Raw genomic sequence first — 223,703 nt, 5'->3', positions numbered from 1 at the left:
TGCGCGGGCTTCGGGAGGGCGAGGAAGGCCGCGAGAGCCGGCTTCAGCTCGGGCACCACCTGGTGCACCGGGATGCCCGCGTACGCGAACCGGGTGGCGAACTGCCACGCCTTGGTTCCCGAGACGACGTCGACCTGCTCCAGCTTCGAGAGGTCGATGTCGTACACCCACGACGGGTCCGGTGTGCCCTCGTCGACCGCGACGAACACCTGCTCCGGGGACGCCGCGAGATAGTCGAGGTTGAGCTGCAGGCTCGGCGGGTTCTTCATCATGATGATCTCGATGTCCTCGTCACCGACCCGCAAGGTCTCCCCGCGCCCGTAGACGGTGCGGAGCGAGGCCATCGCCGCGACGACCGCCGTCGACCGGAACCGGTCGCCGAGCAGCCGTCGCGCCAGCGCCGTGGCGCCGGCGGCGTCGACAGCGTAATGCAGCCCGCGCGCCGGAAGCCCGATGCGGACGTTCTCCCCGCCGATCGTGAGCTGGGCGCTCTGCGTCTCGAGGGCCGAGACGAACACCGCGGGCACAGGCAGGGCGCCGGCGGCGACCCCGCTGAGGTCTTTCACGTTCGCGAGGCCGTTGGGCGCGGCCTCGATGATCGACGGCGCGACGGCGAATGTCGAGACGTCGCGGCCGCCGGCGGCGAGGTCGGCCCCGATGCGCGACAGACTGTCGTCGTCGGCGTTCACCACCACGAACTCGGACGAGGTCTCGGCGATGGACCGCAGCATCCCCACGACGCGCGTGGGCTCGAAGAAGCGGTTGAGCTGGTCGATCTGCACGTTGAGCAGCAGCGAACCCCGTGGCTTCAGCAGTGTGGCGAGATCGACGCCGTAGGCCTCGTCGACCTCGATCACACCGACGTCTCCGCGCACATAGCCGTCGAGCGGAACGTCCGCGAGCAACGCCGAGGCGATGCCCTGCGGGAGGTTGCCGCCGGACGGATTCGTGAACACCTCGAGACCGTGCTCGCGCAGGATCGCCGTGAGCATGTTGGTGGTCGTCGACTTGCCGTTGGAGCCGGAGACGAAGACCACGCCGAGCGGCAGCCGGCTGACAGCGCGCTCCAGGAACTTCGGTGCGATCGCGAGCGCGACCCGGCCGGGCACCGCCGACCCCCCGCCGCGCAGGCGCAGGAGCCAGCGGGCGAGGCGGCCGGCGACGACCGCCAAACGATAGCGCACCGGTTTACTCGAGGTAGTCGCGCAGCGACTGCGAGCGTGACGGGTGGCGCAGCTTCGCCATCGTCTTCGACTCGATCTGGCGGATGCGCTCGCGCGTCACGCCGAAGGTGTCGCCGATCTGGTCGAGCGTCTTCGGCATGCCGTCGCCCAGGCCGAAGCGCATGCGGATCACGCCCGCCTCACGCTCCGAGAGCGAGTCGAGCAGGCTCTCCAACTGCTTCTGCAGCATGGTGAAGCCCACCGCGTCCGCCGGGACGACCGCCTCGGTGTCCTCGATCAGGTCGCCGAACTCGCTGTCGCCGTCCTCGCCGAGAGGGGTGTGCAGCGAGATCGGCTCGCGACCGTACTTCTGCACCTCGATGACCTTCTCGGGGGTCATGTCGAGTTCCTTCGACAGCTCCTCGGGGGTGGGCTCGCGGCCCAGGTCCTGCAGCATCTGGCGCTGCACGCGGGCGAGCTTGTTGATGACCTCGACCATGTGCACCGGAATGCGGATGGTGCGGGCCTGGTCCGCCATCGCGCGCGTGATCGCCTGGCGGATCCACCAGGTCGCGTACGTGGAGAACTTGAAGCCCTTGGTGTAGTCGAACTTCTCGACGGCGCGGATGAGACCGAGGTTGCCCTCCTGGATCAGGTCCAGGAACTGCATGCCGCGGCCGGTGTAGCGCTTGGCGAGGCTGACCACGAGGCGCAGGTTGGCGCCGAGCAGGTGGCTCTTGGCGCGCTGTCCGTCCCGCGCGACCCACTTGAGCTCGCGCTCCAGCTCCTTGGTCATGCCCTGCGTGTTGGCGAGCTTGTCCTCGGCGAACAGGCCGGCCTCGATACGCATCGCGAGCTCGACCTCCTCCGCCGCGTTCAGCAGCGGGACCTTGCCGATCTGCTTGAGGTAGTCCTTGACCGGGTCGGCCGTCGCGCCGGTGATGGTCGTCGAGTAGACCGGGATGTCGTCGTCCTCGTCGACCGCGCGCAGCACCAGCGCATCGGTCGGCAACGGGGCGGCCGCGACGGCCGCCGCGGCGACGTCGGCCGCCTTCTGCGGTGCGTCGGCGTCGTCGGAGTCATCCGCGTCGTCCGAATCGCCGGTCGCGGCATCCGTGTCGTCGTCCGAGTCCTCGGCGTCGATCTCGACCTCGGCGTCGTCGTCGACCTCCTCGTCGTCGTCCTCGCCGGCCGCACGCCCCTTGGGCTTGCTCGCACCCTTCTTGGCCGCCGGCTTCGCAGCAGCGGTCTTCGTCGTCTTCTTCGTGGCGGCCTTGACCGCCGTCGCGCCCTCGGCGCCCGCCACCGTCTCCTCGACCGTGTCGGCCTCCGGGGCCTTCGTTGCTGCACGGGTTGCCATGTGAACACCTTTCAATACCAAGCGGGACCGGACTCCTCGCGGCTCCGTCGTGGCTCAGGGTTGCGTGCGGACATTACTAAGACCCATGTCAAGTCCTGGGAGGAACGTCGGGCATCGTCGAATGCTCCGACCCACAGAAAATGAACGGGTCCAGATACCAATTATTGCACGATTCACGCATGCCCCCGACCACGTCGGCCGTCGCGCACGGCCGGTCGCGCCTTCTTCCTCGGCCTCGCGGTCAGCGCGTCTCGCGACCGCTCCGCCTGCGCCATGCGTCGGAGAGTGAAACCCAGATCGGGGCCACTTCTATTCCCTCGTCCTCCTGCATCCGGCGGCGGGTGCGGCGGCGGGCGCGGACGAGGAGCGCGACTCCGACGCCGACGATCACGTATTGGATGGCGAACGCCCAACGGAACGCGTCGAGCGCATACAGGTCGGGGGCGCCGCCAGCGGCGACCCGGGCCCCGTTCTGCAGGTCCAGGGCGACGCCGATCAGGAACATCATCACGAAACTGGCCAGGAACCCGCCGACGTTGACGATCCCGTTCGCCGAGCCCAGCGAATGCAGCGGGTTGGACGTGCGGGCGAAGTCGAACCCGATGACGGAGCCCGGGCCGCCGATGCCGATCGCGATCAGGAGCACGACGAGCAGCCAGGCCGGCGGCACTCCCGGCCACAGGAGCACGACGGCCCACACGACGCCCATCATCCCGACGATTCCGAGCACCAGGTTGCTGCGGCGCAGGGGGAAGCGCGCGGTGAGGAGCCCGAGGACCGGTCCGGCGATGAGGCCCGTGACCACGGAGACGATGAGCAGCGCTGCCGCCTCGGCCGGATCGATGCCGAGGGCGAACACCATGAACGGCAGGCCCCACATCAGGCTGAACACGGTGCCGGAGGACTGGGTGACGAAATGCGACCAGAAGCCCAGCTGGGTGCCGGGACGGGCGAGGCTGACGCGCAGCTGCCGCAGCGACTCCGACCAGGTCGCCGGGCGCGGCCCCTCCGTCGAGCCGACGGGGCGGTCGGAGACTGCGACGGCGATCGCGATGAGCGCGAGCACCGACAGCGATGCGGCGGAGAGGAAGGCGGTCGTCCACCCGGCCTGGTGGAGGATGAGGGCGAAGGGGATGGCCGACAGCACCTGGCCCAGCTGGCCGATGTTGCCGATCCACTGCGACAGCTGCGGGACGATGCGGCCGCGGAACCACGAGTTGGTGAGGCGCATCACCGACGTGAACACGGTGGCGTCGCCCGCGCCGACGAGGATGCGACCCAGGATCGCGACCGCGATGCTCGGCGCGAAGGCGACCGCGATCTGCCCGGCGACCATGAGGGCCGTCCCGGTCAGCATCAGCCGACGAGACCCGATCCGGTCGATCAGCACGCCGACGGGGATCTGCATCGCCGCATAGACGATGAGCTGGACGACGGCCAGAGAGGAGAGGACCGACGCCGAGACGTGGAACCGCTCGGTGGCCGAGACGCCGGCGACGCCGATGCTGGTGCGCTGCATCACCGCCACGAGGTAGGCGAAGGCGCCGATCCCGAAGACGAACCAGGAGCGCCGCGAGTTCACCCCCCGAGTCTAGGCCCGGCGCCGCGTCGGCTAGCGGTCCGCGCGGCCGTTCTCCTCGTCTCCGTGCCGGCGGAACGCGAGGAAGTTCTCCAGCTCCGCGGCGATCTCGTCGGCGGACGGGAGCTCGCCATCGCGGTCGGTGAGCGGGGAACGCAGCTGGTTGTCCTCCATGTACGTGTCGTGCCGCTCCTCCAGCGTTCCGACGAGCTTCGCGAGCTCGGCGTTGCCGGCGACCTGCTCGTCGATGTTGGCGATGAAGTCGCGATCCTCCTGGCGGAGCCGGTCGCTGGGGAAGATGAGGCCCGTGGCCGCGCTGATCGAGTCGAGCCCGGCGATCGCCGCGGCGGGGTATTCGGTGTCCGCGAGGTAGTGCGGGATAAGGAGGACGAATCCCGCGATCGGATACGACCGCTCCTGCAGGCGGTACTCCAGCAGGTGGAGCGCGTTGCCGGGCACCTGCGTCTGCGGCTTCCACACCGACATCGCCTCGATGAGCTCGGAGCGGTTGCCGCTGACCGTGACGCCGATCGGCCGTGTGTGCGGCACCGGCATCGGGATGGCGTGCACCCAGGTCACGCTACGCACCCGGTAGCGCTCGATGAGTCCGAGCACGGCCTCCGTGAACGCCTCCCACCGGAAGTCGGGCTCGAAGCCCGAGAGGAGGAGGAACGGCTGGCGCAGCTCGTCATACGCGAGGTAGAGCTTGAGCGTGGCCGGCTGGTAGTCGGCCAGGTGGTCCTGGTCGAAGTAGATGAGCGGCCGCCGGGCGCGGTAGTCGAGCAGGATGTCCGCGTCGAAGGTCGCGACGACCGTGCTGTCCAGCGTGCCGAGCAGATACGTGCCGAGCTGGCTCACGCCGGCGCCCGCGTCGGCGAAGCCGGTCAGGCCCGCGACGAGCGGAAGCCCCTCCGGGACCTCGACGGCCGGGTTGAGCTCGAACAGATCAGCGGGGTGTCGCATGCATCAACTCTAGGCCGACCGGATGGCGGCGGACGCTGCCTGCGGCGGCCTCGCAGCACGCCCACAGCGAACAGCCGGTCGGCCGGGCGGGCTAGGGTCGGAGCATGACGGTTCCTGCTCTCGCGCTCGCCTCCGATTCCTCTTCTCTCACTCCCACCGACGTCGTGGTGGTCGGCGCCCGCGTCGCGCGCGACGAGATCACGGTGCTCTCGGGTGCCGATCGCGACGGCCTCGCCGCGCAGCTCGCCGCCGTCGGCTTCGGCGGCGGACGCGACGAGCTGGTGCGCCTCCCGGGCGCCGACGGCGGCCCGTCGATCGCCGTGATCGGGCTCGGCGACGAGCTCGACGAGGACGCCCTGCGGTATGCCGCCGGCAGCGCTGTGCGCCAGCTGGCGGGCGTCGAGCACGTCGCCGTCGACCTCCCGGCGTCGGACGACGCGCGCCTCGGTGCCGTGGCCGAGGGAGCCGCTCTCGGGTCGTACGCTTTCACCGAGTACCGCGAGAAGAGCAGCGCCAGGACACCGGTCGCCCGCATCACCGTCGTCGGGACACCGTCGACGGTCGTCGCGGACGACCTGCTGGCCCGCGCCGCCGCCGTCGCCGGCGCCGCCGCGCTGGTGAAGGACCTCGTCAACACTCCCCCGCTCGACCTCTACCCCGAGACGTTCGCCGACCGCGCGCAGGAGGCCGCGGCCGGGCTCCCGGTCGAGGTCACGGTCTGGGACGAGGCCGCGCTGGCCGAGGGCGGCTTCGGCGGCATCCTGGGCGTCGGTCAGGGCTCGACCCGCCCACCGCGGCTGGTGAAGGTCGACTACGCCCCCGCCGGAGCCGCGCGTCACCTCGCCCTCGTCGGCAAGGGCATCACCTTCGACTCGGGCGGCCTCTCTTTGAAGCCCGCGTCCGGCATGGTCGGCATGAAGTACGACATGACGGGCGCCGCCACCGTGCTCGCCGTGGCCCTGGCGGCCGCGCGCCTCGCCCTGCCCATCCGCGTCTCCGCGTGGCTGTGCCTCGCCGAGAACATGCCGTCGGGCTCCGCCATCCGACCGAACGACGTGCTGCGCATCCGCGACGGCCGCACGGTCGAGGTGCTCAACACCGACGCCGAGGGTCGGCTCGTGCTCGCCGACGGGCTCGCCGCAGCGAGCGAGGAGCACCCGGACGCGATCGTCGACGTCGCCACCCTCACCGGTGCCGCCATGGTCGCGCTGGGCACCCGCTACGCCGCGGTCATGGGCTCCGACGGGCTCGTCGACGACGTGCTCTCCGCCGCTCGCGCCAGCGGCGAGCTGCTCTGGCCGATGCCGCTCGCGGGCGAGCTGCGCGCGACGATCAACTCGGACGTCGCCGACATCGCCAACGCCAACCCGGGCGTCACCGCGGGCGGGATGCTGCTCGCCGGCGTGTTCCTGCAGGAGTTCGTCGGACGCACCGGCGACGACGACGACGCTCCGCGCATCCCGTGGGCGCACCTCGACATCGCGGGACCCGCGAAGGGACCCGCGTCGCCCTACGGATTCACGGGCAAGGGACCGTCCGCCGTCAGCGTACGTGCGCTCCTGCGTTTGGCCGAGGACATTTCGCGGAAGTAGTAGGGTCGTATGGGCGAGAAGATCTCGCCCGTCAACGCCTGCCCGGAGTCACCCCTCGGGGCAGGTTCGTGTCACGAATCCTGATGCGCGAGGGAGTAACTGGGTGTCTGAGCAGAACTTTGACATTGTGGTGCTCGGCGGTGGGAGTGGAGGCTACGCAGCAGCGCTGCGTGCGGCCGAGCTCGGTTTCACCGTGGGCATGATCGAGAAGGACAAGGTCGGCGGCACCTGCCTGCACCGCGGCTGCATCCCGACCAAGGCGCTGCTGCACGCGGCCGAGGTCGCGGACTACTCCCGCGAGTCGGCGAAGTACGGCATCATCACCCAGCTCCAGGGCGTCGACATCAACGGGGTGACGGAGTATCGCCAGGGCATCATCGCGAAGAAGTACAAGGGCCTGCAGGGCCTCGTGAAGGCCCGCGGCATCACCGTCATCGAGGGCGAGGGCCGCCTCACCTCGTCGACGACCGTGCAGGTCGGCGACGACACCATCGTCGGCAAGCACGTCGTGCTCGCCACCGGCTCCTACTCGCGCAGCCTCCCCGGACTCGAGATCGGCGGGCGGGTGATCACCAGCGAGCAGGCGCTCGAGCTCGACTTCGTCCCCAAGAAGGTCGCCGTGCTCGGCGGCGGCGTCATCGGCGTCGAGTTCGCCAGCGTCTGGAAGTCGTTCGGCGCCGAGGTCACCATCATCGAGGCCCTTCCGCACCTCGTCCCGAACGAGGACGAGTCGATCAGCAAGTCGCTCGAGCGCGCGTTCCGCCGCCGCGGCATCGACTACCGGCTGGGCGTGCGCTTCTCCGGCGTCACCCAGAACGAGAGCGGCGTCGTCGTCTCGCTCGAGAACGGCGACACCGTGGAGGCCGAGCTGCTGCTCGTCGCCGTCGGCCGTGGCCCGCAGACTGCCGGTCTCGGCTACGAAGAGGTCGGCGTCTCGATGGACCGGGGCTTCGTCCTCACCGACGAGCGCCTGCAGACCAACATCCCCGGCGTGTACGCCGTCGGCGACATCGTCCCCGGCCTGCAGCTCGCGCACCGCGGCTTCCAGCAGGGCATTTTCGTCGCGGAGGAGATCGCGGGTCTGAACCCGATCGTCGTCCCCGACGTCAACATCCCCAAGGTCACCTACTGCGACCCCGAGGTCGCCTCCATCGGCCTCAGCGAGGCCAAGGCGGTCGAGCAGTACGGTGCGGACAAGGTCAGCAGCTACGACTACAGCCTGGCCGGCAACGGCAAGAGCGAGATCATCGGCACCAGCGGCACGGTCAAGGTCGTTCGCGTGAACGACGGCCCCGTCGTCGGCGTGCACATGATCGGCGCGCGCGTCGGCGAGCTCATCGGCGAAGCCCAGCTCGCCGTCAACTGGGAGGCGTACCCGGAGGACATCGCCCCGTTCATCCACGCGCACCCCACCCAGAACGAGTCGCTCGGCGAGGCCTTCCTGTACCTCGCGGGCAAGCCGCTGCACACCCTCTAAGTCCGCCGCTGCCGCGAACGCGGCTGCAATAAGCTACTGAACGATCAGGTTTTGAAGGAGAGAAGCTCATGAGCGAATCCGTCAGCCTCCCGGCACTCGGCGAGAGTGTCACGGAAGGCACGGTCACCCGCTGGCTGAAGAATGTTGGCGACCGTGTCGAGGTGGACGAGCCCCTGCTCGAAGTCTCGACCGACAAGGTCGACACCGAGATCCCGTCGCCGGTCGCCGGCGTCATCGAGGCGATCCTGGTGCAGGAGGACGAGACCGTCGAGGTTGGCACCGCGCTCGTGACCATCGGCGACGGCTCCGGCGCGGGTTCCGAGGCTCCGGCCGCTCCCGCCGAGGCCGCTCCAGCCGAGGCTCCGGCTCCGGCCGCGGAGGCCCCCGCTGCCGCGCCGGCTCCCGCCGCTGAGGCACCGGCTCCGGCCGCCGCGCCGGCACCCGCCGCTGCACCGGCACCCGCCGCTGAAGCACCGGCCCCGGCCGCCGCGCCGGCACCCGCCGCTGCACCGGCACCCGCCGCTGAAGCCCCGGCCCCGGCTGCCGCGCCGGCACCCGCCGCTGCGGCACCGGCCCCGGCTGCCGCGCCTGCCCCGGCCGCCGCGCCGGCCGCCGCCGCCGCGCCGGCACCCGCCGCTGCCGAAGCCCCCGCGTCGGGCGGCGCACACGCCGGCAACGCCGGCTACGTGACCCCGATCGTGCGCAAGCTCGCCAACGAGCAGGGCGTCGACCTCTCGACCGTGACCGGCACCGGTGTCGGCGGCCGCATCCGCAAGGAGGACATCCTCTCTGCCGCGCAGCCCGCCGCTGCGGCTCCGGTCGCGTCGGCCGCCCCGGCTGAGGTCGAGGTGTCGCCCCTGCGCGGCACGACCCAGCCGATGTCTCGCCTGCGCAAGGTCGTCGCCGAGCGTGCCGTCATCTCGATGCAGTCGACGGCGCAGCTCACCTCGGTCGTCGAGGTGGACGTGACCAAGGTCGCCGCGTTCCGCGACAAGGTCAAGGGCGACTTCCTCGCCAAGACCGGCGTGAAGCTCTCCTTCCTGCCGTTCTTCGCCCTCGCGGCCGCTGAGGCGCTGAAGACCTACCCCGTCATCAACGCCACCGTCGACGGCGACAACATCGTGTACCCGGACCACGAGAACATCTCGATCGCGGTGGACACCGAGCGCGGCCTGCTGACCCCCGTGGTCAAAGACGCCTCGTCGCTCGACCTCGCCGGTCTGGCGAAGGAGATCGCCGACCTGGCCGAGCGCACCCGCGACAACCGCCTCAAGCCCGATGAGCTGGCCGGTGGCACGTTCACGCTGACCAACACGGGTTCGCGTGGCGCGCTGTTCGACACCCCGGTCGTCTTCCTCCCGCAGGTCGCGATCCTGGGCACGGGCATCGTCACGAAGAAGCCGGTCGTCATCACGGCGGACGGCACCGAGTCGATCGCCATCCGCTCCACGGTGTACCTGGCCCTCTCGTACGACCACCGCATCGTGGACGGCGCCGACGCGGCCCGCTTCCTGGTCGCCGTGAAGAACCGCCTCGAAGGCGGCGACTTCCAGGGCAGCCTCGGGATCTGATCCCTCTCACGAGTACACCGCTCGTATCCGCCAACCGGCCTCGTTCCTCAGCAGCAGGAGCGAGGCCGGTTCGCTGTCCGCCCCACTCGCGGCATCCGGCACGATCCGCACGAGCGCGGCATCCCCCCAGCGCTGTGTCACCTCGGCGCTCGCGCCCGCGGCACGAGGGTCACCCCGCGCCGACAGCGCCGCGAGCGCCGCCTCTGCCGGGTCGTCACGAGACGGCACCCCACCGGCCTCGTGCTCTTCGGCGGCCTCCGGCGTCGTCACGCACGACGGTCCGGACACACCATCGGGTGACGCAGGGCCGGGCGACAGGGCATCCGGCTTCGCGCCCTCTGTCCCCGCGTCACTGTTCGTCCCGGCATTTCCCGTCAGCTCGAAGAGGTCGACCTCGCCGCATCCCCTCGCGCCGGACCGCGGGTCACCTGACGCTGCCGGCCGTGGTGTCGGCGACGACGTGGCCGGACGCGGATCACGCGAGGACGACGCCGAAGGCGCGGTCGCCACCGCCACGGGAGCGTCCCGGGCCGGGCCCTGTTCCTCGAACGGCGGCGCCGCCGCCACGACCAGTACGCCGGTGACCACGGGCGCACCGATCGCGAGGACGAGCTTCGGCCGACGCCGGACCATCGACACCACCGCCGTCCGCACCGCCCCGAACGGGTCCCCGTCCAGGACCACATCCCACCGGGCGCTCCGCCGCCGCTTCGCACCCGCCGCCGACCGCCGACCGCGCGATCCGGTCTCGACGCGAGCGGCGGCATGCGCCCTGGTGCCCATACCGGCGCCCACACCCGCTCGCACCCTCGAACCGTCGGCCGCGCCACCAGCAGTCAATCGCATCGCCACCGGGGGCGCCACCGTCAGCAGCTCCTCCCGTAGCCCGCCTCCGCCGAGCGCCATGACCCGCTCCACCCGGGCGAGCAGGGCACGTCCGCTGCCGTCGGCGACGGCGGACGCCATCTGCCGTACCAGGCGCAGGAACGCCTCCGCGTCGCGCGTGGCGCTCTCCTGCGTCAGCGGCCCTACGCCCCAGAGCCCACTGAGCACCGGGCAGCCGTCCGCACGGAACCGGATCCGCTCCCCGCTCGGCTCGAGCCCGCCGAAGCCCGCCCGGTGAGCGGCCTGCAGCACGTCGAACACGGCCAGGAGCACGGTGATGGCCTCGCCGAGGCTCAGCGGTCCTGCGTGCACGCGCGAGCGGAGGCTGCCCGCCGGCAGATGCTCGTCGAGGCGACTGCAGATCGGGTTCCCCCGCACCTGACGCTGGGGCAGCCCCGTCACCGTTGCGAGATGCTCCGATACGATCGCGTGCCGCGCCTCGGCGTCCGGGAAACCCATCCCGCTGCGTACGCAGAGCACCATGCTGCGCGCCAGCTCGCCGCCGTGCACGACCACGGCGTACTCCTCCGCCGTGGACCGCAGCACCTCGCGCCGCTCGACCCCCATGCACGCCGCGATCGCCGCCGCCTGCTTGCCCACGTCCGACGCATGCCGCGCCGACCCTCGCTGATCTGACATGCCCCCATCCCACCGGCCGCTCGCCCGCTCCGGCACGACGATCGCAGATCCGTGGACTTCGCGCCGTCGCCCACCGGCTGTGGAGGAGATCCACCCCAGACGGCCATTTTTTAGACTGAGTACATATATGCTGTCCCGGTGACCAGCTACGACGCGACCGCACTCGACACCGGCTTCGTTCCCTACGACGAGGCCCTGCTCCACCAGCGCTCCCTGCACGCGGCCGTGGCCGCCGGACGCGCTCCGGACACCGTGCTGCTGCTCGAGCACGCCCCGGTCTACACGGCCGGCAGACGCACCGAGGCGGACGAGCGCCCGGTCGACGAGACGCCGGTCGTCGACGTCGACCGCGGCGGCAAGATCACGTGGCACGGTCCCGGCCAGCTGGTCGGCTACCCGGTGCTCCGACTGCCCGACCCGATCGATGTCGTGGGATACGTGCGGCAGCTCGAGGCGCTTCTGATCGATGTGCTGGCGGGCGTCGGCGTACGGGGCGAGCGGGTCGACGGGCGCTCGGGTGTGTGGATGCGCGGCGACGGACGCGACGAGAAGATCGCGGCGATCGGCATCCGCGTCGCCGACGGCGTCACGATGCACGGCTTCGCACTGAACTGCTCGAACGATCTCGAACCGTACGAGGGCATCGTCGCCTGCGGCATCCGCGACGCCGGCGTCACGACGGTCTCGCGCGTCCTCGGCCGGACCGTCACACCCCGCGACATCGCGCCCCTCGTCGTCGAGGCCTTCGACCGCCACGTCGCCACCGCAAGCACGCCCCGCCCCGCCGGCAGGGGCACCGCGGGCACGCCCGTCCTCCCGGCCGGAGCCGCCGCGTGAGCGCCGCGCCCGACGGCCGCCGCATGCTGCGGCTCGAAGTCCGCAATGCCCAGACCCCGATCGAGCGCAAGCCGGAGTGGATCAAGACCCGCGCGAAGATGGGGCCGGAGTACCGCCAGCTGCACGCGCTCGTGAAGACGGAGGAACTCCACACGGTCTGCCAGGAGGCCGGCTGCCCGAACATCTACGAGTGCTGGGAGGACCGCGAGGCCACCTTCCTCATCGGCGGGTCGCAGTGCACGCGACGCTGCGACTTCTGCCAGATCGACACCGGTAAGCCCGCCGAGTTCGACCGCGACGAGCCGCGCCGCGTCGCCGAGTCCGTCGCGCGCATGGGGTTGCGCTACTCCACCGTGACCGGCGTCGCGCGCGACGACCTGGAGGACGAAGGCGCCTGGCTCTATGCGGAGACCATCCGCGAGATCCACCGGCAGAGCCCCGGGACCGGCGTGGAGATCCTGGTGCCGGACTTCACCGGGCGCCCGCACCTCCTGGGCGAGGTGTTCTCCGCCGAGCCGGAGGTGTTCGCCCACAACGTGGAGACGGTGCCGCGCATCTTCAAGCGCATCCGGCCCGCGTTCCGTTACGAGCGCTCGCTCGACGTGCTGACCCAGGGCCGGAACGCCGGGCTCATCACCAAGTCGAACCTCATCCTCGGGATGGGCGAGGAGCGTTCCGAGATCAGTCAGGCCCTGCGCGACCTCCACGACGCGGGCACGGACATCATCACGATCACCCAGTACCTCCGGCCGAGCCCGCGCCACCTGCCCGTGGCCCGTTGGGTGCATCCGGACGAGTTCGTCGAGCTGAAGGCGGAGGCGGAGGCCATCGGGTTCCTCGGCGTGCTCGCCGGCCCCCTGGTGCGCTCGTCCTACCGCGCCGGGCGCCTCTGGGCGCAGTCGATGCAGGCGAAGGGTCGTCCCGTCCCGCCCGACCTGCAGCATCTCGCCGACGCGTCGCTGGGGTTCGCGCAGGCCGTCTCCTGACCGCGAACGGCGTCTGCCGAAGGCTGTGCGGGACGGTATCCTTATCGGTATGGCACGCAAGGACAAGTCCAGCAAGGAGCCCGGTCGGCTGAAGCAGATGTGGCAGGTCTTCCAGATGACCCGCCGCTACGACGACCGCGCGCTGCTCTACATCATCCTGGGCTTCGTCCTCCCGATCGTCGCGGGCGTGCTCCTCGCGATCTTCCTCTCCGGCGGCAACGTCTTCACGATGGTCCTCTGGATCATCGCGGGCGTCTTCGGCGGCGTGCTGGCGGCGCTCATCATCCTCGGCCGCCGCGCCGAGCGTGCCGCCTACTCGCAGATCGAGGGACAGCCCGGTGCGGTCGGCGCCGTTCTGCGCAGCTCGCTCAAGCGCAGCTGGCGCGGTTCGGAGATGCCGGTCGCCGTCAACAGCAAGACGCAGGACGCGGTCTACCGTGCCACGGGCCGCGGTGGCGTCGTGCTCATCAGCGAGGGCCCGAAGACGCGCACCCAGCGCATGGTCGACGAGGAGCGCCGCAAGGTGACCCGCGTGCTCCCCAACGTCCCCGTCACCGTCATCAGCGTGGGCCCGGACAGCGACGCCGTACCGCTGCACCGCGTGCCGCGCACCCTCGCCAAGATCAAGCCCACCCTGACCAAGGCGGAGGTCCTCGCGATCAGCAACCGCCTGCAGTCGCTCGAGAACGCGCTCCCCATCCCGAAGGGCATCGACCCGATGAAGGTCCGCGCACAGCGCGCCCGCTGAGTCGTCTCATGAGAGAACGCGCCGCCCCTCGGGACGGCGCGTTCTTGCGTTGCGGGACCCTGCGGGGTTCCCAGCGCTCAGCCGCGCAGCAGCACGGTGCCGGCGATCTTGTCGTGGAACCCGCGCTGGTCCGAGTCCCACACGAGCGCGGGGATGACGATGCACAGGAGCGCGGTGCGGACGATCGGACGCCAGACACCCACCCATCCCCCACGGACCGGGACGAGACGCAGCCCGAAGATCCGGTGCCCGATACTGCCGCCGATGGTCGGGATGAAGACGATCTGCATGAGGGCGAAGATGCCGATGTTCGCCCAGCCGTCGTAGTGGAAGAACGCGAACGAGAGGAACGAGGCGATCGCCCAGTCGATCACGATCGCCCCGAGGCGGCGGCCGAAACGTGCCACCGAGCGCGGTCCGACCTCCGGGAGTCCGAGGCGTTCACCGGGATAGCGGCTGGGGGCGATGTCGCCGGAGCGGTTCGGGACGGGGTTCTGTGGCACCCGTCGAGTTTACCCGGGGCCGGTACGCGTAACATGCCGGAAACATTTGCGTCACCCCGGGGAAACGGCCTCCCCCTACCGTGGGTGTGGGACTGCACGCGCAGTCCGGTCACCGCAAGCCATTGGGAGTCCTCCGTATGTTCCGTGATTCTTCCGAGGTGCTCAAGTTCATCAAGGACACCGACGTCAAGTTCCTTGATATCCGCTTCACCGACCTGCCCGGTGTGCAGCAGCACTTCAACATTCCCGCTTCGACCGTCGACGAGGAGTTCTTCTCGGTCGGTCAGCTCTTCGACGGCTCCTCGATCCGCGGCTTCGCGTCGATCCACGAGTCGGACATGCAGCTCATCCCAGACGTGTCGACCGCTTACATCGACCCGTTCCGTGTCGAGCGCACCCTGATCATGGTCTTCGACATCTACAACCCGCGCAACGGCGAGATCTACGCGAAGGACCCGCGCCAGGTCGCCAAGAAGGCGGAGAAGTACCTCGCCTCCACCGGCATCGCGGACACCGCGTTCTTCGCCCCCGAGGCGGAGTTCTACATCTTCGACGACGTGCGCTACGAGGTCAACCAGCACTCGTCCTTCTACTCGGTGGACTCCGAGGAGGGCGCCTGGAACACCGGTCGCGTCGAAGAGGGCGGCAACCTCGCCAACAAGACCCCGTACAAGGGCGGCTACTTCCCGGTCAGCCCGGTCGACAAGCAGGCCGACCTGCGCGACGACATCTCGCTCAAGCTCATCGACGCCGGACTCATCCTGGAGCGCGCGCACCACGAGGTGGGCACCGGCGGCCAGGCCGAGATCAACTACCGCTTCGACACCATGGTCGCGGCCGCGGACGACATCCTCAAGTTCAAGTACATCGTGAAGAACACGGCGGAGCAGTGGGGCAAGGTCGCGACCTTCATGCCGAAGCCGCTCTTCGGCGACAACGGCTCGGGCATGCACACCCACCAGTCGCTGTGGAACGACGGCAAGCCGCTGTTCTACGACGAGTCGGGCTACGGCGGCCTCTCCGACATCGCCCGCTGGTACATCGGCGGCCTGCTCAAGCACGCCCCCGCGGTTCTCGCCTTCACAAACCCGACGGTGAACTCGTTCCACCGCCTGGTCCCCGGCTTCGAGGCCCCGGTCAACCTCGTCTACTCGGCCGGCAACCGCTCCGCCTCGATCCGCATCCCGATCACGGGCACCAACCCGAAGGCCAAGCGCATCGAGTTCCGCGCGCCGGACGCGTCGGGCAACCCGTACCTCGCCTTCGCCGCCCAGCTCATGGCCGGCCTCGACGGCATCAAGAACCGCATCGAGCCGCACGAGCCGGTCGACAAGGACCTCTACGAGCTCCCGCCGGAGGAGGCCAAGAACATTCCCCAGGTCCCCGGCACCCTCGCCGAGGCCCTCGACGCGCTCGAGGCCGACCACGACTTCCTCACCGCGGGCGGCGTGTTCACCCCGGAGCTCATCGAGACCTGGATCGAGTACAAGCGCGAGAAGGAGATCAAGCCTCTCGCGCAGCGTCCGCACCCGTTCGAGTACGAGCTGTACTTCGGGGTGTAGCGATCTGACCAGTGTTTTACTGGGCTGACGCCTCGTCAGTCCGCAAAGAGTCCGCACGAGTTGCAGGACGGTCCGCGAAAACGGCCGAAACCGCAGCTCGTGCGGACTCGTCTGTGTCCGGCCACAAATGCCCGTAGGTGTCGAGCGTCGTCTTCGCAGACGCGTGCCGCATCCGCGCCTGGACGGTCTTCACGTCGAGACCGGCGTGGATCAGAAGCGATGCGAAGTAGTGCCGCAGATCGTGGATCCGGAAGCCCTCCGGCAGCCCCTCGACGGTCGCGCGCGCGGCGCGGAACGCTGTCTCGATCGTGTAAGGCGCGACGGGCCGACCGTACGCACCTACGACGAGCGTGCTACTCCCCCACGTCGCCGGCACCCGGTTAAGCTCGAGCGCGAGCTCGTGCGCGATCGGAATCGGCTTCTTCGACATCTCGGTCTTCAGCGGTTCGGCCGGGTACTGGATGGCCGGCGAGATGATGCCACGCATGAAGTCGACGTCGGAGACGCGCAGCACGGCGATCTCAGCGACCCGGAGCCCTGCGAAGGCACCGAGCAGGACGACAGGCCGGAAGTGGTCCGGGAGAGCGTCGTGGAGTGCCCAGACCTGCGCGGTGGTCGCGACGTAGGGTCGCTGCTTGCCCGCGCCCGGTGAGGTGCGCCGACTCACGGGCGACTTCGGCACAATGCCGTCGTGCACGGCGTCGGTGTACAGCTGCGCCAGGCGCCGATGGAGCGCGTACACGAACGAGTCAGCGAGCCCCTCGGCCTTGAGCTCGGCCATCCAGCTGCGCACCTCTGACGGGCGGATGCTGGCGAGCGAGCGATCTCCAAACTTCGCGACGATGCGGTTGATATGGACGCGCGCGCTCTTCACCGTCGACGTCCGGTTGGTTGCGTACCCGGCAAGCCAGGTCTCACACCACTCGGTTACGGTGGTCTTTGCGGTTTTGGGGCTGACATAGGTCCCGGTCATGACGGACGTCGTCACGGTGTCGAGCCAGTGCTGCGCCGAGTTCAGCGGGTCGTTCGGATTGTCTTTGAATTTGAAGTGCCGAGCATGCTCCTTGCCGTTGGCATCGCGATAGCGAGCTCGCCAGGCTCCGTTAGGGCGCTTCTTGATGCTCATCCTGCACCTCCGCGAACAGCTCAAGCACCTCGCGATCGAAGACCTCCGTCGGGACTTCAGTTCGATCGTGGAGGTGCAAGCTGATGTCCGAGTAGGCCCATGTGATGATCTCGGCGTACAGGTCCATCACTCGGCTTGATTTGAAGGGCTCGACAAACTGCGCCACGTGATTTCGCCACTCCATATACATGGTGCGCACTCGGTCGACGGGCTCCGAATTGGTGCTCAGCAACTCGTCGATCATCTCAAAGGTGGAAGGATTGACGGTCAAATGTGCGTGAGACCCATAGGGGAACTTGTCGTCAAGTGACTGCGCCGTGAGGAGACGCACCCTCATCAGTTCCTGCCCTGCCGACCAGAAGGCCTCTACGCCCTTCGAGAGCGAGTCGTATTCCCACCGCAGGCTCGTCGACTCCTCTGACTCGACGAGCTCCTCGACGCGGTAATCGAGCAGACGGGCGATGGCTAGAGCCTCGGCAAGGCGCAAGACGCGGGTCCCGCTCTCAATTCGAGCGACTGTCGTTTGGTGGAATCCACCTACACCCATGCTGGTGAGGCGCGCCGCGAGCTCGGACTGGGACAGCCCAGCGCGCTCGCGCGCGAGCTTGACGTTACGCGCTATGGACGCATCGACCTTGGCAGTGAAGTCAGGATTTTCAACCACAACCCCACTCTCCCACATGATGGCATTGACAGCCAACACATCCCGACATATGCTGACTCGTGTTCGGCACTGAACACACGACGAAGGAAGGGGGCAACCGTGGAAACACTGATTGTTCTTATCACCCTCCGCGAGACCGCCGAGCGGCTGCGGAAGAGCGAGGCGCAACTGCGCTGGATGGTTCACACCAAGACTGCCCCGCCGTCCGCGCTCATCGGAGGTCGCCGCATGTTCAAGGCTGCGGACGTGGACGCTTGGATCGAAGCGCAGTTCAAAAAGGAGGCCGCCGCCTAGCCGACGCGGCCAGTCTTAACTTCTCGCCGACTTTGCGGGCGGTACTTGTCGCGCCCTGAGACAGGGTGCGCACACAACTACATACGGTTCGTGACCTGAACACGCCCCCGACGAACAGGGAGGTGGACAGTAAGGGCCCGCACAGCGGGGTGAGGCGCCGGAAACCCCGAAGACCACGAGCCGATCTGAATGCGGAATGCCCCGGTCTGTCCGGTAAGCCCGCGAATATCCCAATCCAGCAAAAAGGCGGCCTCCGGTGCAACGGAAACCGCCTTCAACTCCAAGGAGGAGCAAGATGAACACACCCATTCTGGCCGAGCCCGTCGATCTGGGCAAGTACGGTTTGACGGATTTGCGAGCCCCGCTCGTGGCAACGCTGTACACCGACCTGGATGCCAGCGAGGGCTACGGCCCCGACTTCTACTATCGGAAGCTCACCCCGCCGGACCCGGAGCTGTCGGCGATCTTCGTGTGCAACGAGGCGGTCGGCGACATCAACGACGCCTGGTACGTGTACTGCAACCAGCAGATCGAGTACGACGACGCGGCCGGTGCGGAGAAGCACGCCGCGGCGCTGCTGAAGGCGGCCGAGCAGGCACGGATCTTGAACGCGAGCGGACGCGTTGTCGAGGTCGAGGACCACTCCACGCACGAGGTCGGCGATGTTGTGATCCTGACCCAGCAGACGGACTTCACCGGGTACTCGGACGTTCGCGTCAGAAAGACGCCGGCAGACCACCTCGAGGGCCGCGGACCCGGATTCACGTGGGGCGACGACCCCGCAGTGGATCCCCAGTGGTTCCACCATGAGCTGATCGGTCGCTTCACCGTCATCGCATCCACGTTCGGACCGCGCGTGAACCGCTTCGTACTTGAGGAGCTGATCTAGTGCAGAAGACATGCGTGGCGTTGACCACGACCAGCAGCAACGAGTGCCGCAAGCCCGTTGTGCCAGACGCAGGAATCGCGCTCTGCGCTCTTCACCTGCTTCTCGCTGCCCGCGAGGCCGACGCCATCGGCCAAGACAACCTCGTCCAGATCGTGAAGACGGACGCCGAACTCACATCCAAGGAGACCCGCAATGCCTGACTTCGAGAACCTTCGCCTGTTCACCCTGACCGTCCGGTACCCCGCCGAGGCCTACCTCGACCGCATGTGGTGCACCGCCTGCAGCGAGCCCGTGATCGAAGACGCGGACGGGAATCTGGTCCACCAGTATGACGGCACCATCCTCGACAACGTCGAAGATGAGACCTACAACGAGCTCAACCGCGACTGGGAGCCCGAGGGGTGGCTTTCGGACCCGGATGACCGCGCCGCGTGGGTGGAGCGGTTCGGTGACGAGAAGTTCTTCTGGCCGAAGGCCGACAAGGTCTATTTCACGAAGGGGACAGCCCGGTCGCGGGCACGTCTGCTCGAGTCCTACGGGGCGAAGGTCGACATCGTCGAGTCGGAGCCGGTGATCTGGTTGACCCCGGAGCGCATCCAGCAGAATCGGATCGCCGAGCTCGAAGCCGAGCTGGCCAGCCTGCGCAGCGTCTCGTGAACAGGCGCCGCACTATCACCGTGGTCTTCGTCGTCGCGGTGCTCGTCACCTTCGCCGCTGCCCTCGCGGGGCAGCGGTACCTCATGAACCTGGGGGCGGTGGTCGCGATCGTTGTCGCGGCCATCGCCGCCCTGGGTACCTTCAACTACTCCGTGGAGGAGAAATGACGATCATCGATGCGGCGCCGGACGTGCGCCCAAACAGTGACGGATTCACGCCCATCCCGAACTCGCATATCGCGAGCGATGAAGAACGAGGGGTCGCGAAGCAGTACGCCGCCTGGACCACCAAGTACAAGTTCACCAACACCGAGGTGTATTACGAGGAGTCCGAGACTGGCGAGCCCTACCGTTTCGCCGGCGGCGTGCAGATGAGTTACGGGACGAAGACATTCATCATCTTCCTGAAGCGCGGCGCGACCGAGATCGACTTGTCCATTCTGCACATCGTGGTCGACGACGTGAAGGCGGGTCTCGAGAAGCGCTACCCGTGGAGCTCCGTGGAGAGCAAGAAGCACCCCGGAACCGAGTTCCGGTCGCTGACCCTCGGAACCGCGATGACGCCCGACCGGTTCGAGTCCATCCGCCCGTACAACCGGCGCTTCATCGTGAAATGCACCCAGGAGGGCTGTGCGGCCCCGTACCACCTCGTCGAGGAGGACGATCCAACCGCGGTCTTCGTACTCCACAAGGGCACCGAGAAGATCGAAGGCGCCGGCTACGAGATCCGACTGTCGAAGTACGCAGACGAACCGTGGAAGGTTTCCATCAGCGGGCGCGGCCACGACGACCTCTACCTGCATCCGACGGTCGCGGCATCGTTCGTGAACGACGTCGCCTGGCTCGCTGCTGAGGCCCGCCGCCTCAACATCAAGTTGGGGTTCTGATGCCCAAGACCCTCATCACCAGCCGTGACCTCGACGTAGTGACTCAGCTACCGGGCAACCGCCGCAAGCGCCTCGGGAGCATCACCGCCGACGACGCAAAGAAAGCGGCAGCCGCCGGTGGTGATCCGTACTGGTTCACGCTGGCCCGAGTTCTACCTGACTACGAGAACTTCGAGGCCGCCGCCCGGTCCGGCGCACTCAATGTCGCGGTCGTCGCCGACGACAACCTCCCGGAAGGAGCCTGATCATGACGAACAACAGCAAAGCGGACACCGCCCGCCTGTTCCTGTCGATGCTCGGAGAGGACCACCGCAAGGTCGCTCGCAGCGAGGAGACGTACGTGCCGCTCGCGGCCCGCGAGGGACTCCGCCCCGACGAGATCGCCGCCCTCTCCGGAACACCGATCGAGCGAGTCACACAGATCCTCTCGGAGGCGTAGACGTGGGGTTCAAGACCGTCGAGTGGGCGTACACGGTGGGAGGGCTGAGCGGACCGCAGAAGGCTGTTCTCGTGGCGCTGTGCTTTTGCCTGAACGAGCGCACTGGCAAGTGCTGCCCGTCCCAGCAGACGCTTGCGGCTATGACATGTCAGTCGAACTCCACGGTTGGACGTGCACTCGACGGTCTTGCAGATCTCGGTGTCATCGAGCGAGAGAGACGGACCGACAAACGCGGATACAGAACGACCGACAACTTTGCGATTGTGACCACCTACACGTCAGAGAGCCAAGTAGGCGCAGAGCCTAGTAGGCAGAGCGCCTACTTGGCAGAGAGCAAATCCCTACCTGTCACTCTGCAAATCCCTACCCGTCAGAGTGACGACGCAATAAGTGAACAGGAAGTAGAACAGGAAGTAGAACAGGAAGTTAATGCGCTCGTGCTCGTTGAGCTTCCACCGGCTTCGGCCTTCGCGGACTTCTACGCCGCCTGGCCGAAGAAGAAGAATCGGCCGGCCGCGGAGAAGGCGTGGGCCAAGGCGATCAAGCGCTCAAGCGCGGATGTCATCTGCGCCGCTGCCGTTGCGTACGCCCAGAACCCGCACCGCCCTCCGGTCCAGTTCATCCCTTACCCCGCGTCGTGGCTCAACGCCGACGGGTGGAACGACGAACTCGACGGTCCGCGGGGCCAGCGCGCTGCATCGAAGAACGACCAGAACCTTGCCCTGATCGCAGAGTTCCGCAGGCGAGAGGCATCTGCACCGAAAGAGATCACCCAATGATGACCGAAAGCGAAGTTGCGCAGTTGTTGGCGGTTGCTGCCACGTTCGACCGGTTCATGGTCGTGGACGAGTTGACCGTGAAGGCGTGGCGGGAAGTACTCGGGGACATCGAGTACGTGCAGGCTCAGAAAGCTGTCCTCGCGCACTTTCGGAGCTCATCCAAGCCGATAATGCCGGCAGATGTCCGGAGCGGCGCGAAGCCTGATCCGAACGCGTGGATGGCACGCACGGAGCGTGCACCGTGGCAGATGACCCCGGAGGAGCGTCTCGAGAAGTTCGGGCGCGCATGGGACGACGCGACGCTGCAGCTTGCGCGGTCGCGTGGACTGACGGAGGACGCCCTGTGACGGGGTCGGAGGCGGAGCGTAACCTTCTCGGCGCTGTGCTGTCGGACAACCGGCAGTTGCGAGAGATATTCGATCTGGTCTCTGGGCGTGACTTCGAGGATGGGCGCCTCGGGGATGTGTTCGAGCAGATCGTGCGTCGAGTGAGCGGTGGTGAACGAACCGACGCGGTCGTGGTCTCCGATGCGCTCGCCGAATGGGGTATCCGTGGCATCAATCACGCTGAGCCGTTCACCTGGGTCGGTGCTGACGTGTACCCGCATCTCGCGGCCGATTATGCCCGCGCTGTCCGAAACGATGCGGTCCGGCGCGGTGTCGAGAACACCGCCGAGGTAATGCGCCGCATGCTCTTCGAAAATCATCAGCCCGTCGACGCCGCATCCAAGGGTCTCGTGATGCTCACAGACCTAGTCGACGGAACATCATCGGGTCAGCTGCGGACGAAGCTGCTCAGCGAGGTGATGGAGGGAGACGACTCGTACGACTGGGTCATCGATGGTCTCCTCGAGCGCCGCGACCGCCTCGTCATCACCGGTGGTGAAGGCGCCGGCAAGACGACCTTCGTGCGGCAGCTCGCGCTCCTCTCGGCCGCGGGAATCCACCCGTTGTTCTTCCACCCGATTGAGCCCGTGAACGTGCTGGTGGTGGATGCGGAGAACACCGAGAAGCAGTGGCGTCGAGCTATCCGTCCTCTTGCTGGAGCAGCTGCTCAGATGGGGTCGGTGGACCCGCTGTCCGCGATCAACATGGTCGCCGGCACGCGGATCGATATCACCCAAGGATCACATCTGGGAGAGATTCACCGGCTCATCGACCAGCACGAACCCGACGTCGTCTTCATCGGCCCGCTGTACAAGCTCGTCACCGGCGCCATTACCAACGACGACGACGCCGCTCCGCTCATCGTCGCCCTCGATTCGCTCCGGGACCGGGGTGTTGCCCTCGTCATGGAGGCCCACGCCGGCCACGCCAAAGGCGTCGGCGGCGAGCGCGATCTCCGCCCACGAGGATCCGCCGCTCTCCTCGGCTGGCCCGAGTTCGGCTTCGGCCTACAAAAGCACGAAGAGGACGAACACCTCGCCCGCCTCGTCCGCTGGCGCGGCGACCGCGAAGAACGCGGATGGCCCGCCTACCTGCGCCACGGCATCACCTGGCCGTGGGTACCCGCGTCCGACATCGATCACTGAAAGGACCACCCGATGGCTACAGAAGACGAGGTGACACAGCTGGCGATCTTCACCGCCGCTCTCGACGCGCGCCGGTTCGGTGCGGAAATGAGTCCCGGAGTGTTCCGACCGACGTGGGAAGAGCGGGGCGACATCGGTCAAGCCGCCTACCTGGCAGACGCCGCGATCCAGTTCCGCGCGGTCGAACTCATTCAAACCGGACAGGCCACCCGCCTGCTCGACCTTGTCGGAGGTGAGAGCCGGTGACCCACTACGCCTCCAAGGAGCCGTTCCGCGCCAAGCATCGCCGTGTCTTCGGGCGGTTGTGGATGCGCATGACGTGCGGGACATGCGGTTCACGTTCATGGTGGCATCGCCCCTACCGCGCGTCTCTCTGGACAAACAAGCACGCCAAGACGAGCCCCACATGCTGGGTGATCACGAAGGGGACCAAACGATGACACCGGACGAGATCAAAGACCTGTGGTGCATGCGGTGCGACCGAGGCGCCGAAGGATGCACACACCCCCACCCGATGGACCAAAGCGCCGCACTGAGACCGCTCACTCCTGAAGAGAACTCGCTTCCTTCTCGAGGTCAGGCGCTGTGAGGAGAGGGTTGGACGCCCAGTCACCGATTCTCATGCGGATTCGTTGGGTTCGCTCGTTCACGAGCCGCGCGCGGAGGTTGTCCCGTTCGCTCATGGTTTCGCTCTCCTCATCCTCCACCAGCGAGTCAGGCAAGTCGCTCCACCGGTTGTTCAAGTCACTTATGGTGAGGGTGAAGAGCGCGCGTGCGCCAGGCACCGGACTCGTTAGCGTCGCTGCCTCCGCATCAGCTTTCGCATTGGCCCGCTCCACTTCGGCTGCGGACGGCGACTCATTCAACCGTCTGGTCATTGTGTGCTGGACCGAGAGCGCAAGTGAGACAAATCTGCTCAAGGCCGCCGCAGCCTCGCGCGCGGAGGCGCGTTGTTCCTCGGCAAGCCGCGCCTGGTCAGAACGACGAGCAATTCGGATCGCGAGGACGCTGGTGACGACGGCTGCAGCAGCCAGAAGCACTGTGGCGGTACCGACCAAAGCGGGAATCCAAATGCTTGCCCACCACTCGAAGTTGTCGTGCACGGGCGCGGCGACGAGATCCATGACTGAATCCTAGGAGAGGCGACGCTAATGAGTTTCACCACCGACCCACACGATGTCGAGACCGACGACCAGCGGGAGGAGCGCATCCAGCAGTGGCGCCTGTCACGTGCATTGCGGGATGCACCGGAGATCTTCGCGCACGTGCGAGCGCTCGCCATCTCCGGCAGAACCGAACGGGGCGACGAAGTACCGCACCTGGATTCCCCGCTGCGCATCACCGCCGAAGACGACATCGACGACCGGTACGCCCGCCTCAACGAGTGGGTGGACTACTTCGCCGCACAACTCACCATCGCACCGCCGGTCGTCCGCATTGCCGCCCGCCGGCACGACAACCAGGACATCCAAGGGTTCCGTGTCGGCGTCACCCCCGAAGGTGCATCAGTGCTCGTATCGCTACTCACCATGTGGTTGAACATCCATCACGAGCAGATCATCAACCATGATCAGTACCTGGCCTACCGGGAGGACGTGATCGAGTTCCTTGGCGAGCTCAGCGGGCGGTATCCCGTGGACCGTGGTCGCGAGAAGCCGGTTCTGCCTCGCCCGTGCCCCGCCTGCGGTCTGCCCGCCGTGCGCGCGGAGTGGTGGTCAGAGAACACCCACGACGTGAAGGTCGCATGTGAGCTCTGCGAGGAAGAGATACCCCGCAAGCACTACGCAAAGATCCTCGACTGGGTGGTCGGGTGACTGGCGAGGCGGGGATGTGCACATGCGGGCACTCGCTGTCCATGCACTGGTTCAGCTACGCGACGGGCAGCGCAACAGCCCCGTGCGAACACGCACGATGCAGTTGCCTCGACTATCAGCCGACCCTCGGCGCCGCATGAGCCCTGAGAACCGCACCGCCTACACCATCGACCAGGCTGCGATACGTGTAGGCCGAGACAAGCGCACGATCAAACGATGGCTCGCCGACGGCCTCGACCACCGCAAGATCGGCGGCCACGTGTACATCGGACACGACGCACTCCTCGCACGGTGGCGGAAGCAGATGAAGAACGACCCGAGCCGGACACGCCACACCTGACATCGACTCGATGTCACCCCTGGCTGATAGCATGGCGCTACGCAAGCGTGCACGCCGGGCGAGAACCGATCATCGGAACTCCGCCCGGCGTTCGCATTTGCACAAACCTGCCCGAACAGTCTCCGTATGGTGCGCGTGCCGATGCGACCCAGTCGCGCCAGGCTAGGGCTTTATCCGACCGGACCTATCGGGCATTCTCGACGAGATGCGCACCGGTCAGCAACCAGATGGTGTCTGTCGGACCTCGCCACTGGTGAAGAGTGAGACCGACTACAGCAGTTCCAAGCAAGGGTCTGCAGGCTGATATGCCAACCCAACCGTCGCACCGCCTGGGTGGGCCGGGCACATGTCTGTGGCGTTCCTCACCGCCTCGCCCGTCCACGTGTCGGTTATAGCCATGCGCCGGCCCATCCCAGTGCACCCGAGTATCCACGCGGAGCTCGGTGCTAACGTCTAGACATGTGGTACGAGCCCAGCAGTTGGCCCGTTCAAATCTGGGCGTCAATACTCGGCGCGCTTCTCGCCTTCATCCTCGGACTCGTCGCCGCAAGGATGGGACGCGCATCCGCGCGAAGCGATACCACCCGATTAGCTCGCGAAGAGTACGCGGCCTCACTCCTGAAGCGCGCACGCGAATGGGAGCCCTGGACTGAACCACCCCGCACCAAACGAGAACTCAAGCGGATCAGGTCAGACCTCTTCTTCGACAAGACCTACGACACACCACAACCAGCCCTCGAAATCCCCGACACGTTGATCCTCAGGGACCCATGGCTAACGCGACGAGTGATCGCCTGGTACCTATTCGAAGAACGTTGGCTCATGCGCAGTTTGGGTTACTACCCGACCACCGCCGCAGGAGGGGACTTCGCCGACATGGAGTGGTTCAGGAATGAAGTACCCACCCGAACAATTCTCGCTCGAATCGAGACCACGCTAAGAGCGTGGGCGTCAGGAGACCGTGCCAGGACCCGCCACCTCACCCGTCCGACCGCAGGAATGAAGCGCGGCATGGTCTTCGGCCTGCTATACCCGCTCTACATACTTGTGGCAATCATTTTCGTCGCCGACTTTGTCGGTAGAGCAAGGAAGCCGATGCTTACAAACAGCGACAACGATGCATCCACACGCACAGATGCAGGGCCAGGACGGAACTAGAAAGAACTGTAGAGCCGCCCGGGGCGCCCGGAATCAGCGTCGGTGCACGTTCCCGTACGCGTCTACATTCAGCACGACGATATCCTCAAGACGGTTGAGTGCACGGTAGATCACGTAGATCAGCCACAATCCCCCAGTGACGAGCACGAGGACCGTGTTCCAGAACCACCCCATGCGGCGCTGCCGCTTCACGACCGCTTGGTCGCCGTGCACGTAGTTCACCGTCCACCCCTGCGCCGCCCACGCGGCGACCGCGTTCCGCAGGTTCGCCTCCCGCTGCACGGACGACACGGTCGGCGGCAGCGTGGTCACGACGGCGGGCTGCTCGTAGTGGTCAGTCCACTGGTAGCCATCCCACCAGCGACGAGGGCCCGCCCCGTCGTCGTAGTAGCCAGGCTGTGCGTTGCTCATGCCGGGCAGCCTACCGACCCGCAGTTCTGGATCCCGGCCCGCAGCCGGTGTCACTCGGGCGCTTCCCCGTTCGCGACCGCCTCGACCCAGTCGACAGCGCGTTCGGAGAGGAAGAACCCCGTTGGTCCCTCAGTGCCGACCCACCATGCGTCGGAAGTGACGACACCTCCGGCTCCCGCGATCTCGGCGACGATGTCGCCTCGCACGGCCTCCCCGTTGTGCTCGATGAGCCACTGTCGAGAGGGCTCCGAGATACGCCACCACCAGTCAGAGATTGCCATGCGTCGAGTCTGAAGGCAGGTGGAGCGCGATGGCAACCGTGAAGCCCGACGCCGTCGCCGACCCACGGCCTGGATCCCGCGGATACCTGAAGTGGTACTGGACTAAGGGCCCCGGCCTGGCGAAGTGGGCGACCAGCCCGCACCCGTTCACCGCCCTCCGCAACCACCTGATCAAGCACCTGTCGCCGACAATCGTCGACCAGGTCACTGCCCAGTGGTTTCACGATGCCCTGGGTTTCTGGCCTGGCACCCCGCACGTCGGCCCGATCCCGATCAAGAAGTGAGGCGACCATGGCCAAGCTCTCCACGGTGAAGGGCGACGTCCTGATCCGCGTCGCCGGCGAGACCGTCGTCGTTGGCGTGCTCGACATCCCGGTCACGGTTGATGTACCGGACGGCGGCCGTGCCGTCGTGCGCTTCCCGAAGGCGACGGTGCGGGCCGGGCTGAAGAAGCTCGCCAAGCGGATCGGAGACATGCTCGCATGACCGCCCTCTTCCCCGGCATGCCGGCCGAGATCAAGGTTGGCGCCGTCGTCTACACCGTCGTCACCAACCCGGACGAGTGGGTCAAGATCGAGCACGAGACCCAGACCAAAGGCTTCTACGGGCACACGCAGAACACGCCGGCGCGCATCTACATCAACCCGGACAGCGCACCCGACGTCGCCCGCCTCACCCTCTGGCACGAGGTGATTCACGCGCTCTCCGAGACGACCATGGGTGCACCTGACTGGCGGCACCTGGGCAAAGACCGGGACGCCCGCGAAGAGTCGGTCATCCGCAAGCTCGAGCATCCCACCCTCCAGGTCCTGCGAGACAACCCGGACCTCGTCTCCTACCTCGCAGGCTGATGCCCGGCTGGAAGGGCAGCAACCGCCGGCACGAGCTGCCGAAGGACTGGCCAGCCATCGTCATCTTCGTGCTCCGCCGCGACCACCACCGCTGCCAGCACATCCGCGAGGACACGGGCCGGAAGTGCGGCCGCCACGCCAACCAGGTCGACCACATCATCCGCCCAGCCGACGGCGGCACCGACCACCCGTCGAACCTCCAGGCACTGTGCGAGTGGCACCACCAGCGGAAGTCCTCATCCGAGGGCGGCACCGCATCCGCGATCGCGCGTCGCGCACGCCGGGACGTGGCGACGCCACTGCACCCTGGGCTCATCGACCCACCACGGCCCGATCCTGCCGCCCCGTTTTGAAGGCGGCCGAGTCGGAGGGTTCCACTATCGTTCAGGCATGGCACTCGACTGGCTGTACGGACCGCGAACTTACCGGCCCCTCACGTTGCGTCACTTTGACGTAGTCAATGTGGGCGACCCAGTCGCATTTAGAGCAGTGGTTCTCGACACGGACGACCTCGTTGACATCGCGGACTTCGCGATCCGTCAACTAAAGAGCGACGAAATCGAGCCGACTGGTCCTGCTCAGTTCCTCATTCAGGACCCCAAGCGCGGCGGAGACACCAGATCTTTGGAAGCGGCGGCTATACCGGCGCTCACCCCCGTGGAGAAGTCGAGGATCTCGATCTTCATCCAGTTTGAGGCCAGGGGATCCGGCGGGTCCATCAACATCGAACTCCGTCGCGGCATGGAACCGACCGTAGTTGTCAACGCTGTTGGCGACCTCGTCTCCGTGAATCGCATTCGCGACGCCGTAGTCGGCAAGATCCTCGACGGGACGAAGCCCGTGCCACAGTGGAGCCGCATCGCTCACCTCGTCGCCCTCATCCCCGCCCTCGTTCTGACTGTCGCGATGATCGCCGTCCAAGCCACAACCACCAGCGTCGCGCTCAGCATCTTCGGGTGGACACTCACAGCACTCGCAGTCACCGGCACAGTCATCGCTTCACGCACGCTCCGCACCCGACTCGCCGACCACCGCACCGGATGCCGCGTCCTCAACGAGACACGAGACGCACGCACCACCAGGCAGACAGACGAACGCACCAAGATCAAGACCGCGCTCGTAACCACCGCCGTAGTAGCGCCCATCACCATAGCCGCAACACTCCTCACCACCTGGCTCACCGGCGCACTGCACCTCAACTAACCACCCCCAGGGGGGAACCCCTCCCCCACCCACCCCCTCCTTGACCGCTACGCGTTCTGCTGCTGACGTTCTGTACGGGTCTGGGGGTTTCGCATCAACCATGCTTCGACGCCGCCATGGCTGACGGGGCAGCCGTCACGGAGGTTGTCATGGCTGGAATCGGGCCTGCGCCCAAGGAGAAGGCTGCTCGGCGGAACAAGATGCCGGAGAAGACGCGGCTGGTCGCTGGTGAGCACCCGGTTGGGCCGGAGCTCCCTGAGGGCTGGCTACCCGATGGTGAGGACTGGCACGCTGCAACGCGGTCATGGTGGGAGCACTGGCGGACATCGCCGCAGGCGTCGCGGATGCTGTCGGAACCTGACTGGGACTTCCTCCTCGACACCGCGCTCATGCACCACACGATGTGGGCCAAGGGCCGGTGGGAGTTCGCGTCCGAGGTGCGGCTGCGCGCTGCGAAGTTCGGGGCGACCCCGGAGGACCGTCTGCGTCTTCGTCAGGAGATTGACGTGCCGGAGGAGTACCCGGCCGGCGCGGCGGGCAACGACAACGTGACAAGCATCGAGTCTCGTCGTGACCGATGGACTAGCTGATGCCTCGGCGGCTCATCCGAAACGAGTCGCATGATCGTAGACGGGCACTGCACATTGCTGTGTGGTGGATCGAGACCTTCACCGTGCACGGCCCTGGTGACGTCCAGGGCGAACCGTCGATCCTGACGGACGAGCACGCCGACTTCGTCGTCGACTGCTACGCGCAGGACGTCGAGGGGCGTCGCCTGTATGACTCGGCGTTCTACTCACGCCCGAAGGGCACCGACAAGTCGGGACTGGCCGCGAAACTCGCGCTGCTCGAGGCGTTCGGGCCGTGCCGGTTCGAGGGCTGGGCCAGGGGCGGCGAGACGTACGAGTTCCTCGGCAAGGTCTACACCTACCGCAAGGGCGAGGCCATGGCCCGGCCCGTCAAGGTCCCGTACGTGCGGATCATGGCGACGGAGGAAGGCCAGACCGGCAACGTCTACGACACCGTCCACTTCAACCTCACGGAGGAGCAGGCGCCGCTCTCGGCTCTGCGCGCGTACGGCTGCGACCCGGGCCTCTCTCGGGTGATCCTGCCGGACGGTGGGGAGATCACGCCGAGCACGTCGGGTGCGGCGTCGAAGGACGGCGGCAAGGAGACCTTCGCGGTCTTCGACGAGACTCACCTGTACAACACGCCCATCCTCCGGTCGATGTACCGGACGGTCACCCGCAACCTGCGGAAGCGGAAGAAGATCGCCGGCACGTGGTTCCTGGAGACCACGACGATGTACGCGCCCGGCGAGCAGTCGGTGGCTGAGGAGACGTACGACCTCGCTGACAAGATCGAAGAGGGCAAGGCGCGCCGCGCCAAGCTGCTCTTCGATCACCGATGGGCGGAGCCGAAGGATCTGCGGAACGAGGCCAACCTCGCGGACGCGTTCGAGGAGGCGTACGGTGACGCGATCGCCTGGAACTCGATCCCGGACCTCATCGACGGCGTCTTTGACACGCGGCAGCCCGAGGCTGACACACGCCGGTACTTCTTCAACGCGCTCGTCTCCTCGTCGAACTCGTGGATCGAGGCCGAGACGCTCCGTGCACGAGGCATGTCACGGATCCGCGCGGCAGCGAAGAAGGCCGGCACGGACTGGTCGTGGGTTCGGCCGTGGGAGAAGGACGTCGTCACCCTCGGATTCGACGGCTCGATCTCGGACGACGCGACCGCACTGGTCGCGTGCCGGGTGCAGGACCGCCACATCTTCCCCCTGCTGATCGAAGAGGTCCCAGACGGGCCCGAATCGGAAGGCTGGGAAGTCAACCAGGAGGCGTTCGACGCGGCCGTGGCCGACGCTTTCAAGCGTTACACGGTTGTCGGGTTCTACGCGGATCCGCCGCACTGGCAGGACTACATCGACTCGTGGGAACGCGAGTTCGGCAAGGACCTGAAGGTGAAGTCGTCCGCCAAGTCGGCGATCCGCTGGTGGACGAAGCGTGACGTGCAGATGGCTGAGGCGCTCGAGCGCCTGTTGGAGGCGATCCGGGGCGGCACGGTGTCGTTCGACGACGAGTCGAAGCTCGGCAAGCAGATGATGCGGCACTTCATCAACGCGAAGCGGTGGAAGCGACGCGGCGGCACGGTCATCGGCAAGGAAGGCAAGAACTCGCCGAGGAAGATCGACGCCGCGATGGCGGCGACGCTCGCGTTCTTGGCAGCCACGGACTTCGGGGCGAAGAAGGTGCCGGACGAAGAGCCGGATTGGGTGCCGTTCTCGGTGCGATGAGATGGAGGTGGCCGGATGCTGCTGTCTGAGACGAGCGTGCCGGGCACCGACGACTGGTGGCTGATGCGCCTCGCCGTCGAGTACGGGCAGTGCCTCCCCCGCCTGGCACGCCTTCGCGGTTACATCGACGGCACGTCCGCGCTGCCGTCGGAGGCGAGCCAGGCGATGCGGGAGGCCTACCGGCGGTTCCTGCGGATGCACCGGCTGAACATCGGCGAGCTCGCGATCAACGCGCGCGTGAACCGAATGAAGCCGCTCGGCTTCCGCACGGCGGCCGCTGGCGACGACTTCGGCGACACCATCGCGATGCGCATCTGGAAGCGATCCAACCTGAAGGTCGGCTCCCGCGACCTGTTTCGCAACGCCAGCATCTACGGTGAGGGCTTCACGATCAACTCCGGCCCGCAGACGCCGTCGGCGGACGCGGATCCGCTGATCGTGCCGCGCGGCCCGTGGGAGGTCCACTCGATCCAGGACGCTGCGCGCCCGTGGCTGTCCGAGGCGGCCCTGATGGTCGGCTACGACGCAATCAACGGCGTCGACGTGCTGACACTCTTCCGGCCCGGCTACATGCGCCAGGCGATGCGCCGAGCGCGCGTCAGCGCCATCCCGACGAACGGTAGCGCCTGGCTGCCCGGCCGTGGGTGGGAGTGGGTGTCCGACCCGATCCCGCTCGGCTACACGCAAGGCAACCCGGTTACGCAGCTGTCGCTGCAGGACGGGAAGGGCGTCTTCGAAGCCCACACCGACTCGCTCGATCGGATCAACAACACGATCTTGGAGCGGTCGACTCTGATCGCGATGCAGGCGTTCCGTCAGATGGCTATCGAGGGCAAGCTGCCCGAGCGGTATCCGGAGTGGCACGAGCGAGCCGGCGAGAAGATCAACTACGAGGAGATGTTCAAGGCAGGTCCGGCTGCGCTGTGGATGCTCCCTGAGGGCGCGAAGGTTTGGGAGTCGGGCGTCACCGACATCACTCCGGTGCTCGGCGCGACGAAGGACGACGTGCGGCACTTCGCCGCGGTCACGAGCACGCCGCTCTACATCCTCCAGCCGGACGCCGCGAACGGGTCCGCGGAGGGCGCAAGCCTCGCCCGCGAAGGCCTGGTGTTCGCTGTCGAGGAGATGAACGACCGCGCCGACGGTGCGCTCGCGCTCGCCCTGTCGATGGCATTCGAGGCGCTCGGCGACACTGAGCGGGCAGCGATCGAGGAGATCGAGACGATCTGGGCGCCAGCCGACCGGTCGTCGATCACCGAGCGTGCGTCGGCGTCGGCGCAGGCGAAGGCGGGCGGCCTGTCGCAGCGGATGATCAACGAGAAGATCTTCCAGCTCACCCCCGCCGAGATGGCCCGCGAGGAGCAATACAAGCAGGACGAGGCGTTCCTGGCGCCGGCGGCCGGGGCATAATGGCCGCCGAGCTTCAGCAGCTCGGCGCGATCGCCGATCGGCACGCGAGCGTCCGCCAGAGCATCATCGTCCAACTGATCAAGCTGCTCCTCGGTTTGTGGGGCGACTTCTCGGACGCCCGCGACGACGCCGCGCGGCTCGCGATCGCTGCCCGGTCGGCGTCCCTGGTCGGGTCGGCGACGTCGCGGATGCGGTTGCAGTCCCGCTCGCACCTGCAGTCGGTGTTCGCGACCATGAGCGAGCGGCCGCAGTTGCCGAAGCTGGTCGACCCATACCCGAGGAACGGCGTCTCCGCGCTCGAGGTGTACGAACGCCCGGGCAAGCAGTTCCTCTGGGAATTGTCCCGCGGGGCGAGTGTCGACGAGGCGCGCGATGCTGCCACCGAGCGTCTCCGACAGATCGCCGAAGACGACGTGCTGCTCGCCGACCGGGACGAATCCCATCGGGTGTTCGAGGGCAGCAAGAAGCGGGTCGTCGGCTACCGGCGAGTCATCCACCCCGAGCTCTCGACCGACGGCACGTGCGGGCTCTGCCTGGTCGCGTCGCAGCGCTTCTACACGGTCGGCGAGCTTCTGCCGCTGCACGACCGCTGCAACTGCACGGTCATGCCGATCGTGAAGGGCGACGACCCGGGCTTCCGGCTGAACGACGACGACCTGAAGAAGCTGTACGCGGCCGCCGGGTCGACGTCGGCTCGGGACCTCTTGAACACGCGCATCACGATCCGTGAGCACGGCGAGCTGGGTCCCGTCCTGGTGAAGGAAGGCGACAACTTCCGCACCGCGAAGGAGGCGGGCCGCCCCGAGTACGTGAAGCCGACACCGGAGAGCATCCGTGCCGCGAATCGGAAGGCGCGCGCGGAAGCGGACGCCAGGATGACGACCACCCTCGCCGAGCTGGATGCGATCCCGCGCGACACGACGGACGGTGCGCTGATCATCCACCGCACGAACCTCACCCGAGCGCGGAACTACCTCCGCGACTACATCCGAGCCCTGGACAACGCGTTCGCCGCGCTCCAGTAACCCGCCGCGCCCGACACGGGCCGGCACCACCATCCACCGACACGGAGGACCACCATGTTCCGCACCAACGCATTCGGCCAGCGCATCAACTGCCTGCCCCGACTCCGCTTCATCGACGGCGAACCCGACAAGGGTGGCGGCGACGACGGTAACAAGGGCGGCGGTGACCTCGGCTTCCCGGCGGACACGCCCCTGACCGAGATGACCGTCGAGCAGCGCGAGGCGTACTGGAAGCAGCAGGCGCGGAAGCACGAGAGCACGGCGAAGTCCCGACAGGACTACGACCAGCTCAAGGCCGACTCCGAGGAGCTCGCGAAGCTCAAGAAGGACGGTCAGACCGATCAGGAGAAGGCGCTCGAAGAGGCGCGTGAGGAGGCTCGCCGCGAAGGTGAGAACCTCGGCGCCGAGCGGTACCTGAAGGACGCCGTCACGGCGCGCTTCGGTGCGCTCACTGGCAAGAGCCAGGAGGACGTCGACAAGGCGTTCGCCCACATCGACGTCCACTCCTTCGTCGGTCAGGACGGCGCGATCGACAACGACGCGCTCACCGAGTTCGCCAGCACGTTCGGCACGAACGACAACGGCGGCGGCAGTAGCCAGCAGATCGACCCCGTCAAGGCGGCGCTCGAACGGCAGCGCGGTGGCGGTACCGGAGGCGGAGACGGCTCCGGCTCCATCCAGGCCATCCGCGAGGCGGCGCGGGAGAAGCTCGCGCCCGCCAAGAAGTAGCAACCCTCAACCCTGAAAGGACGATCCCCATGGATCTCACCACCCAGGTGTCCTACGAGGGCGGCACCGACCTGACGTGGCTGCGCAGCGACCACGGGATCAGCTCGGGGCTCGTCCGCATGCTGGACATCTCGAAGTTCACCTCCGGGGTGCACTACGACGCGAACACCAAGGTGCTCAAGTCCGGCATCGCCCTGGCGAAGATCACCGCCTCGGGCCTGTACGGCCCGTACGACACCACGGCGTCTGACGGCCGCCAGACCACCCTCGACAGCTTCCTGCTCTACGAGCAGGGCCTGCTGCTCGAGAACGGGGCCACCTCCACGCAGATCAGCGCACCGGTCATCCGGCACGCGATCATCGTGCCGACGAGCCTCCCGGTCCCCGCACAGCGCGCCGGTGGCGCGTCCGACGTGACGACGGCAGCCACTGGCGGCCAGTACGTTTTCGAGAGCTAGGAGCAGCCCGATGGGTGAATACTCTTCCGCCTTCCGCACCGCCGCCCAGCTCACGGGTGTCGCACGCGCGGCCGCCGACGTGCTCGAGTCGAGCTTCGTTCTCGGCTCGTGGTTCCCGTCGAACGAGAACTTCGGTCTCTCGTACGACTTCGACCCCAGCTCGGTCACCCTGACCGACACTGCGACCTACCGGTCGTGGGACACCGAGGCGCCCTACGGTTCGACCCCGGGCGACACGTCCCGGTCGGGCAAGCTGCCCCCGATCAGCCGCAAGCTGCGCGTCAACGAGTTCGACCAGCTGAGCCTGTACGGGCAGAGCGACGCCATCGGCAACAAGTTCGAGGACTACGCGCAGCGTCTCGGCGCGCAGATCGCGGCGCGTCTCGCTCTCGGCCAGGGTCAGATCGTCGAGACCGGCACGATCGTGCTGAACGAGAACAAGCTCGTCTTCACGATCGACTTCGGTCGCAAGGCGCAGCACTCCGTCACGGCCGGCACAGCATGGTCGACGGCCTCGGCCCCGGCCCTGACCGACCTGACCACGTGGCGCGCGGTCTACCTGGCGACCAACGGCACCGCGCCGGCCGTCGCCATGCTGTCCTCGGCGGTGATGGCCGCTCTCCAGAAGAACCAGTCCATCATCGGTGCAGCGACCGGCCTCGCGGCAGCGAACCAGCCACCCATCATCAGCCAGGACCAGGTCCGTGCGGTGTTCTCGACCTACGGCTTCGGCCGTATCGTGATCAACGACGACCAGGTCAACGTGGCCGGTACCGCGACGCGCCTGATCAGCAACAACAAGCTGGTCTGGCTGCCGGAGTCCGGTGGCGGTCTCGGCGGCGTCGGCGGCGGCGGACTCGGCAGCACCGAGTTCGGTGTCCCCGCGGAAGCCATCAACCCGGTCTACGGCATCGCCGATGCCGAGAAGCCGGGCATCTTCTCGGCCGCGTTCCACGACAACGACCCCGAGGGCCACAACGTCCTCGCGTCGGCGATCGCGCTGCCGATCGAGCAGAACGCGAACCGCACCTTCGCTGCGAGCGTGCTCTGATGGCGGGCAAGATCCTGGGCTCGTACGTTCACGTCAAGGACAAGAAGGGCGACGTGGTCGTCCTCTCCCCCGGCCAGGAGCTCCCTGGCTGGGCGAAGGAGCAGGTCACCAACCCGAACGCGTTCCGCGATGACGATGCGGTCGAGCCCGAGAGCACGCCGACCTCGACGGAGCAGCAGCCGACAGGCTATGCCGCGCTCGAAACCGCGGCACTGAAAGCCGAGCTGAAGAAGCGCGAGCTTCCTCAGACCGGCAAGAAGGCCGAGCTGATCGAGCGTCTCGAGAAGCACGACGCCGAGCTGAAGGCCGCCGCGGGCGACTCCAGCGAGGACGACGGCGCGGAGGACGGCGACGGTGACTCCCGCGCCGGTGACCCCGCCGACGGCGACAACACCGAGGAGTAGTGCTCATGGCATCCATGCCTGTCGTCTCGTTCGACGATGTCGCGGGACGGTACCTCGAGGGCAACCTCGAAGACCAGTTCTCGCGTGCGCAGGTCGAAACGCAGATTCGGGATGCCGTGGACTACACGGCCGGCCGTTGGGGGACCACGCTCACAACGCGGATCTCCGACGGCCGGCTGACCGCCAATCTCTACAAGCGCGTGATCGCGAATGCGGTGCTGCGCGTGCTCCGCAACCCTGAGGGGTACACGAGCGAGAGCGAGGGCGGCTACTCGTACGGGCTGCGCTCCACTGTGTCGTCCGGTGACCTGTGGTTCACGGACGACGAGGTCGCGATCCTGTCCGGGGCTGACCAGACGGTCGGCCCCGGCACGATCGGTATCGGTCTCGACCGGGGGTGGTCGTGATGTCGCTACGCTCGCGCCCGCGGCACGTCGTCCTCGTGCAGCGCTACGCAGCCGCCACTGGATCGATCGGCCAGGAAGAGTACCAACCTGTCGGTGATCCGGTGCCGGTCCGCGGCAACTTCCACCCGCTCAGCTCGGACGAGACGGTGAGCTACGGCTTGCAGGACTACGTCGCCGGTCGTTTCCACTGTCAGGCGTGGCCCGGAGATCAGTTCAGCCGGATCGACTTCCGCAGTGCTGACTGGGACCAGGTCGGCGACGCCGAGCACTTCGACATCGGTCGCGGTACCCAGCACGTCGAGGTCCTGATTCGAAGGAGGAATCGCCGTGGCTGAGGTGTTCGCGAACGCCGGGATCGAGGCGGCGCTTCTCGCCGGGGAGAGCGACGGACTCGACGAGATCGCCAACACGCTCCTGCGCCGCGCGAAAGCGAATGCCGCGAAGCATGCGAAGGACGGCACCTTCGAGAACAGCCTCGAAGTCGTCCGCACGCGCGGGAAGCGCGGTGTCACCGACCGGCTCGTTCAGTCGACGGATCCGCTCGCTGTGCCGAAGGAACTCGGGCACGCTCTGGTCCGCGACGGCGAGACGATCGGGTACGTGAAGGGGCAGCACAGCCTCGGCAACGCGGTCCGCTCTATGCCGGCGGTCGACTGATGATCGACGGCGAGCGACTCGTCTACGAGCTATTGCAGGCGGCAGCACCGCCAGGCACACAGGTGCTCCCAGAGAGCGACCTCGACGTACTTGGCGAACTCCCCGTCTGGATGTTCCACACCGACAGCGACGGGCAGTCCGAGAACGGTCCCGGGCTGTGGTCGTTCACGCTCGACGTGAACGTCTTCGGCAACGGAATCGACGCGGCAAAGCAGCAGGCTCGGCTCTGCTACGACGCCATCTGGTCCTGGATGGACGACCCCGCGGCGACCGTCATTGACGGCGTCGGCTGGGTCTCCGAGGTCGAGGACATGTCCCTCTTCTCACGCGCGGGGACTCCGGCTCTGACCGGTCGTGGCGTGAGTCAATACGCTGGGTCGTTCGCCCTGGCACTCAGAAACTAACCACCTCCAGCACCCGTCTCGGGTGGGTCCGCACAACCCTATGGAGGAACCCGCATGGGCGTCGACAAGACAGCTCTGATCGTCCCGGGGCACGGCACGCTGTTCATCGCTGACGCGAACACGGCGCTTCCCGCAAACCCCCTCACCGCCTTCACGCTGAAGGGCACGCCGCCGTCCGGGTGGGAGAACATCGGCCACACGTCGAAGGACAACACGGCCGCGTTCAACCGCGACGGTGGCGACGCCACCCAGCTCGACTCGTGGCTGGAAGACAACGTCGACACGGTCTACGCCGCCACCAACTGGTCGCTCGGCTTCAACCCGATCCAGGTCGACAAGAACTCGCTCGATCTCGGCTTCAACGGCTGGGTCGATCCTGCTGACGGCGGCTACGTCATTCCGTCGTCGCAGGACGGCATCGACAAGGCTCTCTTCCTGCTCGCGACGGATGGCACCGGGGCACTCGGCTTCTACATGCCGGACACGACGATCTCCACCGGCGATGCCCCGTCGATGGACACGTCGAAGTTCTTCGAGATCCCGCTCTCCGCTTCGATTCACGCCGCGGACGAGGCAGTCATCGCGTCCAACGGCGGGAAGTCCGGCCTGATGAAGGTCTTCAAGACCGGATTCACCGCATCGAAGCCACTCGTGAAGACCGCCACCCCGACCGGCGCCGCGACCGGTGCGCTCGTGACGATCACGGGATCGAGCTTCACCGGCGCGACGACCGTCAAGTTCAGCGCCACCAACGCCACGGCATTCACGGTGATCAGCGACGGCGTGATCGTCGCTGTCGTGCCGTCTGGCACCGCCGGCTCCGCGGCCGTCACGGTCACGAACGCCGCCGGCGTCTCCAACTCGCTCGCGTACACGCGCGGGTGACCCCCGTCCCGCCCTGCTCTGGTAGCGGACCGGCAGGGCGGGACCCACCCCAGGTCCGCACGAAAGTAGGTCCGCTATGCCTGACATCCCCGAGGGCGCCCGAGTGCCCGACGACCACAAGATCGCGCAGTCCGAGCTGATCAAGCCCGAGGAGCACCCTGCCGGCTGGGAGCTCCTGCGCGACCCGTCCGACATCGAGTACTGGGAGTACACGACGCTCGTTGCCCTCGTCGCCGAGATCAAGACTCGCGGCGATCGCATCGAGATGACCGCCTCGCTCCTGAAGAAGGTCGGCCTGGTGGTGAAGGAGCTCCAGACGGTCTTCGCCCGCAACTCCGCAGAGTTCCGGGAGTGGATCCGCTCGTTCGGAGGCTTCGACACTGCGACCGTCGAGCTCCTCCCGCTGATCTTCGCCTACGTCAACGCACTGGGGGAAGCCGACAGCTCCGCGAGTTGATCGACGAGCACGGCGTCGCCCTCCTCGCCGACTTCCAGCAGTTCTACGGGCTCAACCTGCAGAGCTGGTGGACAGGCGAGCTGGGCACCCGTCGTGCTCTCATCCTCGCGGAGCAACTCGTTGCGATCCCGGACTCACGTTTCCGCGCCGCGCGCCGCGGCGAAGAGGTCAGCGTCTGGCACTGGCCGCACGTCCAGGAGACGATCGCCGACCTCTACGACCTCTTCGTGAAAGTCCTCGCCGGGCTGGGCGGGAACGCCGCACCTGAGGACGCGCTGTACGGCCGCCCTCGCCTAACCGCCCCGGAGACGCACGTGCCGACGATCGCCGAGTGGGACGTCGCCGGCTTCATGCGGCAGATCAACAGTTAGCCGAAGGAGGGCTCATGGCTAAGGGCCCCGGAGGCAAGAGCGTTGGTCGGCTGTCCGCTCGCATCGTCCCTGATGCGAGCCGCTTCAAAGCGGATCTGAAGAAGACCCTCGACCGTATCGAGAAGACCACCGTCCTGAAGATCCGGATGGTGCTCGATGGCAAGGACGCGATGGGGGAAGCAGAGCGCTTCCGCCGCAAGTGGCAGAGCGACTCGGACCGCTCCCCCATCATCGTCCCGGCCAAGGTCTCGGACCTCGACAAGACGTGGGCGGCCCGTCTCCGCTCCCAGGTCACCGCGGCGACGAAGAAGATTGAGGCCACCATCCCCGCCGGCATCGACGGCGAGAAGATGCGCGCCGATCTGCAGGCGCAGATCGAGAAGATCAACAAGTCGCTGAAGGCGAAGATCCCGACCGATCCCGAGGCGGCCGCCGACTTCCGCCACAAGGTCGACGAGCTCGTGCGCGACATCGAGAAGCGCACGGCCAACATCGACGTCGACGTCGAGACCCTGGGTGCCACCACACACGTGAAGGAGTTCACTCGGCGCCGCGAGCTGCCGATCGACCTGAAGATCACCCAGACGTCGATTGCGAAGGCCGGATCGATCCTGGCGTCGCTGTCCGGCGCGCGCGTGGCGGGCGACTTCGTCCAGAACCTGAGCGAGAAGCTGCAGAACCTCGACCGGTCGCTGCCGAAGATCTCTGCCGTCATCCTGGCGGTCGGAGCGATCGGTGCTGCGGCGCTCTCCTCGGTCGGCGGCATCTTCACCCTCGGATCGAGCCTTGCTGCGCTGGTGGGCCTGCTGGGGCCGCTGCCTGGCCTGCTCGGGGCGTCCCTCACCGGCGTCGTTGTGCTGGCAGTAGCGCTGTCCGACGCCGGCACACAGCTCGGTTCCCTGTCCTCGGTGTGGACCCGCCTGAAGTCGGTCATCTCGGACAACTTCTGGGCGAAGGCGAAGCAGCCCATCATCGACTTCGTTCAGTCGACGCTTCCACAGCTGTCGGCGGGGCTCGAGGGCGTCTCGTCTTCGCTGGGGTCGTGGACGGCGTCGCTCGCGGACGGGTTCAAGAAGGCGTTCGGGGACGGCGTGCTCGCGAACATGCTGGCGAAGCTGCAGGAGTCGATCTCGATCGCTGCGACAGGCACCGACGGGTTCGCGAACGCGATCGCCACGCTCGGCACCTTCGGCGCGAACAACCTGCCCCGCATGGCGCAGTGGTTCGCCGACATCACGAAGGAGTTCGACGCGTGGCTCACCCGTGTCGAGGGCGACGGGTCACTCGACAAGTGGCTGAACAGCGCCATCGACGCGGCCAAGCTGCTGTGGAGCTCGTTCGGTTCGATCTTCGACATCTTCTCCGGCATCTCGTCGGCGGCGCAGGCTGCCGGCGGCGGCGGTCTCGTGACTGTGCAGAGGGTGCTCGCGAAGATCGCGGAGGTCGTCAACGGCCCGGCTTTCCAGACGACCCTTGCCACCTTGTTCGAGGGTGCCGCGGCTGGCGTCGACGGGCTCCTCACGGCGCTCGGCCCGCTGGGCAACATGCTCTCCGCTCTCGCTCCGACCCTCTCGTCCGTGATGTCGTCGATCGGCGTCATGGTCGGGACGGTGCTGAGCCAGATCGCGAACGAGCTCGCGAAGCCGGAAATCCAGACGGCAATCATGTCGCTGTTCAACGGGATCCGGGACGGGATTCAGGGGCTCCTCCCTGCTCTGCCCGCGCTGGGTACCCTTTTCGCGACCGTGGCTCAGTTTGCCGGTGTTCTCGCAGGCCAGCTCGGCTCCGTGCTTGGCCAGGCGATTCAGACCCTGGTCCCGGTGGTGACCGAGCTGCTGACGCAGCTGCAGCCCATCGTCCCGGTGCTTGGCCAGGAACTCGTGACTGCGCTGATCCAGGTGACACCGAGTTTCCTTCAGCTCGCGCAGGCGCTCGGTCCTCTTCTGGTGCAGCTACTCGAGATCGCGGCCAATACGCTGCCTCTGCTCGCTCAGAACATCAACCAGCTCGTGCCCGTGATCAGTTTCCTCATCCAGGTCGTGACCGCGATCCTGACCCCGCTGCAGTATTGGATCGCGATCGGTTCGAACGTGACGAAGGTGCTGACCGGCGTGCAGACGCAGGCACAGTTCCTCTCGAAGGCGCTGAGCGGCGAGTTCGGGCCGGTTCTGCAGTGGGTGGCTCAGAATGTGCCGCCCGTGACGGATGCACTCAAGAACGGGCTTGGCGCCGCGGCTTCGTTCGTAGGAACCGCCTTCTCGAACGTCTCCGGCGTGATCCGTGGTGCGATCAACGGGATCATCGCGATGGTGAACGGGGCGATCCGAGCGATCAACTCGCTCTCGGTCACGATCCCCGACTGGGTGCCGGGAATCGGCGGTCAGAAGTGGGGAATCCACCTGCCGACGATCCCGTCGCTTGCGAGTGGAGCGGATATCCAGCCAACGCCGGGTGGCACCCTCATCCGAGTTTCGGAAGCGGGTCGGCCTGAGACGGTGACGGATCTCGGGCGCACGAACGCGCTGATCGAGCTGACGAGTCGCCTAGCCCGGGCAGCGCTCGGACAGGGTGGCTCGACCAGCAGTCCGATCTTCAACATCAGCGAAGTGTCCGATCCGAACGGAACGGCGATGGCAGTGCTGCGCAGACTCGATGCTTTGGGGGCGTGATGGGTGTCCCGTATGGGCTTTCAAACGTCAACATTGACGGTCTCGATCTCGCGGCCGTGGACGTTGATCTCGGTGTGAAGTTCGGCGTCACCACGCTCAGTGGCTGGGAGGGTGCCTCCAAGCCCTCCCTCGATCTGACTAACCGGGTCCGCTCTCAGGGAGCGATAGGCGGGGACTCGTTTTCGGGTCCCCGCCACATCACGGTGGGCGGGTGGATCCGGTCCCGCGACCCGTTGCGGATCCTTCCTGCGAAGGACGCACTGCTGTCGGCGTTCGCGCGCGAGGAGCGCCTCTTGACGGTCACCGAGGTCGGCGTCTCCCGCTGGGCGATGGTCCGCCGGGAGGACGAACCGATCATCACCCGCAAGTCGAGGTGGTACGCCGAGTACTCCGTCCAGGTCGCCGCTGAGGATTCCCGCAAGTTCGGGAACGTGCTCACTCAGGCGACGCGGCTCCCGGCGACGTCCGGCGGGTTCACCTACCCGCACACCTATCCGTATGTGATTGCGTCAACGACGGTTTCGGGTCAGGTGTTTCTGACGAACCCGGGCAATGAGACGGGGCCGGTGACGCTCCGCATCGATGGCCCGGTGAAGGGTCCGGTGGTGACGCACACGGCAGGGGACCTGAAGAGGCAGCTGCAGTTCGCGACGTCGCTCGAGCTCGGCGTGGGTGAGTGGATCGATGTCGACATGGAGAACCACCTGGTGCTCGCGAACGGGCAGTCGTCGCGCGCCGGATGGGTGACGCAGCGTGGTTGGTCAGGCTTCGAGCCTGGTCTGAACACGTGGGCGTTCACTGCCGCCGTCTTCAACCCTGGCGCACAGCTGACCGTGATGGCCACCGAATCGTGGCAGTGAGAAGGAGATCTGATGGTTGACCGGATCGGACCTGTGGATGCCGTCTCGAACGCGCCGGCGTATAACGGGCGTTGGGAGCGGCAGCTGCGAAGCGTCCACCAGGCGATGGGATCGACGTCGCGGCCCCTGGGCGTTCGTACTGGGGTTCGTCCGGGTACTCCCGCGACGACGGTCACGGCGACTTCGACGACGTGGACGTGTCAGCCGTTCGCGGGCGTGGCTGATGTCGAGGCTGCGGCGGAGGCGAGCGGGTACCCGTTCAGTTTCGACGCGGTGAAGACGGGCGCGATGACGCCGGCCGATGGCAGCCTGCCGCGCATCGACATCCTCTACGTTCAGATCGATGATCCGGCGGAGGGTGACGCATCGACAGTTCCGGCCGTGTCGCTGGTTTACCGAGCTGGCGTCGCTGGCTCGTCGACTCCGCCGTCGCCACTTGTGACGCGGGCGTTCGTGATCGCGCAGATCAACGTTCCGAAGTCGGGTACGGGCTCGCCGACGGTGACGTGGGTGGCTCCGTACACGGCGGGGGCGGGCGGGGTCATCCCGGTGCTGACACTGGACCAGCTGAACGCCTGGACGACGGCGCCGGATCAGCAGCGTGCACGGGTGACGTCCGATGTCACGGCCGCGAACAACGGCGACTATCTGTTCAACGCGCAATTGGTGGCATGGGTGCGGGCGACCCCGTGGACGCTGGTCAACTCCCGCTCCGTCGGCACAGGGAACGCATTCTCGAACGCCCTCTCGTACACCGACTTCCCGAACGCGACTGACGCGGCCGCGTTCCTGCGCACGATCACGAAGAGCTTCGCCGGCACGAAGCTCGTCGTCCGCGCGTTCATGGGCGGCTCGCTGACGGCAGGATCCGCCCAGAACATGGGACTCGGCATCAACATCGACGGCACCGACTACGACATCGACGCCGTGCCCGTCGCTGCCGCGACAACCTACTTCAAGATCGCGGGCGAGGTCGAGATCGCGGGCCTCGCGGCCGGTATGCACACCGTGAAGCTGCGCTTCAAGGCGTCGGCGGCATCGCAGGTGACCGCGCTGGCCCGCGCCGGCTACTCCATCACCGAGACGAACTAGGAGACCTTCGTGGACCTGCCCGACAACTACCAGGACTTCACCCTCGACTACGGGCCCGGCGCGTACATCCACGTCGGCAAGACCAACGCCGACCGGGAGGCGGCACGGGCAGAGGTCGCCGCCGAGTACGCCGGCGTCTTGATCCTCGACGAGGAACCCACCGCGGAGGTGACACCGTGACCGATCCGAACATCCCGGTCGACAGCGACGGGGAGCCCTTCCCTCCGATGAACGCGGCGAAGGTCCCGGCACCGGAGGCGATCAGCTCGAGCTACGGCGAGGAGGACCCCGATGCCTGACCTCCTGAACCGCAGCGCCGACGACATGCTCGCCGCGATGGCCGCCCAGTTCGAAACGAAGTGGCCGAACCCGTGGTGGCCGAAGGGCATCAGCGCGTACGACGACTGCGCCGCATGCGTCTCGTTCTACCTCTTCGGCCTGAACTCGCTGGGGAACCCGTTCTACAGCTACGTCTCCCAGGTCCAGACCTGGGGTCGCAACCTCGGCGTCTGGCACGCCGGATCGGCCGGTGTCCGCCGCGGCGACGTCCTCGCGTTCGACTGGGACGGCGACGGCGACCCCGACCACACCGAGATCGTGGTCTCGGTCTCCTCGAACGGGTCGATCGTGACCTCGCGGGGAACGAACTCGAACCCCGGCGACGACATGCGCGACCGCACCCGCTCGGCCGGCTACATCCTCTCCTACATCCGCCCGCCCTACCCGGGCACCACCACCGCCGGAACCGGCACCAGCACCCCCATCTCCCAGGAGGACGACATGTTCAGCGATCAGGACCGCGAAGACCTCACCTACGTCGTGAACAAGACGAAGGACTACGACGGCGCGTTCGGCGAAATCCGGGCGAACCTCAACAAGCTCCTCGGTGGTGCGCGCGAGGTCGCCCCCGGTGTTCGTCTCCAGCAGCTCCAGACCGTCGCGGGTGTGGCCGGCGGCTGGTACTACGTCGTCGACGATGCGTCGCTCCCGGCCTTCGGCGCCCGCTACAACATCGGTCAGGGTGTGCTCACCCTCACCCAGCGTCGGATCGCGGGTGAGGAACTCAACACCGCAGAGCAGCAGATCATCAACAACGCGGTTCAGGCGGCGTTGGCCATGAGGCCCAGCCACGCATAAGAGGCCGAGGGAGGTCGCCTAGTGTCGAGCGATTACCAGTGGGTGGCAACCGAGCTTCGCACTGGTGAGTTGATCGCCGAACTGCCCGAGCTCGACGTCGGCAGCATCACGAAGTCGCTTGGAAAGTTCACCACCACTACCGCATCTCTGCCGCTTGCTCGCGCACCGGAGAACTGGCGCCGTGCGACGCTTCAGGGGGCGACGGTGCTGAACTGTCTCGACAAGAAGGCGGACCCCCAGGTCGGAGTTCCAATCTGGTCCGGGTTCATCACACGACGCCCGCGTCAGGGCACCGGGAAGCTTGAACTGTCGCTCGCGACGGTCGACGCCTACTTCGACCGTCGGTACGTCGGAGACCGGTCGTATAACAACGTCGACCAGAACAGCATCGTCACCGACTTGGTGGCATCGTTCGCCGCGACCGGTAGCAACGGCGGCATCCCGATCCGTGTCGAGGTCGTGACCGCGGGAGCCGGGAAGGTTCGAGTCCGGAACTACAAGGACATGAGCGACAAGACGCTGTACTCGGCGTTGACGGAGCTCATGGGCGTCGACGGCGGCCCCGAGTGGGCGGTCTTCACCGAGTGGCAACACAACCCAGAGCGGCTGACGTTCGTCCTACGGGTCGGTGACCGGATCGGGTCGGCTGCAGCAGACGGGCTCGACCCGAACGTGCAGTTCGACTTGCCGGGGTCGCTGGCCGAGTTCGAGCTGATGGAGGACTACTCGGCGGACAACGCTGGGAACGACTTCATGGCTGTCTCGACTGCGATTGGAGACACCCGTCCGCAGTCGGAGCACATCCTCGTGACGGATCCGGATCGACCGACGTTCGAGCGGCGCTTCACCCCGTCGTCGTCGATCGTGGACGTGAACACGCTGAACGATCACGCTCGGAAGAAGGCGACGCTGCAGGGCGGCGGGACGAACACGCTCACGATGGTGTCGATCTCGAAGGGCGTCGATCGGGTCGGGGTGACCTGGGATGTCGGCGACGACGTTGGGGTTCAGATCGCGGACACCGTCCCGGACTTCCCTGACGGTTTTTCGGCGGCGGTTAGGGCCACAGGCTGGCAGATCGATTTCGGTCGCAGTATCGACAAGGTGACGCCGGTTCTTGAGGGCGTCTCGACGGAGGACTGACATGGTCGATAACGCGAAACTCGTTCGGGACCTGGAGGATCTCCGGCGGCAACTGCGCGAGCTTGGTCCGTCGATCGCGGACGCGTTCGCTCCGGTGATCGCGGACCTGCAGGAGACAATCGAGGACACGATCGAGGCGAACTACTACAACAAGACGCAGACCGATTCCCAGATTGCCGCGAAGGTCGCGAACCCGGGGGCGATCGCCCCGACGACGGTCAGCGCGTCCGGGGCGGTGACGTCCTTGAGCACGATCTCGGGTGCGGGCGTCTCGTCGAGCGCCGGCATGTCGGCGACGGGCGACATGACCGCGACCGGCGCTCACCGCGGCGCCGACGTGTACGCGACGAACGCGCCAACCTTCAACATCACCGCGACTCGCGTCGCCGGCTGGTGGGAGAGCGCGACCGGCCGCGGCGGCACGGCGTCGTCGTCGGAACGCTTCAAGACCGAGATCGAGGCAGTCGGCCTCGATCACCTCCGCGCGATCCTCAGCATCGACGTCGTGCACTTCTCTTACATCGACGAAGTGCGCAAGCGCGACGACTCGACCTTCGAGGGGTACGTCGGCCCGGACTACCACGTCGCGACGAACATCGGGGCGATCGCTGAGCGCCTGCACGAGGCGGGGCTGTGGGAGTTCGTGGTCTACGAGCGCGAGCCGGTGATCGAGCAGCAGGAGAACGAGGACGGCGACCTGGTCGACGTCGTCGTGGGTGACCAGCTGAAGCTCGGCGCGGACGGGGAACCGATCCCGTTCGGGATCCACGACATCCTGATCGCCTACTCGCTGCTCCCGATCGTGGCTGACCACGAGAAGCGGCTCGACGCGATCGAGCAGCACTTGGGGCTGTGATCTACTCCTGGAGCCACGCGGTGCACTGATTGCTTGCGTCGTAGGCGACGCACTGTTGGCCCTGGTCGTTCAGCGGGTCGCAATTCGACTCGTTGCCCTGCGCGTCGACGGCCATCGCGTGGGTCCCTGCGGGGCACTTCGTCGGGCCGGACGGTGCGGAACCGCCGCCTGTGCTGCTGCCGCTGTCAGTGCTGTCGCCGTCGGTCTGCTCCTGGGCGGAAGCGGCCTGGCGTGCGGCCTCTGCTGCGCGCTCGGCTGCGGCCGCGGCTTCCTGCTGGGCGGCGAGCTCGGCAGCGCGCTGGTCGGCGATCGCCTGGATGCGGGCTCGCTCGGTTGCGGCGGCTGCGGAGCCAGCAAGCGCCGCATCCTCGGTCGCGGCGGCGGTGAGGGTCTTGCCTTCTGTCTTCACGCTGCTCATGAGCTGGGTGTGGGCTTCCTGGCCGGCGCGCACGTTGACCGCGAAGACGGCGGCCGCAGCGATCACGGCGGCCGTGATGATGCCTGCGATCGTGCCGCCGATGATCTTCGCGCGGCGGCTCTGTGGTGCTTCCCCCTGGGTGTCGCTCATGCGCAGAAGGGTAGCGCTGTGGCCGCCGAATTAATACCCCCGAGTGAGGACTGCTCATCTCGGTGAGCATCTTTCCACCCTGAGAGGGGATCTGCATGCCGGACTGGCTGCTCGCCATCATCATCGCGGCGATCGCTGCATCGGGAGGTTGGCTCACGTGGCTGACGAACCGGCGGTCCTCGGACAAGGCGGATATCCGCGACTTGCGAGACCGCATGGACGAGCTCGAGCGTCGGGATCTCATCTGGCGCAACTACGCCCAGAGGCTCCGAGATCACATCTACGCGGGCTCGCCGCCGCCGCCCCCTGAGTGGCCGACGGATCTTTACGCGGGGAAGAAGCGATGACGAGCAGGACCCGGGCGCGTTGGACCAGCGCCGCGATCATCGTCGGCACCCTGATTCTGATCGCATCGATTGCAGGCACTTTCTGGGTGCAGCAAGGGCGCATCGACATCGGTGCCGCCCGCTACGACAACCTCTCTGCGAAGTACGACCGACTCTTCACCCAGTACTCCCGCCTCTACGGTGATTGCGCCGAGTCGACCAACTGCGAGCCCACTGCGCCGGCACCGGAGGCGATCCCTGGCCCGCAAGGCTCCGCGGGCGCCGCTGGTCCTGCTGGCCGTGACGCGACCGATGCGCAGATCGCTGCCGCGGTGCGCGACTATTGCGACGCTCGCCTCGGATGCGCGGGAACGCCCGGCATCGGTACTCCGGGTCGCGACGGCACCGACGGCAAAGACGGCAAGGACGGCCAGACCATCGTCGGGCCGCCCGGCGCGACAGGCGCCACCGGCGCAACTGGCGCGACCGGCGAGACGGGAGCGCCGGGTCCGGCCGGCGCCGACGGCCAGCCTCCCCTCTCTTGGACGTACACCGATGCGCTCGGCATCCAGTACTCGTGCACCCGCACGGACCCGTTCGATCCCACCGCGCCGACGTACTCGTGCGCCCCTACTCCGATTGGAGACCAGCAGTGAGCAAGCATGTCCTGGCTGCCTTGAGCAGCCCTCTTTTCACCGCCGCGTGGTGGAAGGCCGCGAGCCTCCGCGCGCTGCGCACGGCGGTGACGATCGCGATCCCGTACCTCGGCACGGCGGTCCTCTTCGCCGGTGTCCCGTGGCTGTCGATCCTCTCGGCCGCGGCGCTCGGCTATCTCGCCTCCCTGGTGACGTCGTTGGCTGGCATTCCGGAGGCGGCGGGCACGAGGATCCCTGCGTGGCTGGCGCTGCTCGAGCGGACGGTGAAGACGGTCGCGCAGGGTATCGCGGTCGGTATCGGCAATGCGGTGCTCTTCACCGACGTGCACTGGTCGACCATCCTGCAGGCCGCCCTGATCTCGGGTCTCGGCTCGCTGCTGCTCGGCGTGCTCGGCTACCTGCCGGAGGCTGCCTCACCCGCCCCTGCCGTCCAGAACGACGACGGCTCGTACACGATCACGTCGCTTCCCGGCTTCACCACCCCGAAGGAGTAAACCATGGCTGTCATCGCGAAGGCCTATGGGCTGTTCCTGAAGTCGCTGTTCAACAAGGAGATCGACTGGGACAGTGACAGCATCAAGGCGATGCTCACGACGTCGGCGTACGTGCCGGATCAGGACGCGCACCAGTACAAGTCGTCGGTGACGAACGAGCTCGTCACCACGGCGACCACGCTCTCGTCGGCGGCCTCGTCGGGTGCGACGACGATCTCGGTCGCCGCGTCAATCCCGGTCGGGAACGCGATCGCGATCGACACGGGCGGCACGGTCGAGTACCGCATCGTCACCGCAGTGACCGGGTCCGGCCCGTACACGCTGACGCTCGGTGCGATCGGCACCGGTTCGGCGGCGCTCGGCTCGGCCCACGCGTCGGGCGCGACCGTGCAGGCGAACCCGGGCTACACGGCCGGCGGCATCGCTCTCTCCGGGGTGACGGTGGCGTACAACGCGTCGACGAACACGCTGACGCTGGATGCGAACGACATCTCGTGGGCGTCGGCGACGATCAACGCGCGCGAGCTGGTGCTGTACGACTCGATGCCGTCGACGGACGCGACGCGGACGCTGATCGGGTACGCGGACTTCGGCGCCGACATGGCGTCGCAGAACGCGGCGTTCTCGGTCGCGTGGGATCCGGCCGGGATCCTGACGGCCACCGTGGCCTGATGCCGGCCGTCACGGCGTCGACTCGCCGCGACCGGTTTACGGTGGAGCCGGCGTCGGGCGGCCTGCAGCTGGTCGACCCGTCGAGCCCGGCCGGTGTGCAGCCGTCCGGGCTGATGGGCTGGTCGCTGGCGTTCTCGGACGAGTTCAACGGCTCGAGCCTGGACCGGCTGAAGTGGGACACGGTCTACCCGGCGTGGCCGCGGTTCCTTGCGCAGTCTCCTGGCGGGAACCGGACGAACACCGACAACGCGAACTACTACAGCGACGCCTTGGCGACGGTCGACGGGTCGAGCAACCTCGTGCTCACGATGGCGCAGGACTCGACGACGTACCCCGGGCTCTCGTACAAGTCAGGCATGGTGCAGTCGCTGAAGTCGTTCACGACCTCGCCGGGCAGCTTCGTCGAGATGCGCATCCAGGTACCCGTGCTGTCGAACATCATCTGGCCTGCCGGGTGGGAGTCGAACGCGGCGACGGACCAGTGGCCGCCGGAGACGGACATCTTCGAGCTGTTCGGGATGGGGCCGGGCATCGAGCAGAACGTGTACGTGACGACGTCCGACAAGGACACCGTGCACGTGAACGCGCCGAGCTCGCTCACCTCGTGGCACACCTACGGCGCCTGGTGGAAGTCGGACGGGACGACGGTCTTCTACATCGACGGTGCCGTGTCGCGGACGTCGTCGAAGGCGATCGGCGGGAGCCAGTACCTGATCCTGAACTTGGCGGCCCGGACCGGGCAGTCGTGGCCGGGTGCGAACCCGACGATGCTGGTGGACTACATCCGATCCTGGAGGTGACCCGTGGCCGCATCGATCCTGCAGTCGGCGACCGCGGCCGCCACCGGTGCCAGCGTATCGGCGACGCTCGCGAGTCCTCCGACGGTGGGGAACACTCTCGTCCTGATCGCGAACTCGAACAACGTCATCACGCCGACGGGCTCGTGGACGTCCCGGTTCCACTATCTCTCGGACCAGGACTTCTACATCTGGACGCGACCGGTCGTCGCGTCGGACGTGACGACGTTCACGGTGACGCCGGGCGCGGCCGACTACGTGAGCATGATCGTGCTCGAGCTGGCGGGTGTCTCGTCGACGCCGTTCGATGTCGTCGGGACGGTCGGGACGGCGACGAACGCGACGAGCCTCGCCGCCGGCACGGTCACGACGACCGCTGCCGGGGATCTCGTGCTGGCGGTGCACGCGCAGCACGGCTACTCGGGCACGATCTCGGATACGTTCTCGTGGAACAACTCGTTCACGTCGGTCGCGCAGGCACTGGCGCCGACGGGTGCCTCGGCTGCGAAGACGTCCCTGGTGGTCGCGCAGAAGACGCAGGCGGCGGCGGGCGCGGTCGGTGCGACGACGGCGACGTGGGTGAGCCAGGCGCAGAACGTCGCCGCGGTGCAGATCGCGTTCAAGGCGGGCGCCGGCGGCACCCCGGTGTCGGTCACGGTGCCGACGATGACGATGACCGCGCAGGCGATCGCCCCACGGGTGTCGGCCGGCGGCGCGGTCGCGGTGGCGGTGCCGCCGATAGTCGTGTCCCTGGCGGCTCCGGTTCCTGCGATCACGGCGGGGCGCACAGTCGACGGTGGCGGCCCGATGACGGTCGGTGTGCAGATGCATGCTCCGGCCGTATCTGCGGGCGTGAGCGTCTCGATCGGCGTGCCGGTCATGCTGGTGTCGGCGAGCATGCCGTCGCCGCAGCCGGGCGCTGGCGGCTCCGTGCAGGTCGGCGTGCCCACGATGGTGCTGGGGTTGGATGTCCAGCCGCCGCGCCCGTCGGTCGGGATCGCGACGGCCGTGCGCGTGCCAGCCTCGCAGGCCTCCGTCGCGATGGCGGCCCCGGCGGTCGCGGTATCTGCTGGCGGTGTGCTGGTGGGGGTCCCGCCGATCGTGCTCAGCGTCGGCGTGGGCGTGCCTCGTGTCACCGCTGACCGCGCGTTGACGGTGTCCGCTTCCCCGATGCTGCTCGCCGTCGCCCTCGGTCCTGTGACGGTGTCGACGGGCGGCGGCCCGCGTGAAGCGCTGATCGTGCATGTCGTCGGGCCCATGCGGAACCCGTGGCGTGTGGTCGGTCCGATCCGTGAGGACGAGGTGGGAGGAGCGGGCGGATGACTTATCTGAGCCCGGACGGCCGCGAGCCGTTCTTCTGGGTCTTCGACGAGGACCTGCCCGATGGTGCGGTCGTCGAGGTCAGCATCGGCGGAGCCTGGCACACGCTGGAGATGGACGGTCGGGTCGGAAGCCTGTGCCTGGCCGGCCCTGACGCGACCTCGCCGAACGCGGTGACCGTGAACGCGGACGAGTACCTTCCCGTGCGTGTGACCGCGCAGGGCTATGGAGGCCCTGGCGACCCGGACATCATCGTCCGTGGTGGCGGTGCCATTCAGCTCGACCGGAGGTAGTGCGGCCGCGCTCTGGCCTTCCGGCAGCGCAGCGGCACAGACTGGTCGAGGTTCTAGCAGACCATGGGCCCCCGGCTCACCTTCGGGTGGGCCGGGGCGTTCTCTGCGTTCTACCCGTTGGGGTGAGACGGGCTGTCGCAAGTCCCGCTTGTGGGGGTGGGGGTCCGGTTTCCTAGGTGCAAAGCTGACGTCGTGAATGATGCCGATCTCGAGTCCTCACCGTTTCGAGCTGATCTATCCCGCCGAGGGCTCGTGACCGGAGGCCTGTCCCTGGCAGCCCTAGCCGCAATGGGCGTGATGTCCGCTCCTCCTGCGTGGGCAGACTCGCCCCTCAGTTTCAATCAGGTCAAGAACATGGCGCTCGGTGAGGAGAATCGGACGCTGTCCCAAGTGAAGGCGGATCTCGCCGTCACCGGACCGTGGGCAAGCTTCAATGGCGAATGGTGCGCCTGGTTCGTCACCTGGCTTTTGCACAACAACGGGATCGGCTACGAAGTGGGGGCACAGGATCCGTATGACACCTACAAAGCCATGGGGCGCGTCGGCACGAAACCGACGGTGGGAGCCCTAATCTTCTTCGACTCGCCGGCTTCTCACGTCGGTCTCGTCATCGGAACCAACGGTTCTGTGTGCGAAACCGTAGAAGGGAACGCCGGCGGTAACCCGTGGTCATCATCGGTGGTGCACCACAATACCGGCAGGTCGGGGACGGCGTATGCCTATCCGGTATATGCCGACCAGGACTCCAGCACGACTAGCCCTACCCCAACCCCGGAGGATGACATGACCACGATGGAACTCGTTCGACAGGATGGAGATGCAGCGGTGTACTTCTCCGTCAACCGCATCATCCGTTACCACATCACCGCTGCTTCGCTCACCGATTATCAGTTCTGGCTCAACCAGCTGAAGGCCAACAACCCGTACGCGAACCCCAACGTGCAGGTCGTCCAGAACGTCGCTTCCTTCGGCGCCGTCCTCGGCTAGCCCAACACCGACAAGAACCCCGCCTACCTGACGGCAGAGCGGGGTTCTTTCGTTCCCTCCCGGTGTTTGCGGTAGAAGCGGACGAGGTGCGTGTGACGGAGAAGCCGGAGATCGTGGTTCGTGGTGGCGGGTGGATTCGTCTCACCGCGTGAACACTCTGGTGGCCGCCCTGCACGGCCACCTATCGTCGATACCGGTTCTAGCAGACCATGAGCCCCGGCTCACCCTCATGGGTGGGCCGGGGTCTTTCGTCGTTGTGCGATTCGTGAGTTATCTGTCGGCTGCGTACAGCAAGATAGTTACCGTGCTCTACGCATACGTTGATGAGTCATACATCGAGGGGGAAGTTCACCTCATCGGTGTGCTCGTGTTGAATGCTCATCAGAATCGGATGCTAGGCCTCGCCCTCGACAAGATTGTTTTCGAGACCAACAAGCGGAACCCCTCGGTATCGATGGATATCGAGCTGCACGGTCAACAGCTTTTCCAGCGCAGCGGGGAATGGAGTTGCCTGCGAGATACGCCCCGCATCGCTTTCACTGTCTATCGGGCCGCTGTCGGCAAGATCGTGGCGTCAGGGGGTGTGTGGATCGTCGGTGGAGTTCGACGCATTGACCGGCTCGCACAGCGCTACGTGAACCCAACACCCCCACACGAGATCGCTCTTCAATACGCCCTCGAGCGTGTGCATGACTACGCAGAGTCACAAGGCGAAGACGTTGTGATTATCGCAGATCAGGTACCTGACGCGGCGCACCATCAAGCACGTATCAACCAGTTTCAGGCTCGCGGGAGGACTCCTGGGTGGAATCATCGCGACCTATCGAGGATCCGTCCTGAATTCATGTGGGAGGACTCGCGGTCACACAGGGCCCTTCAAGCCGTCGACATGCTGACCTATGTGTACCTGCGCAAGAGGTTCGTCTCAAACGCTCACCCGCGCCCTACGCTCGAAATTCAGAAGCTCAGCGACTTGGCTAGGCCTTTGCTCCATTCGTGCTACATCTGGACGCCTTAAGCACTGAGGGCCTCGCTCAGCGAGGCCCCAGGCGGATGACGTTCCCGTGGGCCCGTCATGGCTCAAAAGTACCACAACCTCTGCTGGCTCTACACAGGCTGTGCACAGTTTTATCCACAAGTTATCCACAGAGGGGCCGTGTGGTTGCGGGCGCACCTTTTTGTCGTTTAGGACGGTTTGGGAGGATCGGCTAAAGCGGGCTTGAATGCAGGGTGTGCTCGCTAAAGCGAAACGCTATTTGCTTGCATTCCGGTGTTCGCGCCAGAACTTCACAAGCTCGTCGGCGGGTGGTCGCACAACTCAACGTTGCGCAGTTGCGGTTGCGCCACTCCCGAAGGAGCCCCCATGACTGGGCCTAGCCGTGGCGGCCGGATAGCCCTAACCTGAGGAGCCTAATCTAACCACCTAGGAGCGATGACTGACTCAGGCCCGGAACCATTGGTTATCCGGGAAGAGCCGCCACTGCCCGATGATGCAATTGTCGTACGCGGAGGGATCATGCTACGGGCTTCAGTCGAAGCGGCGGCTGTTACAAACTACCGGGACTACGGATTTTACGGCGTTTCAACGTTCGCGATCCCAGGCCTGACCGCCTCAGAAATATGGGAAAAATCTCCGAAGATTGCGCCGCCCAATTATCGGAGAATTCGAGTCACCACGGCAGGTGCTGTACGCGCGGCAGGCTTTGAGCTCTCACCTACGTGGGAATCAGACCATTTCGATATTGTTCTAGATAACCCGCCGGATGAAACGACCTGGTCGAAGCTCGATGAGCTATTTTCGCCACCAACTAATCAGCCGGACGAGTGGGAGGTTGAAAGATGAAGTTTCTCGTCGATTTTCAGGCAGCGAGAGATGATGGGCGAATCACCGCGTCCCTTGACTATCACCTAGGCTCAGGACTCTTCTTGATTCCCGAAGTGGGTCAGCGTGTCGCCATCGACGATGGTGAAGATCATTCCGCGTTTGCAACCGTTCGCGGGGTTCGAGGCAGACTTGTGGATATGGTGATTGATTGGGATAGCTGGCGAGATGCGGCAGAGCCGCAACCCCTGATCCAATCGGTCAACTATCGCGATGAGAATCGTGGGGTACGCAGTTCAGTTTCCAGCGGTTCGTACGCTTGAAAGGCATGATCCTCCTCTGCGACTACGCAGAGGAAAATGCCGGCAAACTGAACATAATAGGTGGCGGATTCTCGAGAATCTTCAACGGGCAGGGATTCGACCTATCGGTCGCCGGCAAGATTTGGATTCCGTGGTCTGAAACGAACGTCCGTCATCGATTCGAACTCACCTTGACCGATGCAGACGGAGCCGTCGTCCGCCAGGGCGACTCTGACGTGGATGTTCGTGTGGACGCCGAGTTCGAAGTCGGACGCCCTCCTGGGATGATGCACGGGACTGAGGCGGACATGCCTTTGGTGTTTCGATTCCGCGACTTAAGGCTGGAACCTGGTCGATACACCTGGCAGCTAAGCGTCGACTCCGCTGAGGCAGCGAGTGTTGCGTTCAGCGTAGAAGCCTGAGAACCCTCACTTCCTCATTGCCGCGCGGCGGGGCTACTCCTTCGTCGCCGCACATGCTGTTCCTCACCCCCCTGCGCGGGCCGCTCCGCCGATCGCCACCTGTCAGCTAGCGGCTGACCCAACGCCCTTTCTCCCACGACACACCGAACGTGTGCGTGTCATGGGCGAAGAACTCATGCTCGCGATCCATGAGCCCGTCCTCGTGTCCTGCGTCGCCCATGCACTGAACGTCGGGCACGCCTCGCCAACCTTTACCTCTCCGCACGATAACGGTAGCTCGAAGCTGGCATCAATCTTCGGTATCCATGACCCGACCGTAGCGTTGACCTCTGACGCGAAGGGCCATAGTTTTCGTGTGGCGTGACCAATGATCACACTGGCTCAACGGATGCCTCGGTGCAGCTTCGTCCGCCGTCACTATGCTCGATTCGAGGGGAGGCGTGGCTCGAACATAAGCTGCCCACTAGTGGCTGCCAGTGGTTTTGCCCGCCTCCCCTGCCCGCATCATCCGATCGACTTGTCTGAAGATGTCGCGCGCGACGTAGCGTTTGAGGCTCCTAATCGCGTTGGCCTTCGACACTCCCTCGGTCGTGCGCCGTCGAACGTACTCGCGAGTGCGACCGTCGCGGGACAGTCGTACGACGACGATGGTGTGGATCGCGCGATTGAGTTGGCGGTCACCGCCGCGGTTGAGGCGGTGCCGGGTCGTCTTACCTGACGCGTACTCGATTGGCGCGACGCCGGCCAGCGATGCGAACGCGGACTCGGATCGGACGCGGCCGACGTGGGAGTACGCACCGAGGATAACTGCGGCAGTGACGGGGCCGACTCCGTAGATCTCCAGCAGCCCAGGAGCGAGGGATTTGACGACGGCCTCGAGGTCGCTCTTGTTGCTGTCGAGCTGTTCGAGGAGCAGCAGGTATTCGTTGGCCATCCGGGATACCTCTCGGCGCCCCAGCATGGTGAGCGGGTCGTCGGCTCTGGCCCAGTCGGGGTCTGCGAGGGTGCGGATGGTGGAACGGCTGATCTTGCGGGTTGTGTCCAGGCCGAGGTCGACCGTGCGCACGATCGCCCCGAGCCGGTTGCGAACAGCAACCGAGCGGATCTCCATGTCGCGACGAGACATCACGAGGAGGCTGAGCATCTGGCGAGCGCCCCACGCACGCGGTCGGGCGAGGGACTCTAGTCGCGTACCTAGTAGGCGGTATGCCGCCCACACAGCATCGGTCTGGTCGTTCTTGGGCCTGGTGGGATCACGCGTTCTAACCCGCGCGTCGCAAACCTCAAATCCGGCATCCGCAGCGACCTGGGCGAGGAGTGAGCCGTAGGAGTTTGCGCCTTCGATCGCGAGCAGTGTCTCGCCACTCACGATCGTGGTGATCCACGAAAGGGCGGCCTGAATGCCTTGCCGGTCTGCCCGGAACTCTGAGGTTGCGCGCACCTCGCCATTGCCACTTCGCAGGACAGCATACGTGTGGGACTCAGAATGCGTGTCCACACCTACGACGAATTCGAATCGGTCTGAGACGACACGGCTGGAGAGGGCGCCCACGTGGGAAAGATACCCTGTGAGCCTCTAACCGGCTGGGTGTGGGTTCGGTGGGCCGTTCCAATACCCTGTTGGTGAACCGCTCTCGAAGAGCACCAGATTGTCCGCCCGCTCGAGCGAATCGCACACCGCCATCAGCCGGCGCTCTGCCGGATCCAAATCCCACCGGATGAGCAAGTACTGATCTCTTCCCTGCTTGTCCGTGTACCGGCGAATTACCGCTTTGGGGATCACCTTGTCGTCCCGCATCACAAGCCAGGTGTCCCGGTCGTATCGGATGGGTTTCGGACGCGTCACTGATTCATTAGAACATATGTTCGATTTAGGGAGGCGGTGAGGCTGATCGCATTGGCTCTACGAGGGCCCTCGAGCAGCAGCCGCTCGACACCTTTCTGAGAGTACTCACACCCACAGAAGGCGGGTATTGCAACCGTTCTGGCTCGTGTCCGATTCTGGAGCAGCCGTGGGGGTCACGGTCTTTAGTACATGGGGGTTCCTTATGGAAACTAGAACTCATCGCGCCGTCTTCACCGCTGTGGCAGCAGCGGTTTTCGGGGGAATGTCTCTTCTGGCGGTATCGCCCGCTTCAGCCGCCGGCCAGCCGACACCATCGCCGGCTGGAGGCACCATCTCGATCTGCGCGGGGACGGACGTGAACTTGAACGATCCGACGACCGGTGCTCCGCTCTCTCTGGACGAACAGCAGGAGCTCATCGACCACTTCGCTTGGAAGTGCGCCCACCCCGCCGCAGCTGAGGCAGCGCACGGTTCAACCCAAGTATCTGGGCGTGGGATGAGCCCGAACAAGGTCATCAACGGCGTTGGCGACGTGGCTGCTCATCTGACGATCACAGTGGGGAGCGTTGTGTGGTCGACCACCGCGAGCTCCCTAGCCTCAGGCTACAAGAAGCTTGACTGCACTTCGAGGCAGAACAATGGTCCGTGGTCGGCCTGTGGTTCCGCCGCGGGGAGCGGAACTTCGCTCTCGACCCGCACGAACTACATCTGCCCGCCGAAGGGACAAGAATTCGAAGTGGAGGCGTGGCTGCGTTACAACGGAGCCGATTACTGGGATGACGCATGGGGTATCACGAAGTAGTGTGAGCGCCATGTTCTACGGCACAATCACAACTCTGGCGGGGGACGAGACGCTCGAACTGCAATCGGTCGAGATCGCGGAAGATCGCATACTTCTCAGGCTGCGCGACTTTGCATCAGCTCCGGGCCCGCGCGGGACAAAGCAGCCCCTTGCAGTCGGCACCCAGTGGACACTGACCGACCACAATGGGACGTTCGAAACGCTGGCCGAACAGGCGGCGTCGGGAAGCGGACCGTTCGCCGGACAAGTCGATATAGCCTTTCGGATTGGACGTGCGCTGGCACCAGCAGAAGAGCTAGAGCTTCGCAGCGCCGACAGAAGTATCCGGTTCAGCTTCTAGGGGTCCCGAAGCACTCAGCCCCATCGCACCACTCGTGCGATGGGGCTGATTTCTTCGGGAGTGAACTCGTCGCTCACGGCCCATGAGACCGTTCACGTGATTCGCGCCACCCGTGCACTGGTCATCCGGCACGGGATGGCGAGCTGATCAGTTCGCGGTGGTCGGTGTCCCAAGCACCGCGGGAGTAAATCCATCAGGCTAAGGAACATGAGTCAGATCGCAGATGTGAATACCGTCGAGGAGACCGCGAGGATCTTCGGAGTGAGTGCGGAAGTCGTGAGGACGCTGATAGATGATTTCTTCTTAGGCACGCTCAGGGTGGGCGGCAACGAGATCGTTCCGAGGCGCGCGATCGAAGAGTTCATTGAGAACAACACGACACCCGCGATCTTCGCGAACCCGTGGGGAACTGTGGATCCGATCAAGGTCTATCCACGAACCAGTTCCCGCCGCGAGCCCGCACCCGCCACCTCAGATCGCCGGTCACGTCTCGGTAGCTGTTGATCCACAATGCAGTTATGGACGTCCAGCACATCGACAATCTGGTGAAGTCAGACCAAATCCGGGTGAGCGCCGACCAGAGGTCGCGACTTGTCGCTGTGCTCACCGCTCTCAATTCGCAAGCCTTCTTGGGTGGCTTCCAAATGGGTTGGGACGACGAAAAGGGAATGCTCACGCTTCGAGGTGGTGACGACCTGTTCCGGCTCCTCATTGAGGAAGAGAAGACGATGCGCGTTGTTCCCGACGAGTCGGTTGTGGTGAAGTACGACTGGCAACGTCTTCCCAAGGTGGAGCGCAGGGTGTTCAGTGGCCGGCTGCGTCTAACTATCACTTTCGGGGTCCGGTCGCAGCCGTGGTGGGCTGATCGGAAACGATGGACGCTTGAGGAGAAGCTCCCTGAAATCGTCGGAGTTGTTGTCGACGCCGCACAGAGGGCCCGTGACAAGCGCGACCAACTCCAGCGCGAGAACGACCTGATCGCTCAGCGATGGGCCGATGCGGTGCCACAAGCACGCGCCGCGTACGCACGAAACGTGAATGCTAACCGTGCCGATGAGCAGGTCGCGGCATGGACCAAAGCTCGAGACCTGCGATCTTACGCCGATGCAGTCGAGGGCTCCCATGAATCGGTGGAATGGGCCAATTGGCTGCGCGCGGAGGCCGATCGCCTCGACCCGCTTCGGAACGCGGCCGAGCTCCAGATAGCCGAACCAGTCGACTACCCGAGCGCCGAGGTGGACCGATTCATGCCCTACGGATGGACCGTGCTGATGCCGCCCCAGCCCCGGACTATCTAGCGTTCGCCGGGCTTTTCAACGCGGACTCCGAGATCATGGCGCAGCCTCTCAGCCTCCCGAATGAAACCATGTATCCGCAGGACACCAATTGCTCGTTCTGCTACTTCGCCAATTCGGCGAACCTCGACTCGTAGCGCGTTCAACTCGTCGCGTATGTCGACAGTCTCGGCGCCGCACCATTGACGAAGAAGGTTCCACATGGGGCGCTGGTACTCCTCCATTTCCGAGCTGGCTACGTCTTCCGGATCCATGAAAGCTATCTCGCCCGTGACGACGGAGCGGTAGTCGTAGCCGTGAGTGGCTTTCGTCTCGAAATCTCGCTCTTCGGCCTCGACGTACTGCAGGATACGGTTGGCATGTTTCAGGGCGATTAGCTTCACGATCTGCTCTACCGTTGGCCACGGCAGCGCCCAGGTCGACTCATCGATGGCGAAGGAAGCAGGGTGGCTGTTGACGGCTTCGATTTCAATCTCTGCGGCCTGGGCTAGCCTCTCGATGTCATAGACCCTCGCATACCCAGACATCTCGTACTCCGCCACTCTCCTCGGGACCGTAAGACGGAACACAACGTCAGCGGCGAAGTCGGTCGCTGAGTCGTTCTTGACGCCTAACTCGCGTATCGCCGCCCAGCGCTCTTCCTTCTCGATAAACGGCCCCCTGTCAGCCCAGAGCACCTTCAGCCTTACAGGAGGCACCCACTCGCGCCGACCCTCCATCGATTCGTCAACAAAACGGACCAAGACACGCGCCGGCCGCTTGTCGCCGATCCGCAGCACTTCCACGGCCAAGAGCGGATCAGCCTGCCGCACGCGATAGCCCCAGAACTCGCCGGATTTCATGCCCCCTAGTCAACCAGCGCTGCGCGCGAGCCGAGGGTGCAGTCCGCAGATAGTCCGCAGCAATCCCAATCACGTCTGACCTCAGCCAACGCTAGCCAACGATAAATTCCCGAGATTCCGGCGAAGTTGCCCCTCACCAACACTCACCAATCACCACCGATGAGTACGAGCTGTACTTCGGCGTCTGACGCTCAGCGTTCCACATACGAGAAGGGCCGCATCCCGCTGGGGATGCGGCCGGGGGGGGGGGGGGCCCCCCCCCCCTTCCGCGTCTCCGCGGTCAAGTCGACGCGAGACGACGGTACGGCGATACGACGTACCGTCACGCACGGCGTGCGAGAGAGCCTCAGCCAGTGGGGAGGCAGGCCGCGCGCGAAAAGCCCGCACGTGCACAAGGATCCGTCGTCCTAGCATGGACGCGGTGAGGCACGCCCCACGATCCATATGAGGCCAGTGAGAGCCCCTTGTGGTTGCCGCTACGCCAGTACCGCACCGAAAGAGGCAATGTTCTGGACTACCTGCACGTTGGGGTTGGCGTACGGATTGGTCGCCTTCAGCTGGTTCAACCAGAACTGATAGTCGACGAGCGAGGCCGACGTAATGTGATAACGAATGATGCGGTTCACGGAGAAGTACACCGCTGCATCGCCATCCTGTCGAACAAGTTCCATCGTGGTCATTTCATCCTCCGTAAGTGTCGGGGTGGGGTTCGAAGCTCCTGAATAGGTTGGCCGTACGAATTTGTGAGTGTCGCTCCACACGGGCCTCTCTTGTACGATCGTCGCCGTCGGTGCCAGGGTTCCGCCGTTGCCGTCGATCACATACGGGGTACCCGCTACGATTTTCGAGACGATTCCCACGTGGTAGTCCACGAAGATGACGATGTCTCCCACCTGCGGAGAGCCGACCACAGGGCCGTAATCGTACATGTCGGTCACCCAGGTCTTCATACCGCGACCGCTTCCCCGGAGGAGCCACGATACGAACCAGGCGCACCAGTCAAAGTTCCCGTACGTGTTCCAGGGTGGGTCGTTCACGTAGTTGGACCGGAGCTCGACAAGCCCTTTTCCCAGCAGAGAGCGGGCTAGCGTGATCGCCTCGTTCGCAGTTCCGGGAGCCACTCCGCTGGCGAGAGCCGGAGGTCCGTCCAGAAGTGCTGGCCCGAGCACGCCCACCGCCGCCAGACTCGCCAAGAGCGACCGCCTCGACAGCGTCCCCAGCGCGGAGGGTGGAACCTCGGCGGTCACGTGAGCACGCCACTCGGGACCGGTACGACTGCGTAGACATGCCGTCTGTGCGCGGAGTTGACGAAACGGTGGCGGGCCACGCCGCGCAAAAGTTGCAGATTCCGCGGACCTGATCGGAGGAGGCCGGGCGACGAGCACCCTTGGATTCTTATCACAAAGACAGTCTAGAAGGGTTCACTACTGGTCGTCTAGATCCCACGTTCTCGAGATTATACTCTTCATCCACGAATCACGAATATCGACCGGGCTTCCACTCACAGTGATGACGGCGGAAAGACAGCCGGAGAAGGAAGCGAGGGTCAGCCCGTGGGTGCCGGCCGCTCCTGGATGCCGTAGAAGCTGCGCTCGAAGACGGCGCGGGCGCGGCGGGTGACGGCGAGGTAGTCCTCCTCCAGCCGGGTCGCGGAGCCCGGCGGGTACTCCATCAGGCGGGCGACGCCGTCGAGGGCGACACGGTCGGAGGGGAGGACATCGGCGGTCTTGTTCGTCCAGAGGGTCATCGCCGAGCGGGCGCGGGAGGCGAAGACCCACGCCTCGCGGAGCTTGGCGGCGTCCTCATCGGTGACGAAGCCGTGCTCGGCGGCGACGGCGAGGGCGTCGAGGGTGCTCGGTGTGCGCAGGGCCGGGATCGCCGCGCCGTGCTCCAGTTGGATGAGCTGCACGAACCACTCGACGTCGCTGAGGGAGCCGCGGCCGAGCTTCAGGTGACGGGAGGGATCGGCGCCCTGCGGCAGGCGCTCGTTCTCCACGCGTGCCTTGATGCGCTTGACCTCGCGGATCTCGCGCTCACCGATCTCGGCCGGGTAGCGGACCACGTCGGCGAGGGCGTCGAAGGCGTCGAGGAGGGCCTCGTCTCCGGCGACGCCCCGCGCGCGCAGGAGGGCCTGCGCCTCCCAGGTCAGCGACCAGCGCTCGTAGTACGCGCGGTACGAGTCCAGCGAGCGCACCGGGGTGCCGTTCTTGCCCTCAGGGCGGAGCCCGATGTCGAGATCGAGCGGGAGGATGTTGTCCTCGGTGAGTCGCGAGAGGTCCGAGACGATCGCGAGGGCGGCGCGATGCGCTTCGTCCTGCTCGGCGGTGAGCGGACGGAAGACGTACATGACGTCCGCGTCCGAGCCGAACCCCAGCTCGCGTCCGCCGAACCGCCCCATGCCGATCACGGCGAACTCGAACGCGTCCGCGTCGCCGCGCGCCGCGCGGATCGCGGCCAGCACACCGGCGATCACGTTCTCGGTGACGGCGCTCAACCCGTGCGCCAGCTCCTCGATCGTCGCGAAGCCCAGGATGCCCGAGAACGCCAGCCGCAGCACCTCCCGACGACGCACGGCGCGCAGAGCGGCGGCCGCCGTCTCCGCGGAATCGTGGCGCGCCAGGATGGCCGCCGTCTCCTCCCGGAGCAGCTCGGCCGAGCGCGGGCGCAGCTCGTCCTCCGTCTCGAGCCAGGCGACCGACTCGGGGATGCGTCCCAGAAGCTCACCGGCGAATCGCGATCCCGAGAGCACCCGGGTCAGACGCTCGGCCGCTCCGGTGGAATCGCGCAACATCCGCAGGTACCAGTGCGTGGAGCCGAGATCCTCGCTGAGACGGCGGAAGGTCAGGAGACCGTAATCGGGATCCGCGCCGTCGGCGAACCACTGCAGCATCACCGGCAGCAGGTGGCGCTGGATGGTCGCGCGCCGCGAGACCCCCGAGGTGAGCGCCCCGATGTGGGCGAGCGCCCCGCGCGGGTCGCGGAAACCGATCGCTGCGAGCCGCGCCTCGGCCTGGGCGCTCGTGAGCGCGAAGTCCTCGCTCGGCGTGGCCGCGACGGCGCTGAGCAGCGGACGGTAGAAGAGCCGCTCGTGCAGCCCGCGCACGCGGTGCTTGATCTCGTTCCAGCGGGCGAACAGCTGGGCGGCGCTCGGCGCGAGGCCCGTCGCTCGCGCCAGGATGCGCTGGTCGCCCTCGTCGCGGGGCATCAGATGGGTGCGGCTCAGATGCCGCAGCTGGATGCGGTGCTCGATCAGCCGCAGCGTGCGGTAGTCCTGCGCGAACGCCGCCGCCTCCTCTCGGCCGATGTACCCCTGCGCGGCCAGGGCGGCGAGGGCCGAGAGCGTGTCGCGCTGCCGCACCTGGTCGTCGGTCTGGCCGTGTACGAGCTGGAGCAGCTGCACGGTGAACTCCACGTCGCGCAACCCGCCCGGTCCGAGCTTCAGCTGGTAGTGCACCTCGTCGTCCGGGATGTGCTCCGTGACGCGCTCGCGCATCCGCTGCACCGACTCGACGAAGTTCTCGCGCGACGCGCTGCTCCACACCTTGGGTGCGAGCGCCGCAAGGTAGCGCTCCCCCAGCCCCGGGTCTCCGGCGAGCGGGCGCGCCTTGAGCAGAGCCTGGAACTCCCAGCCCTTGGCCCAGCGGTCGTAGTAGGCGACGTGCGACTCGAGTGTGCGCACGAGGGCGCCGTCCTTGCCCTCCGGACGCAGATTGGGGTCGACCTCCCACAGACCCGGCTCGATGGCCGGCTCGTGGATGCCGCGCATCGTGAGCATCGCGAGCCGCGTCGCGATGTCGACCGCGCGGCCTCCGCTCAACCCGGCCTCGTCGTCGCCTTCGGTGACGAAGATGACGTCGACGTCGCTGACGTAGTTGAGCTCCCGGGCACCGGCCTTGCCCATCCCGATGATCGAGAACCGGGTGGCGCGCACCTCGTCCTCCGGGAAGCGTCCGGGTCCGGTGCCGCTGGTCTGGCGGCGCGCGACGGCGAGGGACGCCTCCAACGCGGCCGCGGCCAGGTCGGAGAGCGCTGCGGCCACGGCGTCGAAGCCGGCGACCGGGTCCTCCTGCTCGAGGTCGAAGCTCGCGATCTGCACGAGGCGCCGACGGTAGCGGACCCGCAGCGCGGTCCAGGCCTGCTCCTCGACGAGTGCGGCGAAGCCGTCTACCGCCCCCACCGAATCGAGGAGGTCGAGCCGGAGTTCGTCCGCGGTCGGAAGCGCCGTGACCGGGTGATCGAGTGCGGCGAGCTCGGCGGGCTGCCGCAGGAAGAACTCGGCCGCCCCCTCCGACGCCCCGATCACCCGGAGCACTCTGCGTGCGTCGTTGCGCGACGGCACGTAGCGCGCGCTCTGCACCGGCGCGTGCTGCAGGAGACGCAGCGCGAGAGCCAGCGCGTTGTCCGGATCCGCGGCGGCGCTCAGCGGGGGCAGGAGGTCGTCGACCGGGAACCCCGTGAGGGCGGCCAGCTCGTCGAGCTCGGCCCGGACGGAGCTCAGCCCGACGAAGCCGGCGCGCGCCAGCACCGTGAGGGAGAGCTGCTCGCGCGACACGACCGGGTCAGAGGATCTCGAGGTTGGTCCGCAGCTCGTACGGCGTGACCTGTGCGCGGTACTCCGCCCAGTCCTTGCGCTTGTTGAGGAGCACGTAGTTGAAGACCTGCTCCCCCAGCGTCTCCGCGACCAGCTCGGACTCCTCCATCAGCGAGATGGCGTGGTCCAGGCTCGCCGGCAGCTGGTTGTAGCCGAGGGCTCGGCGCTCCGTGTCGCTCAGGGCCCACACGTTGTCCTCCGCCTCCGGCGGCAGCTCGTACTGGCCCTCGATGCCCTTGAGGCCGGCGGCCAGCATGAGCGAGAAGGCGAGGTACGGGTTGGCGGCGGAGTCGATGGCGCGGTACTCGACGCGTGAGCTCTGGCCCTTGTTGGGCTTGTAGAGCGGCACGCGCACGAGCGCCGAACGGTTGTTGTGGCCCCAGCAGACGAAGCTGGGCGCCTCGTCGCCGCCCCACAGGCGCTTGTAGGAGTTGACGAACTGGTTCGTCACCGCCGTGATCTCGGGCGCGTGCTTCAGCAGCCCCGCGATGAACTGGCGGCCCACCTTCGAGAGCTGGTACTGCGCGCCGGCCTCGAAGAACGCGTTCGTGTCACCCTCGAAGAGCGACATGTGGGTGTGCATCCCGCTGCCGGGCTGGCCCGACAGCGGCTTCGGCATGAACGTCGCGTAGACGCCCTGCTCGATCGCGACCTCTTTGACGACGGTGCGGAACGTCATGATGTTGTCGGCCGTGGTGAGGGCGTCCGCGTAGCGCAGGTCGATCTCGTTCTGGCCCGGGCCCGCCTCATGGTGGCTGAATTCGACCGAGATGCCGAGATCCTCCAGCATCCGCACGGAGCGCCGGCGGAAGTCGTGCGCGGTGCCGCCCGGGACGTTGTCGAAGTAGCCGGCGGAGTCGACCGGCTCGGGGCCGTTCTCGTCGAAGGCGGACGACTTCAGCAGGTAGAACTCGATCTCCGGGTGCGTGTAGAAGGTGAAGCCGCGGTCAGCCGCCTTCTCGAGCGTGCGCTTGAGCACGTTGCGCGGGTCGGAGACGGACGGCTGGCCGTCGGGCGTCGTGATGTCGCAGAACATCCGCGCCGTCGGATCGATCTCCCCGCGCCACGGGAGGATCTGGAACGTCGTGGGGTCGGGGTGCGCCAGCAGGTCGGACTCGTACGCGCGCGTGAGACCCTCGATCGCGGAGCCGTCGAAGCCGAGTCCCTCGCTGAACGCGCCCTCGACCTCCGCCGGCGCGATGGCGACCGACTTCAGAGTGCCGACGACGTCGGTGAACCACAGCCTCACGAACTTGATGCCACGTTCCTCGATCGTCCGAAGAACGAAGTCGCGCTGCTTGTCCATCCTGCCCCTTTCGTCAGCCCCTCCAGACTAGTGGTTCCGGGGCTCCGAACGGGCTCGGGACGCGTCACTAGACTGAGGCGCATGACCGAGCAGTCACCCGTTCCGAGCGTCCACCCCGCCACCCCGTCGATGCAGTCGCTCAAGCGCGTGCGCACGCGGCACTTCCAGGCGGCGAAGGACGAGGGCTCGTCGTTCACCGGCCTCACCAGCTACGACATGCTCACGGCGCAGATCTTCGACGAGGCCGGGATCGACTTCCTGCTCGTCGGGGACTCGGCGGGCAACAACGTGCTGGGCTACGACACGACCCTCCCGGTCACGGTCGACGAGCTCATCCCGCTCACCCGCGCGGTGGCGAAGGCCGTCAAGCGCGCCTTCGTGGTCGCCGACATGCCGTTCGGCTCGTACGAGACGGGGGTGGAGGACGCGCTGCACACCGCGGTCCGGTTCATGAAGGAGACCGGCGCCCACGCGGTCAAGCTGGAGGGCGGCGTGCGCAGCGCCGACCAGATCCGGCGCATCGTGGATGCGGGCATCCCGGTGATGGCGCACATCGGGTTCACACCGCAGAGCGAGCACGGGCTCGGCGGCCACCTGATCCAGGGTCGCGGCGAGGGAGCCGAGCAGCTGCTGGCCGATGCGCACGCCGTGGAGGATGCGGGCGCGTTCGCCGTCGTGCTCGAGATGGTCCCGGCCGCGGTGGCGCAGCGTGTCACGCAGGAGCTGCGCATTCCCACGATCGGCGTCGGCGCGGGCCCGCACGTCGACGGTCAGCTGCTGGTGTGGACGGACTGGGCCGGCTTCACGACCGGCCGCGTGCCGAGCTTCGTCAAGCAGTACGCCGACCTAAAGACGGTGCTCTCGGGCGCCGCCGCGGCGTACAAGGCGGACGTGCAGTCCGGCGCGTTCCCCGGGCCGGACCACAGCTTCTAGGAGAGGTCAGCGGCCGTCGGCCGCGTCCTCCTCGGCCCACTTGGCACTGTTCTCGCGCAGCTTCTCGAGCGCGTGCTCGGCCTCCTCGCGGGTGTCGAACGGCCCGACGCGATCAGGCGCCGGGGACAGGAAGCCCTGCTCCACGGCGCCGGTCTTCATGTTGTACCAGTACTTGTGCTCCGCGTCCTGCGTGATGCCGTACTCGTTCTCACCGGTCATAAGCTTGATCCTATGCCCAAGGATTCCGCCGGCCACCTGATCCCCGGTCGTGTCACCGCGACGCGTCCCGTGCCCGCGCGCATCCCGCGGCCCGAGTACGTCGGGAAGCCCTCGCCCGCGCCCAACACGCGCGGCGACGTGTACTCGCCCGACGAGATCGCGCTCATCCGGGAGTCGGGGCGGATCGCCGCGCAGGCGATCGCCCTGGTCGGCGAGGCGGTGCGGCCGGGCGTGACCACCGAGGAGCTGGACGCGATCGGGCACGAGTTCCTGATCGCGCACGACGCCTATCCGTCGACGCTCGGCTACCGCGGGTACCCGAAGTCGATCTGCAGCTCGGTCAACGAGGTGGTGTGCCACGGCATCCCGGACGACACCGTGATCGAGGAGGGCGACATCGTCAACATCGACATCACCGCGTACAAGGACGGTTTCCACGGCGACAGCAACCAGACCTTCATCGCGGGCACCGCGAGCGAGGAGGTCACCCTCCTCGTCGAGCGCACCCGCGAGGCGCTGAACCGCGGCATCAAGGCCGTCGCCCCCGGCCGCCAGGTCAACGTCATCGGGCGGGCCATCGAGTCGTACGCCAAGCGCTTCGGCTACGGGGTCGTGCGCGACTTCACCGGGCACGGCGTCGGCGCCACGTTCCACTCGGGCCTGATCATCCCCCACTACGACTCGGCTCCGGCCTACGACGACGTGATGGAGGTGGGGATGGTGTTCACGATCGAGCCCATGCTCACCCTCGGGACGCACGAGTGGGACATGTGGGCGGACGACTGGACCGTCGTGACGCGCGACCGCAGCATGACAACCCAGTTCGAGCACACGCTCGTCGTCACCGAGCGCGGCGCCGAGGTGCTCACGCTCCCCTGACCGCGGGGCCGGCGACCGGCTCCGCGACCGGGGCCGGCGCGACCGCGCCCGCATCCTGCGGGCGCTTCGGCCCGGCAGACGGCAGCACGAACGCGATCGCCACGCCCAGCACCGTGGCGCCGACCGCCACCCAGAAGGCGGACGAGAAGGCAGCGTCGAGCGTGGACCCGCCGAGCACCGCCGCCTGCAGCAGCACGGCGAACACCGCCGTGCCGAACGAGCCGCCGAGTTGCTGCGCGGTGCGCGTGAGGATGCTGGAGTGGGCGATCTGCTCGCCGCTCAGTCCCTGATACGAGGCGACCATGAGCGGCATCGTGACCGCGCCGAGACCGAAGCCGCGGACGAACAGCGCGACGAGCAGCAGCGGGTCGGCCGACGCCGGCAGTCCGAGCGCGAACGGCACGGTCGCGACCGCGACGATCGCGAAGCCGACCACAGCGATCCAGCGCGCACCGATCCGGTCGATCAGTCGCCCGGCGAGCGGGCGGCAGGCGAGCATCCCGAGCCCCTGGGACACCAGGAGAAGCCCGGCGCCGAGCGCGTCCACACCGCGCATCTGCTGGAAGAACAGCGGAAGGAGCAGCATCGCACCGTATAGGGCGACACCGGAGAGGAAGAGGAGGGTGGAGGCCGACCACACCGACCGCACCCGCAGCAGCCGCACATCGACCAGCGCGTCCCCACGACGGTGGACCGCCCAGAATCCGAAGCCCGCGACGAGCACGGCGCCCGCCACCAGCGGGATCCACGCGTCGGCCCGGGCGAAGCCGCCGTCGAGCACGGAGTCGGAGAGTCCCAGGAGGAGACCGGCCAGACCGGGCACGAGGAGCAGGACGCCGACGATGTCGAGGCGGCGACGCGGATCGCGCCCGCGGTCGGAGGGCAGCATGCGCCAGGCCAGGATCAGTCCGGCGACGCAGAAGGGGATGTTGACCCAGAACACCCAGCGCCAGTCGCCGACGGCGAGGATGAGGCCGCCGAGCACCGGGCCGAGCACCGGACCGGCCATCGCGGGCAGACCCACCACGGCGGTGACGCGCCCCAGTTGCCTCCCGCCCGCGACCTCCATCACCATCGTGGTCATCACCGGCAGCATGAGACCTCCCCCGACGCCCTGGAGCACACGGAAGGCGATGAGGCTGTCGGCGTTCCAGGCGAGGCCGGACAGGATCGAGCCGAGGAGGAAGATCCCGAGGGCCGCCATCCAGACACGCTTGCCGCCGAACCGGGCGAGGCACCATGCCGACAGCGGCACGGTCGCGGCGAGCGCCAGCAGGTATCCCGTCGTCACCCATTGGATGTGCGCGACGTCCGTGCGCAGGTCGATCGCCAGCGAGTGCAGGGCGATGCTGAGGATGGTCGTGTCGAAGACCACCGCGAGCGCTCCGACGACCAAGGCTGTCGCCGTGCGGACCACGGTCCTGTCGAGTTTCTCCGCTGCCATGAGCCCACTCCTTAAGATGCGTGTGTGTATCTAAACGCCGACCATACGCCGATCGGATAAGATGCGCAAATGGACTCTAATTCCTCACCTTCTCGCCGCCGGCGCGGAGCGGAGCTCGAGAGCGCGCTCCTCGACGCCGCCTGGGAGGAGCTCGACGCCAACGGGTACGCGGCGCTGACCATGGAGGCCGTCGCGGCGCGCGCGGGGACGAGCCGGCCGGTCATCGCCCGCCGCTGGCCGACCAGGAGCGACCTGGCGATGGCCGCCATCCGCGCGCACTACGACGGAGACCCGATCGACGTCCCCGACCGCGGCAGCCTCCGCGCCGACGTGCTCGACCTCCTCCGCCAGTTCAGTGCGCGGCGCAGCGGACTCGTCGCGCTCATCATGCTGCGGTTCTCCGGCATCGTCAGCGAGGCGGAAGGCGGCGTGGCAGGACTTCGCGAGCGCCTCATCGCGCCGGGCCCGTCCATGCTGGACGAGATCCTCGATCGTGCCGACGCCCGCGGGGAGATCGATCGCAGCCGGCTGCCCGACATCGTGGCCGGCCTGCCGACGATGGCCCTCCGGCACGAGATGCTGATGACGCTCCAGCCGCCGGCGGACGAGACGCTGGTCGCCATCGTCGACGATCTGTTCCTGCCGCTCGCGACGGCCACCCTCGCGCCCTCCGCCCGCGACCCGCGGTAGATTCGTGGGCATGAGCGGTCAGAAGCACGCAATCGGCATCGACATCGGCGGAACGGGAATCAAGGGAGGGCTGGTCGACCTCGAGACCGGGGAGCTGATCAGCGACCGCGTCAAGCTGCCGACGCCCGAGGGCGGCGAGCCCGACGGCATCGTCGAGGTCACCACGCAGATCGTCGACCAGCTGGCGGCGGAGGAGCCCGACGCGCCCGTCGGCGTCTGCTTCCCCGCCATCGTCAGCCACGGCGTCACCCTCTCGGCCGCGAACGTCTCCAAGAAATGGATCGACCTGCACGCCGAGGATCTGTTCGAGAAGGCGCTGGGCCGCGACATCCACTTCGTCAACGACGCCGACGCCGCCGGATACGCGGAGACCCGCTTCGGTGCCGCGAAGGGCAAGGACGGGTTGGTCATCATGACGACACTGGGCACCGGCATCGGCTCCGCCCTCATCTACGACGGTGTGCTCATCCCCAACGCCGAGCTCGGGCACCTCGAGGTCGACGGCCACGACGCCGAGTCGCGCGCCGCCTACTCCGCCAAGGAGCGCGACGACCTGAGCTGGGAGAAGTGGGCCAAGCGCCTCCAGAAGTACTACTCCACCCTCGAGTTCCTGTTCACCCCCGACCTGTTCATCGTCGGCGGCGGCGTCTCGAAGAACTACCAGGAGTTCCTCCCGCTGCTGAAGCTGAAGACCGAGATCGTCCCGGCTGTGCACCGCAACAACGCGGGCATCCTGGGGGCAGCAGCGCTGGCGGTCGCGAGCTAGCGCGAGCGATCCGCAAGGATTCCGCCGCGGGGCGTTAGGGATGCGTTAGGAGCGCCTCCGTGCGCCCCGCGCGGGTGTGGACTCTCTCCTGCCCCGGTCGATCGGCCGGGGCGTCCTCGTGGATGGAGAGAGTCGTGCTGGACATCGTCTACCTCCTCGGAGTGGTCGTGCTCGCGCTCGTCGTGGGTCTGACCGGCCGGGGGGTCGAGAAGCTGTGATCGTGATCGATGCGGTCGCGGCGCTGCTCGCCGTGGCTGCCGTCGCCTACCTGGTGGTGGCGCTCGTGAAGCCGGAGCGGTTCTGAGATGGGCGCGGACTCCGTGACGGGCACCTGGCTGTTCGTCGCCCAGCTGGCGACGCTCATCCTCCTGCTCGCCGTCGCCTACCGCCCCCTGGGGGACTACATGGCGCGCGTGTACACCACCGACCGCGACCTGGCCGTCGAGCGGGGCGTCTACCGGCTGATCGGCGTGGATGCGCGCAGCGGCCAGACCTGGCCCGCATACCTGCGCGGCGTGCTGGCCTTCTCGGTCGTCGGCATCCTGATCGTCTACGGTCTCCAGCGGCTGCAGGAGTTCCTGCCCTACTCGCTGGGGATGCCCGCGGTGCCGGAAGGGACCGCGTTCAACACCGCGATCTCGTTCGTGACGAACACGAACTGGCAGTCGTACTCGCCGGACGCCACGCTGGGCTACACCGTGCAGTTCGCCGGATTGGCGGTGCAGAACTTCGTCTCCGCCGCCGTCGGCATGGCCGTCGCCGTCGCACTGGTGCGCGGGTTCGCGTCGCGATCGACCGGGACGATCGGCAACTTCTGGGTGGACATGATGCGCGGCACCGTGCGCATCCTGCTGCCGCTCTCGGTTGTCGCGGCCGTCGTCCTGATCGCGGGCGGGGTCGTGCAGAACGTCAACGGGTTCGAGCACGTGACGACCCTCACCGGAGCCGCCCAGTCGATCCCGGGCGGACCGGTCGCCTCGCAGGAGGCGATCAAGCTGCTCGGCACCAACGGCGGCGGCTTCTACAACGCCAACTCCGCGCACCCGTTCGAGAACCCGACCGCATGGACGAACCTCGTCGAGGTGCTGCTCATGCTCCTGATCCCCTTCTCGCTGCCGCGCACTTTCGGCACGATGGTCGGCGACAAGCGGCAGGGATACGCGATCCTGGCGACGATGGGGACCCTGTTCCTGGTGTCGCTCGTCGGCATGACGCTGTTCGAGGCCGCCAGCGGATCGATGGAGGGCAAGGAGACGGCCTTCGGCGTGCTCGGGTCGACACTGTTCAACACCACGAGCACCGCCACGTCGACCGGCGCCGTGAACTCCATGCTCGACAGCTACAGCCCGCTCGGCGGGATGATGGCGATGATCAACATGATGCTGGGCGAGATCGTGCCCGGAGGCGTCGGCTCGGGGCTCTACGGCATCCTGGTCATCGCGATCATCGCCGTCTTCGTCGCGGGGCTGATGGTCGGCCGCACGCCGGAGTATCTCGGCAAGAAGCTCGGACCGCGGGAGATCAAGCTGGCGAGCCTCTACATCCTGACCACGCCGACGCTGGTGCTCCTGGGCACCGGGCTCAGCTTCGCGATCCCCGCCGTCCGGGCGGACATCGAGAAGACGTCCATCCTCAATCCCGGACTGCACGGGTTCAGCGAGGTGCTCTACGCCTTCACCTCCGCCGCGAACAACAACGGCTCGGCCTTCGCCGGGCTCACGGCGGCGACCCCCTGGCTGAACACGGCCCTCGGCGTCGCGATGTTCCTCGGCCGCTTCCTGCCGATCGTGTTCGTTCTGGCGCTCGCCGGCTCGTTCGCGGCCCAGGGGCGCGTCCCCGCCACGGCAGGAACCCTCCCGACGCACCGGCCGCAGTTCGTCGGCCTGATGATCGGCACGGTCGTGCTGGTCTCCGCACTCACCTATTTCCCCGTTCTCGCGCTGGGTCCCCTGGCGGAAGGGCTTCAGTGACACCATGACCACACTCACCCCTCATCGCGGCATGCGCGCCCCCCAGGAGCGCACCCGCCCCTCCGGCGCCTTCAGCGGCGCTCAGTTGATCGCCTCCCTCCCCGGCGCACTGCGCAAACTCGACCCTCGCCTGATGTGGCGCAACCCGGTCATGTTCATCGTGGAGGTCGGCGCGGCTCTGACCACCGTGGTCGCCATCGCCCAGCCGTTCCTCGGCGCAGGAGGCGCCGGCCCGGCGACCCTGGCCTTCACGTGGAGCATCGCCGTCTGGCTCTGGCTCACCGTCGTGTTCGCCAATCTGGCGGAGTCGGTGGCCGAGGGCCGCGGCAAGGCCCAGGCGGCCACGCTGCGCGCCACCCGCTCCACCACCCTCGCGAACCGCGTCGTGGGGTACGACGAACAGGCCGACCCTGAGGCCGCGTCCGCCGCGCTCGAACAGGTCGCGTCGAGCGAGCTCGCCCTGGGCGACGTGGTCGTCGTGGCGGCGGGCGAGGCGATCCCCGGCGACGGCGACGTGATCCGCGGCATCGCGACCGTGGACGAGTCCGCCATCACCGGCGAGTCCGCCCCCGTCGTCCGCGAGTCCGGCGGCGACCGCAGTGCCGTCACCGGCGGCACGCGCGTGCTCTCCGACCGCATCGTCGTGCGTATCACGTCGAAGCCCGGCGAGACCTTCGTCGACCGGATGATCGCGCTGGTGGAGGGCGCGTCGCGGCAGAAGACGCCGAACGAGATCGCCCTCAACATCCTGCTGGCCAGCCTCTCGATCATCTTCGTCATCGTCGTGCTCGTGCTGCAGCCCGTCGCCGGCTACTCCGACGCGGCCCCGACCGTCCCGGTGCTCATCGCCCTGCTGGTGTGCCTCATCCCGACGACCATCGGCGCGCTCATCTCCGCGATCGGGATCGCCGGAATGGACCGGCTCGTGCAGCACAACGTGCTCGCGATGTCCGGCCGAGCGGTCGAAGCCGCGGGCGACGTCACGACGCTGCTGCTCGACAAGACCGGCACGATCACCTACGGCAACCGGCGCGCGAGCGAGTTCACCGCGATCGGAGGGGCCGGTCCGGAGGATCTCATCCGCGCGGCCGCGCTCTCCTCGCTCAGCGACCCGACGCCGGAAGGCGTGTCGGTGCTCGACCTCGCTGCATCGCTCGGGCACGAGACGCCCACGACCGTCGAGGGCGATATCGTCCCCTTCACGGCCCAGACCAGGATGAGCGGCCTCGACCTCCCCGACGGCTCGCAGGTGCGCAAGGGTGCGGCGAGCGCCGTCGTCGCCTGGGTGCGCGAGTGCGCGGCCGCGGCAGGCGCGACTCCGCCCTCCTCCGCCGCGCTGGCCGAGCTGGACGCCGAGGTGGAGCGCATCTCGCAGGTCGGCGGCACGCCGCTCGCCGTCGCGACACGCGGGGCCGACGGCAGCGCCGCGCTGCTGGGCACGATCTACCTCAAGGACGTCGTGAAGGAGGGGCTCGCCGAACGGTTCGCCGACCTGCGCAGGATGGGCATCCGCACGGTCATGGTCACCGGCGACAACCCCCTGACGGCGAAGGCGATCGCGGCGGAGGCCGGCGTGGACGACTTCCTTGCCGAGGCGAAGCCCGAGGACAAGCTCGCGCTCATCCGGCGCGAGCAGGAGGGCGGCGCCCTGGTCGCCATGACGGGCGACGGCACGAACGACGCCCCGGCCCTCGCCCAGGCCGACGTCGGGGTGGCCATGAACACGGGCACGTCGGCCGCGAAGGAGGCGGGCAACATGGTCGACCTCGACTCGGACCCGACCAAGCTGATCGACATCGTGCGCATCGGCAAGCAGTTGCTCATCACGCGCGGAGCGCTCACCACGTTCTCCATCGCCAACGACGTCGCGAAGTACTTCGCGATCATCCCGGCGATGTTCGTGGCGGCCTTCCCCGGCCTCTCCGCGCTCAACATCATGGGCCTGCACTCGCCCGCATCGGCCATCCTCTCGGCGGTGATCTTCAACGCCATCGTCATCGTCGCGCTCATCCCGCTCGCACTGCGCGGTGTGCGCTACCGACCCTCGGCCGCGTCGGCCCTGCTCGGCCGCAACCTGCTGATCTACGGGCTCGGCGGGATCATCGCCCCCTTCATCGGGATCAAGCTGATCGACCTCGTGGTCGCGTTGATCCCCGGATTCTGACACGCACGGATAAGGACACGACAATGAACGGCCTCCGCGGCGCCTGGCGCCAGTACTGGGTCGCCCTGCGCGCCATGATCGTCCTGACGATCGCGCTCGGCATCGCCTACACCTTCGTCATCACCGGGATCGGGCAGCTCGCGCTGCCCGCACAGTCGAACGGCTCGATCATCTCGGTGGGCGGGAAGCCGGTCGGCTCCGCCCTTCTCGGCCAGAGCTTCACCGACGCGCACGGGAAGCCGCTTCCGCAGTGGTTCCAGTCCCGTCCGTCGGCGGCGGGCGACGGCTACGACGGCGCCGCCTCCTCGGGCAGCAACCTCGCGGCGTCGAACCCCGCTCAGCAGAAGGCGGTCGAACAGCGCATCGCGACCATCGAGGCGAGTGATGGCGTCCCCGCGCACACCATCCCGAGCGATGCCGTCACCGCCTCCGCCTCCGGGCTCGACCCGCACATCTCCCCCGCATACGCGCTCCTGCAGGTCGACAGGGTCGCGGCGGCGCGCGGCCTGCCTGCCGACCGGGTGCGCGCGCTCGTCGAGTCTAGGATGCAGGGACGGGACCTCGGCTATCTCGGGGACCCGACCGTGAACGTGCTCCAGCTCAACCTGGCCCTTTCGGAGATGGACAAGTAGACATGCCACGTGGTCGCCTGCGGGTGATGCTCGGCGCGGCGCCGGGCGTCGGCAAGACGTACGCGATGCTCGAGGAGGGCAAGCGCCTGCAGGGGCTCGGCAAAGACGTCGTGGTCGCGGTCGTGGAGACGCACGGTCGCGCTGCCACCGCCGCGATGCTCGACGGGCTCGAGGTCGTCCCCCGCCGGGTCGTCGAGCACCGCGGTGTTCAGCTGACCGAGCTCGACCTGGAGGCGGTGCTCGCGCGGGCCCCGCAGCTGGCCCTGGTCGACGAGCTCGCCCACACCGACGCCCCCGGGTCGCCGCACGCGAAGCGGTGGGAGGACGTCGACGCGATGCTGGACGCGGGCATCGATGTGATGTCGACGGTCAACATCCAGCACATCGAGTCGCTGAACGATGTGGTCGAGCAGATCACCGGCGTACAGCAGCGGGAGACGATCCCGGACGCCGTGCTGCGCCGGGCCGACGTGATCGAGGTGGTCGACCTCGCCCCGCAGGCGCTGCGCGACCGGCTCACCGAGGGAGCCGTCTACCCGGCGTCGCGCATCGACGCGGCGCTGTCCAACTACTTCCGGCTCGGCAACCTCACCGCCCTGCGCGAGCTCGCGCTGCTCTGGCTGGCGGACGAGGTGGACAGCGCGCTGCAGAGGTACCGCGCCGAGCACGGCATCGCCGGCAAATGGGAGGCGCGCGAGCGCGTGGTCGTCGCCCTCACCGGCGGCCCGGAGGGCGAGACCCTGCTGCGTCGTGGCGCACGCATCGCCGCGCGGTCGGCGGGCGGCGAGCTGCTCGCCGTCCATGTCACGAGCGAGGACGGCCTCCGCACCGGCGCCCCCGGCACCCTGGCGGCGCAGCGTGCGCTGGTCGAGCAGCTCGGCGGCAGCTACCACCAGGTCGTCGGCAGCGACATCCCGCGCGCCCTGGTCGAGTTCGCCCGGGGCGAGAACGCCACCCAGCTCGTCATCGGCGTCTCACGGCGCAGCCGGCTCGCGGCGCTCCTCACCGGCCCCGGGATCGGCTCGACCGTCATCCGCGAGTCGGGCGACATCGACGTGCACATCGTGTCCCACTCCCGCGCCGGCGGACGGTTCTCGCTGCCGCGCCCGACGGGTGGCCTCACCGTGCGCCGACGCGTCCTGGGTTTCGCGCTGGCGCTGGTCGGCGGCCCCCTGCTCACCCTCCTCCTCACGAGCGTGCGCTCCGGCGAGTCGATGACGGCGGACGTCCTCAGCTATCAGCTTCTCGTGGTCATCGTCGCGCTCGTCGGAGGCATCTGGCCCGCCCTGTTCGCCGCCCTGCTTTCGGGCTTGACGCTCGACTTCTTCTTCGTCGACCCCCTCTACACGATCACGATCAGCGAGCCGCTGCACCTGCTCGCCCTCGTGCTCTATGTCGTGATCGCCGCTCTGGTCAGCCTCGTGGTCGACCAGGCCGCGCGCCGCACCCGGGCGGCTCAGCGCGCGACCGCCGAGGCGGAACTGTTGGCGACGATCGCGGGCGGGGTCATCCGCGGACAGGACGCCCTGCAGGCGCTCATCACCCGCACCAGGGAGGCGTTCGGTCTCAGCGGGGTACGCCTGCTCGACGGCGACGACGTCGTCTCGATCGACGGGGAGCCGGCGGACTCCGCGCACACGCAGCGCCTCCCGGTCGGTACCCGGGGGACTCTCGAGCTCTCGGGGCGCGACCTGGCCGCGAGCGACCGGAGGCTGCTCGGAGCCATCGTGGCTCAGCTCGACGCGGCGTTGGAGCACCGGGACCTCGCTGCGACCGCCTCGGAACTGGGCCCGCTCGCCGAGGCGGACCGCGTGCGCAGCGCGCTCCTCGCCGCCGTCGGTCACGACCTCCGCCGCCCCCTCGCCGCCGCCACGGCCGCGGTCACCACCCTGCGCCAGACGGATCTCGCCCTGAGCGACGAGGATCGGGACGACCTCCTCGAGACCGCGGAGGACAGCCTCGACGGCCTGGCGACGCTCGTCACCAACCTGCTCGATGTGAGCCGCGTGCAGGCAGGGGTGCTGGGCGTCTCCCTCGCTCCGACGGAGCTCGACGATGTGATCTCGCCGGCGTTCGACGAGCTCGGCGTCGGCCCGGCGGAGGTCGAGCTCGACATCGCTCCCGACCTTCCCGCGCTCGTCGCGGACGGCGTGCTGCTGCAGCGCGTCGTCGTGAACCTGGTGGGGAACGCCCTGCGCTACAGCCCGCCGGACCGTCTCCCGGTACTGGCCGCGAGCGCGTTCGCCGGAATGGTGCAGGTGCGCGTGATCGACCACGGTCCCGGCATCCCCGGCGAGCGGAGGGAGGCGGTCTTCCTGCCGTTCCAGCGCCTCGGGGACACGGACAACGACACGGGCATCGGCCTCGGCCTGGCCCTCTCCAAGGGCTTCGTGGAGGGGATGGGCGGAACGCTCGACGCCGAGGACACGCCCGGCGGTGGACTGACCATGGTGGTGTCGCTGCCCGCGGCGACGGAGGAGGAGCCTGCGTGAAGATCCTGATCGCCGACGACGACCGGCAGATCCTCCGCGCCCTGCGCATCCTGCTGACCGCACGCGGATACGACGTGCTCACCGCGAGCACCGGCGCCGAGGCGCTGTCGGAGGCCGTCGAGCACCACCCGGACCTCGTCATGCTCGATCTCGGGATGCCCGAGCTCAACGGCATCGAGGTCATCGAGGGGCTGCGAGGATGGTCGACCGTGCCCATCCTCGTCGTCTCCGGTCGCACCGGCTCGGCCGACAAGGTGGACGCGCTCGACGCCGGCGCCGACGACTACGTGACGAAGCCGTTCGCCGCCGACGAGCTGCTCGCCCGCATCCGGGCGCTGACGCGCCGCCAGACCGGTGCGCCGGACGAGCCGGTGGTGACCTTCGGTGCGATCAGCGTCGACCTCGCCGCCCACCAGGTCACGCGGACGACCGTGGACGGCGTGGAGCATGTGCGGCTCACGCCGACCGAGTGGGCCATCCTCGAGGTGCTCGTGCGCAACCCGCGCCGTCTGGTGACCCGCCAGGCACTGCTCACCCAGGTGTGGGGACCGCAGTACACGAGCGACACCGGGTACCTGCGCCTGTACCTCGCTCAGCTGCGCAAGAAGCTGGAGCCGGAGCCCTCGCGTCCGCGGTACCTGCTCACCGAACCGGGGATGGGCTACCGGTTCTCCCCCGACGCCGACTGAGCGAGCTCCCCGAGTGCAGCCAACGCGCGCCCGGCCAGCAGGGTGATCGCGAGGGCGAGACCGAGCGCGACGACGCACGCGGTCATCCAGTAGCCGAGCGAGAAGGTGGAGATGCGGAAGACGTCGCCGGACAGGTCCATCGCCCAGTACATCGGCTCCGGCACGATCGACGGGCACACCAGCAGCACGGCGACGCACGAGACGTAGCCCACTCCGACCAGCACGAACACGCAGATCGCGAGCGCGCCCGCCCGGGGGACGAGCTGCGCGGTCCGCTCCTCCATGCCCCGCTCCCCCTCGCGTGCCTCCGTCGTGCTCGTGCAGGGAATGGGCCGGCTGATACGCCGGGTTCTGTCACGACACCGTGGTGCCGCGGACGGCCATCTCTCTCGGGGCGACGTCGCCGCCGCCCTCCAGCGGTCTACCCGGGAACTCGGCGAGCCACCTTATGCGTTCCCTGTCTGACCTTGCTCCGGGCGAGGTTTACCGAGCCGACCGGGTCACCCCGGCCGCTGGTGGTCTCTTACACCACCGTTTCACCCTGACCACCGGCCGAGGCCGGTGGCGGTCTGCTTTCTGTTGCACTGTCTCGCGGGTTGCCCCGGGTGGGTGTTACCCACCGCCCTGCTCTGTGGAGCCCGGACGTTCCTCGGCGGCCCGCTCACGCGGACCGACGCGACCGTCTTGCCGACCCATTCCGCTGATCACGATAGCGCAGGCCGGCTGTGCGCCGGGTCAGAGTCGGCTCAGAGACCGGACTCCTCGTTGCGGATGAGGATGGCGCTGCTGTCGGGGCACAGGACGACGTCGTCGGCGGCCGCGCGTCGGATCTCGGCGAGGTCGGACTCGGTCAGCTTCACGTTGGATCCGAGAGAGACACCGCGCTGCAGCAGGGCGGCGCCGAGCCCGTAGCGGGCGCGCTGGCGTTCGTAGAGCGCGACCAGGTCGGCAGGGAGCGCGCCGGCGATGGTGGCGCGGTCGGCGGCGAGCGCCGTGCGCTGCGCCGCGATCTTCTCGGCTTCCGCGTCGCGTGCCGCCTCGAGCGCCTCGACGCGCGACCCGAGCTCCGCGCGCTCCGCCTCGACCGCGGCGAGCGCCTTCTCGAGACCGTCGACGCGCTCCATCACGGTCAGCTCGATCTCCTCGAGGTCGCCCTGTCGCTTCGCGAGGGAGGCGAGCTCGGCCTCGAGCGCCTGGACGTCCTTGACGGAGGCGGTCTGCTGCACGCGGTCGTTGTCGCGTTTGATCCGCGCCTCCACCAGCTCGACATCGGACTCGACCCGCTTCAGCTCGGTGCGGGCGTCCTCCAGCTCGCCGGTCGCGGCGATCCAGCGTGCGCGCAGGGCCTCGACCTCGGGCTGCAGGGTGCTGAGCTCCTTCGTCTGCGGCAGCGTGGCGACCGCATGGTCGAGCTGTGCGAGGCGGGTGTCGGCGGACTGCAGGCGCAGGAGTTCGTTCTGGTCGGCGGGGCTGGCTTTCACGGGCGGTGCTCCATCTTCGTGGGGGACGGTCGTCCGGGTCTGCCGGGATCGTCGAGGGCTGGTGGGTTCTGCGTGCTCACTGCAGGATGGCGAAGTCCCAGGGGTCGGTGCGCAGCTCGCTGACCAGGACCTCCACGCCCGGGAGGGCGGCGCGCAGCTGCTCGGCCGCGACCTCGAGCCACAGCCACTCGCTCGCCCAGTGCGAGACGTCGAGCAGGGCGGGGCCACCGCCGAGCACCGCCTGCTCGCGCGCCTCCGAGGCGGGATGGTGGCGCAGGTCGGCCGTGATGTAGACGTCGGCGGAGCGGACGGCGTCCTCACCGAGCAGGGAGTCCCCCGCCCCTCCGCACACCGCGACGCGGGAGACGGGCTGGTGGTAGTCCCCCGCGGCGCGCACTCCCCCGGCGGTGGGAGGGAGGATGCCGGCGATCTCGCGGGCGAGCGCACCGAGCGTGGTCGGCTGCGGCAGGGTGCCGACGCGCCCGATGCCCGTCACGCCGTCGGCTGCGGGGGCGATCGGGACGGCGTCGATGAGCCCGAGGCGCGCGGCGAGGACGGCGCTGGTGCCGGCGGCGACGACGTCGGCGTTGGTGTGCGCGGCGATCAGGGCGCAGCCGCCGCGGATGAGCCGGGCGAGCAGCGCTCCCTTGTACCGGTCCTCCGCGACGCTCGTGACCCCGCGCAGCAGCAGCGGGTGGTGCGCGAGAAGCAGGTCGATTCGGCCCTCGACGGCTTCGTCGACGGTCGCGGCGACCACATCGACGGCGAGCAGGATGCGCTCGACCGGGGCGGCCGGGTCGCCCGACAGCAGCCCGGGGGCGTCCCAGCCCTCGGCTCCGGAGAGCGGCCACAGGCCCTCGACGGTCTCGCGGACGGAACGGAGGGTGTGCTGCACGGGATAGAGCCTACGGGATCAGGCGACGCCCCGCTCCTGGCGCCGGACGGCCGGGATGCCCGCCACGAGCGGCGTCACCAGCCCCAGCACGAGCGCGACGACGACACCGATGTTGCTGGTGCCGATGCCGGCCTCCGGGTCGATGCCGAGCAGCCGGAAGAGGTAGCCCTCCCATGCGAGCCAGGGCAGGTCGGAACTCACGAGCCCCAGCCCGACGGCCGACGCCACGAACAGCATTCCCAGGTTCACCCAGCGCCAGTCGGGGTACACCCCGCCGGTCGCCAGCAGCGACGGCTGGTGGAAGCGGCGCTCGCGCAGCATGGTCTCCGCCGCGAAGAGACCCGTCCACGCGGCGACGGGCACGGAGAGGGCGGTCGGCACGCCGCGGATGACGCTGTCCAGGTCGGTGACCGTGAGGGCCAGGACGATCCCGGCGAGCGCGATCGGACCGCCCGCGACGACCGTGCTCCACCGCCGGCCGAGCCGGACGCCGAGCGCGTCGAGCGTGAAACCCGCCGAGTACATCGTGAGCACCAGCGCCGAGATCAGGCTCAGCCCGACGGCGAGGAGCAGCGGGACCGGGAACCAGCCGGGGAGGCCGAGGGCGACGAAGCCCGAGACCGGGTCGCTCGCGAGCCGATCGGCGAGCCCGGGGTGGGAGGCCGCGAGGAGGCCGCCGTACGACACCAGGACGAACGGAGGCACCCCGGCCCCGAAGGTCGCCCACAGCATCGCGGCGCCCCCGGACGACGTCGGTCGTTGGTAGCGCGCCACCTCCGCGCTGCTCATCGCCCAGGCGAGCCCGAGGTAGCTGAACACCAGCACGGCGCCCGTCACGACGTGCGTCCACAGCGCGTCGGGGACGGCGAGAGCCCTGACGAGGTCGACGTGCCGCCACGTGCCGGCGATCATCACCGAGATCAGCGCCGCGGAGGCGATGGTGAGGAGGAGCTGCACCCGCGCGACGAGGGCGTAGCCGAAGTACGCGACGAGACCGGCGATCAGGATCGCGGCCAGCAGGGCGACCGCTGTCGGCGTCGCGCGGTCGGCCGCTCCGCCCCACGACACCGCGAGCGAGCCGGCCGCCGTCCCCGCCAGCCAGAGCAGCACGGCGCCCCAGAACAGCTTGGTCAGCAGGGCGAGGATCGCGGGGATGGCGTTTCCCCGGAGCCCGAATGTCGCCCGGGAGACCACCATCGTCGGCTGGCCGCTCCACTTGCCCGCGAGCGTGCCGAGCCCGAGCGGCAGGAACGACAGCGCCACCCCGACGAGGGTCGCCACCAGCAGCTGCCGCAGGCTGAGCCCGAGGGTGAACAGCGTCGCGCCGACGCCGATCGAGATGAGAGAGGAGGTGCCCGCGAACCAGAGCCAGAACATCCGTGCCGCGCGCCCCACCCGCCGGTCGACCGCCGACGGCTCGAGGTCGGCCTCCTCCGGCTCGAAGAGCGGCGCGGGGACCGGCTCGGCGCCGGAGAGGACCGTCTCGTCGAGCGCCACCCGGGGCGACGCGACCGGCGACGGCGCCGTACTGTGCACGTCGTCGGCGTCGTCGTGCAGGTCGGTGTCGATGCGTGCGGATGTCGCATCGATCGGGCCGAGCTCGTGCGTGACGACCGGACCGGTGCCCGGAAGGTCGGGCAGGGCCGGTGCCAGCGCGATCCTCGGGACGACGGGCGGCGCGGGGCCGGCTGCCGGCTCGGGCTCGGGCTCGTGCTCGGTCTCTGGCTCGGGCTCCGGCCCCTCCGCCAGGAGCGGGAGCGGTTGCGAGTCGCGCAGCGCCAGCTCGGGGGGCACGAACGACAGGGGTTCGGCGCGCGAGGGAGGAGCGGGCGCAGGGCGCTCGGGCTGCGGAGACGGCACGGGTCGCGCCGCCGCCCCCACCCAGGCACTGAAGGTCGGCTGCGGACCCTCCATCTGCCGCCGCACCGGCAGATCCTCGAAGCTGATCGCCTGCGTCGGCGGACCGATCCAGTCGCCGTCCTCCTCGGCGTCGGGCTCCGGCTCCGACTCCGGCTCCGGCTCCGCACCCGGCACCGCGGCCGTGCCCACGACAGGGATCGCGGAGGTGATCCGTGCGACCTCCCGCTCCAGGGCAGAGGCGAGCTCGTCGTCGCTGTGCCGTTCCGCGCCCGGACCCGTCTCCATGTCGAAAGACTACGACTCGCGCCGTGCGGGGGTCAGGGGTGACCGAACGGAAGTACCATCGTTGTCGATGAGCGAGACGATCCCGACCCCGTACGAAGACCTGCTGCGCGACGTCCTCGCGAACGGCAGCCGCAAGTCGGACCGCACCGGCACCGGCACGCGCAGCGTGTTCGGCCGCCAGCTGCGCTTCGACCTCGCCGAGGGCTTCCCCCTCATCACCACCAAGCGGGTCCACTTCAAGTCGATCGCCTACGAGCTCCTCTGGTTCCTGCGCGGGGAGAGCAACGTCGGCTGGCTGCGCGAGAACGGCGTCACCATCTGGGACGAGTGGGCCGACGAGCGCGGTGAGCTCGGACCGGTCTACGGCGTCCAGTGGCGCTCCTGGCCGGCGCCCGATGGCTCGCACATCGACCAGATCGCGCAGGTGATCGACCAGCTGCGCCGCGACCCCGACTCACGCCGGATCATCGTCTCCGCCTGGAACGTCGCCGACATCCCGAACATGGCGCTCGCCCCCTGCCACGCGTTCTTCCAGTTCTACGTCGCCGACGGCCGGCTCTCCTGCCAGCTCTACCAGCGCAGCGCGGACATGTTCCTCGGTGTCCCGTTCAACATCGCGAGCTACGCCCTCCTGACCCTGATGGTCGCTCAGCAGGTCGGCCTCGAGCCCGGCGAGTTCGTCTGGACCGGCGGCGACGTGCACATCTACGACAACCATGTCGAGCAGGTGGAGGAGCAACTCTCGCGCGACCCGTACCCCGCGCCGCGCCTCCGCTTCACCCGCACGCCCGACAGCATCTTCGACTACCGCTATGAGGACTTCGTCGTCGATGACTATCAGCACCACCCGGCGATCCGCGCCGCGGTGGCCGTCTGAGCCGCGTGTCGGTCGCGCTCATCTGGGCGGAGGCCCACGACCGCATCATCGGCGCCGACGGCGGCATCCCGTGGCGCCTCCCGGAGGACATGCGGCACTTCCGTGCCCAGACCTCGGGCTCCCCCGTGGTCATGGGTCGCCGCACCTGGGACTCCCTGCCGGAGCGGTTCCGCCCGCTGCCGGGCCGCACCAACATCGTCGTCACACGCCGAGCGGACTGGGCGGCTCCGGGCGCAGAGGTCGCGCACAGCGTCGAGGACGCGCTCGCGGCGGCCGGCGACGCCGACACCGTCTGGGTGATGGGCGGCGCGCAGCTCTACACCGCCGCGCTCCCGCTCGCCGACCGCGTCGAGGTGACCGAAGTCGACCTCGCCGTCGACGGCGATACGCGTGCCCCCCAGCTGGGCGATGGCTGGACGGCCGAGCACGGCGAGTGGCTCACCTCCGCCGACGGACTGCGCTACCGCTTCGTGCGCTACCTCAGGTGAGCCCCGCCACCAGGTTCACCGTCGTCGCCAGGATGACCGAGCCGAACAGGTAGGAGAGCAGCGTGTGCCGCAGGATCGCGCGCCGGATGTACGAGCTGCTGATGTTCGTGTCCGAGACCTGGAAGGTCATCCCGAGCGTGAACGCCAGGTACGCGAAGTCGCTGTAGCGCGGCGGCTCCTTCTGGTTGAAGTCGACGCCGCCGTCCTTGCGGTAGTACATCCGCGCATAGCGCAACGTGTAGACGGTGTGCACGAGCACCCACGAGAGCGCCACACTCAACACCGCGAGCAGCGCCACCACCAGCTGCGGCGCGCCCTTCAGGTGCCGGGCGTCCACGACGATGTACACCACCGCCACGACCGAGGCGACGGACGCGAACAACAGGAGCCAATCGGTCACCCGCCGGCCCGGGTCCTCCAGCGTGGCATGGCTGCGCGTCTGTGCGCCGTCCAGCCGCCACACGGTCGTCCACACCCAGACGATGTAGACGACGCACGCGCCCGCCCAGCCCGCGATCACGGCGTAGTGCCAGGCGTCCAGCAGCCCGACCACCACGCCGACGGCCACACCCGCGGCCAGCGCCACGATCATCCGCGCGCGCGACAACCCGCGGCCCTTCTGCACTTCGTCGGTCACATTCAGGATGTTCGCACACCCCGCCCGCGGCACGACCCCGCCCGCGCCGGTACGATCGGAACGTGACCTCCCCCGCGACACCTCTCACCGACCTGGACACCGAGGCGCTCCGCGCCGCGCACGCCGAGTTCTCGCGTGCGTACGAGGAGCTGAAGGCCACCGGCCTCTCGCTCGACCTCACCCGCGGCAAGCCGTCCGCGGAGCAGCTCGACCTCTCGGACGACCTCCTGCACCTCCCGGACGGCGAGTTCCGCGACGCGGCGGGCACCGACCTCCGCAACTACGGGGGCCCGAACGGGCTGCCGGAGTTGCGCGCGATCTTCTCCGACGCGCTGCGCGTGCCGGTCCCCCAGCTCCTCGCGCTCGGCAACTCCAGCCTGACCCTCATGCACGACGTCATCGTGCAGGCCCTGCTCTACGGCGTGCCCGGCGGGGAGCGTCCGTGGGCCGGCCAGTCCATCAGCTTCCTCGCGCCGGTGCCCGGTTACGACCGGCACTTCACCATCTGCGAGCGCTTCGGCATCCGGCTGGTCGCCGTCCCGATGAACGACGACGGCCCCGACGTCGAGACCGTCGAATCGCTCCTCGCCACGGACGACAGCATCAAGGGCATGTGGTGCGTCCCGGTGTACGCCAACCCGACCGGAGCCGTCTACAGCGAGGAGGTCGTGCGCGCCCTCGTCTCGCTCCCCGCCGCCGACGACTTCCGCCTGATCTGGGACAACGCCTACGCCGTGCATCACCTCGCCGACGAACGCCCCGAGCCGATCGACGTGCTCGCCCTCGCGGCCGAGGCGGGCAACCCCGACCGCCCGCTCGTCTTCGCCTCGACCTCCAAAGTCACCTACCCGGGTGCCGGCGTCGCCTTCGTCGGTGCGTCGGAGGCGAACATCGCCTGGTTGCAGAGCAACCTGGCTGCGCAGAGCATCGGGCCGGACAAGATCAACCAGCTGCGCCACGTGAAGCTGCTGAAGGACGCGGAGGGCCTCGCCGCCCACATGGAGAAGCACCGCGCGATCGTCGCCCCGAAGTTCGCCGTCGTCGACGAGACGTTCACCTCTCGCCTCGCCCCCTGGGGCGGCGGCACGTGGAACGCCCCGAAGGGCGGCTACTTCGTGAGCCTCGACGTGCTCGACGGCACTGCGGCGCGCGCCGTGCAGCTGGCCAAGGAGGCCGGCATCGCCGTCACCCCCGCTGGCGCGACCTTCCCCTACGGCGACGACCCGCGCGACGCCAACATCCGCATCGCGCCCACCTTCCCGCCGATCGGGGAGCTGCGCACGGCGCTCGACGGACTGTGCACGGCCATCCTCCTCGCCGAAGCCGAAGCACTCCTGGCGGAGCGGGGCTGATCGTCCGGTGACCCTCGCGGGCACGGCGTCAGGTGCTCGGCCGGACTGGACGATCCGGCCGAGCGTCGAGGACGACTGGCAGGCCTACCGCGCGCTCCGCTTCGAGATGCTGGAGGACGCGGCGCTGGCGTTCCTCGAGACCCTGGAGGCCGCGCGCCTCCACCCCGACGAGCACTGGCGCCGCCGCACGGACGGCACGTCCACCACGACCCGGCTCTTCGCCGCGGTGGCTCCGGGCGGGACGTGGCTCGGCAGCATGGGCGGCCACCAGGCCGCGGGCACCCGTGACCCGTATCTCGTAGGCGTGTACGTCACCCCGCGCTATCGCGGACGCGCGGCCGGAGTCACGGACGCCCTCCTCGACGCCGTCATCGAGTGGGCGCAGGGACGCGGCGACCGCCTCCTCCTCGACGTGCACGAGCACAACCCCGCCGCGATCCGCTACTACGAGCGCCGCGGCTTCGTCTTCACCGGCCGCACACAGCCTTACCCGCTCGACCGCAGCACACGGGAGCGGGAGATGGCCCTCGCGCTCTGAGGAGCAGGCCCTGAAACGGCGGATGCCGCCTCCCTGGCGTAGGAGGCGGCATCCGCTGTGCGGCGTCCGCTCAGACCTCGCCGAACCCCGTCTCCACGAGGGCCACCAGGGCGTCGACCGCGTCGGTCCCAGCCGGGTCGTCCGACGCGATGCGGGCGGTGGAGCCCGCGGTGAGCCCCAGGGACATCACGCCGAGCAGGCTCTTGGCGTCCTTGCCGTTGACCGTCACCTTCGCCGGGAAGGTGTTGGCCAGTTTGACGAAATCGGCGGCCGGGCGGGCGTGCAGACCCTGCGGGTTGCGGACGAGCACCTCGCGCTCGTACGATCCGTCCGCTCCGACGGAGGCCGGCGCAGCCTCGGGTGCGGGCGCCGGAGAGACCTCGGCCGCCTGCGCCTCCCCCGCCCACGCCGTCCGCGCCGTCTCCGCGGCGGCGGCGACCGCGGCCAGGTCGGCACCCGTCTCCGCCGCGACCGAGGCGGCGATCCCGCCCTCCACGAAGGGCACGTCGACCACGCGCACGCGGGCGCGCTCGTCGTCGCCCAGCATGTCGAGCACCGTCTCCGCGGTGAGCAGGGCCGAGCCGAGGTCGCTGATCACGACGACGCCCGACCCGGTGTCGGCCTCACCGACTCCGGCCATCACCTTCGCGAAGCTCGTGCCGATACCGTCGTCGTCCGTGCCGCCCGCCGCGACCAGGCGGACCGAGGGCGCCATCTGCGCCGCGAGGGCGACGGCGCCGTCGGCCAGGAGCACGCTGTGCGAGACGAAGAGGATGCCCACCCGCTCGGTCATCTCACCGCCTCCGCCGCCGCACGCAGGATGAGCGCGGTCGACTGTGCTCCCGGATCGCGGTGGCCGGCGGATCGCTCGCCGAGATAGCTCGCCCGCCCCTTGCGGGCCACGAGCGGCTCGGTCGCGACGGCACCCTGCTCGGCGGCGTCCGCCGCGGCCGCGAGGATCTCCGCGGGCGACGCCCCGGACTCCTGCGCGGCTGCGGCCGCCTCCACCGCGGGGGTCCAGGCGTCGACCATCGTCTTGTCGCCCGGCTCCGCCTTGCCGCGGGACACGATGCCGTCCCGGGCTGCGCCGAGCAGCGCGACGAGCGTCGGCCCGTCGATGTCGGCGTGGTCGCCGACCGGCTCCGCGGCCTTCAGGAACGCGGTCCCGTACAACGGGCCCGACGCGCCTCCGACGGTCGAGATGAGGGTCATCGCCACCGACCGCAGGGCCGCATTCGGAGTGGCGTCCCCGGGGAGCTTCGCCAGCGCGTCCGCGGCCGCGTGCATGCCGCGGTCCATGTTCTCGCCGTGGTCGCCGTCGCCGATCTCCCTGTCGAGGGTGTTCAGCTCCTGCTTGTGCTCCCCGACCGCCGCAGCGGCCGCCGTCACCCAGGCCGAGACCCAGTTCGTGTCCAGCGCCATCAGCGCCTCCTCCTCGTGTGGTGTGGTCGTGGGCCTAGAGTCCCCAGCGGAGCGCGGCGGTGTGCACCGGCGCGTCCCACAGCGCGGTCAGCTCGTCGTCCAGCTTGAGCACCGAGATCGAGGCGCCCTGCATCTCGAGCGACGTGACATAGCTGCCGACGAGCGAACGCGAAAGGGTGATGCCCTTCTCGTCCAGGATCTCCGCGGCGCGCCGGAACAGGATGTAGAGCTCCGACAGCGGGGTGCCGCCCATCCCGTTGACGAACAGGAGCACCTGGTCGCCCGACGAGAACGGCAGGTCCGGGAGGACGGCGTCCATCATCCGGTCCACCAGGCGGTCGGCCGGCTCGATCTTGATGCGCTCGCGGCCCGGCTCGCCGTGGATGCCGACGCCGAACTCGATCTCGTCCTCGGGGAGCACGAAGCCCGGCTCGCCGGCGTGCGGCACCGTCCCGTCCGTGAGGGCGAGACCGATGGAACGCACGTTGGCGTTGACCCGCTCGGCGATGGAGGTCACGCCGTCGAGGTCGTCGCCGCGGTCGGCCGCGGCGCCGGCGATCTTCTCGACGAGGACGGTTCCCGCCACCCCACGGCGCCCGGCCGTGTAGAGGGAGTCCTGCACCGCCACGTCGTCATTCGTGACGACTGCACGCACGGTGATCCCCTCGGCGCCGACCAGATCGGCCGCGGTCTCGAAGTTGAGCACGTCGCCGGTGTAGTTCTTGACGATGTGGAGCACGCCGGCGCCGCCGTCCGCGGCTTTGGTGGCCTCGACGATCGGCATCGGCGTCGGCGAGGTGAAGACCTCTCCGGGGACGGCCGCGTCGAGCATCCCCTTGCCGACGAAGCCGGCGTGGAGCGGCTCGTGGCCGCTGCCACCGCCGCTGACCAGGCCGACCTTGCCCTGCACAGGGCCGTCGGCGCGCGACACGAAGCGAGGATCATCCGACACCGTCACGATGTCGGCATGGGCCCGGCCGAACCCCGCGAGGGACTCCGCCACGACGTCGGGCACGTCGTTGATGAGCTTCTTCATTGAAAACCCTTCTTTCCACAGCTGTCGGTGCTTGCTACCTCAGCGCGTCGCCGCCACCCACTCGTCGAGCTTCGCGGCCGCAGCCCCGGAGTCGATGGCCTGGGCGGCGACCGCCATGTGCGAACGGAACCGATCCAGGATGGAGTCCTGGACCCTCGACGGGTCGGACGCGAGCTCGTACGACACGAGCCCGGCCGCCGCGTTGAGCAACACGATGTCGCGCACGGGGCCCTCCTGGCCCGCGAGCACGGCACGCACGACATCCGCGTTGTACGCGGCATCCTTGCCGAGCAGGTCCTCGATCCGCGCCCGGGGGATGCCCAGGTCGCGCGGATCGATGTCGTGCTCGGTGACGAGGCCTCTGGAGACCTCCCAGACGTGGCTGTGACCCGTGGTCGACAGCTCGTCCAGCCCGTCGTCGCCGCGGAAGACCAGCGCGGTCGCGCCGCGGGTCTGGAACACGCCGACGATCAGCGGGATGCGGTCGAGCGTCGCGACGCCGACCGCCGACGCCTCGGGCCGCGCCGGGTTGCACAACGGTCCGAGGTAGTTGAAGACGGTCGGGACGCCGAGCTGCGACCGCACCGGGCCCGCGTTGGCGAAGCCGGGGTGGAAGGCGCTCGCGAAGGCGAAGGTGATCCCCGTCGTGCGCAGCACCTCGGCGACGCGCTCGGCCGGCAGGGAGAGATCGATCCCGAGCGCCGCCAGCACGTCCGAGGAGCCGGACGAGGAGCTGGCCGCCTTGTTGCCGTGCTTGATCACGGGCACCCCCGCGGCAGCGGCCACGATGGAGGCCGTGGTCGACACGTTCACGGTGCCGAACCGGTCGCCTCCGGTGCCGACGATGTCGAGTGCCATCGGGTCCACCGCGAGCGGCACGGCGTGGTCGAGGATGGCGTCGCGGAAGCCGACGATCTCGTCGACGGTCTCGCCCTTCGCGCGCAGAGCGACGAGGAAGGCGGCGAGCTGGGCGTCGGTCGACTGCCCGGTCATGACCTGATCCATCGCCCAGGCGGCGTCCGCGACACTGAGATCCTCGCCGGCGAGCAAGGAGGTGAGCACGGACGACCAGGACTGTGATTCCGTCATGAAACGATCCTATTGCGCACCGGTGGGCCACGGGGAGCCACGCTTCCGGGCGTCAACTAAGGGCAGCCTAACCACTCTGGGGGTTAATTCAGACCTTTCAGGTGAGAAAACCACGGCTCCTTTTCAGCCATAATGGGTTACGTGACGAGCACCTCAATCTCCCCTGCAGCGAATGCGCCGGCGATCAACCGGCCCAACGTCGTGGCCGTCGGCACCATCGTCTGGCTCGGCTCGGAGGTGATGTTCTTCGCGGGACTCTTCGCGATCTACTTCACCCTCAAGTCGACGTCGCCGGACCTCTGGGCCGCCGAGACGGCGCATCTCAACATCCCCTACGCGGCGACGAACACGACCATCCTCGTGCTCAGCTCCGTCACGTGCCAGTTCGGGGTGTTCGCCGCGGAGCGTCTGCAGGCCCACCGCACCGGAGGCCTGTTCCAGTTCTGGAAGTGGGGCCTCGTCGAGTGGTTCCTGCTCTCCTATGCGCTCGGCGCCATCTTCGTCGCCGGCCAGATCCTCGAGTACGCCACGCTCGTCAGCGAGGGCATCTCGATCCACTCGAACGCCTATGGATCGGCGTTCTACCTGACCACCGGTTTCCACGGACTCCACGTGACCGGCGGCCTCATCGCCTTCCTCCTCGTCATCGGCCGCGCCTTCGCGGTCAAGCACTTCGGCCACAAGGAGGCGACGAGCGCCATCGTCGTCTCCTACTACTGGCACTTCGTCGACGTCGTGTGGATCGGACTGTTCGCGGTCATCTACATCATCCGTTAGTAGAAATCAGGAGCTGACACCACCCCATGCGTCCCCGACACTCCGGACCCGCACAGAACCGCAGCACGGCGAAGCCCGCGCGCAAGAGCGGTCGCCGCCACCCCCTGGCCACCGTCGCCCTCCTCGCGATCGGTCTCGGCCTGACCGGCGGCGCCTACGCCGCCTTCACCACCACGACGGCGTCCGCCGAGACGGCTCCGGCAGCGGCGTCGCAGGCCAGCGTCGACGAGGGCAAGAAGCTCTTCCAGGCCAACTGCGCCACCTGCCACGGCATGGAGGCCCAGGGCACCGACGCGGCGCCGAGCCTCATCGGCGTCGGTGCGGCCGCCGTCGACTTCCAGGTCGGCACCGGCCGCATGCCCATGCAGATGCAGGGCCCGCAGGCCCAGGAGAAGCCGGTCCAGTTCACCGACGAGCAGACCGCTGCTCTCGCCGACTACGTCGCTTCCCTGGCCCCCGGCCCGTCCATTCCGGAGCAGAAGTACCTCGACGGCAAGGGTGACGCCGCCCGCGGGGCCGAGCTCTTCCGCATCAACTGCGCGATGTGCCACAACGTCGCCGGCGCCGGTGGAGCGCTCACCGAGGGCAAGTACGCCCCGCCGCTCACGGGCGTCAGCGCCAAGCACATCTACGAGGCCATGATCACCGGCCCGCAGAACATGCCGGTCTTCAACGACCTGAACGTCGACCCGCAGGGCAAGGCCGACATCATCACGTACCTCATGTACATCCAGGAGCACCCGTCCCCGGGCGGCTTCGAGCTCGGCTCGCTCGGCCCGGTGGCCGAGGGCCTGTTCCTGTGGATCTTCGGCCTCGGCGCCATCGTCGCCCTGACCGTGTGGATCACGGCGAAGTCCAACTAGCCGGTACTGAGCGTAGAGAAAGCGTAAGAAGGAGAACAATGGCACAGGACGAGAACGGCGGTCACGAGCTGACGCCAGCCAGTTCGTCAGCCGTCGACGCCCACCGCACGGGCGAATCGGGGACAGCGATCGTCGTCCGCGACGCGCCCGAGAACCCCGGCTTCCCGCCGCACCGGCCGCGCGTCACCGACCTCGACCCCAAGAAGGAGCGGCGCGCCGAGCGTACCGTCTACACGCTCTTCTACCTGTCGATCGCCGGAAGCGTCTGGGCCGTCGCCGCGTACATGGCGTTCCCGATCCACGACAGCGACCCCGCGTCGGTGCGCTTGAACAACCTGTTCATCGGTCTCGGCATCACCCTCGCACTGCTCGCGATCGGCATCGGCGCCGTGCACTGGGGCAAGGCGCTCATGCACGAGAAGGAGGGCGTCGACCTCCGCCACCCCGTGCGCGGCAGCGAGGGCACCACCGAGCGGGCCGTCGAGATCTTCCGCCAGGCCGACGAGGAGTCCGGCTTCAACCGCCGCACCCTGGTCCGCAACAGCCTCATCGGCGCGCTCATCGCGTTCCCGCTCCCCGCGGTCGTCCTCTTCCGCGGTCTCGCGCCGCAGGACGAGGACCCGGTCGAACTGCTCTCGCAGACGATGTGGGCCAAGGGCGTGCGCCTCACGCGCGACCCGTCCGGCACTCCGATCAAGGCCTCCGACGTCACCCTCGGCAGCGCGTTCCACGTGATCCCCGAGGGCCTCAACGAGACCGACGACATGCTCGAGCAGAAGGCCAAGGCGGCCGTCCTGCTCATGCGCCTCAAGCCCGAGGACCTGCACGTCTCCAAGGGCCGTGAGAACTGGAACTACGACGGGATCGTCGCGTACTCCAAGATCTGCACGCACGTCGGGTGCCCGGTGGCGCTCTACGAGCAGCAGACCCACCACCTGCTCTGCCCGTGCCACCAGTCGCAGTTCGACATCACGCACGAGGCCGAGGTCATCTTCGGACCGGCCAAGCGCCCGCTGCCGCAGCTTCCGATCACCGTTGACGCCGATGGCTACCTGGTCGCCCGCAGCGACTTCCACGAGCCCGTCGGCCCGAGCTTCTGGGAGCGCCATTGAGCACCACAGCCGCCGCACCCGCGGCACCTACGCCGGTCAAGAGCGGTGGATTCACGGCAGCAGCCGCGAACTACATCGAGGACCGCACCAGCATCTCGGGCGCCGTCAAGGAGTTCGGCCGCAAGATCTTCCCCGACCACTGGTCGTTCCTGCTCGGTGAGGTCGCGCTCTACAGCTTCATCGTCATCCTGCTCTCGGGGACCTTCCTGACGTTCTTCTTCCAGGCGTCGATGGCCGAGGTCGTGTACCACGGCTCGTACGTCCCGCTGAAGGGCATCCACATGTCTGCGGCCATGGAGTCCACGCTCAACATCTCCTTCGAGGTGCGCGGCGGCCTGCTCGTCCGCCAGATCCACCACTGGGCGGCGCTGCTGTTCGTGGCGGCCATCGGCCTCCACATGCTCCGCATCTTCTTCACGGGAGCGTTCCGCAAGCCGCGCGAGCTCAACTGGGTCATCGGCTTCGTCCTCTTCATCCTCGCGATGGCCGAGGGCTTCACCGGCTACTCCCTCCCGGACGACCTGCTCTCGGGCAACGGCCTCCGCATCATCGACGGTCTGATCAAGGGCCTGCCGGTCGTCGGCACGTGGATCTCGTTCCTCCTCTTCGGTGGCGAGTTCCCGGGGACCGCGATCGTGGGGCGCCTGTACACGCTGCACATCCTGCTGCTGCCGGCGATGGTGCTCGCCTTCATCGCGCTGCACCTGATGTTCGTCGTCATCCACAAGCACACGCAGTACGCCGCTCCGGGCCGCACCCAGGGCAACGTCGTCGGCTACCCGGTGCTCCCGGTGTACGCGGCCAAGGCCGGTGGATTCTTCTTCATCGTGTTCGGTGTCGTCGCGGCCATGGCCTCGCTCTTCACCATCAACCCGATCTGGAACTACGGACCTTACGATCCCTCCCCCGTCTCGGCGGGCACCCAGCCCGACTGGTACATCGGCTTCGCGGACGGCGCCCTGCGTCTCGTCCCGCCGGGCTGGGAGTTCGTCTGGCTGGACCGCACCTGGTCGTTCAACATCATCATCCCGGTCGCGATCCTCGGACTGTTCATCGTCACCGTTCTGATCTACCCCTTCATCGAGGCGTGGATCACCGGCGACAAGCGTGAGCACCACATCCTGGACCGTCCGCGCAACGCCGCGACGCGCACCGCGATCGGCGCTGCCGGCGTCACCTTCTACGCGGTCTTCTGGGCCGCCGCGAGCTCGGACCTCATCGCCACCCACTTCAAGCTGACGATGGAGGGCGTGATCCACACTCTGCAGGCGCTGCTGTTCCTCGGGCCGTTGATCGCGTTCGTGGTCACGCGCCGCGTGTGCTTGGCGCTCCAGAAGAAGGACCGCTCGATCGCCCTCCACGGCTACGAGACCGGTCGCATCGTCAAGCTCCCCGGCGGCGAGTTCATCGAGGTGCACGAGCAGCTGAGCGACTACGAGCGCTGGCGGCTGGTGAGCTACGAGTCCTACGAGCCGCTGATGATCCGCCCGAACAGGCAGGGCAAGATCACCATGGGCAACCGGATGCGTGCCGGACTCTCCCGCTGGTTCTTCGAGGACCGGATGGTCCCGCCGTCGAAGGGCGAGCTCGAGTCGGGTCACGACCACCACTGACCCGGTCCCCGTCGTGAGAGCGCCGGTGCGTGTGACGCACCGGCGCTTTCGCATTCCCACACGCGCCCTCTGTTGCCCGCCGACACCCGCTTTCCCCCGGAGCTTGCCGTGACCGATCTCGACCGCCTCGCCTCCTGGCTGCGCTGCCCCGTGTGCGCCGCCGATCTCGCCCCCGTGGACCGCCTCGTGCTCGGTTGCGCCAACGGTCACCGGCACGACGTCAACAAGCGCGGCTACATCAGTCTGCTCGGCGGCTCGAAGCATGTCGGAGACAGCGCTCCGATGCTCGACGCCCGCGACGCCGTGCTCGAGGGCGGCCTCTACACCGCGATCGCCTCCGCCCTGGCCGCCGCCGTCCCGGAGAGCGCCCTGCGCATCCTCGACGCCGGCGCGGGCACCGGGTATTACCTGCGCGCCGCTCTCGCTGCACGTCCGGAGGCGACTGGCCTCGCGATGGACCTCTCCCCCGCTGCGGTCACCCGCGCCACGCGATCATCGGACCGGATCGACGGACTCGTCGCCGACACGTGGCGCCCTCTGCCGCTGCACGACGCCGCGTGTGACGTCATCCTCGACGTCTTCGCTCCACGCAACCTGCCCGAGTTCGCTCGGGTGCTCGAGCCCGGCGGGACGCTCATCGTCGTCGTCCCCCGGGCCACGCACCTCGCCTCCCTCCGGAACGGAACCGCCATGCTGGATGTTCCCGACGACAAGGCGCTGGATGTCATCACCGCAGCAGCGCCCCTGTATGCCCTCCAGGGGCGCGAACACGTCGAGGAGACACTCGCAGTCGACGAGCCCCTCCGACGCGCTCTCATCGGCATGGGACCGTCGGCGCATCACGTCGACGCCGGCACCGGCACCGGCACCGGTATCGTCGGGCTCCCCTCCGAGACACGCCTCGACGTGGACGTTCTCCACTTCAGCGTCCGGGATGGCGGCCGCTCTCGCTGATCGACTCAGAGCCGTGCGGGGCTACGTCCGCCCCTGCCTGCCTGAGGTGCCGACGAAGGTCGACGACACCCGCAAAGAGGTGAGTCCGCATCGAGAGGCTGTCAGCGCCCACGAGTTTCGAGGCGGAGTCATCAGTGAAGAAGACGTCCTCGGCCGAGACATCGAGGGCGTCGAGGACGTGCTGGAAGGCGCGGACATCGGGCTTCGCGAATCCGATGTCGGCCGAGTTGAAGAATGCGTCGAATCGACCGCCGATACCCATCGCAGCGATCTCGGCGCAGATGGTGTCCGTTCCGTTGGTGAGCACGGCCGTCCGCACCCCGAGTCTCCGAAGTTCGTCGGACAGTTCCAGAACACCCTCATCGACGACCGCCGGGTGATCACCCCACTCCGCCACAGCTGCAGGGCTACCAACGAGCTCGCCGATCTCGCGCAGCCAGCGAGCTCGGCTGATTCGGCCCGTGGTGACATCGTCTATGAGCGGCCTCGAGAAGGCGATACTCTCCAGCCGCCCCGCCGTAAGGCCATATCTCCGCTCGATATCGACGACGACCCCGGGATCGAAGTTCCGGACGACTCCGTCGAGGTCGAAGAGCACGACACGAATCATTCGACGATCCTTTCCCCTCAGCACACATCGCCACAGGTGGTCGGACGACGCCACTGGGCCGTCTCCCGAAGGAGACGGCCCAGTGGATGAGAGTCGTTCAGCGGTTGACGCTCAGCGCGCGAAGTACCCGCGGTAGTACTCGAAGACCCAGCCGACGATGCAGACGAGGCTGAAGGCCACACCGATGAAGCAGATCCAGAATCCGACGGCGAGGCCGAGGATCACCAGTGCGGCGCCGGCCGCCAGCGCGATCGGCCACCAGCTCCACGGGCTGAAGTGCCCGAGCTCCGGGTCGCCGTCGTCGATGTTGGCGTCGAGGCGGTCCTCCGGCAGCTCTCCGCCCTGGGAGGCATGCGAGCGGCCGATGTAGAACGCGATGAATGCAGCCAGGATGGCGCTCAGGACGAGCGCGACCGTACCGACCCACTCGACCTTCCCGTGCATCGGGTCGAGCAGGCTCCACGCGGTGTAGACCACCGCGGAGAGGATGAAGAAGATCGAGAGGATCCAGAAGAGGATGGCATTTGCTCTCATGGGTTACTTCACCTCGTTGTTCGCGACGTCGAGCACCGGGGCGTCCGGGGCGTCCTTGGCACCGCCGACGCCGATCGGGATGCCCGCCTCGGGGTGGTTCAGGTCGAACGCGGGCGACTCAGAACGGATGCGCGGGATCGACGTGAAGTTGTGGCGCGGCGGCGGGCAGCTGGTCGCCCACTCGAGCGAGCGGCTGTAGCCCCACGGGTCGTTGACCGTGACCTTGGGCGCGTTGCGCGCCGTCAGGTAGACGTTCACGAAGAACGGGATCATCGAGATCGCGAGGATTCCGGCGCCGATCGACGACAGCTGGTTCATCCAGGTGAATCCGTCGGTGGGCAGGTAGGTCGCGTACCGACGCGGCATGCCGACGACGCCCAGCCAGTGCTGCACGAGGAAGGTCGTGTGGAAGCCGATGAAGAGCAGCCAGAAGTGCCACTTGCCGAGCCGGTCGTTGAGCATCTTGCCCGTCCACTTGGGCCACCAGAAGTAGAACCCTGCGAACATCGCGAACACGACGGTGCCGAAGACGACGTAGTGGAAGTGGGCGACGACGAAGTACGTGTCGGAGACGTGGAAGTCGAGCGGCGGGGAAGCCAGGATGACGCCCGTCAGACCACCGAAGGTGAACGTGATCAGGAAGCCGATGGACCACAGCATGGGCGACTCGAACGTCAACGACCCCCGCCACATCGTTCCGATCCAGTTGAAGATCTTCACACCGGTCGGGACCGCGATGAGCATCGTCATCAGCGAGAACCACGGCAGCAGGACCGAGCCGGTCACGTACATGTGGTGGGCCCACACGGTGACGGAGAGGGCGGCGATCGCGATCGTCGCGTAGATGAGGGTCTTGTACCCGAAGATCGGCTTACGGCTGAACACCGGGAAGATCTCGGAGACGATGCCGAAGAACGGCAGCGCGATGATGTACACCTCGGGATGGCCGAAGAACCAGAACAGGTGCTGCCAGAGGAGGGCTCCCCCGTTGGCGGCGTCGTAGATGTGGGCGTCGAACACGCGGTCGGCGGCGAGGGCGAACATCGCGGCGGCGAGCACCGGGAAGGCCATCAGCACGAGGATCGACGTCACCAGGGTGTTCCAGGTGAAGATCGGCATGCGGAACATGGTCATGCCCGGAGCACGCATCGTGATGATGGTGGTGATGAAGTTCACCGCGCCGAGGATCGTGCCGAACCCGGAGAGGCCGAGGCCGAGCACCCAGAGGTTGCCGCCGATGCCGGGTGAGAACGTCGTGCTCGACAACGGCGCGTAGGCGAACCATCCGAACGAGGCCGCGCCCTGGGGGGTGAGGAATCCGGCGACCGCGATGAGCGAGCCGAAGGAGTAGAACCAGTAGGCCAGCGCGTTCAGCCGCGGGAACGCGACGTCGGGCGCACCGATCTGGAGCGGCATGAGCACGTTGGCGAAGCCGGCGAAGAGCGGCGTCGCGAACATGAGCAGCATGATCGTGCCGTGCATGGTGAAGAGCTGGTTGTACTGCTCTTTGGTGGCCACCACCTGCAGGCCCGGCTCGAAGAGCTGTGCCCGGATGATGAGCGCCATCACGCCGCCGATGAGGAAGTACACGAAGGACGAGATGAGGTACATGTACCCGATCGTCTTGTGGTCCGTCGACGTGATGTAGTTCACGAGGATGTTGCCCTTGCGCTCGATGCCGTTGGCACTGAGGATCGTGGGCTTCGGCGCGGGAGCGGTGGTCGCCCCGGGCGCCGGTGCTGTCGTCGTCATCGGTGTGTCCTACTCGTTGCCCTGAGGAGCGCCCGTTCCGGGCAGGTTCTGGTTGCGGTCGTACTCAGACCCGAGCTGACCCTTGAAGCCCTGGTCGCGCAGGCTCTGGATGTGGGCGTCGTACTCGGCCTGCGGCACGATCTTCACGTTGAAGAGCATCGCCGAGTGGTACTCGCCGCACAGCTCGGCGCACTTGCCGACGAACGTGCCGGTGCGGCCCGTCGTCTCGAAGTACATGTAGTTGGTCTTGCCCGGGATGACGTCCTTCTTGTAGAGCATCGCCGGCACCCAGAAGGAGTGGATCACGTCGCGCGAGTCCAGCTGGATGGTGATCTTCTTGTTCTCGGGCAGGTACAGGGTCGGGATCGACCCCTCCTGCACGGAGCCGGGGGTGGCGCTCGCGTCGTCCGGCTGGACCTGGATGCCCGGGTCGTACACGTTGTCCGTCACGTAGTTGAAGTCCCACGCCCACTGCTTGGCGTAGACCTGGATCTTGAGGTCCGGGTTCGCGTACGGCTTCTCGATCGCGTTCTGGTCCCGCGCGGTGAAGGCGAAGAAGCCCAGCACCAGGATGAGCGGGACGATCGTGTAGAAGATCTCGATCGGCATGTTGTAGCGCAGCTGAGCCGGGAGACCGGTCTGGCCCTTGCGGCGGCGGAAGACGATGACCGCCCAGACGATCAGGCCCCAGACGATGACGCCGACGATCAGGAGCACGATCCAACTCGTCACCCACAGACCGCTGATGCGCTCGGTGTGGTTGGTGACGGGCTGCTCGCCCTCGACGAATCCCGGGAGGAATCCGTTCAGCTGTGCTTGCGTGCAACCCGCGAGAACGACGGCGAGCGTCGCTGCGATCGGGATGGCAGCCCATCGGAGACGGCGATTGTGACGCACCGGTGACCTTTCGAGTGACTTCTGGGACAGTTCACATCCAAATGTATGTGGCTCTCCCTACCCTACTCCGCCGGACACCCTGATTCGAACACAATGGGCCGCCCTCGAGGGGCGGCCCATGGTGTTTTTGTGTGCTATGCGACGATCAGTGGAACGAGTCACCGCACGCGCACGAGCCGGTCGCGTTGGGGTTGTCGATCGTGAACCCCTGCTTCTGGATGGTGTCTTCGAAGTCGATGGCGGCGCCGTCGAGGTACGGCACGCTCATCTTGTCGACGATGACCTCGACGCCGTCGAAGTCCACCGTGGCGTCGCCGTCGAGCATGCGCTCGTCGAAGTACAGCTGGTAGATCAGGCCGGAGCAGCCGCCGGGCTGGACGGCGACGCGCAGGCGCAGGTCGTCACGGCCCTCCTGCTCGAGCAGGCTCTTGACCTTGCTCGCCGCGGCCTCGGTCAGGCCGACGCCATGGGCCTTCGGCGCGGTCAGCGTTGTGTCGGTCATGGAACTCCTTCACGGAATACGGGACATCGGGAAACCGAAATCTGCGTCGATTGTACGTCGGAAAACCGAGAGGCTGTCCAGACGTTCAGACGGCGCTCAGACCGTGCGGCGGTCGAGCCGGGCGAGCAGCAGCGCCTCCGCGAGGATGGCTCGCTTGAAGACGCCGAGGTGCAGCGACTCGTTGGGGCTGTGCGCCCGGGAGTCCGGGTCCTCCACCCCCGTCACGAGGATCTGGGCGCCTGGGAACTCCCGCACGAGGTCGGCGATGAACGGGATGGACCCGCCCACCCCGGTCTCCGCGGCCTCGCGGCCCCAGGCGTCGGCCATGGCGCGCTTCGCCTCCGTGGCGGCCCAGCCGGCGGTGTCGACGAGGAACGCCTCACCGGTGTCCACGTCCGAGATGTCGACGTGGGCGCCGAACGGCGCATTCGCGCGGAGGTGCTTCTCGAGGGCCGCGAACGCCTCGGCGGCCGGCTGGCCGGGCGCGACGCGCGCGCTGACGCGGACCGCGGCGCTCGGCAGCAGTGTGTTGGACGCGTTGGCGACGCTCGGAGCGTCGATCCCGGTGATCGTCACCGTCGGCTTCGACCAGAGGCGCGACAGGATGGGACCGGTGCCGACGGCCGTCACTCCGGGCAGCAGGGCGGCCTCCTCCCGGAACTGCTCCTCGCTGAGGTGGGGCGGCTCCTCCGCGTCGTCGTACGAGAGGAAGCCCTCGACCGCGACCGCCCCGTCCTCGTCGTGGAGCGTGGCGAGCAGCCTGATCAGCGCGAGCATGGCGTCCGGGGCCGCTCCCCCGTACATTCCGGAGTGGGAGGCGTGCTCCAGCGTCGAGACGGTGAGGCGGAACGTCACGTTGCCGCGCAGCGACACGGTCAGCGCCGGAGTGTCGACGTCGACGTTGTCCGAGTCGGCCACGACGATCACATCGGCCGCGAGGGCCGTCCTGTTCTCGTGCAGGAAGTTCGCGAACGATCGGGAGCCGAACTCCTCCTCGCCCTCGATGAAGACGGCGAGCCCGAGGTCGAAGTCGGGCCCGAGCGCCTCGACGAGGGCACGGATGCTCGCGACGTGCGACATCACACCGGCCTTGTCGTCGGCGGCGCCACGCCCGTAGAGGCGATCGCCGCGGACCGTCGGCTCGAACGGCGGCGTGTCCCAGTCCTCGTCGGACCCCGGGGGCTGGACGTCGTGGTGCGCGTAGAGCAGTACCGTCGGGCGCCCGTTGCGCGCCGCGCGCGTGGCGAGCACCGCGGGCTGGCCGAGCTGGTCGCCGTCGATCGGCGCCTGCTTCACCTCGACGCTCTCGAACACGCCGGTCTCGCTCAACAGTGCGGCGACCGCGTCAGCGCTCGCCCGCACGTTCGCGGGGTCGAACGCCGACCACGAGACCGAGGGGATGCGGACGAGTCGCGAGAGGTCGGCAACCGTGGACGGCAGCCCGGTCTCGACGGCGGACCGCACGCGCTCCTCGGCCGCCGGATCGTCGGCTGCGGGCGAATACGGGTCGGAAGACGGCTGGGAGTCTGTCATGCGGGTAATCTTAAGTGACCCCACAACCGAAGGCTGAGCGTTGGCGAAACGAGACCACCCGGCGACCGAGGCGGAGACGCCGGTCGTCGAGACCCCTGAAGAGACTGCAGAGCGACTGACGCAGGGTAAGGGCGCTCCGACGCCGTCCCGGCGCGAGCAGGAGGCCGCCCGCAAACGCCCCCTGGTGCCGGGCGACCGCAAGGAGGCGGCCCGCAATGCCCGCGCCAAGCAGGCGGAGGCGCGCGAGAAGGCCCGCGTCGGCATGGCCAACGGCGACGAGCGTTACCTCACCGCCCGCGATCGGGGACCGCAGCGCCGCTATGTGCGCGACTACGTCGACGCACGCTTCAGCATCGGCGAATTCCTCATCCCGGTCATGCTGGTCATCATCATCCTGAGCTTCCTGCCGTGGCAGTTCCTGCAGGTGTGGGCCCTGTTCGCGCTGTGGGCGTTCTTCCTGATCTCCGTCCTCGACTGCATCGTGCTCGGCTTCCTGGTGCGCAAGCGCATCGCCGCGAAGTACGGCGCCGACAAGGTCGAGCGCGGCCTGCGCTGGTACGCCTCGATGCGCGCGCTGCAGCTGCGCGTGATGCGTCTGCCCAAGCCGCAGGTCAAGCGCGGCCAGTACCCGGCCTGACGTGACGATCGTCGCTGCCGCCGACGGGTCCGCCCTCGGCAATCCCGGTCCGGCCGGGTGGGCGTGGTACGTCGACGACGACTGCTGGTCGGCCGGCGGCTGGCCGCACGGCACCAACAACCAGGGCGAGCTGATGGCCGTCATCGATCTGCTGGAGTCCACGGCTCACCTCGACGACGACCTGCGCATCCTGTGCGACAGCCAGTACGTGATCAACGCCGTCACCAAATGGATGGCGGGCTGGAAGCGCAAGGGCTGGCGCAAGGCGGACGGCGCTCCCGTGCTCAACCGCGAACTGCTCGAGCGTCTCGACCGCGCGTTGCAGGGCCGGCGGTACTCGTTCGAGTGGGTCAAGGGTCACGCCGGCCACGATCTCAACGAGGCGGCCGACGCGCGCGCACGAGCCGTCGCGACCGCGTATCAGAAGGGCGACCCCATCCCGATCGGACCGGGCTGGCCGCACGCACCGCAGAGAGCCGTGACCGCGTCGGATGCCGTGCGGGCGGACGACGTTCCGGACGCGACGACGGCCACCGCCGCCCCGTCTCCCTCTCTCGCGACGCCCGAGCCCGCGCTCGAGCTCGACATCTTCGGCGATCTCGCCGCGGCCGAGACCGACGAGGAGCTCGTCGCCCGTCTCGAACGCGAACTGCTCGACCCCGCGGTGCGCTCCGACGCCTCCCGCGTGGCGGAACTGTTGCACCCCGACTTCGAGGAGATCGGACGTTCCGGCCGGCTCTGGGGCCGCGACGAGATGCTTCAGGCCCTGGCGGACGAGGAGTCGGCTCCGATGGAGCTCGACGTACTGAACACGGTGAGCGTCGCCGACGGCATCATCCTGCTGACGGCGCGCACGATGGACGCGCGCGGAGGATCGCTTCGGAGCTCGCTCTGGCAGCGCAGCGGGGGCCGCTGGCGCCTACGCTTCCACCAGGGCACGCCGGAGGCGTAGCAGCCCACGGTTGATCTGCCGCGCCCACAGCGGACCGCGGTAGAGGAATGCCGTGTAGCCCTGCACCAGGGTCGCCCCGGCGTCGAGACGCTCCTGCACGTCCTCCGCGGTCTCCACTCCCCCGACGGAGATGACGCAGAGCTCTGCGGGCACCGACGCACGGATCAGCTTCAGCACCTCGAGCGACCGTGCGGCGAGCGGTGCGCCGGAGAGCCCGCCCGCACCGGCCGCAGCCACGACGGCGGGATCGGTGCGCAGCCCCTCGCGCGCGATCGTGGTGTTCGTGGCGATGATGCCCGCGAGTCCGAGGCGCACGACGAGCTCCGCGATGCGCTGCACCTGCTCGTCCGTGAGGTCGGGGGCGATCTTCACCAGCAAGGGCTTCTCCCCCGCGACCTCCTTCACGGCGGCGAGCAGCGGCGCCAGGAGGTCGAGCTCCTGCAGACCGCGCAGGCCCGGGGTGTTCGGCGAGCTCACGTTGACGACCAGATAGTCCGCCACCGGGGCGAGCGCGCGGGCGCTCGTCAGGTAGTCGGCGGTCGCGTCCTCGACCGCGACCACCCGGCTCTTGCCGATGTTGACCCCGAGCACGGGACGACGCCGGGCGCGCCGCACACGCAGGAGGCGGTTCGCCGCCGCCGCCGCTCCGTGGTTGTTGAATCCCATGCGGTTGACGACGGCACGGTCCGGGATGAGACGGAACAGCCGCGGCGTGTCGTTGCCGGGCTGGGCGATCGCGGTGATCGTGCCGACCTCGACGTGGCCGAAGCCGAGTGCGCCCAGGCCGAGCACCCCCTCGCCGTCTTTGTCGAACCCGGCGGCGACGCCGAACGGCGAGTCGAACCGCAGGCCGAGAGACTCCACCGCGAGGGACGGGTCGGGCGCTGTGAAGCGACGCGCCAGGCCGCCGAGACCGAGTGCCGGGAGCGCTCTGATCACGAGGAAGGCGAGGTGGTGGGCCCGCTCGGGGTCGAGCTTGGAGAGGACGAGGTTGAAGAGTGTGGGATACATGCCGATTCGAGAATACCGCGCGGCGGCGTTCGGGCCGGCGCGTCAGGCCTGCAGCTCGGCGGGCTCGCCGTGGTGGGCGACCCGCAGCTGCCGGATGGCCTCCTCGAAGTCGTCGAGCGAGTCGAAACCCTGGTAGACGCTCGCGAACCGCAGGTAGGCGACTTCGTCGAGCTCGCGCAGCTCGGGGAGGATCGCCAGGCCGATGTCGTTCGCCTCGATCTGCGAGGCGCCGGTCGACCGGATCGTCTCCTCCACCTTCTGCGCCAGCACGGCCAGGTCGGAGTCGGTCACCGGACGACCCTGGCAGGCCTTGCGCACACCGAGCATGATCTTCTCGCGGCTGAACGGCTCCGCCACCCCGCTGCGCTTGATGACGCTGAGGCTCGCGGTCTCCGTCGTGGAGAACCGGCGACCGCATTCGGGGCACTGCCGCCGGCGACGGATGGAGAGTCCGTCGTCGCTGGTCCGGGAGTCGATGACGCGGGAGTCCGGGTGGCGGCAGAAGGGGCAGAACATGCCTGAATTCTAGCGGCTCGCGCGGGAGGTCAGGCGTCCTCGCCGTCGTCGAACCGGATGGTGACCGCAGCGCCGTGCGCGGGCAGGTCCTCCGCGCTCGACAGGGCGACGATGCGGTCGGCGACCTCGCGCAGCGCGTCGCGGTCGTAGCGGATCACCTGCTGGGGTCGGAGGAACGAGTAGGCGCCGAGTCCGGGCGAGAACCGCGCCTGGCCCCCGGTGGGCAGAACGTGATTCGAGCCCGCGAGGTAATCGCCCAGGCTGACCGGCGCGCTCGGCCCGACGAAGATCGCCCCAGCGTTCTGGATGTCGGCGAGGACCGTGTCGGGGTCGGCCGTCTGGATCTCGAGGTGCTCGGGGCCGTAGGCGTTGCTGAACGCGGCGGCGGCGGTCAGGTCGTCGACGAGGACGATCGCGGACTGCGGGCCGCCGAGCGCGGTGCGCACGCGGTCGCTGTGCCGGGTGGGGGCGACGAGCCCCTCCAGTTCGGCGACGACACGCTCCGCGAACGCGGGGCTGTCGGTGACGAGCAGTGAGGCGGCGGCCTCGTCGTGTTCGGCCTGGCTCACCAGGTCGGCGGCGACGAATCGCGCATCGGCCGCTTCGTCCGCGATCACCAGGATCTCGGTCGTGCCGGCCTCGGAGTCGATGCCCGTCTTGCCGCGCACCACGCGCTTGGCCGCGGCCACGTAGATGTTGCCCGGGCCGGTGATGACCTGGACCGGATCCAGGCCGATCTCCTCCACGCCCCACGCGAGCGCCCCGATCGCACCGGCGCCGCCCATGGCATACACCTCGTCGATTCCCAGCAGCCCGGCCGCCCCCAGGATCACCGGGTGGACCGATCCCCCGAACTCGCGCTGCGGCGGGCTCGCGAGCGCCACCGACGCCACCCCGGCGATCTGCGCGGGCACCGCGTTCATGACGACGCTCGACGCCAGGACGGCCTTGCCGCCCGGCACGTACAGGCCGGCGCGCTCGACCGGCTGCCAGCGCTGGACGATCGTCGCCCCCGGGCCGATGCGCGTCTCCGCCGCAGGCGGCACCTGCACGGCGGTCGCCTCGCGCACGCGCGCGATCGCCTCCTCCAGGGCTTCGCGGACATCGGTGGGGAGCCCCTCCACCGCCGCCGCGATGTCGTCGGCGGGAACGCGGATCGCCGCGGGGGCGCCGCCGTCGAACCGCTGCGCCTGCTCGCGCAAGGCGTCCGCACCTCGGGCGCGAACGTCCTCGATCAGCTCGGTCGCGACATGCATCGCGACCTGGACGTCCACGACGGGACGGGGGACGAGGCGCTCGAAAGCGGCGCGAGTAGGCTGGATTCCGCGGAGGTCGATGGTCTGCATCATGGCCAGCCCAGCCTATCCGCTCCCTCTCCCGTGTGACGGCGCGCGGAATTCTCCCCACCGATTGGTGCTTGCAGTAGACATATGAACAGCGCATCCCCCGACCCCACCGACGGCACCGTCACCGACGCGACCCCGGACCTGGCGGCGTTCCGCCAGACGTTCCGCCGCCACGCCGCCGGCGTCGCGATCGTCACCGCCCTCGGAACGGACGGGAAGCCGGTCGGCTTCACAGCCACCTCGCTCGCCTCCCTGGCCGCCGTGCCGCCGCTCGCCACCTTCAACATGGCGCTCTCGGCCTCCAGCTGGCCGGCCATCGCCGAGACGGACCGCGTCGTCATCCACACGCTCGGCGTGCGCAACAAAGCCGCGGCGCAGAAGCTGGCCGGCGACAACGCCCAGCGCTTCGAGGGTGAGCACTGGTACGCCGGCCCGCACGGCCTCCCTGTCATCAAGGACACGACCGCGTGGATGGTCGGGCGCATCATCGAGCGTGTCACGGTGCACAACAGCGCCGTCGTCATCGTGCAGATCGAGCAAGGCGGCCTCGGCGCCGAGGACGCCCCTCTGCTCTACCACGAGCGGCGCTACCACCGCCCCGCCGAGCTCGACTGAGCAGACCCGCGTCAGTCGAGCTCGCGCAGTTGCGCCGTGCGCTCTCCGCCCGCTGTGCCGGTGTTGACAGTGCCCTTGGGCTCGAACAGCACGGCCTCCACCTCCTCATCGGCCTTCGGGCAGTGCTCGATCCCGCGCGGCACCACGTAGACGTCGCCCTCGCCCAGGGTCACGTCGCCGTCGCGCAGCTGAATGGTCAGCTCGCCGCGGAGCACCAGGAACAGCTCGTCCGTGTCGGGGTGCTCGTGCCACACGAACTCGCCGAGCAGCTTCACCACCTTGACGTCGTAGTCGTTGACACTCGTCAGCCGGTGCGGCTGCCAGTGCTCGCCGATCCGTGAGAGTGCCTCGTGCAGATTGCGGACGCCGTCGCTCATGCTCCCACGCTAGACCAGGCAGTTGGGGCCGAGCAGCCCCTTCAGCTCCCCGTACAGGTCGGGGCTGACCTTGACGTGGTTCGGCACGCCGAGCACGCGGACACGGCTGCCCGACACCAGGTGGATACGCACCTCGTTCTCGCCGGGGTGCCGCGAGAACGTCTCGCCCAGCCGGGTGATGACGTCGGGCGTCGCGCGGCGGTCCTGCATGGTGATCTTCAGCGGGCTGCTGTCCTCGATCGGTCCGAGGTCGGGGTTCATCAGGCTGAAGGCGTGCAGATTCATGCCGTCGTCGCGCAGGCTCACACGGCCGCGGACGACCACGATCGAGTCGCCCGTCAGCATCGGCGAGAACTCCTGGTACGCCTTGCCCATGAACATGACGGTCATCTCGCCGCCGAAGTCCTCGACCGTGATCATGCCGTACTGGTTGCCGGACGCCTTCGCCACCCGGTGCTGCACGCTGGTGACCAGGCCCGCGATCGTGACCGTCTCGCCGTCCTGGATGCTGTCCGAACCCACGAGGTCGGCGATCGAGGTGCTCGCCATCTTCGCGAGCTGCAGCTCGAGCCCGGCGAGCGGATGATCGGACACGTAGAGGCCGAGCATGTCGCGCTCGAAGGCGAGCTTGTCCCGTTTGCCCCACTCCGGGCGGTCCGGGATGCTGTGCTGCGCCTGACCCGGCTCGTCGTCTTCCCACAGGCTGTCGAAGTCGAACCCGACGTCGCCGTTCGCCTCGTTGCGCTTGATCTTCACCGCGGACTCCACGGCGTCCTCGTGCACCTCCACCAGCGCGCGACGCGTGTGTCCCAGGGAGTCGAAGGCGCCCGCCTTGATGAGGGACTCGACCGTGCGCTTGTTCGCGGCGTGGATCGGCACCTTGGCGAGGAAGTCGTGGAACGAGTCGAAGCGCCCCTTGCTCTCGCGCGCCTCCCGCACGCCCTCGACGACGTTCGCGCCCACATTGCGCACCGCGCCCATGCCGAAACGGATGTCCTCTCCCACGGCGGCGAAGTACAGGCTGGACTCGTTCACGTCGGGCGGCAGCACCTTGATGCCCATGCGTCGGCACTCGTTGAGGTAGAGCGCCATCTTGTCCTTGGAGTCGCCGACGCTGGTCAGCAGCGCCGCCATGTACTCGGCCGGGTAGTGCGCCTTGAGGTACGCGGTCCAGTACGAGATGACGCCGTACGCGGCCGAGTGCGCCTTGTTGAACGCGTAGTCGGAGAACGGGAGCAGGATCTCCCAGAGCTTGTTGACAGCGTCCATCGAGTAGCCGTTGTCCTTCATCCCCTGCGCGAAGCCCTCGAACTGCTTGTCCAGCTCGGACTTCTTCTTCTTGCCCATCGCGCGACGGAGGATGTCCGCCTGTCCGAGCGAGAAGCCGGCGACCTTCTGCGCGATCGCCATCACCTGCTCCTGATAGATGATGAGGCCGTAGCTGGTCGACAGGATGTCCGCGAGCGGCTCGGCCAGCTCTGGATGGATCGGGGTGATGTCCTGTTGACCGTTCTTGCGCAGCGCGTAGTTCGTGTGCGAGTTCGCGCCCATGGGGCCGGGACGGTAGAGGGCGATGAGCGCCGAGATGTCCTCGAAGTTGTCGGGGCGCATCAGGCGCAGGAGCGAGCGCATCGGGCCGCCGTCGAGCTGGAACACGCCGAGCGTGTCGCCGCGAGACAGGAGCTCGTAGGCGGGCCGGTCGTCGAGCTCGAGGTCTTCGAGCACGAGGTCTTCTCCGCGGTTCGCTTTGATGTTGTCGAGCGCGTCGTTGATGATCGTCAGGTTGCGCAGGCCCAGGAAGTCCATCTTGATCAGCCCGAGCGACTCGCAGGCCGGATAGTCGAACTGCGTGACGATCTGGCCGTCCTGCTCGCGCTTCATGATCGGGATGATGTCGATCAGCGGGTCGGAGGACATGATCACGCCGGCTGCGTGCACTCCCCACTGGCGCTTGAGGTTCTCGAGCCCGAGCGCGGTGTCGAAGACGGTCTTCGCCTCCGGGTCGCTCTCGACGACGGCCCGGATATCGACCGCCTCCTTGTAGCGCGGGTGGTTCTTGTCGAAGATCCCGGTGAGCGGGATGTCCTTGCCCATCACGGGCGGGGGCATCGCCTTGGTCAGCTTCTCGCCCATCGAGAACGGGAAGCCGAGCACGCGGCCGGAGTCCTTCAGAGCCTGCTTGGCCTTGATGGTGCCGTACGTGACGATCTGCGCGACGCGCTCCGAGCCGTACTTCTCGGTCACGTACTTGATGACCTCGCCGCGGCGGCGATCGTCGAAGTCGACGTCGAAGTCGGGCATGGAGACACGGTCGGGGTTCAGGAACCGCTCGAAGATGAGTCCGTGCTGCAAGGGGTCGAGGTCGGTGATGCGCATGGCGTAGGCCGCCATCGATCCCGCACCGGAGCCACGGCCGGGGCCGACCCGGATCCCGTTGTCCTTGGACCAGTTGATGAAGTCGGCGACGACGAGGAAGTAGCCGGGGAAGCCCATCTGCGAGATGACGCCGATCTCGTAATCGGCCTGCTTGCGCACCTCGGGGGTGATGCCGTTCGGGTAGCGCTCGGCGAGGCCCCGCTCGACCTCCTTGACGAACCAGGTCTGCTCGGTCTCGCCCTCCGGCACGGGGAACCGGGGCATGAAGTTGGCGGCGGTGTCGAACTGCACGTCGCACCGCTCCGCGATCGCGAGCGTGTTGTCGCAGGCCTCGGGATAGTCCCGGAAGAGCTGGCGCATCTGGTCGGCCGACTTCAGGTAGAACTCGTCGGCGTCGAACTTGAAGCGGTTCGGGTCGTCGAGCGTCGATCCCGACTGCACGCAGAGCAGGGCCGCGTGGCTCTTGGCGTCCTCGGCGTGCGTGTAGTGGAGGTCGTTCGTGGCGACCATCGGCAGGCCCAGGTCTTTGGCGAGCCGGATCAGGTCGCTCATGATGCGTCGCTCGATGCCGAGCCCGTGGTCCATGATCTCGGCGTAGAAGTTCTCCTTGCCGAAGATGTCGCGGAACTCGGCGGCGGCTTTCACCGCTTCGTCGTACTGACCCAGTCGGAGGCGCGTCTGCACTTCGCCCGACGGGCAGCCCGTGGTCGCGATGATGCCCTTGCCGTACTGGCTGAGCAGCTCCCTGTCCATGCGGGGTTTGAAGTAGTAGCCCTCGATGGACGCCTTGGACGACAGCCGGAAGAGGTTGTGCATCCCCTCGGTCGTCGCCGCGAGCATCGTCATGTGCGTGTAGGCGCCGGAGCCGGACACGTCGTCGCCCCCGCCGTCGCCCCAGCGCACTCGCGTCTTGTCGGTGCGGTGCGTGCGGGGAGTCAGGTACGCCTCCGTGCCGATGATGGGCTTGATCCCGGCATCGGTCGCGGTGCGCCAGAAGTCGTACGCGCCGAACATGTTGCCGTGGTCGGTGACGGCGACCGCGGGCATCCCCTGCCCCGCGGCGGCCTCGATCAGCGGCTTGACGCGCGCCGCGCCGTCGAGCATCGAGTACTCGCTGTGGACGTGGAGGTGGACGAAGGAATCGCTCATGTCGGGGACTAGCCTACGTCGTGCCAGGGACGTCCGGCGGGACGCGCGCGGCGACGGAGGAAATGTAGGTCGACGTGCATGGCGAACACAGGGAACGGAGGAGAGCCGAGGCAACTCACGTCGGAGCTCCTCCGTTCGCGACGCCCGTCGGGGCCGGCCTCAGGACGCCCGGAGGACGTCGAGGGCGTGCTGGAGGTCGTCCGGGTAGCCCGTGGTGAAGGTGACCCATTCCCCCGTCGCCGGGTGCTCGAAGGCGAGCTGAACCGCGTGCAGCCATTGGCGCGTGAGGCCCAGCCGCGCGGAGAGTGCCGGGTCGGCGCCGTACATGGCGTCTCCGACGCACGGGTGGCGCTGTGCCGCCATGTGCACTCGGATCTGGTGCGTGCGGCCGGTCTCCAGGTGGATCTCCAGCAGACTCGCGGCGGGGAACGCCTCGATCGTCTCGTAGTGGGTGACGGACGGCTTGCCGTCGGCGACGACCGCGAACTTCCAGTCGGACCGCGGATGGCGGCCGATCGGGGCGTCGATGGTGCCCGTCAGCGGGTCGGGATGACCCTGCACGACCGCATGGTAGATCTTCTCGACGGTGCGATCGTGGAAGGCCCGTTTGAGCGCGGTGTAAGCGCGCTCCGACTTGGCCACGACCATGAGGCCGCTCGTGCCCGCGTCGAGCCGGTGCACGATGCCCGCCCGTTCCGCGGCGCCCGAGGTGGAGATGCGGAACCCGGCCGCAGCGAGGGCGCCGAGCACGGTCGGACCCTCCCACCCCACGGAGGGGTGGGCAGCGACGCCGACCGGCTTGTCGATCACGACGATGTCGTCGTCGTCGTGCACGATCGTCAGTTCGGAGACCGCGATCGGCACGATGCGCACCTCTTCGCGCGGCTGCCACGAGACCTCGAGCCACGAGCCGGCGGTCAGACGGTCCGACTTGTCGACGTCGCGGCCGTCGACGGTCACGCCGCCGGCCTCCGCGATCTCGGCCGCGAAGGTGCGGGAGAATCCCAGGAGCTTGGCGATGCCCGCGTCGACCCGGGACCCGTCGAGGCCGTCCGGAATGGGGAAGCTGCGGGACTCCACTACGGCTGCGGCTTCTCGGGGTGCTCGACCTCTGCGGCCGTCGGCGCAGGGGCCTCGTGGTCGGACTCCGGTTCGACCTCGCCCTCGTCGTCCGCGCCACGGCGCCCGTCGAGCCCGACACCCCGGATGGTCAGGATCAGGAAGAGCGCCATGCTCGACACGATCGCGACATCGGCCAGGTTGAAGATGGCCGGCAGGAGCGGGATCTGCAGGAAGTCGACCACATGGCCGACACCGAAGCCCGGCTCACGGAAGAGCCGGTCGGTGAGGTTTCCGAGCAGGCCGCCGAGGAGCAGCCCGAACAGGATGGCCCACGCCGTGGACTTGATCCGCGGCGCGTACCAGATGACGAAGCCGAGCACGCCGACCCCGACGATGGAGAAGATCCAGGTGGATCCGCTGCCGATGGAGAAGGCGGCGCCGGCGTTCTTGACGAAGTTGAACTGCAGCAGCTGGCCGAGGACCTCGACCCGCTGACCCTCGTAGAGGTTGGCGACGACCAGGACCTTGGCGATCTGGTCGACGAGGTACACGCAGAGCGCGACCACCCCGAGGATCACCAAGGCCCGGACGCTGACCGAGGGCCGGGAAGGACTAGCCTCCAAAGCCGGGGAAGACCGGGGGCTGCTGGCCCTGGTCCGAGGTGCTGGAGCCGTCCGCGGCAACCGGGGCCGGCACACCGCCGCCCGCGCTCACCGGAGCGGCGGCACGGTTCTGGCTGAAGGCGGAACCGCCCGCTGCCGGCTGGGCGTCGAGGTCGCGGAGCTGACCCTCGATGTAGCCCTTGAGGCCCTGACGGTAGTCGCGCTCGAAGGTGCGGAGCTCGTCGATGCGGCGCTCGAGCTGGGTGCGCTCCTGGTCGAGGGCGCTGATCTGGGCGCGCTGCTTCGACTCGGCCTCGGCGACGATGCGCGCCGCGGTGGCGTGCCCCTCGGCGATGAGCGAGTCGCGCTTCTCGACACCCTCGCGCACGTGCTCCTCGTGGAGACGGCGCGCGAGCTGGAGGAGGTTGTTGGTCGCGTTCGGGTCGTTCGCGTTGTCGGCCGTGAACGCCGGAGCGGCAGCCGCGGCCGGTGCGGCCGCAGCGGACTGCTGGGCGGCCGCGAGGCGCTGCTTGAGCTCCTCGTTCTCCTGCTGGAGGCGGGTGAGCTCGCCGTTGTCGGCGGCAGGGGCGGCCTGCGCCGGGACCGGGGCCGGGGTGGACGAGCCGGAGCTGCGCTGCAGTTCTGCGATGCGCGAGTCGGCGGCGACGAGACGCTGCTTGAGCTCCTCGTTCTCCTGGCCCAGTCGGCGCAGCTCGACGACGACCTCGTCGAGGAAGTCGTCGACCTCGTCCTGGTCGTAGCCCTCACGGAACTTCGTCGGTTGGAACCGCTTGTTGACTACATCTTCCGGAGTCAGCGCCATGGCAAGCCACCTTAGATCTTGAAAGAGACGAACAGATAATGCGTTCAGCCAACGCTAGCAAAGTGGGCAGCCAGTGCGCACTCCGCCGCGCTCGCTCACGTCGGCTCGACCACCCTACATCGGCGTGGTCGGCCGTTCCGGGTTCGACGCTCAGCTGAATCCCAGCGTGACGTACAAACCGATGATCACCACGAGCATGGTGAGGCTCCAGCCGAAGTCCAGCGCCACCTGCCCCATCGACAGGGGCGGGATGATGCGACGGAAGAACTTGATGGGCGGGTCCGTCACGACGTACGTCGACTCGGCCAGCAGCAATCCGAACCCCTTCGGACGCCATTGCCGGGCGAAGGTCCGCACCAGGTCGAGCACGAAGCGCGCCCACATGACGAAGAAGTAGATGAGGAGGAGGTAGTACGCGACGGTCGCGACGATCGAGACGACAAACACTCTCCCAGTATGACGGAGAGCGCGGTATGACGGAGAGCGCACGCCCTCCCCCGTCGGGGAGGACGTGCGCTCTCGTCGTGTCGGCGGCCGCGCGGCCGACCGGCTCAGTTCTGGGCGAAGAAGGAGGCGTCGACCTCGGCGTCCGCGCCGCCGTGCTCGCCGGAGACGACGACGTGCGACGGGGAGAGCAGGAAGACCTTCGGCGTCACGCGCTCGATCTTGCCGTAGAGGCCCTGCGAGAGGCCGCTGGCGAAGTCGATGAGGCGGCGCGCGTCGCCTTCGCTCATCTGCGACAGGTTGATGATCACCGGGATGCCCTCCCGGAACGACTCGGCGATCGCCTGCGCGTCGCGGTACTGGCGGGGGTGGACCGTGAGGATCTCGTTCATTTCCTGTACCGAAGCATTCCGTGCGGTGGACGATTTGCGCAGCGGGGTGACCGGAGCGCGGCCGGCCACGGGGGTGACCGGAGCGGGGTGGGGGACGGCCTGCACGGGAGCGGGGGCGGGAGCCTCGCGGCGCGGCGCGTGCTGCTGCGCCTGCTCGGGCTGCTCGTCGAACTCGAGCTCCTCGTCGGCGAGGCCGAGGTAGACCATCGTCTTCTTCAGCGGGTTGGCCATGCGCTTCCTCCGTGTAGACCTGTGCGCCGACGCCTCGCACGCACGTATTGCGAACCTTCTTCTCCTTCGAGATTAACGAAGGGTCGGCCGATTCCCGGTAATGGCGGTCCCGATCCGTAGGTGTGTCGCGCCGGCCGCGACCGCCTCGCGATAGTCCTGCGACATCCCGGCGGAGATCGCGGAGGCGTCGGGGGCCAGGGTGCGGACGCGGTCGCTGAGCGCTCGTACACGCGCGAATGCGCGGGCCGGCTCCTCGTCCAGCGGCGCCACGGCCATCACGCCGAGCAGGCGCAGGCCGGGCGTCGTGAGGACGTGCTCGACCAGAGGCTCGAGATCGCGGTCGGCCACTCCCCCGCGGGCGGGATCCTCCGTCAGGTTGAGCTGCACGAACGCGTCGACGGACTCCTCCTCGGAGCGCAGGGCGTCGACGAGCGAGACCCGGTCGATGGAGTGGATGAAATCCGCATACCGGCGCACCTGTCTGGCCTTCTTGCTCTGCAGCTGGCCGACGAAGTGCCACCGGAGATCGAGATCGGTCAGCCCGGCCGCCTTCTCCTGCGCCTCCTGGTGGCGGTTCTCCCCCACGTCGCGCACCCCGAGCGCGGCGAGCTCGCGCACGAGCGACGCGGGGTGGAACTTGGTCACCACGATGGTGGTGAGCTCCGCGGGGGCGCGCCCGGCCGACCGAGCGGCATCGTCGATGCCGGCCCGGACGGTCCGGAGGCGCTCCGCGAGCGGACTACTTGAGGAAGTCGGGGATGTCGAGGTCGTCATTCTCGTCGTCGAAGGCCGGGTCTTTGAGGGCGGTCTCGGCGACCGGGGTCTCCCCGGTCCAGGTCTCGGTCACGGGGGCCTCGACCTCGCCGGCCTCGACCACGGCGGACGAGGCGGCCGCCTCTTCCGATCCGGCCTCGACGAACGTCGAGCGACGGGTGTCGACCACCGGCTTCGAGCCGGGCTCGCCGCCGTCGAAACCGGCCGCGATGACGGTGACGCGCACCTCGTCGCCGAGGGTGTCGTCGATGACCGCTCCGAAGATGATGTTCGCCTCGGGGTGCACGGCCTCCTGCACCAGGCGGGCCGCATCGTTGATCTCGAAGATGCCGAGGTTCGAGCCGCCCTGGATGGACAGCAGCACGCCGTGCGCGCCATCGATGCTGGCCTCGAGGAGCGGGGACGCCACGGCCAGCTCGGCCGCCTTGATCGCGCGGTCGGCACCACGCGAGGAGCCGATTCCCATGAGGGCGCTGCCCGCGCCCTGCATGACCGACTTCACGTCCGCGAAGTCGAGGTTGATGAGGCCGGGGGTCGTGATGAGGTCGGTGATGCCCTGGACGCCCGCGAGCAGCACCTGGTCGGCGGTGGAGAACGCCTCCAGCATGCTGATGCCGCGGTCGCTGATCTCCAGCAGGCGGTCGTTGGGCACGACGATGAGGGTGTCGACCTCTTCCTTCAGCCGCTGCACGCCCGCCTCGGCCTGGCCCTGGCGGCGCTTGCCCTCGAACGAGAACGGCTTGGTCACGACACCGATGGTGAGCGCACCGATCGACTTGGCGATGCGCGCCACGACCGGGGCGCCTCCCGTACCGGTGCCGCCGCCCTCTCCCGCGGTGACGAAGACCATGTCGGCGCCGGCGAGCGCCTCCTCGATCTCCTCCGCGTGGTCCTCGGCGGCCCGGCGGCCGACCTCGGGGTCGGCTCCGGCTCCGAGGCCGCGGGTGATCTCGCGCCCGACGTCGAGCTTGACGTCTGCGTCGCTCATGAGCAGCGCCTGGGCGTCCGTGTTGATGGCGATGAACTCGACGCCGCGGAGGCCGAGCTCGATCATGCGGTTCACGGCGTTGACGCCGCCTCCGCCGATGCCGACGACCTTGATCACGGCGAGGTAGTTCTGATTTGCTGTCACGTCCGGCCTCCACGGGAACCTTCAACCTCAAGTCGAGGCTTAAAGTTATGCTGAGTATGCAATTCTCTTTCTCGACGTTAGGTGCGCGCGGCGCGTGCCGGGGTAACCCGGCAGGCGTGTCGGGAAAGTGCGCGCCGAAGCGGTGTCCGACACGGCGTCAGCCGGTCGTCACGCTGTGCGGCGACGACACGTCGTAGTGGCTCGCCCCGCCGGCTCCGGCGAGAAGCGCGGCGAGGTCGGCCGCCTTCAGATCCGAGTCCTCAGCGCTCCCCCACACCACGGTCGCGCCGCTGCCGCGCAGCGTGAACGAGACGTCGTCCTTGGTCGTCGCGGAGATCGTGTCGACCTGGGCGAGCGTCGCCGCGGGGAGCGCGCTGAGGACGCTCGCGGCGGCGGCGAACGCGGAGCCCGCGTCCTTGTCCGCCGAGCCTCCCGCCGCCGTGATCAGCGGCACGCCCTCCGGACGGGCCGCGGTCGACGAGATCGGGACCTTCGCCGCGTCGACCAGGACGAACGCCGCCCCCTCCTGCACCGCGCCGATCGGCTGCCGCTCGACGACGCGGATCACGATCGTGTCGGGCGGGTGGCTCTCGACCGTATAGCTGCGGATCAACGGGAACGCCGCGAGGTCGTGCGAGATGCCCGCCTGGTCGAGCAACGGCAGGGGTTTGCCGAGCTGATCGCCGAGCTTCGCTTCGATCGCCTTGGGGTCGAGCCGGGATGCCCCCGTCACTTCGATGTGCTTCAGTGCCAGGACGGGCGAGAAGGCCAGTAGCGTGACGCCGAGGACGAGTGCGGCGAGCACGCCGCCCGCCGCCAGCCAGGCGCGGCGGCGACGGCGTGAACGCTTCGTGAACCGGCGCACCTCCCCGCGCTCGACGCGCTTGCGCTCCTTGCGCGCCGCGCGGAGAGCCCTGCTGATGTCCCGGTTGCTCGGGAGGCGGTCGTACGGGGAGGTCTCGGCCGCGCGCGAAGGCGCCTCCACGATCGGGACGGGCTCGGTGGCTGTGCGCGCAGGCGACGCCGCCCGCTCCGGGGAGACCGCGCGAGGGGTCGTCTCCGAGGGGGGCCGCTCGGACGCGGCCGGTCGGGCGGACACCTGGTCGGTCTGCCGGTCGTATCCCTGGGGGCGCTTCACGGGCGACTACTCGCGGACGCGGCGGAGCGAGTCCAGCAGCTGGGGGACGATCCGGTACACGTCGCCGCACCCGAGGGTGATCACGAAATCGCCCGCACGCGCGATCTCGGCGGTGTGGTCGGCGGCGGCCTGCCAGTCGGCGATGAACGCGACATGCTCGGGATGCTCGAAGCGGTCGGACACGAGCGCGCCCGTGACGCCCGGCTCCGGGTCCTCGCGGGCGCCGTAGACGTCGAGTACGACCGTCTCGTCGGCGTACTTCTCGAGGGTCTCGGCGAACTCTTGTGCGAACAGGCGCGTGCGGCTGTAGAGGTGCGGCTGGTGGACCGCGATGATGCGACCGGATCCGACGACGGTCCGCGCCGCCGAGAGGGCGGCCGCGACTTCGGTCGGATGGTGGGCGTAGTCGTCGTAGACGCTGACGCCGCCCACGGTGCCGTGCAGCTCGAAGCGTCGCTCGGTCCCCCCGAACTCGGCGATGGCCGCCAGCGACGCCGCCGGCTCGAAGCCGAGGCCGGTGAGCACGGCGAAGGCGCCCGCCGCATTGATGGCGTTGTGGCGTCCCGGAACGCGCAGCTGCGCCACGTACTCCGCGCCGTCGTACGAGAGCCGGAAGGCGACCGGCCCGTCGGTGACGATCGAGTGGACGCGCACCGCGGCGTCCTCCGCCTCGCCGAAGGTCACGACGCGCTTGTCGGGCGTGGTCGCGAGCAGGCGGTCCGTCACGTGCTTCGCTCCGGCGTCATCGGACGACACCACGACGAGCTCGCTCGACTCGCGGGCGAAGGTGACGAAGGCCTCCTCGAACGCCTCCAGCGAGCCGTAGTGGTCGAGGTGGTCGGGATCCACGTTCGTGATCAGCGCCACGGCCGTGTCGTAGAGCAGGAAGGTGCCGTCCGATTCGTCGGCCTCGACGACGAACAGCTCGCCGCTGCCCGACTGGGAGCTCTTGCCGAGCGAGGCGATCACGCCTCCGTTGACGAAGCTCGGGTCCTCCCCCAGTCCGAGGAGGCCCGTGATGATCATGCCGGTCGACGTTGTCTTGCCGTGGGCGCCCGCCACGGCGACGAGACGCTTGCGGTTGATGAGCCAGGCGAGCGCCTGCGACCGGTGGAGCACCGGGAGGCCCTTCTGCAGCGCCAGCTGGTACTCCGGGTTGTCCTGCCACAGAGCGCCGGTGACGACCAGGGTGTCCGCGTCGCCCACGTTCGCGGCGTCGTGGCCGACGGCGATCGTCGCGCCCAGGGCGCGCAGCGCGTCGATGTTCGCCGAGTGGCGCACGTCGGAACCGGTCACCGTGTACCCGGCCTCAAGGAACAGACGGGCGATGCCGCTCATCCCGGAGCCGCCGATGCCCACGAAGTGGAGGGCGCCGAGCTCGTCGGGGATGGTCATGGTGAGGTCGGGCTTGATCACGGGCACTGCTTTCGGTTCACGCGGAGAATCTGCATCACGGGCTCCCATCCTCTCACGGGGTCACCGCGTCTCCTGGGAGCGCCGGACCAGCGCCGCCGTGCGGGCGGAGCCGTCCCGCACACCGGCCGACGCGGCCCGTGCCGCCATCCCGGCGACGCGATCGCGGTCGGCGAGCAGAGGAATCAGTTCGGCGTCGACCCACTCCGGCAGGAAGGCGGCGTCGTCGACGAGGATCCCGCCGCCGGCCCCCACCACGCCCGCCGCGTTGTAGCGCTGCTCCCCGTTCCCGATCGGGAACGGCACGTAGACGGCGGGGATGCCGAGGGCGGCGAACTCGCACACGGTCGCCGCGCCCGCACGGGCGACGGCGAAATCGGTGATCGCGAACGCGAGGTCCATGCGGTCGCAATAGTCGATCAGGCGATAGTGCTCGACGCCCGGATCGGTCAGCTCGCCGCGGCCGCCCTGGATGTGGAGGACCTGCCAGCCCGCGGCCGTGAGCTCCTGAGCCCGCGCCGCGATCGTGCCGTTGAGACGGCGCGCGCCGAGCGAACCTCCCGTCACGAGCAGCGTGGGGCGATCGTCGTCGAGCCCGAACTCGGCGAGAGCGGCGGGGCGGGCGGCGACACGGTCCAGCTCCTCGATCTCGATCCGCAGCGGCATGCCCACGAAGGTCGCGTGCGGCAGCGGCGTCCCCTCGAAGGCGACGCCCACCCAGGGTGTGTAGCGGGCGCCCAGCCGGTTGGCCAGGCCGGGCCGGGCGTTGGCCTCGTGCAGCACCAAGGGCACGCCCTCCTTGCGGGCGGCGGAGTAGGCCGGTGCGGCCGCGTAGCCCCCGAAGCCGACCACGACGTCGATGCCGCGGTCGCGGATCAGGTCGCGGACAGTGCGGATCGCGCGTCGGTACTCGCCCGGGAACCGCAACGCGGCGGCGTTCGGCCGGCGCGGGAACGGGAGCTTCGGGATGGTGAGCAGCTCGTAGCCGCGCGCCGGGACGAGCCGTGCCTCCAACCCCTCCTTCGTGCCGAGCACGAGGACCTCCGCAGCGGGATCATCGCGGCGCAGGCGATCGGCCACGGCCAGCAACGGGTTCACGTGGCCGGCGGTCCCCCCGCCGGCCAGCAGGTAGCGCGTCATGCGCGGGTACCCGCCCGACGGGTGGCGGCGGATGAGGACTGCGACTCCTTGCTCGATTCGCGCGCGAACGAGAGGACGATTCCGATGGCGACCATGGAACTGATCATCGCAGTCCCGCCTGCGGAGATCAGCGGCAGAGGCACACCCAGGACTGGTATGACGCCGAGCACGACCGCGATGTTCACGAAGGCCTGACCGATGAGCCAGACCATGATCGCGGCCGTCGTGACGCGGGCGAACGGGTCGGTGGAGGCGTGGATGATCCGCAGGAACACGATCGCGAGCAGCACGAACAACAGGAGGACGACGATCGCGCCGATCAGACCGAGCTCCTCGCCGATGATCGCGAAGATGAAGTCCGTGTCGGCCGCCGGGAGCCACGACCACTTCGAGTGCGAGTTGCCCAGCCCCACACCGAAGACGCCTCCGGACGCGAGGGCGTAGAAGCCGTTCTTGATCTGCCAGTCGACGTCGGGGTTCGCCGCGCTGGTGCCGCCGAAGTAGGCCGCGATGCGGCCGACACGGCTCGCGCTCGACAGCGCGACCGCCACCGCGACCGCCCCCATGCCGAGGGTCCCGATGACCAGGTAGCGCATCTTCACGCCGGCGTAGAACAGAGCGCCGAGGACGATCGCCGCCATCACCACGGTCGTGCCCAGGTCGCCGCCCAAGAGGACCAGGGCGATCGCCCCGCCGGCCACCGGGACGACCGGGATCGCCACGTGCTTCCACTGGTCGAGGACGTCCTTCTTGCGGGCGAGGACGACGCCGAGCCACACGACGAGGGCGACCTTGATCGCCTCCGACGGCTGCCCGGTGAAACCGCCGATGCGCAGCCAGTTGCGGTTGCCGCCGATCTCGACGCCCAGCGGGGTGAGCAGGACGAGCACCTGGAGGAAGCACGCCGCCGCGAGCAGGAACCAGATGCTCCTCTTCCAGAACTGCGGTGGCAGGCGGGAGACCAGGAACATCAGCGGCAGGCCGATGAGCGCGAACGCTCCCTGGGACCAGAACCGCGAGAAGAAGTTGTCGCTGTCGCTGTGCGACTCGACCGAGGATGAGGAGAGCACCATCACGAGACCGAAGATCACCATGAAGAGGGTGACCCCGAGCAGCAGGAAGTAGTTGGCCGACTCCGCGGTCACGTTCTTCCCGAGCGAGATGCGTGCGGTCAGGCCGCCGAGGCGCGAGCCGGACGACGATGCGGCTCGGTCAGTCCTGTTCAGGACGCGAGGCGGAGAAGTCATCCGCCTCACCTCCCAAGTACTCGTTGACGGCCGCCTGGAAGAGGCGTCCTCGTTCCGCATAGTCGGCGAACTGGTCCATCGACGCCGCGGCGGGAGCCAGCAGGACGGTGTCGCCCTCGCGGGCGAGACCGCCGGCCGAGCGGACAGCCGTCGGCATGACCCCCTCAGTCTCGTCGGCCTCCACCTCCACCACGGGAATCGTCGGCGCGTGTCGCCGGAATGCCTCGCGCAGCGGCTCGCGGTCCACGCCGATGAGCACGGCTCCGCGCAGGCGCGCCGCGTGGGTGCGGACCAGCTCGTCGATCTCGACGCCCTTGAGCAGGCCCCCGACGACCCACACCACCGACGGATAGGCGCGGAGCGACGCGTCGGCGGCGTGCGGGTTGGTGGCCTTGGAGTCGTCCACCCAGCTGATCCCCGCCTCCACCCGCACCAGCTCGATGCGGTGCGCGTCGAGGCGGAAGGCCGTGAGCACATCGCGGATGGTCTGCGGCTCGACGCCGTAGGAACGCGCGAGGGCGCTGGCGGCCAGGATGTTGGCGACGACGTGCGGGGCGGCGAGCCCCGCCTCGCGCAGCTCGTCGAGTGTGGTGAGCTCCAGCGCCGTCGTCGCGCGATCCTCGAGGAACGCGCGGTCGCACAGGATGCCGTCGACGACACCGAAGTCGCTCGGGCCGGGGACGTCGAGGCCGAAGCCGATGGCGCGGGCGCCGTCGACGACCTCGGCCTCCTCCACCATCAGCAGCGTGTTCGCGTCGGCGCGATTGTAGACGCACGCGACCTGCGTGTTGTCGTACACCTTCGCCTTCGCCGCGATGTACGCCTCCAGTGAGCCGTGCCAGTCGAGGTGGTCGTCGGCGATGTTGAGGCACGCGGACGAGTACGGGGAGAGTTCGCCCCCGGCGTTGCGGTTGATCCAGTGCAGCTGGTAACTGGAGAGCTCGACGACGAGCACGTCGAAGCCCTCGGGGTCGCGGATGGCGTCGAGAACGGGCACGCCGATGTTGCCGCAGGGAGCGACGCGACTTCCCCCGGCGAGGAGCATCGTGGCCGTCAACTGCACCGTGGTGGTCTTGCCGTTGGTTCCGGTGACGCAGATCCAGTCCGCCGGGGCGTTGCCGCTGCCCGGACCGGCGACCTTGTCGCGCAGCCGCCAGGCGAGCTCGATGTCGCCCCAGACGGCGATCTCGTTCCGCTCGGCCCACACCAGCAGCGGGTGGTCCCAGTGGAACCCCGGCGAGACGACGATCAGCTCGGGGTCGAACTCGGTCAGCCGCGCGGGAGGCGAGGACAGGTCCGGCTGCTCGAGCAGCTCCGCTCCGATGACCTCGAGCAGCATGGCGCGCTCGGCGTCGGCGGAGGCGGTGACCACCAGGACCTCGGCGCCGAGCTCCGCCAGCGTGTCCGCGACGGAGAACCCGGTCACCCCGAGGCCGTACACGGCGACGCGCAGGCCCCGCCAATCGTGGTGCCAGCTGGTCAATGCGGCAAGTCGCTCCCCGACGCTCACGTCGCCAGCCACTCGAGATAGAACGAGCCGACGCCGGCGGCGACGAGCAGGCCGCCGATGATCCAGAAGCGCACGACGACCGTGACCTCCGCCCAGCCCTTGAGCTCGAAGTGATGATGGATGGGGCTCATCAGGAAGATGCGCTTGCCGTGCGTCAGCTTGAAGTACGCCCGCTGGACGATCACCGATCCGGCCTCGATGACGAACAAGCCGCCGATGAGCACGAGCAGGAGCTCGGTGTGGCTGAGGATCGCGAGGGCCGCGACCGCGCCGCCGAGCGCGAGCGAGCCGGTGTCGCCGAGGAAGATCTGGGCCGGGGAGGTGTTCCACCAGAGGAAGCCGACCACGGCTCCGACGATGGCCGTCGCGACGATCGCGAGATCGAACGGATCCCGTACCTCGTAGCACTTGGCCACGTTCTCGGGATTGAGATTGGAGTTCGCGCACGACTGGATCGACTGCCAGAAGCCGATGATGATGTACGCGCCGATCGCGAGGATCGAGGCGCCCGACGCGAGTCCGTCGAGGCCGTCGGTGACGTTCACGCCATTGGACGTCGCGGCGACGATGAAGTTGATCCAGATCAGGTACAGGCCGTAGCCGACGACGATGCCGATCGCGCCGAACTGCGTGAGATGGCCGAAATCGATCGGCAGGTCGCGGATGAACGAGACGTTCATCGACGCCGGGGTCTCGTCGTTGCCGTTCGGGAACGAGATGGCCAGGAACGCCCACACGGTCGCGACGATGACCTGCCCGGCCACTTTGGCCCAGCCGGTGAGGCCGAGGCTGCGCTCGCGCCGGGTCTTGAGGAAGTCGTCGACGAAACCGACGACGCCCAGGCCGACCATGAGGAACAGCACGAGCAGGGCGGAGACGCTGGTCTCGTCGCCCGTGAGCAGCAGCGCAGTGAAGTAGCCGAAGAGGGTGCCCAGGATGACGACGATGCCGCCCATGGTGGCGGTGCCGCGCTTGGCGTGGTGGCTCTGCGGGCCGTCGTCGCGGATGAACTGCCCCCACTGGAGGCGGCGGAACAGGCGGATGAACAGCGGCGTCAGGAAGAGCGAGAACGCCATCGACAGCGCACCGGAGGTCAGCAGGGCTCTCACGAGAACAATTCTCCCAGTCGGTCGCCGAGGAAGCGCAGCCCCGCGGAGTTGGAGGACTTCACGAGCACGGTGTCGCCCTCGCGGAGCGCGCCGGCCAGGTGGGCGTACGCGTCGTCCTGCGTGTCGAAGTAGAGGGACTCGCCGTCCCAGGAGCCTTCGTTGATCGCCGAGATGTGCATCCGCCGGGCGGAGGGGCCGACCACGACGAGCTGGCCGATGCCGAGCCGCACGGCCAGCAGACCGATGCGGTCGTGCTCCTCCCCCGAGAACTCGCCCAGCTCGCTCATCTCGCCGAGCACGGCCACCGTGCGCGCCCCGGGCTCGGCGATCTGCGCGAGCGTCTTGAGGGCGGCGGACATGGAGTCGGGGCTGGCGTTGTAGGCGTCGTTGATGACGGTGACGCCGCGCGCACCGCCCATGACCTCCATGCGCCAGCGCTCGGCGCGCGTCACGGCCTGCAGACCGGTGACGATCGCGTCGATGTCCACGTCGAGGGTGTGCGCCGCCCCGGCGGCCGCGAGCGCGTTCATGACGTGATGCTCGCCGAGCACACGGAAATGCACCTCGCGCTCGGAGCCATCCGGGAGGTGGAGGGTGAACGATGTGCCGGCGGCGCTCGAGACGATGCCGGTCGCGCGCACGGCCGCCCGGTCGTCCAAACCGAACCAGAGTACGCGGGCGACCGTCTTGTCTGCCATGGAGGCGACGCGCGGATCGTCGAGGTTGAGCACCGCGACGTCGGACTCGAGCAGGTCGCTGACCATCTCGGTCTTCGCCGCGAGCGTCCGCTCGATGCCGCCGAACTCCCCGGCGTGCGCGAGGCCGACTTTGAGGACGATCCCGATGTCGGGGCGCGCCATGCGCACGAGACGGGCGATCTCACCTATGCCGCTCGCGCCCATCTCGGCGACGAGGAACTGCGTCTCCTCCGTGACCTCGAGCATCGTGACCGGCGCCCCGACCTCGTTGTTGAACGAGGCGCGCGGGGCGATGGTCGGACCGACCTGCTCCAGGATCTCGCGGAGGAGGTTCTTGGTGGTGGTCTTGCCGTTCGAGCCGGTGACGCCGACGATCTTCAGGCGACCGAGGGCGCGCACCCGGGCGATCACCTCGGTGGCGAGGTCGCCGAGCGCGACGACGGTGTCCTCGACGAGCAGTTGCGGCACCGCGAGGTCGAGCGGGTGGTCCACGACGACGAGGGCGGCTCCCGCCTCCGCGGCCTGCGGAGCGAACAGATGTCCGTCGGTGAACTCGCCCGGCTTGGCGAAGAAGATGGTTCCGGGGACGACCTCGCGCGAGTCGGTGGTCGACAGGCCGTCGACCACGGTCTCGGCAGTGGCGGGGACGCCCGCGACGGCGGCGCCGTCGAGCAGCAGGGTGCCGCGAGTCGCCGCGGCGACCTCGGCGAGGGTGAGCGCGATCATCAGAGCCACCCGGCCTCTCGAAGGGCGAGACGGGCGTCTTCGCGCGCGGAGTACGGCAGGCGCTGGCCCGCGACCTCCTGGTAGTCCTCGTGCCCGGGGCCGGCGTACAGCACGACGTCGCCCTCGCCGGCGAGCGAGAGTGCCGTGCGGAACGCGGCGCGCGGGTCCGGAACCTCGTACAGCTCGCCGTCCGGGACGGCGGACCGCGCGCCGTCGAGGAGCGCCTGACGGATCGCGGCCGGGTCCTCCCAGCGCGGGTGGAAGTCGGTGATCACGACCGCGTCCGCGCCGCGCGCGGCGATGGCCCCCATGTCGGCGCGCTTCGTGGTGTCGCGGTCGCCGTCGGCGCCGAAGACCATGACGATGCGACCGGCCGTGACCTTGCGGAGGGCCGTGAGCGTGGAGAGGAAGGCGTCGGGCGTGTGACCGTAGTCGATGAAGACGACCGGTCCGCGGTCACCGGACAGGCGCTCGGTGCGACCGGGGATATAGGTGTCGATCCCTCCGTCGCGATCGAGCGCCGCGCCGATCGCGTCGAGGTCGTAGCCCGACTCGACGAGCATCACGATCGCCAGGGCCGCGTTGGAGGCGTTGTACGCGCCCACCAGCGGAACGGAGGTCTCGATGCGACGGCCTTCCGGACCCTCGAGCGCGAACGCCGTGTCGGAGAGCGACTCGCCGAGGACGGACAGGGTCCAGTCGGCGTCGGAGCCGGGCGCGCTGGCGAGGGTGGTCACGGGGATGCGCGACTGCTCCACCAGCGCACGACCCCAGTCGGAGTCGACCGTGACGACGCCGCGACGGGCACGGTCCGGCTGGAACAGCTCGAGCTTGGCCTCGAAGTAGTCGTCCATCGCAGTGTAGTCGTCGAGGTGGTCGTGGCTGAGGTTCGTGAACCCGACGACGTCGAACTCGATCCCGTCGACGCGGTGGCGGCTGAGCGCCTGAGCGGACACCTCAAGCGCGACGGCGCGGACGCCCTCCTCGCGCATCCGGGCGAGCAGCGCGTGGAGCTCGCTCGCCTCCGGCGTGGTGAGCTTGCTCGTGATCGCCTGATCACCGATCCGGCGCTCGGCCGTCGAGCTGAGCCCCGCGACGACGCCGAGCTGGCCGAGGATCGCGTAGAGCAGGTAGACGACGCTCGTCTTGCCGTTGGTCCCGGTGACGCCGAACAGTGTCGCCTGATTCTCGTCCGTGCGGTAGATCCACGCGGCGACGGCCCCGAGGGCGGCACGCGGGTCCGGGGTGACGATGACCGGCAGCCCCGAGGCGGACGCCAGCTCGGCTCCCGCCTCGTCGGTCAGCACGGCGACGGCCCCGGCCTCGGCGGCGGCCTCCGCGTAGCTCGCACCGTGCACGTTGCGGCCGGGCACACCGACGTAGAGGTCGCCGGGCTCGACGGCGGAGCTCGCGAGGGCCGCGCCGGTGACCTCGACGGCGTCGAGATCACCTCGGCAGTCCAACCCGAACTCCGCTACCAGCTGGGCGAGCGGGCGGGCGACGGGATGCTCGGGGCGCAGAGAGGAGGGCGCCGGTCCTGTCACGGGGCTCACTTTCAGTAGTACGGAGGGTAGTCGGCCGGGCTGGTCGTCGACGGCTTCACCCGGTAGGTCTTCAGCACCTGGCTCATGATCGTGTGGAACAGCGGAGCGGCTGCTGCCGACGAAGTAATGGTAGTCGGGTATCCGAGGTTGACCGAAACGACGTACTGGGGGTCGTCCACCGGGGCGACGCCCATGACCGAGACGTAGTACGACGGGAGGTAGCCGCCCTTGCCGTCCGGCTGCTGGGCCGTTCCGGTCTTCGCGGCGACGCGGTAGCCGGGGATCTGGAGCTGCTTGGCGAGCTCTCCCTTGGTGACCACCGACTCCATCATGCCGAGGGTGGTGCTCGCCGCGTCCGCGGAGACGACCTGGGTGGCCGCGCCCGAGGGGACGTCGGTGACCTTGCCGTCCGCGTCGGTGCAGCTCTCGACCAGGGAGAGCGGGATGCGCGCCCCTCCGTTCGCGAGCGCCTGGTACGCGCCGACCATCTGGAGCTGGGTCGCCGAGACTCCCTGGCCGAACATCGTCGCGTACTTGGTCTGGTCGTCCCACTCCGACACCGGATGCAGCAGGCCGTCGGACTCGCCGGGATACGGCAGCCCTGTGGAGTCGCCGATGCCGAACTTCTTGAGGTAGTCGTAGCGGGTCTGGTCGGGCAGCGCGCGACCCAGCTGCGACATGCCGGTGTTCGACGACATCATCAGCACGCCGGTGAGGGTCAACCGCAGCGGGGCGTGATAGCCGGAATCGTGCAGATCGGCGCCGTTGCCGGACTTCCATTCGTACGGTGCCAGAACCTGCGACGTCGGGCTGGCCTTGCCCTGATCGAGCAGCATCGCGGCGGTGAGCGCCTTGAAGGTCGAACCGGGCTCGTACGGGGTCGTCAGCGGGAGCAGGTTCCAGTACGACGGATCCGTCCCGTCGAGGTTGTTCGGGTCCGCTGCCGGCCACTGGGCGACGGCCTTGATCTTGCCGGTCTTCGCCTCCGCGACCGTGACGAAGCCGAACTTCGAGCCGGTGGCCTGCACCTGCTGGGCCAGCGTCTGCGTGGCGAACCATTCGAGGTCGCTGTCGATGGTCAGTTTGAGCGTGCCGCCGTCCTTCGCCTGCTTCTGCACGACGGTGCTGCCCGGGATCGCGACGCCGTCCGCACCCTGCTGGTAGGTCTCCGTGCCGTTCCGGCCGGCGAGGCAGCCGTTCTCGCTGTCCTCGAGGCCGCCGTTGCCGGAGTCGGACATGTAGCCGAGCAGGTTCCCGGCGACCGCGCCGTTCGGGTAGCTGCGGGTCTGGTCCTTGGTGAAGGTGAGCCACGCGTACGGGAGCTTGTTGAGCTTGTCGAACGTCCCCACGTCCATTCCGGACTTGATGAGCACGTACTTCGACTTGGGGTTCTGCGCGAGGGCGTCGTCGAACAGCTTCACGACGGCCTCCGTGCCCTGACCCGTGATCGCGCCGATCTTGGCCGCGGCCTCCTCCATCTTCTTGTGGCCGTCGGTGCCGGCGACCGCGTCCGAGGGAGACGCGGCCGCAGTGTACTTGTAGATCGTCGTCGCCAGCACGGTGCCGTCGTCGTCGACGATGTCGCCGCGGTTGCCGTAGAGCGTGGTCGACCGCTCCTTGGCGTCAACGGACTGGGCCTGCAGCGCGTCCGCCCGCACCACCTGGATGTCAACGAGCTTCGCGCCGAGGATGCCGACCGTCACAGCGACGGCCGCGACCGTCACCGCGGTCCGGCGCCGCAACATCTTCTTGCTGGTCATGCCCGCGTCCGTCCCGTCGTCAGTGCGTCACCGGCGTCGGCAGCGCTCCCTGCAACGGTACGGTCGGCGGGGTGGTCGGCGGGGTCGCCGCTCCCGCGCTTGCGGAATTCCCAGTTTGCGTCGTAGCGGTCGGCTGGCCCTGCGCGTTCACGACGCCGACACCGGCGAGGAGCGAGTTCGGGACCAGGTTGCCCTGGCCGCCGGTGACCGTTCCCGCAGCGCCGTTCGCCGCGATCGGGGCGCCGAGCACGGCACCGTCGGAGAGACGCAGGTAAGCCGGATTGCTGTTGCTGACCATCCCGAGCGCATTGGCGTTGGCCGCGAGGTTCTGGGGCGACGACACGCGTGTGAGGTCCTCCGAGGCGGCCTGCAACGAGCGCTGCAGGCTGGTCTGCGTCGCCTGCAGGCCGTTGAGCGTGTAGGCGCCCTGCGAGATCGCGATGCTCAGCAGCAGCTGCGCGACCACGATGACCAGGAGGGTGCCCACCGCCACCACCGCGTAGAGTGCGCGCGGCCGGGCGCGGCGCTGCGACCGGGAGGAGACGACCTCCAGATGCCCGCGACGCTCCTGCTCGGCGGGAGCGGGCAGCACCCCCTCGGGCCAGGAGGCCGCGGGACGGCGGCGTGCGGTCGACTCGGCCAGACTCGTGCTCACGAGGCCCTCCTCACCCGTTCGGCCGCGCGCAGGCGCACCGGGGTCGCCCTCGGGTTCGCGGCCTTCTCGTCGTCGTCCGCGAGCTCGGCGCCGCGGATCAGCAGTCTCAGTTCCGGCTTGTGCTCGGGCAGCTCCACCGGCAGTCCGGGAGGCGCACTGGAGACCGACCGCGTCTGCAGCTCGCGCTTCACGATGCGGTCCTCCAGGGACTGGTAGGACTCGACGACGATGCGGCCGCCGACGCGCAGCGTGTCGATGGCGGCGGGGATCGCGCGCTGCAGCACCGCGAGCTCCTGGTTGACCTCGATCCGCAGCGCCTGGAACACCCGCTTGGCGGGGTGGCCCTGCCGCTGGACCGCCACGGGTGTCGCCCTGGTGATCACGTCGACGAGCTGGCCCGAACGGACGAACGGCGCCTGCTCACGCGCCTCGACGATCTTCTGGGCGTAGCGGGCAGCGAGCTTCTCCTCCCCGTACTCGCGGAAGATCCGGCGCAGGTCGGCCTCCGGGTACTCCCGCAGGATGACCTCGGCGGTGAGCTCGCTCGTGCCGTCCATGCGCATGTCGAGCGGAGCGTCCTTCGAGTACGAGAACCCGCGCTCCACGCGGTCGAGCTGCAGCGACGAGACGCCGAGGTCGAACAGCACGCCGTCGGCCTCCTCGATGCCGAGGCCGTCGAGGGCCTCCCGGACGCCGTCGTAGACCGTGTGGACCAGGTGCACGCGGTCGCCGAAGCGCGCCAGGCGCTCCCCCGCGATGGCGAGCGCCTCGGGGTCGCGGTCGAGCCCGACCAGCGTCGCTCCCGGGAACCGCTCCAGCACGCCGGCGGAGTGCCCGCCCATGCCCAGGGTGGCGTCCACGAACACCGCGCCCGGCCGCTCGAGCGCCGGGCCCAGCAGCTCGATGCATCGCTCCAGGAGGACCGGGGTGTGGATCCTGTCGTTCTCCGTCGACTCGCTCATCGTTTCGAGGGCCCGCGCCCCTGAGTCCGGATCCCCATCCATTCCGACCTGACACCGGGGAAGGTGCGTCAGGGCGTATGGCTGGGAGTCCGGCGCCAGGCGCTAGAACAGCCCCGGGATCACCTCCTCGTCGGTCTCTGCGAATGTGGATTCCTGCTCCGCCAGGTAGGTCTCCCAGGCCTGGGCGTCCCAGATCTCGGCACGGCTGCCCGCACCGATCACGACCAGGTCGCGGTCGAGTCCCGCGTACGAGCGCAGCGTCTGCGGGATGGTCACCCGGTTCTGCTTGTCCGGCACCTCCGCGCTCGCCCCCGAGAGGAAGACGCGCAGGTAGTCGCGGGCCTGCTTGCTCGTCACCGGCGCCTGGCGGATCTTCTCGTGCAGCGCCTCGAACTCGCGCTGGCTGAAGACGTACACGCAGTGCTCCTGGCCGCGGGTCAGGACGAGTCCGGACGCGAGCTCGTCCCGGAACTTGGCCGGCAGGATGATGCGCCCCTTCTCGTCGAGCTTGGGGGCATGGGTACCGAGGAACATCGGACGCCTCCCCACTCTTCCGACCCAAGGTTGTGGTGCGCCTCCACTTTACTCCACTTCCATCCACAAAATCACGCGATACGGGAATATTGGCCCGAATAGGGGTGTTTTGGCCCCGAAATTACGCGGATCTGGGCGGTGGAGGAAAGTGGAGGAAGTTGACACCTGCGGGGAGGAAAACAGGCACGAAAAAAGGCCGATCCCACGGATCGGCCTTGGTGGTGGTGCGAAGTGGAGGGGCTAGCCCTGCCCGTCCTGGCGCTTGTCCCAGCGGTCGTTGAGCTTGTCCATGAAACCGGTCTGGCCACCGCGCGGCGCCTTGGCGCTGGTCGGCGCAGCCGGGGCGTCGGGATCGATCGCGACGCGCTTGCCCGGAGCGATCGCCAGCAGCACGCCGGCGAACATCACGACGAAGCCCAGGATGCCCACGATGGGCTGCTGGACGAAGACGCCCGTGACCAGGACACCGACGCCGACGACGGCGATCAGGATCCCGAGGACGATCGACCGGTACGCGGGTCGCACCCGCTTGCCGCCGACCTTCGCGACGAAGTCTGCGTCGTTCTGATAGAGGCTGCGCTCCATCTCTTCGAGGAGGCGCTGCTCGTGCTCCGAAAGCGGCATCCGTTTCCCCCTCTTTCTCACGGGTTCAAGGCTTGTGTGGCTGATTGTAGCCGTGCGCCTTTGACTAGGCTAGGAGTGTGTCTGAAAGCATCCGATTCGTCGACCTGATCCAGTCCAGAATCGATGGATTCTTCGATGTCCGTGCATCTATTCTCGTCTCGATCGCGGAGGAACTCTCGCCGATCGCGGCGTTCTCAAGGGATTTTCTCAGCGGCGGCAAGCGTTTCCGTGCACTGTTCTGCTTCTGGGGCTGGCAGGCGGTGCGAACAGCGGGCGGCGAGAGCGACGACGCCCCCGTCACGACCGGTGGCCCGCTCGACGCCGTGGTGTCCGTGGCGAGCGCCCTCGAGCTCTTCCACGCGGCGGCCCTGGTGCACGACGACCTCATCGACAACTCGGACACCCGCCGCGGCGCGCCCTCGGCCCACCGCCGCTTCGAGCGGCTGCACGACGACGAGCACTGGCGTGGTGACGGGGAGTCGTTCGGCCACGGCGCTGCGACCCTGCTCGGCGATCTGCTCCTCATCCTGAGCGACGAGCTCTTCGACGAGGGACTCACGCAGGCCGTCAGCCCGTCGGCGCGGCGGGCGGCGCGAGCCGAGTTCAACCGCATGCGCATCGACGTCACGGCCGGGCAGTACCTCGACATCTTCGAGGAGATCGGCTGGGAAGGGCGCCCGGACGCCGATCAGCTCGCTCGTGCCGAACGCGTCATCGTCTACAAATCGGCGAAGTACAGCATCGAGTCGCCCCTCCTCATCGGGGCGAGCCTCGCGGGCGCGACCGTCGGCCAGCTCGACGCCCTGCGCGGCTTCGGCCTCCCACTGGGGATCGCCTATCAGCTGCGCGACGACTTGCTCGGCGTCTTCGGGGACGCCGCCGTCACCGGCAAGCCGAGCGGAGACGACCTCCGCGAGGGCAAGCGCACCGTCCTGGTCGCCCTGACCCGCGACGCGGTGCCATCGGGCGTGCGCGCCACCCTCGACGAGCTGCTCGGCGACCCGGACCTGACGGAGCAGCAGATCAGCATGCTTCAGTCGACCATCCGCGAGTCGGGGGCCGTCGACGCCGTGGAGCAGATGATCGCCCGCAACGTCGAGCGCGCCCTAGCCGCCCTCGCGGCGGCGCCGATCGGCGAGCAGGCGAAGGCACAGCTGCGCGACCTCGCCGTGGCCGTCACCCGACGCGCGGCCTGAACGAGCCGCTCAGGCGAGCGCCTGGGCCACCCGCCGCACCTCGGCCTTGCGGCCGTTGCGTAGTGCTTCGATCGGCGACGTGCCGAGCGACTCCTCCTCCTCCAACATCCAGTCGACGGCCTCCTCGTCGCCGAAGCCGGCGTCGGAGAGGACGACCAGCGTGCCGTGCAGCTCAGCGATGGGCTCGCCGTCACGCAGGAACGCCGCCGGCACCTTGATCACGCCATCGACGCGCTTCGCGGCCAGGTGGCGGTCCTCGATCAGGCGGCGCACGCGGCTGACACCGATGCCCAGCTGATCGACGAGGTCGGGGATGGTCAGCCACTCGGTGGCCTGGACTCGCTCGTTCACGCCATCAAGCGTGCCACGTCCGGAGCCGCGACGTGAGCGGGGCCGATTGTTACGATCAGGTAAACTGCTTTCACATCCGTCACTCTGGTTGACTCCCTCCGCATTCTGTGTCAGCGTGGGCACCAGTGTGTCACTCGAAAGGGGGGTCCGATGTCCGTACGAGACGACGAAGCCGCTACGCACGAGCCCGTCCGCCACTGGGCCCGCTCGATCCTCGGCACCGTGCCCATCGCGGTCGCGAGTTCGATCGCCGTGACCCTCAACCTCGTCACACCGGCGCAGGCCGCCCCGCCGCGGACGGCCGAACAGCCCCGTGAGAAGGCCCCGACGACGGGATCGACCCGGATGGCGCCGGCCTCCGCCGGCACGACGACCTCCGCACCGCTCACGGCGTTCGCGGGCGTGCCGAGCAGCTACACCGTCGTGTCGGGCGACACCGTCAGCGGCATCGCGTCGCGCTTCGGGGTCTCGACCGCGAGCCTCCTCGCCCTCAACGGGCTGAGCTGGAAGAGCCTGATCTTCCCCGGCCAGGTGCTCGCGCTCACCGGGGCGGCCGCCTCGGCTCCTGCCCCGTCGGCTCCGGGACCCGCCGCACCGGCCGTCACGAAGTACTCGGTGGTCTCGGGCGACACGATCAGCCGGATCGCCGGCCGTTTCGGGGTCTCGACGGCGTCGGTGCTCAGTGCGAACGGACTCAGCGGCTCGAGTCTGATCTTCCCCGGGCAGCAGATCACCATTCCAGGCATGACGACCGCCGCCGCCGTCACTCCGAAGCCGCCTGCGCCTGCGCCTGCGCCGGTCGCCGCTCCGGCGCCGCTCCCCGCGGCCGCCGCAGGCCAGGTGGTCGCCCTCACCGACGAGATGCGCGGCAACGCGGCCCTCATCGTCCGCATCGGACGCCAGGAGGGCGTGAGCGATCAGGGGATCGTCATCGCCCTGGCCGCCGCCGCCCAGGAGTCGGGGCTGCGCAACGTGCGCTACGGGGACCGGGATTCCTTCGGCCTGTTCCAGCAGCGTCCCAGCACGGGCTGGGGCACGGCCGACCAGGTGCTCGACCCCGAGCGGGCGACCCGCGCCTTCTTCGGCGGCGCGAACAACCCCAACCCCGGGCGCACCCGCGGCCTCCTCGACATCCCCGGCTGGACGTCGATGACCGTCACCCAGGCGGCGCAAGCCGTCCAGATCTCGGCGTTCCCGGACGCCTATGCCACGTGGGAGACCTCCGCTCGCGCCTGGCTCGCCCAGCTGGGCTGACCCGGGTGGCCCGCAGAAGGTCACAGGCGCATCACGGCCCGAGCGCACACCGGTGTTTTGCAGGGTCCACGCACCTGCCGTTCCCTAGACTCGTTCCGTGACCACGAGCCAGACCGACCCCTTGATCGGCCGTCTCATCGACGGCCGATACCAGGTGCGCTCGCGGATCGCCCGAGGCGGCATGGCGACCGTCTACCTCGCCACCGATCTGCGCCTGGAGCGACGGGTCGCGATCAAGGTGATGCACGGCCACCTCGCCGACGACAGCACGTTCAAGAGCCGGTTCGTGCAGGAGGCCCGGTCGGCGGCGCGCTTGGCGCACCCCAACGTCGTCAACGTCTTCGACCAGGGTCAGGACTCCGACATGGCCTACCTGGTCATGGAGTACCTTCCCGGCATCACGCTGCGCGATCTGCTCAAGGATTACGGCAAGCTCACCCCCGAGCAGACGATCGACATCATGGAGGCCGTGCTCAGCGGCCTCGCCGCCGCGCACAAGGCCGGCATCGTGCACCGCGATCTCAAGCCCGAGAACGTCCTGCTGGCCGACGACGGCCGCATCAAGATCGGCGACTTCGGCCTCGCGCGGGCGGCGAGTGCGAACACCGCCACCGGGCAGGCGCTTCTCGGCACCATCGCCTATCTCTCCCCCGAGCTCGTGACGCGCGGGGTCGCTGACGCGCGCAGCGACATCTATGCGCTCGGCATCATGATGTTCGAGATGCTGACCGGCGAGCAGCCGTTTCAGGGCGAGCAGCCGATGCAGATCGCCTACCAGCACGCGAACGACGCGGTGCCGGCTCCCAGCAGCAAGAACCAGGCGGTCCCCGCCGAGCTGGACGAGCTCGTCCTCTGGGCCACCGAGAAGGACCCGGATCGACGCCCCGCCGACGCCCGGGAGATGCTCGACCGGCTGTTCGAGGCCGAGAAGTCCCTCCGCGGCGAGGCGGTGCTGCAGCCGACGATGGTCCTGCCTCCGGCGTACGCAGCCGACGAGGGCGACACCCAGATCATCAACCCGGCCATCCGTCAGCAGGTGGCGGCCAACACGCCGAGCTCCGCCGACGCCCTCACCGCGGCCGCCAAGCGCCGTCGCGGCAAGGGGTGGTGGCTGTTCGCGCTGATCATCCTCCTCGCGGGTGTCGCTGGAGGCACCGGCTGGTACTTCGGCTCGGGTCCCGGCTCGCTCGTCCAGGTCCCGAAGCTCGTGAATGTCGCTCCGGACGCCGCCGCGGCACAGCTGAAGGAGCTGGGCTTCCAGACCAAGCAAGCACCGGAGTACAGCACGACGGTGCAGAAGGGCCTCGTCTCGAGCACGGATCCGGGAGAGGGGGCATCCGCTGCCCGCGGCAGCCTGGTGACGGTCCGGATCTCGCAGGGCCCGGCGCCCATCACGCTCGGCGCACTCGCCGGCACGACCCTCGACCAGGCCAAGGCCGAGATCACGGGCAAGAAGGCGCACGTGGGTGCGGTCGCCGAGCAGTTCGACGGGAAGGTCCCGTCCGGCACGGTCATCTCGGCGTCGGGTGCCCTCGACGGCCGCGACCTCTCCGGCGGCGGAGACTACTTCGAGGCGGCGACGGTCGACCTGGTGGTCTCGGTCGGCCCGATCCCGGACGTCGCAGGCAAGTCGGTGGACGACGCCACCGCCACGCTCGCGAAGGTCAACCTCAAGGTCGGCGAGGGCCCCCAGAGCTACAGCGACACGGTCGAGAAGGGCGACGTCATCGCCGCCCACCCGCAGAGCGACGTGGTGAAGCCGGGCGACACGCTCCTGCTCGAGACCTCGAAGGGACCGGAGCCCATCCCGGTGCCCGACGTGGTCGGCAAGACCTGGGATGTCGCGAAGAAGGCTCTGCAGGACGCCGGCTTCCAGCTGAAGTACAGCCCGATCGCCGATGTCGCGCCTGCCGCGTTCGTGGTCTCGAAGATCTCTCCGGCGGCGGGAGAGCAGGCTCCGAAGGGGTCCACGATCACGGTGAACTTCGCGGGCTTCTAGCCCGTCGCCCGCTCCACGGAAGAGCCCCCGTCGTCCGAGGACGGCGGGGGCTCTTCCGTGGCGTGCGTCAGGCGTTGCCGAGCTCCTCCGCGACGAGGAACGCCAGCTCCAGCGACTGCATGTGGTTCAGTCGCGGGTCGCACAGCGACTCGTAGCGCGTGGCGAGGGTCTCCTCGTCGATGTGCTCGGAACCGCCGAGGCACTCGGTGACGTCGTCACCGGTGAGCTCGACGTGGATGCCGCCCGGGTTGGTGCCGGCCGCGCGGTGCGCCTCGAAGAAGCCCTTGACCTCGTCGACCACATCGTCGAAGCGACGGGTCTTGTAGCCGTTGGGCGTGGTCAGGCCGTTGCCGTGCATCGGGTCGGTGACCCACAGCGGCAGCGCGTCCGCGCCCTTGATGGCCTCCAGCAGCGGCGGGAGCGCGTCACGGATCTTGCCCGCGCCCATCCGCGTGATGAAGGTCAGGCGACCGGGCTCGCGCTCCGGGTCCAGCTTGTCGATCAGGCGCAGCATCGTGTCCGGCGTGGTCGTCGGACCGAGCTTGACGCCGATCGGGTTGCGGACTCGGGAGAGGAAGTCGACGTGCGCGCCGTCGAGCTCCCGCGTACGCTCCCCGATCCACACGAAGTGAGCGGAGGTGTTGTACGGCGTCCCCGTGCGCGAGTCGATGCGCGTCATCGGCCGCTCGTAGTCCATCAGCAGCGCCTCGTGGCTGGCGTAGAACTCGACGCGCTTGAGCTCATCGAAATCGGCGCCCGCCGCCTCCATGAACTTGATCGCCTTGTCGATGTCGCGCGCCAGGCCCTCGTACCGCTGGTTCGCCGGATTGGCGGCGAAGCCCCTGTTCCAGCTGTGCACCTCGCGCAGGTCGGCGAAACCGCCCTGCGTGAACGCGCGGATCAGGTTCAGCGTGGACGCCGCCGTGTGGTAGCCCTGGACGAGGCGGCGCGGGTCGGCCTGCCGCGATTCGGGGGTGAAGTCGTAGCCGTTGACGATGTCGCCCCGGTAGGCCGGCAACGTGACGCCGCCGCGGGTCTCGGTGTCGCTCGAGCGCGGCTTGGCGAACTGTCCGGCCATCCGCCCCATCTTGATGACGGGGACGGAGGCGCCGTAGGTGAGGACGACGGCCATCTGCAGGACCGTCTTCACCCGGTTGCGGATCTGGTCGGCGGTCGCTCCGGCGAAGGTCTCGGCACAGTCCCCGCCCTGCAGCAGGAACGCGTTGCCCTCGGCGGCGCGCGCCAGACGCGAGCGCAGCTGGTCGACCTCTCCCGCGAACACGAGCGGCGGCAGGGTGGCGATCTCGGCGGAGGCGGCGGCAGCGGCCTCCGCATCCGGCCAGGTCGGCTGCTGCTTGATCTCGAGGGTGCGCCAATAGTCCAGGCCCTCGATCACGGACTCGTCTGGTCGCACGACGGGATCTGTGGTCTGTAGCACTGGTCTTCCGCTCATTCGGGGGCGCGCCGCACTCGGCCGCGCCGGTGGGATTGGTGGATACCGAGCCTACCGTGCCGCGCAGTGAGAGCGTGACCGCGGGGCCATCGCGGGTCGAATGTGACGATCAGCGGGAGAGCGAGGCCCGCTTCTCCTTGACCGTGCTCGCATACACGTCGACGTATTCCTGCGCTCCGAGCGCGTGCAGCTCGTACATGATCTCGTCCGTGACGGAGCGGAGGATGAAACGGTCGCCCTCCATGCCGTCGAAGCGGGAGAAATCGAGCGGCTCGCCGATGATGATGCCGATGCGGCCGATCTTCGGGACGCGCGTGCCGATCGGCATGATGTCGGCGGTATCGACCATCGCGACCGGGACGACCGGCACGCCGGCCTCCAGGATCATCCGGGCGACGCCGGTGCGTCCGCGATAGAGCTTGCCGTCGGGGCTGCGCGTCCCCTCCGGGTAGATGCCGAGGATCTCACCCCGGGCCAGCACCGCGAGACCGGTGTTGAGCGATGCCTCCGACGCTTTGCCGCCGGAGCGGTCGATGGGCAGCTGCCCCGTCGCCTTCATGAAGGTCTTGGTCGCCCATCCCTTCAGCCCCTTGCGCGTGAAGTAGTCGCTCTTGGCGAGGAACGAGACGTGCCGGTCGACGATGAGCGGCAGGAAGACCGAGTCGATGAACGAGAGGTGATTGCTGGCGAGGATGACGGCCCCACCGGCGGGGATGTTGTCGAGACCGACCACCCACGGCCGGAAGATCCCGCGCAGGACGGGTCCGACCACCACGTATTTCATCAGCCAGTAGAACATCGCTCTGCAGCCTAGCCCCCGTCCGGCGTCAGAGGGAGGCGTGCACGCGGGCGAGATCCGCCGCGCCGACGACACCCGCGTCGTTCACGAGCTCGGCGATCTTGAACTCGGGCTCGGGGTGGTACCCGCGGGCCGGGAGGTTCTCGAGGTACGCCAGGCGGATCGGCTCGAGCAGCAGCTCGCCGGCCTGGGCGACCCCGCCGCCGAACACGAAGAGCTGCGGGTCGAGGATGGCGCCCAGGCTCGCGCAGGCCTGTCCCAGCCAGTCGCCGAGCTGGCGGAGCGCGGCGAGGGCGCCGGGGTCCCCCGCCATGATCAGGGTCGAGATGTCACTGCCGCTGAGGGTCCCGGTGCGTGCGCGCACGTCGGCGAGGGCCTGGCCGATGCCGCCCGCGTCGGCAAGCTCGTTCGCCATCCGCTGCAGTGCGCGGCCCGATCCGTACTGCTCGATGCAGCCGTGCGCACCGCAGCCGCAGGGCAGGCCGCCGGGCACCACGCGCATGTGGCCGATCTCGGCGCCGGCGCCGAAGCCGCCGCGGAAGAGGCGGTCGTTGCTGACGATCGCCCCGCCGACCCCCGTGCCGATAGTGAGGATGACCATATCGCTGACGAGGCGGCCCGCGCCGAAGCGGAACTCTGCCCATCCCGCAGCGTTCGCATCGTTCTCGATGAGGACGGGCAGGTCGATGCGCTTCTCGAGCTTCTCCCGGAACGGCTCGTGGCGCCAGTTGATGTTCGGGGCGTAGTAGACGGTCGACTGCGCGGCGTCGATGAATCCGGCGGCCGCGACACCGGCGCCCGCGATCTCCTCCGGACCGTCGGAGAGGCGCTCGATCATCTCGACCACAGCGTTCTCGATCTCCGCCGGGCTGGTCGCATCGGTCGGGACACGGTCCTCGCGCACGATGACCCCGAGCTCGTCGACGACGGCCCCCGCGATCTTCGTGCCTCCGATGTCGATCCCGATCGCGTGCACAGGCAGAACCTTCCAGAGGGGGCGGTGGTGGGATGGTGGGGGCGGGCCGCCCGGGAGGCGACTCCCGCCGCACCATCTAGAGTGTAGTTAACGAGTCCGGCCGAAGCCATTCGGTCGAGCCAGTCGCCCACCGGTATCGAAGGAGCTGCCCGTGATCAGTTTCGAAACACCCGCCGTCGTCCCTGCCGACCCCGAGGCCAACTCCACCGACCTGCTCATCCAGCGGGTCGCCGCGACCCCGGACGCGCCGCTCTTCAGCGTTCCGGACGGTGCGGGTTGGCGAGACATCACCGCGGCCGAGTTCCACCGTCAGGTCGTCGCGCTCGCCAAGGGACTGGTCGCCGCGGGGATCCAGCCCGGCGACAAGATCGGCCTGATGTGCAAGACGCGGTACGAGTGGAGTCTCATCGACTTCGCGACCTGGTTCGCCGGCGCAGTGCTCGTGCCCATCTACGAGACCTCCTCCCCCACGCAGATCCAGTGGAACATGGCCGACTCGGGCGCCATCGCCGTCATCCTGGAGAACGCCGAGATGCACGCCCGCTTCGACGAGGTGCACGCCGACCTCCCGCTGATCGGGGACGTGTGGCAGTTGCACCTGGGCGACCTCGACAAGCTCACGGCGGCCGGGGTCGAGGTGCCGGACGCGGAGATCGAGCGGCGCCGCAACCTCGCCCGCGGCGAGGACATCGCCACGCTGATCTACACCTCGGGCTCGACCGGCCGCCCCAAGGGCTGCGTGCTCACCCACTCCAACTTCGTCGAGCTCTCCCGCAACTCGGCCGAAGCGCTCACCGAGCTGGTCAACCAGCCGGGCGGCGCCTCCACCCTGCTCTTCATCACCACCGCCCACGTCTTCGCCCGGTTCATCGCGGTGCTGTGCGTCACCGGGGGCGTGAAGGTCGGGCACCAGGCCGACACCAAGCAGCTGCTGCCTGCGCTCGCCAGCTTCAAGCCCACCTTCCTCCTCGCGGTCCCCCGCGTGTTCGAGAAGGTCTACAACTCGGCCGAGCAGAAGGCGGAAGCCGGCGGCCGGGGCAAGATCTTCCGCGCCGCCGCCGCCGTCGCCGTCGAGCACTCGAAGGCCGTCGAGGCCGGGTCGGTGCCGTTCGGGCTGAAGCTGAAGTTCGCCCTCTACGACCGGCTCGTGTTCAGCAAGCTGCGCGCCGCGATGGGCGGGCGGGTCCGATACGCCGTCTCGGGCTCCGCCCCGCTCGGTGCGCACCTCGGCCACTTCTTCCACAGCCTGGGCATCAAGATCCTCGAAGGCTACGGTCTCACCGAGACCACGGCCCCTGCGACCGTCAACCTCCCGGACACCTTCAAGATCGGGACCGTCGGCCCCGCGCTCCCCGGTGTCGCGCTGCGGCTGGCCGACGACGGCGAGATCCAGGTGAAGGGAATCAACGTCTTCAAGGAGTACTGGAAGAACCCGGAGGCCACCGAGGCCGCCTTCGACGACGGGTGGTTCAAGACGGGCGACCTCGGCTCGTTCGACGCCGACGGCTTCCTCTCCATCACTGGTCGCAAGAAGGAGATCATCGTCACCGCCGGCGGCAAGAACGTCTCCCCCGCCGCTCTCGAGGACCCGATCCGCGCCAACCCGCTCGTCGGCCAGGTGGTCGTCGTCGGCGATCAGAAGCCGTTCATCTCCGCCCTCGTCACCCTCGACACGGAGATGCTGCCCACCTGGCTCGCCAACAACGGCGAGGACAAGGACATGACGCTGGCCGAGGCGTCCGTCAACCCGGCCGTCAACGCCGAGATCCAGCGCGCGGTCGACGCCGCCAACGCCGGCGTCTCGCGTGCGGAGAGCGTGCGCAAGTTCGTCGTGCTCGCGACCGAGCTCACCGAGGCGAGCGGCCACCTGACGCCGAAGCTCAGCATCAAGCGCAACGTCATCCTCGCCGACTTCGCCGACGTCATCGACGGCATCTACAGCGACAACCCCAAGACCCAGGGCATCTCCCTCGCCTACTGACCCCGCGCGACATTCGTGCCGAATGTCGAGTTTGACGCCGCGTTACTCGACATTCGGCACGAATCTCCGGAGGCGCGTGACGAAGGCGGCGCGCTCGTGGAACAGGTCGCGTGCCGTCACGCGTACCACCCGCCACCCCTCACGCTCGAGCAGTTCACGTCGCTCGATGTCGAGATGCCACTGGCGCTGGTCCACGCGGTGACCGTCGCCCTCGTATTCGAGGGCGATACGGTGGCGCGCGACCGTGAGGTCGGGGTGCAGGACAAGCCGGCCTCCGTCGACAGGTACAGGCGCATTGACGGCAATACCCGACACACCGCACTCCTCGAGCAGCAATCGCAGCAGCGACTCCGGCCGAGAGTCCGTTCCGTAGCGGATGCGCCGCAGCGCCCAGGTGCGAGAGCGTGAGCCCTTGGTCCGATGCAACTCGTCTGCCAGTGCCGCGAGAACATCATGGGTCACAAGGGCTTCCCTGCCGCGGGCTCCCACCAGGTGATCGCCTGCCGCCACCAGATCCTCCCTATCCAGAACCCCGGAGAGTTGGCACCAAATGTGCGCGGGCGCCGAAATGCGAAGACCATCCGTCACTGCGCCCTCGACACTGCGCAAGCTGTGCCCGACGACGCCTCGCGCGCGCGGCGGCGTTCGCGGGTGTTCGACGGCGACGTGCAGGATGCCCTGCACGATGCCAGGTGGCAGGGGAATGCCGAGCAGAGCCGCGGCTGTCTGGTGACTGAAGTAGGCATCCGCCGGCATCACATGCAGGTAGGCCCGGCACCGCGCGAGCACATCCTCCGGTGGTCGAAACGTGTGGACGGCGTGGAACGGATGATGCAGGTCGCGAGCGCGGAGGCGCGACGCGCTCACGCCCGACAGGCGTGCGTCCTCAGAGGTGAAGGATCGTCCACCGCGGCCGGCAGGAAGAGGTGCAGGAGTGCGCATTCGTTCATCGTGCCAAGCAGCTCGGCGCTCCTGCGCCCTCCCGACACTTCTGTGGAAAAGTTCCTCCTCATCGCCACAACTGTGGACGAACATTCGTGACGATTCGCAGGAATGGCGCACGCAGAGTCGACATTCGGCACGAATGCCGAAGGGGTCAGTCGCGCCAGGAGTGGGCGGGGGCGTAGCCGAGGAGGCGGCGGGCCTTGTCGATGGAGAGCAGGGTGTCGTTGACGCCGAGCTCGCCCTTCAGCGGGACGCCGGGGAAGACCTCGGCCACGAGCTCGGCGTTGGGACGGGTCATCACGGTGTCGGCGGCGGCGATGATGAAGCGGTCGAAACCGGTGGCGTCCCAGTCGAGGGCGCGTTTGACGGCCTGCGCGCCATCGCGGGCGTCGATGTAGCCCCAGAGGTTCCACTTGCGGGCCCGCGCGTCGGCGTCGAACGACGGGAACTCGGCGTAGTCGGACGGGTCCATGACATTGGAGAACCGCAGCGCGACGATCTTGAGCGACGGGTCCCAGCGCACGAGCTCGATCGCCATCTGCTCCTCGAGGTGCTTGACCAGGGAGTAGGTCGACTCGGGACGTGCCGCGTAGTCCTCGTCCACCGGGATGTACGGCGGGGGCACGTCGAACGGCAGACCGAGCACGGTCTCGCTCGACGCGTAGACGATGTTCCGGATGCCCGCCCGGCGCGCGGCCTGGAAGACGTTGTACGTCGCGCGGATGTTGTTGTGGAAGGTCGCCACGTCGCTCAGGATGCCCGGGGCGGGGATGGCGGCGAGGTGCACGATCGCGTCGAACCCGGTGTGCCGGTCGTCGACGCCGAGAATGGCGTCGAGCGTCTGCCCGAAGTCGGTCAGGTCGACGCGGACGAAGCCGGGTCCGCGCTCTCCCACCGCGTCGAGGCTGACGACATCGTCGCCGCCCGCTCGCAGTTCGCGGACGACCGTGCGTCCGAGCTTGCCTGATCCTCCGGTGACCGCGATGCGCATGACGTCAGTCTAGGAGGAGGGAGGGCCGGTCCGGGTCAGAACCAGTCGCTCTCGCGCACCTGCTTCATGGCCTCGCGCCGCGTCTCCTTGTCGAGGCGGTCGAGGTAGAGCTTCCCGTCGAGGTGGTCGGTCTCGTGCTGCAGAGCCTGCGCCATGACGCCGGTGCCGGAGACCTCGATCTCGTTGCCGTCGACGTCGATCCCCCGCACGCGGGCGAAGGGATAGCGCAGGGTCTTGAACCACAGCCCCGGGACGGAGAGGCAGCCCTCGTCGACCAGTTCGGGCTCGCCGGAGACCTCGACCAGCTCCGGGTTGATGACGTAGCCGACGTCGCCGTCCACGTTGTAGCTGAACGCGCGCAGGTTGACGCCGATCTGCGGAGCCGCGACACCGGCGCGCCCCGGCGGCAGCACACTGTCGACCAGGTCTTCGACGAGGCCGCGCACCCCGTCGTCGATCTCGCCGACGGGCTGGGACGGGGTCTTCAGGACGGGGTCGCCGAAAATACGGATCTGACGCTCGGTCACGAGTACTACTCCTCGGTGGGGCGGACGGACGGACGGGCTCAGTCGCGCTCGGCGGGAAGTCCCTCGACCACGAGCGCGGCGAGGGTGCGGGCGGAGAGCTTGGTCAGCGGCTTGAGTGCCTTCCACTGCACCACAGAGCCGGCGGCGAGCTGCGGGTCGTACGGGATGCGGACGATCTCGCGGACCCGCGAGCGGAAGTGCGCCTCGATCTCCTCGAGCTTCACCAGGTTCGTTCCCTGCGTCGCCGTGTTGAGCGCCACGATCGCGTTGCGCACGAGTTCGCCGTAGCCGTTCGCCTCGAGCCAGGTCAGGGTCTCGGACGCGAGGCGCGCCTCGTCGACGCTGCCGCCGGAGACGATGACGAGGGAGTCGGCACGCTGGAGGGTCGCCCGCATGACCGAGTGGACGATGCCGGTGCCGCAGTCCGTCAGGACGATCGAGTAGAAGCGCGCCGTGAGGTCGGCGACGACGTTGTAGTCGTTCTCGTCGAACGCCTCCGAGAGCAGGGGGTCCGTGTCGGATGCGAGGATGTCGAGCCGCGTCTCGTCCCGGGAGACGAGCGCCGAGAAATCGGTGAAACCCGTGATGCTCGCGGCCTTGTGCACCACGTCGCGCACGGTCGCCCGCGTCTGCTTGGGCACGCGCTCCGAGAGGGTGCCGCGATCCGGGTTGGCGTCGATGGCGACGATGCGGTCGTCGCGGGCGTCGGCCAGCGCCATCCCGAGCAGCGTGGTGACGGTGGTCTTGCCGACGCCGCCTTTGCGGGTCAGCACCGGCACGAAGCGGGTGCCGCCCTCGAACTGCTTCTGGATGCGGTGGTCGAGCTCCTTGCGGGCGCGCACCGTGGCGGAGTCGCCCAGGTTCACCGTGCGGAAGGTCGCGTTGTAGACGAAGCGCTGCCACGGTCCCTCCGGTCCCGGCCGCGTCTTGCGGTTGACTTCCAGCAGCCGGTCGGCGGTGAGCATGGCCGCCGGTTCGGGCTGCGTCGAGTGCTCGCCGCGCATCCGGTCGCGGCGTGACTGCCCGAACTGCTCACGCTGAGTGTCACCGCCCGGCAGCGGGACGACCGGCTCCGCCGTCTCCGTGCGGGTCGTCTCCGTCGGGCCGGTGGCCAGACGAGAGGCGACGATCGCGACGGAGGTCGTGCTCGGCTCTGTCGGCGATGCGACGAACCCGGGGTCGATCGGGATGTCGTCGATCGCGACTGCGGCCTCGTCATCCGGCACCTCTCGCGGAGGGGTCGGCGGAAGATCCACGGCGATGCTCAGCGTCTCCGGCGTGGTGAGCGTGAGCTCCTCGTCCAGGGGCGTGAGGTCGCGGCGCTCCGGCTCCTCCGGCTTCTGTGCCACGTTCTTCGGTCTCCTCCTGCCTCCTCACGGAGGCGACTTCGACAGTGTAGGCGCTACGCCGTCGCGACCACGACCAGGAGGTCGCCGGCATCGACCTGCTGGGTCTTCGGGATCGCGAGCCGCTCGATCGTCCCGGCGATGGGGGCGGTGATCGCCGCCTCCATCTTCATGGCCTCGATCGACGCCACGGCCTGCCCGGCCTCGACGCGGTCGCCGACGGCGACGTGCAGGGTGACGACGCCCGAGAACGGCGCGGCGATGTGGCCCGGCTTCGCCGAGTCCGCCTTCTCCGCCGCCTTCGTCTCGACGACGATGCTGCGGTCGCGCACGAACACCGGGCGCAGCTGGCCGTTGAGCGTGGTCATGACGGTGCGCATGCCCTTCTCGTCCGCCTCGCCGATGGCTTCGAGCCCGATGTAGAGGCGCACGCCCTTGCTGAACTCGATGACGTGCTCCGCGCCCGGCTTGAGGCCGTAGAGGTAGTCGAGCGAGTCGACGACCGAGAGGTCGCCGAACAGTTCGCGCATCTGCTCGAAGATCCGGGTCGGGGCGGGGAAGAGGAGCCGGTTGAGCGCGGCGCGGCGCTCGGCGCTCGAGCCTTCGAGCGCGGCCGCGTCCTCCGCGGGGACGTCCTCCACACCGACCTTGACGGTCTTGCCGGCCAGCACCTTGGTGCGGAACGGCTCCGGCCAGCCGCCGGGCAGCTCGCCCAGCTCGCCCGCCATGAAGCCGACGACCGAGTCCGGGATGTCGTAGTTCTGCGGGTTCTCGGCGAAGTCGTCCGGGTCGGCGTTCACGGCCGCGAGGTGCAGAGCGAGGTCGCCGACGACCTTCGACGAGGGCGTCACCTTGGGGATGCGGCCGAGGATGCGGTTGGCCGCCGCGTACATGTCCTCGACGAGCTCGAAGTCCTCCGCGAGGCCCAGGGCCTTGGCCTGCTGACGCAGGTTGGAGAGCTGCCCGCCCGGGATCTCGTGCTTGTACACGCGGCCGGTGGGCCCGGGGAGGCCGGACTCGAACGGCGCGTAGACGTGGCGCACGGCCTCCCAGTACGGCTCGAGGTCCTCGACGGCGGAGAGCGAGATGCCGGTGTCGCGCTCGGTGTGGGCGAGCGCGGCGACGAGAGCGGAGGCGCTCGGCTGGCTGGTGGTGCCCGCCATCGGCGCGCTGGCCACGTCGACCGCGTCGGCGCCGGCGCGGGCCGCGGCGAGAAGCGTCGCGAGCTGGCCGCCCGGGGTGTCGTGCGTGTGCACGTGCACCGGGAGGTCGAAACGCTCGCGGAACGCCGCGACGAGCTTCTCGGCCGCGGACGGACGCAGGAGGCCCGCCATGTCCTTGATCGCCAGGATGTGCGCGCCCGACTCCACGATCTGCTCCGCGAGCCTCAGGTAGTAGTCGAGCGTGTAGAGGTCCTCGGCCGGGTCGAGCAGGTCGCCCGTGTAGCAGACGGCGACCTCCGCGACCGCGGTGCCCGTGGCGAGCACCGACTCGATCGCCGGGCGCATCTGGGACACGTCGTTCAAGGCGTCGAAGATGCGGAAGATGTCGACGCCGGTCGCCGCGGCCTCGCGCACGAACGCGTCCGCGACCTGCGTCGGGTACGGCGTGTAGCCGACGGTGTTGCGCCCGCGCAGCAGCATCTGGATGTTGACGTTGGGCAGCGCTTCGCGCAGCGACGCCAGACGCTCCCACGGCTCCTCGCCGAGGAAGCGGAGCGCGACGTCGTAGGTCGCACCACCCCAGGCCTCGACCGAGAGCAGCTCGGGCGTCATGCGCGCGACGTAGGGCGCGACCGCGAGGAGGTCCTTGGTGCGCACGCGGGTCGCGAGCAGCGACTGGTGCGCGTCGCGGAACGTCGTCTCCGTGACCGCGAGGGCCTTCTGCGCACGGAGCGCCTCGGCGAAGCCCTTCGGTCCGAGCTCCAGCAGCCGCTGACGGGAGCCGGACGGCGCGGGGACGTTGAGGTCGATCCTGGGCAGCTTGTCCGCCGGCTCGGCCGTCTCGGGCCGGGGGCCGTTCGGCTGGTTGACCGTGACGTCGGCGAGCCAGTTGAGGACCTTCGTGCCGCGGTCCTTCGAGACGCGGCCCTTGAACAGCTCCGGCCGCTCCTCGATGAAGGCGGTCGAGACGTCGCCGGCGATGAAGTCCGGGTCCTCCAGGACGGCCTGCAGGAACGGGATGTTGGTGGCGACGCCGCGCACGCGGAACTCGGCCAGGGCGCGACGGGCGCGCGAGACGGCGGCCGGGAAGTCGCGCCCGCGGCAGATGAGCTTGGCGAGCATGGAGTCGAAGTGGGGGCTGATCTGCGATCCGGGGCTGATCGTGCCGCCGTCGAGGCGGATGCCGCCGCCGCCGGGCGAGCGGTAGGTGGTGATCTTGCCGGTGTCGGGGCGGAAGCCCGCGGTCGGGTCCTCCGTCGTGATGCGGCACTGCAGGGCGGCGCCGCGGATGTGGACGGTGTCCTGGCTGAGGCCCAGCTCGGCGAGCGTCTCGCCCGCGGCGATGCGCATCTGCGACTGCACGAGGTCGACGTCGGTGATCTCCTCCGTGACGGTGTGCTCGACCTGGATGCGCGGGTTCATCTCGATGAAGACGTGCTCGCCCGCCCGGTCGCCCGCGGTGTCGAGCAGGAACTCGACGGTGCCTGCGTTCTCGTAGCCGATCGACTTCGCGAAGGCCACCGCGTCGCGGTACAGCGCCTGGCGGATGTCGTCGGAGAGGTTCGGCGCCGGGGCGATCTCGACGACCTTCTGGTGGCGGCGCTGCACCGAGCAGTCGCGCTCGAACAGGTGCATCGTGTTCCCCGCGCCATCGGCGAGGATCTGGACCTCGATGTGGCGGGGGCGCAGAACGGCCTGCTCGAGGAACATGGTGGGGTCGCCGAAGGCGCTGTCGGCCTCGCGCATCGCCTCTTCGAGGGCGGCGCGCAGCTCGCCCTTGCTGTTCACCCGGCGCATACCGCGGCCGCCGCCTCCCGCGACCGCCTTCGCGAAGATCGGGAAGCCGATCTCGTCCGCGCCCGCCAGCAGCTCGTCGATGTCGCGCGACGGCGGCGTGGACTTCAGCACGGGTACACCCGCGGCGATCGCGTGCTCCTTCGCCGTGACCTTGTTGCCCGCCATCTCGAGCACCTCGGCGCGCGGGCCGATGAAGGTGATCCCTGCCGCGCGCGCGGCCTCGGCCAGGTCGGGATTCTCGGACAGGAAGCCGTACCCGGGGTAGATCGCATCGGCGCCCGACTCCTTGGCGACGCGGATGATCTCCGCGACGTCCAGGTACGCGCGCACCGGGTGGCCCGGCTCGCCGATCTGGTACGCCTCGTCGGCCTTGAGCCTGTGCATCGAGTTGCGATCCTCGTACGGGAAGACGGCGACCGTCTGGGCGCCCAGCTCATAGGCGGCGCGGAAAGCACGGATCGCGATTTCACCACGGTTGGCAACGAGGATCTTACGGAACATGGGGACCTTTCGAGCAGGGGTCGACACCACACAGCAAACGGTTAGGTTCTCTAAGACTAGTGAAGGTAACGTGGCTCTCGTGCACGTACTCAGCGTTAGTTCCCTCAAGGGCGGCGTCGGAAAGACGACCGTGACCCTCGGACTGGCCTCTGCCGCGTTCGCGAAAGGGCTGCGGACGCTGGTCGTCGACCTCGACCCGCAGTCCGACGTGTCGACCGGCATGGACATCCAGGTCGCGGGCCACCTCAATGTGGCCGACGTGCTCGCGTCCCCCAAGGAGAAGATCGTGCGCGCCGCGATCGCGCCCTCCGGCTGGACCAAGGGCCGCGCGGGCAAGATCGACGTCATGATCGGCAGCCCGTCCGCGATCAACTTCGACGGGCCGCACCCGAGCATCCGTGACATCTGGAAGCTCGAGGAGGCGCTCGCCAACGTCGAGCACGACTACGAGCTCGTCCTGATCGACTGCGCGCCGTCGCTGAACGCCCTCACGCGCACCGCGTGGGCCGCGAGCGACCGCGTCGCCGTCGTCACCGAGCCCGGGCTGTTCTCGGTCGCCGCCGCCGACCGGGCCCTGCGCGCGATCGAGGAGATCCGCCGCGGCCTGTCGCCGCGCCTCCAGCCACTCGGCATCATCGTCAACCGTGCGCGCGTCCAGTCATTGGAGCACCAGTTCCGCATCAAGGAGCTGCGCGACATGTTCGGGCCGCTCGTCCTCGCCCCGCAGCTCCCCGAGCGTACGTCGCTGCAGCAGGCGCAGGGCGCCGCGAAGCCGTTGCACGTGTGGCCGGGCGAGAGCGCACAGGAGATGGCGCACAACTTCGACCTGCTGCTGGAGCGTGTGCTGCGCACCGCCCGCATCGGCGAATACGCGACCGCCGGATCCTGACGCGCGACGGCCTGCTCCTGATCGGAGGCGCGGGCTCGACACCCGACGTCGGATGATCCGCCCGGACGCCCGCTGGGCGGGACCGGTTCTAGGAGGCCTTGGACTTCGAGGCGCGGCGCTGGGCCAGCTCGTCGAGTGAGTCGCTCTGCGTGTCGAGCTCGACCAGGCTGGACTCCACCTCGCGGAGGACCTTGCCCACGGCGATGCCGAACACGCCCTGGCCGCGACTCACGAGGTCGATGACCTCGTCGTTGGAGGTGCACAGGTAGACGCTGGCGCCGTCGCTCATCAGCGTGGTCTGGGCGAGGTCGCTGACCCCGGACTCCCGCAGCTGGTTGACGGCGGTGCGGATCTGCTGGAGCGAGATCCCGGTGTCGAGGAGGCGCTTGACGAGCTTCAGGACGAGGATGTCGCGGAAGCCGTAGAGACGCTGCGAACCCGAGCCCGCCGCGCCGCGGACGGTCGGCTCGACCAGGCCCGTGCGGGCCCAGTAATCGAGCTGGCGGTAGGAGATGCCGGCCGCTCGGGCGGCGACCGCACCGCGGTAGCCGTTGGCGTCGTCCATGTCCGGCAGGCCGTCGGTGAACAGCAGACCCAGGTCGTACCGGGCAGCGCCGTCGTCACGACTCGCTTCGCTCATGATGTTCGCCTCTCGCCCGTTCTCGGATCGTGCGCCGACGGTGGGCGCTTCATCCACGGTACCGATGCGGGAGGTCCCGGGCAACGACATCCGGACATTCACTGTCGGCGTGTCGAGCGGTTCCGTCGGTCACGGACGCAGGCGCGCCAGCGACGAGCGGATGATGCTGCCGCGGACGACGTCGAGCTGACCGGCGATCTCGCGCGCGAGCTCGGCCGTGCGCGCCTTGCTGGAGACGTCGTTGCGGCGCGCGATCGGCACGAGGGCGGTCTCGATGAGACCGATCTCGCGTTCCGCCGCGGCGCGGAATCCGCGCAGATGACGGGGCTCGATGCCCGACTTGCGCAGTTCGACGAGGGCGCCCAGCACGGTCAGGGCGTCCTCCCCGTAGAGGTCGGCCGGGGCGATCAGAGAGGCCGTGATCGCCTGCTGCAGGAGCTCCGGGCTGGCGCCCGACTCCCGCAGCAGGTCGTCCCGTTGGAGGCGCCGTTCTCCGACCAGGATCGACGGCGCGGCCGCTCCTCCCGGGATGCTCGGCTCGAGGCCGGCGTCGAGGTCGGCGAGGTAGGCCTTGATGACCTTGAGGGGCAGATAGTGGTCGCGCTGCATCCCGAGCACGGTGCGCAGTCGCTCGACATCCTCCGGGGAGAACTTGCGGTAGCCGGAGGGCGTGCGGGCCGGGGAGACCAGGCCGCGCTCCTCGAGGAAGCGCAGCTTGGACGACGAGAGGTCGGGGAACTCCGGAGTCAGTCGCTCGAGGACCTGCCCGATGCTCAGCAGGGCGCGCGAGGCGCCCGACGCCCTCGCCGCTTGCCGGGCCACTAGCCGTTCGCCGCGGCGGCGAGGTCTTGGCGGGACGCGTAGAACGTGAGCCGGAACTTGCCGATCTGGACCTCGGCGGAGTCGGAGAGCAGCGCGCTCTCGATGCGGACCCCGTCGAAGTAGGTGCCGTTCAGCGACCCCAGGTCGCGCACCTCGAACGCCGTGCCACGGCGGGTGAACTCGGCGTGGCGGCGGGAGACGGTCACATCGTCGAGGAAGATCTCGGCGTTGGGGTGACGGCCCGCGGTCGTCACGTCGGCGTCGAGCAGGAACCGCGCCCCGGCGTTCGGCCCCCGGCGCACGACCAGCAGGGCGGAACCCGAGGGCAGGGCGTTGATCGCCTCCTGCTCCTCCGGCGAGATCTCTCCGTCGAGCGGGAACATCTTCGAGACGAAGTCCTCGCCGAAACGCGCCGTAGTGTCTTCATTCCCCGACGCGGATTCACGCAGGGGGTTGTTCCCGGCGTCGTCCGCCGGTCGGTTCAGGTAGTTCTCGTCAGGCACCGTCAACCTCCTCGTGATCCAGCGTATCCGATCGAGCGGCCCCGTCATCGGCCGGAAGGCGTATTACTCGGGAGGTTTCGCGAATGTAGACGATACCTGCCCACCAGTAGAGGAAGGCGCCCCACAGGGCGAAGGCCCAGCCGAGCGGCAGGGAGAAGGGCGCGAGCGGGGCGAAGGCCTCGCCCAGCATCAGCAGCGGAAGCGCCCAGAACAGGCAGAACGTCGCGACCTTGCCCAGGTGATGCACCGGGAGCGGGCCGAAGCCGTGGTTCGCGAGGATGACGCCCAGCACCGCGAGCATGACGTCACGGGCGACGATCACGGCCACGAGCCACCAGGGGATGACCTCCCGCCAGGCGAGACCGATCAGCGCGGCGAAGATGTAGAGCCGGTCGGCCGCCGGGTCCAGGAGCTGCCCGAGACGGGACACCTGGTCGAGCCGGCGCGCGAGGTAGCCGTCGAGGAAGTCGGTGATGCTCGAGACGACGAGCACCAGGAGTGCGAGTGCGTCGTAGCCGACGATCACGAACGCCAGGAACACCGGCACCAGGGCGAGCCGGAAGAAGCTGAGGAGGTTCGGGATCGTCCAGACGCGGGAGCTCACCTCGCGTTCGCCGACTCCATCCACATGTCCACTCTACTGACCGACGCCGAGGCCTAGGATGACGGACGTGGAGCCCTTTCTCATCTGCCTCTGGATCCTCATCGGAGTGTGCGCGCTCACGTGGGTGCTCTCGCTGATCACCGGCGAGCACTCCTGGGTCGACCGCATCTGGTCGCTCGTGCCGCTCGCGTACGTCTGGGTGTTCGCCGGGGCGACCGGGCTCAGCGATCCGCGACTGGTGCTGATGGCGGTGCTCGTGACCCTCTGGGGCGCGCGGCTCACGTTCAACTTCGCGCGGAAGGGCGGCTACGCGCCGGGCGGGGAGGACTACCGCTGGGAGGTGCTGCGCGGCCGCATGCCGGCGGCGGCCTTCCAGCTGTTCAACCTCTTCTTCATCGTGATCTACCAGAACGTTCTGCTGCTGCTCATCTCGCTGCCCGCGTGGACCGCCTACGAGCACCGCACTCCGCTCGGGCCACTCGACATCGTGCTCGCGGTGGTCTTCCTGGCGTTCCTGGTCGGCGAGACCGTCGCGGATCAGCAGCAGTGGGACTTCCACCGCTGGAAGAAGGCCGAGGTCGCCGCCGGCCGCACGCCGTCGCCGCGGTTCCTGCAGACCGGGCTCTTCCGCCTCTCGCGCCACCCGAACTTCTTCTTCGAGCAGGCGCAGTGGTGGGTGCTCTTCCTGATCGGCTGCACCGCGGCGGGGTCGATCCTGCAGTGGACCGTCATCGGACCGCTGCTGCTCACCGGCCTCTTCATCGGCTCGACGGTCTTCACCGAGAGCATCTCGCGGTCGCGCTATCCGGAATACGTCGAGTACCAGCGGCGCACCTCGCCGATCGTGCCGTGGTTCCCGCGCCGCGGCGGCGCGGAGCCGGTCACCGCGTCCCGCTGACGGGGTCCTGCCGGCCGCTCCGTGCGGCGGCCGCTCAGGAGGTCGCGGCCTCCGGGCGCGCGGGCTTGGGGAACACCGAGCGCATGTGGTCGGAGTCGAGATAGTCGGCGACGCCGATCAGCAGCAGACTGAACACGATCTGCTCGGTGACCATCCAGAGCGGGTAGAGGCCGGGGATCGCGGCGAGCACCAGCGTCACCACGGGGAAGATCTTGGAGAACAGCCGCAGACGCGAATACGCCCAGTAGTAGCCCTTCTGGGCGCGCCACGCGAAATAGAACAGGGTGGCGGTCATCGCGAGCACGATCAGGGCGCGCATCCACACGGCGAAGGGCACCGCGACCCCGCCGAGGGTGAGCACCACGGCGACGACGACCGCGGCGAGCCCGATCAGCAGCTCGGCGACGAGCAGCCAGAAGATGACGACGAACGCGCGACGGGTGCGCGGGTGGTCGCGTCCCTCCATCGGCACCGTGTAATCGGCGTGGCGTCCGCCCGCGAGGCGATCGAGCCGCTTCAACAGTTGTTCCATGCCTTCACGGTACCGCGGCGGGTGATCCGGGCACCGTGCGGGCGGAGCGCGTACCGTGGAGCCATGTCGTGCATCCGCTTCAACACCCCTGCCCAGCGCCAGGCGATGCGTGAGCACCGCCCGGCGATGCTCACGGCGGAGGAGGCCGCGGCCCTCCACCCGTCGCCGCCGGTGACGGAGAGCAAGATCCGCCGGCTGCGGCTGCTCGCGACCGACGCCAACCCGAAGATCCGGGAGGCCGTCGCCAGCAGCTACAACACGCCGGTCGACCTCTTCGAGAAGCTCGCGGTCGACCCTGACGAGGGGGTGCGCGGGTGCGTCGCGAAGAACGAGGCGACGCCGTGCGACATCCTCCGCGAGCTCGCCGACGATCGCTCGGAGACGGTTCGGGGCTGGGTGGCGGTCAACTATTTCGTGCCGGCCGATGTGATGGAGAAGCTCGCGAAGGACCGCAGCAGGACGGTCCGCAGCCTCGTGCAGTGGAAGGCGCAGCTCGCCGAGGAGGAGGCGGCCGGGCACGCCGCCGCCGTGCCCGCCGGGGCCTGACCGTGCCCGACCCCTCGAGCGTCCGTGTCGACGCGTGGGCGTGGGCCGTCCGGCTGTTCAAGACGCGCTCGGCGGCCTCGGACGCGTGCAAGGCCGGCCACCTGAAGATCAACGGCGACCGCGCCAAGCCGTCGCAGCAGGTGCGGGTGGGCGACGAGGTGCGCGCCTTCGTCGCCGGAACCGAGAAGATCTACGTCGCGCGTCGGCTGATCGTGAAGCGGGTCGGTGCCGCGGTCGCGGCCGACTGCTTCGAGGACCGCACTCCTCCCCCGCCGCCCCGGGCGGAGACGCCCACCGACGTGACGCGTGAGCGCGGCGCAGGACGCCCGACCAAGCGGGACCGGCGGCAGATCGAGCAGCTGCGGGGCCGCTGATGGTGCGGCGGACGCGTGGGACCGCCCGGGTCGGGATCGCCGGCTGGACCTATGCGCCGTGGCGCGGGGTCTTCTACCCGAAGGGCCTGCCGCACCGCGCCGAGCTGGCCTACGCGGCCGAGCGCCTCGACTCGATCGAGCTCAACGGGAGCTTCTACTCCCTGCAGCGGCCCACCAGCTGGCGCAGATGGGCGGCGGAGACTCCCGATGATTTCGTGTTCTCCGTCAAGGGCGGCCGCTACATCACGCACATCCTCCGCCTGAGGAACACGCGGGAGGCGCTCGCGAACTTCTTCGCGTCCGGGATGCTGACCCTCGGACCCAAGCTCGGCCCGCTGCTGTGGCAGCTGCCGCCGAACCTGCCCCTCGACCCCGAGGCGCTGGACGCCTTCCTGGCCGGCCTGCCCACGACCACCCGGGAGGCCGCCTCGCTCGCCTCCGAGAGCACGCTCGACGAGGACCGACGGGATGCCACGACCCCCGCCGACGTCCCGCTGCGGCACGCGGTGGAGGCGCGCCATCCGTCGTTCGCCGACCCGGAGTTCGCTCGCATCGCCCGCGCGCACGGGGTCGCGGTCGTCGTCGCCGACACCGCAGGACGGTACCCGATGCTGCGGGAGGTCACCACCGGCTTCGTCTATGCGCGCCTGCACGGCGACGAGGAGCTCTACACGAGCGGCTACACCGACGAGGCGCTCGACCGCTGGGCGACGGACATCGACCGGTGGCTCGACGACGGACTCGATGTCTACGCGTACTTCGACAACGACGTGAAGGTGCGCGCACCCTACGACGCGATGGGCCTGCGCGAGCGCCTCGTCGGTCCGGCCCGACCCTAGTCCTGCAGCACCGACATCACATTGCCCGCCGGGTCGCGGAACCACGCGATGTCGGGCCCGCGGTTGTGGCTACGGCCGCGCAGCACGCCCTTCTCATCGGTCGGCAGGTTCGGATCGTCGTAGATCGTCGTGACCACCCCGCGCCCGTTCAGCTCATCGACGGCCGCATCGATGTCGGCGACGACGAGGTTGAGGATCGTGAACGTGGCCGGGACGTGGTCCGGCTTCGGGTAGACGAAGACGTGCGACCCTCCCGGGAGGGCGATGTCGAGGTTGCCCATCGGCCCGTCCGTGCAGTCCAGCCCGAGGGTGTCCCGGTAGAAGGCGCGTGCGGCGTCGATGTCGTCGACGCTGAACCCGCTGAAGATGTCGAGTGCGGTGACCATGCCCTCCACTCTTGTCCTCCCGGGGGTTCGCGTCTAGACGAAGCGGACGGCCTCCTGCAGGCGGGTGCGCACCTCGAACGCCCGGTCGACGCTCTCGCGGGCGGCGGCGTTCGCCCCGTCGCGGAGGATCGTGGGCAGCACGGAGCGCCGGACGACGAGGGATCCCGCCAACCGGCCGCGCTGGATCACGTCGACGGGCACGGCCAGGTCGGCGTCGGGCACGACCACGATGAGCGTCGTGAAGCGCACGCCGGCCTGCCGCCCGAAGCTCTTCGCGGCGCGATGGAGATCGTGGAACGGCTCCTCGTCGCGATCGATGCCCGGGCCGACGAGCTCTCCCTTGGCGAGCTTGACCTCGGAACCCCAGTCGGCGGAGCGGAGCGCGAACAGCCCGGCCGGGCCGAGCACGATGTGGTCGAGCTTGGCGTCCGATGCCGGATGCACGGCGACGTCGTTCCAGATCGTGAAGCCGATGCCGAGACCCGACACGGAGCGCGCCGTGGCCTCCTCGGCGAGCGCCTCCGCGAGGAGCCCGCGGATCTCGCGCGGCGCAGAGCGCACGAGGGCGGGATCGTAGGGGTCCTCGAGCTCGGTTCCGCGTCCGACCCATTCGCGCAGCAGCGTGAGGTAGCGCTCGCGCGCGCGACCTCCCGGATGCCCGTAGCTGCGGGCGCGCACCGTCGCCCCGCGCGTGGAACGGGTCGCGTGGAAGGTCGCGCTGAATCCGCCCCCCGTGCCGTCGTGCTCCCCCGCGACGGCGTCGACCGTGACGGTCTCGCCCCGGTCGTAGCGGGCGCGGTCGTCCGGGTCGCCGACGAGCTCCCACGCCTCCTGCACCGCCTGGAACGCGGCGGCGGTGCCGCCGGTGTCGGGGTGGGTCTGCCGCGCCAGGCGGCGGTAGGCGCGGCGCAGCTCCTCCTGGGTCGCGCTGGAGCGGACACCGAGCACCTCGTACGGGGTGGCTGCGGCCGGACTGTCGCTCATTCGCTCGGAGGATCCTTCTGTCGTGCGGGGAGGGTCGGTTTCCGACGATAGCGCGCTCGTCCGGGGATTCGCTTCATTTTTGATTGCGGCCGGAAAGTGACCGCATATCCGCGCAGACTGGACCCATCAGCCGAACCGGACAGAAAGGCAGCGACCATGGCCATCAGCGACTGGCGCATCGAACTGATCATCCTCCCCGTCACCGACGTGGACAGGGCCAAGGAGTTCTACGTCGACACGCTCGGCTGGAACGCCGACCACGATCAGCGCGTCTCGCCGACGCTGCGGTTCGTACAGGTCACCCCGCCGGGGTCCGCGTGCTCGATCGCCTTCGGTGAGAGCCTGACCGAGATGGTGCCGGGCACGATGCAGGGCCTGCAGATCGTGATCCCCGACGCCGACGAGGCCCTTGCGCACCTGCGAGAGAACGGCGTGGAGGCGCAGGGCGTCGCCGATCTCGCCTGGGGTCGGTTCGTGACTTTCACGGATCCGGACGGCAACGCCTGGTCGCTGCAGCAGCTCCCGCCGCGGCCGTGACGCGCGCTCAGCGGAGCGCGTAGCCGATGAGCAGCAGCGTGACGGCGAAGCCGCACACGTAGTTGATCCAGAGGAAGCGCCGCCAGCCCCGGTTGGCGGCGCTCGCCTGTTCGTCCGGCACCGACCAGTAGGGCGCGGCGGCGAGGAGGTACGGCACGGCCAGAACCGCGGCGAGCGGTCCCGGCCACGCGGTGAACAGCACGCACACCCCGGCGAGCGCCCAGGCCGCCATCGCGAGGCGGGTGGTGGCCGCGGCGCCGAGCACCGTGGCGATCGACGCGATGCCGCCCTCGCGGTCCGGAACCACATCCTGCACGGCACCGAACGCGTGGCTGCCGACGCCCCAGAGGAAGAACGCGAGGAGCACGAGCCAGAGCTGCGGGGTGAAGGCCGCTCCGGCGAGCACGAGGCCGTAGAGCGCCGGGCTGACGAAGTGGAGGCTGGAGGTCGTCGAGTCCAGGAACGGGATCTCCTTGAACCGGAGCCCGCGCACGGAGTACGCCAGCACCAGGAACACGCTCGCCGCCAGGGCGAGCCAGGAGAGCGGCGAGCCGACCACCACGAGGTACACCAGGAACGGCACGCTGGTCACCGCGGAGGCGATGAGGGTACGCCTGTGCATCCCCCGGTCGAGCAGGGCGCCCTCTGCACCGCCCTTGCGCGGGTTGCGCAGGTCGGACTCGTAGTCGAAGACGTCGTTCACCCCGTACATGGTGAGGTTGTACGGCACGAGGAAGTAGAGCGTCCCGATGACGAAGGTCGCGTCGATGCGCCCCGCGGTGAGCAGGTACGCGGCGGCGAACGGAAAGGCCGTGTTGATCCAGCTGAGGGGGCGCGAGGCGAGCAGCAGCTGCCGCCAGGGAGCGGGTGCGGTCGTTGTCGTCATCGGGGCTCCCCCGGCGTTCCGCGCGGACGTCGGCGCAGGAGGAGCCACAGCGCCGGCAGGAGCAGCAGACCCGCCAGCGGATACGCGAAGTCCTCGACGGGCACGAGTCCCAGCCGCAGGCCGGTCAGGTGCGCGGCGCCGTACGTCATCAGGCCGACCCCGATCATGAGATTGTCGAACACGGCGGTCAGCACACCGATCAGCACCCCGGTGAGGACCACCGGGAGCCACCAGCGCCGCAGGAGGGGCCGCCGGTCGGGGACGCGGAGGAGCGCGACGACGAGCACGACGACAGCGACGGCGACGAAGACCAGGCTCAGCCAGAGATAGGTCACGAGCCTCCCTCCCGCCGTCGATCGAGCAGGGCGCGGGTGCCGAAGAGCACGATGAGGGTCAGATAGCAGAGGAACAGGAGGAAGAAGACCTCCTCGAGGGGCAGCTCCGGCGCCAGCTCGATGCCGGTCATGAAGCGCGACCCGCCGCGGGCGAAGATGCCGAGAGCGATGCCGGCGACGTCCCAGGCCAGGAAGAAGACCAGCCCCACGGCGATCACGATGGACGCCCGTCGCGGGTCGCGCCAGAACACGAGCCGGAATCGGGCGTCGAGGAGCACCATCGCGGCGAGCGAGAGCAGCACGGCCCCGAGGTAGATCAGCGTCATGACACGCGCTCCGTCTGCGACGCGGAGGCGAGGGGCTCGGGCAGAGGCGTGGCGGAGGCATCACCGCGCACCCGCTTGACGGCCAGCTCCGCGCTGATCAGGCACATCGGCAGCCCGATGCCGGGGATGGTCGAGCATCCTGCGTAGAGCAGCCCGTCGATGCGTGCAGACGCGTTGCCGGGGCGGAGGAACGCGCTCTGGCGGAGCGTGTGGGCGGGGCCGAGCGCTCCACCGCGCCAAGCGCCGAGATCGCGGGAGAAGTCCTCCGGTCCGAGAGTACGGCGGACGACGATGCGGTCCGCCAGGTCGGGGATGCCCGCCCACTCAGCGATCTGGGCGATCGCCGCGTCCGCCGTCCGCTCGACCAGCCGGTCTCCTCCGCCGTCGACTCCGCCGGAGCCGATGGACTCGTCGGCGGGCACCGGCACGAGCACGAACAGGTTCTCGTGCCCCTCCGGCGCCACGGACGGGTCCGTCTCGCTCGGTTTGCACACGTAGAGGGAGGCGGGGTCGGGGATCCCGGGCGATGCTCCGTAGATCCGGTCGAAGTTGGCCTCCCAGTCCGTCGTGAAGAACAGGTTGTGGTGGGTGAGCTGGGGCAGCGAGCCACGCACGCCCAGCAGCACCAGGACGACCCCGGGGCCGGGGTCGCGCTTCTCCCACGCCCGTTCGGGATGCGTGCGCAGCTCCGGTGGGACGAGGCGCGTCTCCGTGAGGTGCAGATCGGCGGCCGACACGACGAGATCGGCGTCGAGCTCCCGCACGGCCCCGGTCGCGTCGACGTACGAGACGCCCGTGGCGCGGGCGCGCGCCGGGCCGCCCGCCGTGCGGACGGCCGTCACGCGTGCGCCGGTCACGAGCTCCGCCCCGGCCTCCGCCGCGAGGGCGGCGACCCGGTCGATGAGGGCGGTGAAGCCGCCCATCGGGTAGCGGACGCCGTCCTCCAGGTCGAGGTGGCTCATGAGGCTGTACATGCTCGGCGCCCGGTCGGGAGATGTGCCGAGAAAGACGGCCGGGTAGCCCAGGATCTGACGCAGCCGCACGTCGTGGACGAATCCGGCGACGTAGCGGTCGAGAGGCTCCAGCAGCAGACGGACGAGCCGACCCGCCCGACGCAGGATGCGGCCGCTCAGGAACGGCCGGAACGACGCGAACGTGCCATAGAGGAACGACGAGACCGCCATCGCGTAGGTCTCCCTGGCGCGGGCGAGGTAGCGGTCGAGCGCCGCGCCTGCACCGGGCTCGACGCTCTCGAAGAGCGCGCGGTTGGCCGCGCCGTCCGCGCGGATGTCGAGCGGAGACCGGCCGTCCTCGGAGAACACCCGGTAGCCCGGGTCGAGGGTGACGAGGTCGAGTTGCTCGGCGGTGGTCGTGCCGAGCAGCCGGAAGAAGTGGTCGAAGACCTCGGGCATGAGATACCAGGACGGGCCCGTGTCCCAGCGGAAGCCGGCGCGCTCCCACGACCCGGCACGCCCGCCGAGGGCGTCGGACTGCTCGAGCAGCGTCACCTCGTGACCATCGCGCGCGAGCAGCGCCGCCGAGGCCAGCCCGGCGATGCCGCCGCCGATCACGACGGCGCGGCGCGATCCGCTCATCGCAGCGACCCGGCGCCGGCGCGCACCAGGATGGCGAGCTTGGTCCGCGTCGGCACGCTGATGCGCCGACTCAGGAGCTCCGCCGCCGGGGTCTCGCGGATGCGGTCGCTCAGCTCGGCGAAGAGGCCGTGCGCCGCCAGCACCGCGCGCCGGCAGCTGTCCGGCAGCTCCGGGATGACGTCGGCCGCCGCCCCGAGGTCGCAGTCGATGTCGACGACGAGTGCGAGCTTCTGCCGCTCCGTCAGCCGGGCGGGATCGATGCCCGGGAAGTAGCTGCGGCCGAGCTCCGTGTAGTCGGTGGCCAGATCGCGGAGGAAGTTGATCTTCTGGAACGCGGCCCCCAGCCGCCGCGCACCGCTCTCCAGACGACGTCGGGTGTCGTCCGGAACCGGACGACCGGAGAGGAAGGCGGCCAGGCACATCAGGCCCACGACCTCCGCCGAGCCGTAGATGTACTCGCGCAGCTCGTCGGCCGTGAAGTCGACGGGGCTGAGGTCGCGCCGCATCGACGCGAAGAACGGTCGCGTCAGCTCGGCGCCGAAGCCGGCGGAGCGCGCGGTCGCCGCGAACGAGTGGACGACGACGTTGGCGCTGTACCCGGTGCGCATCGCCCGTTCCGTGTCGGCCTCCAGCGCGTCGAGGAGGTCGCGCTGATCGTCGACGCTCAGCCCGGCCTCGGCCGCCGCTCCGTCGACGATCTCGTCGGCGATCCGCACCAGGGAGTAGACGTCCTCGACGCGGGGGCGCACGTCGGCGCCGAGCAGGCGGGTCGCCATCCCGAACGAGGTCGAGTACTCCTTGATGATGGTCGCGGCGCCGGCGTGCGCCGCCCGGGTGTAGAGCGCGAGATCGGTCGGATGAGGGCCCGCGGGCACCGTCGCGGCCACCGGTGTGCGCGTCATGCGATCCTCCCCACGCAGCCCCGGGCGATGCCGGCGAGCTCCTCGGCGAGCGGCGGGGGCACGGCAGGGGCGTCGAGCACGGCGATGGCCCGGTCGACCTGGTCGATCAGCAGGCGCTCGACGAAGCGGCGGGCGCCGCAGTCCTCCAATACGGCGGCGAGCTCTGCGGCGTCGGCGAGCGTGAGGTCGCCGCGACCGAGGCGTGCCTCGATCGTCGGCCAGCTCTCGGTGCTGCGGGCGAAGGCGATCAGGGTGGTCTTCTTGCCCTCTCGGAGGTCGCTGAGGACGCTCTTGCCGGTGCGCTCCTGGTCGCCGTAGACGCCGAGGAGGTCGTCGCCCAGTTGGAAGGCGACGCCGACCAGGCGCCCGTACTCGGCGAGCGCGGCCAGCAGGCGGTCGTCCTCGCCGGCGAGGATGGCCCCGGCCATGGTGGGCCCGGCGACCGAGTAGGCGGCGGTCTTGCGCTCGGTCATGCCGAGAACCGCGGGAAGGGTCGGGGAGGTGAGGCCCACAGCGAGGGAGACATCGGTGAGCTCACCCGCGGCGGTCACGACGACGGAGTGGTCGAGCACGTCGAGCAGGCGGTGCCGCGCCTCCATGGGCACGTCGACGCGCCCCACGAGCGCTGTGGCGGCGTGCAGCAGGAGGTCCCCCGCGAGGATCGATGCGGCCTCGCCCCAGAGCGCGGACCGCGGGCGGTCGACTCCGTTCGCGGCCGCCTGCGCGGCGAACTCGCCGGAGAGGTTGGGCCTCCCCCGCCGCACGGTGTCGCCGTCGATGACGTCGTCGTGCAGGAGGAACGCGGTGTGCAGCAGCTCGAAGGCGACGGCCGTGTCGATCGCCGTTTCGTCGACGGGTCGGCCGAGCGCAGTGAGGGTGGCCAGCACGAGTCGCGGGCGCATCCGCTTGCCCCCGTCGGCGGCGGCGCGTGCACTCGACCAGAGGCGTTGGTAGTCGTCCCCGAGCCCAGCCGAGGCGGAGGTGCGCTCCGCGAAGAACGAGGCGAGGCGGCCGTCGACGCGCTCGAGCCCCGAAGCGATGTCGAGGGGTGTGGAGACGGCGACGGGACGGCCGACCCCGGTGTCGAATGTGGTCATCGGGACCTCCCTCGGCGGCTAGTTTATCTAGCCAAGATAGAATTCAGGCTATCACGCTTCTCACCGGGCGCGTAGGCTGTCCTCATGAGTTCCAACGAGGACGCGCGGCGCATCACGGGCTCGATGATCGACCCCCGCGTCATCGACCCCCGGCAGGAGCTCGTGCGACACGACGACCTCTCGGAAGAGGAACTCGCCGAAATCGTGGGCGTGCTCGCCGCCATCCGCGGCTGGCGTGAGGCCGAGCAGCGGCTGAGCTTCGAGTCGCGGACCAAGATGCGGCTCAACGAGACCGACATGAAGGCGTTGCGGTACATCATCGCCGCGACCAACGCCGATGTCGTCGTCACCGCCGGTGCGCTGTCCGAGCACCTGCGCATCTCGACGGCCTCCACCACCAAGCTGCTCGACCGGCTGGAGGCCTCCGGCCACGTCGTACGCCGTCCGCACCCGACCGATCGGCGTGCCGTGACGGTGGTCATCACCCCCGAGACGCACAGCGAGGTGCGCCGCACCATGGGCCGCCAGCACGCGCGACGGTTCGAGGTGGCCCGAGCGCTCACCCACGAGGAGCGCGAGATCGTCACCCGCTTCCTGACGGACCTCAGCGCGACCGCCCTCGTCATCCCCTCCCCCTCCGAGGACTGACCACCGAGCGCAGCCGGTCGGGCTCGGCGACGATGCGGTTCGCCATGCCGTTGAAGATCACGCCGTGGAAGGGCAGGATCGAGAACCAGTACAGCCGTCCGGCCAGCCCGCGGGGGAAGAAGACGGCCCGCTGACGGTAGTGGGAGCCTCCGCCGGCCGCCGGGGTGACGTCCAGCTCCAGCCATGCGCGGCCGGGCACCCGCATCTCGGCGCGCAGGCGCAACGCGCCACCCTCCGGGCCACGGGAGATCCGCTCCACCCGCCACCAGTCCAGCACCTCGCCGGTCGAGAGACGATCGGCGTCGCGCCGCCCCCGCCGCAGTCCCACACCGCCGACGAGTTTGTCCATCCAGCCGCGGAGCGCCCAGGCCAGCGGGAACGAGTACCAGCCTCGCTCCCCGCCGATGCCCTCGACCACCCGCCAGAGCTCGGCCGGTGCGGCATCGGACTCCCGCTCCCGGACGTCGGTGTAGACGGTGTGCCCGGTCCATTCGGGGTCGCTCGGCAACGGGTCGCTCGGCGCCCCGGCGACGGAGGAGTTGCGCCAGCTCGTCTCGACGTCGCCGTCCCGCATCCGCGCCAGCGCGAGCCGGACAGCCGTGCGGTAGCCGGTGAGCCCGCCCTCCGGCGGCGGGATCACCGCGTCGATGTCGTGCTCGCGCATCACGCAGTCGTACTGCAGCGACTCGATGATCGGGACCGCGAGGCTGCGCGGGATGGGCGTCACCAGGTTCACCCATTGCGACGCGAGCCACGGGGTGAAGACCGGCAGCGACGCGATCGGCCGCTGCGGGAGCCCCGCCTCGACCGCATACCCGTTCATCATCTGGCCGTAGCGCAGGATGTCGGGGCCTCCGATGTCGAACGCGCGGGACACCTCCGGGGGCAGCTCCGCGGCGGCGAGGAGGTAGTGCAGCACGTCGCGGATCGCGATGGGCTGGATGCGGTTGCGCACCCAGCGGGGCGCCGGCATGTACGGGAGGACCTCGGTGAGCTGCCGGATCATCTCGAACGACGCAGAGCCGGAGCCGATGACGACCCCGGCCTGCAGCACGATCGCCGGCACGCCGGAGTCGAGCAGGATGCGGCCGACGGCGACCCGCGAGCGCAGATGCTGGGACAGCGGCCCGTCCGGGTGCAGGGCGCCCAGATAGACGATCCGGCTCACGCCCGCCGTACGGGCCGCCTCGGCGACGGCGCGCGCGGTGTCGGCCTCCTCCGACGCGAAGTCCCCGCGTGCGCGCATCGAGTGGACGAGATAGTAGACGACGTCGATCTCCGCCATCGCGCGCTCCAGCGACGCGGCGTCGGACAGGTCGCCCTCGACGACCTCCACCTCGGCGGCCCAGGGCACGTCGGCGAGCTTCTGCGGCGACCGCGCCAGGACCCGCACGGTGTGGCCGCGGGCGAGCAGCCGCGGCACGAGCCTCCCACCCACGTACCCGGTGGCGCCGGTCACGAGCACGCGCTGGGAGGTCATGCGCCGACCATACGCCGCACCGCGCGACGCGCAAGCAGGGGTGGAGCCGGAGCGTCGCCCGTGTCCTGTACGGTTCTCGCATGGGCAAGCTCGTATATGCGGGGACGACGGAGATCGGATTCGAAGACCGTGTCCTCGCACACCTGCAGATCGTGATCGGTCTCAAGCTGCGACGCAAGGAGGGGTTCTTCTTCTCCTGGCGCGACGAGCAGGGCGTCGGGGACGGCCGCAGCGCGATCTGGGTGGACCCGGCGGTGCCGCTCTTGTTCCGCTACAGCGGGGGCCGGCCCCCCAAGATCAACAAGGTCTGGCTGGAGCAGCTCACGATCTCGTCCAACAGCGCGGCCGGACTGCAGCTGACGGAGGAGATCGGAGCGCTCGGCGCCGACGAGGTCGACGCCGACTCCCCTCCCGGGCGCTGACCGCCGGGAGGCCGTGACCGCCGAAAGGCCTTGATCGCGATCACGCCCGCGCCTACCGTGGGCGCTGTCGACGGCGTGGCAGGAAGCGAGGCGAGGCCATGACAGCGGACGAGGCGGTTCCGGCCCCAGGGGTTCCGACGGAGGCAGTGCCCGCGGCGGGTGCTCCGAGCGGTGACGACGGCCAGGCCGCGCCACGCACCGCGGACGCCGCCCTCTCCGGCGAGCAGCCCGGCGACATCCCGTTCGAGCAGGCGGCCGCCGAGCACGAGAACCCCGCGCTCAGCTGAGCCCGGGGTTCCGGTGGAGTGTGCGGGTGCGTGCGCTCAGCGCAGGTACTCGAGCAGCTCGGGGCAGCGCAGGCGCTTGAGGCTGCGCGTCTCCAGCTGGCGGACCCGCTCGCGGGTGATGCCGTAGACCTCGCCGACCTCGTCGAGGGTCATCGGCTTGTGGCCGTCGAGCCCGAAGCGCATCCGCACGACCTTCGCGTCGCGCGGCGGGAGCTCGCGGAGGCGATCCTCCAGATCGCGGTGGCGGAACACGACCTCCACGGCCTCCGGCGGCCCGGGGAAGTCGTCGTCCTCGATGAGGTCGCCGAGCTCGGCGCCCTCGTTCTCCCCGACCGGCACGGCCAGCGAGACGGTCTCGGAGTCGCTCATCTGCAGCTTGTGCACCTCGGCCTCGGTGAGGTTGGCGGCCTCCGCCAGCTCCTCCAGGGTGGGCGTGCGGCCCAGCTCCCCGCCGAGGTCGCGGCGGATGCGGTCGAGCTTGTCGATCTTCTCCACGGTGTGCACCGGGATGCGGATCATGCGGGCCGTGTCCGCGATGCCGCGGAGGATCGACTGGCGGATCCACCAGGTGGCGTAGGTCGAGAACTTGTTGCCCGTGCGGTAGTCGAACTTCTCGACCGCGCGGACGAGTCCGAGGTTGCCCTCCTGGATCAGATCCATCACCGGGAGTCCGCGACCGGAGTAGCGCTTGGCGATGCTCACCACCAGACGCAGGTTGGCCTCGATGAAACGCTCGAAGGCGCGCTTGCCGTCGTCGGAGAGGTACTGCAGTTCGCGCTTCTCGCGCGGGGTCAAGCCGGGGCGGGTGGCGAGCCGGTCGCCCGCGAGGACTCCGACCTCGATGCGCTTGGCCAGCGCCACCTCTTCGTCGGCCGTCAGCAGCCGGGTCCTGCCGATCGAATTCAGGTAGTCGCGCACCGGGTCGCTGGTCACTTCGAGCACAGTCATCGTGTCATCCCATCAGCTCGTTCGTCTGCGTTGCCGCGGTTGTTCAGTTCTTCCTTGCGTCCTCAGAGTAGGCAGGAGGGTATGTACCCCAACAAGGGGTTGACACTCCGACGACGCGTGCGCTAAAGCCTGTTTTCGTCCCCCGAATCCGCGCTGATGTCAAGGCTCTGCGCGGAATCCCCGGCGGATCGTACGGTGGCGGTCGTGAGCACACGTACACACGGTTCCCCTGCACCGACCCTCGGCACCATCCGGACGCTCATCCCCGCGCGGATGGATCGTCTGCCCTGGTCCCGCTTCCACTGGCTCGTCGTCCTCGGGCTGGGGACGGTGTGGATCCTCGACGGCCTCGAAGTCACCATCGTCGGCGCGATCGGCAGCCGTCTCACCGAGCCCAGCAGCGGTCTCGGGCTGACGACCGGCGAGGTCGGTCTCGCGGCGGCGATCTACGTGGCGGGCGCGTGCGTCGGCTCGCTCGTCTTCGGGTACCTCACGGATCGCTTCGGCCGGAAGAAGCTGTTCATCCTCACCCTCGGCCTCTATCTCGTCGCCACGGTGCTCACGGCCTTCTCGTTCGCCCCGTGGATGTTCTTCCTCTTCCGCTTCTTCACCGGTGCGGGCATCGGCGGCGAATACGCCGCCATCAACTCGGCCATCGACGAGCTCATCCCCGCCCGCCGCCGGGGACTCGTCGACCTGGCGATCAACGGGTCCTACTGGCTCGGCACGGCGTTCGGCGCGGTGCTCACCGTGTTCCTGCTCAATGAGCAGCTCTTCGCTGCCGACATCGGCTGGCGCCTCGCGTTCGGCCTGGGCGCGCTGCTCGGGCTCGTGATCCTCCTCGTGCGGCGCAACGTGCCCGAGTCGCCTCGGTGGATGTTCATCCACGGTCGCGACGAGGACGCCGAGAAACTGGTGGACGGCATCGAGGGCGACATCGAGGAGGAGCGGGGCGAGAGCCTCCCCGTGGTCCCCGACGAGAAGTCGATCGAGATCCGGCAGCGCCGTTCCACCGGCTTCGGCGAGATCGTGCGGACCGCGGTCACCCGCTACCCCAAGCGCTTCGTGCTCGGGCTGTCGCTGTTCATCGGTCAGGCCTTCCTCTACAACGCCGTGTTCTTCACCTACTCACTCGTACTGACGAAGCTGTTGCACGTGCCGGACGACATCGCCCCGTGGGCGCTCGTCCCGATCGCGGTCGGCAACTTCCTCGGCCCGATCCTCCTCGGCCACCTGTTCGACACGGTCGGGCGCAAGGTGATGATCACCACCTCGTACGTCGGCAGCGGGGTACTTCTGGTCGGCACCGCGATCCTCTTCGACGCGGGGGCGCTGGACGCGTTCTGGCTCACCGCCTGCTGGATGGCCGTCTTCTTCCTCGCCTCCGCCGGCGCCAGCAGCGCCTATCTGACGGTGAGCGAGATCTTCCCGATGGAGACGCGCGCGATGTCCATCGCCTTCTTCTATGCGGTCGGCACCGGCCTCGGCGGCATCATCGGCCCCATCCTGTTCGGCCAGCTCATCGAGGGCGGCATCCACTCGGTCGTGATCGGCTACTACCTCGGCGCCGGCTTGATGATCGCGGCAGGGCTCGTGGAGCTATTCCTCGGGGTGAACGCGGAAGGCAAGTCGCTGGAGGACATCGCGCAGCCGCTGTCGGCCCGGGACGCGGCGGCCACAGATGCGGAGGGTCCGGCGTCGACGGGATCAGCCCGCGAGTAGCTCGAGCAGCGCCGGCTCCGGCACGCGCCCGCCGGACGTGTCGATGACCTCGCCCTGGCGGTAGCGGTCGAACACGCGCGGGTCGATGTAGCTGTTGCGCGCGATCGCGGGAGTGTTGCCGAGAGCGGCCGCCGCCTCGTTCACCGCGGCGGTGACGCGCTTCTTGCGGCGCGACTCCGTCGTGCTCGTCCCGAACGCGGCGAGCGCCTCCGCGGCGACGATGGTGCCGTGGAGGGTGCGGAAGTCCTTGGCCGTGAACTCGCCGCCCGTCTGGCGACGGATGTACTCGTTGAGCGAGGCGGGACGGATCGTGTGCCAGGTGCCGTCCTTCCACGAGAGCAGGCGGGAGCGCTGGCCTCGGAGAGCCTGGATCTGGGTGAGCAGCTCGGCGAGGTCGGCGTCGACGAGGGTGCTCGTCCACTTCTGCGCGGACTTCGCCGGGAAGGTGAGGGTGATCTCGTCGCCGTCGATGCGCGCGTGCCGGCAGAGCAGCGTGGTGAGACCGCGGCTGCCGTTGGCGTGCAGGTACTCCTCGCTGCCGATGCGCACGCTGCCGAGGTCGATGATGCGGAACGCGGCGGCGAGGACGCGGTCGCGGGTGAATCCCTCCGCGCGCAGGTCGATCGTCACCTTGCGGCGTGCCGCCGGGAGGGTCTCGGCCAGCTGAGCGGCGCGCTCGAACTTGATGCGGTCCTGGTGCAGTCGCCAGGCGTCGTGGTAGCGGTACTGCCGCCGGCCGGCCTGGTCCGTGCCGACGGCCTGGATGTGGCCGCGGGCATCCGGCGAGATCCAGACGTCCTCCCACGCCGGCGGGATGACGAGCGAGCGGATGCGCTCCAGCTCGCGCTCGTCGACGACCGGGTTGCCGGCCTCGTCCTCGTAGACGGGGCCCTTCGCGCTCGGGCGACGGTGGTATCCCGGCCCCGAGGGGTCGGAGCGGCGCAGGCGCGTCACGCGGGCTTCTTCGTCTTCTTCGTCGGAGCCTTCTTGGCTGAGCCCCCCGACGACTTCTTCGCCGAGCCCGCGTCTGCGTCCGTGCCGGAGCGGCTGCGCTCGACGCTGCGCTGGAGCGCCTCCATGAGGTCGATGACCTCGCCGCCGCCCTTCGCCTTCTCCGGCTCCTCGCCGAAGGTCTCGGCGGTGTCGATGCTCTCGCCTTGCTCGAGCTTCGCATCGATGAGCTTGCGGAGCTCCTCCTGGTACTCGTCGGTGAACTTCTCCGGCTCGAAGTCGCCGGCGAAGCTCTCCATCAGCGCGGCGGAGAGCTTCAGCTCGCGCTCGGTGATGCGCGGCGAGCTGTCGAGGGCGGGGAAGTCGGCCTCGCGGATCTCGTCGTGCCACAGCATCGTCTGCAGCACGAGCACGTTCCCGCGCACCCGCAGGGCGCCGAGCCGGGTCTTCTGGCGGAGCGCGAAGTTGACGATCGCGGTGCGGTCCTCGTCCTCCAGCGTCTTCCGCAGCAGGGCGTAGGCCTTGAGCGACTTGGAGTCGGGCTCCAGGTAGTAGCTGCGGTCGAGCATCATCGGGTCGATCTGCTCGTTCGGCACGAACTCGACGACGTCGATCTCGCGGCTGCGCTCGGCGGGCAGGGAGGCGAGGTCGTCGGGCGTCAGGATGACCGTCCGCTCGCCGTCGTCGTACGCCTTCGCGATGTGCTCGTACGGGATGACCTTGCCGTCGATCTCGCAGCGGCGCTGGTACCGGATGCGGCCACCGTCGGCGTCGTGCACCTGGTGCAGCGCGACGTCGTGATCCTCCGTCGCGCTGTAGACCTTCACCGGCACGTTGACCAGCCCGAAGGTGATCGCGCCCGTCCATATGGCCCTCATGCGCTCCATGGTGTCCGCGAGTCGCCCAGATTTCAACCAGTGATCGAAGGATGGGCGGCGGCGTACGGTGGGCGCATGGCAGCGGAGGACACCGAGACCGTCTCGATCGACGGCCACCGGCTGAAGCTCACGAACCTCGACAAGGTGATGTATCCGGAGACGGGGACGACCAAGGCGGACGTGATCGGCTACTACCACGCGATCGCCGACGTGCTCATCCCGCACGCGCGCGACCGGATCGCCACCCGCAAGCGCTGGGTGCACGGCGTCGGGACGGCCGAGCATCCCGGCGAGGTGTTCTTCCAGAAGAACCTCGATCCGTCCTCCACCCCGAGCTGGGTGAAGCAGCGGACGATCACGCACAAGACCAGCACGAACACGTACCCGCTGGTGAACGACACGGCGACGCTCGTCTGGCTCGCGCAGATCGCGTCGCTGGAGATCCACGTGCCGCAGTGGCGGGTCGGCCGCGGCGACCAGCGCCGCAATCCCGACCGCATGGTGCTCGACCTCGACCCGGGCGACGGCGCAACCCTCGCCGACTGCGCGGAGGTCGCCCGGCTGGCGCGCGACATCCTCGGTGGGATGGGATTGGACCCGTTCCCGGTCACCAGCGGTTCGAAGGGCATCCACCTGTACGCCCCGCTCGACGGGTCGCAGACGAGCGACCAGGTCTCGGCCGTGGCGCACGAGCTGGCACGCGCACTGGAGGCGGACCATCCGGATCTCGTCGTCAGCGACATGAAGAAGGCGCTGCGATCGGGCAAGGTGCTCGTCGACTGGAGCCAGAACAACGGCGCGAAGACGACGATCGCGCCGTACTCCCTGCGCGGCCGGCTGCGGCCGACCGTCGCCGCGCCGCGCACGTGGCGGGAGCTGGCGTCGAAGGAGCTGCGCCACCTCGAATACCAGGAGGTGCTCGAGCGGGTGAGCAAGCGGGGAGACCCGCTCGCCGCGCTGACGGCCGGGGGGACCGCGGAGGCGGGGCGCCCCGACGCCGATCGGATCGTCGTCTCCGACCGAGCGCCGCGAGGTGACAGGCTCACCGCCTACCGATCGAAACGGGACGCCGCGAGAACGCCCGAGCCGGTGCCGGAGGTCAGCCCCGACGCCGCCGACGGCCGGTCCTTCGTCATCCAGGAGCACCACGCCCGGCGATTGCACTGGGACTTCCGTCTGCAGCACGATGGCGTGCTCGTCAGCTGGGCCCTCCCGAAGGGGCCGCCCGACGACCCGAAGCAGAACCACCTCGCCGTCCACGTCGAGGACCACCCGCTCGAATACGGGACGTTCGCCGGCGACATCCCGCGCGGCGAGTACGGCGCCGGGCACGTCGACATCTGGGACCACGGCGAGTACGCGCTCGAGAAGTGGCGCGACGACGAGGTGATCGTCACCCTCACCGGCCAGAAGGACGGCGGCCTCGGCGGTGCGCCGCGGAAGTTCGCGCTCATCCGCACCGGCGGACGCGACGGCGACGAGAAGAACTGGCTGATCCACCTGATGAAGGCCGACGGCGCGGGCGCGGCGGCGAAGCCGGGCCCGGCCATCACCGATCCGCCCGTCTCACCGATGCTCGCGACCCTCGGCTCGGAGAAGGATGTCGACGACGAGGCCGACTGGGCCTTCGAGATGAAGTGGGACGGCATCCGCGCCATCGCCGTCGTGCGCGGGGGCCGGCTGCGGCTGACGACCCGCAATGGCAACGACGTCACCGCGACCTACCCGGACCTGGCCGGACTCGCCCGGCTGGCCGACGGCCACGACCTCGTGCTGGACGGCGAGATCGTCACGCTCACCCCCCGCGGGCGTCCCGACTTCGGGTTGCTGCAGTCCCGCATGGGGCTGACCCGGGCGGCCGAGGTGGCGGCCGCCGCCGAACGTGCGCCGGCGCACTATTTCGTCTTCGACCTCCTGGAGCGGGACGGCCACGACCTGCGCCGCGAGACCTACGACGACCGCCGCTCGGCACTCGAGGAGGCCGTGCGGCCACCCGGCGGCGATCCCGTGCAGGTGCCTCCCGCGTTCGCCGGGGACCTCGCCCACGCCGTGTCCTCCTCCCGCGAGCTGGGACTGGAGGGAGTGATGGCCAAACGCCGGGACAGCACCTACGTCTCGGGGAGGCGCACCCGGTCCTGGATCAAGATCAAGCACCATCTCGCCCAGGAGGTGGTCATCGGCGGGTGGACGCCCGGCACCGGACGGCGCGCCGGGTCGCTGGGCGCGCTGCTGCTCGGCATCCCGGACGGCGACACCCTCCGTTACGTCGGCAAGGTCGGCACCGGCTTCTCCGACGCGGACCTCGACCGCCTCGCGAAACTCCTCTCCGCGCACCCCCGGAAGACCAGCCCGCTGGCGGATGTGCCCTCGACCGACGCCCGCAGCGCTCACTGGGTGCGCCCGGAGCACGTCGGCGAGGTGGAGTTCGCCGAGTGGACGGGCACCGGCCGGCTCCGCCAGCCGTCGTGGCGCGGTCTCCGGCCCGACAAGTCGCCGGACGAGGTCGTACGGGAGGTAGGATCGTCGTCGTGAGCACGCACGTTACCGCCCCCAGCACGTCCACCGCCGAGACCGTCACCGCCGACGACGAGCACGGCGGCCTGGTCCGCAGCCTGAGCGCCACCCTCCCCGGCGCGCTCGGCTCGGTCATCGCGACGGTCGTGGTGCTCGTCACCATCGTCTTCGGCATCTGGAGCCTCATCGCGACCTGGAGCGGCAACCCGGGCGCCGGTCTCCCGCTCTTCCAGGTGGTCGTCGCCGGCACCGTCGTCGCGCTCAACGCGATCTTCGCGCGCAAGACGTTCAGCTACGTCATCACCCTCATCGGCGCCGTGCTCTGGCTCTGGGTGTCCGTGACCCCGTTCGAGGCGTTCTGGCAGACGATCCTGCAGGCGGTGACCTTCACGATCATGGCCGCGGGTGTCGTCTTCTCGACCGCCGCGGTGGCGCTCAGCAAGAAGCCCCGCTTCTGAGTCGGGACGACGCTCCCGACACGAAGGAGCCCGACGATACGACGCTGGCCCGCCGGCGCCACTTCGTCGACCTCAGCCCGCTGAGGGAGTCCCCCGCGTTCGCGCGCCTCTGGCTCGGTGGCGCGATCTCCGGCATCGGCGGTCAGATGACCATCGTGGCGGTCGGCCTCCATATCTACGACCTGACCGGGTCGACCCTGGCGGTGGCACTCGTCGCCCTCTTCGCGCTCGTGCCGATGATCGTGTTCGGGCTCTACGGCGGGGTGCTCGCCGACGCGTTCGACCGTCGGCTGGTCGCACTGATCACGGCCATCGTCGCGTGGGCCTCCACTGCGGGCATCGCGGTGTTCGCGTGGCTCGACATCCAGGTGGTGTGGCCGCTCTATGTGCTCACGACGATCAACGCGGTGGCGTCGGTCATGATCGGCGGCACACGCCAGGCGATCACGCCGCGCCTGCTGCCCACCCGGCTCCTCCCCGCCGCGAGCGCGCTCGGCGGGATCAGCATGGGCGTGATGGTCACCGTCGGACCGGCGCTCGCGGGCGTGCTGGTGGCGACGGTGGGCATCCCGTGGACGTACACCCTCGACGTGCTGCTCTTCACGGCGGCGTTCCTCGGCATCTTCACCCTGCCGGCGATCGTGCCGGAGGGTGAGAAGCAGAGCGCCGGGCTCGCGTCGGTGCTGCAGGGTCTGCGCTTCTTGCGATCGGCGCCCAACCTCAGCATGACGTTCGTGCTCGACGTGATCGCGATGACGTTCGGTCAGCCGCGCGCGCTGTTCCCCGCCGTCGGCGCGCTGCTGATCGGCGGCGGTCCGGTGACCGTCGGCATCCTGACCGCGGCCGGCGCCGTCGGCACCCTCGTGTCGAGCGTCTTCTCGGGGAGGCTGGGTCACGTGCGCTGGCAGGGTCGTGCCGTGGAGCGGGCCATCCTCGTGTACGGCGCCAGCATCCTGGGCTTCGGGATCGTGCTGGCCGTGGTGGCGCTCGGCGGCTGGACGGGCGGCGGTGCGTCGATCGCCCAGGCCAATCTCCCGGCGCTCGTGCTCGCCACGCTCCTGCTCGCCGCCTCCGGCGCGGCCGACAACGTCAGCTCCATCTTCCGCATGACCATCCTGCAGGCCTCGGCGCCCGACACCATGCGCGGGCGGCTGCAGGGCGTGTTCACGGTCGTCGTGACCGGCGGCCCGCGGCTCGGCGACCTCTATATCGGCCTCCTCGCGCTCACCGGCGCGCTCTGGTTCCCGCCGCTGCTGGGCGGACTCCTGATCATCGTGCTCGTCGCGACCGTCGTGCGCGTGCAGGGGGCCTTCCGGCGGTACGACGCCCTGGAGCCGACTCCCTGACGTCCCCGCCGCAGCGCCGACGTGTGCGCCTGGTCTCGAGACGGCTGGACCGGCTCGCCCCGCCGCTCTCGTCCCGCAACGGCGCGCAACCGCGGATGCTGTGCTCAGGCCCGCACCGGATCGGGACCGACGTAGCGCGCTGATGGTCGGAAGATCTTGCCGTCCTCCGCCTGCTCCAGCACGTGCGCCGTCCAGCCGACGACGCGCGCGGCGGCGAAGGTCGGCGTGAACATCGGGCGCGGGATGCCGCAGAGCTCCATCACGATGCCGGCGTAGAACTCGACGTTGGTGTGCAGCTCGCGCCCGGGCTTCAGCTCGGCGAGCAGCTGCTGCACGCGCTCTTCGACGCGCACCGCGAAGTCCACGCGTGCACCGCCGAATCCGAGGGCGACATCCCGCAGCATCCGGGAGCGCGGGTCCTCGGTGCGGTACACGGCATGGCCGAAGCCCATGATGCGGTCACCGGAGCGCACGGCAGCGGTGACCCACTCGTCGATGCGGTCGGGCGTGCCGATCGCGTCGAGGGTGTCGAGCGCGCGGCTGGGCGCACCACCGTGCAGCGGGCCGGAGAGTGCGCCGAGGGCGCCACCGACCGCGGAGGCGAGGTCCGCTCCCGTCGAGGCGATGACGCGAGCGGTGAAGGTGGAGGCGTTGAAGCCGTGGTCGATCGCCGCGGTCATGTAGGTGCTCAGGGCGCGCTCGTGCTCCGGTGCGGGCTCCTCCCCGGTGAGGAGGAAGAGGTAATCGGCGACATGGCCGAGGTCGTCCCGCGGCGCGAGCGGCCGACGCTCCCCGGCGAGCGCGTGCAGGGAGGCCAGCACGACCGGGGTGATCGCGGCGATGCGGATCGCGTCGCGCAGCCGGGCGTCCGCGTCCTCGTCGTAGAGGGGACGGATGCCGTCCGCCGCCGCGACCGCCGTGAGCGCCATCCGCAGTCCGGCCAACGGATCGCCTGCGGTGAGCCGTGCGATCGCGGGCAGGAGCGCGGCGACCCCCTCCGGCACGCGGCGGGCCTCCGCGATACGGACCCGGAAGGCGTCGAGCTCCGCGTCGCCCGGCAGCTCGCCGTGCAGCAGCAGATACCAGGACTCCTCGAAGGTGCGATCGCGGGCGAGGTCGACCGCCGAGTGCCGGCGGTAGTGGTAGAACCCCTCCTGCCCGCGCACGTCGCCGAGCGCGGTGCGCGCGGCGACGACGTTGGTGAGCCCGCGGGGAACGTCGATCAGGGTGTCGTCCATCCGGTTCATGAGGCTAGTGTGAACATGGATTTTCACGACGTCAACGTTGATCGGATCAACATGGATGCACTCCCCCGGCTGACCGCCGAGCAGACCGCCACGCGGCTCGGCGTCAAGCTCGAGACCCTGTACGCCTACGTCGCCCGCGGCCGCCTCACCCGGGTGCGGACGGCGGAGGGCTCCACCTTCGACGCACTGGAGGTCGAGCGTTTCGCCGCATCCCGCCGCCGTCGCGACGCGCCGGCCGGTGCTCAGGGCGGTCGCTCCGAGGGCCGCCCTCTGATGGTGATCGAGACAGACTTCGCACTGATCGAGGACGGCGAGCTGTACTACCGCGGGCGCCGCGCGACCGATCTCGCCGCCGAGAGCTTCGAGACGGTCGCGCACTGGGCGCTCACCGGCGACTGGCAGCCGGAGATCCGGTTCCGCCCCGGCGCCGGAATGGCCGACGTCCGGCGTGCGGTGGAGTCGCTGCCCGCCTCCGCCGGGGACCGCGACCGGCAGCTGATCGCGGTGACAGCCCTCGCCTCCGCAGACCCGCTGCGGACCTCCCTCGACCCGGCGAGCGTCGCCGGGGCGGCCGAGCGCATGGTCGCCGGGATGGTGGAGGCGCTCCCCCTCCTCCGGGCCGAGGGTGAGCAGGAGACCGACCCGCTCGCACTGCGCCTGCACCGCCGGCTCCGCACCGGGCTGCCCGCGCCGAGCGCGGTCGCCGCCCTCGACGCGGCGCTCGTGCTGCTCATCGACCACGACCTCGCCGTGTCCACTCTCGCCGCCCGCGCCGCGGCCTCCGCGCGCGCGACTCCATACGGCGTCGTGGTCGCTGGGATCGGCGCGCTCGACTCCCCGTTGCACGGCAACGCCAGCCGGGCGGCGCATCGCCTGCTCGCCCGGGTGGTCGACGGAGAGGAACCCGCACGGGTCGTCGCCGACGCCGTCGTCGGCACCGGTGGACCGGTCCCGGGGTTCGGGCAACCGCTCTACCCGGACGGGGATCCACGGGCCAGAGCCCTCCTCGACCTGCTGGGCGGCGACCCCGATGCCGGTCCGGTGCTCGCCGCGGTCGGGAGTGCGGCGCGCCTCCTGAGCGATCGCACCGGTGCGCTGCCGAACGTCGACCTCGCGCTCGGCGCGCTCACGCTCGCGCACGGGATGCGCGATGACGCCGGCGAGGTGATCTTCGCCACGGCGCGGTCGATCGGCTTCGTGCTGCACGCGCTCGCGGAGTACCGTGAGCCTCCGCTCCGATTGCGACCGGTCGGCCGCTACACCGGCCCGACCTGACGCGGTCGACGACCGCGTGCATCGCCGCGGGACGTCTGCGCCCGCACGCATACGCCGTCGTCCCGAGCGGCAGCAGCCGCTACCGGCGCAGCGCCTTGCGCGCCAGCCAGTTGCCGAGGAACTGGGCGGCCTGCACCAGCACGACGATGGTGATGACCGCGATCCAGGTCACCGCCCAGTCATAGCGCTGGTAGCCGTAGGCGATCGCGAAATTGCCCAGGCCGCCGCCGCCGATGCTGCCCGCGATCGCCGACAGGTCGACGATCGCGACGAAGATGAACGTGTAGCCCAGGATGAGCGGGCCGAGCGCCTCCGGGATCAGCAGCGTGGCGATGATGCGCAGCGGGGGGGATCCCATCGCGCGGGCCGCCTCGATCACGCCCGGCTCGATCGTGACCAGGTTCTGCTCCACGATCCGCGAGATGCCGAACGTCGCGGCGATGGTCATCGGGAAGATCGCCGCGGGCGTGCCGAGGAACGTTCCGAGCACCGCCTGCGTCAGTGGGGCGATCGCGGTCATGAAGATGATGAACGGGATCGGGCGGATGAAGTTGACCACGATGTTGAGGACCGTGAAGACCGCCGTGTTCTCCAGCAGGCCGCCCTTGCGGGTGGTGTAGAGCAGCACGCCGAGCACCAGCCCGAAGACGCCGCCGAGCACGAGGGTGACGACGACCATCCAGAGCGTCTGCCCGATCGAGTCGAGATAGACGGGCCAGAGAGTGGACCAGTCGCTCATGCGGCGACCTCCTCGACCTCGGTGACGGTGCGCAGCTCGGCGACCAGCGCGTCCACGGCGGCCGGCTCACCGAGCAGCTCGAGCGTGAGGCTGCCGAACGAGCGGCCCTGCAGCGCGGAGATGCCCCCGTAGACGATCTCGAAGCGCACGCCGTGACGGCCGACCGCATCCGAGAGCACCGAGCCCAGCCGGCCGTCGTCGGTGATGCGGGCGGAGACGATACGACCGGTGTGCTTGCCGCGCAGCCGCTCGATGTCGGCGGCGTCGGGCTGGTTGCGGAGTACCGTGCCGACGAACCGCCGAGCGGTCGACGTCTGCGGGTCGGAGAACACCTCGAAGACGCTCCCCTGCTCGATCACCCGCCCGGAGTCGAGCACGGCGACGCGGTCGGCGATCGACCGGACGACCTCCATCTCATGCGTGATGACGACGATCGTGACGCCGAGCTCCTCATTGACGCGCTTGAGCAGCGCGAGCACGTCGGCGGTGGTCTCGGGGTCGAGGGCGCTGGTCGCCTCGTCGGCGAGGAGGATGTCCGGATTCGTCGCGAGCGCCCGCGCGATCCCGACGCGTTGCTTCTGGCCGCCGGAGAGCTGGTCGGGATAGGCCCATGCCTTCTCGGTCAGCCCGACGAAGGCGAGCAGCTCCGCGACGCGCGTCTTGCGTTCGTCCGCCGGCCAGCCCGCCACCTTGAGCGGATAGGCGATGTTGCCGAACACGGTGCGCGAACGGAACAGGTTGAACTGCTGGAAGATCATCCCGATCCCGGCGCGGACGCTGCGCAGCTCGCGCTCCTTCAGCGCGGTGAGCTCGCGGCCATCGACGACGATCGAGCCGCTGGTCGCGTGCTCGAGGGCGTTGATGAGGCGCAGGAGCGTGCTCTTGCCGGCGCCGGAGTAGCCGATGATGCCGAAGATCTCGCCGCGCTCGACGGCGAGATCGATGTCTTCGACGGCGGTGACCGTGGCGTCACCCGAGCGGAAGCTCTTGGTGACGCCACGGAACTCGATGATGGGACTCACCGTGCTACTTCGCCGCCTCGATGTTCTTCTTGAGGGTGTCGAGGACCGCGATCAGGTCGGACTGCGGCTTGTCGACGATCACCGCGGTGTTCTTCGACTCGGCGAGAACGGACTCGGTGACCTCCTTCGAGTGGTAGAGCTCGGCGACCTTGAGGTACGTCGCGTTGTCCTTGTCCTTCTCGCGGGCGACGAAGGCATTGATGTAGGGCTCGGCGGTCTCGGACTTCGGGTCGTCCTGGAAGATGGCGGACTTCGGGTCGATGCCCGCGGTCAGCGCGAAGTTGTTGTTGACGATCGCGCCGTCGGCCGAGTTGAGCGCCGGGGCGGTCTGGGCCGCGTCGACGGGGATCACAGTGACCTTCGAGGCCGCGGCGTCGATGTCGGCGGGCGTGGCAAAAGTGTTGCCGCCGTCCTTCAGCGTGAGGAGGCCGGCCTTCTGGAGCACGAGGAGCGCGCGGGCCTGGTTGGTCGCGTCGTTCGGGATGGCGATCTGCGCGCCCTGCGGGATGGCGTCGACCGAGTCGTACTTCTTGGAGTAGAGCGGCAGCGGCACGACGAGCGTGGAGGCGATCGGCACGAGATCCTGCTTGGCCTGCACGTCGTAGTTCGCGAGGAACTGCAGGTGCTGGAAGAGGTTGAGGTCGATCTGCCCGTCGGCGAGCGCCGGGTTCGCCTGCGTGTAGTCGCTGAAGCCGACGACGTCGATGGTGATGCCCTCCGCCGCCGCCTTCTTCTTGAGGATCGACCAGTACGGGGCGGCCTGCTCGGTGGTGCCGATTTTGACCGTGACGTTCTTCGAGCCCGCGGCCTGCGAGGATCCGGTGCCCACGAGGTTGACGGCGATGAGCACGCCCGCCACGACGACGGCGACCACCGCGACGCCGATGCCGACGAACCAGCCGGTCTTGGACTTCTTCGGCTTCTCGGGCAGGGCCGGAGCCGGCGAACCGGCAGGAGGGGTGGCGTCGGGCATGGCTGTGCCTCTCTCTTGTGAAGGGGGGATGTGATACCGGTGTTCGTCCGCCGGTGGACTCAGCCTCTCAGCCGCCCGGTGGAGGGTCAAAAAGCATTCCGAAATGTGACGAGGGACGTCTCGCCCGCGCTGTTCCGGACACCCCTATGACGCAGGCGGCGGCGCGCGTAGTGTGGCGGGCACCGAGCGAAGTGGAGGCCCCCCATGGGCGCGATCGACGACGACGACATCACCACCGGTTCCAGCGGCGGCGGCGAAGGCCCCGCGGACGGCGGAGCCAACCCGAGCGGCCACGACGGCGGAGCCGACGGATCGGCCGGCGAAGGCCCGGCCGACGGCGGAGCCAACCCGAACGGCCACGACGGCGGAGCCGACGGATCGGCCGGCGAAGGCCCGGCCGACGGCGGAGCCAACCCCAGCGGCCACGACGGCGGAGCCGACGGGTCCGCTTGATGGCGACGGACGGGCGCGGGCCGGGCGACCGGCCCGCGCTTTCGCGTTGCACGGCGATCGGGCGGGACGCGTTCGCGGCGGACCACTGGGGCCGCCGGCCGCTGTTCACCCGCGCGGCCGACCTCGACGGCGGCTTCGCCGACCTGTTCAGCGCGGAGGATGCGGACACACTCGTCGCCGACCGGGCGCTCCGCACCCCGTTCGCCCGCATGGCGAAGGAGGGCAACGTGCTTCCCGCCGCGCGCTACACGGGCGGTGGCGGTTTCGGGGCCGAGATCGGCGACCAGCTCGCGAGCGACCGTGTGCTCGCCGAGCTCGCCGCGGGCACCACGCTCGTGCTCCAGGGGCTGCATCGCACCTGGGCGCCGATCGCGGAGTTCGCGCGGGCGCTCTCCGCCGAGCTGGGTCATCCCTGTCAGGTGAACGCGTACATCACGCCGGCCTCCGCACGCGGCTTCGACCCGCACTACGACGTGCACGACGTGTTCGTGCTGCAGATCGCCGGGGAGAAGCAGTGGCGCATCCACGAGCCGGTGCACCCGGATCCGCTGCGCAGCCAGCCGTGGACAGACCACCGTGCCGCCGTCGCCGCCCGAGCGCAGGAGCCGCCCGCGATCGACGAGACGTTCCGCCCGGGCGACGCCCTCTATCTGCCGCGTGGCTGGATCCACTCGGCGACCGCGCTCGGCGCGCTCTCCATCCATCTCACGGTCGGGGTCGCCGCGTACACGCGCGAGGAGGTGATGGCTGCCGCGGTCGGGCAGGCCTCCGACATCGCCGCCCTCCGCGCGTCGCTGCCGCTGGGCTTCGACCCGGACGACCAGGCCACGGTCGACGCCGAAGTGTCGGCTGCCCTCGACACGCTCCGCGCGGCGCTCGATGATCCCGCGCGCCGCGCGGCCGTCGCCGCGGCGGTCGGGGCGACGCTGCGTGCGCGGCGGCGTCGCGACTCGCCTCCCGGACCGGTCCGCCCCCTCGCCACGGTGGCGGCCTCCGACCGGCTGGACGGCATGACCGTCGTCGCCGCACGGAGCGGACTCCGGCCCGAGCACACCGTCGAGGTCGAGACGGTGACGATCCGTCTCGCCGGCCGCACCGTCGCCCTCCCGATCGCGGCGCGCGCCGCCGTCGAACGGCTCCTGGACGGGCGTCCAGTCCGTGTCGGCGAGCTCCCCGGCCTCGACCCGGAGTCCGCGGTGGTCGTCGCTCGGCGACTGCTGCGGGAGGGCGTCGTCGTGATCGCGCCGTGACGGACCCCCGATGACGACGGCGGCCGGCTGGCTCCCCTGCAGCGACCGCGCCCGCGAACGGGACGACCCGCTCGCGGGCACCGCCGGCCTCGGCGAGCGGTGGTTGCTGGTCGAGATCGAGAGCGGGTGGGGGCGGCACGCCTTCTTCGACTCGGCCCTCGACCCGGCCGTGGGCGCAGCGCTGGTGACGCGGGCTGAAGCCGCGGGGATCCGTCCGCTGGCCATCCGCCGCACCGGGCTGCGAGCGGAGGACCGTCGCGGCCAGCGGTCCTGGCGCTGGGCCCTCGTGGATGCCCGTCCGGGGCGCGCCGCCATCCGCTGGGGACGTGCGGACACGGAGGAGGAGCTGCTCGCGCTGCCGCTCGACGGCAGCGCGGGCGTTCCGAGCGACCGCCCGGTCTACGCGGTGTGCGCGCACGCCCGGCACGATCAGTGCTGCGCCGTCCGCGGACGACCGGTGGTGCAGGCGCTGGCGGCGGCGCATCCCGACGAGACCTGGGAGTGCTCGCATCTCGGGGGCGACCGCTTCGCCGCGACCATGATCGTGTTCCCGCACGGGCTGCTCTACGGGCGCGTCCCCGCTGCCGAAGCCGGGCACGTGGTCGCGCGGTACGCAGAGGGCCGGGTCGATCCCCGCTACCTGCGCGGTCGCACCGCGCTCTCGACCGTCGCGCAGGCGGCAGAGGCGTTCGCCCGGGACCACTCCGGCGACGACGCGATCGAGGCCTTCCGCGTGCTGGAGGAGCATGCGCACCCGCACGGGTGGACCGTCCGCCTCGCGCACGCCGGCGGAGCGGTCGAGGTCGAGGTGGGCGAGCGCCTCTCGGAGCCGCTGCTCAGCACCTGCGCGGCGACCGTCGCCCACCGGGTCCGAGAGTTCGTGCCGGTCTCGGTGCGCCGGGTCTGAGAGCGGGCGCCTACGCGGGCTGCGACTGCGCGATCCCCCACTGCTGGATCTTCACCAGGTTGCCCGCCGGGTCGCGGAAGGCGCAGTCGCGCGAGCCGTAGAACTGGTCGATCGGCTCCTGCAGCACCTCCGCTCCGGTCGCGCGGATGCGCTCGAAGAGGCCGTCGACGTCATCGGTGCTGAAGACGACGCCCGGCAGGGTTCCCTTGGCGGCGAGGGCGGCGAGCGCGTCGCCGTCGGCTTCTGGGCGCCCCGCGTAGGGGTCGGAGATGACGATCTGCGAGCCCGGCTCGCCGGCGACCCCCATCGTGATCCAGTGGTGGCCGTCGTAGGCGACGTCGTTGAGGACGTCGAGGCCGAGCGCGTCGCGATAGAACGCGAGGGACTCGGTGGGGTCGGTGGCGATGATGTCGACGAAGTGCACGGAGATGCTCATGGCTCCACCCTACGAAGGCGGCACGGGAGGCGCTTCTCCAAAACTGCTCGCCCCGTCCTGGTGCGGTGCGCGCCCCGGCGCCGGCGGGCTCAGCTGCTCCGCTGACGCTCGCGCACGGGACGGACGCGCTGCTTGGCGATGCAGTCCGGCATCGCGGTGACGGAGAGGTGCTCGCGGGAGCGGTAGCTGGAGGGCGTCTCCCCCACCAGCTCGCTGAACTTCGCGCTGAACGACCCGAGCGACGTACAGCCAACCGTCATGCATGCGTCGGTCACGCTCATCCCGGTGCGGAGCAGGGCCATCGCGCGCTCGATGCGGCGTGTCATCAGGTAGCTGTACGGCGTCTCGCCGTAGGCGGCGCGGAATCGGCGCGAGAAGTGGGAGGCCGACATGTAGGCGTGCGCGGCGAGGGTCGGCACGTCGAGCGGCTTGGCGTAGTCGCGGTCGATGAGATCGCGCGCCCGCCGGAGCGCCGCGAGCGTCTGCAGCTCCTCGCGGTTCATCCCTCCACCGTAACCCGCGCGGCCTCCGGCGACCAGGCGGGGATGTCCTCCACGAGCCGGATGAACCCGCTGAGCTCGGTGACGCCCGCCGGGGTCGTCGGCAGGAACTCGGACAGTTCGGGCGAATGGACGAGGAAGGCCGCCCACTTCGCGCGCGAGATCGCGACGTTCAGACGGTTCTTCATCAGCAGGAACGACATGCCGCGCGGCGCGTCCGCGGCACTGGAGGCGGCGAGGCTCACGATCGCGATCGCGGCCTCCTGCCCCTGGAACTTGTCGACCGTCCCGACCCGCACGGCTGTGTGCCCGGCGGCGTCGAGCGCGGTGCGCACCTGCGCGAGCTGTGCGTTGAAGGGCGTGACCACGATGACGTCCTCGGGAGCGAGAGGTGCGTCGGCCGCACCGGCGGACGGGTCCGTCCAGGAGCGCCCGAGCACCGTGTCGACGAGCTCGACGACCACGGCCGCCTCTTCCGGCGACGCGGTCGCATTGCCGGTGTGCGCGACGGGGACGGGGTGCAGGCCCGGCTCCACGCCGTCGAGCACGCGGTCGCTCGCGGTGGGGTGGGCGTGCAGCCGCCCCTCGTACGAGAGCACGGAGACCGCGTCGGCCAGAGCCGGATGCATGCGGCGGCTCTCGGCGAGGAAGTAGCCGTACGCGGCCGGCAGCACGTCGTGCCCTTCGCTCACCCAACCCAGCGCCGAACCGTCGACCGGTTCGGGGTGGCGGCCCTGGCTGACCTGGGGCAGCTGCTGCGGGTCGCCGAGCAGCAGGAGGTTGCGCGCGGCGACACCGACGGCGATGGTCGAGGCGAGGGAGAACTGGCCCGCCTCGTCGACGACCAGGAGATCGAGGCTGTCGCGCGGCACACGGCCGGGGTTGGCGAAGTCCCAGGCGGTCCCGCCCAGCACGAAGCCGGACGCCGCGTTGTCCTCCGCGAAGACCAGGTGGGCGTCCGACGGGAGAACCGTGTAGGCCCGCTCGATGTCGGGAGCGGCGGAGGCACTCGCCGCCTTTCCGACCCGTGCGGGATCGAGCCCGGCCGCCACGACGCGGTCGAGCAGGTTCTCCACCACCGCGTGCGACTGGGCGACCACTCCGACGCGCCAGCCGTGCTCGGCGACGAGCCGGGCGATGACGTGCGCGCCGAGGTACGACTTGCCCGTGCCGGGAGGCCCCTGCACGGCGAGGTACGAGCGGTCGAGGTCGAGCAGGCTCGCCACCACCGCCGTGATGCGTCCGCCGCCGTCGGCCGGCCCCTCGTCGGCCAGCCGGCCCGAGCGTGTGCGCGGCGGTGTGCGGCGCAGCAGATCGACCGTCGCATCGACCGGCCAGGTGCCGCCACGCAGCGCGGCGAGGAGGTCGGAGCCCCACTCGCGGATCGCCTCGCCCAGCCGTCGTGCGTCCGGCGGCGCCGCGGGTGTGAGCGCCGTGGGCGTGTTGCGGTACGGGAGGACGTCCTTCGGCAGCGTCTCCCGAACCACGACGGAGCCGTCGTCGGTCGCTCCGATCACGGCGACGGTGCGGGCGGTGCGCGAGCCCGGCTGGGCACGCGGCTGGCGGTAGGGCCCCGGGAACTCGTAGAGCAGGAAGGGTCCGCTGCGCTCGCTGACGCGCACGGCGCTCCCCGCTCCCCACTGCCCGCTCAGGAGCAGCTCGCGGCGTTCGACACGCTGTCCGTCGTCCTGGTGCCAGTGGCGGACGACCCGCACCGACTCGACGGCGAGCACGTCGCGGGTCTCGGCCCACTCCTCGATCGGCTGGATGAGGCGGGCGTAGTGCGACTGCCAGAAGGTCTTCTGCTCGCGGCGGTGGAAGTCGATCGCGGCCGCCGCAAGGGCGATCGCCGCTCGATCGGGAGTGCGGTGGGGGTCGAGCGGATCGCCCGCGAACCCGAGCAGGGCGGCGCGCAACGGCGACTCCTCCGGGGCGGGTTCGAGGTCGTCGACGGGTGCCGCGCCGACCGGGATGCTGTTCTCCGCGGCGCGGTCGAGCAGCCAGTCGCGCAGGCGCAGGGTGCTGACGCAGTCGTAGCGGTTGTAGTCGGCGAGCGCGTCGAGCAACGGCTGCGCCTCGTCGTCTCGTCCCAGCGCCAGCAGGTCGCGGGCATTGGCGTACTCCGTGATCGAGTCGGCGCCGTTCGTGACTTCGCTGTGGCGCAATTCGTCGCCCATGTAGAGCGGTTCGAGCTTCTTGATCGAGTACGAGCGCGACCCCACTCGGACGGCCTTGCGCACCAGCGGGTACAGGTCGACCAGCACCGCGTCGCGCAGCAGGCCGTCGACCTCCTCTTCGCCGACGCCGTGGCGGGCGGCCAGCGCGAGCAGATGGGTCTGCTCGTAGGCCGCGTAGTGGTAGATGTGCAGCTGCGGGTACTGTCGGCGGCGCTCGCGCACGAACGCGAGGAACGCCTCCAGTGCCACCCGCTCGGCTGCGAAGTCGTGCCCCCAGAAGGCGGTGTACTCGGCGTCCACGTCGACCATGCCGAACAGGTAGTCGAGTCCCCAGCGCTCGCCCGCGCCCTCCGTGTAGAGCGGATCGCCCTCGAAGTCGAAGAAGAGGTCGCCCGGATCGGGCTGCGGAAGGGCCGCGAGCACGGGCGCGTTGTAGACCCGGACGGGAGGGGCCTCCCCCGGTGCGGCCCGCAGCTGCAGCCGAGCCTGTTCGCGCAGCCCCTCGAGCGTGCCGTCGGGGATCCCGTCGATCGGCCCGTCGGAGGCGGCCAACGAGTCGATGGTGTCGAGCCCCGCGGCGATCAGGCGGTCGCGCTGCGTGACGCGCATCCCCGCGACCAGGAGCACGTCGTGGGAGGCCTGCACCTCGGCGTCGCACGTGTCGCAGCGACCGCAGACGGTGAAGCGGGGGTCGCCCCACGCGACCGGACCCGGATCGGCCAGATGCGCGTCGATCACATCGAGCAGACGGGCGCGGCGCTTGCGATAGACCGGTTCGATGTCGGACAGCCGGTGCTCGCTCACGGATCCGTCGCCGAGGAGCAGCTCGACGGTCTCGTCGGTGTCCACCCCGAGCCGGCGCAGCTGGTCGGCGTAGGCGGCGAGCTGCAGCAGTGCGGTGACGCGCGCGCTGCGGGCGAGCTTGGAGTCCTGCACGCGGTAGCGGCCGTCGGGACGACGCACCACGAAATCGGCGAAGCCGACGAACGCCCCGTCGAAGAACGTCGCCTGGAACACGACCTCGGCCTCGGACCGGAACGCCTCCGAGGTGAGCGCGACGGCCTCCGCCAGAGCGTCCGCCGTCAGATTCTCGGGGCGCGCGATCTCGGCCACGCCGCTCCCGAAGGTCTCGCGGTAGCGCTCCAGGATGTGGTGCTCGTGCTCGTCGCCCAGCCGGGATGACCGCACGTACATCGGGTCCTCGATCTCGGGCGCCTTCTCGATGCGCCCGAGCTTGACGTCGAGCGAGCGCAGGAACGCGAACTCGCATTTGGAGGCCTCGGTCAGATCGCTGGCGCTGGTGACGATGACTCCGTCGAGCACGAACACGCGCTGCCCCTTCCGTCGAACCTCCCCTCAACCTACCGGGGACCCCCGACACCCCCGGAGCGGCTCAGCCCTTCGCCGCCGCCTTCATCGCGCGCTTGTGCTCGCGCACGAGGGTCAGCGACGCGGCGTCGACGATGTCGGCGACCGACCGGAAGCCCTCGGCACCGTAGTCCCCTGCCGCCTCGCGCCAGCCCGGCGCCTGCAGATCCTTCTGCTTGCCGAGCAGGGCGAGGAAGATCTTCGCCTTCTGCTCGCCGAAGCCGGGCAACGCTCTGAGACGGCGCAGCACCTCCGCGCCCGACGGATCGTCGCGCGTCCAGATCGCGGCCGTGTCGCCGCCCCAGTCGGAGACGATCGCGGCGGCGAGCGCCTGCACGCGACCCGCCATCGAGCCGGGAAAGCGGTGGACGGCGGGCGTCTGCTTCATCACGGCCGTCAGCTCGTCCGGGTCGAGCGCGGCGATCTGCGCGGGCTCGAGTGCGCCCAGCCGGTCGCGCAGCTTCGCCGGGCCGGCGAAGGCCGTCTCCATCGGCACCTGCTGGTCGAGCAGCATCCCGACCACGAGGGCGAACGGCGAGCTGTCGAGAAGGGCGTCCGCCGCGGCGTCGCCCGTGATGTTCACGGCCATGCCCTCATGGTCCCACGCACCCGCCTGCTCCGGAAAGCCGTACCGCCACACCGCTCAGTTCGCCGTTCAGACGGCGTTCTCACGCCGCCGCGCGTACAACTCCGGATCGGCGCGGGATCGCTCCGCAGGGCGATGTCGACGACGCGCACTCACTGCAGCAGCAGCGCGACCCCCGCGATCGCCGACAGCACCGCAAGCAGCAGCGCGACCGCCAGGAGCACCGCGTGAACGACGAGGAACGGGGTGGCCTTGCCTGCGGCGTCGCGGGCTCGGGCGTCCCGGCGGACGCGGGTGAAGAAGCGGGACCACGCGAAGACGTTGAAGGCGGCGTTGAGGAACAGGACGAGGGCGGCGAAGACGGTCATCGTGCCTCCAGCGTACGGGACCGGCCGAAGCGCTCGCTCAGGAGGTCGAGCATCGCGAGCGCGGCCGTGCTCGGGCGCGGGCGCGCGATCGCGTCCAGCCGCCACTCGATGCGCTCCCTCAGGGGGATCACGACGGCACCCGCGGCGGGGATGACCGTGAGAGCGGGAAGGACCGCGACGCCGAGGCGCGCGGCGACGAACCGCGGGATCTCGCCCAGATCGGACAGCTCCGTCGGCACACGGCGCGAGATGCCGCGCGCGGCGAGCTCCCGGTCGAGTGTGACCCGGTTGCCGAACCCCGCGCGGGCGTCGACCCACTGCTCGTCCGCCAGCTCGGCCAGCGACACCTCCGGGCGTCCGGCCAGCGCGTGATCGGCCGCGACCACGGCCACGAACGGCGAGACCGCCAGCTCGCGCTCGAGCAGCCCGGGCAGGCGATCCGGGAGGCCGACGAAGGCGACGTCGAGCCGCCCCTGCCGCACATCCTCCGCCAGCCCGGTCGAGCCGCTGGGCGACGGCCCGAGGCGCAGATCGACGAGGGGATGCCGCTGATGGAACTCCCCCATGATCCCCGGCAGGTCGATCGTCGTGAGGTTGGTGAAGATGCCGACCCGCACGACGCCGCGCAGCTCGCCGTCGCCGCGCGCCGCATCCCGAACGCGCTCGACGGCCCGCAGCGCCTCCCTGGCCTCCTCCAGCACGGCGACGCCCGTCGCGGTCGGCCGCACCCCGTGCGGATCGCGCTCGAACAGGGCGGCGCCGAGCTCTCGTTCGAGGGCCCGGACGCCGGCGGAGACCGTGGACTGGGCTGCGAACACCCTCTCGGCCGCGCGCGTGAAGTTGAGCTCTTCGGCGACGGCGACGAGGTATTCGAGCTGACGGGTCTCCATGGGCCCATGATAGTGCGGCCATCGATGATTCCGATGGCAGGCATCGATTCTATCCGTTGGACTCGATTGCCGGGGCGGTGCATTCTTCACATATGACCACCATCCGCGAACCCGAGACCGCTTCCGTCCCCGCACAGCACACCGCTCCGCTCCGCAGCGCCGGCGGCTGGCGCTTCCGCCATGATGCAGGATTCTGGGTCATCGCCGCAGCGTTCCTCGCGGTGATGGCGTTCTCCACCGTGCCGACCCCGCTCTATGCCCTGTACCAGGCGCGGGACGGGTTCCCCACCTGGGTGATCACCGTCGTCTTCGCCGCCTACGCGGTCGGGGTCATCGCCAGCCTGTTCCTCATCGGACATCTGAGCGACTGGGCCGGCCGCCGCAGGATGGTCCTGATCGCCCTGCTGGTCGAGCTCCTGGCCGCGGCCGTCTTCCTGGTGTGGAACGACGTCTCGGGTCTGATCGTCGCGCGCGTGCTCTCCGGTGTGGGGGTGGGTGCTCTCACCGCGAGCGCGACGGCGCATCTCAGCGAGCTCCGTGCGGTCGCCCGTCCGGAGGAAGGACCCCGGCTGGCCGGGACGGTCTCCACCGTCGTCAACACGGGCGGACTCGCCCTCGGTCCGCTGCTGGGCGGCGCGTTCGCGCAGTTCCTCCCTGCTCCGCTGCTGCTGCCGTACGTCGTGTTCCTGGTCGTGCTCGCACTGGCCTCGCTCGCGGTCGCGCTCGTGCCCGAGACGGTGGAGCGTGCCGAGGAGCGCCCCGCCTACCGTCCGCAGCGGATCTCGCTCCCCGCCTCGGCGCGCGGCGCGTTCTCCGCCGCCGCCGTCGCCGCGTTCGCCGGCTTCGCCGTCTTCGGCCTCTTCACCTCGCTCGCGCCGAGTGTGGTCTCCGGCGTCCTGCACCAGAGCTCGCACCTCCTCGCCGGCGCGGTCCCGTTCACCGTGTTCGCCGCCTCCGCCCTGTCGCAGATCGTGTTCGCGCGGTTGCGGATGCGCGCCCAGCTGGCCCTCGCCCTGGTGCTGATGCTCGTCGGACTCGCGGGTCTCGCCGCGGGCGTCCTGGTCGCGTCGTTGGCGGCGTTCCTGGTGAGCGGCATCCTGGCCGGAGCGGGCGTCGGCCTCCTCTTCCGCTCGGCCATCGGCGTGACGGCGGCGCTCTCCGCCCCCGAGCGGCGCGGCGAGGTCCTGGCGGCGATCTTCCTGGTCGCCTACATCGGTCTCGCCCTGCCCGTGCTCCTGGTGGGCGTCGCCCTGATCGTGTGGCCGCTCGTCCCCGTCCTGATCGTCTTCGTCGCGGCGGTCGGCGTGCTGGCCCTGGTGGGCGGACTGCGGATGCTGCGCACCGCCTGAACGGCGGCGGCCATCCGCCGGCGTGGCGTCAGCCGGGGAGGTCGATCACCCGCAGCGATGTCGCACGAGCGTAGCCGCCCTCGACGAGGTCGACCTCGAAGCCGGCCAGTCGCTCCAGGTGCCGTGAGACGCGCAGCGCGCCGACATCGAGAGGCTCGCAGCCGATCGCGACGACGAGCTCAGTGACGAGCGTCTTCGCCGGGCCGTCGTCGGCGGCCACCAGCACCTGCGGACTCCCGTCTCCGGCGAGCTGCTCCGCGTAGACCGTGTTGAAGGCCTTGACGACGATCGCGCCGGGCGCGGCCTCCGCCATCCGCTCGGCCAGCGACGGCCCGGCCCCGTAGCGGCTCTCGAAATGCGGCGGATCGATCGGGTTGCCCAGGTCGAGCACGACCCGACCGGCGAGCTCGCCGGCGAGCGCGCGCACGACCTCGAGAGCGGCCGTGTCCCGTACCGCGACGATGACGACGTCGCTCTGCGCCGCGTGGAGCAGGTCGGTCCCGGAGCTGGCGCCGACCTCGCGGGCCAGCGCCTCCGCCCGGAGGGGATCCCGCGACCCGACGACGACGTCGTGCCCGATGGCCGACAGCCGGCGGCCGAGCGCCGCGGTCATCGCGCCCGTGCCGAGGATGCCGATCCTCACCTGTCCTCCCCTCCGTCGATCCCCGTCCGACGGAGCGGGTGCGGACGATCGCACGTCCGCACCCGCTCCGTCTGCGGCCGATCGCTCAGCAGTACTCGTAGCGGTAGGCGCTGTTCCCCTTCGCGACCACGTCGCGGTCGCGGAGGATCACCGAGATGTTCTTGCCCTGCGCGGCGCACGCCTGGGTGTACGCGGAGCGGGGGTTGTCGGTGTACTCGATCTCGATGACGTTGTTCCCGTACACCGAGGTGTAGGCGTCGCACTCCGTGTTGTACTGGCACTCCTCGGCGATCGCGAAGTCGAAGCCGACCGCGTTCTTGCCGGCCGACCCGAGCTCCGTCGTGTTCTTCTGCGCGATCGCGAGGCCCTTCTGGTGCGCGTGCGCGGCGAGGAGCGTCGCCAGGTCGACGTTGTTCTGCTTCGTGAGCAGCTGCTTGCCGCCGCTCTTCGAGCGCGTCCAGGAGTCCAGGTTGTCCGGCTCGACCGCCTGGAATCCCTTGGTGGCGCACTCGTCGATCCAGCCGTTCACGATCGCGGCGATCCGGGTGCGCTTGGCCGCGGTGGACGTGTCGAGCAGGTACTCGTTCCACTCCGGGTCGCCGACCTTGACGCCCTTCGCGTTGCGGAGGATCAGGTCGTCGTTCGCGCCCGCCCACGTCGTGGTGTCGTCGGGCTGCGTCTGGAACGCATTGACGTAGCAGATGTTGTACTTCCCGGCGACCGGGGCGGCGGTGTGATCGCGGTCGACGATCCCGACGGACGCCGCCGGTGTGTACGGTCCGCCGATCTGGTAGTCGAACTGGGCGTTCACCGGCGGCGGCGCCGGTGTCCCCGTCGCCGCCTGGGCGGCCGTCCCGCCCGCCACGACCGACACGGCGATCGCGCCGGCCGACAGCAGGGTGGTGAGGATGGTGCGAGCTGAGGCACGCATCGGTGCTCCGATCTGCGGATGCCCCGCCTCGAGCGTGATCTCTGGCGTATCGCCCGGCGATCGTTCCCCCGACCGCCGGTAGGGCTCTCCACGGCGCGCTCAGGATACGAGGGGCGCGCGGGCCGACGCAAGAAACGCTCAATCGGACCGACGATTCGGGACCGCCGCCCGACCGTCGTGATCGCTCAGTCCGCCGCCACCAACTGCACCCGGAGGGAGTCCACGCGCGTCGCGATCACGTCGTCCGCGGCCCAGCGCTGGGCGAGCCGGGCCAGGATGACGTCCAGTTCCTCCCTGGTCAGGCCGGTGGCCAGCGCGAGCCGCACGACGAGCTCCTCCCCCCGCAACCGGTGGTCGGGGTCGCCGGCGTCCAACCGCACGGCGTGGACCCCGAGCTCCGTCGCGATCGACGCGTCGAAGGCGGCGGACACCTCGGGATCGCGGTGACTCGGCAGCCAGCGTTCCCCTCGCGCCACGGCCCAGACCGCGGGCCGCCGCAACACGAACTCCGTCTCGCTGGTCGGGTCGAGGACGATCAGTTCCGTCTCCTCGGAGGCCGCGGCGAGCGCGGCTCGACGGCCGTCGACAGGGACGGGACGCGCGGCGGGATTCCAGGTCTGCATCGCCGTCACGGACGAGAACACCGGCAGGACGCCCCGCCCGTCCGGGCCGGAGACCGTCACGATCGACAGCTCCTGCGACTTGTCCACCGTCAGTCCGGCATCGGTCGTGCCCTCGTCACCGAGTTCGGCTACGAGCGGGATGAGGAGGCGGGACTCCCCGAGCGCGTGCACGACCGCCTCGGGTCCGACCTCCCCCGCGCGGAACGCCGCGAGGGCGCCGAGCAGCGCGGGGGGCGCCGTTCCGTCGTCGTCACCGAACGGGTTGTCGTCGAAATGCCGCCCGTCCCAGGGCTGCCCGGCGGAGTCGGCGAGCGAGGCCGCGAAGCTCCGCAGGCGGTCGGCGCCCTGCTCGGTCGGCGTCGCGGGCGGGCGCGCCGCCGCGGCGTCCTGACCGTCGCCCGGGTCAGTAGCCCGCGACATCCAGCGCCTCGGGGAGCGTGAACGCGCCGGAGTAGAGCGCCTTGCCGACGATGGCGCCCTCGAGTCCCAGCGGGACCAGCTCGCGCAGGGCGGCGATGTCGTCGAGGTTCGCGATGCCGCCGGAGGCGACGACCGGGCGCTCGGTGCGGTCCATGACCTGACGCAGCAGGTCGATGTTCGGTCCGCGCAACGTGCCGTCCTTGGTCACATCGGTGACGACGTACCGGGCGCAGCCGGCCTCCTCGAGGCGGTCGAGGACCTGCCAGAGGTCGCCGCCGTCGCGCGTCCAGCCGCGCGCGGCGAGCGTCGTGCCGCGCACGTCCAGCCCGACCGCGATCGCCTCCCCGTACTGCCCGATCACGTGGGCGGCCCACTCCGGGTTCTCCAGCGCGGCGGTGCCGAGGTTGACGCGCGTCGCGCCGATCTCGAGCGCCTGCTCCAGCGATTCGTCGTCGCGGATGCCGCCCGAGAGCTCGATGTTGACGCCCTTGACCTGGCGGATGACCTTCTTGAGAAGGGACCGGTTCGACCCGCGGCCGAAAGCCGCATCGAGGTCGACCAGGTGGATCCAGTCCGCGCCGGCGTCCGCCCACTCGGCGGCCGCGTCGACCGGGTCGCCGTAGCTGGTCTCGCTGCCGGCCTCGCCCTGCGTCAGACGCACGGCCTTGCCATCCGCCACGTCGACGGCCGGGAGCAGGACGAGCTTCGGCGTCTTGTTGAATTCGCTCACAGTGTTTCCTCGTTCGGGCCCGCGGAACAGCGGGACGGATGATGCGCCGAGAGGCGGGTTCAGAGGGTGCCGATCCAGTTGCGCAGCAGCTGGATGCCGGCGACGCCGGACTTCTCGGGGTGGAACTGGGTGGCGCTCAGCGGGCCGTTCTCGACCGCGGCGACGAAGCGCGGACCGTGCTCGGCCCAGGTGACGCGCGGCTTCGGGAAGGGCCCCGTCACCTCGAGCGTCCAGTCCTGCGCGGCGTAGGAGTGGACGAAGTAGAAGCGCTCATCGCGCACGCCGGCGAACAGCACGGAGTCCTCTGGGGCGTCCACCGTGTTCCAGCCCATGTGCGGAACGACTTCGGCCTCCAGCAGCCCGACGGTGCCCGGCCACTCTCCGAGCCCCTCGGTCTCGACGCCGTGCTCGACGCCGCGCTCGAACAGCACCTGCATGCCGACGCAGATGCCGAGCACCGGTCGACCGCCCGCGAGCCGGCGGTCGATCACCTCGTCACCGTGCGAGGCGCGCAACGCATCGATTACCGCGGTGAAGGCACCGACGCCCGGCACCAGCAGGCCGTCGGCCTCCAGCGCACGCCGCCGGTCGCCGGTGAGCTCCACGTTCGCGCCCGCCGCCTCGAGCGCCTTGACGGCCGAGTGGACGTTGCCGGAGCCGTAGTCGAAGACGACGACGTCGGGTGTGCCGGAAGCCGTCACAGCGCGCCCTTGGTCGACGGGATGCCGGTCACCAGCGGATCCAGCGCCTTCGCCTGGCGGAACGCGCGCGCGAACGCCTTGAACTCCGCCTCCGCGATGTGGTGCGGGTCGCGCCCGCCGATGACGGTGACGTGCGTCGTCATGGCCGCGTTGAAGGAGATGGCCTCGAAGACGTGACGCACCATCGAGCCCGTGAAGTGACCGCCGATGAGGTGGAACTCGAACCCGGCGGGCTCACCGCCGTGCACCAGGTACGGGCGGCCGGAGAGGTCGACGACCGCCTGGACCAGGGCCTCGTCCAGAGGCACGAGCGCATCGCCGTACCGGGAGATGCCGCTCTTGTCGCCGAGCGCCTGGCGGATCGCCTGACCGAGCACGATGCCGACGTCCTCGACGGTGTGGTGCACGTCGATCTGCGTGTCACCGTTCGCGCGCACGCGCAGGTCGGTCAGCGAGTGCTTCGCGAACGCCGTGAGCAGGTGGTCGTAGAACGGGACGCTGGTGGCGATCTCGGAGACGCCCGTCCCGTCGAGGTCGAGGCTCAGCTCGATGCTCGACTCGCTGGTCTCGCGCTGCAGGCTGGCGGTGCGATCGGTCATGACTGCGAGTTTACTGGGACGGCGGACGCGCTGCCGGACGGGCGCCCGAGCGCGGCCAGCGCCTCCAGGAAGGCGGTGGTCTCTGACTCGGTCCCCGCGGTGACCCGCAAGTGGTTCGGGATGCCCACGTCGCGGATCAGGATGCCGCGCTCCAACAGCGCCTCGAAGACCGCGTGCGGGTCCTCCACTCCGCCGAACAGCACGAAGTTGCTGCCGCTGCGGTGCGGCGCGTATCCCAGTGCCGCGAGTTCGACGACGAGCCGGTCGCGCTGCTGCCGGATCTCCCCCACCATCGCGAGCATCTCGTCCGCGTGGGCGAGGGCGCCCAGCGCCGCCGCCTGGGTCAGCGCCGACAGGTGGTAGGGGAGGCGCACCAGACGAAGGGCGTCGACGACGGCCGGGTCGGCGGCGAGATAGCCGACGCGGGCGCCGGCGAAGGCGAAGGCCTTGCTCATGGTCCGCGAGACCAGGAGACGGGGGCGCCCTTCGAGCAGAGCGAGCGCGGACGGCTCTCCCTCGGGCATGAACTCGGCGTAGGCCTCGTCCACGACGACGATGCCACGGGCCGCGTCATACGCGGCTTCCATCGTCGCGAGGCTCAGCGGGGTGCCGGTGGGGTTGTTGGGCGAACAGAGGACGACGATGTCGGGGTCGGTGCGGCGGATCTCCGCCGCGGCGGTCTCCGGCGTCAGCTCGTAGTCGGCGTCGCGCGGCCCGGCGATCCAGTCGGTACCGGTGCCGGAGGCGAGCAACGGGTACATCGAGTACGTCGGGGCGAACCCGAGCAGGCTGCGGCCCGGCCCTCCGAACGCCTGCAGGATGTGCTGCAGCACTTCGTTGGATCCATTCGCCGCCCAGATCCGGCTCGCGTCGAGACCGTGGCCGAGGTAGCGCGCGAAGGCCTCGCGCAACTCCGTGAACTCGCGGTCGGGGTAGCGGTTGACGCCCGTGATGGCGACCGCGACGCGGGAGACGATGTCCGCCGCGACGTCCTCCGGCACCGGATGCGTGTTCTCGTTCACGTTGAGAGCGACGGGAACCGACTTCTGCGGGGCACCGTACGGCGTCCGTCCACGCAGGTCATCACGGATCGGGAGATCGGAAAGGGAGGTCACCCCTCCATGCTAGCCAGGTCGACCGGCACGACTCCCCCGTATGACGCCCGGTCGATCGCGCTGCTCAGTGCTCGTACTTGGTCTCAGTGCTCGTACTTGGTCTCAGTGCTCGTACTTGGTCGGGACCGCGAGCTGCTGCCCGGGCGACACGACGCCGGAGGCGTCGAGCCCGTTCAGCTGCACCAGGTCGGCGATGACGTCGCGAGGATCGGCGCTCGGCGCGATGCGCTCCGCGACCGTCCAGAGCGAGTCGCCCGACTCCACCGTCACGTGCTGGAAGGCCACGTGGGCCTGCTCGCTGGTCGCCACGGCGCCGCCCCCATTGAGCGCGAACACCAGGGCTCCGAGGATGAGCGGGAGAGCCGCGAGCGTCGTCAGCACAGCCCGACCGCGTCGCGTGAGACGCAGCCGCGTGCGTGCGCCCGCGGGAAGAGCGGGAATCGTGCTGCTCACCATCACCGTCGTGCTCATGGCCGTGACCTCCTCGTGCGTCGCTGATGCGAAGCTGTGTTCCGAATGTATCTTCGAATGTCCGAAACCGCAAGGCCCGATGCGCCCGAGAAATCCGCCCACGGATTTCGAGACACACTCGAACACATGTTTGTTTCCGGCCGTATCGTGGATACAGTTTCGATTGTCTGGAGTTCACCTTTCCAGGCACCACCGACATTCGGGACGAGCGGATGCGGTCGAGCTCACGAAGGGACGAGCGTGTCGAACGAGAATCAGGCTCCGCGGGGCGGCACGCGCCGCCGAAAGAACCTCAGCGAGAAGCAGCTCGCCATCCTCGACGTGATCCAGAAGTCCGTGAACCAGCGGGGCTATCCGCCGAGCATGCGCGAGATCGGCGACGCCGTCGGCCTCTCCTCCCTCTCGTCGGTCACTCACCAGCTCAACCAGCTGGAGCTGAGCGGGTACCTGCGCCGCGACCCGAACCGCCCCCGCGCCCTCGAGATCCTCATCGACCTGCCGTCGTCGTCGTCCGAGTCCGTCGACTACGAGAACCAGACCCCTGTCGGCGACGCCGCGATGGTCCCGCTCGTCGGCCGGATCGCCGCCGGCGTGCCGATCACGGCCGAGCAACAGGTGGAGGAGGTCTTCCCCCTCCCCCGCCAGCTGGTCGGCAACGGCGAGCTCTTCATGCTCAAGGTCGTCGGCGAGTCGATGATCGACGCCGCCATCACCGACGGCGACTGGGTCGTGGTGCGCCAGCAGAACACCGCGGAGAACGGCGACATCGTGGCGGCGATGCTCGACGAGGAGGCCACCGTCAAGGTCTTCCGGCAGCGCGACGGCCACACGTGGCTGCTGCCGCGCAACTCCAACTTCGAGCCGATCCTCGGCGACTACGCGCAGATCCTCGGCAAGGTCGTCGCCGTCCTCCGCGCCGTCTGACCCCTCCCGGGCGTCACGATTTGGACCAAATGTCGCGTTTGCCGAGCCGATAAGCGTTATTTAGTCCAAAATGCGCATGGGGATGTCGCGCATCAGGCCCAGCCGAGCTCCTGCAGCTTCGCGTCGTCGAGGCCGTAGTAGTGCCCGATCTCGTGCACCAGCGTCACCCGCACACGGGCGCGCAGTTCGTCGACGTCCGAGCAGCTCTCCTCCAGGTTGTTGCGGAACAGCGTGATGCGGTCCGGCAGCTCACCGAATCCATAGACGCCGCGGGTCGTCAGCGGCCGTCCGCTGTAGAGCCCGAACAGGCGCGGCCGCTCCCCCGACGGCTGGTCCTGGATGAGGAACGCCACGTTGTCGAGGTGCCCGACGATCGCGTCCGGCAGCGCGTCGAACACGGCGCCCACCAGCTCCTCGAACTCGGCGTCGGTCATCTGCACCATGCGCCCATCCTCGCGCACGGGGGCACGGCAGAGGGGCGCCGTCCGCCCACGGCGGAACGACGCCCCTCGGCGACCGGGAGGGTCAGGCCTCGACGGACACGCGCTCGCGCACCGCGCGCGTCGCCTCGATGATGTTGCGCAGCGATGCGACGGTCTCGTCGTATCCCCGTGTCTTCAGTCCGCAGTCCGGGTTGACCCAGAGCTGGCGACCGGGGATCGCGCCGAGCGCCGTCTCAAGCAGCTCGGTGACCTCGGCGACGGAGGGGACGCGCGGCGAGTGGATGTCGTAGACGCCCGGGCCGATGCCGTGCTCGAAGCCGGAGGTCTGGATGTCGTGCACGACCTCCATGCGGCTGCGCGCGGCCTCGATGCTGGTGACGTCGGCGTCGAGGTTGCGGATCGCGTCGATGACCACACCGAACTCCGAGTAGCAGAGGTGGGTGTGGATCTGCGTCTCGTCACGCACGCCGGCCGTCGCGAGCCGGAAGGAGCCGACCGACCAGTCCAGGTACTCGTCCTGCGCGGCACGCTTCAGCGGCAGCAGCTCGCGCAGCGCGGGCTCGTCCACCTGGACGACGCGGATGCCCGCAGCCTCGAGGTCCTCGATCTCGTCGCGCAGCGCGAGCGCGACCTGGCGGGCGGTCTCGCCGAGCGGCTGGTCGTCGCGCACGAACGACCAGGCGAGGATCGTCACCGGACCCGTCAGCATCCCCTTGACCGGCTTGTCGGTGAGGCTCTGCGTGTACGTCGACCAGTCGACCGTGATCGGCTTCGGTCGCGAGACGTCCCCCCACAGGATGGACGGACGCGTGCAGCGCGATCCATAGGACTGCACCCAGCCGTTCTGGGTGACGGCGAACCCGTCGAGGTTCTCCGCGAAGTACTGCACCATGTCGTTGCGTTCGGGCTCGCCGTGCACGATGACATCGATGCCGATCTCCTCCTGCAGGTCGACGACGCGCTTGATCTCGGCCTGCATCCTGGCGAGGTACTCCGCCTCGGTGATGAGCCCTTTCACCAACTGTGCGCGGGAGCGGCGGATGTCTCCGGTCTGCGGGAAGGAGCCGATGGTCGTGGTCGGGAGGAACGGCAGGCCGAGCGCCGAATCCTGGGCTGCGAGCCGGTCCTCGTAGGCGCCACGGCGGAAGTCGGCCCCGGTGAGCGCGGCCTCGCGGGCGCGCACCGCGTCGACGCGGACGCCCGGGGCGGAGGCGCGGTCGGCGAGCGACGCGGTCGCCGCCGTGAGCTCGTCCTGGATGGCCTCGTGGCCGTCCACCAGGCCGCGGGCCAGCACGGCGACCTGCCCGACCTTCTGGTCGGCGAAGGCGAGCCACCCCTTCAGGCGAGCGTCGAGGTCGGGCTCGTCCTCGACGTCGTGCGGCACGTGCAGCAACGAGGTGGAGGTGGAGACGGCGACGTCCGGGCTGAGCGACAGCAGCTCGGTGAGCGTGCCGAACGCGGCCTCGAGATCGCCGCGCCAGATGTTGTGGCCGTCGATCACGCCGCCGACGACGGTCTTGGTCGCGAGCGACCCGGCTGTCGCCGCGTCCAGCCCGGTCGGCAGCGAGCCTCGGACGAGGTCGAGTGAGAGGGCCTCGATCGGCGCGGCGGCGAGGACGGGGAGTGCGTCGTCCAGGCTGCCGTACGGTGCGGCGACGAAGATCGCCGGGCGGTCGGCTGCGCCGCCCAGCGCGGAATAGGCAGTGCGGAGCGCCTCCAGGACGGCCTCCCGCGGCTCCTCGATGCTCTCGCTGACGAGGGCCGGCTCGTCGAGCTGCACCCACGGTGCGCCGGCGGCGTCGAGCCGGGCGAGCAGTTCGCGGTACACCGGCAGGAGGTCGGCCAGGCGCGACAGCGGCCGGAAGCCCTCCGGCGCCTCGTCCGACGCCTTGCTGAGCAGCAGGAACGTCACCGGGCCGACGATCACCGGTCGGGTGACGAAGCCGGCGCCGCGCCCCTCCTCGAACTCGCGGACGAGACGGTCCGACGCGAGGCGGAAGTCGGTCTCCGGACCGATCTCCGGCACCAGATAGTGGTAGTTGGAGTCGAACCACTTCGTCATCTCGAGCGGGGCGTTGTCGCCCTCGCCGCGCGCGATGGTGAAGTAGCCAGCGAGGTCGACGGAGCCGTCCGCGCGAGCGAGGCCGGCGAACCGGCTCGGTACGGCGCCGACGGCGACGGCCGCGTCGAGCACCTGGTCGTAGTAGCTGAAGCTCTCGGGGATGGAGGCATCGTCGCGGCCCAGCCCGAGGCTCGCGAGCCGTTCGCGGGTGGCGGCGCGCAGTCCGGCCGCGGTCGCTTCCAGCTCTGCGGCATCGATCGCGCCGGCCCAGAAGGACTCGACCGCCTTCTTGAGCTCGCGACGGCGGCCGATGCGCGGGTAGCCGAGGATCGTTCCCGCCGGGAAGGCGGCACGGGAGGTGGAGGTCATGGTGGAGCCCTTTCGGTTGCGTCAGGAGGTGGAGACGGCGGTGGTGGCGTCGGCGGGCAGGACGCCGATCCGGTCGAGGACGGACAGCACCGCCTCGCTCTGGTTGAAGGTGTAGAGGTGGAGGCCGGGGGCGCCGCCGTCGAGCAGGCGCCGGCCCAGGTTCGCAGCCCACGCGATGCCGATCTCGCGGCGGCCCTCGTCCGTGGGCTCTACCTCGAGCTGGATGGCCAGGTCGCTGGGGAGGTCCTCGCCGCTCAGCTCGAGCATGCGGGCGAGGCGCCCCGGCGATGTCACCGGCATGATGCCGGGCAGGATCGGGAAGGTGACACCCGCGTCCTTGGCCTTCTGCGCGAACGACAGGTAGTCCTCGGCGTGGAAGAACAGCTGGGTGATCCCGAGGTTGGCGCCGGCGGCCTGCTTGGCGAGCAGCGCGTCGATGTCCTGCGACAGCGAATGGGAGGCGGGATGCCCGTTGGGGAACGCCGCGACCGCGATCTGCACGTGCTCGCGATGGGCGAGCACGGCCTGGGCGTGCAGCTCCGGCACCGGCAGCTCCCCGTACGGAACGCGCTCCGCCTGGACGCGGTGGATGAGCTGGACCAGTTCGGCCGAGCTGCGGATGTCGCCGAGGCCGTCGTCGCCGGGTGCGGCGTCCTCCGGCGGGTCGCCGCGCACGGCCAGAAAGCGCCGGACCCCCGCGTCGAGGAATTCACGGATGAGCCGGTTGGCCTCCTCGTGGGACGAGCCGACGCACGTGAGGTGCGCCATCGGGCTGACGTCGGTGTGCTCCAGGATCTGACGGAGCACATCGAGCGAGGAGGTCCGCGACGAGCCGTTCGCCCCGTACGTGACGGAGATGAAGTCCGGTCGGGCGGCGGCGAGCCGCCCGATGGTCGCGGGCAGCGCGGCGGCGGCGCGCTCGTTGCGCGGCGGGTAGAGCTCGAAGGAGTACCGGGAGGTGGTACAGCTCATGGCGTCCTCAGGTGGTCGATCAGCGGCACGGGCACCCGGCCCGGCCGACGGCGCGCGTCGGGCGGAGCGGGTTCACGGGCGGGTGCCGGGCTCGGCTGTCGCACCACCGAGCGGATGACCGCGTCGGTTGAGTGAAGAATCTACAGGCGACGAAGGCCGGACGGAATCGTCTGCGTCATCATTCGACACACGCTTCCGTCCGGTCTCCTCAACGCCGGTCGTCGTTCAGACCGCGAACGGCTCGAACACCGCCGCGTACTCCGGCATGATCTTCGCGTGGACCCGCGTGCCCTCCTCCACGTATTCCGTGGAGAGCACACGTCCGCGCTCGTGCAGGGCCGAGATCAGGTCGCCCCTGTCGTACGGCACAACGAGCCGCACCTCGACCGACAGATCGGGCAGCAGCCGGGCGATCGCGGCGAGCACTTCGTCGATCCCCTCGCCCGTGCGGGCGGAGGCGAAGATCGCGCCGGGCTCCAGCCCGCGCAGCACCAGCCGCTCGTCCGGGCCGATCAGGTCGGCCTTGTTGAAGACCACGATCTCCGGGATGTCGCGCGCCCCGACCTCGCCGATCACATCGCGGACCGTCGCCAGCTGCGACGCCGGGTCGGGATGCGAGCCGTCGACGACGTGGAGGATCACATCGGAGTCGGCCACCTCCTCCAGCGTCGAGCGGAACGCCTCCACCAGCTGGTGCGGCAGGTTGCGCACGAACCCGACGGTGTCGGCGAGGGTGTACAGACGGCCGTCGGCGGTCACCGAGCGGCGCACGGTCGCGTCGAGCGTGGCGAACAGGGCGTTCTCGACGAGCACGCCCGCCTTGGTCACACGGTTCAGAAGGCTCGACTTGCCGGCGTTGGTGTAGCCGGCGATCGCGACGGAGGGCACGGAGTTGCGGTTGCGGTTCGCGCGCTTCGCCTCGCGGGCGGGCTTGAACCCCGCGATCTGCTTGCGCAGTTTCGCCATCCGGGTGTGGATGCGCCGACGGTCCAGCTCGATCTTCGTCTCACCGGGACCGCGCGACCCCATGCCCGCACCGGCGCCGCCGACCTGCCCACCGGCCTGGCGAGACATCGACTCGCCCCAGCCGCGCAGGCGCGGAAGCAGGTACTCGAGCTGCGCGAGCTCGACCTGCGCCTTGCCCTCGCGACTCTTGGCGTGCTGGCTGAAGATGTCGAGGATCACCGCGGTGCGGTCGATCACCTTCACCTTCACGACGTCCTCGAGCGCGCGCCGCTGGCTCGACGCCAGCTCGGTGTCGGCCACGACGGTGTCCGCGCCGAGCGCGGCGACGATGCCCGCCAGTTCCTCCGCCTTGCCGCGCCCGAGGTAGGTGCTCGGGTCCGGATGCGGGCGGCGCTGGAGCAGGCCGTCGAGCACGACGGCGCCCGCGGTCTCCGCCAGGGCGGCGAGCTCGCGCATGGAGTTCTCGGCGTCCTGCAGGGTGCCCTGCGAGTACACGCCGATGAGCACCACGTTCTCGAGTCGGAGCTGCCGGTACTCGACCTCGGTGACGTCCTCGAGCTCGGTCGAGAGTCCGCTGACGCGGCGGAGTGCCGCGCGCTCCTCCCGGTCGAACTGCTCGCCGTCGTGCGAGCCGTCGGCGGTCGCCGTGGACTGGAGCGCCTGCGCGCCCGTCCCGAACAGCGTCAGGCTCGCACGGTTCTTCTCGGTCGCGAGCACGCGCGCGACGACGTCGTCGGTGCCGTGTTCTTCGATTTCGGTTCGTTCAGTCATTCTTCGTCCCCGTTCCGGGTCCATCCCAGTTTGTCAGTTCGGCTGCGTCCTGTACGGTCCTCTTATGGCGAGCGGAGACCACTACTTTTCCACGGCTCCCGAGAGTGAGATGAACCTGCGGCCGATCACCGTACGGCTGGCCGGCCAGACGTACGAGCTGACGACCGCGAACGGCATCTTCAGCCCCGAGCGCATCGATACGGGAACGAGAGTCCTGCTCGACCATGTCCCCGCTGCGCCGCCCGGAGGTCAGTTCCTCGACCTGGGCTGCGGCTGGGGACCGCTGGCTCTCACACTGGCTCTCGAATCCCCTCATGCGACGGTCTGGGCCGTCGACGTCAACACCCGAGCCCTGGATGTGGTGCGCTTGAACGCGCAGAAGCTCGGTCTCACCAATGTTAACCCCGTCACCCCCGACGATGTTCCCGACGACCTGCTGTTCACGGCGATCTGGTCCAATCCGCCCATCCGGATCGGCAAGGACGAGCTGCACAACATCCTCACCCGCTGGCTCCCGCGCCTCGAGCCGGGGTCGGACGCGTGGCTGGTCGTGCAGCGCAATCTGGGCAGCGACTCCCTGCACCGCTGGATCGAGGCGGCCCTGCCTGAGCTGAAGACGACGCGCGCCGCGATCTCCAAGGGCTACCGCGTCCTCCGCTCGCACCGGCCGCGGCGCACCGCCGACGACTGAACCTCCGGGACGCGGCCGGAGCATTCGCGCCCAGTGCCGCTCTGCTCAGGCGAGCTCGAGGGTGCCCGTGTAGACCAGTTCCGCCGGGCCGCTGAGGGCGACGTGCTCGCCGTCCTCCGTGGCGAACATGCGCACGCCCACGGTCCCGCCCGGCACGTCGACGCGCCACTGATTCGGTGCGCCGTCGCCCGCCCAGTACCGCACCGCGAGCGCCGCGGCGGCCGCGCCTGTTCCGCACGAGAGCGTCTCCCCGCTGCCGCGCTCGTGCACGCGCATCCGGATGCGGCCGACGCCGTCCTTGACGAGCGGCTCGTGCGGCACGACGAACTCGACGTTCGCGCCGTGCTCGGGCGCCGGCTCGAGGTGCGGGATGTACGTGAGGTCGGCGGCCTCCAGCTCGCTCTCGTCCGCGACCGCGACGACGACGTGCGGGTTGCCCATGTCGATGCCGAGGCCCGGGCGCGCGACCGGGAGCTCCTTCGCGCGCACCAGAGGCTCACCGCCGTCGAGGTCCCAGCGCCCGAGGTCGACCTGGAATCCGGTGAGAGTGCGCTGCACGTCGCGGACGCCTGAGCGTGTCCCGATGGCGAGGGTGTCCCCGTCGGCGAGCTCCACGAGCCCCGATTCGATCAGGAAGCGGGTGTAGACGCGGATACCGTTGCCGCACATCTCGGCCGCCGATCCGTCGGCGTTGTAGTAGTCCATGAACCACTCGGCGCCCTCGTCCTCCGCGAGTGCCTCGACGCCCTCCGGGAGGTGCTTGGACTTCACCGCACGGATGACGCCGTCGGCTCCGACGCCGAAGTGGCGGTCGCAGATCTCGGCGATCTGCGCGGCCGTCAGCGGAAGCCGCCCGTCCGGGTCGGAGTAGAGCACGAAGTCGTTGCCCGTGCCCTGACCTTTGGTGAAGTGGAGTGTCGCCATGTTCACAGCCTAGCGAGCGCCGCGTCCACGATCGCCGGGTCGTCGTACGCCAGCCAGTGGAGGTCCGGGTACCGTTTGAACCAGCTCACCTGGCGTCGCGCGTAGCGACGGGTCAACTGCTGGGTCCGGCCGATCGCCTCGGCCGTCGTCAGCTCGCCGCGCAGCTCGGCGAGGGCCTGGGCGTATCCGATGGCGCGGCCCGCGGTGACGCCGCGCTCGATCCCTCGAGGGATCAGGCCGCGCACCTCGTCGAGCAGGCCGTCGGCCCACATGCGCTCGACGCGGGCGTCGAGCCGGGTCACGAGCTCGTCGCGCGGCGCCGCCAGTCCCAGGAGCGTCACCGGCCGCCAGGGAACGGGCGACTCCGGCAGGGTGCCGCTCACCGGCTCGCCGGTCAGCTCGGCGACCTCCAGGGCGCGCACGATGCGTCGGCCGTTCGTCGACCCGATGCGCGCGGCGGCCACGGGGTCGACCGCGGTCAGCCGTCGGTGGAGCATCCCCGGTCCCTGCGCCGCGAGCTCGGTCTCGAGACGCGCCCGCAGCTCCGGGTCGGTGCCGGGGAACCGGAAGTCGAACACCACGCTGGAGACGTAGAGCCCGGATCCGCCGACCAGGATCGGGACCGCACCGCGCGCCAGGATGTCGTCGACCGCGGCCCGCGCCTCGGGCTGGTACCGGGCGACCGTGGCCTCCTCGGTGACGTCGAGGACGTCGAACAGGTGGTGCGGCACGCCGCGCCACTCGCTCGCGGGGATCTTGGCCGTGCCGATGTCCATGCCGCGGTAGAGCTGCATGGCGTCGGCGTTGACGACCTCCGCGGCCTGTCCGCGCGCGCGCAGGCGCTCGGCGAGCGCGAGCGAGAGGTCGGTCTTGCCGGTTCCGGTGGCCCCGACGATCGCGACGACGCCGGGGCCGTCGGCGTTCAGCGCTGGCCGTCCGTCGGGTCGTAGATCGGCATCGTCCCGACGCCGGGCGAGGTCAGCGGCTCGCGCGTGCGCAGCGTCGGGAGACCGAGAGACACGCGACCGCCGGTGTCGGCCGTCGCCCCCGAACCGTGGGAGGGGACGGCGCAGGACTCGGCTTCGGCACGATCCCACGCGTCGCCCGCCTGCGTCCGGCGCACCCGGAACGGGCCGTCGGCGACGGCATCGGCGATGAGGTAATGCGGAGCGGCCTGCGTGACGCGCACCGTGACCACATCGCCCGGCCGCGGCGCCTCCGCTCCCGCCGGGAGCTCGAAGTGCACCAGGCGGCTGTCGCGGGCGCGACCGCTGAGCCGGCGCGTGTCGGCGTCCTTGCGGCCCTCGCCGTTGGCGACGAGCAGCTCGACCTCGCGGCCCACCAGCTTCTCGTTCTCTTCGAGAGAGATGCGCTCCTGCAGTGCGATCAGGCGGTCGTAACGCTCCTGCACGACCTCCTTGGGCACCTGGTCCTCCATCGTCGCGGCGGGGGTGCCGGGACGGATCGAGTACTGGAATGTGAACGCCGAGGCGAACCGGGCCGCCTCCACGACGCGCATGGTCTCGAGGAAGTCCTCCTCGGTCTCGCCGGGGAACCCGACGATGATGTCGGTGCTGATCGCGGCGTCCGGCAGCTTGGCGCGCACGCGGTCGAGGATGCCGAGGAACTTCTCGGAGCGGTACGACCGGCGCATGCTGCGGAGGATCCGGTCGGAACCCGACTGCAGCGGCATGTGGAGCTGGGGCATGACGTTCGGCGTCTCGGCCATGGCGTCGATCACATCGTCGGTGAACGCCGCCGGGTGCGGGCTGGTGAACCGGATGCGCTCCAGGCCCTCGATGCGCCCGGCCGCCCGCAGCAGCTTGCTGAACGCCTGCCGGTCGCCGAACTCCACGCCGTAGGAGTTCACGTTCTGCCCGAGCAGGGTGACCTCGATCGCGCCGTCGTCGACGAGTGCCTGGATCTCCGCGAGGATGTCGCCCGGGCGACGGTCCTTCTCCTTGCCGCGCAGCGAGGGCACGATGCAGAAGGTGCAGGTGTTGTTGCAGCCCACCGAGATGGAGACCCACCCGGAGTAGGAGGAGTCGCGCTTCGTCGGCAGTGTGGAGGGGAACGTCTCGAGCGACTCGAGGATCTCGATCTCGGCGTCGTCGTTGTGGCGCGCGCGCTCGAGGAGGCTCGGTAGCGCACCCATGTTGTGGGTCCCGAAGACGACGTCGACCCATGGCGCCTTCTCGAGGATGACGTTCTTGTCCTTCTGCGCGAGGCAGCCGCCGACGGCGATCTGCATGCCCTCGTGGCGGCGCTTGATGCCGGCGAGGTGTCCGAGGTTGCCGTACAGCTTGTTGTCGGCGTTCTCGCGCACGGCGCAGGTGTTGATGACGACGATGTCGGCCTCGGCGCCCTCGGCCGGAACGTAGCCGGCGGCTTCGAGGGACCCGCTGAGCCGCTCGGAGTCGTGCACGTTCATCTGGCAGCCGAACGTGCGGACCTCGTAGGTCCGTGCCGTGCCGTCGGCACGGAGGGCTGCCGCCGAGGGCTCGATGACGCTGCGCTGTTCGATGATGCTCATGATGCCGACAATTCTACGTTCGCCTCGCCGCGGCTCAGAACAGCGTGGATCGCGTGGAGGGATGTCCCCGGGATGCCAGCCTCCCGCCTACTGGAACCGCACGCCGCCGCGCCGACGCGACGCCAGGGCGGCGTCCATCGCCTGCCGCACGATCGCGGAGCTGTAGCCCTTGCGGGCCAGGAAACCGTGGAGACGACGACGCACCGTCTCGTCGTCGTAGGACGACAGCTGGCCGATGCGCTTGACCGCGAGCTCGGTGGCGCGCTCCAGCTCGTCCTCGTCGGCGATGTCGGCCAGCGCGATCTCGATGAGCTCGGGATCGATGTGCCGCCGCTTCAGCTCCTGCTCGATCGCGGTGCGCCCGAGCCCCTTGCGGCTGTGCTGCGTGAACGCCAGGCTCACGGCGAGCGACGCGTCGTCGATCACGCCGAGCGTCTCGAGGCGATCCAGCTCGGGGCCGAACACCTCGGGTTCGATCTCGCGCTTGAGGAGGACCTGCTCCAGCTCCCACCGGGACATGCCCCGGCGTGCCAACTGCCGGATGGTGACCGCTGAGACCTTCTTCGCCTGGCGATCGGCTTCGTCGTCGTCCTGATCGACGGAGGTCACGGCTGCGGCCGCTGCGGTGGCAGCCGCTCCTCCGTCGTCCGCCCACGTGTTGTTCCATCGAGCGGCGCCGGGGAGTTCGACGATCCTCGCGTCCGCACCCTCGTCGCCGGGCTCATGCTCGGTCTCGCGCGGGACTCCTCGCGCCGTTCCGGCCGGATGCCGGCTCTCCACGCCACGCGACGCCGGCCGCCGCAGCGGAGTGACGGGCGCGAGGCGGTCCCCGTCGCCCCCTCCGTTCATCGGCTCGTTCTTCGCTTCACCGAACGGATCGGATGGAAACCTCACGACCATGAAGCTCTCCTCGAACACCTCTCGCGCGATGCACGGACAAACGGTCGTCGACTGGCGGGTCGCACGGACCCGCCAGTCGACGTCAGGCGCCCTTGCGTGCCCGCAGCTTCTCCTCGATCGACTCGACCTCGCCCTGCGGCTGCGCGACGGGGTTGGGGTCGGGGACGATGCCGAGCTTGATCTTGATCTTCGTCTCGATCTCGGCGGCGATGTCCGGGTTCGCGATGAGGAAGTTGCGCGAGTTCTCCTTGCCCTGCCCGAGCTGGTCGCCCTCGTACGTGTACCAGGCGCCGGACTTCTTGACGAGCCCGTGCTCCACCCCGAAGTCGAGCAGGCTGCCCTCGCGGGAGATGCCGACGCCGTACAGGATGTCGAACTCCGCCTGCTTGAAGGGCGGCGCCATCTTGTTCTTGACGACCTTGACGCGCGTGCGGTTGCCGACCGCGTCGGCGCCGTCCTTCAGGGTTTCGATGCGGCGGATGTCGAGTCGGACCGACGCGTAGAACTTGAGCGCCTTTCCACCGGCGGTGGTCTCGGGGCTCCCGAAGAAGACGCCGATCTTCTCGCGCAGCTGGTTGATGAAGATCATCGTGGTGTTGGTCTGGTTGAGCCCACCGGTCAGCTTGCGCAGGGCCTGCGACATGAGGCGGGCCTGCAGGCCGACGTGGGAGTCGCCCATCTCGCCCTCGATCTCGGCACGCGGCACGAGCGCCGCGACGGAGTCGATGACGATGAGGTCGATGGAACCGCTTCGCACGAGCATGTCGGCGATCTCGAGCGCCTGCTCACCGGTGTCGGGCTGCGACACGAGGAGGGCGTCGATGTCGACGCCGAGCTTGCGGGCGTACTCGGGGTCGAGAGCGTGCTCCGCGTCGATGAAGGCAGCGATTCCGCCGGCCCGCTGCGCATTGGCGATCGCGTGCAGCGTCAGGGTCGTCTTACCCGACGACTCCGGACCGTAGATCTCGACGATGCGGCCGCGCGGGAGCCCGCCGATGCCGAGCGCGACGTCGAGCGCGATCGAGCCGGTCGGGACGACCTCCACCGGGGCGCGCTCGTCGCTGCCCAGTCGCATGACCGAGCCTTTTCCGAACTGACGGTCGATCTGCGCGAGTGCGGTCTCGAGCGCCTTCTCGCGGTCTGCGGGTGATGGCATGTGCGGTTCTCCTTCTTACGCTTCGCTGACGAGTCCGACTGTACGAGAGACGTCCGACACGAGGACATCGTCCGGGAGATCTGTGGACAACTCGTTTTCGATTGCGGTTGTGAGGAGAGTCTAGCCACATCCGAACATATCTTCGAGACGTTCGAAGCGGCGTGTCGCGGGACGCGCGGCGCTCAGGCCCGTGGCGCCGGCCGCCCGGCGCCGTGCCAGTGCGCCACCGGGACGCCGGCCTCTCTACACAGCGCGAGCCAGACGTCGCGCGCCGGGAGACCCGCATCCAGCGCCTGCTGCGCGGTGCGGCCACCCAGTTCGCCGAGCACGAGGTCGGTGAGGAGGGCCTGGCCGTAGCCGCTGCCGAACTCGTCGGCGACGGCGCGCTGGAATTCGCTGAGCTTCATGTGTGCGTCCCGGTGGGGTAAGACGAAGGACGCCCCGCGCGGGCGGGGCGTCCTCGAGTCTGGTGGATGGGGATCAGCGAGCGATCAGCGGCGCTTCCATCGCCGTGACGAACTCGTCGGGCACGGTGTCGGGGATGACCGGCTCGAGGCCCTCGAGCACCGCGATGCGGTCCCCGACCTCGCGCATGATGACCGACACCGGCGTCTCCAGTGCGTCGGCGACCGACGCGAGGATCTCGCTCGACGCCTCCTTCTGTCCGCGCTCGACCTCGCTGAGGTAGCCGAGGGCGACGCTCGCCTTGCTGGCGACCTGCCGCAACGTGCGGCCCTTCTGCAGGCGGAAGTCCCTGAGCACGTCGCCGATTTCCTGACGTACAAGAATCATTCGGAGCCTCCTTCTCAACCCTGCCGACGTATCGATGGATGCCAACTGTACCGCATCCCTGATGGTCACGATATCGGCGACTACTGGGCTTTTCTTGTGAATGCAGCAGGTGTAACAGGACCGAAACACACGGTATTCCCGGGGTTCCGACGGCGCGGTCAGGCGCCCGTCTCGGCGATCAGTTCGGCGACCGCCCGCTCCACCGTGGCTCGCCGGATCGCGGCACGGTCGCCGGTGAGCGCGAGCTCGACGACCCGTGTCCCGGCGTCCGACGAGACACCGACGAACACGGTGCCCACGGCGCGGCCTCCCTGCGGATCGGGCCCGGCGACACCGGTGGTGGCGACGCCGAGGCCGGCCGGGCGGCCGTCGACGGCGAGACGGGTGCGCACGCCCTCCGCCAGCTGCGCGGCGACCTCCGGGTGCACCGGACCTTCGGCCGCGAGCAGGTCCGCGTCGACTCCGAGCAGCGAGTGCTTGAGCTGGGTCGCGTAGACCACCGCTCCCCCGAGCACCACGGCGGAGGCGCCCGGCACGCGGGTGAGCTCGGCGGTCAGCTCGCCGCCGGTGAGCGACTCCGCGGCGGCGACGGTGGTGCCCGTCGCCCGCAGGCGCGCGATCAGACGGGCCGCGGGGTCGTCCGGGTCAGCCGGCGGCACGCTTCGCCCGCCGGCCTTTCCAGGCCTGCCAGAGGTAGTCGAAACCCGTGACCACGGTGAGGACCACCGCGGCCGTCATGAACACGCCGTTGACCCAGAAGACCCAGTCGCCCAGCACGGTCCAGAGCGGGAACAGTGCGAGGGAGATCGCGATGGACTGGACGATCGTCTTGATCTTGCCGCCGCGGGAGGCGGCGATGACGCCCTGCCGGATCACGACGAACCGGTACAGCGTGATGCCGACCTCGCGCACCAGGATGACGATGGTCACCCACCACGGCAGCTCCGCCAGGATCGAGAGCGCGATCAGCGCGCCCCCCGTGAGCACCTTGTCGGCGATCGGGTCGAGCAGCTTGCCGAGGTCGGTGACGAGGTTGTTGCGCCGCGCGATGGCCCCGTCGACACCGTCCGTGGCGATGGCGAGGACGAAGAGCACGGCCGCCGCCCAGCGCAGCCAGCCGTCGGCGCCCGCGTCGGCGAGCAGCATCCACACGAACAGCGGCGCGAGCAGGATGCGCACCACCGTGATCACATTGGGCACGTTCCAGTTGCTGGGCCGCGGGACCGGGGCGCCCGCGATCGGGGGTGTCTCGGACGTCATCGCGATGATCTACTCCCTGCCGGTCAGCTGCCAGGCGTCCTCGCCGGAGTCGCCCTCGACCTCAGGATAGCCCTCGGTCATCGCGGCGACCGGATCGTCTTCGTAGCGGCCGTCCGGCGCACCGTGCTCGTGACCGGCGGCCGCAGGGGCTCCGGCAGCGGCGGACGGGGCGGCCGGCGCCGCAGGCGGCTCCGCCCCGCGCAGCCGCGCCAGCACCTCCGGGAGCTGCTCCGCCGTCACCAGCACATCGCGGGCCTTCGATCCCTCCGACGGGCCGACGATCTCGCGCGACTCGAGCAGGTCCATGAGCCGTCCCGCCTTGGCGAAGCCGACGCGGAGCTTGCGCTGCAGCATCGAGGTGGAGCCGAACTGCGACGAGACGACCAGCTCGGCCGCCGCGAGCAGCAGCTCGAGGTCGTCGCCGATGTCGGAGTCGATCTGCTTCTTCTCGGCGCCCGCCGTGACGTCCTGCCGGTACTCCGGGCGGGCCTGGCGCGTGACGTGCTCGACGACCTTCTGGATCTCGTCCTCGTTGACCCAAGCGCCCTGCACGCGGAGCGCCTTGGAGGCGCCCATCGGCAGGAAGAGCCCGTCACCCTGGCCGATCAGCTTGTCGGCGCCCGGCTGGTCGAGGATGACGCGGGAGTCGGTGACGCTCGTCACGGCGAACGCGAGCCGCGACGGGACGTTCGCCTTGATGAGGCCGGTGACGACGTCGACGGACGGCCGCTGCGTCGCGAGCACCAGATGGATGCCCGACGCACGCGCCAGCTGCGTGATGCGCACGATCGAGTCCTCGACGTCGCGCGGGGCGACCATCATCAGGTCGGCGAGCTCGTCCACCACGACCAGGAGGTAGGGGTACGGCTTGAGCTTGCGCTCGCTCCCGGCCGGCAGCACGATCTCGTCGTTGATGACGGCCTTGTTGAAGTCGTCGATGTGGCGGAAGCCGAAGCTGGCCAGGTCGTCGTAGCGCATGTCCATCTCCTTCACGACCCACTGCAGCGCCTCGGCTGCCTTCTTGGGGTTCGTGATGATGGGCGTGATCAGGTGCGGGACGCCGCCGTAGATGGTGAGCTCCACGCGCTTCGGGTCGATGAGGACCATGCGCACCTCGGACGGCGTGGCGCGCATCAGCAGACTCGTGATCATCGAGTTGACGAAGCTCGACTTGCCGGAGCCGGTCGATCCCGCGACGAGGAGGTGCGGCATCTTCGCCAGGTTGGCGACGACGAACCCGCCGCCGACGTCCTTGCCGACGCCGATCGTCATCGGGTGCGTGCTCTTGGCGGCGGCAGGCGAGCGCAGGATGTCGCCGAGCGAGACGATCTCACGGTCGGAGTTCGGGATCTCGACGCCGATCGCGCTCTTGCCCGGGATGGGCGAGAGGATGCGGACCTCGTTGCTCGCGACCGCGTACGAGAGGTTCTTGCTGAGCGCGGTCACGCGCTCCACCTTCACGCCGGGGCCGAGCTCGATCTCGTACTGCGTGACCGTCGGCCCGCGGGAGTACCCGGTGACCTTGGCATCCACCCCGAACTGCGTGAGCACCTCCGTGATCGCCGCGACGATCTCCTCGTTGGCACTCGACCGCGTCTTGGCAGGGGTACCCGCCGACAGCATGGTGGCCGACGGGAGGCTGTATGGCGCGACCGGGCCGCTCTCGCCGTCGACGGACGTGGAGTCGTCGAAGTCGTCGGCGCCGGCCTGGAATCCGGGCAGGACCGCGGGGGCGGTACCCGGAGCGGCGGCCGCAGCCGTAGCCGTCGGGGGCACCTCGCCCGTGAAGCGCTCGAGGGCGTCTTCCGCGAGGGCGAGCTCGCTGAGGACCTCCGTGTTGTAGTGGTCGCTGGACGGGTCCGGCTCCAGGGCCGTGGCGAACTCGCCCTTGCCCCGCTTCGGCTCCCCGAAGACCTCCGTCAGGCTGTCGCGCCCGGGGGCGTCGTAGTCGGGATCCTCTTCACGCTGCGATGTGTTGCGCCGCCACCAGGGGAGGTTGCCCGTGTGCTCCGACTCGTCGTCGTCGACGCCGTCGAGCGGCACCTGCTTGGTCTTGGCCTCCTTGGCGGCCTCGCGGGCCTCCTGGCGCTCCTCGTCCGTCGGCAGCTGTGCGCCGAACAGGTAAGCGTAGAGCTCGCGCATGCGGGCGGGCAGCTTGTTCGGCGGCGTCTTGGTGATGATGAAAAGGCTGAGGATGAGCAGCAGCACGATGACCGCGCCCGCGCCGTACGGTGTGATGACCAGCGACAGGGGGGCGGCGATCAGCCAGCCGAGCACACCCCCGGCCTGCGCGAGCGCCATCATGCCGTCGCTCGGCGTCGGGTGGTGGCTGAACAGGTGGCACAGCCCGGAGACCATGAGCAGCAGGATGCCGACCCCGATGCCGATGCGCGTGTTGTCGTGCACCGAGCTCGGGTGCCGGAACAGCCAGGCCGCGAAGAGCACCATGATGACCGGGAGCGCGAACGCGACCCGGCCGAAGAGACCGCCGAACGTCCAGGCGTCGAGGGTGCGGGCGATCTGGTCGTTGATCAGGAACCACTCGATCACCGCGCCCGCGACGGCGAGCAGCACGAGGAAGAACGGGAACCCGTCCCGGCGTTCCTCTTTGCTCAGCTTCTCCGGGCCGAGCGCACGGAAGGCGCCTCCTGTGAGGTGCGCCAGCCCCATCCAGGCGCGGACGAGGGGGCTCGGCGCGGCGTCGGCGGCCGGGTAGGCCACCGTCTTCTGGGCGGCGGTCTTGGACGCCGGCTTGCGCGCGCTCGAACCGCCGCGACCGGACCGGCCGGCGCGCGCGTTCGACTTGGTGCTCGTAGCCATGGGTCATACGGTACTTCTCACCCGCGACAGCACGCGGTTCCCGCGCCTGCAACCGGGAAATCCGCGCGTCAGCGCAGGGCGCGCACCATGACGTCGGCACGGTCGTCGGAGGCCACGGTCACGTAGCCCTCGCTCACGTAGAGCCGCTGCGCGAAGTTCGCGCGTTCCACGCTGAGGCTGAGCCGGGCGACGCCGCTCGCCGCCCCGCGCCGGGCGATCTCGCGGAGGAGCGCCCGCCCGACGCCCTGCGCGCGCCACTGCGGGTTAACCCCGAGCGTCAGCTCCGGCACCCCGACGGCGACGAAGCCCGATCCCGGCGCGTTCGCGGGGAACAGCCGCGCCCAGCACGCACCGACCGGAGTGCCGTGATGGTCCTCGGCGACACAGCCGAAGTCGCCGGGCCGCATCCAGCCGGCGATGTAGCGAGCCACGAACGGGTCCTCGAGCACAGTCACCCGGGGGCGTGCACGCACCGCGTTCCAGTTGACCGCCTCGACGAGCATGTCGGCGAGGACCCGTGCGTCGTCGCCCGCCGCCGGGCGGATCCGGTACCCGCTCATGGGGGAACGCTACTCGCCCGGGTGTTTCCGGGAGGTTACGGATGCGGAGGCGACAGGCACGCCTCAGTACCGGATCGCGTCGATGACCTTCACGCGCACCGCGACGAGGGCCGGGATCAACCCGGCGAGGGCGCCGACCGCGGTCGCCGCGACCAGGCCGATCACGGCGGCCTCCACCGGGAACGGCGGCGGGTCCGCCACCATCCCGCGACCGACGAGCTGCTCGACCCACGGGCTCTTCACGATGAGAATGGCGAGCCCGACCCCGGCGGCGCCGGCGACGACGGTGGCGACGACGCTCTCCATCATGACGGCGAAGAACACCCGCCCTCCGGTGGCTCCGAAGCTGCGGCGCACGCCGATCTCCCGGATACGGTTGCGCACCGTCACGAGCGCGATGTTGACGAGCCCGAGCGCGCCGAGCAGCAGGATGAGGACGGCGATGCCCATCACGACCAGTTTGAGCGCGGCGAGCGGGTCCTCGGTCTGGTACGCCAGGTAGTCGGTGCGCGAGACGTCGACGGTGTTCGCGCCGAGCGCTGCGCCGAGCTCCGATCGCAGCGCGGCGGTCAGGGGATCGGCCAGCTCGGGAGGCACCCACGCTTCGACACCGTTCCCCATCGACGTGCCCGGAGCGATGAGCGCGTCCGTCCCCTCGACGAGCCCGTAGGCCATCGGGTAGTCGGGGTTGTCGGGGGTGCGGATCACCCCGATCACGACCGCCGTCACCGTGCCCTCCCCCGACCGGATGGTCGCCACCGGGTGCGCGGCGAGCGCCGGCGAGCCCAGCCGGTGCCAGAAGTCCTCGTTGACGACGAGCGCGGGAGCGAGGCGTTGCGTGTCGTCGTCGGTGAACCACCGGCCGCGCTGCACCATCGTGCGGTGCATCGTCGCGTAGTCCGGGTCCACCGTCTGCAGGGAGACGTCCGCGACACCCGTCCGGAACTGCACCGAGACGCTCCCGCCGCCGACACGCGACCAGTAGCGGATGGCGTGCCGCTCGGCCGCCGTCGCCCAGGCCTCGTCGAGCGTCACCGGGCCCCCGGCAGCCGGAAGCGAGGGATCCGACATCGGCCGCACCGCGATGAGGGCCGGGCGCCCGCCGTAGCGGTCGTTGCTCTCGGTGATGGACTGCTGCGCGATGTTGGCGAGGCCGACCACGGAGGTGAGTGCGCACACCGCGACGCCGACGCCGATCAACGACAACAGCACGCGCCCGCGATGCACCCGGACCTCCTGCCAGGCCTCCACGATCGCGCCCCAGACGGTCTCGACCGCCCTCACGCCGTCACCTCGACGTCAGACGGCCGCAGGCGGCCCGCGTCCAGCCGGTAGCGGAGGTCCGCCCGCGCGGCCACTGCGGGATCGTGCGTGATGACGATGAGGGCGGCGCCGTTGTCGGTCGCGACCTCGTCGAGCAGGTCGATCACGGTCGCGCCCGTCTCGACGTCCAAGGCTCCGGTGGGCTCGTCGGCCAGAATCAGGCGCGGACCGCGGACGAGCGCGCGGGCGATGGCGACGCGCTGCTGCTCACCGCCGGACAGCAGCTCCGGACGGGCGTCGAGCCGGTGCCCCAGACCGACCCGGTCCAGCATCTCGGCCGCGATCGCGCGACGACGCCAGAAGGTGCGGCCGGACGCGTACAGCAGCGGGGTGGTGACGTTCTCCAGGGCGGTGCGCCCCTGCAGGAGGTTGAACTGCTGGAACACGAAACCCACCGACGCGCCGCGCAACCGGTCGCGGCGGCGGGAGCTCAGGCGTGCCGCGGGAACGTCGTCGAACCACAGCTCGCCCGACGTCGGGCTGTCGAGCAGCCCGAGGATGTTCAGGAGCGTCGACTTGCCAGATCCCGATCGCCCGACGACCGAGATCCGATCGTGGGGGGCCACGTCGAGGTCGACCCCGTGGAGGATCGTGAGCGGCTCCGCGTCCGGGATGGGGACGGTCTTGGTGACGCCCTCCAGCCGCAGCAGACTCACGAACCGACCGGCCCGGTGCACACCACGCCGCCGTCCGGCATGGCGGCGCAGCCGTCGCCGGTGCTCTGCGGCGCGCCGGGCACGAACTCGAGGATGGAGTCCCCCTCGGCCAGGCCCTCCGTGATCTCCACGGAGGTGCCGTCGGTCAGTCCCAGCACGACGGGCTTCTCCACGGGGGTGCCGTCGTCCCCCGTCACATAGACGACACCCTTCTGCGCGGAGCCTTTGACCGCGGTCGTCGGCACGGTGAGCACTCCCTCGGCACGGCCAGCCGACATCGTCACCGTCGCGGTGAGGCCGGGGAACACGGTGACCTCCGCAGGCACGGCGCAGCGGACGGTCGCGCTCCCCGCGCCGGACGCGGCTCCGGTCTGCGGCGCGGCGCCCTGCTGCGTGTCGGAGGCCGTGGGAGGCGGGGTCGAGATGGTCAGGCCGGTGCAGGTGAACGGGGCCGGGCCGCCCTTCACGGTGACCGTGGCCTCCGTCGGACGGGCGGTGAGCCGGTACTGCTGCTCCGCGGGCAGGGAGGCGGTGACCGAGAAGGTGGGCGGCGCGACGGAGGCGACCTTGTCGCCGATGGCGACCGCCTGACCCGTCAGCACCGGCAGCTCGCTCACGACGCCGCCGATCGGCGCGGTGACCTCGACGTACGTGACCTTCGGCTTCTGCTCCGTGACCACGACCTCCCCGTCGGGTCCGGTCTGCTGGATCGGGTCGCGGGGCGTCTCCACCTTCACGTCGAAGAGCAGGGCGCCTTCGCCGACGGCCTGGCCGACCGCGACCTGGACCTTGTTGACGGTCCCGGCCGCGCCGGAGCGCACTGGTGCGGCGTCGTCGGCGACGATCGAGCCGCTCGCCGAGACGTCATTGACGATCGTCCCCTTCTGCACGGTGGTGACCGGATCGCTCAGCTCGGCCATCGGGACGGCCGGATCGGCCGGCTTCTCCCCGTCCGGGAAGAACGCCAGCTTGACCAGCGCGACGGCGATCGCCGCCACCAGGAGCGTCCTGATGGCGGGGAACACCCAGCGCCGCACAACCCCCATCTGCTGCCTCTCGTCTGCGGGCGTCGTCGCCCGGTTCTGTGCGCGCAGGCTCCCCGGCCCGCGCGCGCTCCCTCACGCCTCGATGACGAGCGGGACGATCATCGGCCGGCGGCGGTAGCTGGTGTTGACCCAGCGGCCGACCGTGCGGCGCACGACCTGCGACAGCGCGTGCGAGTCGCGTACGCCGTTGCCCGCCGCCTCCGCCAGCGCCGCGGCGATCTTGGGCTTGACGGTGTCGAACACCGCGTCGTCCTCCGCGAAGCCGCGGGCGTGGATCTCCGGTCCGGTCACGATGCGCCCGGTCGCGGCCTCCACGACGACGATGATCGAGATGAAGCCCTCCTCGCCGAGGATGCGGCGGTCCTTGAGGTCGGCGTCGGTGATCTCTCCGACGCTCGAGCCGTCGACGTAGACGAAGCCGAGGTCGAGCTGGCCGACCACGCGGGCGACGCCGTCGCGCAGGTCGACGACCGTGCCGTCCTCCGCCAGGATCGCGTTCTTCTCGGGCACCCCGGTGTCGATCGCGAGCTTCGCGTTGGCGACCAGGTGCCGGTACTCGCCGTGCACCGGCATGACGTTGCGCGGCTTCAGGATGTTGTAGCAGTAGAGCAGCTCGCCCGCGGCGGCGTGGCCCGAGACGTGCACCTTGGCGTTGCCCTTGTGGACGACATTGGCGCCGAGCTTGGTGAGGCCGTCGATCACGCGATAGACCGCGTTCTCGTTGCCCGGGATGAGGCTGGAGGCGAGGATCACGGTGTCGCCGGGGCCGACCTCGATCTGGTGGTCCAGGTTGGCCATGCGGGCGAGCACGGCCATCGGCTCCCCCTGCGACCCGGTGGACATGTAGACGATCTTGTCGTCCGGCAGGTCCGCGGCCTTCTTGTAGTCGATCAGCACACCCTCGGGCACCTTGAGGTAGCCGAGCTCGGCGGCGATGGTCATGTTGCGGACCATCGAACGGCCGAGGAGGGCGACGCGGCGTCCGTTCGCGTGGGCGGCGTCGAGCACCTGCTGCACGCGGTGCACGTGGCTCGAGAAACTCGCGACGATCACGCGGCGCGGCGCGCGGGCGATGACGTTGTCGAGCACCGGCCCGATCGAACGCTCGAGCGGGGTGAAACCGGGGACGTCGGCGTTGGTGGAATCGGCGAGGAAGAGGTCGACGCCCGCCTCGCCGAGACGGGCGAACGCGCGCAGGTCGGTGATCCGGTCGTCGAGCGGGAGCTGGTCCATCTTGAAGTCGCCGGTGTGCAGGACGACACCGGCCGGGGTCGTGATGGCGACGGCGAGGGCGTCGGGGATGGAGTGGTTGACCGCGACGAACTCGAGGTCGAACGGCCCGAGCTGCTCGTGCTGCCCCTCGGTGACGGAGAGGGTGTACGGCTGGATGCGGTGCTCCTTGAGCTTCGCCTCCACGAGGGCCAGGGTCAGGCCGGAACCGATCAGCGGGATGTCGGCCCGCAGCTTGAGCAGATATGGCACGGCGCCGATGTGGTCCTCGTGGCCGTGCGTGAGCACGACGCCGAGCACGTCGTCGAGACGGTCGCGGACGGGCGCAAAGTCCGGCAGGATCAGGTCGACGCCGGGCTGGTTCTCCTCGGGGAACAGCACGCCGCAGTCGACGATGAGCAGCTTGCCCTCGTACTCGAAGACCGTCATGTTGCGGCCGATCTCGCCGAGACCGCCGGTGGGGATGATGCGGAGTGTTCCGGGTTCGAGCGCGGGCGGGTCGGTGACCAGGTTGGGCATATGCCCTCCTCAGGGTGTTTCGTGTGAAGTCGGGGGCGCGTCGGCGCCCGGGCCGTTGGTGGCGGCGGCCCCTACCGCGTGGTCCCGGCGATCTTGGGGAGCGCTCCACCGGCGGCCGCGTTGCGGTCCGGCCGGAAGTTGGAGAAGTCCACACCGGGGATGTCCTTGACGAGATCGAGCTCGTCCTCGATCTGAGCGGCCTCCCACTCCTCCGGGCCGACGAGCGGCAGCCGGACGCGGGGGCTGGAGATGCGGCCGAGGCCGTGGAGGATGTACTTCGCGGCGACCGTGCCGGGCACGTGGGTCATCACCGCGCGCACCAGAGGCTCGAGCTTGCGGTGCGCCGCGGTCGCCGTCGCGAGATCGCCGGCGTTGACGGCGTCGACGATCTGCCGGTACGGGGTCGGAGCGATGTTCGCCGTCACGCCGATCAGGCCGCTGGCGCCGATCGCCAGGTGCGGCAGGACGTTCGCGTCGTCGCCCGAGAAGTAGAGCAGGTCGGTCTGGTTGAGCACCCGGCTGACCTCGCTGAAGTCGCCCTTGGCGTCCTTGATGGCGAGGACGTTCGGGTGCTTGGCGATGCGCAGGATCGTCTCGTACCTGATGGGGACTCCGGTGCGGCCCGGGATGTCGTACAGGATGACCGGGAGGTCGGTCGAGTCGGCGATCATCCGGAAGTGCGTGAGGATGCCCGCCTGCGTCGGCTTGTTGTAGTACGGGGTGACGACCATGACGCCGTCGGCCCCGGCCTTTTCGCTCTGCCGGTACAGCTGGATGGCGTGAGCGGTCTCGTTGGAGCCGCCGCCGGTGATGATCTTGGCGCGGCCGCCGGAGACCGACTTGCCGATCTCGACCAGGCGGAGCTTCTCCGGGTCCGTCAGTGTCGAGGTCTCCCCCGTCGTCCCCGTGACGACGATGCCATCCGCTCCCGCGGTGATGACGTCGTCGATGTGCTTCTCCACGCCGGCCCAGTCGACTTCGCCATCGGCGGTGAACGGGGTGACCAGGGCGACGAGCACCTGGCCGAACGGGTTCGCGGAGGAAGACATGGCACCAGGCTATCGGTACGCGACCGGGCCGCGCCTCCCCGGGCGCCCCCGCAGCGCTGTCACAGTGCGACACACGGGATGCGCCCGGGCGTGCCGGGCGCGTAGGGTCGCCCCACCATGAACGGCATCGCAGCGCTCGGCATCCTGCTCGCCCTGGTGGCCACGGCCACCGCGGCCGGCCTGGTCTGGCGCGCCACCACGGGGCGCGCGCGGTCCACCCGGCGCGCGGACACCGTCCGCGCGGCCGAGGTGGGCGCGAGCGCCTTCGGCGAGCGCGCGACCCTGCTCCAGTTCTCCACCGAGTTCTGCGCCCCGTGCGCCGCCACGGCGCGCGTGCTCGGGGCGGCCGCGCACGACGAGGAGGGCGTCGCCCACGTCAACGTCGACCTCACGGAGCGCCCCGATCTCGCCCGCCGTTTCGCGGTGCTGCAGACCCCCACCACCCTCGTGCTCGACGGCACGGGCGTCGTCCGTGCCCGCATCGGCGGGGCGGCACGGCCCGCCGACGTGCGCGGCACCCTCGACCGCATCCTCGGGAGCGACCATGTCACAGCCTGACCAGACCGCCGGCATCGACCCGCGGTCTCCGCGCTTCGGAGCGGGCATCACCGCCGCCCTGCTCCTCGTCGACGTCTTCCTCGCCCTCGTCGGGGCGACGACCGCGGCCGCCGCCCTCCTCCTGGCGATCGCGCTGCTGTTCGCCTGGGGAGCGTTCGCGGGCATCCGCCGCCACCCCTACGGCGTGCTCTACCGCCGGCTCGTGCAGCCACGTCTCGGGCCGCCCGCCGAGCGCGAGGACCCGGCCCCGCCGACGTTCGCGCAAGGCGTCGGCCTCGTCGTCACCGGTCTGGGGCTGCTGCTCCACCTGCTCGGCGTTCCGTACGCGCTGCCGATCGCGGCCTCCCTCGCGTTCGTCGCCGCCTTCCTGAACTCCGTGTTCGGGTACTGCCTGGGCTGCCAGCTCTACCTGCTGCTCGTCCGTGCAGGCTTCGTCCGCCGGGGGGCGCAGGCGGGTGGCCCGGCCGTCTGAGCATCGAAACCGGGAATCCCCCGGACGCCGGCCGTGCGATCCCTCCTCGCCAGTAGTCTGGACGGGCCCGCCGCGACCGCGACGGAGGAACAGGAGCACTCATGGCCGTCACCAGCGAATCCACCACCGTCTGGACCGGAGACCTCAAGTCCGGCTCCGGGAGCGTCACCCTCGACTCCTCGAACGCTGCGCAGCTTCCCGTCACCTGGAAGGCGCGATCGCAGGGCGGCGGCGACGTCACGACGCCGGAGGAACTGCTGGGAGCCGCGCACGCGGCCTGCTTCTCGATGGCCTTCTCGAACATCCTGACCGAGTTCGGCTCGGCCCCCGAGAGCATCCGCACGACCGCCGCCGTCACCTTCGACCCCGCGTCGGGCATCACCGGCAGCCACCTCACGGTCCAGGCGACGGTCCCGGGCCTCTCGAACGAAGACTTCCAGCGCCTCGCCGACGAGGCCAAGAGCGGTTGCCCGGTCTCTCGCGCGCTGGTCGGCATCCCGATCACCCTCGACGCCTCGCTGGCCTGAGCCGTGCAGGTGCTCGTCGCCGGGGCGTCCGGCATGATCGGCACCGAGCTCACCCGTCAGCTCGTCGCGGCAGGCCATGAGGTGCGACGCCTCGTGCGCCGCCGCCCGCAGTCCGCGGATGAGTTCCACTGGTCGCCGTCCAGCCGCATGATCGACGTCAACCTGATGGAGACGGCCGACGCGGTCGTCAACCTCTCGGGCGCGTCACTGAACCACCTGCCGTGGACGGCCGCGACGAAGCGGCGCATCCTCTCCTCCCGACTGGAAGCGACGGGGACCCTCACCGATGCGATGCGTCAGGCGGCCGCGCCGCCCGCGGTGTTCCTGAGCGGCTCGGCCGTCGGGTACTACGGCGACCGGCCCGGCCAGACGCTGACCGAGGCGTCCGCCAAGGGCACGGGGTTCCTCTCCGATGTCGTCGAGGCGTGGGAGACCGCGGCGCGACTGGCGCCGGAGAAGACGCGTGTCGCGCTGCTGCGCACGGGGCTCGTGATCGGTCGCGGGGGTGCCATGAAGCCGCTGCTCCCGCTCGCACGGCTCGGCCTCGCCGGGCCGATCGCGGGCGGCGGGATGCACTGGCCCTGGGTCGGCCTCCACGACGAGGCCGCCGCCATCGTGCACCTGCTCACCTCGACTCTGGACGGCCCTGTGAACATCGTCGGCCCCACGCCGTCGACCGCGGGCGGTGTGCTGCGCGCCCTCGCACGCGCGGTGCACCGGCCGTACGGCCTCCCGGTACCCGAGAGGGCCGTCACGCTCGCACTGCGCGACGCCGGGCGCGAACTGCTGCTCGCGAGCCAGAAGGTCGTTCCGGAGCGGCTGCTCGCCGACGGCTTCGTCTTCCGCGACACCACTGTGGCAGAGGCGATGGAGCACCTCGTGCGCGCCGGGACGGCCTGAGGCCGTCGGCGGTCAGCTGCGCGCCGCGCGCGCCTCCGCGCGGTGGAGCCGGATCGAGGTGCGAAGCGCCTCGCGGGCCCGCCGCCGGTCGCCGGACGCGTCGTAGGCGAGGCCGAGGCGGAACCAGGCGCGCCAGCTCTCGGGCGCGGCCTCCACCTCCGCCTTGTAGGTCGGAAAATCGGCGTGGGGGGGGGCCCCCCCCCGCGCGTCCC

At 69.3% G+C, this 223,703-nt stretch carries 238 protein-coding genes, 1 other RNA gene and 1 pseudogene (1 of these 240 running past the window's edge); 115 read left to right on the top strand and 125 right to left on the bottom strand.

Annotated elements, in window-relative coordinates:
* From LLS1_RS09465 to LLS1_RS09450, 4 genes are all read right to left on the bottom strand, one after another.
* Positions 1-1,184: the 5' portion of a MurT ligase domain-containing protein gene (locus LLS1_RS09465; RefSeq protein ID WP_226655029.1), read on the bottom strand. Its footprint begins 91 nt before the window's first position; the window shows 1,184 of its 1,275 coding nt (coding positions 1-1,184); its start codon is at positions 1,182-1,184; the stop codon falls past the left edge of the window.
* A gap of 4 nt (positions 1,185-1,188) precedes the next feature.
* On the bottom strand, positions 1,189-2,523 hold the full coding sequence (locus LLS1_RS09460) for an RNA polymerase sigma factor (protein ID WP_223356942.1): 1,335 nt from the start codon (positions 2,521-2,523) through the stop codon (positions 1,189-1,191).
* A 241-nt stretch (positions 2,524-2,764) separates the two neighbouring features.
* Positions 2,765-4,105: a nitrate/nitrite transporter gene (locus tag LLS1_RS09455; protein ID WP_226655028.1), complete on the bottom strand. Its 1,341-nt coding sequence runs from the start codon at positions 4,103-4,105 to the stop codon at positions 2,765-2,767.
* A 30-nt stretch (positions 4,106-4,135) separates the two neighbouring features.
* Complete coding sequence (locus LLS1_RS09450; protein WP_226655026.1) at positions 4,136-5,065, bottom strand: proteasome assembly chaperone family protein; 930 nt, start codon at positions 5,063-5,065, stop codon at positions 4,136-4,138.
* 104 nt (positions 5,066-5,169) lie between these two features.
* Between LLS1_RS09450 and LLS1_RS09445 the strand changes: the two genes are divergently transcribed.
* The 3 genes from LLS1_RS09445 to sucB all read left to right on the top strand — a co-directional run bounded on the left by LLS1_RS09445 (position 5,170) and on the right by sucB (position 9,705).
* Positions 5,170-6,657 (top strand): leucyl aminopeptidase, encoded by a 1,488-nt coding sequence (locus LLS1_RS09445; RefSeq protein ID WP_226655024.1) that lies wholly within the window; start codon positions 5,170-5,172, stop codon positions 6,655-6,657.
* 103 nt (positions 6,658-6,760) lie between these two features.
* Positions 6,761-8,134 carry a dihydrolipoyl dehydrogenase gene (gene lpdA / locus LLS1_RS09440; protein ID WP_226655022.1) on the top strand — a complete coding sequence of 458 codons (1,374 nt, stop codon included), beginning with the start codon at positions 6,761-6,763 and terminating at the stop codon, positions 8,132-8,134.
* A gap of 68 nt (positions 8,135-8,202) precedes the next feature.
* Entirely contained in the window at positions 8,203-9,705 is a 1,503-nt protein-coding gene (gene sucB, locus LLS1_RS09435; RefSeq protein ID WP_226655021.1) for a 2-oxoglutarate dehydrogenase, E2 component, dihydrolipoamide succinyltransferase, read from the top strand.
* 6 nt (positions 9,706-9,711) lie between these two features.
* Here sucB and LLS1_RS09430 read toward each other — a convergent pair whose 3' ends face one another.
* Positions 9,712-11,229 carry a hypothetical protein gene (locus LLS1_RS09430; RefSeq protein WP_226655019.1) on the bottom strand — a complete coding sequence of 506 codons (1,518 nt, stop codon included), beginning with the start codon at positions 11,227-11,229 and terminating at the stop codon, positions 9,712-9,714.
* A 138-nt stretch (positions 11,230-11,367) separates the two neighbouring features.
* Between LLS1_RS09430 and lipB the strand changes: the two genes are divergently transcribed.
* Genes lipB through LLS1_RS09415 form a run of 3 tightly spaced genes read left to right on the top strand, consistent with a single transcriptional unit; the run spans position 11,368 to position 13,800 of the window.
* Complete coding sequence (gene lipB / locus LLS1_RS09425) at positions 11,368-12,066, top strand: lipoyl(octanoyl) transferase LipB (RefSeq protein WP_226655018.1); 699 nt, start codon at positions 11,368-11,370, stop codon at positions 12,064-12,066.
* Positions 12,063-13,052: a lipoyl synthase gene (lipA, locus tag LLS1_RS09420; protein ID WP_226655016.1), complete on the top strand. Its 990-nt coding sequence runs from the start codon at positions 12,063-12,065 to the stop codon at positions 13,050-13,052. Before lipB ends, lipA begins: the two co-directional genes overlap by 4 nt.
* 49 nt (positions 13,053-13,101) lie before the next feature.
* Complete coding sequence (locus LLS1_RS09415; protein WP_226655014.1) at positions 13,102-13,800, top strand: DUF4191 domain-containing protein; 699 nt, start codon at positions 13,102-13,104, stop codon at positions 13,798-13,800.
* Between the two features lie 77 nt (positions 13,801-13,877).
* On the opposite strand, the gene LLS1_RS09410 is transcribed toward LLS1_RS09415, so the two are convergent.
* Complete coding sequence (locus LLS1_RS09410; protein WP_226655012.1) at positions 13,878-14,303, bottom strand: RDD family protein; 426 nt, start codon at positions 14,301-14,303, stop codon at positions 13,878-13,880.
* Between the two features lie 137 nt (positions 14,304-14,440).
* Between LLS1_RS09410 and glnA (LLS1_RS09405) the strand changes: the two genes are divergently transcribed.
* Complete coding sequence (gene glnA, locus LLS1_RS09405) at positions 14,441-15,865, top strand: type I glutamate--ammonia ligase (protein ID WP_223356963.1); 1,425 nt, start codon at positions 14,441-14,443, stop codon at positions 15,863-15,865.
* A gap of 16 nt (positions 15,866-15,881) precedes the next feature.
* On the opposite strand, the gene LLS1_RS09400 is transcribed toward glnA (LLS1_RS09405), so the two are convergent.
* Positions 15,882-16,991 carry a site-specific integrase gene (locus LLS1_RS09400; protein WP_226655011.1) on the bottom strand — a complete coding sequence of 370 codons (1,110 nt, stop codon included), beginning with the start codon at positions 16,989-16,991 and terminating at the stop codon, positions 15,882-15,884.
* Positions 16,969-17,655, bottom strand: coding sequence for a helix-turn-helix transcriptional regulator (locus LLS1_RS09395; RefSeq protein WP_226655009.1), 687 nt, complete (start codon positions 17,653-17,655; stop codon positions 16,969-16,971). The genes LLS1_RS09400 and LLS1_RS09395 overlap by 23 nt, the downstream gene beginning before the upstream one ends.
* Before the next feature lie 99 nt (positions 17,656-17,754).
* On the opposite strand from LLS1_RS09395, the gene LLS1_RS09390 reads away from it, so the two are divergent.
* The 12 genes from LLS1_RS09390 (at position 17,755) to LLS1_RS09335 (ending at position 23,376) form a co-directional block, all read left to right on the top strand.
* Complete coding sequence (locus tag LLS1_RS09390; protein WP_226655008.1) at positions 17,755-17,949, top strand: AlpA family transcriptional regulator; 195 nt, start codon at positions 17,755-17,757, stop codon at positions 17,947-17,949.
* A gap of 295 nt (positions 17,950-18,244) precedes the next feature.
* On the top strand, positions 18,245-18,838 hold the full coding sequence (locus LLS1_RS09385; protein ID WP_226655006.1) for a hypothetical protein: 594 nt from the start codon (positions 18,245-18,247) through the stop codon (positions 18,836-18,838).
* 14 nt (positions 18,839-18,852) lie between these two features.
* Positions 18,853-19,038, top strand: a complete 186-nt coding sequence (locus tag LLS1_RS09380) for a hypothetical protein (protein WP_226655005.1) — start codon at positions 18,853-18,855, stop codon at positions 19,036-19,038.
* On the top strand, positions 19,031-19,495 hold the full coding sequence (locus LLS1_RS09375; RefSeq protein WP_226655003.1) for a hypothetical protein: 465 nt from the start codon (positions 19,031-19,033) through the stop codon (positions 19,493-19,495). Before LLS1_RS09380 ends, LLS1_RS09375 begins: the two co-directional genes overlap by 8 nt.
* Positions 19,492-19,662 (top strand): hypothetical protein, encoded by a 171-nt coding sequence (locus LLS1_RS09370; protein ID WP_226655001.1) that lies wholly within the window; start codon positions 19,492-19,494, stop codon positions 19,660-19,662. The genes LLS1_RS09375 and LLS1_RS09370 overlap by 4 nt, the downstream gene beginning before the upstream one ends.
* Complete coding sequence (locus LLS1_RS09365; RefSeq protein WP_226654999.1) at positions 19,659-20,381, top strand: hypothetical protein; 723 nt, start codon at positions 19,659-19,661, stop codon at positions 20,379-20,381. The genes LLS1_RS09370 and LLS1_RS09365 overlap by 4 nt, the downstream gene beginning before the upstream one ends.
* Positions 20,381-20,626 (top strand): hypothetical protein, encoded by a 246-nt coding sequence (locus LLS1_RS09360; RefSeq protein WP_226654997.1) that lies wholly within the window; start codon positions 20,381-20,383, stop codon positions 20,624-20,626. Before LLS1_RS09365 ends, LLS1_RS09360 begins: the two co-directional genes overlap by 1 nt.
* A 2-nt stretch (positions 20,627-20,628) precedes the next feature.
* Positions 20,629-20,820, top strand: a complete 192-nt coding sequence (locus LLS1_RS09355) for a hypothetical protein (protein WP_226654995.1) — start codon at positions 20,629-20,631, stop codon at positions 20,818-20,820.
* Between the two features lie 2 nt (positions 20,821-20,822).
* The gene (locus LLS1_RS09350) at positions 20,823-21,599 is read left to right on the top strand and encodes a helix-turn-helix domain-containing protein (protein WP_226654994.1); all 777 of its coding nucleotides are present in this window, start codon (positions 20,823-20,825) and stop codon (positions 21,597-21,599) included.
* Positions 21,596-21,946 (top strand): hypothetical protein, encoded by a 351-nt coding sequence (locus LLS1_RS09345; protein WP_226654993.1) that lies wholly within the window; start codon positions 21,596-21,598, stop codon positions 21,944-21,946. The genes LLS1_RS09350 and LLS1_RS09345 overlap by 4 nt, the downstream gene beginning before the upstream one ends.
* Positions 21,886-23,130, top strand: a complete 1,245-nt coding sequence (locus LLS1_RS09340) for an AAA family ATPase (protein ID WP_226654992.1) — start codon at positions 21,886-21,888, stop codon at positions 23,128-23,130. Before LLS1_RS09345 ends, LLS1_RS09340 begins: the two co-directional genes overlap by 61 nt.
* A gap of 12 nt (positions 23,131-23,142) precedes the next feature.
* Complete coding sequence (locus LLS1_RS09335; protein ID WP_226654991.1) at positions 23,143-23,376, top strand: hypothetical protein; 234 nt, start codon at positions 23,143-23,145, stop codon at positions 23,374-23,376.
* A 296-nt stretch (positions 23,377-23,672) separates the two neighbouring features.
* On the opposite strand, the gene LLS1_RS09330 is transcribed toward LLS1_RS09335, so the two are convergent.
* A complete protein-coding gene (locus LLS1_RS09330) occupies positions 23,673-24,254 on the bottom strand; it encodes a hypothetical protein (RefSeq protein WP_226654989.1) in 582 nt (193 codons plus the stop codon).
* 27 nt (positions 24,255-24,281) lie between these two features.
* Here LLS1_RS09330 and LLS1_RS09325 point away from each other — a divergent pair, with 27 nt between their 5' ends.
* From LLS1_RS09325 to LLS1_RS09315, 3 genes are all read left to right on the top strand, one after another.
* Positions 24,282-24,944, top strand: a complete 663-nt coding sequence (locus tag LLS1_RS09325; protein WP_226654987.1) for a hypothetical protein — start codon at positions 24,282-24,284, stop codon at positions 24,942-24,944.
* Between the two features lie 136 nt (positions 24,945-25,080).
* Positions 25,081-25,284: a helix-turn-helix domain-containing protein gene (locus LLS1_RS09320; protein ID WP_226654985.1), complete on the top strand. Its 204-nt coding sequence runs from the start codon at positions 25,081-25,083 to the stop codon at positions 25,282-25,284.
* 459 nt (positions 25,285-25,743) lie between these two features.
* Positions 25,744-26,442, top strand: a complete 699-nt coding sequence (locus LLS1_RS09315; RefSeq protein ID WP_226654983.1) for a hypothetical protein — start codon at positions 25,744-25,746, stop codon at positions 26,440-26,442.
* Positions 26,443-26,475: 33 nt separating this feature from the next.
* Here LLS1_RS09315 and LLS1_RS09310 read toward each other — a convergent pair whose 3' ends face one another.
* The gene (locus LLS1_RS09310) at positions 26,476-26,853 is read right to left on the bottom strand and encodes a DUF2510 domain-containing protein (RefSeq protein WP_226654982.1); all 378 of its coding nucleotides are present in this window, start codon (positions 26,851-26,853) and stop codon (positions 26,476-26,478) included.
* A 50-nt stretch (positions 26,854-26,903) separates the two neighbouring features.
* The gene (locus tag LLS1_RS09305; protein ID WP_226654980.1) at positions 26,904-27,134 is read right to left on the bottom strand and encodes a hypothetical protein; all 231 of its coding nucleotides are present in this window, start codon (positions 27,132-27,134) and stop codon (positions 26,904-26,906) included.
* Positions 27,135-27,163: 29 nt separating this feature from the next.
* Here LLS1_RS09305 and LLS1_RS09300 point away from each other — a divergent pair, with 29 nt between their 5' ends.
* The 28 genes from LLS1_RS09300 (at position 27,164) to LLS1_RS09170 (ending at position 47,502) form a co-directional block, all read left to right on the top strand.
* Positions 27,164-27,418, top strand: coding sequence for a hypothetical protein (locus tag LLS1_RS09300; RefSeq protein ID WP_226654978.1), 255 nt, complete (start codon positions 27,164-27,166; stop codon positions 27,416-27,418).
* Positions 27,419-27,425: 7 nt separating this feature from the next.
* The gene (locus tag LLS1_RS09295; RefSeq protein ID WP_226654977.1) at positions 27,426-27,620 is read left to right on the top strand and encodes a hypothetical protein; all 195 of its coding nucleotides are present in this window, start codon (positions 27,426-27,428) and stop codon (positions 27,618-27,620) included.
* On the top strand, positions 27,617-27,985 hold the full coding sequence (locus LLS1_RS09290) for a hypothetical protein (RefSeq protein ID WP_226654975.1): 369 nt from the start codon (positions 27,617-27,619) through the stop codon (positions 27,983-27,985). Before LLS1_RS09295 ends, LLS1_RS09290 begins: the two co-directional genes overlap by 4 nt.
* Entirely contained in the window at positions 27,985-28,338 is a 354-nt protein-coding gene (locus LLS1_RS09285) for an HNH endonuclease (RefSeq protein WP_226654968.1), read from the top strand. The genes LLS1_RS09290 and LLS1_RS09285 overlap by 1 nt, the downstream gene beginning before the upstream one ends.
* Before the next feature lie 37 nt (positions 28,339-28,375).
* Positions 28,376-29,188 (top strand): hypothetical protein, encoded by an 813-nt coding sequence (locus tag LLS1_RS09280; RefSeq protein ID WP_226654966.1) that lies wholly within the window; start codon positions 28,376-28,378, stop codon positions 29,186-29,188.
* A gap of 344 nt (positions 29,189-29,532) precedes the next feature.
* A complete protein-coding gene (locus tag LLS1_RS09275) occupies positions 29,533-29,778 on the top strand; it encodes a hypothetical protein (RefSeq protein WP_226654965.1) in 246 nt (81 codons plus the stop codon).
* A 59-nt stretch (positions 29,779-29,837) separates the two neighbouring features.
* A complete protein-coding gene (locus tag LLS1_RS09270) occupies positions 29,838-31,487 on the top strand; it encodes a hypothetical protein (protein WP_226654963.1) in 1,650 nt (549 codons plus the stop codon).
* Between the two features lie 15 nt (positions 31,488-31,502).
* Positions 31,503-32,897, top strand: coding sequence for a hypothetical protein (locus LLS1_RS09265; protein WP_226654961.1), 1,395 nt, complete (start codon positions 31,503-31,505; stop codon positions 32,895-32,897).
* Positions 32,897-33,922, top strand: coding sequence for a hypothetical protein (locus LLS1_RS09260; protein ID WP_226654960.1), 1,026 nt, complete (start codon positions 32,897-32,899; stop codon positions 33,920-33,922). The genes LLS1_RS09265 and LLS1_RS09260 overlap by 1 nt, the downstream gene beginning before the upstream one ends.
* Positions 33,923-33,976: 54 nt before the next feature.
* The gene (locus LLS1_RS09255) at positions 33,977-34,651 is read left to right on the top strand and encodes a hypothetical protein (RefSeq protein ID WP_226654957.1); all 675 of its coding nucleotides are present in this window, start codon (positions 33,977-33,979) and stop codon (positions 34,649-34,651) included.
* A gap of 29 nt (positions 34,652-34,680) precedes the next feature.
* Complete coding sequence (locus tag LLS1_RS09250; protein ID WP_226654956.1) at positions 34,681-35,109, top strand: head decoration protein; 429 nt, start codon at positions 34,681-34,683, stop codon at positions 35,107-35,109.
* 10 nt (positions 35,110-35,119) lie between these two features.
* Positions 35,120-36,160 carry a major capsid protein gene (locus LLS1_RS09245; RefSeq protein ID WP_226654954.1) on the top strand — a complete coding sequence of 347 codons (1,041 nt, stop codon included), beginning with the start codon at positions 35,120-35,122 and terminating at the stop codon, positions 36,158-36,160.
* The gene (locus tag LLS1_RS09240) at positions 36,160-36,564 is read left to right on the top strand and encodes an SAP domain-containing protein (RefSeq protein WP_226654952.1); all 405 of its coding nucleotides are present in this window, start codon (positions 36,160-36,162) and stop codon (positions 36,562-36,564) included. Before LLS1_RS09245 ends, LLS1_RS09240 begins: the two co-directional genes overlap by 1 nt.
* A 5-nt stretch (positions 36,565-36,569) precedes the next feature.
* Positions 36,570-36,971, top strand: a complete 402-nt coding sequence (locus LLS1_RS09235) for a Gp19/Gp15/Gp42 family protein (protein WP_226654950.1) — start codon at positions 36,570-36,572, stop codon at positions 36,969-36,971.
* A gap of 35 nt (positions 36,972-37,006) precedes the next feature.
* Positions 37,007-37,306, top strand: a complete 300-nt coding sequence (locus LLS1_RS09230; RefSeq protein ID WP_226654948.1) for a hypothetical protein — start codon at positions 37,007-37,009, stop codon at positions 37,304-37,306.
* Positions 37,299-37,628 carry a DUF5403 family protein gene (locus LLS1_RS09225; protein WP_226654946.1) on the top strand — a complete coding sequence of 110 codons (330 nt, stop codon included), beginning with the start codon at positions 37,299-37,301 and terminating at the stop codon, positions 37,626-37,628. Before LLS1_RS09230 ends, LLS1_RS09225 begins: the two co-directional genes overlap by 8 nt.
* Positions 37,628-38,032, top strand: coding sequence for a hypothetical protein (locus tag LLS1_RS09220; protein ID WP_226654945.1), 405 nt, complete (start codon positions 37,628-37,630; stop codon positions 38,030-38,032). Before LLS1_RS09225 ends, LLS1_RS09220 begins: the two co-directional genes overlap by 1 nt.
* 54 nt (positions 38,033-38,086) lie before the next feature.
* Positions 38,087-38,917, top strand: a complete 831-nt coding sequence (locus LLS1_RS09215) for an IPT/TIG domain-containing protein (RefSeq protein ID WP_226654943.1) — start codon at positions 38,087-38,089, stop codon at positions 38,915-38,917.
* A 76-nt stretch (positions 38,918-38,993) separates the two neighbouring features.
* On the top strand, positions 38,994-39,374 hold the full coding sequence (locus tag LLS1_RS09210) for a hypothetical protein (RefSeq protein WP_226654941.1): 381 nt from the start codon (positions 38,994-38,996) through the stop codon (positions 39,372-39,374).
* Complete coding sequence (locus LLS1_RS09205; RefSeq protein WP_226654940.1) at positions 39,371-39,745, top strand: hypothetical protein; 375 nt, start codon at positions 39,371-39,373, stop codon at positions 39,743-39,745. The genes LLS1_RS09210 and LLS1_RS09205 overlap by 4 nt, the downstream gene beginning before the upstream one ends.
* Positions 39,746-39,759: 14 nt before the next feature.
* Complete coding sequence (locus LLS1_RS09200) at positions 39,760-42,414, top strand: hypothetical protein (protein ID WP_226654938.1); 2,655 nt, start codon at positions 39,760-39,762, stop codon at positions 42,412-42,414.
* The gene (locus LLS1_RS09195) at positions 42,411-43,274 is read left to right on the top strand and encodes a phage tail family protein (RefSeq protein ID WP_226654936.1); all 864 of its coding nucleotides are present in this window, start codon (positions 42,411-42,413) and stop codon (positions 43,272-43,274) included. Before LLS1_RS09200 ends, LLS1_RS09195 begins: the two co-directional genes overlap by 4 nt.
* A 216-nt stretch (positions 43,275-43,490) precedes the next feature.
* Entirely contained in the window at positions 43,491-44,366 is an 876-nt protein-coding gene (locus tag LLS1_RS09190; protein ID WP_226654934.1) for a hypothetical protein, read from the top strand.
* 9 nt (positions 44,367-44,375) lie between these two features.
* Positions 44,376-44,546 (top strand): hypothetical protein, encoded by a 171-nt coding sequence (locus tag LLS1_RS09185; protein WP_226654932.1) that lies wholly within the window; start codon positions 44,376-44,378, stop codon positions 44,544-44,546.
* Positions 44,543-44,665, top strand: coding sequence for a hypothetical protein (locus LLS1_RS19470; RefSeq protein WP_264186871.1), 123 nt, complete (start codon positions 44,543-44,545; stop codon positions 44,663-44,665). Before LLS1_RS09185 ends, LLS1_RS19470 begins: the two co-directional genes overlap by 4 nt.
* Entirely contained in the window at positions 44,658-45,503 is an 846-nt protein-coding gene (locus LLS1_RS09180; protein ID WP_226654930.1) for a CHAP domain-containing protein, read from the top strand. Before LLS1_RS19470 ends, LLS1_RS09180 begins: the two co-directional genes overlap by 8 nt.
* 21 nt (positions 45,504-45,524) lie before the next feature.
* Positions 45,525-46,646 carry a hypothetical protein gene (locus LLS1_RS09175; protein ID WP_226654929.1) on the top strand — a complete coding sequence of 374 codons (1,122 nt, stop codon included), beginning with the start codon at positions 45,525-45,527 and terminating at the stop codon, positions 46,644-46,646.
* 1 nt (position 46,647) lies between these two features.
* The gene (locus tag LLS1_RS09170) at positions 46,648-47,502 is read left to right on the top strand and encodes a tail fiber domain-containing protein (protein ID WP_226654927.1); all 855 of its coding nucleotides are present in this window, start codon (positions 46,648-46,650) and stop codon (positions 47,500-47,502) included.
* A gap of 1 nt (position 47,503) precedes the next feature.
* On the opposite strand, the gene LLS1_RS09165 is transcribed toward LLS1_RS09170, so the two are convergent.
* A complete protein-coding gene (locus LLS1_RS09165; protein ID WP_226654925.1) occupies positions 47,504-48,070 on the bottom strand; it encodes a hypothetical protein in 567 nt (188 codons plus the stop codon).
* Between the two features lie 95 nt (positions 48,071-48,165).
* On the opposite strand from LLS1_RS09165, the gene LLS1_RS09160 reads away from it, so the two are divergent.
* From LLS1_RS09160 to LLS1_RS09105, 12 genes are all read left to right on the top strand, one after another.
* Positions 48,166-48,417, top strand: a complete 252-nt coding sequence (locus LLS1_RS09160; protein ID WP_226654924.1) for a hypothetical protein — start codon at positions 48,166-48,168, stop codon at positions 48,415-48,417.
* Complete coding sequence (locus LLS1_RS09155) at positions 48,414-49,052, top strand: hypothetical protein (RefSeq protein WP_226655245.1); 639 nt, start codon at positions 48,414-48,416, stop codon at positions 49,050-49,052. The genes LLS1_RS09160 and LLS1_RS09155 overlap by 4 nt, the downstream gene beginning before the upstream one ends.
* Positions 49,053-49,072: 20 nt before the next feature.
* A complete protein-coding gene (locus LLS1_RS09150) occupies positions 49,073-49,546 on the top strand; it encodes a hypothetical protein (protein ID WP_226654922.1) in 474 nt (157 codons plus the stop codon).
* Between the two features lie 3 nt (positions 49,547-49,549).
* Complete coding sequence (locus LLS1_RS09145) at positions 49,550-50,218, top strand: hypothetical protein (protein ID WP_226654920.1); 669 nt, start codon at positions 49,550-49,552, stop codon at positions 50,216-50,218.
* The gene (locus LLS1_RS09140; RefSeq protein ID WP_226654918.1) at positions 50,218-51,018 is read left to right on the top strand and encodes a glycoside hydrolase family 16 protein; all 801 of its coding nucleotides are present in this window, start codon (positions 50,218-50,220) and stop codon (positions 51,016-51,018) included. The genes LLS1_RS09145 and LLS1_RS09140 overlap by 1 nt, the downstream gene beginning before the upstream one ends.
* Positions 51,019-51,021: 3 nt before the next feature.
* Entirely contained in the window at positions 51,022-52,338 is a 1,317-nt protein-coding gene (locus LLS1_RS09135) for a hypothetical protein (protein WP_226654916.1), read from the top strand.
* Complete coding sequence (locus LLS1_RS09130; RefSeq protein ID WP_226654915.1) at positions 52,335-52,628, top strand: hypothetical protein; 294 nt, start codon at positions 52,335-52,337, stop codon at positions 52,626-52,628. The genes LLS1_RS09135 and LLS1_RS09130 overlap by 4 nt, the downstream gene beginning before the upstream one ends.
* A 192-nt stretch (positions 52,629-52,820) precedes the next feature.
* Entirely contained in the window at positions 52,821-53,615 is a 795-nt protein-coding gene (locus tag LLS1_RS09125) for a CHAP domain-containing protein (protein WP_226654913.1), read from the top strand.
* Between the two features lie 148 nt (positions 53,616-53,763).
* A complete protein-coding gene (locus LLS1_RS09120; protein WP_226654912.1) occupies positions 53,764-54,633 on the top strand; it encodes a DUF3800 domain-containing protein in 870 nt (289 codons plus the stop codon).
* A 414-nt stretch (positions 54,634-55,047) separates the two neighbouring features.
* Positions 55,048-55,458 (top strand): hypothetical protein, encoded by a 411-nt coding sequence (locus tag LLS1_RS09115; protein WP_226654910.1) that lies wholly within the window; start codon positions 55,048-55,050, stop codon positions 55,456-55,458.
* Positions 55,455-55,760: a hypothetical protein gene (locus tag LLS1_RS09110; RefSeq protein ID WP_226654909.1), complete on the top strand. Its 306-nt coding sequence runs from the start codon at positions 55,455-55,457 to the stop codon at positions 55,758-55,760. The genes LLS1_RS09115 and LLS1_RS09110 overlap by 4 nt, the downstream gene beginning before the upstream one ends.
* Before the next feature lie 5 nt (positions 55,761-55,765).
* Positions 55,766-56,161: a DUF6941 family protein gene (locus LLS1_RS09105; protein WP_226654907.1), complete on the top strand. Its 396-nt coding sequence runs from the start codon at positions 55,766-55,768 to the stop codon at positions 56,159-56,161.
* A gap of 463 nt (positions 56,162-56,624) precedes the next feature.
* On the opposite strand, the gene LLS1_RS09100 is transcribed toward LLS1_RS09105, so the two are convergent.
* The gene (locus LLS1_RS09100; protein WP_226654905.1) at positions 56,625-57,713 is read right to left on the bottom strand and encodes an IS110 family transposase; all 1,089 of its coding nucleotides are present in this window, start codon (positions 57,711-57,713) and stop codon (positions 56,625-56,627) included.
* 1,106 nt (positions 57,714-58,819) lie between these two features.
* Here LLS1_RS09100 and LLS1_RS09095 point away from each other — a divergent pair.
* The 3 genes from LLS1_RS09095 (at position 58,820) to LLS1_RS09085 (ending at position 60,447) form a co-directional block, all read left to right on the top strand.
* Positions 58,820-59,149 carry a hypothetical protein gene (locus LLS1_RS09095; protein WP_226654904.1) on the top strand — a complete coding sequence of 110 codons (330 nt, stop codon included), beginning with the start codon at positions 58,820-58,822 and terminating at the stop codon, positions 59,147-59,149.
* Between the two features lie 207 nt (positions 59,150-59,356).
* Positions 59,357-59,653 (top strand): helix-turn-helix domain-containing protein, encoded by a 297-nt coding sequence (locus LLS1_RS09090; RefSeq protein WP_226654902.1) that lies wholly within the window; start codon positions 59,357-59,359, stop codon positions 59,651-59,653.
* Positions 59,654-59,667: 14 nt separating this feature from the next.
* Positions 59,668-60,447: a hypothetical protein gene (locus tag LLS1_RS09085; RefSeq protein ID WP_226654900.1), complete on the top strand. Its 780-nt coding sequence runs from the start codon at positions 59,668-59,670 to the stop codon at positions 60,445-60,447.
* Here LLS1_RS09085 and LLS1_RS09080 read toward each other — a convergent pair.
* The 4 genes from LLS1_RS09080 to glnA (LLS1_RS09065) form a co-directional block, all read right to left on the bottom strand.
* The gene (locus LLS1_RS09080) at positions 60,444-61,286 is read right to left on the bottom strand and encodes a hypothetical protein (protein WP_226654898.1); all 843 of its coding nucleotides are present in this window, start codon (positions 61,284-61,286) and stop codon (positions 60,444-60,446) included. The genes LLS1_RS09085 and LLS1_RS09080 overlap by 4 nt on opposite strands.
* Before the next feature lie 476 nt (positions 61,287-61,762).
* Positions 61,763-62,533, bottom strand: coding sequence for a CHAP domain-containing protein (locus tag LLS1_RS09075; RefSeq protein WP_226654896.1), 771 nt, complete (start codon positions 62,531-62,533; stop codon positions 61,763-61,765).
* 299 nt (positions 62,534-62,832) lie between these two features.
* The gene (locus LLS1_RS09070; RefSeq protein ID WP_226654894.1) at positions 62,833-65,838 is read right to left on the bottom strand and encodes a bifunctional [glutamine synthetase] adenylyltransferase/[glutamine synthetase]-adenylyl-L-tyrosine phosphorylase; all 3,006 of its coding nucleotides are present in this window, start codon (positions 65,836-65,838) and stop codon (positions 62,833-62,835) included.
* 7 nt (positions 65,839-65,845) lie between these two features.
* Complete coding sequence (gene glnA / locus LLS1_RS09065) at positions 65,846-67,183, bottom strand: type I glutamate--ammonia ligase (RefSeq protein WP_223356969.1); 1,338 nt, start codon at positions 67,181-67,183, stop codon at positions 65,846-65,848.
* A gap of 81 nt (positions 67,184-67,264) precedes the next feature.
* Between glnA (LLS1_RS09065) and panB the strand changes: the two genes are divergently transcribed.
* Positions 67,265-68,116 carry a 3-methyl-2-oxobutanoate hydroxymethyltransferase gene (panB, locus tag LLS1_RS09060; RefSeq protein ID WP_223356970.1) on the top strand — a complete coding sequence of 284 codons (852 nt, stop codon included), beginning with the start codon at positions 67,265-67,267 and terminating at the stop codon, positions 68,114-68,116.
* A 6-nt stretch (positions 68,117-68,122) separates the two neighbouring features.
* Here panB and LLS1_RS09055 read toward each other — a convergent pair whose 3' ends face one another.
* On the bottom strand, positions 68,123-68,335 hold the full coding sequence (locus LLS1_RS09055) for an SPOR domain-containing protein (RefSeq protein WP_223356971.1): 213 nt from the start codon (positions 68,333-68,335) through the stop codon (positions 68,123-68,125).
* A gap of 12 nt (positions 68,336-68,347) precedes the next feature.
* Here LLS1_RS09055 and map point away from each other — a divergent pair, with 12 nt between their 5' ends.
* Complete coding sequence (gene map / locus LLS1_RS09050; protein WP_226654893.1) at positions 68,348-69,214, top strand: type I methionyl aminopeptidase; 867 nt, start codon at positions 68,348-68,350, stop codon at positions 69,212-69,214.
* Here map and LLS1_RS09045 read toward each other — a convergent pair.
* The gene (locus LLS1_RS09045) at positions 69,201-70,658 is read right to left on the bottom strand and encodes an MDR family MFS transporter (protein WP_226654891.1); all 1,458 of its coding nucleotides are present in this window, start codon (positions 70,656-70,658) and stop codon (positions 69,201-69,203) included. The genes map and LLS1_RS09045 overlap by 14 nt on opposite strands.
* A gap of 69 nt (positions 70,659-70,727) precedes the next feature.
* On the opposite strand from LLS1_RS09045, the gene LLS1_RS09040 reads away from it, so the two are divergent.
* The 8 genes from LLS1_RS09040 to LLS1_RS09005 all read left to right on the top strand — a co-directional run bounded on the left by LLS1_RS09040 (position 70,728) and on the right by LLS1_RS09005 (position 80,061).
* The gene (locus LLS1_RS09040; protein WP_223356974.1) at positions 70,728-71,348 is read left to right on the top strand and encodes a TetR/AcrR family transcriptional regulator; all 621 of its coding nucleotides are present in this window, start codon (positions 70,728-70,730) and stop codon (positions 71,346-71,348) included.
* 10 nt (positions 71,349-71,358) lie between these two features.
* Entirely contained in the window at positions 71,359-72,114 is a 756-nt protein-coding gene (gene ppgK, locus LLS1_RS09035; RefSeq protein ID WP_223356976.1) for a polyphosphate--glucose phosphotransferase, read from the top strand.
* Between the two features lie 214 nt (positions 72,115-72,328).
* Positions 72,329-72,418, top strand: coding sequence for a potassium-transporting ATPase subunit F (locus LLS1_RS09030; protein WP_223356978.1), 90 nt, complete (start codon positions 72,329-72,331; stop codon positions 72,416-72,418).
* Between the two features lies 1 nt (position 72,419).
* Positions 72,420-74,084, top strand: a complete 1,665-nt coding sequence (gene kdpA / locus LLS1_RS09025) for a potassium-transporting ATPase subunit KdpA (protein WP_223356980.1) — start codon at positions 72,420-72,422, stop codon at positions 74,082-74,084.
* A gap of 4 nt (positions 74,085-74,088) precedes the next feature.
* On the top strand, positions 74,089-76,248 hold the full coding sequence (gene kdpB / locus LLS1_RS09020) for a potassium-transporting ATPase subunit KdpB (RefSeq protein ID WP_374758257.1): 2,160 nt from the start codon (positions 74,089-74,091) through the stop codon (positions 76,246-76,248).
* A gap of 23 nt (positions 76,249-76,271) precedes the next feature.
* Positions 76,272-76,880 (top strand): potassium-transporting ATPase subunit KdpC, encoded by a 609-nt coding sequence (kdpC, locus tag LLS1_RS09015; protein WP_226654889.1) that lies wholly within the window; start codon positions 76,272-76,274, stop codon positions 76,878-76,880.
* 2 nt (positions 76,881-76,882) lie between these two features.
* Entirely contained in the window at positions 76,883-79,372 is a 2,490-nt protein-coding gene (locus tag LLS1_RS09010) for a DUF4118 domain-containing protein (protein ID WP_226654887.1), read from the top strand.
* The gene (locus tag LLS1_RS09005; RefSeq protein ID WP_223356986.1) at positions 79,369-80,061 is read left to right on the top strand and encodes a response regulator; all 693 of its coding nucleotides are present in this window, start codon (positions 79,369-79,371) and stop codon (positions 80,059-80,061) included. The genes LLS1_RS09010 and LLS1_RS09005 overlap by 4 nt, the downstream gene beginning before the upstream one ends.
* On the opposite strand, the gene LLS1_RS09000 is transcribed toward LLS1_RS09005, so the two are convergent.
* The 5 genes from LLS1_RS09000 to LLS1_RS08980 all read right to left on the bottom strand — a co-directional run bounded on the left by LLS1_RS09000 (position 80,034) and on the right by LLS1_RS08980 (position 84,582).
* The gene (locus tag LLS1_RS09000) at positions 80,034-80,345 is read right to left on the bottom strand and encodes a hypothetical protein (RefSeq protein WP_226654885.1); all 312 of its coding nucleotides are present in this window, start codon (positions 80,343-80,345) and stop codon (positions 80,034-80,036) included. The genes LLS1_RS09005 and LLS1_RS09000 overlap by 28 nt on opposite strands.
* 40 nt (positions 80,346-80,385) lie before the next feature.
* Positions 80,386-80,756, bottom strand: an RNA gene (rnpB, locus tag LLS1_RS08995) — RNase P RNA component class A.
* Positions 80,757-80,807: 51 nt separating this feature from the next.
* The gene (locus LLS1_RS08990; RefSeq protein WP_226654884.1) at positions 80,808-81,542 is read right to left on the bottom strand and encodes a zinc ribbon domain-containing protein; all 735 of its coding nucleotides are present in this window, start codon (positions 81,540-81,542) and stop codon (positions 80,808-80,810) included.
* Between the two features lie 76 nt (positions 81,543-81,618).
* Positions 81,619-82,437, bottom strand: a complete 819-nt coding sequence (locus LLS1_RS08985) for a Nif3-like dinuclear metal center hexameric protein (protein WP_226654883.1) — start codon at positions 82,435-82,437, stop codon at positions 81,619-81,621.
* Between the two features lie 18 nt (positions 82,438-82,455).
* Positions 82,456-84,582 carry a cytosine permease gene (locus LLS1_RS08980; protein ID WP_226654874.1) on the bottom strand — a complete coding sequence of 709 codons (2,127 nt, stop codon included), beginning with the start codon at positions 84,580-84,582 and terminating at the stop codon, positions 82,456-82,458.
* Between the two features lie 67 nt (positions 84,583-84,649).
* Between LLS1_RS08980 and LLS1_RS08975 the strand changes: the two genes are divergently transcribed.
* Positions 84,650-85,459, top strand: coding sequence for a thymidylate synthase (locus tag LLS1_RS08975; protein ID WP_223356997.1), 810 nt, complete (start codon positions 84,650-84,652; stop codon positions 85,457-85,459).
* Positions 85,460-85,464: 5 nt separating this feature from the next.
* The gene (locus LLS1_RS08970; RefSeq protein ID WP_226654872.1) at positions 85,465-85,947 is read left to right on the top strand and encodes a dihydrofolate reductase; all 483 of its coding nucleotides are present in this window, start codon (positions 85,465-85,467) and stop codon (positions 85,945-85,947) included.
* Here LLS1_RS08970 and LLS1_RS08965 read toward each other — a convergent pair.
* A complete protein-coding gene (locus tag LLS1_RS08965; protein ID WP_223356999.1) occupies positions 85,940-86,584 on the bottom strand; it encodes a DUF1345 domain-containing protein in 645 nt (214 codons plus the stop codon). The genes LLS1_RS08970 and LLS1_RS08965 overlap by 8 nt on opposite strands.
* 62 nt (positions 86,585-86,646) lie before the next feature.
* Between LLS1_RS08965 and LLS1_RS08960 the strand changes: the two genes are divergently transcribed.
* Together LLS1_RS08960 and LLS1_RS08955 are read left to right on the top strand one after the other, a co-directional pair.
* The gene (locus tag LLS1_RS08960) at positions 86,647-87,936 is read left to right on the top strand and encodes an aminotransferase class I/II-fold pyridoxal phosphate-dependent enzyme (RefSeq protein ID WP_226654871.1); all 1,290 of its coding nucleotides are present in this window, start codon (positions 86,647-86,649) and stop codon (positions 87,934-87,936) included.
* Between the two features lie 7 nt (positions 87,937-87,943).
* Entirely contained in the window at positions 87,944-88,474 is a 531-nt protein-coding gene (locus tag LLS1_RS08955) for an N-acetyltransferase (RefSeq protein ID WP_226654864.1), read from the top strand.
* Between the two features lie 70 nt (positions 88,475-88,544).
* On the opposite strand, the gene dhaM is transcribed toward LLS1_RS08955, so the two are convergent.
* From dhaM to trpD, 4 genes are read right to left on the bottom strand one after another with little or no spacing between them, the layout of a single operon-like run.
* Positions 88,545-89,267, bottom strand: coding sequence for a dihydroxyacetone kinase phosphoryl donor subunit DhaM (gene dhaM, locus LLS1_RS08950; RefSeq protein WP_226654862.1), 723 nt, complete (start codon positions 89,265-89,267; stop codon positions 88,545-88,547).
* On the bottom strand, positions 89,264-89,896 hold the full coding sequence (gene dhaL, locus LLS1_RS08945) for a dihydroxyacetone kinase subunit DhaL (RefSeq protein WP_226654861.1): 633 nt from the start codon (positions 89,894-89,896) through the stop codon (positions 89,264-89,266). Before dhaL ends, dhaM begins: the two co-directional genes overlap by 4 nt.
* A gap of 34 nt (positions 89,897-89,930) precedes the next feature.
* Entirely contained in the window at positions 89,931-90,932 is a 1,002-nt protein-coding gene (dhaK, locus tag LLS1_RS08940; protein ID WP_226654859.1) for a dihydroxyacetone kinase subunit DhaK, read from the bottom strand.
* A 39-nt stretch (positions 90,933-90,971) separates the two neighbouring features.
* Complete coding sequence (gene trpD, locus LLS1_RS08935; protein ID WP_223357007.1) at positions 90,972-92,021, bottom strand: anthranilate phosphoribosyltransferase; 1,050 nt, start codon at positions 92,019-92,021, stop codon at positions 90,972-90,974.
* 132 nt (positions 92,022-92,153) lie between these two features.
* Here trpD and LLS1_RS08930 point away from each other — a divergent pair, with 132 nt between their 5' ends.
* From LLS1_RS08930 to LLS1_RS08910, 5 genes are all read left to right on the top strand, one after another.
* Positions 92,154-92,798 (top strand): heme-copper oxidase subunit III, encoded by a 645-nt coding sequence (locus LLS1_RS08930; RefSeq protein ID WP_223357008.1) that lies wholly within the window; start codon positions 92,154-92,156, stop codon positions 92,796-92,798.
* A gap of 26 nt (positions 92,799-92,824) precedes the next feature.
* Positions 92,825-93,661 carry a c-type cytochrome gene (locus LLS1_RS08925; RefSeq protein ID WP_226654857.1) on the top strand — a complete coding sequence of 279 codons (837 nt, stop codon included), beginning with the start codon at positions 92,825-92,827 and terminating at the stop codon, positions 93,659-93,661.
* A 38-nt stretch (positions 93,662-93,699) separates the two neighbouring features.
* Entirely contained in the window at positions 93,700-94,773 is a 1,074-nt protein-coding gene (locus tag LLS1_RS08920; protein ID WP_223357011.1) for a ubiquinol-cytochrome c reductase iron-sulfur subunit, read from the top strand.
* A complete protein-coding gene (locus tag LLS1_RS08915; RefSeq protein ID WP_223357013.1) occupies positions 94,770-96,386 on the top strand; it encodes a ubiquinol-cytochrome c reductase cytochrome b subunit in 1,617 nt (538 codons plus the stop codon). The genes LLS1_RS08920 and LLS1_RS08915 overlap by 4 nt, the downstream gene beginning before the upstream one ends.
* 108 nt (positions 96,387-96,494) lie before the next feature.
* Positions 96,495-97,340, top strand: a complete 846-nt coding sequence (locus LLS1_RS08910; protein ID WP_226654855.1) for a methyltransferase domain-containing protein — start codon at positions 96,495-96,497, stop codon at positions 97,338-97,340.
* Here the strand turns inward: LLS1_RS08910 and LLS1_RS08905 are convergent.
* The 6 genes from LLS1_RS08905 to LLS1_RS08880 form a co-directional block, all read right to left on the bottom strand.
* Positions 97,309-97,950 carry an HAD family phosphatase gene (locus LLS1_RS08905; RefSeq protein ID WP_226654854.1) on the bottom strand — a complete coding sequence of 214 codons (642 nt, stop codon included), beginning with the start codon at positions 97,948-97,950 and terminating at the stop codon, positions 97,309-97,311. The genes LLS1_RS08910 and LLS1_RS08905 overlap by 32 nt on opposite strands.
* Before the next feature lie 111 nt (positions 97,951-98,061).
* Complete coding sequence (locus tag LLS1_RS08900; protein ID WP_223357019.1) at positions 98,062-98,484, bottom strand: cytochrome c oxidase subunit 4; 423 nt, start codon at positions 98,482-98,484, stop codon at positions 98,062-98,064.
* Positions 98,485-98,487: 3 nt separating this feature from the next.
* Positions 98,488-100,236: a cytochrome c oxidase subunit I gene (gene ctaD, locus LLS1_RS08895; RefSeq protein WP_226654852.1), complete on the bottom strand. Its 1,749-nt coding sequence runs from the start codon at positions 100,234-100,236 to the stop codon at positions 98,488-98,490.
* A gap of 9 nt (positions 100,237-100,245) precedes the next feature.
* A complete protein-coding gene (gene coxB, locus LLS1_RS08890) occupies positions 100,246-101,133 on the bottom strand; it encodes a cytochrome c oxidase subunit II (protein ID WP_223357023.1) in 888 nt (295 codons plus the stop codon).
* 145 nt (positions 101,134-101,278) lie between these two features.
* Positions 101,279-101,635 carry an iron-sulfur cluster insertion protein ErpA gene (gene erpA / locus LLS1_RS08885; protein WP_223357025.1) on the bottom strand — a complete coding sequence of 119 codons (357 nt, stop codon included), beginning with the start codon at positions 101,633-101,635 and terminating at the stop codon, positions 101,279-101,281.
* A 96-nt stretch (positions 101,636-101,731) separates the two neighbouring features.
* A complete protein-coding gene (locus LLS1_RS08880; protein ID WP_223357027.1) occupies positions 101,732-103,168 on the bottom strand; it encodes a dipeptidase in 1,437 nt (478 codons plus the stop codon).
* A 40-nt stretch (positions 103,169-103,208) separates the two neighbouring features.
* On the opposite strand from LLS1_RS08880, the gene LLS1_RS08875 reads away from it, so the two are divergent.
* Together LLS1_RS08875 and LLS1_RS08870 are read left to right on the top strand one after the other, a co-directional pair.
* Positions 103,209-103,805, top strand: coding sequence for a DUF3043 domain-containing protein (locus LLS1_RS08875; RefSeq protein ID WP_223357029.1), 597 nt, complete (start codon positions 103,209-103,211; stop codon positions 103,803-103,805).
* 1 nt (position 103,806) lies between these two features.
* Positions 103,807-104,757: a ribonuclease HI family protein gene (locus LLS1_RS08870; protein WP_226654850.1), complete on the top strand. Its 951-nt coding sequence runs from the start codon at positions 103,807-103,809 to the stop codon at positions 104,755-104,757.
* On the opposite strand, the gene LLS1_RS08865 is transcribed toward LLS1_RS08870, so the two are convergent.
* Genes LLS1_RS08865 through hisD form a run of 3 tightly spaced genes read right to left on the bottom strand, consistent with a single transcriptional unit; the run spans position 104,725 to position 107,633 of the window.
* Positions 104,725-105,768: a quinone-dependent dihydroorotate dehydrogenase gene (locus LLS1_RS08865; protein WP_226654848.1), complete on the bottom strand. Its 1,044-nt coding sequence runs from the start codon at positions 105,766-105,768 to the stop codon at positions 104,725-104,727. The two genes, LLS1_RS08870 and LLS1_RS08865, sit on opposite strands and share 33 nt — an antisense overlap.
* Positions 105,769-105,810: 42 nt before the next feature.
* Positions 105,811-106,284 carry a transcriptional regulator NrdR gene (gene nrdR / locus LLS1_RS08860; RefSeq protein WP_223357032.1) on the bottom strand — a complete coding sequence of 158 codons (474 nt, stop codon included), beginning with the start codon at positions 106,282-106,284 and terminating at the stop codon, positions 105,811-105,813.
* Between the two features lie 29 nt (positions 106,285-106,313).
* Entirely contained in the window at positions 106,314-107,633 is a 1,320-nt protein-coding gene (gene hisD, locus LLS1_RS08855; RefSeq protein WP_226654846.1) for a histidinol dehydrogenase, read from the bottom strand.
* An 81-nt stretch (positions 107,634-107,714) separates the two neighbouring features.
* Here hisD and LLS1_RS08850 point away from each other — a divergent pair, with 81 nt between their 5' ends.
* Positions 107,715-108,245, top strand: a complete 531-nt coding sequence (locus LLS1_RS08850; RefSeq protein WP_226654844.1) for a flavin reductase family protein — start codon at positions 107,715-107,717, stop codon at positions 108,243-108,245.
* Positions 108,246-108,256: 11 nt separating this feature from the next.
* Here the strand turns inward: LLS1_RS08850 and LLS1_RS08845 are convergent, their stop codons facing one another.
* From LLS1_RS08845 to LLS1_RS08740, 22 genes are all read right to left on the bottom strand, one after another.
* Positions 108,257-108,622, bottom strand: coding sequence for a cupin domain-containing protein (locus tag LLS1_RS08845; protein ID WP_226654842.1), 366 nt, complete (start codon positions 108,620-108,622; stop codon positions 108,257-108,259).
* A 9-nt stretch (positions 108,623-108,631) separates the two neighbouring features.
* A complete protein-coding gene (dnaE, locus tag LLS1_RS08840; protein ID WP_226654840.1) occupies positions 108,632-112,147 on the bottom strand; it encodes a DNA polymerase III subunit alpha in 3,516 nt (1,171 codons plus the stop codon).
* Positions 112,148-112,306: 159 nt separating this feature from the next.
* Entirely contained in the window at positions 112,307-113,227 is a 921-nt protein-coding gene (locus LLS1_RS08835) for an RluA family pseudouridine synthase (RefSeq protein WP_226654839.1), read from the bottom strand.
* Positions 113,227-113,787: a signal peptidase II gene (gene lspA, locus LLS1_RS08830; RefSeq protein WP_226655237.1), complete on the bottom strand. Its 561-nt coding sequence runs from the start codon at positions 113,785-113,787 to the stop codon at positions 113,227-113,229. The genes LLS1_RS08835 and lspA overlap by 1 nt, the downstream gene beginning before the upstream one ends.
* Before the next feature lie 34 nt (positions 113,788-113,821).
* Positions 113,822-114,634, bottom strand: a complete 813-nt coding sequence (locus LLS1_RS08825) for a DivIVA domain-containing protein (RefSeq protein WP_226654837.1) — start codon at positions 114,632-114,634, stop codon at positions 113,822-113,824.
* A 150-nt stretch (positions 114,635-114,784) separates the two neighbouring features.
* Positions 114,785-115,081 (bottom strand): YggT family protein, encoded by a 297-nt coding sequence (locus tag LLS1_RS08820; protein ID WP_223357040.1) that lies wholly within the window; start codon positions 115,079-115,081, stop codon positions 114,785-114,787.
* Positions 115,082-115,185: 104 nt separating this feature from the next.
* On the bottom strand, positions 115,186-115,701 hold the full coding sequence (locus LLS1_RS08815; protein WP_226654817.1) for a cell division protein SepF: 516 nt from the start codon (positions 115,699-115,701) through the stop codon (positions 115,186-115,188).
* Between the two features lie 72 nt (positions 115,702-115,773).
* A complete protein-coding gene (locus tag LLS1_RS08810; protein ID WP_226654815.1) occupies positions 115,774-116,475 on the bottom strand; it encodes a YggS family pyridoxal phosphate-dependent enzyme in 702 nt (233 codons plus the stop codon).
* Positions 116,441-117,607, bottom strand: a complete 1,167-nt coding sequence (gene ftsZ, locus LLS1_RS08805; RefSeq protein WP_223357043.1) for a cell division protein FtsZ — start codon at positions 117,605-117,607, stop codon at positions 116,441-116,443. Before ftsZ ends, LLS1_RS08810 begins: the two co-directional genes overlap by 35 nt.
* A gap of 157 nt (positions 117,608-117,764) precedes the next feature.
* Positions 117,765-118,745, bottom strand: a complete 981-nt coding sequence (locus LLS1_RS08800; RefSeq protein ID WP_226654814.1) for an FtsQ-type POTRA domain-containing protein — start codon at positions 118,743-118,745, stop codon at positions 117,765-117,767.
* Positions 118,746-118,751: 6 nt separating this feature from the next.
* Positions 118,752-120,161 carry a UDP-N-acetylmuramate--L-alanine ligase gene (gene murC, locus LLS1_RS08795; protein WP_226654812.1) on the bottom strand — a complete coding sequence of 470 codons (1,410 nt, stop codon included), beginning with the start codon at positions 120,159-120,161 and terminating at the stop codon, positions 118,752-118,754.
* A gap of 60 nt (positions 120,162-120,221) precedes the next feature.
* A complete protein-coding gene (locus LLS1_RS08790; protein ID WP_226654810.1) occupies positions 120,222-121,298 on the bottom strand; it encodes a glycosyltransferase in 1,077 nt (358 codons plus the stop codon).
* Positions 121,295-122,545 (bottom strand): putative lipid II flippase FtsW, encoded by a 1,251-nt coding sequence (ftsW, locus tag LLS1_RS08785; protein WP_226654808.1) that lies wholly within the window; start codon positions 122,543-122,545, stop codon positions 121,295-121,297. Before ftsW ends, LLS1_RS08790 begins: the two co-directional genes overlap by 4 nt.
* Positions 122,511-124,028, bottom strand: coding sequence for a UDP-N-acetylmuramoyl-L-alanine--D-glutamate ligase (gene murD, locus LLS1_RS08780; RefSeq protein WP_226654807.1), 1,518 nt, complete (start codon positions 124,026-124,028; stop codon positions 122,511-122,513). The genes ftsW and murD overlap by 35 nt, the downstream gene beginning before the upstream one ends.
* Before the next feature lie 23 nt (positions 124,029-124,051).
* Entirely contained in the window at positions 124,052-125,164 is a 1,113-nt protein-coding gene (gene mraY / locus LLS1_RS08775; RefSeq protein ID WP_223357053.1) for a phospho-N-acetylmuramoyl-pentapeptide-transferase, read from the bottom strand.
* Positions 125,161-126,588, bottom strand: a complete 1,428-nt coding sequence (gene murF / locus LLS1_RS08770) for a UDP-N-acetylmuramoyl-tripeptide--D-alanyl-D-alanine ligase (RefSeq protein ID WP_226655235.1) — start codon at positions 126,586-126,588, stop codon at positions 125,161-125,163. Before murF ends, mraY begins: the two co-directional genes overlap by 4 nt.
* Positions 126,588-128,132, bottom strand: a complete 1,545-nt coding sequence (locus LLS1_RS08765) for a Mur ligase family protein (protein WP_226654805.1) — start codon at positions 128,130-128,132, stop codon at positions 126,588-126,590. Before LLS1_RS08765 ends, murF begins: the two co-directional genes overlap by 1 nt.
* 11 nt (positions 128,133-128,143) lie before the next feature.
* Positions 128,144-129,892 carry a penicillin-binding protein 2 gene (locus LLS1_RS08760; RefSeq protein WP_223357056.1) on the bottom strand — a complete coding sequence of 583 codons (1,749 nt, stop codon included), beginning with the start codon at positions 129,890-129,892 and terminating at the stop codon, positions 128,144-128,146.
* Positions 129,893-129,911: 19 nt separating this feature from the next.
* On the bottom strand, positions 129,912-130,547 hold the full coding sequence (locus LLS1_RS08755; protein ID WP_226654803.1) for a hypothetical protein: 636 nt from the start codon (positions 130,545-130,547) through the stop codon (positions 129,912-129,914).
* Entirely contained in the window at positions 130,544-131,509 is a 966-nt protein-coding gene (rsmH, locus tag LLS1_RS08750; RefSeq protein WP_226654801.1) for a 16S rRNA (cytosine(1402)-N(4))-methyltransferase RsmH, read from the bottom strand. The genes LLS1_RS08755 and rsmH overlap by 4 nt, the downstream gene beginning before the upstream one ends.
* Before the next feature lie 102 nt (positions 131,510-131,611).
* On the bottom strand, positions 131,612-132,043 hold the full coding sequence (mraZ, locus tag LLS1_RS08745) for a division/cell wall cluster transcriptional repressor MraZ (RefSeq protein WP_021763085.1): 432 nt from the start codon (positions 132,041-132,043) through the stop codon (positions 131,612-131,614).
* Between the two features lie 240 nt (positions 132,044-132,283).
* Positions 132,284-132,667 carry a DUF3040 domain-containing protein gene (locus LLS1_RS08740; RefSeq protein WP_223357062.1) on the bottom strand — a complete coding sequence of 128 codons (384 nt, stop codon included), beginning with the start codon at positions 132,665-132,667 and terminating at the stop codon, positions 132,284-132,286.
* Positions 132,668-132,744: 77 nt separating this feature from the next.
* On the opposite strand from LLS1_RS08740, the gene LLS1_RS08735 reads away from it, so the two are divergent.
* Positions 132,745-133,863, top strand: coding sequence for a polyprenyl synthetase family protein (locus tag LLS1_RS08735; protein WP_223357064.1), 1,119 nt, complete (start codon positions 132,745-132,747; stop codon positions 133,861-133,863).
* A 9-nt stretch (positions 133,864-133,872) separates the two neighbouring features.
* Here the strand turns inward: LLS1_RS08735 and LLS1_RS08730 are convergent, their stop codons facing one another.
* Complete coding sequence (locus LLS1_RS08730; RefSeq protein ID WP_223357065.1) at positions 133,873-134,214, bottom strand: Rv2175c family DNA-binding protein; 342 nt, start codon at positions 134,212-134,214, stop codon at positions 133,873-133,875.
* A gap of 150 nt (positions 134,215-134,364) precedes the next feature.
* Between LLS1_RS08730 and LLS1_RS08725 the strand changes: the two genes are divergently transcribed.
* Together LLS1_RS08725 and pknB are read left to right on the top strand one after the other, a co-directional pair.
* Positions 134,365-135,468: a LysM peptidoglycan-binding domain-containing protein gene (locus LLS1_RS08725; protein WP_226654800.1), complete on the top strand. Its 1,104-nt coding sequence runs from the start codon at positions 134,365-134,367 to the stop codon at positions 135,466-135,468.
* A gap of 97 nt (positions 135,469-135,565) precedes the next feature.
* Complete coding sequence (pknB, locus tag LLS1_RS08720; RefSeq protein ID WP_226654798.1) at positions 135,566-137,467, top strand: Stk1 family PASTA domain-containing Ser/Thr kinase; 1,902 nt, start codon at positions 135,566-135,568, stop codon at positions 137,465-137,467.
* Between the two features lie 67 nt (positions 137,468-137,534).
* Here pknB and LLS1_RS08715 read toward each other — a convergent pair whose 3' ends face one another.
* The 3 genes from LLS1_RS08715 to LLS1_RS08705 all read right to left on the bottom strand — a co-directional run bounded on the left by LLS1_RS08715 (position 137,535) and on the right by LLS1_RS08705 (position 140,695).
* Positions 137,535-138,920, bottom strand: coding sequence for a class II 3-deoxy-7-phosphoheptulonate synthase (locus tag LLS1_RS08715; RefSeq protein WP_223357068.1), 1,386 nt, complete (start codon positions 138,918-138,920; stop codon positions 137,535-137,537).
* Between the two features lie 109 nt (positions 138,921-139,029).
* Complete coding sequence (locus tag LLS1_RS08710; RefSeq protein ID WP_226654796.1) at positions 139,030-139,719, bottom strand: 1-acyl-sn-glycerol-3-phosphate acyltransferase; 690 nt, start codon at positions 139,717-139,719, stop codon at positions 139,030-139,032.
* Positions 139,720-139,747: 28 nt separating this feature from the next.
* Positions 139,748-140,695 (bottom strand): ROK family glucokinase, encoded by a 948-nt coding sequence (locus LLS1_RS08705; protein ID WP_223357079.1) that lies wholly within the window; start codon positions 140,693-140,695, stop codon positions 139,748-139,750.
* A 151-nt stretch (positions 140,696-140,846) separates the two neighbouring features.
* On the opposite strand from LLS1_RS08705, the gene LLS1_RS08700 reads away from it, so the two are divergent.
* Complete coding sequence (locus tag LLS1_RS08700) at positions 140,847-142,676, top strand: long-chain fatty acid--CoA ligase (protein ID WP_226654788.1); 1,830 nt, start codon at positions 140,847-140,849, stop codon at positions 142,674-142,676.
* Positions 142,677-142,718: 42 nt separating this feature from the next.
* On the opposite strand, the gene LLS1_RS08695 is transcribed toward LLS1_RS08700, so the two are convergent.
* The 5 genes from LLS1_RS08695 to LLS1_RS08675 all read right to left on the bottom strand — a co-directional run bounded on the left by LLS1_RS08695 (position 142,719) and on the right by LLS1_RS08675 (position 149,946).
* Complete coding sequence (locus LLS1_RS08695) at positions 142,719-143,618, bottom strand: hypothetical protein (RefSeq protein ID WP_226654786.1); 900 nt, start codon at positions 143,616-143,618, stop codon at positions 142,719-142,721.
* Positions 143,619-143,772: 154 nt separating this feature from the next.
* Positions 143,773-144,612: an NAD(P)-dependent oxidoreductase gene (locus tag LLS1_RS08690; RefSeq protein WP_226654784.1), complete on the bottom strand. Its 840-nt coding sequence runs from the start codon at positions 144,610-144,612 to the stop codon at positions 143,773-143,775.
* A gap of 35 nt (positions 144,613-144,647) precedes the next feature.
* Entirely contained in the window at positions 144,648-145,139 is a 492-nt protein-coding gene (def, locus tag LLS1_RS08685) for a peptide deformylase (RefSeq protein ID WP_226654782.1), read from the bottom strand.
* A gap of 38 nt (positions 145,140-145,177) precedes the next feature.
* Entirely contained in the window at positions 145,178-146,488 is a 1,311-nt protein-coding gene (locus LLS1_RS08680; RefSeq protein WP_226654780.1) for a MinD/ParA family protein, read from the bottom strand.
* A gap of 53 nt (positions 146,489-146,541) precedes the next feature.
* Positions 146,542-149,946 (bottom strand): pyruvate carboxylase, encoded by a 3,405-nt coding sequence (locus LLS1_RS08675; RefSeq protein ID WP_226654778.1) that lies wholly within the window; start codon positions 149,944-149,946, stop codon positions 146,542-146,544.
* A gap of 79 nt (positions 149,947-150,025) precedes the next feature.
* Here LLS1_RS08675 and LLS1_RS08670 point away from each other — a divergent pair, with 79 nt between their 5' ends.
* The gene (locus LLS1_RS08670; protein ID WP_025157657.1) at positions 150,026-150,835 is read left to right on the top strand and encodes a ParA family protein; all 810 of its coding nucleotides are present in this window, start codon (positions 150,026-150,028) and stop codon (positions 150,833-150,835) included.
* 88 nt (positions 150,836-150,923) lie between these two features.
* Here the strand turns inward: LLS1_RS08670 and LLS1_RS08665 are convergent, their stop codons facing one another.
* The 4 genes from LLS1_RS08665 to LLS1_RS08650 form a co-directional block, all read right to left on the bottom strand.
* Positions 150,924-151,475, bottom strand: coding sequence for a MerR family transcriptional regulator (locus tag LLS1_RS08665; RefSeq protein ID WP_308443805.1), 552 nt, complete (start codon positions 151,473-151,475; stop codon positions 150,924-150,926).
* 129 nt (positions 151,476-151,604) lie between these two features.
* The gene (locus LLS1_RS08660) at positions 151,605-152,297 is read right to left on the bottom strand and encodes a MerR family transcriptional regulator (protein ID WP_223357099.1); all 693 of its coding nucleotides are present in this window, start codon (positions 152,295-152,297) and stop codon (positions 151,605-151,607) included.
* On the bottom strand, positions 152,297-152,806 hold the full coding sequence (locus LLS1_RS08655; RefSeq protein WP_374758256.1) for an FHA domain-containing protein: 510 nt from the start codon (positions 152,804-152,806) through the stop codon (positions 152,297-152,299). Before LLS1_RS08655 ends, LLS1_RS08660 begins: the two co-directional genes overlap by 1 nt.
* Positions 152,793-153,428: a CDP-alcohol phosphatidyltransferase family protein gene (locus LLS1_RS08650; RefSeq protein WP_226654774.1), complete on the bottom strand. Its 636-nt coding sequence runs from the start codon at positions 153,426-153,428 to the stop codon at positions 152,793-152,795. The genes LLS1_RS08655 and LLS1_RS08650 overlap by 14 nt, the downstream gene beginning before the upstream one ends.
* A 43-nt stretch (positions 153,429-153,471) precedes the next feature.
* Between LLS1_RS08650 and LLS1_RS08645 the strand changes: the two genes are divergently transcribed.
* Positions 153,472-154,302: a DUF1295 domain-containing protein gene (locus LLS1_RS08645; RefSeq protein WP_226654772.1), complete on the top strand. Its 831-nt coding sequence runs from the start codon at positions 153,472-153,474 to the stop codon at positions 154,300-154,302.
* A gap of 34 nt (positions 154,303-154,336) precedes the next feature.
* Here the strand turns inward: LLS1_RS08645 and LLS1_RS08640 are convergent, their stop codons facing one another.
* A complete protein-coding gene (locus LLS1_RS08640) occupies positions 154,337-154,834 on the bottom strand; it encodes a hypothetical protein (protein ID WP_223357105.1) in 498 nt (165 codons plus the stop codon).
* Positions 154,835-154,897: 63 nt separating this feature from the next.
* On the opposite strand from LLS1_RS08640, the gene LLS1_RS08635 reads away from it, so the two are divergent.
* Genes LLS1_RS08635 through LLS1_RS08625 form a run of 3 tightly spaced genes read left to right on the top strand, consistent with a single transcriptional unit; the run spans position 154,898 to position 156,593 of the window.
* Positions 154,898-155,380 carry a hypothetical protein gene (locus LLS1_RS08635; RefSeq protein ID WP_226654770.1) on the top strand — a complete coding sequence of 161 codons (483 nt, stop codon included), beginning with the start codon at positions 154,898-154,900 and terminating at the stop codon, positions 155,378-155,380.
* 2 nt (positions 155,381-155,382) lie between these two features.
* On the top strand, positions 155,383-155,754 hold the full coding sequence (locus LLS1_RS08630; protein ID WP_223357109.1) for an RNA-binding S4 domain-containing protein: 372 nt from the start codon (positions 155,383-155,385) through the stop codon (positions 155,752-155,754).
* A complete protein-coding gene (locus LLS1_RS08625; protein ID WP_226654769.1) occupies positions 155,754-156,593 on the top strand; it encodes a DUF72 domain-containing protein in 840 nt (279 codons plus the stop codon). The genes LLS1_RS08630 and LLS1_RS08625 overlap by 1 nt, the downstream gene beginning before the upstream one ends.
* On the opposite strand, the gene LLS1_RS08620 is transcribed toward LLS1_RS08625, so the two are convergent.
* Together LLS1_RS08620 and LLS1_RS08615 are read right to left on the bottom strand one after the other, a co-directional pair.
* The gene (locus tag LLS1_RS08620) at positions 156,590-156,979 is read right to left on the bottom strand and encodes a VOC family protein (protein WP_223357112.1); all 390 of its coding nucleotides are present in this window, start codon (positions 156,977-156,979) and stop codon (positions 156,590-156,592) included. The genes LLS1_RS08625 and LLS1_RS08620 overlap by 4 nt on opposite strands.
* A gap of 33 nt (positions 156,980-157,012) precedes the next feature.
* Positions 157,013-157,963, bottom strand: coding sequence for a DnaJ domain-containing protein (locus tag LLS1_RS08615; protein ID WP_223357114.1), 951 nt, complete (start codon positions 157,961-157,963; stop codon positions 157,013-157,015).
* Between the two features lie 156 nt (positions 157,964-158,119).
* On the opposite strand from LLS1_RS08615, the gene LLS1_RS08610 reads away from it, so the two are divergent.
* Positions 158,120-158,500, top strand: a complete 381-nt coding sequence (locus tag LLS1_RS08610) for a glyoxalase superfamily protein (protein WP_226654767.1) — start codon at positions 158,120-158,122, stop codon at positions 158,498-158,500.
* A gap of 7 nt (positions 158,501-158,507) precedes the next feature.
* On the opposite strand, the gene LLS1_RS08605 is transcribed toward LLS1_RS08610, so the two are convergent.
* The 6 genes from LLS1_RS08605 to LLS1_RS08580 are packed head-to-tail and all read right to left on the bottom strand — an operon-like array spanning position 158,508 to position 163,641.
* Positions 158,508-159,386, bottom strand: a complete 879-nt coding sequence (locus tag LLS1_RS08605) for a prenyltransferase (RefSeq protein ID WP_223357116.1) — start codon at positions 159,384-159,386, stop codon at positions 158,508-158,510.
* Entirely contained in the window at positions 159,383-159,721 is a 339-nt protein-coding gene (locus LLS1_RS08600; RefSeq protein WP_226654765.1) for a lycopene cyclase domain-containing protein, read from the bottom strand. The genes LLS1_RS08605 and LLS1_RS08600 overlap by 4 nt, the downstream gene beginning before the upstream one ends.
* A complete protein-coding gene (locus LLS1_RS08595) occupies positions 159,718-160,047 on the bottom strand; it encodes a lycopene cyclase domain-containing protein (protein WP_226654763.1) in 330 nt (109 codons plus the stop codon). The genes LLS1_RS08600 and LLS1_RS08595 overlap by 4 nt, the downstream gene beginning before the upstream one ends.
* Positions 160,044-161,642 (bottom strand): phytoene desaturase family protein, encoded by a 1,599-nt coding sequence (crtI, locus tag LLS1_RS08590; protein WP_226654761.1) that lies wholly within the window; start codon positions 161,640-161,642, stop codon positions 160,044-160,046. Before crtI ends, LLS1_RS08595 begins: the two co-directional genes overlap by 4 nt.
* Positions 161,639-162,544 carry a squalene/phytoene synthase family protein gene (locus tag LLS1_RS08585; RefSeq protein ID WP_226654760.1) on the bottom strand — a complete coding sequence of 302 codons (906 nt, stop codon included), beginning with the start codon at positions 162,542-162,544 and terminating at the stop codon, positions 161,639-161,641. The genes crtI and LLS1_RS08585 overlap by 4 nt, the downstream gene beginning before the upstream one ends.
* Complete coding sequence (locus LLS1_RS08580; protein ID WP_226654758.1) at positions 162,541-163,641, bottom strand: polyprenyl synthetase family protein; 1,101 nt, start codon at positions 163,639-163,641, stop codon at positions 162,541-162,543. Before LLS1_RS08580 ends, LLS1_RS08585 begins: the two co-directional genes overlap by 4 nt.
* An 84-nt stretch (positions 163,642-163,725) precedes the next feature.
* On the opposite strand from LLS1_RS08580, the gene LLS1_RS08575 reads away from it, so the two are divergent.
* A complete protein-coding gene (locus LLS1_RS08575; RefSeq protein ID WP_226654756.1) occupies positions 163,726-164,289 on the top strand; it encodes a MarR family winged helix-turn-helix transcriptional regulator in 564 nt (187 codons plus the stop codon).
* Here the strand turns inward: LLS1_RS08575 and LLS1_RS08570 are convergent.
* Entirely contained in the window at positions 164,264-165,769 is a 1,506-nt protein-coding gene (locus LLS1_RS08570) for an SDR family oxidoreductase (protein WP_226654755.1), read from the bottom strand. The two genes, LLS1_RS08575 and LLS1_RS08570, sit on opposite strands and share 26 nt — an antisense overlap.
* An 80-nt stretch (positions 165,770-165,849) precedes the next feature.
* Here LLS1_RS08570 and LLS1_RS08565 point away from each other — a divergent pair, with 80 nt between their 5' ends.
* Both LLS1_RS08565 and LLS1_RS08560 read left to right on the top strand, forming a co-directional pair.
* Positions 165,850-166,191, top strand: coding sequence for an ATP-dependent DNA ligase (locus LLS1_RS08565; RefSeq protein ID WP_223357127.1), 342 nt, complete (start codon positions 165,850-165,852; stop codon positions 166,189-166,191).
* A 98-nt stretch (positions 166,192-166,289) separates the two neighbouring features.
* On the top strand, positions 166,290-166,478 hold the full coding sequence (locus LLS1_RS08560; protein ID WP_226654753.1) for a hypothetical protein: 189 nt from the start codon (positions 166,290-166,292) through the stop codon (positions 166,476-166,478).
* A 36-nt stretch (positions 166,479-166,514) separates the two neighbouring features.
* Here the strand turns inward: LLS1_RS08560 and LLS1_RS08555 are convergent, their stop codons facing one another.
* Positions 166,515-167,426, bottom strand: a complete 912-nt coding sequence (locus LLS1_RS08555) for a sigma-70 family RNA polymerase sigma factor (RefSeq protein ID WP_223357131.1) — start codon at positions 167,424-167,426, stop codon at positions 166,515-166,517.
* Between the two features lie 273 nt (positions 167,427-167,699).
* Between LLS1_RS08555 and LLS1_RS08550 the strand changes: the two genes are divergently transcribed.
* Positions 167,700-169,148: an MFS transporter gene (locus LLS1_RS08550; RefSeq protein WP_226655233.1), complete on the top strand. Its 1,449-nt coding sequence runs from the start codon at positions 167,700-167,702 to the stop codon at positions 169,146-169,148.
* On the opposite strand, the gene LLS1_RS08545 is transcribed toward LLS1_RS08550, so the two are convergent.
* Together LLS1_RS08545 and LLS1_RS08540 are read right to left on the bottom strand one after the other, a co-directional pair.
* A complete protein-coding gene (locus LLS1_RS08545) occupies positions 169,134-170,102 on the bottom strand; it encodes a DNA topoisomerase IB (protein WP_226654751.1) in 969 nt (322 codons plus the stop codon). The two genes, LLS1_RS08550 and LLS1_RS08545, sit on opposite strands and share 15 nt — an antisense overlap.
* The gene (locus tag LLS1_RS08540) at positions 170,099-170,977 is read right to left on the bottom strand and encodes a Ku protein (protein ID WP_226654749.1); all 879 of its coding nucleotides are present in this window, start codon (positions 170,975-170,977) and stop codon (positions 170,099-170,101) included. Before LLS1_RS08540 ends, LLS1_RS08545 begins: the two co-directional genes overlap by 4 nt.
* Positions 170,978-171,052: 75 nt before the next feature.
* On the opposite strand from LLS1_RS08540, the gene LLS1_RS08535 reads away from it, so the two are divergent.
* From LLS1_RS08535 to LLS1_RS08525, 3 genes are read left to right on the top strand one after another with little or no spacing between them, the layout of a single operon-like run.
* Positions 171,053-173,509: an ATP-dependent DNA ligase gene (locus tag LLS1_RS08535; protein WP_226654748.1), complete on the top strand. Its 2,457-nt coding sequence runs from the start codon at positions 171,053-171,055 to the stop codon at positions 173,507-173,509.
* A complete protein-coding gene (locus LLS1_RS08530) occupies positions 173,506-173,949 on the top strand; it encodes a hypothetical protein (protein WP_223357139.1) in 444 nt (147 codons plus the stop codon). The genes LLS1_RS08535 and LLS1_RS08530 overlap by 4 nt, the downstream gene beginning before the upstream one ends.
* A 44-nt stretch (positions 173,950-173,993) precedes the next feature.
* On the top strand, positions 173,994-175,295 hold the full coding sequence (locus tag LLS1_RS08525; protein WP_223360972.1) for an MFS transporter: 1,302 nt from the start codon (positions 173,994-173,996) through the stop codon (positions 175,293-175,295).
* 104 nt (positions 175,296-175,399) lie between these two features.
* Here the strand turns inward: LLS1_RS08525 and LLS1_RS08520 are convergent, their stop codons facing one another.
* Entirely contained in the window at positions 175,400-176,542 is a 1,143-nt protein-coding gene (locus LLS1_RS08520; RefSeq protein ID WP_374758255.1) for a citrate synthase, read from the bottom strand.
* A gap of 51 nt (positions 176,543-176,593) precedes the next feature.
* Between LLS1_RS08520 and LLS1_RS08515 the strand changes: the two genes are divergently transcribed.
* A complete protein-coding gene (locus tag LLS1_RS08515) occupies positions 176,594-177,817 on the top strand; it encodes a citrate synthase (RefSeq protein ID WP_226654744.1) in 1,224 nt (407 codons plus the stop codon).
* A 79-nt stretch (positions 177,818-177,896) separates the two neighbouring features.
* Here the strand turns inward: LLS1_RS08515 and LLS1_RS08510 are convergent, their stop codons facing one another.
* Genes LLS1_RS08510 through LLS1_RS08500 form a run of 3 tightly spaced genes read right to left on the bottom strand, consistent with a single transcriptional unit; the run spans position 177,897 to position 180,551 of the window.
* Positions 177,897-178,556, bottom strand: a complete 660-nt coding sequence (locus tag LLS1_RS08510) for a methionine ABC transporter permease (protein WP_226654742.1) — start codon at positions 178,554-178,556, stop codon at positions 177,897-177,899.
* A complete protein-coding gene (locus LLS1_RS08505) occupies positions 178,553-179,578 on the bottom strand; it encodes a methionine ABC transporter ATP-binding protein (protein ID WP_226654741.1) in 1,026 nt (341 codons plus the stop codon). Before LLS1_RS08505 ends, LLS1_RS08510 begins: the two co-directional genes overlap by 4 nt.
* Before the next feature lie 4 nt (positions 179,579-179,582).
* Positions 179,583-180,551, bottom strand: coding sequence for a MetQ/NlpA family ABC transporter substrate-binding protein (locus tag LLS1_RS08500; protein ID WP_226654739.1), 969 nt, complete (start codon positions 180,549-180,551; stop codon positions 179,583-179,585).
* Between the two features lie 204 nt (positions 180,552-180,755).
* Between LLS1_RS08500 and LLS1_RS08495 the strand changes: the two genes are divergently transcribed.
* The 3 genes from LLS1_RS08495 to LLS1_RS08485 are packed head-to-tail and all read left to right on the top strand — an operon-like array spanning position 180,756 to position 183,161.
* Positions 180,756-181,004, top strand: a complete 249-nt coding sequence (locus LLS1_RS08495) for a BatC protein (RefSeq protein WP_226654730.1) — start codon at positions 180,756-180,758, stop codon at positions 181,002-181,004.
* A complete protein-coding gene (locus LLS1_RS08490) occupies positions 181,004-182,254 on the top strand; it encodes a cupin domain-containing protein (protein WP_226654728.1) in 1,251 nt (416 codons plus the stop codon). The genes LLS1_RS08495 and LLS1_RS08490 overlap by 1 nt, the downstream gene beginning before the upstream one ends.
* 10 nt (positions 182,255-182,264) lie before the next feature.
* Positions 182,265-183,161: a sucrase ferredoxin gene (locus LLS1_RS08485; RefSeq protein ID WP_226654726.1), complete on the top strand. Its 897-nt coding sequence runs from the start codon at positions 182,265-182,267 to the stop codon at positions 183,159-183,161.
* Positions 183,162-183,171: 10 nt separating this feature from the next.
* Here LLS1_RS08485 and LLS1_RS08480 read toward each other — a convergent pair whose 3' ends face one another.
* The 6 genes from LLS1_RS08480 to LLS1_RS08455 form a co-directional block, all read right to left on the bottom strand.
* Positions 183,172-183,597 (bottom strand): VOC family protein, encoded by a 426-nt coding sequence (locus LLS1_RS08480; protein WP_226654724.1) that lies wholly within the window; start codon positions 183,595-183,597, stop codon positions 183,172-183,174.
* An 89-nt stretch (positions 183,598-183,686) separates the two neighbouring features.
* Positions 183,687-184,100: a helix-turn-helix transcriptional regulator gene (locus LLS1_RS08475; RefSeq protein ID WP_226654722.1), complete on the bottom strand. Its 414-nt coding sequence runs from the start codon at positions 184,098-184,100 to the stop codon at positions 183,687-183,689.
* Entirely contained in the window at positions 184,097-187,603 is a 3,507-nt protein-coding gene (locus LLS1_RS08470) for a bifunctional RecB family nuclease/DEAD/DEAH box helicase (protein ID WP_226654720.1), read from the bottom strand. Before LLS1_RS08470 ends, LLS1_RS08475 begins: the two co-directional genes overlap by 4 nt.
* 64 nt (positions 187,604-187,667) lie before the next feature.
* Entirely contained in the window at positions 187,668-188,231 is a 564-nt protein-coding gene (locus LLS1_RS08465) for an HhH-GPD-type base excision DNA repair protein (RefSeq protein ID WP_226654718.1), read from the bottom strand.
* A gap of 149 nt (positions 188,232-188,380) precedes the next feature.
* Entirely contained in the window at positions 188,381-188,596 is a 216-nt protein-coding gene (locus tag LLS1_RS08460) for an SCO4848 family membrane protein (RefSeq protein ID WP_226654716.1), read from the bottom strand.
* Positions 188,593-189,486 (bottom strand): LysR family transcriptional regulator, encoded by an 894-nt coding sequence (locus tag LLS1_RS08455; protein ID WP_226654714.1) that lies wholly within the window; start codon positions 189,484-189,486, stop codon positions 188,593-188,595. The genes LLS1_RS08460 and LLS1_RS08455 overlap by 4 nt, the downstream gene beginning before the upstream one ends.
* Before the next feature lie 92 nt (positions 189,487-189,578).
* Between LLS1_RS08455 and LLS1_RS08450 the strand changes: the two genes are divergently transcribed.
* Positions 189,579-190,835, top strand: coding sequence for an MFS transporter (locus tag LLS1_RS08450; protein WP_226654712.1), 1,257 nt, complete (start codon positions 189,579-189,581; stop codon positions 190,833-190,835).
* A 28-nt stretch (positions 190,836-190,863) separates the two neighbouring features.
* Here LLS1_RS08450 and LLS1_RS08445 read toward each other — a convergent pair whose 3' ends face one another.
* The 8 genes from LLS1_RS08445 to LLS1_RS08410 all read right to left on the bottom strand — a co-directional run bounded on the left by LLS1_RS08445 (position 190,864) and on the right by LLS1_RS08410 (position 197,068).
* Positions 190,864-191,478 carry an NADPH-dependent F420 reductase gene (locus LLS1_RS08445; protein ID WP_226654710.1) on the bottom strand — a complete coding sequence of 205 codons (615 nt, stop codon included), beginning with the start codon at positions 191,476-191,478 and terminating at the stop codon, positions 190,864-190,866.
* Between the two features lie 85 nt (positions 191,479-191,563).
* Positions 191,564-192,409 (bottom strand): endo alpha-1,4 polygalactosaminidase, encoded by an 846-nt coding sequence (locus tag LLS1_RS08440; protein WP_226654708.1) that lies wholly within the window; start codon positions 192,407-192,409, stop codon positions 191,564-191,566.
* A 185-nt stretch (positions 192,410-192,594) separates the two neighbouring features.
* Positions 192,595-193,452, bottom strand: a complete 858-nt coding sequence (locus LLS1_RS08435) for an SseB family protein (protein WP_226654706.1) — start codon at positions 193,450-193,452, stop codon at positions 192,595-192,597.
* Positions 193,436-194,182: a bifunctional 1-(5-phosphoribosyl)-5-((5-phosphoribosylamino)methylideneamino)imidazole-4-carboxamide isomerase/phosphoribosylanthranilate isomerase PriA gene (gene priA, locus LLS1_RS08430; RefSeq protein WP_223357182.1), complete on the bottom strand. Its 747-nt coding sequence runs from the start codon at positions 194,180-194,182 to the stop codon at positions 193,436-193,438. The genes LLS1_RS08435 and priA overlap by 17 nt, the downstream gene beginning before the upstream one ends.
* Positions 194,183-194,241: 59 nt before the next feature.
* Entirely contained in the window at positions 194,242-194,883 is a 642-nt protein-coding gene (gene hisH / locus LLS1_RS08425) for an imidazole glycerol phosphate synthase subunit HisH (RefSeq protein WP_226654705.1), read from the bottom strand.
* Positions 194,880-195,482 carry an imidazoleglycerol-phosphate dehydratase HisB gene (hisB, locus tag LLS1_RS08420; RefSeq protein WP_226654703.1) on the bottom strand — a complete coding sequence of 201 codons (603 nt, stop codon included), beginning with the start codon at positions 195,480-195,482 and terminating at the stop codon, positions 194,880-194,882. Before hisB ends, hisH begins: the two co-directional genes overlap by 4 nt.
* Complete coding sequence (locus LLS1_RS08415; RefSeq protein WP_226654701.1) at positions 195,479-196,597, bottom strand: histidinol-phosphate transaminase; 1,119 nt, start codon at positions 196,595-196,597, stop codon at positions 195,479-195,481. Before LLS1_RS08415 ends, hisB begins: the two co-directional genes overlap by 4 nt.
* A gap of 102 nt (positions 196,598-196,699) precedes the next feature.
* A complete protein-coding gene (locus LLS1_RS08410) occupies positions 196,700-197,068 on the bottom strand; it encodes a LysM peptidoglycan-binding domain-containing protein (protein WP_223357190.1) in 369 nt (122 codons plus the stop codon).
* A gap of 240 nt (positions 197,069-197,308) precedes the next feature.
* Here LLS1_RS08410 and lexA point away from each other — a divergent pair, with 240 nt between their 5' ends.
* Positions 197,309-197,992 (top strand): transcriptional repressor LexA, encoded by a 684-nt coding sequence (lexA, locus tag LLS1_RS08405; protein WP_223357192.1) that lies wholly within the window; start codon positions 197,309-197,311, stop codon positions 197,990-197,992.
* A gap of 92 nt (positions 197,993-198,084) precedes the next feature.
* Here the strand turns inward: lexA and LLS1_RS08400 are convergent, their stop codons facing one another.
* From LLS1_RS08400 to hflX, 4 genes are all read right to left on the bottom strand, one after another.
* Positions 198,085-198,435 (bottom strand): metallopeptidase family protein, encoded by a 351-nt coding sequence (locus LLS1_RS08400; RefSeq protein WP_223357194.1) that lies wholly within the window; start codon positions 198,433-198,435, stop codon positions 198,085-198,087.
* 82 nt (positions 198,436-198,517) lie between these two features.
* The gene (gene metE, locus LLS1_RS08395) at positions 198,518-200,866 is read right to left on the bottom strand and encodes a 5-methyltetrahydropteroyltriglutamate--homocysteine S-methyltransferase (protein ID WP_226654700.1); all 2,349 of its coding nucleotides are present in this window, start codon (positions 200,864-200,866) and stop codon (positions 198,518-198,520) included.
* Positions 200,867-200,887: 21 nt separating this feature from the next.
* Positions 200,888-201,838, bottom strand: coding sequence for a methylenetetrahydrofolate reductase (locus LLS1_RS08390; protein WP_226654697.1), 951 nt, complete (start codon positions 201,836-201,838; stop codon positions 200,888-200,890).
* Between the two features lie 225 nt (positions 201,839-202,063).
* Positions 202,064-203,575: a GTPase HflX gene (hflX, locus tag LLS1_RS08385; RefSeq protein WP_226654696.1), complete on the bottom strand. Its 1,512-nt coding sequence runs from the start codon at positions 203,573-203,575 to the stop codon at positions 202,064-202,066.
* A 109-nt stretch (positions 203,576-203,684) separates the two neighbouring features.
* Between hflX and LLS1_RS08380 the strand changes: the two genes are divergently transcribed.
* On the top strand, positions 203,685-204,266 hold the full coding sequence (locus LLS1_RS08380) for a class I SAM-dependent methyltransferase (RefSeq protein ID WP_226654695.1): 582 nt from the start codon (positions 203,685-203,687) through the stop codon (positions 204,264-204,266).
* Positions 204,267-204,311: 45 nt separating this feature from the next.
* On the opposite strand, the gene dapF is transcribed toward LLS1_RS08380, so the two are convergent.
* The 16 genes from dapF to dapA all read right to left on the bottom strand — a co-directional run bounded on the left by dapF (position 204,312) and on the right by dapA (position 221,034).
* Positions 204,312-205,190, bottom strand: a complete 879-nt coding sequence (gene dapF / locus LLS1_RS08375) for a diaminopimelate epimerase (protein WP_226654694.1) — start codon at positions 205,188-205,190, stop codon at positions 204,312-204,314.
* A gap of 2 nt (positions 205,191-205,192) precedes the next feature.
* Positions 205,193-206,116 (bottom strand): tRNA (adenosine(37)-N6)-dimethylallyltransferase MiaA, encoded by a 924-nt coding sequence (gene miaA / locus LLS1_RS08370; protein WP_226655231.1) that lies wholly within the window; start codon positions 206,114-206,116, stop codon positions 205,193-205,195.
* Positions 206,113-207,723 (bottom strand): tRNA (N6-isopentenyl adenosine(37)-C2)-methylthiotransferase MiaB, encoded by a 1,611-nt coding sequence (gene miaB, locus LLS1_RS08365; protein ID WP_226654692.1) that lies wholly within the window; start codon positions 207,721-207,723, stop codon positions 206,113-206,115. The genes miaA and miaB overlap by 4 nt, the downstream gene beginning before the upstream one ends.
* Positions 207,724-207,810: 87 nt before the next feature.
* Positions 207,811-208,623: a regulatory protein RecX gene (locus LLS1_RS08360; protein WP_226654690.1), complete on the bottom strand. Its 813-nt coding sequence runs from the start codon at positions 208,621-208,623 to the stop codon at positions 207,811-207,813.
* Between the two features lie 82 nt (positions 208,624-208,705).
* Positions 208,706-209,779 carry a recombinase RecA gene (gene recA / locus LLS1_RS08355; protein WP_223357209.1) on the bottom strand — a complete coding sequence of 358 codons (1,074 nt, stop codon included), beginning with the start codon at positions 209,777-209,779 and terminating at the stop codon, positions 208,706-208,708.
* 182 nt (positions 209,780-209,961) lie between these two features.
* A complete protein-coding gene (locus tag LLS1_RS08350; protein ID WP_223357210.1) occupies positions 209,962-210,186 on the bottom strand; it encodes a DUF3046 domain-containing protein in 225 nt (74 codons plus the stop codon).
* A 73-nt stretch (positions 210,187-210,259) separates the two neighbouring features.
* The gene (locus LLS1_RS08345) at positions 210,260-210,571 is read right to left on the bottom strand and encodes a helix-turn-helix domain-containing protein (RefSeq protein ID WP_223357211.1); all 312 of its coding nucleotides are present in this window, start codon (positions 210,569-210,571) and stop codon (positions 210,260-210,262) included.
* A gap of 158 nt (positions 210,572-210,729) precedes the next feature.
* A complete protein-coding gene (locus LLS1_RS08340; protein WP_223360974.1) occupies positions 210,730-211,194 on the bottom strand; it encodes a CinA family protein in 465 nt (154 codons plus the stop codon).
* Between the two features lie 22 nt (positions 211,195-211,216).
* Complete coding sequence (pgsA, locus tag LLS1_RS08335) at positions 211,217-211,831, bottom strand: CDP-diacylglycerol--glycerol-3-phosphate 3-phosphatidyltransferase (protein WP_223357212.1); 615 nt, start codon at positions 211,829-211,831, stop codon at positions 211,217-211,219.
* Positions 211,832-211,840: 9 nt separating this feature from the next.
* Positions 211,841-214,651 (bottom strand): DNA translocase FtsK, encoded by a 2,811-nt coding sequence (locus LLS1_RS08330; RefSeq protein WP_226654688.1) that lies wholly within the window; start codon positions 214,649-214,651, stop codon positions 211,841-211,843.
* Positions 214,652-214,719: 68 nt separating this feature from the next.
* Positions 214,720-215,211: a GNAT family N-acetyltransferase gene (locus tag LLS1_RS08325; protein ID WP_226654686.1), complete on the bottom strand. Its 492-nt coding sequence runs from the start codon at positions 215,209-215,211 to the stop codon at positions 214,720-214,722.
* Positions 215,212-215,274: 63 nt separating this feature from the next.
* Positions 215,275-216,495 carry an ABC transporter permease gene (locus LLS1_RS08320; RefSeq protein WP_226654684.1) on the bottom strand — a complete coding sequence of 407 codons (1,221 nt, stop codon included), beginning with the start codon at positions 216,493-216,495 and terminating at the stop codon, positions 215,275-215,277.
* Positions 216,492-217,190, bottom strand: a complete 699-nt coding sequence (locus LLS1_RS08315) for an ABC transporter ATP-binding protein (RefSeq protein ID WP_226654682.1) — start codon at positions 217,188-217,190, stop codon at positions 216,492-216,494. Before LLS1_RS08315 ends, LLS1_RS08320 begins: the two co-directional genes overlap by 4 nt.
* The gene (locus LLS1_RS08310) at positions 217,187-218,236 is read right to left on the bottom strand and encodes an efflux RND transporter periplasmic adaptor subunit (protein ID WP_226654680.1); all 1,050 of its coding nucleotides are present in this window, start codon (positions 218,234-218,236) and stop codon (positions 217,187-217,189) included. The genes LLS1_RS08315 and LLS1_RS08310 overlap by 4 nt, the downstream gene beginning before the upstream one ends.
* A gap of 72 nt (positions 218,237-218,308) precedes the next feature.
* Positions 218,309-219,985: a ribonuclease J gene (locus LLS1_RS08305; protein WP_226654678.1), complete on the bottom strand. Its 1,677-nt coding sequence runs from the start codon at positions 219,983-219,985 to the stop codon at positions 218,309-218,311.
* Positions 219,986-220,056: 71 nt separating this feature from the next.
* On the bottom strand, positions 220,057-221,034 hold the full coding sequence (gene dapA, locus LLS1_RS08300) for a 4-hydroxy-tetrahydrodipicolinate synthase (protein ID WP_223357224.1): 978 nt from the start codon (positions 221,032-221,034) through the stop codon (positions 220,057-220,059).
* 117 nt (positions 221,035-221,151) lie between these two features.
* Between dapA and LLS1_RS08295 the strand changes: the two genes are divergently transcribed.
* From LLS1_RS08295 to LLS1_RS08280, 4 genes are all read left to right on the top strand, one after another.
* Entirely contained in the window at positions 221,152-221,592 is a 441-nt protein-coding gene (locus LLS1_RS08295; RefSeq protein WP_226654676.1) for a thioredoxin family protein, read from the top strand.
* A complete protein-coding gene (locus LLS1_RS08290) occupies positions 221,579-222,064 on the top strand; it encodes a DUF4395 domain-containing protein (protein ID WP_226654674.1) in 486 nt (161 codons plus the stop codon). Before LLS1_RS08295 ends, LLS1_RS08290 begins: the two co-directional genes overlap by 14 nt.
* Positions 222,065-222,165: 101 nt before the next feature.
* Positions 222,166-222,591, top strand: a complete 426-nt coding sequence (locus LLS1_RS08285; protein WP_223357236.1) for an OsmC family protein — start codon at positions 222,166-222,168, stop codon at positions 222,589-222,591.
* A 3-nt stretch (positions 222,592-222,594) separates the two neighbouring features.
* Positions 222,595-223,491: a TIGR01777 family oxidoreductase gene (locus tag LLS1_RS08280; RefSeq protein WP_226654672.1), complete on the top strand. Its 897-nt coding sequence runs from the start codon at positions 222,595-222,597 to the stop codon at positions 223,489-223,491.
* A gap of 12 nt (positions 223,492-223,503) precedes the next feature.
* Here the strand turns inward: LLS1_RS08280 and LLS1_RS08275 are convergent.
* Positions 223,504-223,703, bottom strand: a pseudogene (locus LLS1_RS08275) (hypothetical protein); the annotation flags it as partial.

Origin of the sequence: Leifsonia sp. LS1 (assembly GCF_020521355.1) — a bacterium.
Taxonomy (GTDB): Bacteria; Actinomycetota; Actinomycetes; order Actinomycetales; family Microbacteriaceae; genus Leifsonia.
This window is presented reverse-complemented; position numbering and strand designations above follow the sequence as displayed.

Coding starts and splice junctions, on each gene's coding strand:
- LLS1_RS09450 (WP_226655026.1), bottom strand. CDS start 5,065: ATGCGACACCCCGCTGATCTGTTCGAGCTCAACCCGGCCGTCGAGGTC.
- LLS1_RS08620 (WP_223357112.1), bottom strand. CDS start 156,979: ATGGTCACCGCACTCGACATCTTCAGCGGGTTCAGCGTCGACGACATC.
- LLS1_RS09320 (WP_226654985.1), top strand. CDS start 25,081: ATGAGCCCTGAGAACCGCACCGCCTACACCATCGACCAGGCTGCGATA.
- LLS1_RS08865 (WP_226654848.1), bottom strand. CDS start 105,768: ATGTATCCCACACTCTTCAACCTCGTCCTCTCCAAGCTCGACCCCGAG.
- LLS1_RS09115 (WP_226654910.1), top strand. CDS start 55,048: ATGACTGACTCAGGCCCGGAACCATTGGTTATCCGGGAAGAGCCGCCA.
- LLS1_RS08460 (WP_226654716.1), bottom strand. CDS start 188,596: ATGACCGTCTTCGCCGCCCTCGTCCTGTTCCTCAACGCCGCCTTCAAC.
- LLS1_RS08570 (WP_226654755.1), bottom strand. CDS start 165,769: ATGACCTCCCAGCGCGTGCTCGTGACCGGCGCCACCGGGTACGTGGGT.
- erpA (WP_223357025.1), bottom strand. CDS start 101,635: ATGACCGACACAACGCTGACCGCGCCGAAGGCCCATGGCGTCGGCCTG.
- LLS1_RS09155 (WP_226655245.1), top strand. CDS start 48,414: ATGACGAGCAGGACCCGGGCGCGTTGGACCAGCGCCGCGATCATCGTC.
- LLS1_RS08305 (WP_226654678.1), bottom strand. CDS start 219,985: ATGCCCAACCTGGTCACCGACCCGCCCGCGCTCGAACCCGGAACACTC.
- LLS1_RS08380 (WP_226654695.1), top strand. CDS start 203,685: ATGAACCTGCGGCCGATCACCGTACGGCTGGCCGGCCAGACGTACGAG.
- LLS1_RS08760 (WP_223357056.1), bottom strand. CDS start 129,892: ATGACCAGCAAGAAGATGTTGCGGCGCCGGACCGCGGTGACGGTCGCG.
- LLS1_RS08695 (WP_226654786.1), bottom strand. CDS start 143,618: ATGCGCACTCCTGCACCTCTTCCTGCCGGCCGCGGTGGACGATCCTTC.
- LLS1_RS09285 (WP_226654968.1), top strand. CDS start 27,985: ATGCCCGGCTGGAAGGGCAGCAACCGCCGGCACGAGCTGCCGAAGGAC.
- kdpB (WP_374758257.1), top strand. CDS start 74,089: ATGACCACACTCACCCCTCATCGCGGCATGCGCGCCCCCCAGGAGCGC.
- LLS1_RS08555 (WP_223357131.1), bottom strand. CDS start 167,426: ATGACTGTGCTCGAAGTGACCAGCGACCCGGTGCGCGACTACCTGAAT.
- LLS1_RS08635 (WP_226654770.1), top strand. CDS start 154,898: ATGTCGTGCATCCGCTTCAACACCCCTGCCCAGCGCCAGGCGATGCGT.
- LLS1_RS08710 (WP_226654796.1), bottom strand. CDS start 139,719: ATGTTCTACTGGCTGATGAAATACGTGGTGGTCGGACCCGTCCTGCGC.
- LLS1_RS09145 (WP_226654920.1), top strand. CDS start 49,550: ATGGCTGTCATCGCGAAGGCCTATGGGCTGTTCCTGAAGTCGCTGTTC.
- murF (WP_226655235.1), bottom strand. CDS start 126,588: ATGATCGCGCTCACCCTCGCCGAGGTCGCCGCGGCGACTCGCGGCACC.
- LLS1_RS08930 (WP_223357008.1), top strand. CDS start 92,154: ATGGGTTACGTGACGAGCACCTCAATCTCCCCTGCAGCGAATGCGCCG.
- LLS1_RS09235 (WP_226654950.1), top strand. CDS start 36,570: ATGGCATCCATGCCTGTCGTCTCGTTCGACGATGTCGCGGGACGGTAC.
- LLS1_RS08845 (WP_226654842.1), bottom strand. CDS start 108,622: ATGAGCGACGGCGTCCGCAATCTGCACGAGGCACTCTCACGGATCGGC.
- hisB (WP_226654703.1), bottom strand. CDS start 195,482: ATGACCGATCGCACCGCCAGCCTGCAGCGCGAGACCAGCGAGTCGAGC.
- LLS1_RS08615 (WP_223357114.1), bottom strand. CDS start 157,963: ATGAGCGACAGTCCGGCCGCAGCCACCCCGTACGAGGTGCTCGGTGTC.
- LLS1_RS08740 (WP_223357062.1), bottom strand. CDS start 132,667: ATGCCGCTTTCGGAGCACGAGCAGCGCCTCCTCGAAGAGATGGAGCGC.
- LLS1_RS08440 (WP_226654708.1), bottom strand. CDS start 192,409: ATGCGTGCCTCAGCTCGCACCATCCTCACCACCCTGCTGTCGGCCGGC.
- dhaL (WP_226654861.1), bottom strand. CDS start 89,896: ATGGCGCTGGACACGAACTGGGTCTCGGCCTGGGTGACGGCGGCCGCT.
- LLS1_RS09110 (WP_226654909.1), top strand. CDS start 55,455: ATGAAGTTTCTCGTCGATTTTCAGGCAGCGAGAGATGATGGGCGAATC.
- LLS1_RS09180 (WP_226654930.1), top strand. CDS start 44,658: ATGCCTGACCTCCTGAACCGCAGCGCCGACGACATGCTCGCCGCGATG.
- LLS1_RS09215 (WP_226654943.1), top strand. CDS start 38,087: ATGGGCGTCGACAAGACAGCTCTGATCGTCCCGGGGCACGGCACGCTG.
- crtI (WP_226654761.1), bottom strand. CDS start 161,642: ATGAGCGGATCGCGCCGCGCCGTCGTGATCGGCGGCGGCATCGCCGGG.
- LLS1_RS08920 (WP_223357011.1), top strand. CDS start 93,700: ATGGCACAGGACGAGAACGGCGGTCACGAGCTGACGCCAGCCAGTTCG.
- LLS1_RS09340 (WP_226654992.1), top strand. CDS start 21,886: ATGGGACGACGCGACGCTGCAGCTTGCGCGGTCGCGTGGACTGACGGA.
- mraZ (WP_021763085.1), bottom strand. CDS start 132,043: ATGTTCCTCGGTACCCATGCCCCCAAGCTCGACGAGAAGGGGCGCATC.
- LLS1_RS09200 (WP_226654938.1), top strand. CDS start 39,760: ATGGCTAAGGGCCCCGGAGGCAAGAGCGTTGGTCGGCTGTCCGCTCGC.
- LLS1_RS08585 (WP_226654760.1), bottom strand. CDS start 162,544: ATGACGCGCACACCGGTGGCCGCGACGGTGCCCGCGGGCCCTCATCCG.
- nrdR (WP_223357032.1), bottom strand. CDS start 106,284: ATGTTCTGCCCCTTCTGCCGCCACCCGGACTCCCGCGTCATCGACTCC.
- LLS1_RS08580 (WP_226654758.1), bottom strand. CDS start 163,641: ATGACCACATTCGACACCGGGGTCGGCCGTCCCGTCGCCGTCTCCACA.
- LLS1_RS08350 (WP_223357210.1), bottom strand. CDS start 210,186: ATGAAGCTCAGCGAATTCCAGCGCGCCGTCGCCGACGAGTTCGGCAGC.
- LLS1_RS09000 (WP_226654885.1), bottom strand. CDS start 80,345: ATGGAGGAGCGGACCGCGCAGCTCGTCCCCCGGGCGGGCGCGCTCGCG.
- recA (WP_223357209.1), bottom strand. CDS start 209,779: ATGCCATCACCCGCAGACCGCGAGAAGGCGCTCGAGACCGCACTCGCG.
- LLS1_RS08480 (WP_226654724.1), bottom strand. CDS start 183,597: ATGAGCATCTCCGTGCACTTCGTCGACATCATCGCCACCGACCCCACC.
- LLS1_RS08715 (WP_223357068.1), bottom strand. CDS start 138,920: ATGAGCGGAAGACCAGTGCTACAGACCACAGATCCCGTCGTGCGACCA.
- LLS1_RS08690 (WP_226654784.1), bottom strand. CDS start 144,612: ATGCGCATCGCGGTCACCGGAGGATCAGGCAAGCTCGGACGCACGGTC.
- LLS1_RS09245 (WP_226654954.1), top strand. CDS start 35,120: ATGGGTGAATACTCTTCCGCCTTCCGCACCGCCGCCCAGCTCACGGGT.
- metE (WP_226654700.1), bottom strand. CDS start 200,866: ATGACCTCCACCTCCCGTGCCGCCTTCCCGGCGGGAACGATCCTCGGC.
- LLS1_RS08465 (WP_226654718.1), bottom strand. CDS start 188,231: ATGGCCGTGAACATCACGGGCGACGCCGCGGCGGACGCCCTTCTCGAC.
- dapF (WP_226654694.1), bottom strand. CDS start 205,190: ATGGCGACACTCCACTTCACCAAAGGTCAGGGCACGGGCAACGACTTC.
- LLS1_RS08540 (WP_226654749.1), bottom strand. CDS start 170,977: ATGAGGGCCATATGGACGGGCGCGATCACCTTCGGGCTGGTCAACGTG.
- LLS1_RS09295 (WP_226654977.1), top strand. CDS start 27,426: ATGGCCAAGCTCTCCACGGTGAAGGGCGACGTCCTGATCCGCGTCGCC.
- LLS1_RS08360 (WP_226654690.1), bottom strand. CDS start 208,623: ATGGTCGTGAGGTTTCCATCCGATCCGTTCGGTGAAGCGAAGAACGAG.
- LLS1_RS08345 (WP_223357211.1), bottom strand. CDS start 210,571: ATGATTCTTGTACGTCAGGAAATCGGCGACGTGCTCAGGGACTTCCGC.
- dnaE (WP_226654840.1), bottom strand. CDS start 112,147: ATGAGCGATTCCTTCGTCCACCTCCACGTCCACAGCGAGTACTCGATG.
- LLS1_RS09415 (WP_226655014.1), top strand. CDS start 13,102: ATGGCACGCAAGGACAAGTCCAGCAAGGAGCCCGGTCGGCTGAAGCAG.
- LLS1_RS08675 (WP_226654778.1), bottom strand. CDS start 149,946: ATGTTCCGTAAGATCCTCGTTGCCAACCGTGGTGAAATCGCGATCCGT.
- glnA (WP_223356969.1), bottom strand. CDS start 67,183: ATGGACAAGCAGCGCGACTTCGTTCTTCGGACGATCGAGGAACGTGGC.
- LLS1_RS09345 (WP_226654993.1), top strand. CDS start 21,596: ATGATGACCGAAAGCGAAGTTGCGCAGTTGTTGGCGGTTGCTGCCACG.
- pgsA (WP_223357212.1), bottom strand. CDS start 211,831: ATGACGTCCGAGACACCCCCGATCGCGGGCGCCCCGGTCCCGCGGCCC.
- LLS1_RS09170 (WP_226654927.1), top strand. CDS start 46,648: ATGGTCGATAACGCGAAACTCGTTCGGGACCTGGAGGATCTCCGGCGG.
- LLS1_RS09280 (WP_226654966.1), top strand. CDS start 28,376: ATGGCACTCGACTGGCTGTACGGACCGCGAACTTACCGGCCCCTCACG.
- LLS1_RS09445 (WP_226655024.1), top strand. CDS start 5,170: ATGACGGTTCCTGCTCTCGCGCTCGCCTCCGATTCCTCTTCTCTCACT.
- LLS1_RS08625 (WP_226654769.1), top strand. CDS start 155,754: ATGGTGCGGCGGACGCGTGGGACCGCCCGGGTCGGGATCGCCGGCTGG.
- miaB (WP_226654692.1), bottom strand. CDS start 207,723: ATGAGCATCATCGAACAGCGCAGCGTCATCGAGCCCTCGGCGGCAGCC.
- LLS1_RS08815 (WP_226654817.1), bottom strand. CDS start 115,701: ATGGCCAACCCGCTGAAGAAGACGATGGTCTACCTCGGCCTCGCCGAC.
- LLS1_RS09055 (WP_223356971.1), bottom strand. CDS start 68,335: ATGACCGGTGAGAACGAGTACGGCATCACGCAGGACGCGGAGCACAAG.
- LLS1_RS08435 (WP_226654706.1), bottom strand. CDS start 193,452: ATGTCGCGGGCTACTGACCCGGGCGACGGTCAGGACGCCGCGGCGGCG.
- LLS1_RS08295 (WP_226654676.1), top strand. CDS start 221,152: ATGAACGGCATCGCAGCGCTCGGCATCCTGCTCGCCCTGGTGGCCACG.
- LLS1_RS08475 (WP_226654722.1), bottom strand. CDS start 184,100: ATGAACCGCGAGGAGCTGCAGACGCTCGCGGCGCTCCGGCGGGCGCGC.
- LLS1_RS08725 (WP_226654800.1), top strand. CDS start 134,365: ATGTCCGTACGAGACGACGAAGCCGCTACGCACGAGCCCGTCCGCCAC.
- LLS1_RS08790 (WP_226654810.1), bottom strand. CDS start 121,298: ATGACGCGCTACCTGCTGGCCGGCGGGGGGACCGCCGGCCACGTGAAC.
- LLS1_RS08310 (WP_226654680.1), bottom strand. CDS start 218,236: ATGGGGGTTGTGCGGCGCTGGGTGTTCCCCGCCATCAGGACGCTCCTG.
- LLS1_RS08560 (WP_226654753.1), top strand. CDS start 166,290: ATGACAGCGGACGAGGCGGTTCCGGCCCCAGGGGTTCCGACGGAGGCA.
- LLS1_RS09240 (WP_226654952.1), top strand. CDS start 36,160: ATGGCGGGCAAGATCCTGGGCTCGTACGTTCACGTCAAGGACAAGAAG.
- LLS1_RS09460 (WP_223356942.1), bottom strand. CDS start 2,523: ATGGCAACCCGTGCAGCAACGAAGGCCCCGGAGGCCGACACGGTCGAG.
- LLS1_RS09210 (WP_226654941.1), top strand. CDS start 38,994: ATGCCTGACATCCCCGAGGGCGCCCGAGTGCCCGACGACCACAAGATC.
- LLS1_RS08515 (WP_226654744.1), top strand. CDS start 176,594: ATGGATGCACTCCCCCGGCTGACCGCCGAGCAGACCGCCACGCGGCTC.
- LLS1_RS08450 (WP_226654712.1), top strand. CDS start 189,579: ATGACCACCATCCGCGAACCCGAGACCGCTTCCGTCCCCGCACAGCAC.
- LLS1_RS09310 (WP_226654982.1), bottom strand. CDS start 26,853: ATGAGCAACGCACAGCCTGGCTACTACGACGACGGGGCGGGCCCTCGT.
- LLS1_RS09305 (WP_226654980.1), bottom strand. CDS start 27,134: ATGGCAATCTCTGACTGGTGGTGGCGTATCTCGGAGCCCTCTCGACAG.
- LLS1_RS09045 (WP_226654891.1), bottom strand. CDS start 70,658: ATGGCAGCGGAGAAACTCGACAGGACCGTGGTCCGCACGGCGACAGCC.
- LLS1_RS09105 (WP_226654907.1), top strand. CDS start 55,766: ATGATCCTCCTCTGCGACTACGCAGAGGAAAATGCCGGCAAACTGAAC.
- LLS1_RS08455 (WP_226654714.1), bottom strand. CDS start 189,486: ATGGAGACCCGTCAGCTCGAATACCTCGTCGCCGTCGCCGAAGAGCTC.
- ftsW (WP_226654808.1), bottom strand. CDS start 122,545: ATGACTTCTCCGCCTCGCGTCCTGAACAGGACTGACCGAGCCGCATCG.
- dhaM (WP_226654862.1), bottom strand. CDS start 89,267: ATGACCGAGCGGGTGGGCATCCTCTTCGTCTCGCACAGCGTGCTCCTG.
- LLS1_RS08810 (WP_226654815.1), bottom strand. CDS start 116,475: ATGACGACCTCGACATCCCCGACTTCCTCAAGTAGTCCGCTCGCGGAG.
- LLS1_RS09140 (WP_226654918.1), top strand. CDS start 50,218: ATGCCGGCCGTCACGGCGTCGACTCGCCGCGACCGGTTTACGGTGGAG.
- LLS1_RS09365 (WP_226654999.1), top strand. CDS start 19,659: ATGACGATCATCGATGCGGCGCCGGACGTGCGCCCAAACAGTGACGGA.
- LLS1_RS09330 (WP_226654989.1), bottom strand. CDS start 24,254: ATGGATCTCGTCGCCGCGCCCGTGCACGACAACTTCGAGTGGTGGGCA.
- LLS1_RS09360 (WP_226654997.1), top strand. CDS start 20,381: ATGCCCAAGACCCTCATCACCAGCCGTGACCTCGACGTAGTGACTCAG.
- LLS1_RS08390 (WP_226654697.1), bottom strand. CDS start 201,838: ATGAGCTGTACCACCTCCCGGTACTCCTTCGAGCTCTACCCGCCGCGC.
- ppgK (WP_223356976.1), top strand. CDS start 71,359: ATGAGCGGTCAGAAGCACGCAATCGGCATCGACATCGGCGGAACGGGA.
- LLS1_RS08510 (WP_226654742.1), bottom strand. CDS start 178,556: ATGAGCGACTGGTCCACTCTCTGGCCCGTCTATCTCGACTCGATCGGG.
- dapA (WP_223357224.1), bottom strand. CDS start 221,034: ATGTCTTCCTCCGCGAACCCGTTCGGCCAGGTGCTCGTCGCCCTGGTC.
- LLS1_RS08490 (WP_226654728.1), top strand. CDS start 181,004: ATGGCGACGGACGGGCGCGGGCCGGGCGACCGGCCCGCGCTTTCGCGT.
- ctaD (WP_226654852.1), bottom strand. CDS start 100,236: ATGACGACGACAGCACCGGCGCCCGGGGCGACCACCGCTCCCGCGCCG.
- LLS1_RS09400 (WP_226655011.1), bottom strand. CDS start 16,991: ATGAGCATCAAGAAGCGCCCTAACGGAGCCTGGCGAGCTCGCTATCGC.
- rsmH (WP_226654801.1), bottom strand. CDS start 131,509: ATGAGCGAGTCGACGGAGAACGACAGGATCCACACCCCGGTCCTCCTG.
- LLS1_RS08500 (WP_226654739.1), bottom strand. CDS start 180,551: ATGCCCGACGCCACCCCTCCTGCCGGTTCGCCGGCTCCGGCCCTGCCC.
- LLS1_RS09160 (WP_226654924.1), top strand. CDS start 48,166: ATGCCGGACTGGCTGCTCGCCATCATCATCGCGGCGATCGCTGCATCG.
- LLS1_RS08595 (WP_226654763.1), bottom strand. CDS start 160,047: ATGACGCTGATCTACCTCGGGGCCGTGCTGCTCTCGCTCGCCGCGATG.
- LLS1_RS09220 (WP_226654945.1), top strand. CDS start 37,628: ATGATCGACGGCGAGCGACTCGTCTACGAGCTATTGCAGGCGGCAGCA.
- LLS1_RS09165 (WP_226654925.1), bottom strand. CDS start 48,070: ATGAGCGACACCCAGGGGGAAGCACCACAGAGCCGCCGCGCGAAGATC.
- LLS1_RS09430 (WP_226655019.1), bottom strand. CDS start 11,229: ATGTCAGATCAGCGAGGGTCGGCGCGGCATGCGTCGGACGTGGGCAAG.
- LLS1_RS08565 (WP_223357127.1), top strand. CDS start 165,850: ATGGGCAAGCTCGTATATGCGGGGACGACGGAGATCGGATTCGAAGAC.
- LLS1_RS09255 (WP_226654957.1), top strand. CDS start 33,977: ATGTTCCGCACCAACGCATTCGGCCAGCGCATCAACTGCCTGCCCCGA.
- LLS1_RS08485 (WP_226654726.1), top strand. CDS start 182,265: ATGACGACGGCGGCCGGCTGGCTCCCCTGCAGCGACCGCGCCCGCGAA.
- LLS1_RS08610 (WP_226654767.1), top strand. CDS start 158,120: ATGGCCATCAGCGACTGGCGCATCGAACTGATCATCCTCCCCGTCACC.
- LLS1_RS08285 (WP_223357236.1), top strand. CDS start 222,166: ATGGCCGTCACCAGCGAATCCACCACCGTCTGGACCGGAGACCTCAAG.
- LLS1_RS08825 (WP_226654837.1), bottom strand. CDS start 114,634: ATGGCGCTGACTCCGGAAGATGTAGTCAACAAGCGGTTCCAACCGACG.
- LLS1_RS09265 (WP_226654961.1), top strand. CDS start 31,503: ATGCTGCTGTCTGAGACGAGCGTGCCGGGCACCGACGACTGGTGGCTG.
- LLS1_RS08905 (WP_226654854.1), bottom strand. CDS start 97,950: ATGATTCGTGTCGTGCTCTTCGACCTCGACGGAGTCGTCCGGAACTTC.
- panB (WP_223356970.1), top strand. CDS start 67,265: ATGACCGAGCAGTCACCCGTTCCGAGCGTCCACCCCGCCACCCCGTCG.
- LLS1_RS08980 (WP_226654874.1), bottom strand. CDS start 84,582: ATGGAGACGGGTCCGGGCGCGGAACGGCACAGCGACGACGAGCTCGCC.
- LLS1_RS08925 (WP_226654857.1), top strand. CDS start 92,825: ATGCGTCCCCGACACTCCGGACCCGCACAGAACCGCAGCACGGCGAAG.
- LLS1_RS09355 (WP_226654995.1), top strand. CDS start 20,629: ATGACGAACAACAGCAAAGCGGACACCGCCCGCCTGTTCCTGTCGATG.
- glnA (WP_223356963.1), top strand. CDS start 14,441: ATGTTCCGTGATTCTTCCGAGGTGCTCAAGTTCATCAAGGACACCGAC.
- LLS1_RS08410 (WP_223357190.1), bottom strand. CDS start 197,068: ATGAGCACGACGGTGATGGTGAGCAGCACGATTCCCGCTCTTCCCGCG.
- sucB (WP_226655021.1), top strand. CDS start 8,203: ATGAGCGAATCCGTCAGCCTCCCGGCACTCGGCGAGAGTGTCACGGAA.
- LLS1_RS09275 (WP_226654965.1), top strand. CDS start 29,533: ATGCTGTCGGAACCTGACTGGGACTTCCTCCTCGACACCGCGCTCATG.
- LLS1_RS09335 (WP_226654991.1), top strand. CDS start 23,143: ATGGCTACAGAAGACGAGGTGACACAGCTGGCGATCTTCACCGCCGCT.
- LLS1_RS09300 (WP_226654978.1), top strand. CDS start 27,164: ATGGCAACCGTGAAGCCCGACGCCGTCGCCGACCCACGGCCTGGATCC.
- LLS1_RS09250 (WP_226654956.1), top strand. CDS start 34,681: ATGGATCTCACCACCCAGGTGTCCTACGAGGGCGGCACCGACCTGACG.
- LLS1_RS08575 (WP_226654756.1), top strand. CDS start 163,726: ATGAGTTCCAACGAGGACGCGCGGCGCATCACGGGCTCGATGATCGAC.
- LLS1_RS08850 (WP_226654844.1), top strand. CDS start 107,715: ATGAACAGCGCATCCCCCGACCCCACCGACGGCACCGTCACCGACGCG.
- LLS1_RS08640 (WP_223357105.1), bottom strand. CDS start 154,834: ATGGAACAACTGTTGAAGCGGCTCGATCGCCTCGCGGGCGGACGCCAC.
- kdpC (WP_226654889.1), top strand. CDS start 76,272: ATGAACGGCCTCCGCGGCGCCTGGCGCCAGTACTGGGTCGCCCTGCGC.
- LLS1_RS09290 (WP_226654975.1), top strand. CDS start 27,617: ATGACCGCCCTCTTCCCCGGCATGCCGGCCGAGATCAAGGTTGGCGCC.
- LLS1_RS09130 (WP_226654915.1), top strand. CDS start 52,335: ATGACTTATCTGAGCCCGGACGGCCGCGAGCCGTTCTTCTGGGTCTTC.
- LLS1_RS08605 (WP_223357116.1), bottom strand. CDS start 159,386: ATGACGACAACGACCGCACCCGCTCCCTGGCGGCAGCTGCTGCTCGCC.
- LLS1_RS09375 (WP_226655003.1), top strand. CDS start 19,031: ATGCCTGACTTCGAGAACCTTCGCCTGTTCACCCTGACCGTCCGGTAC.
- LLS1_RS08520 (WP_374758255.1), bottom strand. CDS start 176,542: ATGAACCGGATGGACGACACCCTGATCGACGTTCCCCGCGGGCTCACC.
- LLS1_RS08330 (WP_226654688.1), bottom strand. CDS start 214,651: ATGGCTACGAGCACCAAGTCGAACGCGCGCGCCGGCCGGTCCGGTCGC.
- LLS1_RS08290 (WP_226654674.1), top strand. CDS start 221,579: ATGTCACAGCCTGACCAGACCGCCGGCATCGACCCGCGGTCTCCGCGC.
- LLS1_RS08665 (WP_308443805.1), bottom strand. CDS start 151,475: ATGAGCGAAGCGAGTCGTGACGACGGCGCTGCCCGGTACGACCTGGGT.
- LLS1_RS09385 (WP_226655006.1), top strand. CDS start 18,245: ATGAACACACCCATTCTGGCCGAGCCCGTCGATCTGGGCAAGTACGGT.
- LLS1_RS08495 (WP_226654730.1), top strand. CDS start 180,756: ATGGGCGCGATCGACGACGACGACATCACCACCGGTTCCAGCGGCGGC.
- LLS1_RS08975 (WP_223356997.1), top strand. CDS start 84,650: ATGAGCGAGACGATCCCGACCCCGTACGAAGACCTGCTGCGCGACGTC.
- LLS1_RS09010 (WP_226654887.1), top strand. CDS start 76,883: ATGCCACGTGGTCGCCTGCGGGTGATGCTCGGCGCGGCGCCGGGCGTC.
- LLS1_RS08535 (WP_226654748.1), top strand. CDS start 171,053: ATGGCAGCGGAGGACACCGAGACCGTCTCGATCGACGGCCACCGGCTG.
- LLS1_RS09315 (WP_226654983.1), top strand. CDS start 25,744: ATGTGGTACGAGCCCAGCAGTTGGCCCGTTCAAATCTGGGCGTCAATA.
- trpD (WP_223357007.1), bottom strand. CDS start 92,021: ATGACGGAATCACAGTCCTGGTCGTCCGTGCTCACCTCCTTGCTCGCC.
- LLS1_RS08550 (WP_226655233.1), top strand. CDS start 167,700: ATGGATCGTCTGCCCTGGTCCCGCTTCCACTGGCTCGTCGTCCTCGGG.
- kdpA (WP_223356980.1), top strand. CDS start 72,420: ATGGGCGCGGACTCCGTGACGGGCACCTGGCTGTTCGTCGCCCAGCTG.
- dhaK (WP_226654859.1), bottom strand. CDS start 90,932: ATGAAGAAGCTCATCAACGACGTGCCCGACGTCGTGGCGGAGTCCCTC.
- hisD (WP_226654846.1), bottom strand. CDS start 107,633: ATGATGCAGACCATCGACCTCCGCGGAATCCAGCCTACTCGCGCCGCT.
- hflX (WP_226654696.1), bottom strand. CDS start 203,575: ATGACTGAACGAACCGAAATCGAAGAACACGGCACCGACGACGTCGTC.
- LLS1_RS09040 (WP_223356974.1), top strand. CDS start 70,728: ATGGACTCTAATTCCTCACCTTCTCGCCGCCGGCGCGGAGCGGAGCTC.
- LLS1_RS08900 (WP_223357019.1), bottom strand. CDS start 98,484: ATGAGAGCAAATGCCATCCTCTTCTGGATCCTCTCGATCTTCTTCATC.
- LLS1_RS08880 (WP_223357027.1), bottom strand. CDS start 103,168: ATGACAGACTCCCAGCCGTCTTCCGACCCGTATTCGCCCGCAGCCGAC.
- LLS1_RS09325 (WP_226654987.1), top strand. CDS start 24,282: ATGAGTTTCACCACCGACCCACACGATGTCGAGACCGACGACCAGCGG.
- LLS1_RS08325 (WP_226654686.1), bottom strand. CDS start 215,211: ATGAGCGGGTACCGGATCCGCCCGGCGGCGGGCGACGACGCACGGGTC.
- LLS1_RS09080 (WP_226654898.1), bottom strand. CDS start 61,286: ATGAAATCCGGCGAGTTCTGGGGCTATCGCGTGCGGCAGGCTGATCCG.
- LLS1_RS09090 (WP_226654902.1), top strand. CDS start 59,357: ATGAGTCAGATCGCAGATGTGAATACCGTCGAGGAGACCGCGAGGATC.
- LLS1_RS09095 (WP_226654904.1), top strand. CDS start 58,820: ATGTTCTACGGCACAATCACAACTCTGGCGGGGGACGAGACGCTCGAA.
- map (WP_226654893.1), top strand. CDS start 68,348: ATGCCCAAGGATTCCGCCGGCCACCTGATCCCCGGTCGTGTCACCGCG.
- LLS1_RS08400 (WP_223357194.1), bottom strand. CDS start 198,435: ATGGTGCAGATGACCGACGCCGAGTTCGAGGAGCTGGTGGGCGCCGTG.
- LLS1_RS09260 (WP_226654960.1), top strand. CDS start 32,897: ATGGCCGCCGAGCTTCAGCAGCTCGGCGCGATCGCCGATCGGCACGCG.
- LLS1_RS09085 (WP_226654900.1), top strand. CDS start 59,668: ATGGACGTCCAGCACATCGACAATCTGGTGAAGTCAGACCAAATCCGG.